The 225330-nt window shown below is 63.3% G+C and carries 227 protein-coding genes, 2 tRNA genes and 1 pseudogene (2 of these 230 only partly in view); 115 read left to right on the top strand and 115 right to left on the bottom strand.

The window, feature by feature from the left end; translation table 11 throughout:
• On the top strand, positions 1-583 hold the 3' portion of the coding sequence (locus BN69_RS07700) for an adenylate/guanylate cyclase domain-containing protein (protein WP_014891022.1). Its footprint begins 443 nt before the window's first position; the window shows 583 of its 1026 coding nt (coding positions 444-1026); its start codon lies off the left edge, out of view; its stop codon occupies positions 581-583.
• Positions 584-806: 223 nt separating this feature from the next.
• Here the strand turns inward: BN69_RS07700 and BN69_RS19770 are convergent, their stop codons facing one another.
• Entirely contained in the window at positions 807-1109 is a 303-nt protein-coding gene (locus BN69_RS19770; protein WP_244435061.1) for a hypothetical protein, read from the bottom strand.
• Positions 1110-1143: 34 nt separating this feature from the next.
• Here BN69_RS19770 and BN69_RS07705 point away from each other — a divergent pair, with 34 nt between their 5' ends.
• Positions 1144-1839 carry a hypothetical protein gene (locus tag BN69_RS07705; RefSeq protein ID WP_244435062.1) on the top strand — a complete coding sequence of 232 codons (696 nt, stop codon included), beginning with the start codon at positions 1144-1146 and terminating at the stop codon, positions 1837-1839.
• A 48-nt stretch (positions 1840-1887) separates the two neighbouring features.
• On the opposite strand, the gene BN69_RS07710 is transcribed toward BN69_RS07705, so the two are convergent.
• Positions 1888-4875: a bacteriophage N4 adsorption protein A gene (locus tag BN69_RS07710; protein ID WP_014891024.1), complete on the bottom strand. Its 2988-nt coding sequence runs from the start codon at positions 4873-4875 to the stop codon at positions 1888-1890.
• 675 nt (positions 4876-5550) lie between these two features.
• On the opposite strand from BN69_RS07710, the gene wecB reads away from it, so the two are divergent.
• From wecB to BN69_RS07730, 3 genes are all read left to right on the top strand, one after another.
• Positions 5551-6627 carry a non-hydrolyzing UDP-N-acetylglucosamine 2-epimerase gene (wecB, locus tag BN69_RS07720; RefSeq protein ID WP_148277065.1) on the top strand — a complete coding sequence of 359 codons (1077 nt, stop codon included), beginning with the start codon at positions 5551-5553 and terminating at the stop codon, positions 6625-6627.
• A gap of 111 nt (positions 6628-6738) precedes the next feature.
• A complete protein-coding gene (locus BN69_RS07725; protein ID WP_014891026.1) occupies positions 6739-8199 on the top strand; it encodes a glycosyl transferase family protein in 1461 nt (486 codons plus the stop codon).
• Positions 8200-8328: 129 nt separating this feature from the next.
• Complete coding sequence (locus BN69_RS07730) at positions 8329-10167, top strand: CHASE3 domain-containing protein (RefSeq protein ID WP_244435063.1); 1839 nt, start codon at positions 8329-8331, stop codon at positions 10165-10167.
• A gap of 246 nt (positions 10168-10413) precedes the next feature.
• Here BN69_RS07730 and BN69_RS07740 read toward each other — a convergent pair whose 3' ends face one another.
• The 3 genes from BN69_RS07740 to BN69_RS07750 are packed head-to-tail and all read right to left on the bottom strand — an operon-like array spanning position 10414 to position 15747.
• Positions 10414-11994 (bottom strand): amidase, encoded by a 1581-nt coding sequence (locus BN69_RS07740; RefSeq protein WP_014891029.1) that lies wholly within the window; start codon positions 11992-11994, stop codon positions 10414-10416.
• Between the two features lie 47 nt (positions 11995-12041).
• On the bottom strand, positions 12042-13478 hold the full coding sequence (locus BN69_RS07745) for a SagB/ThcOx family dehydrogenase (RefSeq protein ID WP_014891030.1): 1437 nt from the start codon (positions 13476-13478) through the stop codon (positions 12042-12044).
• A gap of 1 nt (position 13479) precedes the next feature.
• Positions 13480-15747: a TOMM precursor leader peptide-binding protein gene (locus BN69_RS07750; protein ID WP_014891031.1), complete on the bottom strand. Its 2268-nt coding sequence runs from the start codon at positions 15745-15747 to the stop codon at positions 13480-13482.
• A 792-nt stretch (positions 15748-16539) separates the two neighbouring features.
• Here BN69_RS07750 and nikR point away from each other — a divergent pair.
• Positions 16540-17007 (top strand): nickel-responsive transcriptional regulator NikR, encoded by a 468-nt coding sequence (nikR, locus tag BN69_RS07755; protein ID WP_014891033.1) that lies wholly within the window; start codon positions 16540-16542, stop codon positions 17005-17007.
• Between the two features lie 122 nt (positions 17008-17129).
• A complete protein-coding gene (locus tag BN69_RS07760) occupies positions 17130-19556 on the top strand; it encodes a TonB-dependent receptor (protein ID WP_014891034.1) in 2427 nt (808 codons plus the stop codon).
• A 27-nt stretch (positions 19557-19583) separates the two neighbouring features.
• Here BN69_RS07760 and BN69_RS07765 read toward each other — a convergent pair whose 3' ends face one another.
• Positions 19584-19790: a BrnA antitoxin family protein gene (locus BN69_RS07765; protein WP_014891035.1), complete on the bottom strand. Its 207-nt coding sequence runs from the start codon at positions 19788-19790 to the stop codon at positions 19584-19586.
• Positions 19791-19914: 124 nt separating this feature from the next.
• On the opposite strand from BN69_RS07765, the gene dnaG reads away from it, so the two are divergent.
• The 3 genes from dnaG (at position 19915) to BN69_RS19125 (ending at position 24768) form a co-directional block, all read left to right on the top strand.
• Positions 19915-21819 (top strand): DNA primase, encoded by a 1905-nt coding sequence (dnaG, locus tag BN69_RS07770; protein WP_014891036.1) that lies wholly within the window; start codon positions 19915-19917, stop codon positions 21817-21819.
• Between the two features lie 200 nt (positions 21820-22019).
• Positions 22020-24035, top strand: coding sequence for an RNA polymerase sigma factor RpoD (gene rpoD, locus BN69_RS07775; RefSeq protein ID WP_014891037.1), 2016 nt, complete (start codon positions 22020-22022; stop codon positions 24033-24035).
• Positions 24036-24039: 4 nt separating this feature from the next.
• Positions 24040-24768, top strand: coding sequence for a hypothetical protein (locus BN69_RS19125; RefSeq protein ID WP_014891038.1), 729 nt, complete (start codon positions 24040-24042; stop codon positions 24766-24768).
• Between the two features lie 21 nt (positions 24769-24789).
• Here the strand turns inward: BN69_RS19125 and BN69_RS07780 are convergent, their stop codons facing one another.
• The 5 genes from BN69_RS07780 to BN69_RS07800 are packed head-to-tail and all read right to left on the bottom strand — an operon-like array spanning position 24790 to position 28200.
• Positions 24790-24996 carry a type II toxin-antitoxin system HicB family antitoxin gene (locus tag BN69_RS07780; RefSeq protein ID WP_014891039.1) on the bottom strand — a complete coding sequence of 69 codons (207 nt, stop codon included), beginning with the start codon at positions 24994-24996 and terminating at the stop codon, positions 24790-24792.
• Positions 24996-25190 (bottom strand): type II toxin-antitoxin system HicA family toxin, encoded by a 195-nt coding sequence (locus BN69_RS07785; protein ID WP_014891040.1) that lies wholly within the window; start codon positions 25188-25190, stop codon positions 24996-24998. Before BN69_RS07785 ends, BN69_RS07780 begins: the two co-directional genes overlap by 1 nt.
• A 33-nt stretch (positions 25191-25223) precedes the next feature.
• Positions 25224-26531 carry an MFS transporter gene (locus tag BN69_RS07790; protein ID WP_014891041.1) on the bottom strand — a complete coding sequence of 436 codons (1308 nt, stop codon included), beginning with the start codon at positions 26529-26531 and terminating at the stop codon, positions 25224-25226.
• Between the two features lie 7 nt (positions 26532-26538).
• Positions 26539-27255: a DUF1345 domain-containing protein gene (locus BN69_RS07795; protein WP_014891042.1), complete on the bottom strand. Its 717-nt coding sequence runs from the start codon at positions 27253-27255 to the stop codon at positions 26539-26541.
• 12 nt (positions 27256-27267) lie between these two features.
• Positions 27268-28200 (bottom strand): polyprenyl synthetase family protein, encoded by a 933-nt coding sequence (locus BN69_RS07800; RefSeq protein WP_041926858.1) that lies wholly within the window; start codon positions 28198-28200, stop codon positions 27268-27270.
• A 338-nt stretch (positions 28201-28538) separates the two neighbouring features.
• Here BN69_RS07800 and BN69_RS07805 point away from each other — a divergent pair, with 338 nt between their 5' ends.
• Positions 28539-28829 (top strand): hypothetical protein, encoded by a 291-nt coding sequence (locus BN69_RS07805; RefSeq protein ID WP_014891044.1) that lies wholly within the window; start codon positions 28539-28541, stop codon positions 28827-28829.
• On the opposite strand, the gene BN69_RS19430 is transcribed toward BN69_RS07805, so the two are convergent.
• The gene (locus BN69_RS19430) at positions 28826-29002 is read right to left on the bottom strand and encodes a hypothetical protein (RefSeq protein WP_158491301.1); all 177 of its coding nucleotides are present in this window, start codon (positions 29000-29002) and stop codon (positions 28826-28828) included. The genes BN69_RS07805 and BN69_RS19430 overlap by 4 nt on opposite strands.
• Positions 29003-29445: 443 nt before the next feature.
• Here BN69_RS19430 and BN69_RS07810 point away from each other — a divergent pair, with 443 nt between their 5' ends.
• Positions 29446-29658, top strand: a complete 213-nt coding sequence (locus BN69_RS07810; RefSeq protein ID WP_244435064.1) for a hypothetical protein — start codon at positions 29446-29448, stop codon at positions 29656-29658.
• A 385-nt stretch (positions 29659-30043) separates the two neighbouring features.
• Positions 30044-30865 (top strand): hypothetical protein, encoded by an 822-nt coding sequence (locus BN69_RS07815; RefSeq protein WP_041926859.1) that lies wholly within the window; start codon positions 30044-30046, stop codon positions 30863-30865.
• A gap of 1383 nt (positions 30866-32248) precedes the next feature.
• On the opposite strand, the gene BN69_RS07825 is transcribed toward BN69_RS07815, so the two are convergent.
• Positions 32249-32323, bottom strand: a tRNA-Thr gene (locus tag BN69_RS07825).
• Between the two features lie 418 nt (positions 32324-32741).
• Between BN69_RS07825 and BN69_RS07830 the strand changes: the two genes are divergently transcribed.
• The gene (locus tag BN69_RS07830; protein ID WP_014891048.1) at positions 32742-33200 is read left to right on the top strand and encodes a transposase; all 459 of its coding nucleotides are present in this window, start codon (positions 32742-32744) and stop codon (positions 33198-33200) included.
• A 6-nt stretch (positions 33201-33206) separates the two neighbouring features.
• On the opposite strand, the gene BN69_RS07835 is transcribed toward BN69_RS07830, so the two are convergent.
• From BN69_RS07835 to BN69_RS07845, 3 genes are all read right to left on the bottom strand, one after another.
• The gene (locus BN69_RS07835) at positions 33207-34049 is read right to left on the bottom strand and encodes a transglutaminase family protein (protein WP_014891049.1); all 843 of its coding nucleotides are present in this window, start codon (positions 34047-34049) and stop codon (positions 33207-33209) included.
• A 10-nt stretch (positions 34050-34059) separates the two neighbouring features.
• Entirely contained in the window at positions 34060-35007 is a 948-nt protein-coding gene (locus BN69_RS07840; RefSeq protein WP_014891050.1) for an alpha-E domain-containing protein, read from the bottom strand.
• 79 nt (positions 35008-35086) lie between these two features.
• Positions 35087-36547 (bottom strand): circularly permuted type 2 ATP-grasp protein, encoded by a 1461-nt coding sequence (locus BN69_RS07845; protein ID WP_014891051.1) that lies wholly within the window; start codon positions 36545-36547, stop codon positions 35087-35089.
• A 211-nt stretch (positions 36548-36758) separates the two neighbouring features.
• Here BN69_RS07845 and BN69_RS07855 point away from each other — a divergent pair, with 211 nt between their 5' ends.
• A complete protein-coding gene (locus tag BN69_RS07855; RefSeq protein WP_014891052.1) occupies positions 36759-38957 on the top strand; it encodes a carbohydrate porin in 2199 nt (732 codons plus the stop codon).
• A gap of 86 nt (positions 38958-39043) precedes the next feature.
• Here BN69_RS07855 and BN69_RS07860 read toward each other — a convergent pair whose 3' ends face one another.
• The 3 genes from BN69_RS07860 to BN69_RS07870 are packed head-to-tail and all read right to left on the bottom strand — an operon-like array spanning position 39044 to position 41339.
• Positions 39044-39325, bottom strand: a complete 282-nt coding sequence (locus BN69_RS07860; protein ID WP_014891053.1) for a hypothetical protein — start codon at positions 39323-39325, stop codon at positions 39044-39046.
• Positions 39322-39798 carry a glutathione peroxidase gene (locus BN69_RS07865; protein ID WP_014891054.1) on the bottom strand — a complete coding sequence of 159 codons (477 nt, stop codon included), beginning with the start codon at positions 39796-39798 and terminating at the stop codon, positions 39322-39324. Before BN69_RS07865 ends, BN69_RS07860 begins: the two co-directional genes overlap by 4 nt.
• Before the next feature lie 38 nt (positions 39799-39836).
• On the bottom strand, positions 39837-41339 hold the full coding sequence (locus tag BN69_RS07870; RefSeq protein ID WP_014891055.1) for a sigma-54-dependent transcriptional regulator: 1503 nt from the start codon (positions 41337-41339) through the stop codon (positions 39837-39839).
• 280 nt (positions 41340-41619) lie between these two features.
• Here BN69_RS07870 and rdgB point away from each other — a divergent pair, with 280 nt between their 5' ends.
• The 4 genes from rdgB to BN69_RS07890 all read left to right on the top strand — a co-directional run bounded on the left by rdgB (position 41620) and on the right by BN69_RS07890 (position 44666).
• On the top strand, positions 41620-42249 hold the full coding sequence (rdgB, locus tag BN69_RS07875; RefSeq protein ID WP_014891056.1) for an RdgB/HAM1 family non-canonical purine NTP pyrophosphatase: 630 nt from the start codon (positions 41620-41622) through the stop codon (positions 42247-42249).
• 103 nt (positions 42250-42352) lie between these two features.
• Positions 42353-43870 (top strand): aldehyde dehydrogenase, encoded by a 1518-nt coding sequence (gene adh, locus BN69_RS07880; protein ID WP_014891057.1) that lies wholly within the window; start codon positions 42353-42355, stop codon positions 43868-43870.
• A 122-nt stretch (positions 43871-43992) separates the two neighbouring features.
• On the top strand, positions 43993-44391 hold the full coding sequence (locus tag BN69_RS07885) for a DUF779 domain-containing protein (protein ID WP_014891058.1): 399 nt from the start codon (positions 43993-43995) through the stop codon (positions 44389-44391).
• 190 nt (positions 44392-44581) lie between these two features.
• Positions 44582-44666, top strand: a tRNA-Tyr gene (locus tag BN69_RS07890).
• A gap of 32 nt (positions 44667-44698) precedes the next feature.
• On the opposite strand, the gene BN69_RS07895 is transcribed toward BN69_RS07890, so the two are convergent.
• The 26 genes from BN69_RS07895 to BN69_RS19435 all read right to left on the bottom strand — a co-directional run bounded on the left by BN69_RS07895 (position 44699) and on the right by BN69_RS19435 (position 58939).
• Complete coding sequence (locus tag BN69_RS07895) at positions 44699-45781, bottom strand: tyrosine-type recombinase/integrase (protein ID WP_014891059.1); 1083 nt, start codon at positions 45779-45781, stop codon at positions 44699-44701.
• Positions 45781-45999, bottom strand: coding sequence for a hypothetical protein (locus tag BN69_RS07900; RefSeq protein ID WP_014891060.1), 219 nt, complete (start codon positions 45997-45999; stop codon positions 45781-45783). Before BN69_RS07900 ends, BN69_RS07895 begins: the two co-directional genes overlap by 1 nt.
• A complete protein-coding gene (locus BN69_RS07905) occupies positions 45996-46511 on the bottom strand; it encodes a GIY-YIG nuclease family protein (RefSeq protein WP_083858701.1) in 516 nt (171 codons plus the stop codon). Before BN69_RS07905 ends, BN69_RS07900 begins: the two co-directional genes overlap by 4 nt.
• Positions 46508-46780 (bottom strand): hypothetical protein, encoded by a 273-nt coding sequence (locus BN69_RS07910; RefSeq protein WP_014891062.1) that lies wholly within the window; start codon positions 46778-46780, stop codon positions 46508-46510. The genes BN69_RS07905 and BN69_RS07910 overlap by 4 nt, the downstream gene beginning before the upstream one ends.
• A complete protein-coding gene (locus tag BN69_RS07915; protein ID WP_014891063.1) occupies positions 46777-47163 on the bottom strand; it encodes a DUF4326 domain-containing protein in 387 nt (128 codons plus the stop codon). Before BN69_RS07915 ends, BN69_RS07910 begins: the two co-directional genes overlap by 4 nt.
• Positions 47156-47461 carry a BrxR family helix-turn-helix transcriptional regulator gene (locus tag BN69_RS07920; protein ID WP_014891064.1) on the bottom strand — a complete coding sequence of 102 codons (306 nt, stop codon included), beginning with the start codon at positions 47459-47461 and terminating at the stop codon, positions 47156-47158. The genes BN69_RS07915 and BN69_RS07920 overlap by 8 nt, the downstream gene beginning before the upstream one ends.
• Complete coding sequence (locus BN69_RS07925; RefSeq protein WP_014891065.1) at positions 47458-47964, bottom strand: hypothetical protein; 507 nt, start codon at positions 47962-47964, stop codon at positions 47458-47460. Before BN69_RS07925 ends, BN69_RS07920 begins: the two co-directional genes overlap by 4 nt.
• A complete protein-coding gene (locus BN69_RS07930) occupies positions 47961-48263 on the bottom strand; it encodes a hypothetical protein (protein ID WP_014891066.1) in 303 nt (100 codons plus the stop codon). Before BN69_RS07930 ends, BN69_RS07925 begins: the two co-directional genes overlap by 4 nt.
• A 302-nt stretch (positions 48264-48565) precedes the next feature.
• Positions 48566-48886 (bottom strand): hypothetical protein, encoded by a 321-nt coding sequence (locus tag BN69_RS07940; RefSeq protein ID WP_014891068.1) that lies wholly within the window; start codon positions 48884-48886, stop codon positions 48566-48568.
• A gap of 47 nt (positions 48887-48933) precedes the next feature.
• On the bottom strand, positions 48934-49212 hold the full coding sequence (locus tag BN69_RS07945; RefSeq protein ID WP_014891069.1) for a hypothetical protein: 279 nt from the start codon (positions 49210-49212) through the stop codon (positions 48934-48936).
• 226 nt (positions 49213-49438) lie between these two features.
• On the bottom strand, positions 49439-50818 hold the full coding sequence (locus tag BN69_RS18410; RefSeq protein WP_014891071.1) for a DUF5131 family protein: 1380 nt from the start codon (positions 50816-50818) through the stop codon (positions 49439-49441).
• Positions 50815-51411 carry a hypothetical protein gene (locus tag BN69_RS07965; RefSeq protein WP_014891072.1) on the bottom strand — a complete coding sequence of 199 codons (597 nt, stop codon included), beginning with the start codon at positions 51409-51411 and terminating at the stop codon, positions 50815-50817. The genes BN69_RS18410 and BN69_RS07965 overlap by 4 nt, the downstream gene beginning before the upstream one ends.
• A complete protein-coding gene (locus tag BN69_RS07970; RefSeq protein ID WP_014891073.1) occupies positions 51408-51737 on the bottom strand; it encodes a hypothetical protein in 330 nt (109 codons plus the stop codon). Before BN69_RS07970 ends, BN69_RS07965 begins: the two co-directional genes overlap by 4 nt.
• Entirely contained in the window at positions 51734-52282 is a 549-nt protein-coding gene (locus tag BN69_RS07975) for a 3'-5' exonuclease (protein WP_051013244.1), read from the bottom strand. The genes BN69_RS07970 and BN69_RS07975 overlap by 4 nt, the downstream gene beginning before the upstream one ends.
• Positions 52279-54255 carry a ParB/RepB/Spo0J family partition protein gene (locus BN69_RS07980; RefSeq protein ID WP_014891075.1) on the bottom strand — a complete coding sequence of 659 codons (1977 nt, stop codon included), beginning with the start codon at positions 54253-54255 and terminating at the stop codon, positions 52279-52281. The genes BN69_RS07975 and BN69_RS07980 overlap by 4 nt, the downstream gene beginning before the upstream one ends.
• 14 nt (positions 54256-54269) lie before the next feature.
• On the bottom strand, positions 54270-55085 hold the full coding sequence (locus tag BN69_RS07985) for a beta clamp domain-containing protein (RefSeq protein WP_014891076.1): 816 nt from the start codon (positions 55083-55085) through the stop codon (positions 54270-54272).
• Positions 55082-55381 carry a hypothetical protein gene (locus BN69_RS07990; protein ID WP_014891077.1) on the bottom strand — a complete coding sequence of 100 codons (300 nt, stop codon included), beginning with the start codon at positions 55379-55381 and terminating at the stop codon, positions 55082-55084. Before BN69_RS07990 ends, BN69_RS07985 begins: the two co-directional genes overlap by 4 nt.
• Positions 55378-55797 carry a hypothetical protein gene (locus BN69_RS07995; RefSeq protein ID WP_041926863.1) on the bottom strand — a complete coding sequence of 140 codons (420 nt, stop codon included), beginning with the start codon at positions 55795-55797 and terminating at the stop codon, positions 55378-55380. Before BN69_RS07995 ends, BN69_RS07990 begins: the two co-directional genes overlap by 4 nt.
• Positions 55794-56015, bottom strand: coding sequence for a hypothetical protein (locus tag BN69_RS08000; RefSeq protein ID WP_014891079.1), 222 nt, complete (start codon positions 56013-56015; stop codon positions 55794-55796). The genes BN69_RS07995 and BN69_RS08000 overlap by 4 nt, the downstream gene beginning before the upstream one ends.
• Positions 56015-56332 (bottom strand): hypothetical protein, encoded by a 318-nt coding sequence (locus BN69_RS08005; protein ID WP_014891080.1) that lies wholly within the window; start codon positions 56330-56332, stop codon positions 56015-56017. Before BN69_RS08005 ends, BN69_RS08000 begins: the two co-directional genes overlap by 1 nt.
• 20 nt (positions 56333-56352) lie before the next feature.
• Positions 56353-56595 carry a hypothetical protein gene (locus tag BN69_RS08010; RefSeq protein ID WP_014891081.1) on the bottom strand — a complete coding sequence of 81 codons (243 nt, stop codon included), beginning with the start codon at positions 56593-56595 and terminating at the stop codon, positions 56353-56355.
• 12 nt (positions 56596-56607) lie between these two features.
• Positions 56608-56838, bottom strand: a complete 231-nt coding sequence (locus BN69_RS08015; RefSeq protein ID WP_014891082.1) for a hypothetical protein — start codon at positions 56836-56838, stop codon at positions 56608-56610.
• Between the two features lie 234 nt (positions 56839-57072).
• The gene (locus BN69_RS08020; protein WP_014891083.1) at positions 57073-57345 is read right to left on the bottom strand and encodes a hypothetical protein; all 273 of its coding nucleotides are present in this window, start codon (positions 57343-57345) and stop codon (positions 57073-57075) included.
• Positions 57342-57737 carry an HNH endonuclease signature motif containing protein gene (locus BN69_RS08025; RefSeq protein WP_014891084.1) on the bottom strand — a complete coding sequence of 132 codons (396 nt, stop codon included), beginning with the start codon at positions 57735-57737 and terminating at the stop codon, positions 57342-57344. The genes BN69_RS08020 and BN69_RS08025 overlap by 4 nt, the downstream gene beginning before the upstream one ends.
• Complete coding sequence (locus BN69_RS18415; RefSeq protein WP_014891085.1) at positions 57737-58633, bottom strand: DUF7666 domain-containing protein; 897 nt, start codon at positions 58631-58633, stop codon at positions 57737-57739. The genes BN69_RS08025 and BN69_RS18415 overlap by 1 nt, the downstream gene beginning before the upstream one ends.
• Before the next feature lie 138 nt (positions 58634-58771).
• On the bottom strand, positions 58772-58939 hold the full coding sequence (locus BN69_RS19435; protein WP_158491302.1) for a hypothetical protein: 168 nt from the start codon (positions 58937-58939) through the stop codon (positions 58772-58774).
• A gap of 144 nt (positions 58940-59083) precedes the next feature.
• Here BN69_RS19435 and BN69_RS08035 point away from each other — a divergent pair, with 144 nt between their 5' ends.
• From BN69_RS08035 to BN69_RS08050, 4 genes are all read left to right on the top strand, one after another.
• Positions 59084-59629, top strand: coding sequence for a hypothetical protein (locus BN69_RS08035; RefSeq protein ID WP_148277067.1), 546 nt, complete (start codon positions 59084-59086; stop codon positions 59627-59629).
• A 119-nt stretch (positions 59630-59748) separates the two neighbouring features.
• Positions 59749-60033 (top strand): hypothetical protein, encoded by a 285-nt coding sequence (locus BN69_RS08040; RefSeq protein WP_014891087.1) that lies wholly within the window; start codon positions 59749-59751, stop codon positions 60031-60033.
• Between the two features lie 108 nt (positions 60034-60141).
• Positions 60142-60330, top strand: coding sequence for a type II toxin-antitoxin system HicA family toxin (locus BN69_RS08045; RefSeq protein ID WP_014891088.1), 189 nt, complete (start codon positions 60142-60144; stop codon positions 60328-60330).
• Positions 60331-60332: 2 nt separating this feature from the next.
• Positions 60333-60749, top strand: coding sequence for a type II toxin-antitoxin system HicB family antitoxin (locus BN69_RS08050; RefSeq protein WP_014891089.1), 417 nt, complete (start codon positions 60333-60335; stop codon positions 60747-60749).
• Positions 60750-60762: 13 nt separating this feature from the next.
• Here the strand turns inward: BN69_RS08050 and BN69_RS08055 are convergent, their stop codons facing one another.
• From BN69_RS08055 to BN69_RS18420, 3 genes are read right to left on the bottom strand one after another with little or no spacing between them, the layout of a single operon-like run.
• A complete protein-coding gene (locus BN69_RS08055; protein ID WP_014891090.1) occupies positions 60763-61383 on the bottom strand; it encodes a hypothetical protein in 621 nt (206 codons plus the stop codon).
• Positions 61384-61435: 52 nt separating this feature from the next.
• A complete protein-coding gene (locus tag BN69_RS08060) occupies positions 61436-62329 on the bottom strand; it encodes a BRCT domain-containing protein (protein ID WP_014891091.1) in 894 nt (297 codons plus the stop codon).
• A gap of 23 nt (positions 62330-62352) precedes the next feature.
• Positions 62353-63129: a S24 family peptidase gene (locus BN69_RS18420; protein ID WP_083858706.1), complete on the bottom strand. Its 777-nt coding sequence runs from the start codon at positions 63127-63129 to the stop codon at positions 62353-62355.
• 343 nt (positions 63130-63472) lie between these two features.
• On the opposite strand from BN69_RS18420, the gene BN69_RS08075 reads away from it, so the two are divergent.
• Positions 63473-63655 carry a hypothetical protein gene (locus BN69_RS08075; protein WP_148277068.1) on the top strand — a complete coding sequence of 61 codons (183 nt, stop codon included), beginning with the start codon at positions 63473-63475 and terminating at the stop codon, positions 63653-63655.
• Between the two features lie 201 nt (positions 63656-63856).
• On the opposite strand, the gene BN69_RS08080 is transcribed toward BN69_RS08075, so the two are convergent.
• Positions 63857-64126, bottom strand: coding sequence for a hypothetical protein (locus BN69_RS08080; RefSeq protein WP_014891095.1), 270 nt, complete (start codon positions 64124-64126; stop codon positions 63857-63859).
• A 171-nt stretch (positions 64127-64297) separates the two neighbouring features.
• Between BN69_RS08080 and BN69_RS19440 the strand changes: the two genes are divergently transcribed.
• The 17 genes and pseudogenes from BN69_RS19440 to nusG all read left to right on the top strand — a co-directional run bounded on the left by BN69_RS19440 (position 64298) and on the right by nusG (position 75838).
• Positions 64298-64441, top strand: coding sequence for a hypothetical protein (locus BN69_RS19440; RefSeq protein WP_158491303.1), 144 nt, complete (start codon positions 64298-64300; stop codon positions 64439-64441).
• A 727-nt stretch (positions 64442-65168) separates the two neighbouring features.
• Positions 65169-65504: a hypothetical protein gene (locus tag BN69_RS19130; protein ID WP_148277069.1), complete on the top strand. Its 336-nt coding sequence runs from the start codon at positions 65169-65171 to the stop codon at positions 65502-65504.
• Positions 65491-65838: a hypothetical protein gene (locus BN69_RS08095; protein ID WP_014891099.1), complete on the top strand. Its 348-nt coding sequence runs from the start codon at positions 65491-65493 to the stop codon at positions 65836-65838. Before BN69_RS19130 ends, BN69_RS08095 begins: the two co-directional genes overlap by 14 nt.
• A pseudogene (locus BN69_RS20035) lies at positions 65835-66427 on the top strand (DUF2312 domain-containing protein). Before BN69_RS08095 ends, BN69_RS20035 begins: the two are co-directional and overlap by 4 nt.
• Positions 66417-67301, top strand: a complete 885-nt coding sequence (locus tag BN69_RS18425) for a GcrA family cell cycle regulator (protein ID WP_014891101.1) — start codon at positions 66417-66419, stop codon at positions 67299-67301. Before BN69_RS20035 ends, BN69_RS18425 begins: the two are co-directional and overlap by 11 nt.
• Positions 67298-67897: a hypothetical protein gene (locus BN69_RS08110; protein WP_014891102.1), complete on the top strand. Its 600-nt coding sequence runs from the start codon at positions 67298-67300 to the stop codon at positions 67895-67897. Before BN69_RS18425 ends, BN69_RS08110 begins: the two co-directional genes overlap by 4 nt.
• Entirely contained in the window at positions 67897-68619 is a 723-nt protein-coding gene (locus BN69_RS18430) for a phage hydrolase of HD superfamily (protein ID WP_014891103.1), read from the top strand. The genes BN69_RS08110 and BN69_RS18430 overlap by 1 nt, the downstream gene beginning before the upstream one ends.
• 5 nt (positions 68620-68624) lie before the next feature.
• A complete protein-coding gene (locus tag BN69_RS08120; protein ID WP_014891104.1) occupies positions 68625-69038 on the top strand; it encodes an SPFH domain-containing protein in 414 nt (137 codons plus the stop codon).
• Position 69039: 1 nt separating this feature from the next.
• Positions 69040-69501, top strand: a complete 462-nt coding sequence (locus BN69_RS08125; protein WP_014891105.1) for a hypothetical protein — start codon at positions 69040-69042, stop codon at positions 69499-69501.
• Positions 69501-70661: an MT-A70 family methyltransferase gene (locus tag BN69_RS19775; RefSeq protein ID WP_014891106.1), complete on the top strand. Its 1161-nt coding sequence runs from the start codon at positions 69501-69503 to the stop codon at positions 70659-70661. The genes BN69_RS08125 and BN69_RS19775 overlap by 1 nt, the downstream gene beginning before the upstream one ends.
• Complete coding sequence (locus tag BN69_RS08135; protein ID WP_244435065.1) at positions 70658-72475, top strand: SNF2-related protein; 1818 nt, start codon at positions 70658-70660, stop codon at positions 72473-72475. Before BN69_RS19775 ends, BN69_RS08135 begins: the two co-directional genes overlap by 4 nt.
• Complete coding sequence (locus BN69_RS08140; protein ID WP_014891108.1) at positions 72475-72810, top strand: hypothetical protein; 336 nt, start codon at positions 72475-72477, stop codon at positions 72808-72810. Before BN69_RS08135 ends, BN69_RS08140 begins: the two co-directional genes overlap by 1 nt.
• Before the next feature lie 256 nt (positions 72811-73066).
• A complete protein-coding gene (locus BN69_RS08150; RefSeq protein ID WP_014891109.1) occupies positions 73067-73291 on the top strand; it encodes a DUF7220 family protein in 225 nt (74 codons plus the stop codon).
• Positions 73288-73584, top strand: coding sequence for a hypothetical protein (locus tag BN69_RS08155; protein ID WP_014891110.1), 297 nt, complete (start codon positions 73288-73290; stop codon positions 73582-73584). Before BN69_RS08150 ends, BN69_RS08155 begins: the two co-directional genes overlap by 4 nt.
• Before the next feature lie 33 nt (positions 73585-73617).
• The gene (locus BN69_RS08160) at positions 73618-73965 is read left to right on the top strand and encodes a hypothetical protein (protein WP_014891111.1); all 348 of its coding nucleotides are present in this window, start codon (positions 73618-73620) and stop codon (positions 73963-73965) included.
• 38 nt (positions 73966-74003) lie between these two features.
• Positions 74004-75110, top strand: a complete 1107-nt coding sequence (locus tag BN69_RS08165; RefSeq protein WP_014891112.1) for a helix-turn-helix domain-containing protein — start codon at positions 74004-74006, stop codon at positions 75108-75110.
• Between the two features lie 92 nt (positions 75111-75202).
• On the top strand, positions 75203-75838 hold the full coding sequence (gene nusG, locus BN69_RS08170; RefSeq protein ID WP_014891113.1) for a transcription termination/antitermination protein NusG: 636 nt from the start codon (positions 75203-75205) through the stop codon (positions 75836-75838).
• Between the two features lie 369 nt (positions 75839-76207).
• Here the strand turns inward: nusG and BN69_RS19135 are convergent, their stop codons facing one another.
• Positions 76208-76684 (bottom strand): hypothetical protein, encoded by a 477-nt coding sequence (locus BN69_RS19135; RefSeq protein ID WP_148277070.1) that lies wholly within the window; start codon positions 76682-76684, stop codon positions 76208-76210.
• A 2-nt stretch (positions 76685-76686) separates the two neighbouring features.
• Here BN69_RS19135 and BN69_RS18440 point away from each other — a divergent pair, with 2 nt between their 5' ends.
• The 11 genes from BN69_RS18440 to BN69_RS08230 all read left to right on the top strand — a co-directional run bounded on the left by BN69_RS18440 (position 76687) and on the right by BN69_RS08230 (position 85998).
• Positions 76687-77331: a hypothetical protein gene (locus BN69_RS18440; protein WP_014891115.1), complete on the top strand. Its 645-nt coding sequence runs from the start codon at positions 76687-76689 to the stop codon at positions 77329-77331.
• Positions 77328-79097 carry a terminase large subunit gene (locus BN69_RS08185; RefSeq protein ID WP_014891116.1) on the top strand — a complete coding sequence of 590 codons (1770 nt, stop codon included), beginning with the start codon at positions 77328-77330 and terminating at the stop codon, positions 79095-79097. Before BN69_RS18440 ends, BN69_RS08185 begins: the two co-directional genes overlap by 4 nt.
• On the top strand, positions 79094-80416 hold the full coding sequence (locus tag BN69_RS08190) for a phage portal protein (protein WP_014891117.1): 1323 nt from the start codon (positions 79094-79096) through the stop codon (positions 80414-80416). The genes BN69_RS08185 and BN69_RS08190 overlap by 4 nt, the downstream gene beginning before the upstream one ends.
• Before the next feature lie 9 nt (positions 80417-80425).
• Positions 80426-81436 carry a S49 family peptidase gene (locus BN69_RS08195; protein ID WP_014891118.1) on the top strand — a complete coding sequence of 337 codons (1011 nt, stop codon included), beginning with the start codon at positions 80426-80428 and terminating at the stop codon, positions 81434-81436.
• Positions 81437-81478: 42 nt separating this feature from the next.
• On the top strand, positions 81479-82813 hold the full coding sequence (locus BN69_RS08200) for a phage major capsid protein (RefSeq protein ID WP_014891119.1): 1335 nt from the start codon (positions 81479-81481) through the stop codon (positions 82811-82813).
• A gap of 85 nt (positions 82814-82898) precedes the next feature.
• Positions 82899-83372 carry a hypothetical protein gene (locus BN69_RS08205; protein WP_014891120.1) on the top strand — a complete coding sequence of 158 codons (474 nt, stop codon included), beginning with the start codon at positions 82899-82901 and terminating at the stop codon, positions 83370-83372.
• A gap of 71 nt (positions 83373-83443) precedes the next feature.
• Complete coding sequence (locus BN69_RS08210; RefSeq protein ID WP_014891121.1) at positions 83444-84151, top strand: hypothetical protein; 708 nt, start codon at positions 83444-83446, stop codon at positions 84149-84151.
• 6 nt (positions 84152-84157) lie between these two features.
• Complete coding sequence (locus tag BN69_RS08215) at positions 84158-84787, top strand: phage associated protein (RefSeq protein WP_014891122.1); 630 nt, start codon at positions 84158-84160, stop codon at positions 84785-84787.
• A gap of 3 nt (positions 84788-84790) precedes the next feature.
• Positions 84791-85204, top strand: a complete 414-nt coding sequence (locus tag BN69_RS08220; protein ID WP_014891123.1) for a hypothetical protein — start codon at positions 84791-84793, stop codon at positions 85202-85204.
• Positions 85201-85587: a hypothetical protein gene (locus BN69_RS08225; RefSeq protein WP_014891124.1), complete on the top strand. Its 387-nt coding sequence runs from the start codon at positions 85201-85203 to the stop codon at positions 85585-85587. Before BN69_RS08220 ends, BN69_RS08225 begins: the two co-directional genes overlap by 4 nt.
• 18 nt (positions 85588-85605) lie before the next feature.
• Positions 85606-85998 carry a hypothetical protein gene (locus BN69_RS08230; protein WP_014891125.1) on the top strand — a complete coding sequence of 131 codons (393 nt, stop codon included), beginning with the start codon at positions 85606-85608 and terminating at the stop codon, positions 85996-85998.
• On the opposite strand, the gene BN69_RS08235 is transcribed toward BN69_RS08230, so the two are convergent.
• Entirely contained in the window at positions 85982-86338 is a 357-nt protein-coding gene (locus BN69_RS08235; RefSeq protein WP_244435066.1) for a helix-turn-helix domain-containing protein, read from the bottom strand. The genes BN69_RS08230 and BN69_RS08235 overlap by 17 nt on opposite strands.
• 66 nt (positions 86339-86404) lie before the next feature.
• Here BN69_RS08235 and BN69_RS08240 point away from each other — a divergent pair, with 66 nt between their 5' ends.
• The 25 genes from BN69_RS08240 to BN69_RS19140 all read left to right on the top strand — a co-directional run bounded on the left by BN69_RS08240 (position 86405) and on the right by BN69_RS19140 (position 108545).
• The gene (locus BN69_RS08240; protein ID WP_014891126.1) at positions 86405-86986 is read left to right on the top strand and encodes a hypothetical protein; all 582 of its coding nucleotides are present in this window, start codon (positions 86405-86407) and stop codon (positions 86984-86986) included.
• A 272-nt stretch (positions 86987-87258) separates the two neighbouring features.
• The gene (locus BN69_RS08245; protein WP_041926877.1) at positions 87259-87774 is read left to right on the top strand and encodes a hypothetical protein; all 516 of its coding nucleotides are present in this window, start codon (positions 87259-87261) and stop codon (positions 87772-87774) included.
• Positions 87775-88078: 304 nt separating this feature from the next.
• Positions 88079-89032: a phage terminase-like protein large subunit gene (locus tag BN69_RS08250; RefSeq protein ID WP_014891128.1), complete on the top strand. Its 954-nt coding sequence runs from the start codon at positions 88079-88081 to the stop codon at positions 89030-89032.
• Positions 89033-89037: 5 nt separating this feature from the next.
• Complete coding sequence (locus BN69_RS08255) at positions 89038-89697, top strand: hypothetical protein (protein ID WP_014891129.1); 660 nt, start codon at positions 89038-89040, stop codon at positions 89695-89697.
• A 24-nt stretch (positions 89698-89721) separates the two neighbouring features.
• Complete coding sequence (locus BN69_RS08260) at positions 89722-90117, top strand: phage tail terminator-like protein (protein ID WP_256364815.1); 396 nt, start codon at positions 89722-89724, stop codon at positions 90115-90117.
• A 114-nt stretch (positions 90118-90231) separates the two neighbouring features.
• Positions 90232-91158 (top strand): phage tail tube protein, encoded by a 927-nt coding sequence (locus BN69_RS08265; protein ID WP_014891131.1) that lies wholly within the window; start codon positions 90232-90234, stop codon positions 91156-91158.
• On the top strand, positions 91158-91355 hold the full coding sequence (locus tag BN69_RS08270) for a hypothetical protein (RefSeq protein ID WP_014891132.1): 198 nt from the start codon (positions 91158-91160) through the stop codon (positions 91353-91355). Before BN69_RS08265 ends, BN69_RS08270 begins: the two co-directional genes overlap by 1 nt.
• Positions 91352-91831, top strand: a complete 480-nt coding sequence (locus BN69_RS08275; RefSeq protein ID WP_014891133.1) for a hypothetical protein — start codon at positions 91352-91354, stop codon at positions 91829-91831. The genes BN69_RS08270 and BN69_RS08275 overlap by 4 nt, the downstream gene beginning before the upstream one ends.
• Positions 91832-91842: 11 nt before the next feature.
• Positions 91843-92085 (top strand): phage tail assembly chaperone, encoded by a 243-nt coding sequence (locus tag BN69_RS20130; RefSeq protein ID WP_473086667.1) that lies wholly within the window; start codon positions 91843-91845, stop codon positions 92083-92085.
• Positions 92086-92088: 3 nt separating this feature from the next.
• A complete protein-coding gene (locus BN69_RS08285) occupies positions 92089-95229 on the top strand; it encodes a phage tail tape measure protein (protein ID WP_014891135.1) in 3141 nt (1046 codons plus the stop codon).
• Positions 95230-95664, top strand: a complete 435-nt coding sequence (locus tag BN69_RS08290) for a hypothetical protein (RefSeq protein ID WP_014891136.1) — start codon at positions 95230-95232, stop codon at positions 95662-95664. It begins immediately after the preceding gene.
• A complete protein-coding gene (locus BN69_RS08295) occupies positions 95661-96161 on the top strand; it encodes a hypothetical protein (protein ID WP_014891137.1) in 501 nt (166 codons plus the stop codon). Before BN69_RS08290 ends, BN69_RS08295 begins: the two co-directional genes overlap by 4 nt.
• Before the next feature lie 8 nt (positions 96162-96169).
• Positions 96170-96358 (top strand): hypothetical protein, encoded by a 189-nt coding sequence (locus tag BN69_RS08300; RefSeq protein WP_014891138.1) that lies wholly within the window; start codon positions 96170-96172, stop codon positions 96356-96358.
• Entirely contained in the window at positions 96355-96678 is a 324-nt protein-coding gene (locus BN69_RS08305) for a hypothetical protein (protein WP_148277071.1), read from the top strand. The genes BN69_RS08300 and BN69_RS08305 overlap by 4 nt, the downstream gene beginning before the upstream one ends.
• A gap of 3 nt (positions 96679-96681) precedes the next feature.
• Entirely contained in the window at positions 96682-97089 is a 408-nt protein-coding gene (locus BN69_RS08310) for a C40 family peptidase (protein ID WP_014891140.1), read from the top strand.
• Positions 97044-99896 (top strand): phage tail protein, encoded by a 2853-nt coding sequence (locus BN69_RS08315; RefSeq protein WP_014891141.1) that lies wholly within the window; start codon positions 97044-97046, stop codon positions 99894-99896. The genes BN69_RS08310 and BN69_RS08315 overlap by 46 nt, the downstream gene beginning before the upstream one ends.
• Positions 99893-100297 (top strand): hyaluronate lyase N-terminal domain-containing protein, encoded by a 405-nt coding sequence (locus tag BN69_RS18450; protein ID WP_014891142.1) that lies wholly within the window; start codon positions 99893-99895, stop codon positions 100295-100297. The genes BN69_RS08315 and BN69_RS18450 overlap by 4 nt, the downstream gene beginning before the upstream one ends.
• A 119-nt stretch (positions 100298-100416) precedes the next feature.
• Positions 100417-103095 (top strand): DUF2793 domain-containing protein, encoded by a 2679-nt coding sequence (locus tag BN69_RS18455; RefSeq protein ID WP_014891143.1) that lies wholly within the window; start codon positions 100417-100419, stop codon positions 103093-103095.
• A gap of 120 nt (positions 103096-103215) precedes the next feature.
• Positions 103216-103464 carry a hypothetical protein gene (locus tag BN69_RS08335; protein WP_014891144.1) on the top strand — a complete coding sequence of 83 codons (249 nt, stop codon included), beginning with the start codon at positions 103216-103218 and terminating at the stop codon, positions 103462-103464.
• Positions 103465-103649: 185 nt separating this feature from the next.
• A complete protein-coding gene (locus BN69_RS19445) occupies positions 103650-103793 on the top strand; it encodes a hypothetical protein (protein ID WP_158491305.1) in 144 nt (47 codons plus the stop codon).
• A 581-nt stretch (positions 103794-104374) separates the two neighbouring features.
• Positions 104375-105346 carry a lysozyme gene (locus BN69_RS18460; RefSeq protein WP_014891145.1) on the top strand — a complete coding sequence of 324 codons (972 nt, stop codon included), beginning with the start codon at positions 104375-104377 and terminating at the stop codon, positions 105344-105346.
• Positions 105347-105453: 107 nt separating this feature from the next.
• Positions 105454-105933, top strand: a complete 480-nt coding sequence (locus tag BN69_RS08345; RefSeq protein WP_014891146.1) for a hypothetical protein — start codon at positions 105454-105456, stop codon at positions 105931-105933.
• Positions 105934-105949: 16 nt separating this feature from the next.
• On the top strand, positions 105950-106264 hold the full coding sequence (locus tag BN69_RS08350) for a hypothetical protein (RefSeq protein ID WP_014891147.1): 315 nt from the start codon (positions 105950-105952) through the stop codon (positions 106262-106264).
• 7 nt (positions 106265-106271) lie between these two features.
• Positions 106272-106535 (top strand): hypothetical protein, encoded by a 264-nt coding sequence (locus BN69_RS08355; protein ID WP_014891148.1) that lies wholly within the window; start codon positions 106272-106274, stop codon positions 106533-106535.
• 420 nt (positions 106536-106955) lie between these two features.
• Positions 106956-108545: a hypothetical protein gene (locus tag BN69_RS19140; protein WP_014891149.1), complete on the top strand. Its 1590-nt coding sequence runs from the start codon at positions 106956-106958 to the stop codon at positions 108543-108545.
• 122 nt (positions 108546-108667) lie between these two features.
• Here BN69_RS19140 and clcA read toward each other — a convergent pair whose 3' ends face one another.
• Positions 108668-109987 carry a H(+)/Cl(-) exchange transporter ClcA gene (gene clcA / locus BN69_RS08360; protein ID WP_014891150.1) on the bottom strand — a complete coding sequence of 440 codons (1320 nt, stop codon included), beginning with the start codon at positions 109985-109987 and terminating at the stop codon, positions 108668-108670.
• Positions 109988-110164: 177 nt separating this feature from the next.
• On the opposite strand from clcA, the gene BN69_RS08365 reads away from it, so the two are divergent.
• A complete protein-coding gene (locus BN69_RS08365; protein ID WP_014891151.1) occupies positions 110165-111256 on the top strand; it encodes a HupE/UreJ family protein in 1092 nt (363 codons plus the stop codon).
• A 67-nt stretch (positions 111257-111323) separates the two neighbouring features.
• Complete coding sequence (locus BN69_RS08370) at positions 111324-111545, top strand: hypothetical protein (protein ID WP_014891152.1); 222 nt, start codon at positions 111324-111326, stop codon at positions 111543-111545.
• Between the two features lie 57 nt (positions 111546-111602).
• Here the strand turns inward: BN69_RS08370 and phaC are convergent, their stop codons facing one another.
• Entirely contained in the window at positions 111603-113615 is a 2013-nt protein-coding gene (gene phaC, locus BN69_RS08375; protein ID WP_014891153.1) for a class I poly(R)-hydroxyalkanoic acid synthase, read from the bottom strand.
• Between the two features lie 238 nt (positions 113616-113853).
• Positions 113854-114984 (bottom strand): alanine dehydrogenase, encoded by a 1131-nt coding sequence (ald, locus tag BN69_RS08380; protein WP_014891154.1) that lies wholly within the window; start codon positions 114982-114984, stop codon positions 113854-113856.
• A gap of 124 nt (positions 114985-115108) precedes the next feature.
• On the opposite strand from ald, the gene BN69_RS08385 reads away from it, so the two are divergent.
• From BN69_RS08385 to BN69_RS08395, 3 genes are all read left to right on the top strand, one after another.
• Positions 115109-115510 (top strand): DUF3775 domain-containing protein, encoded by a 402-nt coding sequence (locus BN69_RS08385; RefSeq protein ID WP_014891155.1) that lies wholly within the window; start codon positions 115109-115111, stop codon positions 115508-115510.
• Positions 115511-115606: 96 nt separating this feature from the next.
• Complete coding sequence (smbP, locus tag BN69_RS08390) at positions 115607-115945, top strand: small metal-binding protein SmbP (protein WP_014891156.1); 339 nt, start codon at positions 115607-115609, stop codon at positions 115943-115945.
• 143 nt (positions 115946-116088) lie between these two features.
• On the top strand, positions 116089-117498 hold the full coding sequence (locus tag BN69_RS08395) for an amino acid permease (RefSeq protein WP_014891157.1): 1410 nt from the start codon (positions 116089-116091) through the stop codon (positions 117496-117498).
• Positions 117499-117526: 28 nt separating this feature from the next.
• On the opposite strand, the gene BN69_RS08400 is transcribed toward BN69_RS08395, so the two are convergent.
• The 10 genes from BN69_RS08400 to dnaK all read right to left on the bottom strand — a co-directional run bounded on the left by BN69_RS08400 (position 117527) and on the right by dnaK (position 127111).
• Positions 117527-117820, bottom strand: a complete 294-nt coding sequence (locus BN69_RS08400) for a hypothetical protein (protein ID WP_041926879.1) — start codon at positions 117818-117820, stop codon at positions 117527-117529.
• A 146-nt stretch (positions 117821-117966) separates the two neighbouring features.
• The gene (gene hpnE / locus BN69_RS08405) at positions 117967-119214 is read right to left on the bottom strand and encodes a hydroxysqualene dehydroxylase HpnE (RefSeq protein WP_014891159.1); all 1248 of its coding nucleotides are present in this window, start codon (positions 119212-119214) and stop codon (positions 117967-117969) included.
• On the bottom strand, positions 119211-120086 hold the full coding sequence (gene hpnD, locus BN69_RS08410; protein WP_014891160.1) for a presqualene diphosphate synthase HpnD: 876 nt from the start codon (positions 120084-120086) through the stop codon (positions 119211-119213). The genes hpnE and hpnD overlap by 4 nt, the downstream gene beginning before the upstream one ends.
• Positions 120083-120970: a squalene synthase HpnC gene (gene hpnC / locus BN69_RS08415; RefSeq protein WP_014891161.1), complete on the bottom strand. Its 888-nt coding sequence runs from the start codon at positions 120968-120970 to the stop codon at positions 120083-120085. The genes hpnD and hpnC overlap by 4 nt, the downstream gene beginning before the upstream one ends.
• A 37-nt stretch (positions 120971-121007) precedes the next feature.
• Positions 121008-122225, bottom strand: a complete 1218-nt coding sequence (locus BN69_RS08420; RefSeq protein WP_014891162.1) for a glycosyltransferase — start codon at positions 122223-122225, stop codon at positions 121008-121010.
• 77 nt (positions 122226-122302) lie between these two features.
• Entirely contained in the window at positions 122303-122509 is a 207-nt protein-coding gene (locus tag BN69_RS08425; protein ID WP_014891163.1) for a ChaB family protein, read from the bottom strand.
• A gap of 14 nt (positions 122510-122523) precedes the next feature.
• On the bottom strand, positions 122524-123216 hold the full coding sequence (pyrF, locus tag BN69_RS08430; RefSeq protein WP_014891164.1) for an orotidine-5'-phosphate decarboxylase: 693 nt from the start codon (positions 123214-123216) through the stop codon (positions 122524-122526).
• Positions 123213-123815: a class I SAM-dependent methyltransferase gene (locus BN69_RS08435; RefSeq protein WP_014891165.1), complete on the bottom strand. Its 603-nt coding sequence runs from the start codon at positions 123813-123815 to the stop codon at positions 123213-123215. The genes pyrF and BN69_RS08435 overlap by 4 nt, the downstream gene beginning before the upstream one ends.
• 165 nt (positions 123816-123980) lie before the next feature.
• Positions 123981-125093 (bottom strand): molecular chaperone DnaJ, encoded by a 1113-nt coding sequence (gene dnaJ / locus BN69_RS08440; RefSeq protein WP_014891166.1) that lies wholly within the window; start codon positions 125091-125093, stop codon positions 123981-123983.
• A 122-nt stretch (positions 125094-125215) separates the two neighbouring features.
• Complete coding sequence (dnaK, locus tag BN69_RS08445; RefSeq protein ID WP_014891167.1) at positions 125216-127111, bottom strand: molecular chaperone DnaK; 1896 nt, start codon at positions 127109-127111, stop codon at positions 125216-125218.
• 358 nt (positions 127112-127469) lie between these two features.
• On the opposite strand from dnaK, the gene BN69_RS08450 reads away from it, so the two are divergent.
• From BN69_RS08450 to BN69_RS08480, 7 genes are all read left to right on the top strand, one after another.
• Positions 127470-128567, top strand: coding sequence for an efflux RND transporter periplasmic adaptor subunit (locus BN69_RS08450; RefSeq protein ID WP_014891168.1), 1098 nt, complete (start codon positions 127470-127472; stop codon positions 128565-128567).
• Positions 128568-128577: 10 nt separating this feature from the next.
• Positions 128578-131706, top strand: coding sequence for an efflux RND transporter permease subunit (locus BN69_RS08455; protein ID WP_014891169.1), 3129 nt, complete (start codon positions 128578-128580; stop codon positions 131704-131706).
• Positions 131703-132344, top strand: coding sequence for a TetR/AcrR family transcriptional regulator (locus BN69_RS08460; RefSeq protein WP_014891170.1), 642 nt, complete (start codon positions 131703-131705; stop codon positions 132342-132344). Before BN69_RS08455 ends, BN69_RS08460 begins: the two co-directional genes overlap by 4 nt.
• A 112-nt stretch (positions 132345-132456) precedes the next feature.
• A complete protein-coding gene (locus BN69_RS08465; RefSeq protein ID WP_014891171.1) occupies positions 132457-133281 on the top strand; it encodes a carbon-nitrogen hydrolase family protein in 825 nt (274 codons plus the stop codon).
• A 213-nt stretch (positions 133282-133494) separates the two neighbouring features.
• Entirely contained in the window at positions 133495-133827 is a 333-nt protein-coding gene (locus BN69_RS08470) for an integration host factor subunit alpha (protein WP_041926880.1), read from the top strand.
• 82 nt (positions 133828-133909) lie between these two features.
• Positions 133910-136009 carry an ABC transporter ATP-binding protein/permease gene (locus BN69_RS08475; protein WP_014891173.1) on the top strand — a complete coding sequence of 700 codons (2100 nt, stop codon included), beginning with the start codon at positions 133910-133912 and terminating at the stop codon, positions 136007-136009.
• Positions 136006-136704, top strand: a complete 699-nt coding sequence (locus BN69_RS08480; RefSeq protein WP_014891174.1) for an RlmE family RNA methyltransferase — start codon at positions 136006-136008, stop codon at positions 136702-136704. Before BN69_RS08475 ends, BN69_RS08480 begins: the two co-directional genes overlap by 4 nt.
• A 9-nt stretch (positions 136705-136713) precedes the next feature.
• On the opposite strand, the gene BN69_RS08485 is transcribed toward BN69_RS08480, so the two are convergent.
• From BN69_RS08485 to map, 4 genes are all read right to left on the bottom strand, one after another.
• Positions 136714-137736 (bottom strand): adenosine deaminase, encoded by a 1023-nt coding sequence (locus BN69_RS08485; RefSeq protein WP_014891175.1) that lies wholly within the window; start codon positions 137734-137736, stop codon positions 136714-136716.
• 76 nt (positions 137737-137812) lie between these two features.
• Positions 137813-139204, bottom strand: a complete 1392-nt coding sequence (locus BN69_RS08490; protein WP_014891176.1) for a DHA2 family efflux MFS transporter permease subunit — start codon at positions 139202-139204, stop codon at positions 137813-137815.
• A gap of 61 nt (positions 139205-139265) precedes the next feature.
• Positions 139266-139991, bottom strand: a complete 726-nt coding sequence (radC, locus tag BN69_RS08495) for a RadC family protein (protein ID WP_014891177.1) — start codon at positions 139989-139991, stop codon at positions 139266-139268.
• Positions 139988-140824, bottom strand: a complete 837-nt coding sequence (gene map, locus BN69_RS08500) for a type I methionyl aminopeptidase (RefSeq protein WP_014891178.1) — start codon at positions 140822-140824, stop codon at positions 139988-139990. The genes radC and map overlap by 4 nt, the downstream gene beginning before the upstream one ends.
• A gap of 212 nt (positions 140825-141036) precedes the next feature.
• Here map and BN69_RS08505 point away from each other — a divergent pair, with 212 nt between their 5' ends.
• From BN69_RS08505 to BN69_RS08520, 4 genes are all read left to right on the top strand, one after another.
• Complete coding sequence (locus tag BN69_RS08505) at positions 141037-142125, top strand: OpgC family protein (RefSeq protein WP_014891179.1); 1089 nt, start codon at positions 141037-141039, stop codon at positions 142123-142125.
• A gap of 58 nt (positions 142126-142183) precedes the next feature.
• The gene (locus BN69_RS08510; protein ID WP_014891180.1) at positions 142184-142945 is read left to right on the top strand and encodes a competence/damage-inducible protein A; all 762 of its coding nucleotides are present in this window, start codon (positions 142184-142186) and stop codon (positions 142943-142945) included.
• A gap of 27 nt (positions 142946-142972) precedes the next feature.
• The gene (gene gpt, locus BN69_RS08515) at positions 142973-143494 is read left to right on the top strand and encodes a xanthine phosphoribosyltransferase (RefSeq protein WP_014891181.1); all 522 of its coding nucleotides are present in this window, start codon (positions 142973-142975) and stop codon (positions 143492-143494) included.
• A gap of 503 nt (positions 143495-143997) precedes the next feature.
• Positions 143998-144336, top strand: a complete 339-nt coding sequence (locus tag BN69_RS08520) for a Rieske (2Fe-2S) protein (protein ID WP_014891182.1) — start codon at positions 143998-144000, stop codon at positions 144334-144336.
• 119 nt (positions 144337-144455) lie between these two features.
• Here the strand turns inward: BN69_RS08520 and BN69_RS08525 are convergent, their stop codons facing one another.
• The 3 genes from BN69_RS08525 to BN69_RS08535 all read right to left on the bottom strand — a co-directional run bounded on the left by BN69_RS08525 (position 144456) and on the right by BN69_RS08535 (position 146353).
• A complete protein-coding gene (locus tag BN69_RS08525) occupies positions 144456-145097 on the bottom strand; it encodes a hypothetical protein (RefSeq protein ID WP_014891183.1) in 642 nt (213 codons plus the stop codon).
• Between the two features lie 121 nt (positions 145098-145218).
• Complete coding sequence (locus BN69_RS08530) at positions 145219-145971, bottom strand: hypothetical protein (RefSeq protein ID WP_014891184.1); 753 nt, start codon at positions 145969-145971, stop codon at positions 145219-145221.
• 10 nt (positions 145972-145981) lie between these two features.
• Positions 145982-146353 (bottom strand): Rieske (2Fe-2S) protein, encoded by a 372-nt coding sequence (locus tag BN69_RS08535; RefSeq protein ID WP_014891185.1) that lies wholly within the window; start codon positions 146351-146353, stop codon positions 145982-145984.
• Positions 146354-146511: 158 nt separating this feature from the next.
• Between BN69_RS08535 and BN69_RS08540 the strand changes: the two genes are divergently transcribed.
• The 3 genes from BN69_RS08540 (at position 146512) to BN69_RS08550 (ending at position 149688) form a co-directional block, all read left to right on the top strand.
• Positions 146512-146802, top strand: a complete 291-nt coding sequence (locus BN69_RS08540) for a helix-turn-helix domain-containing protein (RefSeq protein ID WP_041926881.1) — start codon at positions 146512-146514, stop codon at positions 146800-146802.
• A 21-nt stretch (positions 146803-146823) separates the two neighbouring features.
• The gene (gene shc / locus BN69_RS08545; protein WP_014891187.1) at positions 146824-148797 is read left to right on the top strand and encodes a squalene--hopene cyclase; all 1974 of its coding nucleotides are present in this window, start codon (positions 146824-146826) and stop codon (positions 148795-148797) included.
• Positions 148798-148956: 159 nt separating this feature from the next.
• On the top strand, positions 148957-149688 hold the full coding sequence (locus tag BN69_RS08550; RefSeq protein WP_051013253.1) for a phosphorylase family protein: 732 nt from the start codon (positions 148957-148959) through the stop codon (positions 149686-149688).
• Here the strand turns inward: BN69_RS08550 and hpnH are convergent.
• Positions 149629-150780: an adenosyl-hopene transferase HpnH gene (gene hpnH / locus BN69_RS08555; RefSeq protein ID WP_014891189.1), complete on the bottom strand. Its 1152-nt coding sequence runs from the start codon at positions 150778-150780 to the stop codon at positions 149629-149631. The genes BN69_RS08550 and hpnH overlap by 60 nt on opposite strands.
• A gap of 327 nt (positions 150781-151107) precedes the next feature.
• Between hpnH and BN69_RS08560 the strand changes: the two genes are divergently transcribed.
• The gene (locus BN69_RS08560) at positions 151108-153360 is read left to right on the top strand and encodes a coiled-coil domain-containing protein (RefSeq protein ID WP_014891190.1); all 2253 of its coding nucleotides are present in this window, start codon (positions 151108-151110) and stop codon (positions 153358-153360) included.
• Here the strand turns inward: BN69_RS08560 and BN69_RS08565 are convergent.
• Together BN69_RS08565 and BN69_RS08570 are read right to left on the bottom strand one after the other, a co-directional pair.
• Positions 153312-154130 (bottom strand): hypothetical protein, encoded by an 819-nt coding sequence (locus BN69_RS08565; RefSeq protein ID WP_014891191.1) that lies wholly within the window; start codon positions 154128-154130, stop codon positions 153312-153314. The genes BN69_RS08560 and BN69_RS08565 overlap by 49 nt on opposite strands.
• A 188-nt stretch (positions 154131-154318) precedes the next feature.
• Complete coding sequence (locus tag BN69_RS08570; protein ID WP_014891192.1) at positions 154319-155299, bottom strand: hypothetical protein; 981 nt, start codon at positions 155297-155299, stop codon at positions 154319-154321.
• A gap of 102 nt (positions 155300-155401) precedes the next feature.
• Between BN69_RS08570 and BN69_RS08575 the strand changes: the two genes are divergently transcribed.
• The 4 genes from BN69_RS08575 to BN69_RS08590 all read left to right on the top strand — a co-directional run bounded on the left by BN69_RS08575 (position 155402) and on the right by BN69_RS08590 (position 159530).
• A complete protein-coding gene (locus BN69_RS08575) occupies positions 155402-156304 on the top strand; it encodes a 50S ribosomal protein L11 methyltransferase (protein WP_014891193.1) in 903 nt (300 codons plus the stop codon).
• A 104-nt stretch (positions 156305-156408) separates the two neighbouring features.
• The gene (locus BN69_RS08580) at positions 156409-158226 is read left to right on the top strand and encodes an aminopeptidase P family protein (protein WP_014891194.1); all 1818 of its coding nucleotides are present in this window, start codon (positions 156409-156411) and stop codon (positions 158224-158226) included.
• Between the two features lie 64 nt (positions 158227-158290).
• Positions 158291-158809, top strand: a complete 519-nt coding sequence (locus BN69_RS08585) for a hypothetical protein (RefSeq protein WP_014891195.1) — start codon at positions 158291-158293, stop codon at positions 158807-158809.
• Between the two features lie 109 nt (positions 158810-158918).
• Positions 158919-159530, top strand: a complete 612-nt coding sequence (locus BN69_RS08590) for a phosphatase PAP2 family protein (RefSeq protein ID WP_014891196.1) — start codon at positions 158919-158921, stop codon at positions 159528-159530.
• Between the two features lie 47 nt (positions 159531-159577).
• Here BN69_RS08590 and BN69_RS08595 read toward each other — a convergent pair whose 3' ends face one another.
• Together BN69_RS08595 and BN69_RS08600 are read right to left on the bottom strand one after the other, a co-directional pair.
• Positions 159578-160192 (bottom strand): GNAT family N-acetyltransferase, encoded by a 615-nt coding sequence (locus BN69_RS08595; protein ID WP_014891197.1) that lies wholly within the window; start codon positions 160190-160192, stop codon positions 159578-159580.
• Positions 160193-160458: 266 nt separating this feature from the next.
• Complete coding sequence (locus BN69_RS08600) at positions 160459-161604, bottom strand: type III PLP-dependent enzyme (RefSeq protein WP_014891198.1); 1146 nt, start codon at positions 161602-161604, stop codon at positions 160459-160461.
• Positions 161605-162255: 651 nt separating this feature from the next.
• Between BN69_RS08600 and BN69_RS08605 the strand changes: the two genes are divergently transcribed.
• Positions 162256-163824, top strand: a complete 1569-nt coding sequence (locus BN69_RS08605; protein WP_014891199.1) for an OpgD/OpgG family glucan biosynthesis protein — start codon at positions 162256-162258, stop codon at positions 163822-163824.
• Positions 163825-163827: 3 nt separating this feature from the next.
• Here BN69_RS08605 and BN69_RS08610 read toward each other — a convergent pair whose 3' ends face one another.
• Positions 163828-164643 carry a creatininase family protein gene (locus tag BN69_RS08610; protein WP_014891200.1) on the bottom strand — a complete coding sequence of 272 codons (816 nt, stop codon included), beginning with the start codon at positions 164641-164643 and terminating at the stop codon, positions 163828-163830.
• 45 nt (positions 164644-164688) lie between these two features.
• Complete coding sequence (locus tag BN69_RS08615) at positions 164689-165873, bottom strand: hypothetical protein (RefSeq protein ID WP_014891201.1); 1185 nt, start codon at positions 165871-165873, stop codon at positions 164689-164691.
• A 160-nt stretch (positions 165874-166033) separates the two neighbouring features.
• On the opposite strand from BN69_RS08615, the gene BN69_RS08620 reads away from it, so the two are divergent.
• Positions 166034-166504, top strand: a complete 471-nt coding sequence (locus tag BN69_RS08620) for a DUF411 domain-containing protein (RefSeq protein ID WP_041927253.1) — start codon at positions 166034-166036, stop codon at positions 166502-166504.
• Here BN69_RS08620 and BN69_RS08625 read toward each other — a convergent pair.
• Positions 166432-167754 carry a TIGR03862 family flavoprotein gene (locus BN69_RS08625; protein WP_051013255.1) on the bottom strand — a complete coding sequence of 441 codons (1323 nt, stop codon included), beginning with the start codon at positions 167752-167754 and terminating at the stop codon, positions 166432-166434. The genes BN69_RS08620 and BN69_RS08625 overlap by 73 nt on opposite strands.
• Before the next feature lie 130 nt (positions 167755-167884).
• Between BN69_RS08625 and BN69_RS08630 the strand changes: the two genes are divergently transcribed.
• Both BN69_RS08630 and BN69_RS08635 read left to right on the top strand, forming a co-directional pair.
• Entirely contained in the window at positions 167885-168907 is a 1023-nt protein-coding gene (locus tag BN69_RS08630) for an RluA family pseudouridine synthase (protein ID WP_014891203.1), read from the top strand.
• Positions 168908-169239: 332 nt separating this feature from the next.
• Positions 169240-170256, top strand: coding sequence for a ribonuclease T2 family protein (locus tag BN69_RS08635; protein WP_014891204.1), 1017 nt, complete (start codon positions 169240-169242; stop codon positions 170254-170256).
• Positions 170257-170308: 52 nt separating this feature from the next.
• Here the strand turns inward: BN69_RS08635 and BN69_RS08640 are convergent, their stop codons facing one another.
• The 6 genes from BN69_RS08640 to epmA form a co-directional block, all read right to left on the bottom strand.
• Positions 170309-171043, bottom strand: coding sequence for a hypothetical protein (locus BN69_RS08640; protein WP_244435068.1), 735 nt, complete (start codon positions 171041-171043; stop codon positions 170309-170311).
• Positions 171024-171506: a hypothetical protein gene (locus BN69_RS19145; protein ID WP_014891206.1), complete on the bottom strand. Its 483-nt coding sequence runs from the start codon at positions 171504-171506 to the stop codon at positions 171024-171026. The genes BN69_RS08640 and BN69_RS19145 overlap by 20 nt, the downstream gene beginning before the upstream one ends.
• Positions 171507-171947: 441 nt before the next feature.
• Complete coding sequence (locus BN69_RS20040; RefSeq protein WP_014891208.1) at positions 171948-172748, bottom strand: formylglycine-generating enzyme family protein; 801 nt, start codon at positions 172746-172748, stop codon at positions 171948-171950.
• A gap of 497 nt (positions 172749-173245) precedes the next feature.
• A complete protein-coding gene (gene typA / locus BN69_RS08645; RefSeq protein WP_041926884.1) occupies positions 173246-175066 on the bottom strand; it encodes a translational GTPase TypA in 1821 nt (606 codons plus the stop codon).
• Between the two features lie 173 nt (positions 175067-175239).
• The gene (locus tag BN69_RS08650) at positions 175240-176715 is read right to left on the bottom strand and encodes a chymotrypsin family serine protease (RefSeq protein ID WP_148277073.1); all 1476 of its coding nucleotides are present in this window, start codon (positions 176713-176715) and stop codon (positions 175240-175242) included.
• A 134-nt stretch (positions 176716-176849) separates the two neighbouring features.
• Complete coding sequence (epmA, locus tag BN69_RS08655; RefSeq protein ID WP_014891211.1) at positions 176850-177893, bottom strand: EF-P lysine aminoacylase EpmA; 1044 nt, start codon at positions 177891-177893, stop codon at positions 176850-176852.
• Between the two features lie 94 nt (positions 177894-177987).
• Here epmA and efp point away from each other — a divergent pair, with 94 nt between their 5' ends.
• Complete coding sequence (gene efp / locus BN69_RS08660; protein ID WP_014891212.1) at positions 177988-178557, top strand: elongation factor P; 570 nt, start codon at positions 177988-177990, stop codon at positions 178555-178557.
• Between the two features lie 123 nt (positions 178558-178680).
• Here efp and BN69_RS08665 read toward each other — a convergent pair whose 3' ends face one another.
• The 23 genes from BN69_RS08665 to BN69_RS08775 all read right to left on the bottom strand — a co-directional run bounded on the left by BN69_RS08665 (position 178681) and on the right by BN69_RS08775 (position 202989).
• Positions 178681-179088: a very short patch repair endonuclease gene (locus BN69_RS08665; protein WP_014891213.1), complete on the bottom strand. Its 408-nt coding sequence runs from the start codon at positions 179086-179088 to the stop codon at positions 178681-178683.
• A 151-nt stretch (positions 179089-179239) separates the two neighbouring features.
• Positions 179240-180385, bottom strand: a complete 1146-nt coding sequence (locus BN69_RS08670) for a DNA cytosine methyltransferase (RefSeq protein WP_014891214.1) — start codon at positions 180383-180385, stop codon at positions 179240-179242.
• Between the two features lie 212 nt (positions 180386-180597).
• Positions 180598-182268, bottom strand: coding sequence for a ribonuclease J (locus BN69_RS08675; protein ID WP_014891215.1), 1671 nt, complete (start codon positions 182266-182268; stop codon positions 180598-180600).
• Positions 182265-183065 carry a biotin--[acetyl-CoA-carboxylase] ligase gene (locus BN69_RS08680; protein ID WP_014891216.1) on the bottom strand — a complete coding sequence of 267 codons (801 nt, stop codon included), beginning with the start codon at positions 183063-183065 and terminating at the stop codon, positions 182265-182267. The genes BN69_RS08675 and BN69_RS08680 overlap by 4 nt, the downstream gene beginning before the upstream one ends.
• A gap of 15 nt (positions 183066-183080) precedes the next feature.
• Complete coding sequence (gene nuoN / locus BN69_RS08685; RefSeq protein ID WP_014891217.1) at positions 183081-184514, bottom strand: NADH-quinone oxidoreductase subunit NuoN; 1434 nt, start codon at positions 184512-184514, stop codon at positions 183081-183083.
• Positions 184515-184527: 13 nt separating this feature from the next.
• Positions 184528-186036 (bottom strand): NADH-quinone oxidoreductase subunit M, encoded by a 1509-nt coding sequence (locus BN69_RS08690; protein ID WP_014891218.1) that lies wholly within the window; start codon positions 186034-186036, stop codon positions 184528-184530.
• Positions 186036-188069 (bottom strand): NADH-quinone oxidoreductase subunit L, encoded by a 2034-nt coding sequence (gene nuoL / locus BN69_RS08695; RefSeq protein ID WP_014891219.1) that lies wholly within the window; start codon positions 188067-188069, stop codon positions 186036-186038. The genes BN69_RS08690 and nuoL overlap by 1 nt, the downstream gene beginning before the upstream one ends.
• An 8-nt stretch (positions 188070-188077) precedes the next feature.
• Positions 188078-188389, bottom strand: a complete 312-nt coding sequence (gene nuoK, locus BN69_RS08700; RefSeq protein ID WP_014891220.1) for an NADH-quinone oxidoreductase subunit NuoK — start codon at positions 188387-188389, stop codon at positions 188078-188080.
• An 11-nt stretch (positions 188390-188400) separates the two neighbouring features.
• Entirely contained in the window at positions 188401-189003 is a 603-nt protein-coding gene (locus BN69_RS08705; protein WP_014891221.1) for an NADH-quinone oxidoreductase subunit J, read from the bottom strand.
• 109 nt (positions 189004-189112) lie between these two features.
• On the bottom strand, positions 189113-189601 hold the full coding sequence (gene nuoI, locus BN69_RS08710; protein ID WP_014891222.1) for an NADH-quinone oxidoreductase subunit NuoI: 489 nt from the start codon (positions 189599-189601) through the stop codon (positions 189113-189115).
• Positions 189602-189608: 7 nt separating this feature from the next.
• Entirely contained in the window at positions 189609-190658 is a 1050-nt protein-coding gene (nuoH, locus tag BN69_RS08715) for an NADH-quinone oxidoreductase subunit NuoH (protein WP_014891223.1), read from the bottom strand.
• Between the two features lie 11 nt (positions 190659-190669).
• Positions 190670-192730, bottom strand: a complete 2061-nt coding sequence (gene nuoG, locus BN69_RS08720) for an NADH-quinone oxidoreductase subunit NuoG (RefSeq protein WP_014891224.1) — start codon at positions 192728-192730, stop codon at positions 190670-190672.
• A 34-nt stretch (positions 192731-192764) separates the two neighbouring features.
• Entirely contained in the window at positions 192765-194069 is a 1305-nt protein-coding gene (nuoF, locus tag BN69_RS08725) for an NADH-quinone oxidoreductase subunit NuoF (protein ID WP_014891225.1), read from the bottom strand.
• A 20-nt stretch (positions 194070-194089) separates the two neighbouring features.
• The gene (nuoE, locus tag BN69_RS08730) at positions 194090-194704 is read right to left on the bottom strand and encodes an NADH-quinone oxidoreductase subunit NuoE (protein WP_014891226.1); all 615 of its coding nucleotides are present in this window, start codon (positions 194702-194704) and stop codon (positions 194090-194092) included.
• Positions 194704-195924, bottom strand: a complete 1221-nt coding sequence (locus tag BN69_RS08735) for an NADH-quinone oxidoreductase subunit D (RefSeq protein ID WP_014891227.1) — start codon at positions 195922-195924, stop codon at positions 194704-194706. The genes nuoE and BN69_RS08735 overlap by 1 nt, the downstream gene beginning before the upstream one ends.
• A 10-nt stretch (positions 195925-195934) precedes the next feature.
• On the bottom strand, positions 195935-196537 hold the full coding sequence (locus BN69_RS08740) for an NADH-quinone oxidoreductase subunit C (RefSeq protein ID WP_014891228.1): 603 nt from the start codon (positions 196535-196537) through the stop codon (positions 195935-195937).
• A 158-nt stretch (positions 196538-196695) separates the two neighbouring features.
• Positions 196696-197286, bottom strand: a complete 591-nt coding sequence (locus BN69_RS08745) for a NuoB/complex I 20 kDa subunit family protein (RefSeq protein WP_014891229.1) — start codon at positions 197284-197286, stop codon at positions 196696-196698.
• A complete protein-coding gene (locus tag BN69_RS08750) occupies positions 197277-197639 on the bottom strand; it encodes an NADH-quinone oxidoreductase subunit A (protein WP_014891230.1) in 363 nt (120 codons plus the stop codon). Before BN69_RS08750 ends, BN69_RS08745 begins: the two co-directional genes overlap by 10 nt.
• A 184-nt stretch (positions 197640-197823) precedes the next feature.
• Positions 197824-198636, bottom strand: a complete 813-nt coding sequence (locus BN69_RS08755; protein ID WP_014891231.1) for an ATP12 family chaperone protein — start codon at positions 198634-198636, stop codon at positions 197824-197826.
• A gap of 111 nt (positions 198637-198747) precedes the next feature.
• Entirely contained in the window at positions 198748-199833 is a 1086-nt protein-coding gene (locus tag BN69_RS08760; RefSeq protein WP_014891232.1) for a beta family protein, read from the bottom strand.
• 19 nt (positions 199834-199852) lie between these two features.
• Positions 199853-200386, bottom strand: coding sequence for an ImmA/IrrE family metallo-endopeptidase (locus BN69_RS08765; protein WP_041927256.1), 534 nt, complete (start codon positions 200384-200386; stop codon positions 199853-199855).
• A 20-nt stretch (positions 200387-200406) separates the two neighbouring features.
• Positions 200407-200949 carry a hypothetical protein gene (locus BN69_RS08770; RefSeq protein ID WP_041926886.1) on the bottom strand — a complete coding sequence of 181 codons (543 nt, stop codon included), beginning with the start codon at positions 200947-200949 and terminating at the stop codon, positions 200407-200409.
• Positions 200950-201918: 969 nt separating this feature from the next.
• On the bottom strand, positions 201919-202989 hold the full coding sequence (locus BN69_RS08775; protein ID WP_014891235.1) for an RluA family pseudouridine synthase: 1071 nt from the start codon (positions 202987-202989) through the stop codon (positions 201919-201921).
• A 172-nt stretch (positions 202990-203161) separates the two neighbouring features.
• On the opposite strand from BN69_RS08775, the gene BN69_RS08780 reads away from it, so the two are divergent.
• The 3 genes from BN69_RS08780 to BN69_RS08790 all read left to right on the top strand — a co-directional run bounded on the left by BN69_RS08780 (position 203162) and on the right by BN69_RS08790 (position 206625).
• Positions 203162-203998: a hypothetical protein gene (locus tag BN69_RS08780; RefSeq protein ID WP_014891236.1), complete on the top strand. Its 837-nt coding sequence runs from the start codon at positions 203162-203164 to the stop codon at positions 203996-203998.
• 52 nt (positions 203999-204050) lie between these two features.
• The gene (locus tag BN69_RS08785; protein WP_014891237.1) at positions 204051-204653 is read left to right on the top strand and encodes a MotA/TolQ/ExbB proton channel family protein; all 603 of its coding nucleotides are present in this window, start codon (positions 204051-204053) and stop codon (positions 204651-204653) included.
• A 193-nt stretch (positions 204654-204846) separates the two neighbouring features.
• Positions 204847-206625 carry an SLC5/6 family protein gene (locus BN69_RS08790; RefSeq protein ID WP_014891238.1) on the top strand — a complete coding sequence of 593 codons (1779 nt, stop codon included), beginning with the start codon at positions 204847-204849 and terminating at the stop codon, positions 206623-206625.
• Positions 206626-206628: 3 nt separating this feature from the next.
• On the opposite strand, the gene BN69_RS08795 is transcribed toward BN69_RS08790, so the two are convergent.
• Positions 206629-207222 (bottom strand): hypothetical protein, encoded by a 594-nt coding sequence (locus tag BN69_RS08795; RefSeq protein WP_014891239.1) that lies wholly within the window; start codon positions 207220-207222, stop codon positions 206629-206631.
• A 97-nt stretch (positions 207223-207319) separates the two neighbouring features.
• On the bottom strand, positions 207320-208129 hold the full coding sequence (locus tag BN69_RS08800) for a sterol desaturase family protein (RefSeq protein WP_014891240.1): 810 nt from the start codon (positions 208127-208129) through the stop codon (positions 207320-207322).
• Positions 208130-208346: 217 nt separating this feature from the next.
• Here BN69_RS08800 and BN69_RS08805 point away from each other — a divergent pair, with 217 nt between their 5' ends.
• The 5 genes from BN69_RS08805 to BN69_RS08825 all read left to right on the top strand — a co-directional run bounded on the left by BN69_RS08805 (position 208347) and on the right by BN69_RS08825 (position 213386).
• A complete protein-coding gene (locus BN69_RS08805) occupies positions 208347-208874 on the top strand; it encodes an SRPBCC family protein (protein WP_014891241.1) in 528 nt (175 codons plus the stop codon).
• Positions 208875-208886: 12 nt separating this feature from the next.
• Positions 208887-209339 (top strand): PAS domain-containing protein, encoded by a 453-nt coding sequence (locus BN69_RS08810; RefSeq protein WP_014891242.1) that lies wholly within the window; start codon positions 208887-208889, stop codon positions 209337-209339.
• A 148-nt stretch (positions 209340-209487) separates the two neighbouring features.
• A complete protein-coding gene (gene rpsO / locus BN69_RS08815) occupies positions 209488-209757 on the top strand; it encodes a 30S ribosomal protein S15 (protein WP_014891243.1) in 270 nt (89 codons plus the stop codon).
• 209 nt (positions 209758-209966) lie between these two features.
• Entirely contained in the window at positions 209967-212123 is a 2157-nt protein-coding gene (gene pnp / locus BN69_RS08820; protein WP_014891244.1) for a polyribonucleotide nucleotidyltransferase, read from the top strand.
• 189 nt (positions 212124-212312) lie between these two features.
• Positions 212313-213386, top strand: a complete 1074-nt coding sequence (locus BN69_RS08825; RefSeq protein ID WP_014891245.1) for an AI-2E family transporter — start codon at positions 212313-212315, stop codon at positions 213384-213386.
• Between the two features lie 86 nt (positions 213387-213472).
• Here the strand turns inward: BN69_RS08825 and addA are convergent, their stop codons facing one another.
• Genes addA through BN69_RS08850 form a run of 5 tightly spaced genes read right to left on the bottom strand, consistent with a single transcriptional unit; the run spans position 213473 to position 224807 of the window.
• Positions 213473-216919, bottom strand: coding sequence for a double-strand break repair helicase AddA (addA, locus tag BN69_RS08830; RefSeq protein ID WP_014891246.1), 3447 nt, complete (start codon positions 216917-216919; stop codon positions 213473-213475).
• Positions 216916-220023 carry a double-strand break repair protein AddB gene (gene addB / locus BN69_RS08835; RefSeq protein ID WP_014891247.1) on the bottom strand — a complete coding sequence of 1036 codons (3108 nt, stop codon included), beginning with the start codon at positions 220021-220023 and terminating at the stop codon, positions 216916-216918. The genes addA and addB overlap by 4 nt, the downstream gene beginning before the upstream one ends.
• A gap of 5 nt (positions 220024-220028) precedes the next feature.
• The gene (locus tag BN69_RS08840; RefSeq protein ID WP_014891248.1) at positions 220029-220721 is read right to left on the bottom strand and encodes a nucleotidyltransferase family protein; all 693 of its coding nucleotides are present in this window, start codon (positions 220719-220721) and stop codon (positions 220029-220031) included.
• 34 nt (positions 220722-220755) lie between these two features.
• Positions 220756-222306 (bottom strand): bifunctional tRNA (adenosine(37)-N6)-threonylcarbamoyltransferase complex ATPase subunit type 1 TsaE/phosphotransferase, encoded by a 1551-nt coding sequence (locus BN69_RS08845; RefSeq protein WP_014891249.1) that lies wholly within the window; start codon positions 222304-222306, stop codon positions 220756-220758.
• Entirely contained in the window at positions 222303-224807 is a 2505-nt protein-coding gene (locus tag BN69_RS08850; protein WP_014891250.1) for a PAS domain-containing sensor histidine kinase, read from the bottom strand. The genes BN69_RS08845 and BN69_RS08850 overlap by 4 nt, the downstream gene beginning before the upstream one ends.
• A 351-nt stretch (positions 224808-225158) precedes the next feature.
• Here BN69_RS08850 and BN69_RS08855 point away from each other — a divergent pair, with 351 nt between their 5' ends.
• Positions 225159-225330 carry the 5' portion of a hypothetical protein gene (locus tag BN69_RS08855; RefSeq protein ID WP_014891251.1) on the top strand. Its footprint extends 41 nt past the window's final position, so 172 of the gene's 213 nt are visible here — the first part of the coding sequence; it begins with the start codon at positions 225159-225161; the stop codon falls past the right edge of the window.

Below are 225330 nucleotides of genomic sequence, written 5' to 3' on the forward strand. Positions count from 1 at the left end.
GGAGCTGCTCAAGGTCATGGGCGACGCCAAGCGTCAGCTCGAGTCGATGGGCCGCGACCTCGCCTTTCTGTCCATTGACGTCGTCGACTCGACCAAGATGAAGCTCGGCGAGGACAAGACCTTCATCGAGCACGATTTTCGTGAATACAAGGACCTCGTCGACAGCAAGCTCCGCAGCAACGGCTCGCTGAAGGCGGCGTGGACGCCCGATGGCGTCATGGCCTGCTTTCCCTCCATCGACGCGGCGCTGAAAGCCGCCAAGGACGTGATCGGCGGTCTCGACGCGTTCAACGCCAATGTGAAGATGATCAAGTCGAACTTCACCGTTCGTTGCGGCATCAACGCCGGGCATGTTTACTACGACGAGCACACGCCGATGGAGGAAATGAGCGACCGCGTCATCGACATCGCCGGCCATATGCAGAAATATGCGCTGCCGGGCACGATCGCCTGCGCAAAGCAGATCATCGAGCCCGTGCAGCAGCGTGGAGGCTTCAACGATGCCGGCAAGGTGGTGGACGGCTACGAGGTCTACCAATGGACTCCGGCGAGCCGTCTGCAGGACGAGCGGGCGGTTTCCTGACGCCGCCTGCGACGCGCGGAGGGTTTTCGCGCGCGAAACGATCGCTTGATGCGACGTTCACGCGCGAAGACATCGCGCCGCGGCCGTCAGGCTCATGCGCCGAATGACCGTGGCCGGCGCGCTCGGGCCTGTTAAGCCTAGCCGTGGAATCCTCATCGTCGATCGGCAAAGTTGAGTAAGTTGCGGCGTTGCGTTTGCGAGTGGGGGCCATCCGTGGCTTGGCTTAAATGAAATGGGCCTTCTTGCTGAGATCAATCGCCTTGGCGTCGATTTCATTGGCCGACGCCGCCGCTGAGGATGCGTCGACGCGCCCGACGGCGACCAGGAACGCTCCAATCGCCACGCTGTCGGCGAAGCCGACGATGATCAATCCCGGCCAAGCCGCGACTCTGGCGTTTTCCGCAACGAACGCCGACGTCTGCACGGGTTCGAGCCGCCCGCGCGATCCGAACTTTGTGGTCCGTAAATCGTCTGGCGCTGTCGTCGTGCGTCCCGCCCGCACGACGACGTACACGATAAAGTGCAAGAAAGGCGCGGCGTCCACGTCACATCGCGCTGTCGTGACGGTAACGCCGGAACGCATCATCCTTTCCGAGATTTTCGACGGCGCGGTTCCTCACGCGCCTGACGCACGGATCGAAGATGGCGAGCTTCTCGCTCACGGTTGGAAGTCCGTCTATCACGGCTATGGTTCGAACTCGGTCGCCCGTCTTTTCGATGGCCAGGCGCTGGCGATACGCCCGAAGGAGTCAAATTCTGGGAACGAAACGCATGCCGGGCTGATCAGTGGGCCGCATCCGTCTTGGCCGGTCGACGTCAAGGGCGATTTGACCATCGAAGCCTCGCTGCACACAGAGGAGCAGTTGCGTCGGCAGAATGCGCCAAATCCGTGGGAAGTGGGCTGGCTCTTGTGGGACTATGTCGACAAAACGCATTTCTATTACTTCATCCCCAAGCCGAACGGCTGGGAGCTCGGCAAGGCGGACCCTGCTTATCCCGGCGACCAGCGCTTCTTGGCGTCGGGAAATCGACCGATTTATCCGATTCGAAATCGATATGTCGTCAAAATTGTTCAGGCCGTCACCCCGACGTCGACGACCATTTCGGCATTCGTCGACGGCGTTCTCTTGACCACCTTCACTGACCGAGAAAGGCCCTATTCGAATGGACTTGTCGGATTTTACTCCGAGGACGCCGCAGCATATTTCCATTCGGTCGTCGTGACGATTCCTCGCTCCGAAGCGGCTTTGAAATAGGACGTCGCGGCAGCGTGCGTCAGAGGCGTGCTGCGGACATGCATGCGGTCAAAAGGAAATTCCGATCGTCGCGTTGAGACCGCCTTGACGGCGGCTCTCCCCGAAGGGGAACAAATAGCCGATTTGCGCGGTCAAGATGCCGTCATAGGCGCGATAGAAGTCTCCGCCGAGCCATGTGCGCGCGACCAGCGCCGGGCCTGCCCCAAAGGCGAACCGGCGCGTATCCGCGCTGTCATAGGTCGCCATGCCCATTGCAGCCGCCCCGAGCACGACGCGCGAGTCAGCGTCCCAGTAGGAATAGCCCAGCAAACCCACCGCGTTCTGCAGATACCGACGCTCGCCGGCCCTGTAGGTGCCATAGGTCGCAAAGCTCGTCAGCGGCTGCCATGCCGTCTCAAGCGGATAGCTCATGTCTGAGGGTTCGATCGCGCCCGCCGCTCCCGCGCTTGGGGCGCTCGAATAGGCGAATCCGCCGTAGCCATAGCCCCATGACAAGGCGAGCTGATTGAACGGCGCGTTTCGCGTGAAATAGTGCTGCCACTCGGCGCTCACCGAGAAATTGACGCCGTCGAACGGACGCAAGCGCAAACCCAGCCGCGAATAGCTCTCGGTGAAGCGCGTCTGGTCCTGCGACCAAAAGCCGCCGATCAAACCCTCGAGGCCGAATATGTACGGCAGGAAGCGCCCATCGAATCGGATGACCGTTTCAAAGCTTGGCTGAAGCTGATGCCCGCCCCAGCGTTTGCGACGATCGGCGATGCCGTTGAACACCAAATTGGTGCGAACGCTCGCATCCGCCTCGACAACCTGCGTTCTGACCACATCTCGATCGCGGGCCGGCCGGGCGCGGAGCGAAGGATCGCTCGACCAGCGGTCGAGCGCTTCCCGAAAGAACTGCGACTCTTTCGAGCGATCGACATAGACGCTGGCATAGCCGGCGTTCAGCAACACTTCGCCGCTGCGCTCGACCGCGAGACTATTCTCAAAGGCCTCGACGGCGGCGGCATATTCCTTCTGACGCGCATAGAATTGGCCAAGCGTCGACCATCCGGCGGCGTAGCCGGGATGCGTTTGCGCGAAGTCGACGAGTTCGGCGCGCGCGCGCGCCAGATCTCCCTGTTTTTCATACGCCGACGACCTGGCGGTAGCGATTTCAAGCTCGACCGCCACTATTTGCGCTGGAGGCAAATCTCCCCGGTCAATCGCTTTCACAAAGTCCGCAAGCGCGCCATCGCCGTCTCCGAGCGTCTTACGAAGATAGGCCCTTTGCGCATAGGCTTGGCCCGTGGCCTTGCCGCGCGCGATGAGCGCGTTTGACGCCCGCAGCGCCTCCTCCGTGTGGCCAAGCCCCGCCAGCGCGGCGATCGTCACGCGAAAAACGGCTTCGTCGGCTCGGGGGAAAGCCTCCGCCGCCCTGCCATAACGCAGCGCGCTCACCCAATCGCGAGCGGCCAGAGCCTTGAAGGCCTTTTCGGCGACGAGCGTGTAGCGCGCCTCATCCAGCGCGCGCGCGACGTTGAGCTTCTGATCGGCCGGGAGTCCATATTTCAAGGCCTGCTCGAAATCTGCGATTGCGCCGATCACATCCTTGGCCTGACGGCGCATGAACCCGCGCTGTGCAAGCACTCTTGGGCTTTGCGGGACAGACGCAAGGTAGCGGTTCGCTTCGGCAAGCGCCTCAGCTTTGCACCCTTGGCGAAGAAGCGCCGTCAAGAGGAGGAGAACAGGCTCCTCCGCTTCGGGATCGAGACTGCGCGCCTCTCTTGCCGCGCGCACAGCCTCTTCCGGCCGTCCCGCTTTCAGCGCGTCATAGCCGCTGTTGAGCGCTTGCTGCAGGGGCGTCGCCTGCGCGCCGACCGACGGAGCGCCGGGTTCATTGGCGCGTTCCGCCTCCGCGAGCGCGAGTTTTAGCCTCTTCGCTTGCGCGGGATCGAGAGCCGGCTGCGCGAGCGCGGCCCGGAAGTCCGCAATGGCGCCGCTCAGGTCTCCCGTCGCGCGCCGGCTGTATCCGCGCTGCGCGAGCAACGTCGCACTCGGCGTATTGTCCTTGATGAACGCATCCGCTTCCTTGACCGCCGCTGCGGCCTGCCGGGATTTGCTCAACGCCGCCATCAGCGCAAGCAGCGGCGCTTCGGCGTTTGGATATTTGGCGCGCAGGTCGCGCGCCGCCTTCACCGCACGAGCATAATCGCGTTTCGCGATCGCCGCGTAAACCTCCGCGAGTTCGGCTTGCACAATGCTATCATGCTCAGCCTTGACAGCTTCCGCGAGCGCATTGCGCAATGGCGACGTTTGGCTTGGCTCAATGTCGGGCGCGGCGAGGGCGGCTTCGAAATCCGCCGCGGCGCCTTTCAAGTCCTGCATGGCGCGACGCAAATAGCCGCGCTGGGCGAGAAGACGCCCGCTCGCCTTATTCTGCAAGATATAGCGGTTCAGCTCGTCGAGAGCCGCCTGCGCCCGGCCCTGTCGGCTATAGGCTTCGGCGATCAGCCCGACGGGAGCTTCCGCCTTTTTATCGAGTTCATGCGCCGCGCGCGCCTTCTCTATGGCTTCATTCAGCCGAGACTCGTTAAAGTCCTTATATGCGGCGCTCATCGCCAGATCGAAGAGCGCGACGTCGACTGCGGCGGCCTGCTCTTGGGTCAGCGCGCCGCTGTCGCGTGCGCTGCGCAGATCCGCCTCGGCGCCGGCGACGTCCATGAGCCGCTTGCGCAGATGACCACGCTGGGCGATCAGCGCCATCGAATGCTTATGGCTGGCGACAAAGCCGTTAATGACGTCGACCGCCTCGCCGATTCGTCCCAATTTGTTTAGAATGTCGGCCAGCAGGCGGACGGGCATCTCATATGCGGGCGCGAGGCTTCGCGCCCGCTGGGCGTATTTAAGGGCGCCATCGTAATCGCCCTTGGCCACACGCGCGAACGCCAAGGCGAGCTCTTGGTAGCCGGGCTGGCCTGGCCGCGGCTCCTCGCGAACGCCGTCGTTGTCGGCGGCGCGAGCGGCGATCGGCGTCGTGGACGCCAGCGACAGCGCCAAAAAAAGGATTGTTGCGCAAGGCCTTCGAAAAACCCGCCGCACGATTGCGCTCCATCTGCGTTGCAAAAAGCCGAGATTCTGACATCAGAATCTTCGCACGCGCGTCACGCGAATCAGGAACGAAACATATTGTTTTTGCTAACCTATAACCGTGAATGACGCAAAATCGGGCGGCGCGCGCCGCGAACGCCGGGGCGACGGCTCTTCGCAAGGTCGCCGCATTCCCATGTTTTGCTCTGTACTAGAAAATTAGTTTAAAATCTATACTTAGGCCCGCAGGGCGCCCAAAAGGTTTGTACACGGAACCCGACCTCGCGGCATATGCAGGAGCAGAAGCAAAATGCAACTTATGGTGTTAATCCTCGTGCTGTTTACATTGATATCGCTCGCCGGTTTCGTCGGAGCGTTCTTTTTTGGCGCAGCGGGAGCCGTCGCACTAATGGTGCTGGGTTTATCCATCTCCTTTATCGGAATAGCTTTTTTTACAGGCCGCTAAGATGTCTAAATGTTCATTCGACAGCTCAGAACTTCTAATTTATACAGGCCACTAAACTGGCACTCCTGAGCAGAGCTGAGATGAACGAGTTGACAAGCCTCAAGAAAGGCGAAATTCGCCTAACTAAATCAAAACTTTGCTGTTTATGCATCGTTGGCACGCGACCTGAAGCCATCAAGATGGGCCCTGTCATCGCCGAACTCAATCGTTCGGATTGGGCCTTTCCCTACGTGGTGACGACCGGTCAGCACGCTGACGTCGTCGAAGGCGCCCTAAAGGATTTCGGCGTGGTTCCTTCGCGCCGGCTGAACCTCGAACGTCGAAACGGCTCGCTGAATGAGCTGTTCGGCAAGGTGATCTCCGAGATGGATCGCGTGATCGACGAAGTGCGACCTGACTGCGTCATCGCCCAAGGCGACACGACGTCGGTCGCGGTCGTCTCGCTCGCCGCGTTTCACATGAACGTGCCTTTCATGCACATAGAGGCGGGGCTCCGCACGGGAGACCTCAACGATCCCTATCCGGAAGAACTCAACAGGCGAATCGCCGGACTGACTGCGGCCATGCATTTCGCTCCGACGTCGGCGTCGCTCAATAATCTCCTGCGCGAAGGCGTCCCTCCTGGCGACTGTCTCGTCACGGGCAATACGGGCATTGACGCCCTGCTGCAGACGGCGGCGCACAAACTGCCTGCCCCGAAGAGGTTTCCGAATTTGCCGCGAGTCATTCTCGCAACGGCGCACAGGCGGGAAAGCTTCGGGGCGCCCATCGAAAACGCGCTACGGGGCATAAGAGCGGCGGTCGACCGGCATGACGATCTCGGGTTGTTCTTCGTCAGCCATCCCAATCCGAACGCTCATGAGCCGGCGCGCCGGATTCTTGGCGGCCATCCGCGCATCGTGGTTACGGATGCGATCGACTACGCCGACATGGTCGCGGCGCTGAAGAGTTGCTGGATTGTCGTCACCGACAGCGGCGGCCTCCAGGAGGAAGCGCCTGCGCTGGGGAAGCCCGTCCTCGTGCTGAGGAACACCACCGAACGGCCCGAGGCGGTTCGCGCCGGCGCGGTTCGCGTCGTCGGCACAAACTCCGCCGCGGTGTCGAACGCGATCTCTCAGCTGTGCGACGATCCGGCGCTCTACGCCCGCATGTCGGTCCCGGTCTTCCCTTATGGCGATGGCCAGGCGGCGAAGCGGATCGTCGCCGCGATGCGTGCGCGACTGGTGCGCGCGATTCCGGCATTGTCGGCCGCCTAGGCCGCTTCAGCGCTTCGCCTTGCCGACCTGAGCGGCAAGGCGCACAATCAAAAGGTCCGACGCGCGCTCAATCTGCCGAACACGCGAGGCTGAAGAGCTTAAGGACGACCGATGTTTTTTGACCTGACCGACGCCACCGTCGCCTACGTCGACGCGCTGGTGGGACTTTTTATTGTTTTTGGCGTCGCCATTATTCTTTACAGCCTCGATGACGTCTTCATCGATGTTGTTTACTGGCTTATGAGATTGTCAGGACGGATCCGCGCCGAACGATTCCAGCTTTCTGAACAGGCGCTGCTTGAACAGCCGCAACGCCCTCTCGCGGTCATGGTGCCGGCCTGGCGCGAAGAGGCCGTCATCTACGAAATGTTGAAGACCAACGCCGTCCATTCCGCGACGACGGTTTTTTTTGTCGGCGCCTACCCCAATGACGCCGCGACTCAGCTGGAAGTGTTGAGGGCGGCGGCGGAACTTCCACAAAACGTCCGTCTCGTCGTCGGTCCGCATGACGGGCCGACAACGAAAGCCGATTGTCTCAACGCGATCATCGCGGCGATCGGCGAATATGAGAAAGCCTCGAACATCAAATTCGAAGGCTATGTGCTCCACGACAGCGAGGATGTGATTCATCCGCTGGAATTTCCACTGTTCAGCGCGCTGATCGCCACTTTCGATTTCATCCAGATCCCGGTGTACTCCTTCAGGCGCTCGCTCCTTCAGATGACCGCGGGCACATATATGGATGAATTCGCGGAGTTTCATAATAAGGATCTGTTTGTCCGGCAGCGTCTTACAGGCGTCGTTCCATGCGCCGGCGTGGCCGCCTGCTTCAGCCGGAGAGCGATCGAAGCTCTGAAGGCCTGGCGTCGGGGCGAGGTGTTCGACCCGATCGCTTTGACGGAGGATTACGACGTCGCCTTCGCCATGAAGTCGCTTGGCCTGAAGTCCGCGTTCGTTCTCAATGAGGCCCCCTATACGCTCGATATTCCGCGGGGGACCGATCAGGTGCAACGGATCGCAACGCCGCTCGCGATCGCGACGCGAGAAAATTTTCCGAGCGACTACCGAGCCGCCTACCGTCAGCGTGCGCGCTGGCTTCTGGGCATCGGCTTCCAGGGAGCCTCGAAGCTCGGCTGGGGCAACACGCTTACCGAGAGAATCTTTTTCCTACGCGATCGCAAGGGCATCCTGTCCGGCATCATCGCCGTCGTGGCCTATTTCCTGGCTTTCAACGCTGTCGCGATCCTTGTCCTTGGAACATTCAGCGAAGAATGGCTCATCGCCGGCTACGCAATGCTCAACCCGACCCTGCGGCTGCTGTTCTTCGTCAACATCGTCCTGCTCATCAACCGGCTCGTCCAGCGAATGATCTTTACGACGTCGATCTATGGCTTAGGCCAAGGGTTGATATCGGCGCCAAGGGTGGTTTTCTCGAATTTCATTAATTTCTCTTCGGCGTTGCGCGCCCTGTATATTTTCGTTTGGCGCCATAAAGTGCGCGGAGAACCGTTGAATTGGGACAAAACGAGTCACACCATTCCCGCGCATAATGTTGAAGCGGTTGGAGCTTAAATCGAAGCATCTGCAGCGCATGGCGTTGCGTCGGAGTTGACAGACACCGCTCTCGTGTAAAGCTGATCTTGTCGCCTTTTGCCCAAGGTCATGAAAATGACAGTAACGGTTACGCTTCCGAAAAAGGCCGTGTCATGGGCTATCTTCGGATTTCTTGTCGCGGCGATCGGTGGCGCCGCCATCTCGCTTCAAAAACAGGTGGCGGCGCAAACATGGGTCGAGCACACGCTTTACGTCCGCACAGCGCTTCTGCAAACGCTCTCCACCGTTCAGGATGCGGAAACCAGCCAGCGGGGGTTCCTGCTGACGGGCGACGACACGTTTTTGGAACCCTTCCGTAACGCCGATCGAACAATTGGCGAGCGTTTGCACGCCTTGGAGCGGGCTATCTCCGACAACGAAGAACAGATGCAACGACTGAAACGTCTGCGTTCCGTCGTCGCCGACCGACTAGCCGCCTTACAAAAACACATTCAAGAACGCGGAGCCTCGCCGGACGCGACTTTCGCCGATCGTCTTAAAAACGGTAAACGTCTCATGGATCAGGCGCGCAGCATTATCGCCGAGATGCTCGGCGAAGAAGATCGGCTCCTGACGACGAGAAACGCCGAAATGCGCTGGACGTTGACGTTGACGCAGATGGGCGTTGCAGGCGCTCTCCTGTCAGCGGCTCTCCTGGGGTGGGCGACGCTCAAGGATCGACAGAGGCAAGTTGTCGAACTTCAGACAGCCAATGCTGCGCTTCGAATTGCGCTCAAGCAGGCGGCCGATGAAAGCGAGCGCCGGGAGCGCGTCGAAGGCCAGCTCAGGCAGTCTCAAAAAATGCAAGCCGTCGGTCAGCTTACCGGCGGTCTGGCGCATGACTTCAACAATATGCTCGCCGTCATCGTCGGATGCCTCAACCTCCTAAAGCGCACGATGGCGCGCGGCGAAGTCGACAAGGACGGCTTGATCGACAAGGCGATGGAATGCGTCGACCGCGCCGCAGCCTTGACTCATCGCCTACTCGCCTTTTCGCGTCAGCAGCCGCTCGCGCCCCAGACCGTCGACGCCAATAAGTTGGTGGGCGGCATGGCGGAGATGATCCGGCGCACGCTTGGCGAAGCCGTCAACGTCGAGACGGTTCTCGCAAGCGGGGTCTGGCGGATCCATGTCGACCCCAATCAACTCGAGAGCGCGCTGTTGAACTTGGCCGTCAACGCGCGCGACGCGATGAACGACGAAGGCAAGGTGACGATTGAGACCTCGAACGCCTATATCGACGACCACTACGCGCGGGAACACGCCGAAGTGAAGGAGGGTCAATACGTATTGGTCGCCGTCAGCGATACTGGAGCCGGCATGCCGCCCGAGGTTATCGCCAAGGCCTTTGAGCCGTTCTTCACAACCAAAGGCCCGGGCAAGGGAACGGGGCTCGGCCTCAGTCAAGTCTTCGGCTTCGTCAAGCAGTCGGGCGGGCACATCAAAATCTATTCGGAGCTTGGCCAAGGCACGACGGTGAAGATTTATCTGCCGCGTTTCGTCGGCGAGGGAGAAGTCGCCGCTCCCATTCATCAGGCGAACCAACTTCAAAGGGCCATGAGGGGATCGCCGGAGATGCTCATCCTCGTCGTCGAAGACGAGGATCGGATGCGGAGCGTCGCCGTCGCGATGTTCAAGGATTTGGGGTATAGCGTGCTCGCTGCGGGAAACGCCGCCGAGGCGCTTGCGCTTATAAACGCCAATCCTCACATCGATTTGCTCTTCACCGACATTGTCATGCCGGACATGAACGGTCGCGCGCTCGCGGAAGAAGCGCTGCGTCGGCGCCCAGACCTGAAGGTGGTGTTTACAACGGGCTTCTCGCGGAACGCCGTGATTCATAACGGCGTGCTTGATCGCGGCGTAAATTTCCTGCCCAAGCCATTCTCGATCGAGCAGCTGGCGCAGAAGATGAGCGCTGTTCTTGGAGTTATGGAGACCACCTGAAGCCGACCGCCGACGCTCTTTGGCGTTCGTCCGGCGCAGCTTAATCCGGCGGGCGTTTCCGTCGCCGCTGGAGGAATACGCCCGGCGACGCCACGGCTGGGAGGGAACGACGCGCGCGGATGGCGCCGTTGCAGACGCGCTAGAGCGCTTCCCGATCACATCGAATCATGTGATCGATAAGGAAAAAATCAAAACGTTGGAGCAGGTTCACATCGAAAAAGTCTGTCAACTTTTTCGGAACCTGCTCTAATGCGTTGCGCACAAGTCCGGCGGAGGCGCAAAACCGCCGAACTCCCGCTCGAGGAGTTCGGCGAAGCCGATCGTGGTGCGATCTTCGAGATAAGGCCCGATGATCTGCACGCCGATCGGCAAGCCGGACTCGGTTCGATCGATCGGCGCCACGGTCGCCGGGAGGCCGGCGGTCGTGGCAAGCTCCGCCCACACAATCTGGGCGTCGAGATAGGCGCAGGATCGGCCGTCGATCTCGATGCGTCGCGACTCGATCGGCGAATGATCATGTGGAAAAGCGGGCGTCGGCATCGCCGGGCAGAGCACGACGTCCCATTCGCGAAAGAGCTCGCGCCAACGCTCCCGAAGCGCGCTCCGCGCCCCGTCGGCCGCGAGCCAATCCCGATGGCTGATGACAGCGCCGCGCATGCGTTCGGCCGCGAGGCTCCGGTTCCGGGGCGACAGCGTCGCGGCCGCGCCGCGAAGCCTGGCATAGACGCTGGGCCGCAAATCCGCGCCCCAAAATGCGGACAACAGCCGAACATAGAGACGCGCTGATTCTGCAAGGTCGGGCAGTAAGGGACTCGCGTGCGCGAGTTTGGCTCCCGCACGGACGAGCCGCTCCGACAATCGACCGACCGCCGCCCGCACCACGCTCGCGGTACGGCCAAGCGGATGCGTGTCGATGACGAGAACGCGGAAGTTCTTGAGCCTGTCGTGCCGGGCGGAGGGCAGCGCCAGTCGAAAGCCGGCGCGTTCTTCGTCCGGTCCGGCGATCACATCGAGCGCGAGCGCGAGGTCCGCAGCGCTTCTGGCCATTGGACCGATGACCCCGAGATCGCAGTCGCGCGGCAAAGGCGGCGCGCCCGGCGGGGTCAGTCCGCGATTAGGCACAAGACCCGACGTCGGCTTGTGCGCGTAGACGCCGCAATAATGCGCCGGCGCGCGCAACGAACCGCCGCGGTCCGAGCCGATCGACAGCGGCCCGAAGCCGCAAGCAAGCGCCGCCGCCGAGCCGCCCGAGGATCCCCCTGGCGTGAGCCGAAGATTCCACGGATTATTGGTCGTGCCGTAGATGTCGTTGTAGGTCTGCCAATCGCTCAGCATCAGCGGCACATTGGTCTTGCCGAGAATGACGGCGCCCGCATTCTTCAAGCGCGCGACGACCACGGCGTCTTCTCGCGGCATGAAACGCTTGAACTGCGGGTCGCCCCAAGTCGTCGGCAGTCCGACAATATCGAAGGATTCTTTCACCGTCGTCGGGACGCCGAGCAATGCGCCCCTTTCGCCGCGAGACAGGGCGATGTCCGCCGCCTTGGCCGCCTCGCGGGCGCGTTCGAAGTCTCGGGCGACGACGGCGTTGACGCGCCGATCCGCCGTCTCGATGCGCGCGATCGCGCGATCCGTGAGCTCCAGCGCGGAAATCTTGCGCGCCCGCAATGCGGCCTGGAGATCTTTGATCGCGCCGTAATCCCACTCCGACTCGCGAAGGGAATGAGTCTTCTGCGCCAACGCCCCGCGCGACCACGGGGCCGTCGCGGCGGCCAGAGCGATCGCCCCCGCTCCGATCAAAACATCGCGTCGTGCTGCGCCAGTCATTGGACGATCCCTGACCGTCGGCTGTCAGTCGCGCCGGCGACGCGCCGTCAATCTGCGACGGGCGTTGAATCGCTTTGAACGCCGCGTCCGATCGCGATCTGGCCGACCGACCCTTCGACGTGAAACGCGAGGCCCGTCATTTTGGCGAAGAGGTCGATGTCGCCAACGCCGATCGCGCAGGCGCCGATCTCCATCTCGGCGGCCATCAGATAGAGCGTCTGCATCAGCACGCCGACATGCTTCAGAACGAGCGCATAGGCGAAGCCGCTGTATTTCCAGGACACGCGGCCGAAACGCGCCGCGATGGTCACGAGGACTTGCGGGACCGCCGGAGCGCCCATGGCGAATTGCGCGTCCTCCAGCATCGCCGTGAGCCAATGCGCGTTCGTCTCGATCAAAACAAGCGCGTGCTGGCTGGCGTCGTAATGATAAAAGCCGCGCGCCAAGCCCTCACATCGATCGACGGCGAGATAGAGCTCCAATTCATAGCTCGCGCCGCCGGACGGATAAGGACGAGGGGCGACCTCCAACTCCGGCGCATCGTCGGGCGCTTGCTCTCGCGAAATGATTCTTGCGGCGCCGTCGAGGAGCCGCGCCACCTCCGCCAGCGTGATCGGGCGCCGCTCATCGAAGGCGCGGGTCGAGCGTCGGCGCCGCAGCAATGTCGCAAAGGCCGAAGGCGGCGCCGTCTCAAGCGTCTTCAGGTCGATCGCCGGCCCTGGCCAGCTCGGCCGCACCGCGGGCGGCGGCGGCGCGAGGTCCGCGTGGGCGTAGAGGCCGCCGGAGGGATTGGCGTGCCGACCATCGGTGCTGCGGGTGTGGAACAGCAGATCGTGGAAGTCCCATAGAACGAGATCGTTATCGCCTTCGGCGGCGCGCAGCGCTTTGTCGGCGCCCGGACCGGGCGTGAACAGGATCTGGCTATCGAGGAGCAGCGCCAGCAGCTCGGTTCCCGGAAAGTCGGCCAAGGCGCGAAACTCTCTCACCATACGCGCCTCCGACAGACGCGCGATCATTGCTGCAACGCTTGCGTCGCACAGTCGGAAGAGCGCCATGGCGCGCGGCGATTCGAGCACCAGATCGGCGCCCCGCCGCCGCATATAGGCGAATCGCGACAGCGCCAGCGGGCGATCCTCGTCGATCTCGATGATCCGTGGCGCATAATCGCGCATCTGCGGCTCGATGACGATGAGGTCGGGACCGCTCGGCGCGCGAGCCAGGCGATATTCAATGAGTCCGTAAAGCGCGAGCCTCCGGATGAGTTCGCTCATCTCCCCGTCCCGCTCGCCATCGAACGCCACGCCCGTCTCGAAGTCGGCGGCGCGCTCCATGACATCGGCGCTAAACTTTCCGAACTCAACGGCGCGACCGTCGAAAAGGGCGGAGACGCCGCCCGTGGCGCTGCGCTCCAACGCGACGCCAGGACTAAGACGCGCGAAGAGCCTTGCCGGCGGCGCGGGCGGTTGGGAGGTTTCGCTAGGCAAATCAGGTGCGGGGGAACAAGGGGTTGACGTCGGCTTCGCGCACGGGCCGCTTGCGCAGACCCAGCGCGATGGGCACGTCGTAGAGACGGCCGGGGCCAAAGCGGCGGTAGAAGTGCCGCAGTCCCGGAACGATCACCCGAACCACCGGCACGTCAATGTCCGGACGCGTCTGATCGAGGACGAGGAAATCGTGCCCGGCCCGCGCGACCAGCTTGACGCAGGCCAGCACCTGGTCGCGGCCGTCGAGTTGGGCGAAATTCTTGAAGCGCGACCGTCCGAACGACGCCTTGCCCTGCGGCCGCAGATAGGCGTGCTTGCGCAACGGCAGAGGGTCGCTTCCATAATCGTCGTCGGGCCCGAACTCGGGGCGGCCGCCGAGGCTCTCGATGGCAAGAAACTGGTTGAGCTCGGTCATGGCGCGCAGCGTCGCGATCCTTGGATCGAAATGCGCTCCCGCCGCGACTTCGATGAACTCCCGTCCGTTCTCGATCCAATGGGCGACGGCGACGACGACGGGAATGCCAAGATCGCTCGTCACGTCCAGCGCCCAGACGTCGCGGCCCATCCGGGCGAAAACGGCGCGCAGATCGCGCACATAGCTGTCGCCTAGCTTGTCGAGATCGATCTCCGGACGACGCAACCGGTTGTACCACCAGATCGCATATGCGTCCCGCTCAACGAGTTCGAGGAAACCCTGAATGATGGCCTCCTCGATCGTATTGCCCGCGGCGCAACCGTTCGAATCCGCGCTGATCTGATTGGCGCAGCCGGACTCGTGAAAGAAATACAGAAGGCCGGTGGGGACGTATTTGAAGGTTTCGTCGCGCAGCGACCACACGGGCGACCACTCCGCCTCCGCGGCGGGATCGAAGCGCTGCGCGCCCTCGCCGCAGCCGCCGCTTTTCGCGCCCTGCTCATATTGCGCGTCGCTGTAGAGCAGGATGTCGTTGGGCAGGATCGCCTCGCCCGCCGGGAAATCCGTAAAGCGTCGAACCGTCCTGATTTCGTCGCCCTGAAAAATCCCGCAGTAACGCTCGATCGCCTCCATCAGCGCGCTTGCTTCGCCCTGTTCGGCGACGCTGCCCTTGCCGTAGCTGTCTCCGCTCAGCCCGGCCTGAAGGGCGTCGACCGTTTCGGGGCGCGGCGAAAAATTATGTCTGGCGACAAAGCTCGCGTCGAGCGGCTGCTGGCTCTTGATCCGATCGAGATGCGACACGACGCCGGTCAGCGGGCTCACATGCTTGCGATTGCGGGCAAGAGTGTCGCCCGGCGCGACCGATCTGTAGCCCCCGCTCGTCACGACGCTCGCGCTGCCGGCATGCAGCGGGATGGGCGTGGGCGTTCGCGCGGGATCGCGGATTTCCGGATCGCCGCAGCTTGGGCATTGCGGCCGCGCCGGCACATAATGGCGGGCGACGGTCGAGCCCATCAGATCCAGGCTCACGATATGCTGGTGCAGATCGGTGCGGAAGTCGCTGGCGATCGCCTTGGCGATCTCCGCGGCGGCGAGGCCGACGCCGCTCAGCCCGAGCGGCTGGGCGCCTAGCGGCGAGACGGCGACGCAGCGCGCCTCCTTGCGGCCGAGGAACGCCTTGACTTGACGATTCCAGTTCATGCGATCGGCGAGGCATCTCCAGCAGGCGCTCTTGCCCGGGCTGAAGATCGGGCCGACCAGCGGGAAAACGCCGGAAGGCTGCACCAGCATCCAGTCCTGCTTTTTCTCGAGCCGCCGGCGGTTGAACTCCGCGAGCTGGCTTTCGAGATAATCGCTGACCAGGGCGATGGTCAGATCGCCGCCGCGCTTCACGACCTTGACGCCGTAAACGCCCAAGGCCTCCTCTAGCGCCCGCGCGCCGCCGATCCCGAGGGTTTCGATCTGAACGGAGACTTTTTGCAGATTTTTCGCGGCGACGTCGGGCGGCAGGCCGAGACTCGCCCAATAGGCCGCCGCGACGCCGTCGGATGCGCGCGTCGGGACGACGAAACGGCGATCGAGCAGCCGCTTGAACGCCTCGTCGATGGTGTCGAGGGGAAACTCGGCGGACAGCGCCCGGCGTATGGCGTCGGCGTCCTCTCCGGCGCCGATCCGCTCGGCCAGCGCGCAATAGAGCGCGCCACGAAGGAAAAACTTTCTGTCCTCCGAATAGAGGCAGACGGCGTCAGGCGGCAGGACATAGACAGAAAAATTCGGCGAAAATCGAAGGCCGTCGCCCAACCGCTCTTGTGAAACCGGCTTCGGCGCAAGCGGTTTAGATACGTCAATCGTCATTTGGCTGTCGCGCGCCCCCGTCTCGTCGCCCCAGGAGCGACGAGATTGTTCGATTCAGGAATCCGAGAGACGAACGAAAGCCTACAGACCCGTGCGGAACATTGTTGATGTTCCGCACGACGTCGCTGCACGCCCCGCATCGGCCCACGGCCGAAGCGCCGACGGCCTATCGGAACCGATTCAGCCGTCAAATGTGCAGCGGCGCGTCACCCGCAACCACGGCAGCCGCACCCGCGACAGCCACAGCCGCGACAGCCGCAGCCACGACAGCCACAGCCCCTGCAGCCGCGGCAACCCCACCACCAGGCGACCTGCTCATTCTTGACGGCCGGGACTTCTTCGCGGTCGAAAAGGCGGAAAGAATTCAGCCCCACGTCGAACACTTCCTGTTCGCGGAGGTCGATCGTGCGCGTCCGGCTCGTCGTCGGAGCCGTCGAAGCGTCGGCGGGAGAACTATCGACGCAGGCAGCGCCTGCGAGCGACAAAGATACACCCATCACGCCGAGGGCTTTCTTGCCTCGATGTTTGTTCTGTGGGTTGTCCGATGAGCGCGCCATAGACTCCTCCCGAAAAATCTCAAAAACCGCACGGGTGCAGACAATAGCGCTCCTCGCGCGCGGGTCAATACTCATCCGGTAAAAGGCGAACCCGAATGTTTCCACGTTCACCGCGGGGATTGGAGCGCCGCTATTGGCGGCCTATGCGCCTTAGCGTAATGAACGAGTGGTCGCGCGTGCTCGACGCTTGCCGGGTTGACCCGCATGCGGAGGCGCGAACAGCCGGAGCCGTCATATGCAGCGCGTAACGATAACGATCGACGAAGAGCTGATGAGCGCGCTCGATCAGTATATGGAGGCGGGCGGCCATCGAAATCGCTCCGAGGCCGTTCGCGATCTCGTCCGCGCAGGGCTGCTGAAAACGCCCGAAGCCGATGACAGCGCCCGCCCCTGCATGGCCGCGCTCGTTTACGTCTACGACCACGAGACGCGGCAGCTGTCGAAAAAACTGATGCATGACCATCACTCTCACGCCGACATGTCGATCGCGACGCTGCACGTGCACATCGATGAGGCGACCTGTCTCGAAGTGTCGCTGCTCAAGGGCCAGAAGACGGATGTCGAGCACTTCGCCGGCCATGTGATCGGCGAACGCGGCGTTCGATACGGGCAGCTCGTCGTCTTGCCGGCGGATCTCGAGCACGGCGAAACGCCCCACGTCGATCGTCACACGACCGGACGCCACCCGCACCATTCCAGCTAAAGCGCGTCGTCTGTGGCAATTCGGCAACGCTTACGGCAAATTGCTTTGAGCCAATTGACCCAACGCATCGCGTAAGACAATTTTAAAAAAAAATCACAATACGTGCATGTTGGTGACGTCGAATGAACCGCAGAAACGCCGCTTCCGTATCCGCCGTCGCCATCTCGATATCGCTGTTTTGCGCGGAGGCGCAGGCGCAATTCACCGCGCTGCCAACGATCAATGTCGGCGGTCACCGCCCGGCGGCCAGCACGGCGCGGCCATCGCGTTCGAGCGGTCAGGCGACGCGCGGTCCAGTTCGCCCCGAGCCCGCGCCAGTCATTCAGGATCCCACCGTGTCGGAGGCGCAAAAGCCGCCGCCGCTCACGTCGTCCAGCGACAAGTTCTATACCGGCGAGGAAGTGACGGCCTATCCTTATTCGCGTCCTAGCGAATCGCTTGAAATCGTGCCTGGCTTGATCGTCTCGCAGCACTCTGGCGACGGCAAGGCCAATCAATATTTCCTGCGCGGCTTCAATCTCGATCACGGCACTGACCTCGCGCTCTATCTCGACGGCATGCCGCTCAATATGCGCACCCATGGCCATGGACAGGGATACGCGGACGCGAATTTCCTCATGCCCGAGTTGTTGTCGTCAATTCTGGTGCACAAAGGACCCTATGCAGCCGAAGACGGAGACTTCTCTTCGGCCGGCTCGATCTACATCCAATACATCGATAAGATCGACAAGGGCTATTTTTCCGGAACCGGCGGCAGCTTCGGTTATGGCCGCGGCTTCGCCATCCAGCCTTACAAGGACATCTATGGCGGCGACGCCTATGGCGCCGTCGAGATGAACGTCTACAACGGCCCCTGGGAGCGCGGCGACGAATTAAAGAAGATCAACGGCGTCTTGCGCTGGACGCGGGGCACGCAGAGCGACGGCATGTCGCTCACCGCGATGGCCTACGCCAACCGATGGTATTCGACCGATCAGATTCCCATGCGCGCCGTGAATTCCGGCCTGCTTTCTCTATGGGGCACGACGGACCCGACCGACGGCGGCGACACCACGCGCTTCTCCCTTTCGGGCCGCTGGAGTCAGACAGAGGGCAATCACTACTCGCGCGTCGAAGCCTATGCGATCCGCTCGACTCTGGAGCTCTACAACAACTTCACCTATTTCCTCGCGCATCCCGACATCGGCGACCAGTTCCGCCAGTTCGACCGGCGCACGATCGTCGGCGTCAACGCACAGCACGGCATCGCCTGGAATTCTTTCGGCCTTCCCGTCCAGACGCGCTTCGGGCTGCAGGGCCGCTATGACGATATTCGCCTGGGCCTGCAGGAAAGCTTCCGCCGCAATATGTATAATGCGATCCGCAACGACTACGTCGGCGAAGGCAGCGTGGGCATTTGGACCGACACGACGGTGAGTTGGACGCCATGGCTGCGAACGGTGGCCGGCGCGCGCGTCGACCTTTATTCGGCGGCCGTCAACTCGATTCAGACGCTGGCGGACGCGCCGAAAGTCTTCAACAGCGAAGGGACGCCGGTCTTCCTGTGGACCGGTCCCTTCAACAATGGCCAGAAGGACGCGGCGATTTTCAGCCCCAAAGCGTCGATCATTCTTGGTCCCTGGTATGCGACTGAAATGTTCCTGAATTTCGGCGAAGGGTTCCACTCGACCGACGCGCGCGGCACAGTGCAGAATTTCTCGAGCGCGGAAATCGGCGGCATCGACGGCTTCGACCTCGACAGTTTCTCGGTCGCCGCGCGCATTCCGCTGCTCGTGAAGTCGCGCGGCGCGGAAATCGGCTGGCGCACCAAATTCATCGAGGGACTCGACTCAAGCGTGAGCCTGTTCTGGCTCAACTTAGATTCCGAAAACCAATATGTCGGCGACGCCGGAACGACGGAATTCGGCCGCCCGAGCCGCCGCTACGGCATCGAAATCGCCAATCACTATCATCCGGTGTCCTGGATCAGCTTCGACGGCAATGTGGCCTTAGTGAATACGCGCTTCCGCGGCGTCGATCAAAATGCGTGGCTCAGCTATGCCGAACTGACGACGGCGGAGACGCTGCCTTACGGGACCTTCCTTGGCAACGCCCCTGGCAACTATCTCTTCAACGCCCCGGCGATCGTCGCGATGGGAGGGCTTGAAATCGGCGAGGCCACGGGCTGGTTCGCCGGCATGAAATATCGCTATTTCGGCACGCGCCCCCTGACGCCGGACGGCTATTTCACCTCTCCCGCCACCGGCACCTTCAACGCGCGGCTTGGCTATCGCTGGGCGGACGGCTGGCGCATTCAGCTCGACGCGTTCAACATATTCAATTCGCGCTCCGACCAGATCACCTACGCCTATGGGTCGCTGCTGCCGAGCGACGCGCTCTATCAGCAGTGCGTCAACGGCCTCGCCCCCGGCGCGGTTTGCGGGGTCGGCGTCATGGACCGCCATTTCAAACCGGTCGAGCCGCCGGCGGTACGCCTGACGTTCGGCGGTCCGATCAGTTTTGACTCGCTGCCGGACTTTTCCGCGCCTCTGCGGGTCGTGCCGGACTGAGCCGCGCTCAACCCGTTTTGCGCTGCGTCACAAGCTGCGCAGGACGGCGTTGATGCGCCGCTGATAGCCGGGGCCTTGCGACTTGAAATAGTCGATCAGGTCTTGGTCGAGGCGGATCGAAATCGCCTGTTTTTTCGGCGGCACGACGACTTCCGCCTGGCTCCAGTCGATGGGCTCGAACGCCGCCCAATCGGGATCTCGCGCCACCCCGGCGTCGATTTGTAAATCGCTCATTTTCTGTCGCAACCTCATCCTGCGCGTATCTCGGCTTAGATCCGGCGCACGGTTGAGCCTGTGAATCATGGGCATCGCGGCGGATTTGTTCCCGGCCAGGAAGAAGTGGTGCTAGGGACAGCCTATGCGCTTTTCGCCTTCCTTCCTAGAAGAGATTCGGGCGCGCGTGCCCGTCTCCGAGGTCGTGCGCCAGAAGGTCAAGCTTCGCAAGGAAGGCCGGGAGTGGCGCGGCCTATCGCCGTTCAACGCCGAGAAGACCCCCTCCTTTTACGTCAACGACCAGAAGATGCGCTGGTTCGACTTTTCCGCGGGCAAAAACGGCAACATATTCGATTTTGTCATGGAGACGGAGGGGCTCTCCTTCCCCGAGGCGGTGGAAAGACTGGCGGCGCTCGCGGGGCTCCCCCTGCCCGTCGAAACCAAAGAGCAGCAGGAACAGGACCGACGGCGCGCGACGCTTGGCGAGGCGCTGGAAGCGGCGGCGGTCTTTTTCGAAAAGCAGCTCGCCGGCGCCGCGGGGCGCGAAGCGCGCGCCTATCTCGACCGCCGCCAGATTTCCTTATCCGCGCGCGAAAAATTCCGTCTGGGTTTTGCGCCGCCCGAGCGTCATGCGCTGCGCGATCACCTCGCCGCCAAAGGCGCAAGCGTCGAAACGATGATCGAGGCGGGCCTGCTCGTCCATGGCGAGGATATCGCCGTTCCTTTCGATCGTTTCCGCAATCGGGTGATGTTTCCGATCTGCGACCGCGCCGGGCGGGTCATCGCCTTTGGCGGACGCGCCCTGGAGGCTGACGCACAGGCGAAATATCTGAACTCCCCCGAGACGCCGCTCTTTCACAAGGGCGCGACGCTCTACAATCTGCATAACGCCCGCCAGGCGGCGCATGAGACCGGCGCGGTGATCGCCGTCGAGGGCTATGTCGACGTCATTGCGCTGGCCGCCGCGGGCTTCCCCAACGCCGTCGCCCCCCTGGGCACCGCGCTGACGCCGGAGCAATGCGCCCTGCTCTGGCTCCTGGCCGAGGAGCCGATCCTCTGCTTCGACGGCGACAAGGCGGGGTTGAAGGCGGCCTTTCGGGCGGTCGATACGGCGTTGCCGTTGATTGGCCCCGGGCGCTCGCTGCGATTCGTCCTTCTGCCGGACGGCCAGGATCCTGACGAACTGCTGCGCTCAAGCGGGGCGGAGGCGCTCGCGGACGCTCTGAACCACCCGCTGCCGCTCGTCGATCTTCTGTGGATGCGCGAGACCGACGCGGCGACGCTCGACACGCCCGAGCGCCGCGCCGCGCTCGAACGGCGGCTGCGCGAGATTGTCGGTCAGATCGGCGATGACGATCTGCGACGACATTACCTGCAGGAGCTGGCGCAACGGCTGGACCGCCTCTTCGGCCGCGACCGGCGCGGCCAGTTTCGACGCCCCGACGTCGGGCGGCGCGGCGCGGGCGGTCGCCGCCGCGCTTCCGACGAGGGCCCTTTAACCATCGGTCCAGGCTTGGCGAATTCGCCGCTGTTTCGCGGCGTCAAATCCGGGATTGCGCCGCGCGAGGCGCTCATCCTTCTGATTCTGATAAATCATCCAGATCTCATCGACTCCCGCGCGGAGGATCTGGCCACGCTCGATCTCGAGTCCGCCGACGCGCGCGACTTGCGCGACGCGCTCTTGCGATTCGCGGAGGGGCGCGCGGACGATAAACATGAGCTGCACCCGTTCTTGGAGTCGCTGGGACTTGCGCGGACGGTCGCCCGGCTCGAGGCGATGGCCGCCCATTCGACGCTGTGGAGCGTGCGCCCCGAGGCTGCGGCGGCGGACGCCGGCGAGAGCCTGCGGCAGGCTTTCGCCTTGCATCGCAGATCATTGGCGTTAAATAGAGAGTTGCGCGCAGTGCAAGCTCTGCTAGCCGAGAACCCGAACGAGCGTAATAATGCGCGGCTGAAGGATATTCAGACTCAGTTGTCGGCGCTAGATGGCGCAGAAGCAGCGGTGGAAGGATATGGATCGCTTTCCGGCCGACCGTCGCGGAACTTGTGAAGCCAGCGCCGGGGTGAAGAGGGGACGGGAAGCGCGCCGCTAGCAGGCGGTGCGAGGGTTTGGTGCGGTCGGCCGGGCTTTTTTCGTCCGCTTGCCGCGCCGTGGCGTAGAGAGGGCCGGCCTCTCTGGCTATTTTTGGAAAACTTGCGCCTTGCCTGGTTCGGGGAGCCGATCCGGGGCGAGGCGTTTGGAGCTTGTGGATGGCGAAGAAAGACGAAACTAAGGTCGAGAACGAAACCGTAGCGGCGACGGAGGCTTCCGACGGACCGCTTCTCGATCTCAACGACGCCGCCGTCAAGCGGATGATCAAGCTCGCGAAAAAACGCGGTTTTGTGACCTATGCCGAGCTGAACGCGGTGCTGCCGTCCGAGGAAGTGTCGTCGGATCAGATCGAGGACGTCTATGCGATGCTCTCGGAAATGGGCATCACCGTCTCTGAAGGCGACGATCCGGACGACGTCGAGGCCGACGAACAAAACCCCGAGGAAGAAGAGCCGGAAGGCGGCGAACTCGTCGAGAGCCCGCGCGCGACGGCGGTGGCGACGCGCACGTCGGAACCCGCCGATCGCACCGACGACCCCGTGCGCATGTATCTGCGCGAGATGGGCTCGGTCGAACTTCTGTCGCGAGAAGGCGAAATCGCCATCGCCAAGCGCATCGAGGCCGGGCGCGAGGCGATGATCGCCGGACTCTGCGAAAGCCCATTGACCTTCCAGGCGATTATCATTTGGCGCGAGGAATTGGAAGCGGGCAAGGTCCTGCTGCGCGACATCATCGATCTCGAGGCGACCTACGCCGGGCCCGAGGGCAAGGCGGCGAAATCCGCTGAGCCGGCGCCCGCCGCCGACCTGGCGCCGGCGACGGCGCCGCGCACCCCGCCCGCCGGGCTGCAGGAGGACGTCCCGCCCGCCGAAGAAACATTCGAGGAAGAAGACGACATGGAAAATTCCGTGTCGCTTTCGGCGATGGAATTGGAACTGAAGCCGAAAGTTCTCGAAACCTTCGCGCGCATCGCCGACGCCTATAAGAAGCTGCGCCGACTTCAGGACCAGAACGTCGAGAACAAGCTCAAGAACGAGACCCTGACCCCCGCTCAGGAGCGCAAATACAAGACGCTCAAGAAGGAAATCGTCGCCGACGTCAAATCGCTGTCGCTGAACCAGAACCGCATCGAAGCGCTGGTCGAGCAGCTCTACGACATCAACAAGCGACTCATCGGCTATGAGACGAAGCTCCTGCGGCTCGCCGACAGCCACGGCGTGATGCGCGAAGACTTCATCGACAAGTTCCACGGCTCGGAGCTCGATCCCAAATGGGTCATGCGCGTCGCCAAGCTCGGCTCCAAGGGCTGGAGAGAATTCGTCGCCGCGGACAAGGATCGCATCAAGGATCTGCGAACCGAAATTCACGCGCTTGCGACCGAGACGGGGCTGGAAATCTCCGAGTTCCGCAAAATCGTGCATATGGTGCAGAAGGGCGAGCGCGAAGCCCGGCAGGCGAAAAAGGAAATGGTCGAGGCGAATCTGCGTCTCGTGATCTCCATCGCCAAGAAATACACCAACCGCGGCCTGCAATTCCTCGATCTCATCCAGGAAGGCAACATCGGTCTGATGAAGGCCGTCGACAAATTCGAATATCGCCGCGGCTATAAATTCTCGACCTACGCCACATGGTGGATTCGCCAGGCGATCACCCGCTCGATCGCCGACCAGGCGCGCACCATCCGCATTCCCGTGCATATGATCGAGACGATCAACAAGATCGTGCGCACCTCGCGTCAGATGCTGCATGAGATCGGACGCGAGCCGACTCCGGAAGAGCTTTCCGAAAAGCTCGCCATGCCGCTCGAGAAAGTGCGCAAGGTGCTCAAAATCGCCAAGGAGCCGATCTCGCTCGAAACGCCGATCGGCGACGAGGAAGATTCGCATCTTGGGGATTTCATCGAAGACAAGAACGCCGTGCTGCCGATCGAGGCGGCGATCCAGTCGAATCTGCGCGAGACGACGACGCGCGTGCTCTCCTCGCTGACGCCGCGCGAGGAGCGCGTATTGCGCATGCGCTTCGGCATCGGCATGAACACCGACCACACGCTGGAAGAAGTCGGCCAGCAGTTCTCGGTGACGCGCGAGCGCATCCGCCAAATCGAGGCGAAGGCGCTGCGGAAGCTGAAGCATCCGAGCCGCAGCCGGAAGCTACGGAGCTTTTTGGATAATTGACGCGGTGACGCCAGCTTCCGGAATTGTCTTCCCATTTCTGCGGGAGACGCCTCATTTACTTGGCGAACTCAAAGCGTTCGAAGCTGATTTGCATGAAAAACGTCTGAACAATCTTGCACTCAGCAACGAGTTGCGGGCTCCCATAACGGGGAGTCCTGATTGGATCGCGCTCAGAAACAAGGAATTAATACCCCTTATCTATTACGCTAATCACATGAACGTAAGTGACTCTGCGCGTTTCATAATCGCGCCGCATGGGCATCCAGGGGCCGACATTCGCCTTTACTATTCCGGCGAGACTGAAAATCTCCAAATGACGACAGCGTATGCAGATTGGCGCTTTCTCGACGCCAATGTCCCAACCAAGCATGGGGGTCATTTGCACCGCCGCGAAACTGAAATTCTTAATCGCGAGGGAATAGTGGGATGGGGACCACTCACAGAGTCGAACGGGAAGCTATCGCAAGAGCGCCGGATGGTTTCAACAGTGGAAAGGGACCCTGCACATTTCAACGGTCTCGTTCAAGCTTTGGTGAACAAATTTAAGAAAAAATGTGAACCCGAGTGCACGCTTCTCGTGCTTGCTGTGGGATATTTCGAGGGCGGGACGAGGGAGTGGTTTGAGCGTCTTGCATGTTCCGCAGTAAGCACAGCGCGAAAACAAGTCTCACAACCGAATTGGATCAAGCGAATTTGTATCCTTGATCAGGGCTTTTGCATCGACTCCGGCTAACGATTCGCCGACCAAAGCGCCTTACGCCTCGACATATTCCGCAACGGCGCTAGGCGGGGGCACGGGTAAGCCGTCGGATTCCAGCCCCTCAATATGGAATCGGATCGCTTCTCGGAGTTCCTGCTCCACGTCGGAGATGGTCGCTCCTGTCGCGATGCAGCCCGGCAAGTCCGGCACATAGGCCGAATAATTATCGCCCGCCTTTTCGATCACGACTGCGTAACGCATCACTGCTTCTCCTTCAGACCTGCCTGTTTAAGAATGCTGTTCAGCGTTCCCGGGGAAATATCGTCTGAAAGCTTGCCCGCGACGGTTGCTCGACCCGCCTTGGTCGGATGTTTGAACTGGCGATGGCTGCCTCTTGTGGCGGCCAAAAACCAGCCGTCCTCCTCCAGCAAACGGATCACGTCCTTTACTTTCATAACGCTGAAAAGCCCGCGTATCCAAAGGCCATATTATATCTCTTCCCGCTCGATCCGCGAATTCTTCTTCGTATCCGGCATCGTCGCATAGACGATGAGCGAAATGAAAATCGCGGCGCTGGCGTAGTAGAAAAACCCGCTCTCATGGCCCTGCGCCTTGAACCAGAGCGCCACATATTCCGCCGAGCCGCCAAAGAGCGACACCGTCGCCGCATAAGGCAGCGCGACGCCGGTGACGCGGATCGCCGCGGGAAAGAGTTCGGCCTTCACGACGGCGTTGATCGACGTATAGAGCGCGACGATCAGCCACGCGCAGCAGATGAGCGCGAAGGCGATCCATGCGTCGCGCGCATTCTGAATGGCGGTCAGCAGCGGCGCGGTGAAAATCGTTCCCAGCACGCCGAAGGCGATGAGCATCGGCCGGCGGCCGACGCGGTCCGACAAGGCGCCGTAGATCGGTTGCAGACAGAGCGCGAAGAGAAGCGAGCCGGCCGCAATCCACGTCGTCTGCGCATCGCTCAATCCGGCGGAGAGCTTCAGGAATTTCTGCATGTAGGTCGTATAGACATAGAAGGCGATGGTGCCGCCGAGCGTCAGTCCAACGACCGTCGCCGTCTCGCGCTTATGCGCGAGGAGCGCGCTCAGCGATCCACGTCGCGGTTCGGCGCGCGACGCCTCGAAGGCGGGCGTCTCGACTAGGTCGCGGCGCATATAGAGCGCCACGATCGCGAGCAGCGCGCCGAGGGCGAAAGGGATGCGCCAGCCCCAATCGCGCAGCGCCTGAGCGTCGAGCGCGACATTCTGCAAGATGAGCAGCACGCAAAGCGCCAGCAGCTGGCCGGCGATCATCGTCACACATTGAAAGCTCGAATAGAAACCGCGGCGCTGGGCATGCGCCATCTCGGCGAGATAGGTCGCGCTCGATCCATATTCGCCGCCAAGGCTGACGCCCTGAACGAGGCGCGCGACGAGCAGCATCGCCGGCGCGCCGACGCCGATCGTCGCATAGGTCGGCGCGAGCGCGATGAGGAGCGAACCCAGACACATCAGCAGCACCGAGAGCATCAGCGCGGCGCGCCGGCCGCGCCCGTCCCCGATCCGTCCGAAGACATAGGCGCCGATCGGCCGCATGAAGAAACCAAGCGCAAAAACGCCGGAGGCCGACATCATCCGCGCGAGAGGGTCTTCGCCAGGAAAAAAGGAGTCGGCGAAATAAAGCGAAAAAGCCGAATAGACATAAAAGTCGTACCATTCGACGAGATTGCCGATCGAGCCGATCAAAATCGCGCGCAGCCGCGCCGCTTCGGTTTTGACGTCGATCGCCGCCGCGTCTTCCTTCATATGTCCTTCACACCAACTGGCTGGCGACGTTCACCATGAGCGCAAGGATCGTGGTGTTGTAAAAAAACGCGACGATGCCATGCGTCGCGACCAGCAGTCTCATCTGCGACGAGCAGGTTTCTATGTCGGCCGTCTGAAAGGCGACGCCGATGACGAAGGAAAAATACAGGAAGTCGATATATTGCGGCATCCTGGTGTTGGGGAAATGCAGTCCGCCGCGCGCCGTCGGCGGCTCGTCCGGATCATGCTCTTCCTCGAAGTAAAATTCATGCGCATAGTGAAAGGCGAAGGTTAGGTGCAGGAACAGCCAGGAGTTCAGCACCGTGATGATGGTGAGCGCAACGGCTGCGCCCCTTTCCCAGCCTTCCATTGACTTCACCGAACCCAGCTCGACGACGACGGCTCCGAAGGAGGCGGTGGCGATCGCGGTCGTAAGCAACAGCATGACGAAGCGGCCCTCGTCGAGATGCTGGGCGCGTTCGCGGATTGTATCGTGCGTGGCGCGGGCGATGAGCAGGTAGACGAGAACGAAATAGCAGAGCGCGACGGCGTTCCATGCGACGAGCGCGCGTGCGACCAGCTGCATCGCCTGCGGCAGAAGAAATCCGACGACGACGCCGAAAGCGAAACTGAGAAAGAGCTGCGGGCGCGCGCGGACGATGCGAAAGGGCGCCAAAATGGCCGAGGCGCGCCGACGGGTCTTGGACAGTCCTTGTCCGGGCATCGGCGCGATTCCTCAGTTGCGCCGCGCGGCGACGAAACGGGCGGCCTCTGCCAGAACGCCGGTCGCCTCCCCCAGTCCTGTTTCACGCAGCGCCGCCGTCGCTTCTGCGACCAGCGCGTCCCGTCTCGCGCGCGCGGCGTCGAGACCGAGAAGACCGACAAGAGTCGCCTTGCCGCGTTCGGCGTCTTTGCCGGCGCGCTTGCCGAGCGCGGCGCTGTCGCCCTCCGCGTCAAGAATGTCGTCGGCGATTTGAAACGCGGCGCCGAGCGCTTCGCCATAGCGCGTCAGCGCGCGCGCCTGCGACGCAGAAGCGCCGCCGAGGATGCCTCCGGCGTCGACGGCGAAGCGTAACAGAGCGCCCGTCTTCATCGCCTGCATCTGCAAGGTCGCTTCGAGCGTGAGCGGCGTCGCCGCCGTTTCAGCGGCAAGGTCGAGCGCCTGTCCCCCGACCATCCCGCCGAGCCCCGCCGCGCGCGCCATGGCGAGCACCAGCGCCGCGCGCACGCCGGCGTCGGCGTGCGTCTGCGGATCGGCGACGACGTCGAACGCGTAGGTCAGCAGCCCGTCGCCCGCGAGGATCGCCGTCGCCTCGTCGAAGGCCTTATGAGTCGTCGGCCGGCCGCGGCGCAGATCGTCATCGTCCATCGCCGGCAGATCGTCATGGACGAGCGAATAGCAATGAATCATTTCAAGCGCGCAGGCGGTGCGCAGCGCCGCGTCGCCGACGACGCCAAAGAGCCGCGCAGCTTCGATGACGAGAAAGGGCCGCAGCCGCTTGCCGCCGCCGAGCGATGAATAGCGCATCGCCTCGAGCAGGCGCGCGGGACGGCGAATCTCGCCGGGCAGCGGCGCAGCCGCGAGCAGCGCGTCGAGCGCGGATTCCGCGGCGTCGGCGGCGGCGTCGAGACGGCGTCTAAATTCCTCGGCGCATGCGGCTGCATCCATGAGAGCGATGTCCTTAAAAAGCAAACGACAATGGCTGCTAGCAAATTTACGGTCCAATCCCAAGGGCGCCCTGCGCGCTCCTTTAAGGCGAAAACGCGTCGCGTTTCGGTCTTTTCCTAAGCCGCGCGCGCCCGAATGTCGCGCGATGTTGTATTTTTGCGACAGTCTTCGCAGACCGCTTTTATTAAACTCTGCGTGACGCCAATGCGGCTTGCGGCATTCCCAAGCGGTCGTCGGCCGCGGCGTCGTTGCAGACTCTCGCGGCGCGCATCGAACGGACTGATCCGGCGCCGCTTCGCCTGGATGCGGACGATCCAGCCTCACCCTAGGAGAAACGCATGAAGAAAGTTCTGCTGCTGACGACCGCCCTCATGGCGGCCGCGCCGCTTGCGGCGTGCAACACGCCCGGTGAACGCGCGGCGGGCGGCGCGGTGATCGGCGGACTTGGCGGCGCGGGCATCGGCGCGCTCGCGTCCGGCGGACGCGCCGGCGGCACGCTGGCCGGCGCGGCGATCGGCGCGGCCAGCGGCGCCGTTATCGGCGCGGCGACCGCTCCGCCGCGGCGCTGCGCGAAATGGGGCTGGGACTATTACGGCAACCGCGTCTGCGTCGCTTTCTATAACTACTAGAGCGCTTCCCGATCACATGGAATCATGTGATCGATAAGGAAGCGCTCAAAATCAAAGCGTTGGAGCAGGTTCTCCTCGAAAAAGTCTGTCAACTTTTTCGGAACCTGCTCTAAGAGCGCGCCAAATTGTTTTAAACCGCAGGCGAGCGCCTGCGGTTTTTCTTTTCGGCCCACGCGATCGCCACGCTCCAGGCGCCGCCTTCTTGATCTTGGAGGTGCGGCCGCTAATTTGAGGCGAGCGGCGCCGCCGGGAGAGAGTTCATGCCAAAGGGCTTAACCAAACTGATGATTCTAGGGGCGATTGGTTTCTTTCTCGGCGCCGCGATCGTCGGCTATTACTCCGGCTGAGATTCTTCCCTCAACTTCGCGTTAGCGGAGGGACGCCGGTCCGAATGGGCGCCGTCGACCCCTGCAGCGTTGCAGGCTGCGAAAGCCGACGAAGAGTGGCGCGGGTAAGGAATGGCGCAGACGCGCCATACGCGGGGCGCTTGCGCGTGAAAGACCCGCCGATGCGCTGCGCGCAGACGCAGGCGAGCTTGCGCGCTCATTGTTCATTAACCATGTTGATCTAAGTGATAGGCGCAGACGAGGCGCAATCAGGAGACGGAGCAATGGCGATGAGCAACAGGACCAAGATTGGAATCGTTCTGGCGGTTGGGGTTCTCGCCGGCCTCTCGTCGGGGTTGCTGTCCCTGCTGCTTTTGGCGGCGGCGGGTTTCCTGATCGCCTGGGGCCAGAATCCCAAGGGCGTCGAGGACTTCTTCGAAAGCCTTCCCTTTCGAGACTACAGCTCTAAAGCCTTCTCTCGCTTGAACTCGATCCTCTCTTAAGACCTCCCGCGGCGCGCCCCGCGTCGCCGTCCGTCCGCTCAATAACGTCAAAAAGCCTGCCGGACCTCTCCGGCGGGCTTTTACGGCGTGGAGAAGACGACGCCGCTTTTGGCGGCCGCGCGTCTAGTGCGAACTGACAGACAAATTATTGAGCTGGTGCTGCAAGAGAGGATTGAACTCCAGCACATAGCCCTCAATCGTTTGATTTTGTTACTGATCCCAGCGTGGCGGATTGCGTTTGTATAGCAGTTTTGCGGCTCAGAGATCAAGGACCGGGAAGCATTGCTGTGAATAGCTCCGAAACTCAAGCGTCGCTCATCTTGCAAAGGGATATGCCGTTCGCCATCTGCCGAACATATACAGCGGACTTTTACCGGGAGCGGGGATGACATTCATCGAAGGGGATCAGGCGCGGCTTTTTTCCCGGCTTTATTTGGAGCATGGCCCGCCGACCCGCGACAGTGCACGGATGCGGCGGCGGCTCGTGGAAGTCTGGCCGGCCGTAAACGAGCAACAGATCGCCTCGTGGATTACCAAGCGCCTAGGTGTGGAGGTCCCGAGGGATTGGCACGGTGAGCCGGTTTGGAGCCGTTACTTAAGTGACGCGGACCTGCGCGACGTTCTCGACGCAATCACCATCGCTTTCCTTGTATCCCGTGATCGAAAGTTCCTTATTGAAGTCGCCACAATCTTTCGGGAAGAAAACGTTGGCTATCGTGTAGACGAACAGGGCGTAGTCCACTTCGCGGTTGATGTAGAGTTCGAGCGCGCGGTCCAATCGACCATTAGGGGATTAGATGACCCTCGATATGGCAATGTGATTGCGTCGTTCAAGCGCATACAACCCGAGCTGAACAAAGACCCGCCAGACGGAAAGCAGGCTATCAGGGCGTCATTCGACGCTGTCGAAGCACTCTTCAAATTGATGTTTTCGCGCGCCCACAGGCTTGGTGGCGGGGAGGCTCAAACGCATCTCGCGCCCCTTGTTACGGACAGGTCAGAAGAGGGGGCAGAGAGGCGCGCTGCGCTGAAGTGGGTGTCATCCTTCAAGGAGTGGATCGAAGCGTGTCATTTCTATCGACACGAGCAGGGGCAGCCGGAGCCCCACCAACCGCACATTGACCTCGCCATCGCTCTTATCAGTGGGGGCATCACGTATTTGAGGTGGCTCGCGACCTTTGATCGGCCCCGGGGTGATCAAGAGTAGGAGTGCGGCGGCTGATGAGCGAGGTGTTTGGGCTGAGGGGGCCTACTTTTGCTTGCGCCTGTGTCACCCGCCAGGGATTGCCGTTATGCGGCGACGATTGCCGACTCACCCGCTTTAGCAATTCTCCCGTGGGCCGGTCTTCACAAACCCAGTTGATGCGTTCAAGGCCACCCTCGCAATATTCCGCGCCGCCGAGATTGTGAAAACGTAAAGAGCGTATTTCACTAAATCCCGCGGCGTCGGCCGTCGCGGTCTACTCACTGCCGCACGGTTCGCACTATCGCATGGTCTAAATCCGCCTAAGCGTGTCCTGCCACCGCGCGATGGTTGCCGCTTGTATGTAATGCAAATTCTCTCTCTGAAACGATGCTTCGTAAGTTACCGTGGACACATGCAGCAACCTGTCTGCACCGACGATGCTCGGCCCCAGCTTTTCAGTATAGCCATCATCCGTCGAATGCCGGTGAACATGGACTATCAGACCATCAAAATAGAAGCGAAAGATTGGGATGCAGTTTTCGGAATGCGTTCCGAGAGTTGGAATTATCTTGGTCTGCGCGATAGGCGAGTGGTTGTGTGTAGGGCCGAGAGTTGAAAGCTGCGTCAAAATGGCTGGGTAAAATGCTAGCTGCCCGGGTTTGCCTTCCACAAGCAATTTGCACAGGAGTTCAAGGTCCTCCGATGGTAGTGTGACCTCCGAAAATTCCGGCCGGGTTGTGGCCGCTGCTCTCCACAGCAGGCTCAAGAAGAATAGTCGTGCTCGGGTAGCGTCAATCCCCTTGACCTCGCGGAGGCCCCACATCCCGTTTGGCAAACGCTTGTGATCGTTCGTCGCCAAGACTTGCATCGGGCCCCAGCCACTCCAAAGAAGCTTTCGCTGGCGGAGCGTGGCAATTGCCCACGTGTCCAAGTCCGTCAGGATTTCTTCTCCTGACCGCGTAACAAGCTTGTCGTCATACCAGCTATCCCAACGTCGTATTGGGCGCTCGCCGCGCCCCTCTTGGATGAGGGGAAGCCCCGGTTCCTCAGGTCTCGTTAATGCTTTGGGGATCAAATGAGATTTGACAAACCGACCCTTTGCGCCCGTGAGTTTGCAGGTTCCCTCAGCCATTGCGGTCCGCCAAACTATCGCCTGAGCGCGCCATATCGCACATGCGGTGGGCTCTCACTAGTCTCTCAGGTGTTGGGGAACGTTCCAATCAAATAGCCTTGTCTCTCGTAAACACGAGGCAAAAGTATTTGCCTACCAATTTCACTGATTTATGAGAGTCAATCCCGAAAAATCCTAGCTCGGAGCCTGAATCTAACCGGTTTCCGCCGGTGACATGTGGTGACTGGGCCCTTGAGGGACAGGCCACATATTTTGATAAGTATCTGAGCGGCTGGTGCTGCAAGAGAGGATTGAACTCTCGACCTCTCCCTTACCAAGGGAGTGCTCTACCACTGAGCTACTGCAGCGCTTGATCGCCCCGAACGCCTGAAATCGCGTCCGACGCGTTCGGGGCCTGTGTGCCACAGGGGCGCGCAAGTCGCAAGCGCGCACGTGTCCAGCCCATGGCTTCGAAATCGAGTTAATTCCGGCTGACTCTCAGCCGTCATCCCGGCGTTGTGCCCGGCGTCCCGCCGGTCAACCGCTAAACGCTCCGCGCCGACACGGCGCGTTCGGCTCACATCCTCGCATTTGCCTCGCGTCATCGCGTGGATCGCCGCGACAAGCGCGGCCATGACGCCGTGAGATGACCCCTCGCTAACCCGGATTCGGAGCCCTGGCGTCCAGCCCAGGCCACGGCCGAACGAACGCCTTCGCCGGACGAGCCCGACGAAAACAGGTTGTGTTGTTGAAAAATACAACCTAGGATAGAAATATCGATCGATCATGTCGGCCCTTCACATCGAAGGCGCGTCCGCCCGGGTCGACGTCGCACGCGCCGCGACGGAGGATCAATTGATTGAGAATTATCTTTCTGACGAACATTGGCAGGCCGTCGCACCCGTCCTTCCTGGAAAACAAGGCGACCCAGGCTGTAGAGGCCGCGACAATCGGCTTTTTCTCGAAGCGGTGTTTTGGATTTTTCGCACCGGCTCGCCGTGGCGCAGCCTGCCGCCGCAGTTCGGCAAATGGTACACGGCCTATACGCGCTATCATCGCTGGGACAGGAAGCACGTCTGGCCGCGCGTCGTGGCCGCGCTCAGCGACAACGGCAAATGCGATTTCCAATATGACAAATACGGGCTGCGCTTCGCGCCGCGCGATGACATTGGCGCGCCCGAGCACGCGCGAAACGACGCCGACGGGCACCCGCGCGCCGCGGTCGGCGAATTGGTCGGAGTCTGAGACCAGCTACTGCGATTGCGACTGCGACTGCGACTGGCTGAAAGCCGCCGCCCGCGCCACACGCACTTTGACGTCCAGCGTTTCGCCCGCGCCGCCCGAGTGCGCGCCGCGGATCGGCGCCGCGCCCAGATAGTCGAGCGCGACGGCGACGCGCACGTGACGCTCTTGCGGCGCGACGCCATGGGTGGGATCGAAGGCCACCCAGCCGAGATCCTCGACATAGGCCTCGGCCCAGGCGTGCCCGGCGACCTGATCCTCGCCATCGCCGCCGAGAAAATAGCCGCTCACATAGCGCGCCGGCGCGCCGACCCCGCGCGCGCAGGCGATGAAGAGATGCGAAAAATCCTGGCAGACGCCCCTTCGCTGCTCGAAACATTGCGCCGCCGTCGTCGCCGAATGCGTGGCGGCGGCGTCGAATGCGAACGACTCGTGAATTGCGCCAAGCAGCGCGTGAAGCTTCGCGAGCGTTCCGCTTTCCTTCGATGTCGTGGCGCGTGCGAAATCGTCGATCGCCGCGCTCGGCGTCGTCAGCGGCGTCTCGCGCAGGTAAAGGATCGGCAAAAAGCGCTCGACCGCGCCCGACACGACTCCGGTCATGTCGAAGGTCGTCACCTCTCCTTCGACCACGGTGGAGATCGAGTCGATCGGCCCATCGACAGAGAAGCGGTGAAGCATATTGCCGAACGCGTCTTCCGACTGCACCAGTCGGCAATCGCGATCGACGTCGATGCGCCAGTCGACGACATGCTGCCCATCGTGATTGCGCGGCGACAGGCGAAGATGCTGCACGGCCATTCGCGGCGGCTCCGCGTAGCGATAGGTCGTTTCGTGCCTTATGCGGATGCGCATCTGATGTCGCTCAGAAGAGATATTGCTCGGAGATGAGCGCGGCCAGTCTGTTGTTTTCGGTGATGAAGGACTGCACGAATTCATGCAGACCGCCCTGGAAGACGCTCTCCATGTTCAGCTTTTCCAGCCTGCCATAGACGCCGCGGGCGTGACGCTGCGACACCCCCTGGCGCCCGTGGGCGCGAGCAAGATAGTCGAGATTGCGCACGATCGACTCATAGCAGGAAATCAGCGAGCGCGGCATCTCCGGTCTGAGGATCAGCAGATCGGCGACGAGCCAAGGCTTCATGCTCGTGCGATAGACCCAGTGATAGGCGGTATGCGCCGATACGGCGCGCAGAATGGCCGACCATTGGAAATAGTCGAGCGAACCGCCGACGATCTCCTTCTCGGGCAGCAGCACATGATATTTGACGTCGAGCAAACGCGCCGTGTTGTCGGCGCGTTCGATAAACAGCCCGACGCGCGAAAACCAATAGGCGTCGTTGCGCAGCATGGTGCGATAGGCGCCGCCGTCATAGGTCAGCGACGTCTGCTTAATGACCTCGAGAAAGCGCGCCAGCTCCTGCGCGCAAGGGACGACGCCGCGCGATTCCAGCGCGCGCATTTCCAGATAGGCGTCGTTGATCGATTCCCACATTTCGATGGTCAGCGCCGTGCGCACAGCGCGGGCGTTGGCGCGCGCCTGCTCCAGGCAGTTGCGGATCGATCCTGGATTTTCCGGCGCGAAGGTGAGAAATTCGATGACATTGGCTTCATCGACCGGACGTCCGGAGGCGTCGAAGGCCAGCGCCGCGCCCGACGACAGCAGCACGCTTTCCCACTCGGTTTCCTCGCCGCCATAGGCCTTCGGCAGCGCGGCGAGGCGTCGCGACGCCTGAATGGCGCGCGCCAGAAAGTCGGCGCGCTCCATGTAGCGGGCGAGCCAGTACAGATTGTCGGCGGTGCGGGAAAGCATCAGCACGTCCGTTTATGAGTCGCTTTGGCGATCATCGGTGGTCGTTGCGGCATATGCGAGCGTCTCGTCACGGGTCTCGTCACGCTTGGCCCATCGTCTGCTCGGCGACCCAGGCGTCGTCGATCACCCAGGTGTCCTTGGTGCCGCCGCCCTGGCTCGAATTCACGACGAGCGACTTTTCGGTCATCGCGACCCGGGTCAGACCGCCCGGCACGACGCGGGCGCCATTGGCCCCCTGCAGCACGAAGGGCCGCAGATCGACGTGGCGCGGGGCGACGCCGGTCGCCATGGCGATCGGGCATGTCGAGAGCGCCAGCGTCGGCTGAGCGATGAAATTCTGCGGATGCGCCTTAAGCTTTGCGCGAAACTCCTCGATCTGCGCCTTAGCCGCATGCGGTCCCACGAGCATGCCGTAGCCGCCGGAGCCGTTCACTTCCTTGACGACGAGCTCATCGAGATGGTCGAGGACGTAGGTCAGCGCTTCGGTTTCGCGGCAGCGGAAGGTCGGAACATTCTGCAGGAGCGGCGCTTCGCCCAAATAAAATCGAATAATATCAGGCATGTAGGTATACATCGCCTTGTCGTCGGCGGCGCCGGCGCCCACTGCATTCGCCAGCGTCACATTGCCTGCATGATAGGCGCCCATCAACCCGGCGACGCCGAGCGCCGAATCCGGCCGGAAGCACAGCGGGTCGAGGAAGTCGTCGTCAATGCGCCGGTAGATGACGTCGACGCGGCGCGGGCCCTCGGTCGTGCGCATATAGACGACGTCGTCGCGCACGAAGAGATCGCGGCCCTCGACAAGCTCGACGCCAAGCTTATCGGCGAGAAACGAGTGTTCGTAGAAGGCCGAATTGTACTGGCCGGGCGTCATCAGGACGATCGTTGGATCGCCGTTGGCGCGCGGCGGGGCGACCGAGCGCAAGGTCGCCAGCAGTTCGTCGGGATAGTTCTCGATCGGCGCGACGCGATGTAGCGCGAAGAGTTCGGGAAAGAGCCGCATCATCACTTCGCGGTTCTCGAGCATATAGGAGACGCCGGAAGGGGTTCGGGCATTGTCTTCGAGAACGAAGAAGCCCTGATCGTCGGTGCGCACGATGTCGACGCCGGCGATATGCACGAAGATGTCGTAGGGCACGCGGCGGCCCGCCATATCGGGGCAATAGGCGGGGTTGCGATAGACGAGATCGGCAGGAACGATTCCAGCCCTTAGGATCTCGCCGGCGCCATAGATGTCGGCAAGAAAAGCGTTGAGCGCGGCGACGCGCTGGATCAGACCTTTTTCGAGGGTCGCCCATTCGCTGCGGGCGAGTATGCGCGGCAGGATATCGAAGGGAATGAGGCGCTCGGTGGCCTCCTGCGCGCCATAGACCGCGAAGGTGATGCCGATGCGCCGAAAAAGCAGCTCCGCTTGCTCGCGCCGCGAGGCCAGGAGTTCGGGCGGGGTCTCCGCGAGCCACTGCGAAAGCTTGCGATAAGGAGCCCGGGTGCGGCCGTCCGCTCCAGCCAGTTCATCGAACTGCGTTATGCGTGAGTCCATTGCAAGAACTCCCTCTGGCGGCCGCCCCTTGTTTTCCCATGGCTGGCGGCCTTTTTTACAGTTCAAAGCAAGGACTGCGCCAATAGCGGCTGCGAAAATCTGTCACAGAGTTTTACTATTTGGCCAGAGGACGATTCGCGCGGCGCTTGGTTCCGGCGCAGCCTTATCGCCTATCCAACGGAGACGAAGTCGGCAAGGTTCTTAAGAGCGCATGCAGAGGCCTCGATCCTGCCCGACTTCGAGCGTCGCCGCCACCGGACATGGAGCGCCGACGAGCGCCGGCGCGCGCCTTTCTTTTGTCGTCTCTCTTGGTTTTGCATTTTGCGCGCTGAATGGAAACGCGGCGCGCGGCGAGGACCGGCCGCCGGTCTTCAGCTGGGTCGGCATGTATATGGGCGCGAGTCTCGGCGGCGCCGTTCCCCTGCACGCTGGCGAGCGACTGCAGGCGACAAGCGGCTTCGGCGCGCCTGCTTACGATCTTTATCCCCGTGGCGTGACGCGCCCAGGCGTCACGGTCGGCGCGCAGGTCGGCTATAATTGGCAGAGCGGCCCTCTCGTCTGGGGTTTCGAAACCGATCTCAGCCTTCTCGACGGCAGGCGCGGCCCGCATGGCCTTGTCCCCGCTTCGCCGGCCTATGTTCCCGGCCTGCCGGCGTATACGCTCTCCGCCAATTCGAGCGCGAATTTCTTCGCGAGCATTCGCGGGCGCGTCGGCTATGCCTGGGACCGCTCGCTCTTCTATCTCACGGGCGGCGTCGCGGCGGGCGGCGCAAGAGGTCCGGCGACTCTGACGCTCGGCGCGAGCGGGCTCGACGCGACTTTCTCTGCGCCATGGTCGCAATCCTCGCGGATGAAATATGCGATCGGCGCCGGCTTCGAATACGCCTTCGCCGACAATTGGTCGGCGCGCGCCGAATATCTCTTTCTCAATCAGTCGTTGAACACGCAGGTTTTCGACAACGGCGCCGGCTATGCCTACGTGTCGCGCATGCGCAATGAGAACCATCTGTTGCGCTTCGGTCTGAATTATCATTTCGGCGCGAAAAGCGAGATTCCTGGCGAGTTGCACTACGGCCAGCAGGCGCGTAACGGCCAGAATTCGGGCAATGGCGGGAACGGCGGCGATTCGGACGCCCCTGAACGCTACAGCGTGCATGCGCAGACGACGAATGTCGTGCAGGCCTATCCGCGCTTTCGCGCGCTCTATGACGGACCGAACAGTTTCCCTTCGGGCGGCAAGGCCAATGTCGGCTCGACCACGAACCTTTTTCTGGGCCTACGCTTATGGGAGGGCGGCGCCGCCTACCTCAATCCGGAGATCGACGCCGGCTATGGACTCGCCAATTCGGTCGGCGCCGCCGCCTATGTGAATGGCGCGGTCGCAAAGGTCGGACGCGCCGCGCCCTACATGCGTTTTCAGCGTTATTTTCTGCGCCAGATCATCGGCTTGAACGGCGGCGAACGGCTGACCGACCCTGACGTCGGCTCCCGAAGCGAAGTGCTTGAATCGACGCAAAACCAGATCTCCGGCAGAGTCGACCGAGACCGCGTGATCGTCACGCTTGGTAAATTCGCCGTGCCCGACGTCTTCGACGACAACGTCTATGCGCACGACCCGACGACCGGTTTTCTCAACTTCGCCTTCAATGAAATGGGCGCCTTGGACTACGCCGCCGACTCCTGGGGCTACACCTATGGGCTCGCGGTCGAGTGGAAACAGGACTGGTGGACGGCGCGCGGCGGCGTGTTTCAGCTCTCGACGATTCCCAACGGGCTGGAGATCGAACCGCAGCTCTTCCGCCAATTCATGGGCGTCGCGGAATTTGAGGCGCGGTATGATCTCTTCGATCAGCCCGGCGCGATCAAATTTCTGGCCTTTGGCGACAACGGCTACATAAGCAAAATCGACGACGTCATTCGTTACGCCTTCCTCACCAACCAGTTTCCGCCGAGCGTCGAAAATGAGCGGCGCCGCGCCGTAAAGACCGGCGGCGGGATCAACGTCAAACAGCAGATCGCCCCGCATCTCGGCTTTTTCCTGCGCGCCAGCATGGCCGACGGACGCTATGAAACGGTCGATTACACGGACATCGACCGGCAGCTTTCAATGGGCGTCGTGGCCGGCGGAACGTGGTGGGGACGCGACGACGACGAGATCGGGCTCGCGGGCGCCTTGAGCGGGCTTCATGGCGACCGGGTGCGCTATTTCGGACTGGGCGGAACCAGCGTCTACATCGGCGACGGCGCGATATCTTACGCAGGCGAGAAAAACATGGAAGCCTATTACAAGATCGGCTTCGGCAAGAATATCGATGCGACCTTCGATTATCAGCTGCTGGTCAACCCTGCGCATAACAGCGCGCGGGGACCGATCAATGTCTTCGGCCTGAGATTTCGCGCCGCGTTTTGAGAAGGCTTTCGCCTTCGTTCCCGACAACCCGAAGGCCTAACTCCGGTTTCCCGATCGCTCGCTTCGTCGAGAATGACATTGGCGCTTCAGTTGAGATATTCCGGCAGCTTGCGCTCGAACTCAGGAAAATAATGGGAGATGACGCTGACGTCGAAGCGCGCGAGGATGCTCTCCTTCGCTTCGCGGTCGAGCAGAAAGCGAAAGGCCGCGCCAATGAAACTTTCCGCATCGGCGCCGCCGCTTAGCCGCTCGAAATCGTTTTGCGACACCGTAACGCGATGGCGGGTTTCGCTTGCGCCGTCCCCCAGCCTTACGTCGCAGACAAGCGGATCGCCGCCGCCGATCATGCGCGCGTCAATGGCGGTCACAGCAGCGCCTCGACGTCCTTGGCGATTCCCTCGGGCGTGTCGGTCGGCGCGTACCGCTTCACGACATGTCCCTCGCGGTCGATGAGGAACTTGGTGAAATTCCATTTGATGGCTTCGGAACCCAGAATTCCCGGCACCTCGCGCTTAAGCAGGCGATAGAGCGGATGCGCGGTCTCGCCATTGACGTCGATCTTGCCGAACATTGGAAAGGTGACGTCGTAATTCGCCGAACAGAAGGACGCGATCTCCTTCTCGGAGCCCGGCTCCTGCGCGCCGAACTGATTGCAGGGAAAGCCCAAAACGACGAATCCCCGATCGGCGAATTTGCGGTAAAGCGCTTCGAGCCCGGCGTATTGCGGCGTGAAGCCGCACCGGCTCGCGACATTGACGACCAGCATGACTTTGCCGGCGTAATCGGCAAGCTTCCTCGGCTGGCCGTCGATCGTCGTCGCCTCGATGTCGAACAGCGTCATGAAACCCTCGCACGAAAAGGGAAGCGTGCGCTCGCGGACTATGCGACCAGCGTTCCCGAAGGCTCGGAGTCGTTTTCTGACGCTTCCTCGAGCCCGTATTCCTTCATCTTCCGATAGAGCGTCGAGCGGCCAATTCCAAGTCGGCGCGCAATTTCGGACATCTGGCCGCGATAGTGCGTCAAGGCGAAGCGGATCGTCGCGGTCTCGATGTCTTCGAGCGTGCGCATCTCGCCATTCGATCCCAGCAGCGACATCGCATTCGGGTCGCGGATTTCGACGCGGACGATCTCGCGTTCGCGCGGCGCGGTCCCGGGGACGCCCGGCGCAGGCGCGGGCGGCACGCGCACTTCATAACCTTCGACATGGGCGGCGATTTGCGGAAACTCGGCGACCGTCAGCTCGTCGCCGTCGGCGAGCACGACGGCGCGAAAGACGGCGTTCTCCAGTTGGCGGACGTTGCCCGGCCAGTCGTAGCTCGTCAGCAGCGACAGCGCTTCCGAGGTCACGCCGCGGATATTGCGGCCTTCCTCGGCGGCGAAGCGCGCCGCGAAGCGCCTGGCGAGATCGGCGACGTCCTCGCGTCGACCGCGCAGCGGCGGAATGTTGATCGGGAAGACGTTGAGCCGATAGAAAAGGTCCTCGCGAAACAGCCCGCGTTTGACGAGGTCGATGAGATTTTGATTGGTCGCCGAGATCAGTCGAATATCGACCCGGATCGCGCGCTTCGCGCCGACGGGATCGATTTCGCCTTCCTGCAGCGCGCGCAGCAGCTTCACCTGAATGTCGAGCGGCAGTTCGCCGATCTCGTCGAGAAACAGCGTTCCGCCGTTCGCCTCGACGAATTTGCCGCTGTGCCTTTCGGTGGCGCCGGTGAAGGCGCCCTTCTCATGGCCGAAGAGAATCGATTCGACGAGATTGGCCGGCAACGCGCCGCAGTTGACGGTGACGAAGGGCTTGCCTTTGCGATCCGACGCGCCCTGGATGGCGCGCGCCACGATCTCCTTGCCGACGCCCGACTCGCCTTCGAGAAGCACCGGAATGGAGGAATGCGCCGCGCGCTGGCCGAGACGGATGACGCGCGCCATGTCGTCGCTGCGCGAGACGAGGTCCTTGAACGTCAGAGCGCCCTGCGCCCGCCGGCTGATGCGGCGCACTTCGTCGGCGAGCGCATCGGCGGAGAGCGCGTTCTTGATCGAAATTTGCAGGCGTTCCGCGCCGACCGGCTTGACCACGAAGTCATGGGCGCCGGCGCGCATCGCCGAAATGACCGCCTCGATCGACCCATGCGCCGTCTGCACGATCACCGGGGTCGCGAGTTTCATGTCGCGCATCCGGGTGAGCACGCCCATGCCGTCGAGGTCGGGCATGACGAGGTCCAGAATGAGCAGCGCTATGGCCTTGGCGCCAGGCTGCGTCAGCCGCGCAATCGCCTGTTCGCCGCTCTCGACGGTCTCGGTCTCGTAACCAAATCGCCGCGTCATAGCTTCCAACAGACGACGTTGAACGGGATCGTCGTCCGCAATGAGAATGGTCGAGGTCATTTCGTCCCTTGCATTCCGGGATATCGAGCGGCGAAGTCGCCGCCTCGGGCTTGGCGCGTCCCGGAACCGTCTCGGCGGCTCCTCAATCGTTGCCAAGCATAGTAAAGGCGGGGTTAACCGCGCCAAGACAAAACTTTGTAGCGCCTTCCGACCCATCGACCAAGACCCCAGAAGGCGATCCTGGCGATTTGACGGCGAATCGCTGCAAGTTATGGAGATGTCAGCGCCATGGCGACGCCCCCGCCGGCGCGCCAGGAGCCGCGCGGCGGGAGGAAATCTGATGGATCCGCGCAAAATCGTCGGCAGGCTCGTCATCGCCACGCATAATCCCGGGAAGCTTTGGGAGCTCAGGCAATTGCTCGAGCCGCATGGCGTCGAAGCGGTTTCCGCCGGAGAACTCGGCCTCGAGGAGCCGGAGGAGACGGAACGGACCTTCGCCGGCAACGCGCTCCTAAAGGCGCACGCCGCCGCCATGGCGTCCGGATCGCCCGCCTTCGCCGATGATTCCGGTCTTTGCGTCGACGCGCTCGACGGCGCCCCCGGCGTCTATTCGGCGCGCTGGGCGGGGGAGGATCGCGACTTCAAGGCCGCCTGCGCCCGCGTCGAGCGCGAGCTCGAGGCGCGCGGCGCCACGCCGCCCTATCGCGCGCATTTCGCTTGCGCGCTCGCCGTGGTCTGGCCGGACGGGCATATCGAGCAGTTCGAGGGCCGCGTGGACGGCGTTCTCGTCTTTCCGCCAAAAGGCGAAAAGGGCTTCGGCTATGATCCGATCTTTCGGCCCGACGGGCTCGACAAGACTTTCGGCGAGATGATGTCGGCGGAAAAACACGCCCTGCCCGGCGACGGCTCGCGGGCGCTGTCGCATCGCGCCCGCGCCTTTCAGGCGCTGGCGAAGGCGTGTCTCGACTAGACAACCGGCTCGGCCGCTTGACGTCAGCACTTGGCGTAACGCCGCGCTCCGACTACCTTCTCAAAGAAAAAGCCGCCGCTGCGGAAACGCGAGGAAACGCCCCATGACCAAGCATGAAACTTTCGCCGCGCTCAAACCGCCGTTCAAACCGCGCTACGGCAATTTCATCAATGGCGCATGGGCGGACGCGAAATCCGGCCGCGTCTTCGACAATGTCTCCCCGATCACCGGCCAGAAGGTCTGCGAGATCGCGCGTTCCGACAAGGACGACGTCGAGGCCGCGCTCGACGCCGCGCACGCCGCCAAGGACGCCTGGGGCAGGACGAGCCCGGCGGAACGCGCCGTGATCCTCAACCGCATCGCCGACGTCATGGAGGCCAATCTCGGTCTCCTCGCCGCCGCCGAGACCTGGGACAACGGCAAGCCGATCCGCGAGACGAGCGCCGCCGACATTCCGCTCGCGATCGATCACTTCCGCTATTTCGCCGGCGCCATTCGCGCCCAGGAAGGCGGCATTTCCGAAATCGATCACGACACCATCGCCTATCATTTCCACGAGCCGCTCGGCGTCGTCGGCCAGATCATCCCCTGGAACTTCCCGATCCTCATGGCCGTTTGGAAGCTTGCGCCGGCGCTCGCCGCCGGCAATTGCGTCGTCATCAAGCCGGCCGAGCAGACGCCCGCAAGCATTCTCGTGTTGGCGGAGCTTGTCGGCGAGCTTCTTCCCAAGGGCGTGCTCAATATCGTCAACGGCTTTGGGCTCGAGGCCGGCAAACCGCTCGCCTCGTCGAACCGCATCGCCAAGATCGCCTTCACCGGCGAGACGACGACCGGCCGGCTGATCATGCAATACGCCAGCCAGAACCTCATTCCGGTGACGCTGGAGCTCGGCGGCAAGTCGCCCAACATCTTCTTCGAGGACGTCGCGCGCGAAGATGACGACTATCTCGACAAGGCGGTCGAGGGCTTCGTGATGTTCGCGCTCAATCAGGGCGAGGTCTGCACCTGTCCGAGCCGCGCCCTGGTGCATGAGAAGATCTACGACCGCTTCATGGCGCGCGCCTTAAAGCGCGTCGGCGAGATCAAGCAGGGCAATCCGCTCGACCCCGAAACCATGATCGGCGCGCAGGCCTCCTCCGAACAGCTCGAAAAGATCCTCAGCTATATCGATATCGGCAAGCAGGAAGGCGCGAAGGTGCTCGCCGGCGGCGAACGCAACGCGCTCGCGGGCGACCTCGCCGGCGGCTTCTATGTGAAGCCGACCGTGCTCGAAGGCCATAATCGCATGCGGGTGTTCCAGGAGGAAATCTTCGGCCCCGTCGTGTCGGTGACGCGTTTCAAGGACGACGACGAGGCGCTCGCCATCGCCAATGACACGCTCTACGGCCTTGGCGCCGGCGTGTGGAGCCGCGAGGCCAACCGCTGCTATCGCTTCGGCCGCGCCATTCAGGCGGGGCGCGTCTGGGTGAACTGCTATCACGCCTATCCCGCGCATGCGGCTTTCGGCGGCTACAAACAGTCGGGCATCGGCCGCGAGAATCACAGGATGATGCTCGATCATTATCAGCAGACGAAGAACATGCTGGTGAGCTACAGCGAGAAGAAGCTGGGGTTCTTTTAGCCCCCGCCTTCCCCCGCTTCGCGGGAGAGGGAGCGATACGCGCCCTTCACCGGAGAAGCGCGGAACGCCGATCGCTAGCGTCCCCTCTCCCGCTTTAGCGGGGGAGGGACAGGGAGGGGGTAGTGACCACGACAATCAAACCGGCGAGAGTCATTGCCACGCCCGCGGCGCTTGATCTCATCGCCCGGCTGCGCGGCGAACACGGCGCCCTCCTTTTCCACCAGTCGGGCGGCTGCTGCGACGGCTCGGCGCCCATGTGCTATCCGCAAGGAGATTTCCTCGTCGGCGACGGCGACGTGCGGCTCGGCGAGATCGGCGACGCGCCCTTCTACATCGGCGCGGCGCAGTTCGATTACTGGAAGCATACGCAACTCGTCATCGACGTCGTGCCGGGCCAAGGCGGCATGTTCTCGCTCGACAATGGCACGGGGCTGCGGTTCCTGACGCGTTCGCGGCTCTTCACCGACGACGAATTGGCGCATCTGGCCGCCGCGACGCCCGCCGCCGACTCGCCAGCTTGAGCGCTGCGCCCGCCGCGCAACGCCACTGATCGAGTTCTTGCGTCCGATGGACGGCGAACGGCGGCGCTCGAGCGGGCTCAGCGTCGCCCCCGGCCCGTCGGGGAGTTTAAGGTTGACACTGCGCCGCGGGGGCCGCATATGCCGCTGCATCGGCCGCTTCATCGCGGCCGCGTCTCGCTCGCGGGACGATGGGGGAATGTCCCGAGCGGCAAAGGGGGCGGACTGTAAATCCGCTGGCTAAGCCTTCGTAGGTTCGAGTCCTACTTCCCCCACCATCACCTTAAATCCTCTTCATAAATCGCTGGTTTCACTCGGACTTTTTCAAGGTGCGCCCAACTTCCCCTGAAGGTGCGCCCATAGCCGTTCGCGTTTCGAGCTTGTCGCCGGCCCCGATCGCCAGCCGCTCGCGGTTCGCCGCCCGCGTATAGAGCGACGCCATGCGCCCGCCGCGCCAGCCGAACATCGCCTCGAGTTCCGCTTCCGTGGCGCCGTTCTCTGCGGCGCGCGTCGCCGCGTTCTTGCGCAGCCCGTGCGCCGACTTGTCGACGCCAGCGGCGCGGCAGGCGTCGCGAAACATATTGCCGAGCGACTCCTTACGCAGCGGCCGGCCGGCCTCGCTCGCGATGAATGTCAACTCTCCGACGGGCCCGACATCGATCGCCGCCGCCAATCCCCGCGCGATGCGAATCGCCACCCACTCCCCGGTTTTTTCGGTCTGAATGCGGATGACGCCGTCGCGGACGTGCGGGCGGCCGACCCGCGCCGCGTCACCGCGGCGCAGCCCGGTGTAGAGCAGCACGGCGTAAATCAACCGCTCGCGCGTCCCGAGCGGCCAGCGCGCCTCGAATGCGGCCAAGTCAGCCGCCGTCCATGGCAGGTGCCCGTCGGTCTTGCGGCGCGGGGTCTTAACGCCCGCCGTCGGGTCCGCCGCGACGAGCTCAGCGTCGAGCGCCCAAAGGAAGATCCCGCGCATCGTCTCGATGAAGTGCCGCGCCGCCGCCGGCGCCGCTGCGCGATCCTCGCGCCCACCGACGATGTCGGCGCGGGAGATCTGGCGCAAAGGAGCGCTGCCGCAACGCGCCAGCACATGCTTGAGGATATTCTCGCGCTGGCGCCGCGTCGCCGCTGATAGCTCCGACCAGGCTGTAGAGCGTCGATAGAGCTCGACAGCCCATGCGAGCGAACCAGCCTGCGCCTTCCCCTGCCCCACCGACGCGAGCCGTTTCAGTGCCGCCTCATATTCCGCCCGAAATTCAGGCGTCCCGTAATCGGCGCGCAGGCGCACGCGGGTGCGCCCGGCGTCCTGGAGACGGACATACCAGACGGTCTTTTTGTGGCGCGTCGTCGCGCATTGGAGATACGGCCAGCGCTGTCGTGGCATTTCGGCCATCAAAGCACGAACCTTCGCCGCTCGCCAAACGCCGGGCCGGCCTCGCCGGTCGGCCAGTCATCGCCGCCTGCGGCTTTTGGCTGCGGTTCGAGGATGATCACGCCATCCACCTCGACGCGCACGCGCCAGGCCTCGCCGCTGCGCGAGCGCTGCGCCGACGCGGCGCGTAGGGCGCGCTCGATGTCGCATTGCGTGACGCGTGCGGCGCGACGGCTCATGGTTTTGCGCTATGCTCTGTCAATGGCAGCGGGCAACCAGCCCCGATCCATTCATTGAGTCTGCCAGTATTTCTAAACCACTCGCCTTTCAGCCTATATCGTGCGAATTTGCGATGCAGCGCTCTTTCGAGCGCAATATCTCCTGGCAAATATTTGTAGACCTTGATCTCTTTTGGCGCTGAGGTCTGAAGGGATAGGATCCGCGCGCCTCTTGATGCCGCCGAGAACCCGATCTTGACGTAATGATCATAGCCAGCGACATAGACGCGGCCGGTTGGCGCGGAACTAAATTCATCAATCTCTTCAAGTTTCTCCGCAAGACGAGCGAGCGAAGCCTTGTAGCGCTTGAGTCTCTGTGGATCGAACGTCCATATCGCCCCAATCTTAGCCGCTCCAGGCAAATCGCCTCGCGCGGCAAGCGCATGGACGCCGCGGCGCGAGACGCCCAGCATAGCGGCCGCCTCTTCGGCGCGGATGCGCTGCGGGGCAGGGCGGCTAGCGCGCTGGGTCATGCGGCCGCCTCGCGCTTCAAACGGGCGTGACGCAGGTATTCCTCAGGCGCCTCAAGACCCGCATCATTAATCTCGTATTCGTCGTAAGGCGCTCCAGATGGAAATGCGCCGATCTTGCCGTTAGCCGACACCCAGCCGCGCGCGATAATTGCGCGATCGGTTGGTGTGACATAGTTCTCTCTTCGCGACGCGTGGATCACGCCTCCATATTGTCCGCAGAACAGGCCGGCGAGCCTCTTCGCTTGAGATGACGTGGCGCGCTTGGTCATGGCGCGACCTCTTCGCAGATTGGAAGATTGGCGAGTTCGAGCAGAACGTCGGCGTGGCAAGGCTCGCCCATAGCGCACCAGCATGCGAGGTTCTTGCCGCGGAGCGAGACAATCGCGTCTATTGAAGCGTCATTAGTCGCCGCTCGCTTAACGAGCGCGCGCCTGAACAGCGCAACCGCCTCTTCCGCGGTCTCGACACGCTTAGGTGTGAATTCAGTAAATGGCCATGCCGGTTTTTCGCCAATGACGAACGGATTGCCGAACGGACCCGGCCGCGCACAATTCACCGCTGGCAGTCCATTAACCGAACGCGCGCACTCTTGCAGGTTGAAGCCTTTGGCGCGCGAGAGGCGAAGGCGGACGGGGCGCGGGGCGTCATTCATGGAACCAATCCATCGTCGAGTTGCCCCATGACTCTGGGTTTCCAGCTATCTGCGGCGCAGCGATGCGATCGGTCGCGAGATAGGTCTTCGCGCTCACGTCATAGACCAGCAGTTTTGGAAAGCGCGCCTTAATCTCGCGAAGATCGATCGACGCCTGGGTCACAGAGACCTCGCCGAGGCGGCGAATATCAGCGCGGTTGATCGTCCCGGTGATCTGCGCGTGATTGATCGCGCGGGCGAGACGCTCCCGCACAGACAGGCGTAGTCCTTCGAGGCGCTTGTCAGAGGCGTCGATCATCCCGCCTCCGCCTTTCTCTCGACCTCTATCGCATGCGTGACATGCCAGCCGCCCGTCGCGCGCGGGTAGTTGGCGCAGAGCAGCGGCGCGATCACCCGCTCCCAATCGGCGAGCGCGCACCCGCCCGTGCCATTGTTCATGCAGTTGATGTCGAACACGCCGCGTGAGGTTCGCCCTTGGAAGTGCCCGATCCAATGCGTGTAACGATAGCGCGCCGCCATCGGCACGCCGGGCTGCGTCCAGGGTCCTTCCCATTGAACGCGCACAAGCCCGTAATCAGGCCAGTTCGCGCCGATCTTCCGCCAAGGCTTGCCGACAATACGCAGTGCAGCGTTCATCATGGCCGGATTGGTGTAGCGCCGGCCCTCGAAGCCGACAGCAAGCATGATCGGCTTCACCTCGTCGAGCGTCATGTCCATGATCGCGGCGAGCGCGCCGGGCCCGCAGTTCGCGCCCCATTCGTCATGCGCACGATCGGCGTCGTGGATGGTGAATCGGGTCATGGCGCCGCCTCGCGCTCACCCTCACGAAATCCCATCGTCTCTTCCATGCTGCGCTTCATGATGCAGAGCATGTCGTAGACGTCGCGCTTCTCCAGGCCATACGTCATGAGCTTCAACTCGCTGATCGGCAGGCGCGCCTTCGCGCCGGCGGGACACAGCTTCGCAATCTGGACAAAGCCTTCGATGCGGCCCGACTCGACAAGCGCTTCGAACTCCTCGATCGCGCAGTCGATATCGACCTTAGGCCGCAGCTGGGTCGGGCCGATGCCGACAAGCGCCTTGCGCTTCTGCTCACCCATGGTGGGACTCGCTGTCAGTAGCGGCGATGGCCGCGCGCAAACTTCGGTTGGCTTCTACTTTCGACATCCTCCGCCACGGACGATCTTCTAGGATCGCAACGGCCTCGCAGGCCGATAGCCCGCCGCGGCTTCGAGGCTGTGCCAGAGATTGACCGTGATTTGTGAGAGCCTGCGCTTCGTGCGCGGAGAGCAGGCTCATCGGGACTGAGATAACGAGAAAGGATTCTCCGCCATCTCTGATCTGGCGAATATTTTCCTCGGCTCTATAGCCTCCGAGCATTATCGGCATGACGTCGTTCGCCTCACCCATGGCGGGACTCCCGTAGCGTGGTCAAGGCGCGCTTGCGCTTCGCGACCTCGCTTCGAAGGGCGGCCTCAGCGTCGACGAGACACTTCCAGAAGTGATAGATCGGGTCGCAACCGATATCGCTGCCGGAGGCGATCAAGCTCTGTGACTTCATCTTGCGAACATCGCGCAGTTCCCAATATGACGCGTCGCCATCGCAATCCACGACATAGGCTTCCAAACCGGCGCCACGAAAGCGCGCCGACTCGCCGTCGCGATGAAGGCGAAATTGCCACTGCAAATCGAGATAATCGTCCGGGAATGGCCCGCGGACCATGACGGCGCCGAATATCGTCGTTGCGAGGCGCGGCGGGCTTTGGCGCTTTAGTGAGTAGAGGCCAGGCATGATCGGTCGTGGCCCCACGATTTCGCGATCCTGACGAATTCGTCATAGCCTGGCTCACCTGGGCGTCCGCTCAATTGGGAGATCGGCGTTCCGAGTTTGCGAGGCCCTCCAGGATTGCAGCCGGGGCAATCTGCGAACATCGCGCCTGCTTCGCCCTCGAAGTAATAGACATCACCTTCGGGCAACTCCGGCCCGATTCCGCAGGCGAAGCGACGCTTGCTGTTCATCTCTTCGTTGTCGATGCGAATGTGGATCATCAGTCCGCGACCATTCTGTAATCGAAGGAAACAAGTTCTCTGCGGACCGGCGGCAAGGCTTTTAGTTCTTTGTCGAAGACGGCGAGCTTTGCCTCGTCATGCGTCTGCGGCTGGACGCAGCGGACGAAAGCCAAAATCTCGACGCCAGCCTCCGTCGATCCTTTCCAGACGCGACATGGTGCGCCTTCGAAGGTCCTCATTTCATCTGTCGGTTCAAGCGTGAGTTTCATCTCGCCTCCGGGAATTCGCTGTATTCCTTGCCGTCGAGCAACCGGCCGGCCTTCCCGGTCTTTGCGAGATGTCCGTGGCCGTCAGCCCAATAGTCGCGCCAGATCTTGCACGGCTCTCGTCCTTCTTCTGCGGCGCACAGAACGATGTCGTGTCCGTCAGAAACGATGCGGAATTCATCGCCGTCGGGGAATCGCCAGAAATTCGTTCCCTCTTCGCGGTCGCCAAGCTCTTCGGCGATCTCCCAACGGCCCCATTGTTTAAAGAAAAACGGGACTTCGGCGGCGGAGCATTGATCGCGCAGCGATCGCGCCCAGGCGGGGTGCATCGGCCGCGCGGCGGGGCCGCTCTCGCCGCCGCAGATGACCCAATCGATGTATGGATTGGGGGTCTGCCACTGGCCAGCTGAGACGCAATGCACATTCCCTGCCTCGTCAATCACGCGACCGATGTTATTCCAAGCATGGACGAAGCGGCCTTCGACGAGTGGCTCTCCGTTGCGGACAACGTGGTATTTGCCGATCGTTCCGAGTGGTGGATGGCCGTTCTCGATTGATGAGCGCAGCCATGCGCTCGGGCCCCTGTTCCAATCCTTTCGCCAGAAATCCATAACTTGTTTCTGGACGATTTCCGGAACCCATGAGGGCCAGTCGAAATCTGCCCAATCGCGCTCGCTGCGCCGCGTGGCGCGAATATAAGGCGACATGTCGATTGCGCCCAGCATCGGCTCGATCGAAACGAAGCGCATCGCCGCCGGCGTCGCGAGAAGGTCTGGGATGCGCTCGTCGGCGCGGGGCTGGTCTTCGGCGGTGACGCCGAGCCAGACATTGGGGAGAGGCCAGTCGCAATCCTCAAACAAACCAGCTGCACATGGACTGCCTGTCAGCTCCCCCGCCAGCGCCTCCATGTCTTCGCGCCATTGGCCGCTTGCGTGAAAGCACTCGACTGAACTTTGCAGATAGCTACGCATTCGCTTCGGCCGCTTCGTCAGCAACGCGAAACGATGCTTCGGGCAGAGCGCCATGACGGCGAAGATGCGATCAAGCCATTCGTCTTTGACCCAGTCGCCGAAAATATCGCTCATGCTGCAAACGAACACCCCGCGCGGCGCGCGCCATGACAGCGGCTGCAGCAGCGTCTTTTCGTCTAGAAAGATCTCGACGTCGCCCCTCTGGCGATGGCCAGGCTTATAAGGCAGGCCGGTGCCGCCGGTGTCGCCGGCCTTGACGTTGAGCGCTTCGGCGTAGCAATGTTCGCAGGCCGGCGAGACCTTCTCGCAATGCCAGCCGCGCTTGCCGGTCATGACATTGCGCGCGCGGATCGGGTTCCAGGTGACGCCCTTGGGCAGGCCGAGCGACGCCCATTCGATCTTGGTCATGAGCCGGATCGCTCTTTCAGCGCCTCGGCCCGCGCGCGATTGAGTTCGGCCATCGCCTCGTCAGAGCCGCCGCTATCGGGATGCGCGGCCTTGGCGCGATGCTTGTAGGCGGCCTCGATCATGAATTCTTCGCTCTCGCGCGGGATGCTGAGAACTTCCCACCATGGCTTTTCGCGCACCGGCGGCGGAAGCGCTGCGAACCCGTGGAACGCGCGCTCAAGCAGGGCCCCGCCGCCGTGGCGCTCAAGCGCGCGCAGAGCGGCGATCGCGAGTCCGATCGAGCGGAGATTGTCATGCACCGTCAGGAAGGCGTCGCGCGCCATGACCATCTGCTTTTCCTTACGCGTGAAATAAACGGCGACGCCGGGGTCTTCGATATTGCGCCGGGCCTGATCAGAGCGCGGCGATCCGTCGCGGTTGAGCGGCAACCAGGAGGAGATCACGATCCCGCCCGCGCCAAGAAGCTCCAGTTCGTGCAGAAGATCGCGGCGCGCCTTATCGAACGTCGTTTGAAAATGCGTGTTGTGGCGCCGGCGCTCGATCGGCGTATGCGGCCAGCCTTTAGGCCATTGCAGTGGATAGGCCTGTGTCATCTTTTGAGATCCATGGTTTCGGCGCGCTGACTCGCCTGTTCGACCACGGCTTCGATCTGTGTGTCGAAGGTTTCGACGAGGCGCTGCCCGGCCTCATAGAGCGGCGCCATGAGGTCGCTGACCGCGCGCTTCTCGCGGTCAAGATAGAGGCCCGGCGCGAGGACGGGGCCGAAGCTCTCCATGTCGGCGCGCTCTTGCTTGAACGCCTCGAACAGCGCGACATGCGGGCGCAGAATGCCTACCGCGGCGTTGAGCGCCAGAGAGGCGGCCTGTAAGGCGGCGCGTCGCTCGTCGAGCGTCAGTTTGGCGAATGACGACGCGCTCATGGCTGCGCTCCTCGAAGCGCTGCAAGGATGCGCTCGGCGTGGCGCGCCTGGGCGATCGCGTCGTCGAGCGCGTTGTGCGCGGTTCCGAACGGCTCGAACGCAATGTCGGGACGTAGGTTCTTTAAGGTGCGGTAGCAGCGCTCGTTGCGGAAGGTCCAGGGCGCTTCCATGCCGAGCCGTTCGTAGGCTTGGCGCAGCACGACATTATCGAAGCTTGCGCCATTGCCCCAGACCTTTGGTTCGCTGAAAAGCGAGCAATGGGTTGCGAAACGCCGCAAGGCTTCGCCGATGCCAACCGCAAATTCATCATTAAGCGCCGCCCGCGCAGCATCCGATTGCTTCGCCCACCATTGCACCGTGCGCGCGGTGATGCATCCGCCTTCGTCCTGCGAGCTTTGCGGATCAACGGCGACGTAGAATTTTCGGCGCGGAAGAAATGCATTATCCTGATTGGAACCGTCGTCTGAAAACGTCGCCGCGCCGATCGCGACAATGCAGGCGTCTGGCCGCGAGGATAGGGTTTCGAGATCCAGCATGATGTTCATGGCGCGTCGGCCTTTCCCTTGCGCGCGGCGCGCGCCTTCTTCGCTGGCGCCGGCGGGTGCGCTTCGTCGTCCGCGATCGCCGCGGACATGGCCGCCGCGAGCGTCGTCTCGCCACCGACGTGGATCGCGTCGACGCCGGCGTCGGGCAGTTCCCGCGCCGCGGCCCAATCGGCGAAGGGCGCGGGCAGATGGCCTTTGTCATTGGACAGGCGCGCGACATAGTCGCCGAGCGCGCCCTTCTTCATCGTCTTGACGCGACCGGCTTCGCCCGCGCCGATCAGCCCCGTGACGCAGCCGAGCGTGACGGATTTCGGCGCGGTCTCGAAGAAATCGCGCCGGTCGAGCGCGACGTCGAACGCGCCTTTGAGATCGCCGCCGCGCGCCCGCACCGCGGCGCAGATCGCGCCGATCGTCTCGAACCGCGCCTCGCGCGTGTCGATCGCGGCGGCGATGAGACGAAACAGCGCGACGGAAAGATCGCAGGTCGGCGCGCCCGCGCAGATCTTGAGGGCCGCGTCGAAACGCGCGCCAGCGATTTCGGCCAGAAGGCTGTCGACCGGCTCCTCCGGCGCGCCGAAGGCTCGCGTGTTCAGCTTGACGACCTCGGCGCCATACTGACAGCCGAGCGCCGCGACGGCGAGCATCAGCGCGATGTCGCCGCGCCGACGCGTCACGTCGCGCAGCGCCTGCGTCACCGCCGCGTCGATGACGCCGCGCAGCGCTCTGCCGGGCTCGGCGAGCGGGTCGGGGATCGCCGCTTCGGCCTTGGCGCTCACCCCACCCGGCTCGCTCGGCTCGCCACCCTCCCCGTCAGAGGGGAGGGAATCGCCTTCGATTTCGTCACCGCCTTCGCCGGCTTCCGTCTCCGGTTCGGGGATCGGCAGGCCGCGCGTGAAACGGACCCGGCCATAATGATCGAGATCGGCCACGATGGCATATTGCGCACGCTCTTCGCGTTCGATCATGCGCAGCAGCGCGTCGCGATAAATCATCTCCTGTTCGTCGTGCATCTCACGCGCACGCATGGGATCGGCGCCGTGCGTCTCTTTGTTGATTTCCTCAAGCCGCGCTTCCTCGGCGACGGAAAAGTCGGGCTCCGGCTCATCGCCGTCGTAATCGTTCTCACCCTCGATCAGCGCCGCGCCCCAACCCTCTTCGGACTGGACGCGCGCGGCTTCGGCGCGCAGCGCGTCATTGACGATCCGATGCGCGATCGCCGGGTCGCGGATGACGATCTCGTCTTCGAAGAGGTTCTCCTCGATGCGCCCGCCGGCGGCGACATAGGCTTCGACGCGCGTCTTGTCGGCGAGCAGGAACTTGCCCTCGGGGCCGCTGTTCGACAGCGTCTCGCCGCGCAGCTTGCGGCGGATGCCGACCGCGCCCCATTCATAGTTCGGCTGGCCGGCAAGCGTGTCGAGCAGCGCCTCCTGCGCCTCGATCGGTCCGGCGGTGAAGGCGATGGCCTGCTCGCGATCGATCTCGCCCAGACGCCACAGGCCGCGCACGCGCGGGCTCAATCGGCCCAGCGCCAGGCGCTGCCGGACGTGGCGCGCGTCCTGGCCGAAATGCGTGGCGATCTGCTCAACGCTTGCGCCCGATTCCTCGAGACGGGCGAAGCTTTCATATTCCTCGACAGGATGCAGCGGCTTCGGCGAGACGCTCAGCATCAGCGCGACCTCGCGCGCTTCGATCTCGTCGCCTTCGACGCGCGTCGCCAGCGCGTCGCGCTCATCACCTGCCGCGGCGAGCGCGCGTAGGGCACGCCAGCGCCGACCGCCGTCGAGCACTTCGTAGCTGTGCGGATCCTCGGGGCAAGGGCGCAACTTGATCGGCGATTGCTGGCCGCGGGCGGCGATCATCGCGGCGAGATCGGTGACGTCGCTCTCCATGTCCTGGCGCGGGTTGAGCGGCGAAAGACGAATGATGCGGTCGAGCGAAACGGCGACGATCTGTGCGGTGGGTTCGATGGTCATAGTCTCGTCGTTCCTCATGCGGCGGGTTGTGACGGATCGAGCCTGATCGGCAGACCGAGAAATGTCGTCCAGCGCGCCCGCACGGCGGCGTTCGCGCCCGGCGCCTTGGCGGCAGGCGCCGGCGGATTTATCCAATCCGGATAGTCGGCGTCGATGTCGGCGCGCATGGGCATGATCAACCCGAAAGCGTCTAAATCGTGCTGCGCGGCGCGCACGAGATGCGGCGCATGTTTTCCGCTCGAGACGATCCTGATCGCCCTGGCTTGCGCATCGCCGCACAACGCCCGGGACAGTCGCCGCAAGTGATGGTGACAGATCGCATCAATCGGGAGCGCCTCGTCAGGCTTCGCGGCAAGAAGCCCGCGCCAGCTTGGATATGTTCCGTCGATGACGGGCTTGTCCTTGAACTGCACGAGTTGGATTTTCTCGTTCAGTTCGGCGAGCGCCGCGAAACACGCTTCTGCGCGGTCTTCCATCATCTCTGGCGCAGGCGTCGTGATGAGGCCGGCCCGGTCGGATGTGACGACGATCTTGTAATTATGGTTGAGCGTTCGGATGGCGTGCGAAACGTCGGCGATGAAGCGCTTGTTGAGATGCACGATCCCGGAACCATTTTCCACGAAGGCGTTTTTATCGCGGATCGCCACGAGCTTATAGCCGTCGGTCGCGACAAGCACGGCGCCGCCCTCGGCGATGGGTTCGATATTAACGCCGGTGAGATGATAGCGCGTCTCTTCTTGGCCGACGCAGAGATGGGCGCGTAGCAGCAGGCCTGCGTCGACAATGCAGCGGAAGGCTGGTTTTTGCGGCTTCGGTTGATCTTCGCTCATACTGACAATTCTCCAATCCAAGAGGGTCTGCGCGCGGAACGGCGTAGGTTCGGCGCGCTGATGAAAGCGCGGCGCGCGGCGTCATAGTCTCGCGCCGCATCGAGCTGGCGATGGGCGAGTTTCCATGCGGCGAACATCGCGGCGGACCATGTCCGCGCACGTCCGGCGCGAAATTCGCTGCGCGCCTTGCGGGTGATCGCGCCGCGATTAAAGCGCCCGTCAGCATGGATTAGCGGACGGGTCAGCGTCGCATGGGCGGCGGGAGAGATGCGCGCCGTTTGTGTGACAGAGCTCATCTCGGCGGCCTCCACTGTTCTTCAAAAGCGCCGCCAACCGGAACAATCGAGCGCTTCCAATTCCATTTACTAAGGATTGTCAGCATTCCGTCTGTCATCGCCTCGACGATAACCGGCGTCATCCCTTCTGACTCGATTCCAGCAACCAGTTTTCGCAGCGCCCCGGCTCCTGGCGCCTTCGCAGCAATGGCGACGATCCGAACCTCTCGCGCCGCGTCGTCAATAGCGACAACGCCATCATGCCAAACGTTAGAAGCGAACCAAGGCCGCTCGTCGAGATCCAAAGGTCTGCGTCCGAATTCTATCTCGTCGCGTTTCATGGCGTCCATCGGCGATACGCCGTTGAGAAGATCGGCAAGGCATTTCTGTAGAGCGGCGCGGCCTGCGCGCTGCTCCGACGTCGCGCTGCGCGTCATGCGCAATCCCTCCATTTCGCGGTGTAGCGCGTCTCGCGCGGCCATTTGCCGTCCGGCGTCTGGTAAAAACGCGGCGCGTCGGGGTTGGCGAGCAGCAGGCGATTGTCGATCGTCAGCGCCAGCGCCCGCTCGGTCGTGTCGAAGCGTTCAGCGGCGCGGTCGAGCGGGCCCGTATAGGCAAGTCGGCCGCAGCAGTAGATGTTGACGACGCGCCGCATCACGCTCTGCCCTTTTCGTAGTGGGCGTCGAGCTCTGTGAGTGCCTTGCGCAGCACGTCGCGAAGATCTCGCTTGCCCCAAAAGGTCACGGCGCTGCTGTCGTCATCGCCTGGCCTGTGAATGAACGGACCTTTGAGTTCGAATGCCTCGCCGTCTTCCTTCACCGATACGGGACGAACGCCGCCATCAATCATCGGCTTGTAAGAGACGGGTAGCTCCAGATAGAAACGCAGCCCGGTGAATGAGTGGCCGTCGATCTCCTTCGAAATGATCTCGATCCGGTCCGTCATTTCTTCTGCGTAAACATTCACGCGCATTTCGATCTCCTACGAGGCTCTCAGACATGAAAGATTTCGATCGTCACAGGACCGTTGCGCATGTCGCCGGTCATCTGGCCGTCGAGCATGGCGCGCTCGCGCGGCGTCAAATTCCGGTATTTGGCGATACGCACGTCGCCGCGCATGATTCCGCATGGGCAACCGACGCAGGATGATCCGACGCTGTAGCCGTTCTCGTGCAGCCATTGCTTGGCGGCGGCTTGGGCGGCGAAGTCGCCCTGATCGTGAAATGTCTTGATCATCGTCGTTGTCTTCTATCTGCGCGCCGGCATGCCCGGCGTCTCTAATTCCGCAAGTCGATTGGCGCGGCGGTGAAGCTCTGCGAGCGACGCGCGCTCGGCTTCGCTGCGCGGCTTCGCCTCTCTGCAGGCGATCATCACCGCGCGCGGCCCGGCGTCGCAGAGCCAGAAAGAACGGACCAAGCCGAAGGCTTCGATGACGGCGCGATTGAAGTCGCGCGCCACGGATGGTTCGCGCGCGCTCACGGGTTCGCCCCGTGAAAGGCGGAGTAGAGGCCAAAGGCCGCGATCGCGACCGGCAGGAAGGCGACAAGAATTGCGTCGATGTTTTTCATCTGATCCAACACCTTCCCTGAAAGGCGCAATCGCGCGAGGAGAGAAAATCGAGATGTCGTCGGCGCGGCTTGACCCAGAGCGAGTCCGCCGCGTAGGCGAGCGCCATAACGACGATGAGCGCGAGGTGAAAGCGCGGCGCGGCCATCACGCGCGCCCTTTCATTTCCGGCTGGCCTTCGAAGCGAGCGATCTGCTCCTTCATCATCGTCACGATGTCGCGACGATCCGCGCCGTTCGAGATGTAGTTGCAGCGCCCGTCTTGCGCGCCGAAAGGGAAGACGAGCAAAACGAAACCCGTCTTGCGGTCAGATCCCTTCGCCTCGCCGTTGAGGAATTCGTCGAGCGTCCGCGCGATCGCCTGCATCTTTTCGCGGTAGCTGTCCTCAATCGGCGCATCGCCGAGTCTTTCCTTGCTCATCGCGCAATCCTCGCTTCGTAAACTCCGCGTCTTTGCAGTGGCGCGAGTTCGATGCGCAGCTTCCTCGGACGCTTCGGAAATGGCCTGACCGCGATCTTCCGCTTCGGCGGAATGAACGCGCCGACGTGATTTGCCTCTCGGCGCTTCGCCTTGGCGATCGCGGCGACGTCGTCTTTCGTCTTCTCGGCGTGGCAGGGGATGCAGAGAATGCGGGCGTTCTCGAATGTCGGCTCGCCCGTCAATCCGTCCGGATCGTCATGGTCGCATTCATAGGCGCCCGGCTTGACGACGGCGTAGCAGCGCGTCCCGTTCTCAAGAACGCCCTCGCATCTGCCGCCGCAATGCTTGTAGCGGGCGACGATGATCGAGCGTTTGAAGTTCTTGCGGGCCATCACTCCGCCTCCTCGACGAACTCGCCGGAGGCGTTGAGCGAATACCAAATGCCCGCCTTGATGCCGTTCTCGCCGACCTTGCTCGCGCGAATGGCGAGGATGTCGCCGTCCTCATCGCGACAGACGAGGCAGATCGCGCCGCCTTCTCCGGCTTTCGCTTTCGATCTACGCCCGAGTGCGGCAGCAACAGAATTCTTGCCGCTGGTGGCTGCGTTCGACCCGTAGCCGCTGGTGGCTGCGTTCGCCCCGTCGCCGCTGGTGGCTGCGTTCGCCCCGTCGCCGCTGGTGGCTGCGTTCGACCCGTAGCCGCTGGTGGCTGCGTTCGCCCTGTCGCCGCTGGTGGCTGCGTTCGCCCTGTCGCCGCTGGTGGCTGCGTTCGCCCCGTCGCCGCTGGTGGCTGCGTTCGCCCCGTAGCCGCTGGTGGCTGCGTTCGCCCCGTCGCCGCTGGTGGCTGCGTTCGCCCCGTAGCCGCTGGTGGCTGCGTTCGCCCTGTAGCCGCTGGTGGCTGTCGATTCCTTCTCGACCGTCGCCTTGTCGAAAATCCATCTCACCGCGCGTGAGACGATCTCGCCGATCGAAAGCTCGACGCCGATCGTGATCGTGGCGCTGGCGATCTTCGTATCTTCGTCGTGACGCGCGAGATCGCCGCTCTGCTCGACTTCATGAAAGCGCGAGACGCCGACGGGATAGTAACGAAACACGTCGAGCGGGTTTTCGCAGGCATGCCAGCCGTTCTGGCAGACGACGATCGGTCCTTCGACGGAATAGGTTTTACCGACCTCGAACTGAAAACCGCGACACTTCAGATCGCGGTCGAAGCCCTTCACCGTCTTGACGACGACGGGCGCAGTCGGCGCGACCGCGGTGATTTTGGTTTTTTTCGACTTGCGCGCCATTACTTCCTCCGAATGCGGCGCGGGGCGACCCGCAGACGCAGCGCCGCAAGCCGGTCGGCGACGAAAGGCGCGAGCGCCGAAGCGAACATGGCGATGTCAAGCAGGTTCATGACGGCGACCTCCCGGCGCGGACGGCGATCAGCGCGCGCGGCGCGCGGGGACGCGGACGCGGCGCAGCCGGGCGAGCTCCGAGCGGATCGCGACATATTGGGCGATCAAGCCGCCGACGCAGAGCGCGAGAAACGGCAGCGAAAAAAGCAGGGTCGCGAACTGCTGTTCGGTGAGCAATGAATGAAGGAAGGACATGGTCTGGTCTCCACAGGCGAAGCGCCTATGGAGGGATGATAGGTTGTAATTTTCCAACTCGTCAATAGGAAAGTTGGAAATCTTCAACTTATTATTGCGCGCGGTCTAGTTGCGGGCTACGGTCGGTTGGAAACGGAGGCGGGGATGGCTGAAGGAATGCTTACGCCCGGGGATATGGAAAAGCTCGCGATTAACGAGCGGGTGGCGCGGGAGGCGTTCGATCTGGGTCAACGCAGGCTCGCCGATGCGCTTGAGACGAAGGCGCACTTCGACCATAAGGCGACGACGATATTCACCGCCTTCGTCACAATCTCGCTTGCGGTTTTCGGCGTGGGGGCGGCGATCCTACGAGACCCGCTCTTGCGCGAAACGGCATGGGCGTTCTTTTGCTCCGGGACGTTTTTCGTCGCCGCCGCTTTCGTTTCAGCGTGGAGCATGCGCGGGATGGAGTATGGGTATATGGGCTGGGCCCCTGAAGTGTGGTTGCGGTCAGGCGTCATCGACGGCGACGACCAAACTGTTGGCCATATGCTCGCCTATGGCGCGCACAGAACAGTTCACCTAATCGCGCAAAGCCAAGCGTCGAACAGCGCGAAAGCCGCACTGCTGCTGAAGGCCGTCATCATCGGCGCGTGTGGCGCGCTGGCGTTCGGCGCGTCGGTAGGGCTGACGCTCTGGTCTATCGGGTGATTAGCCCGCCACCGATATCTTTCTTGCCGGTATCGCTCGGTTGTTCCGGCGGCGGCGGAGGCGGGTCCTTCTTATCGCTCATAATGGTCTCTGAGGCTTTAGATCCAAAGGGGGAGTTAATGGCCGCGAGCATGCTTGTTTTCGAGGGTGAAGGCGGCGAACTCGCTTCTTACCTTGGAGTCGATTTTAGCGAAGCCGCGCCGTCGCGCGAAAGCGAGGAGCTGATCAGGGTCTATTATGATTCGTTCGATCAGGACGCGGGACCCCTGCCGCCGAAGGTCGTCGATTTTCTGACGCATCTTGGCTTCCCACTGGTCGAAGGCGGGGATCATTGCATCGTCGCAAATCTCTTTAATGCGCTCATAGTCCTCGCGCCGAAACCAGGCGACGGCGACCGCCCTTAACGCAGCCATCTTTTTCTCCCGTTGGGTTTCCGGGTCACCGCCCGCCACAGCAGCGCCAAACATAACATTTCTGTTGACTTGATCAAGCACAACATATATGTTGCGTCCATGAACAGTAGGCAGGCCAAGCGCTATCTCGCCCAAAAGGGAGCGACGTTCTATCCCGGCAAAGGCGGACACCTTCACGTCACGCTTAACGGCAAGCGCTCGGTCCTACCGCAGCATGGCGGATCGAAAGACATTCCCAAGGGGCTCTGGCTTTCGATCCTCAAGCAGCTCGGCATAGAGGAAAAATAATCATGCGTTACGCCGTCACGCTCACCAAAGACGGAGACGGGATTTCCGTTTGCGTCCCCGACATCCTGGAAGCCCTTACCTTTGGTGAGGATCGGGACGATGCGCTCGCCCGCGCGTCTGATGCGATCGAAACCGCCCTCATGGGCTATATGGCCGCCCGTGAAGACATTCCGGCGCCAAAGGCGAAAGGGCGTCACTACGTCACGCTGCCCGCCCTTTCCGCAGCGAAGATCGAACTCTATTCGGCGATGCGCGCCGCCGGACTCGGAAAGGCCGCGCTCGCCAAGCGGCTCGGCGTCGCCCTGCCGCAGATCGACCGATTGCTTGATCTCGGCCATGCCTCGCGGCTCGACGCGATCGAGCGCGCCTTTGCCGTGCTCGGCAAGACCATCAGCATCGAAGTGCGCGACGCCGCGTAGGAATTACCCGCTTTTATTGTCCCGCCATGGCGGGAGCGCGGGTCAGGGGCTTGCTCAGCGCCGGGGCGAATTGTTCCGGCGGCGGCGCGTCGGCGCCGGAGCTGGTCGGCCCGCACAATCCGCCTAATGCGCCGACCGGGTTCTGGCCGGCGGCGCGCGCTTCGGCAATCGCATAGGCGCAGTATCCCCAGTCTGGCCGGCGGCCGAGCACATAGTCGACGCGCTTCCAAAACAGCCGATAAAGCGGAACATTGTCCATCTGGCCTTCGAACGTCGATCCGCCACTCCCCTGTCCAGCTTCGGAAATCGACACGCTCGCGACCATTTCCCCGGGCGCTTCCTCGACGGTGAACTCCCATTTTTCCCGGCCCGTCGCGGCCGCAAGAACGGCATAGATGAAATATTTGCGCAGCGCGGTGAACCCGTGGGCGGTGTGGCGTATCTCAACGTCCTCGGGGTCTGAATGCTTCATCACCGTTTCCGCGGCGCGAATGATCCGCTCGCGGTCTTCCCCCTTGTAACGCCGCGTCGCTTCGGCGAGAAAATCGTCCCGATCGACGATCCTGTGCGAATTGCAGCCCGCGAGCGTCGCTACGGCGATCACAGCTGCAAGCGGCATTATGAATTTCAACATCTTTGTAACCCCCGTGCGCTTTAATCAGGTCTTGCGTAAGCCCTACGGGCGGTTAGCCCGCGTCGGCAACTGCGTCATGGAAATCGTGCTCATGGACGATAAGAAGTCGCGCGCCAGCTTTGCGTAATTCGACCGCCTTCTCCACCTTGCGCCCATAGCAGGCATACATCCAGCAAGGGTTTCCCTCGGCTCCAACTATCAGATATTGCAGGTTTGGCGAGACGCCGTGCAATGGCCTACCCCCTCGTTCGATGACGAGATCGAAAAATTCCGCCCTCGTGTATTTTTCCGACGCGCCAGTGAAACAGAATGTCGACCCGCCAAACGAAATCTCCGGCTGCACAGCGCACACGCCGACGATGCGCGCGCCTTCCAAAAGAAGCGGCTGTTTGATTGTCCTGTCGTCCAGAACGGCGATAAATTCAGCGAAGAAACCCCGAAGCGTTTGATGCGTCGCCGCATCAATGCCTTCTCCCGCCAAAACCCCTGTGACGAGGCTCGAAACCTCATCATATGGCCATAGCGTCCTAAGATGATCGCGCTCCTCGAGCCAGTCGGACAGGCCCCTCAGTTCCTGCTCTGTAATTTTGCCATCGGCCATGATCCCACCCAAGACTGCGTGCAGCCTTTGCATGTCCGCCGCCGTCCCCCCGGTGAAATCTGACGAGCGCAACTTTTCACAAAGCCATAGGATGTCCTGCTTCTCTTCGTCTGAGATGACACCGTCAGCAATTGCGTTTCTGACCACAGGCGCCAGCTCATTAAACGGGTGAGTATCCGTGACGGCGCGATGTTCAAGCAGCCATGTTTCTAGAAAGGCGACCTCGTCACTGTTTATCTCGCCGTCGATGGTGATGCCTTCGACGATTCCGATGAGCGAATTTAAAGACTTCTCTAGCCGAGACCGTCGAGTGAATTTGAAATACTTGGTATGATCCGCGTGCATGATCAACCTCCATGCCGGCCCTCTCAGAGCCTTGAAATTCTCCCCGCTACGCGACCGATAATCGCGACATTTTCGCCATCCAGAATGAGTTCGAAAGGCTCATATTTCGGGTTGGACGATCGGCAAATGATCCGTGGCGGATCGCTGTTGCGCATCAACTGGACGTGCTTAACGATCACGCTGTCACCATCCCTGATCGCGAAGATGGCGTCTTGTTTTGGGTCTTGGTTCGAGCGATCAATGAGAACCCGATCTCCAGGCGAGAGGTCCGGCAACATCGAAGGGCCATCAATGGAGATGATGTCCGTGAACTGTGAGCTGAGCCGCATTTCTCCCTTCAGCCACGAGGAAGGAAAAAACCATTGGTCCTTCACACGCTCTTGCGCTTGTCCTGCCGAATGATCCCCAGGCAGCGCATAACCCCCTCCGTAAGATGCGCCACCGCGCAAGTCGTATTCCGGGATGCCGCGTGTCTTGTTTTCAACAATCGGTTCCGACGGCTCTTGGTGCGGGCGATTGAGTCCCCTCGTTTCGCCGAACTGCGATTCGGTGAGCTGCTCCGGCGTCCAGTCCAGCGCCTTAGCAAGCTTCGCATAATTACCGCCTTGAATACTCGTCTTCCGGTCGATCAAAATATCGTTTACGAAGCCCTTCTTCAGGCCCCCAATCCTCTCGGCCTCGAACTTGTTTCTACCAAGCTCAACCAAGCGGTCTGAAACAATTTCCTTCAAAGACTTAGCCATATTGGATTTATACAACACGCCGTTATGGGTTTCTGGTTGTATTTTTACACTTGACATGGTTGGATTTTTACAACCATATTCCAGTCATGGAAAAGGAACTTGTCGCCAATCTCAGGGCTGTTTTCGACGCCTTCGCAGCTGTCTCGAAACTGAAGGCCTCGACGACGTGGGCAAGAGCGGTTGGCGATGCGCGGTTCATGGACCGGCTCTCGTCGGGATCCAGCTTCACGATCAAAACCTACGACAACGCGATCAAATGGTTCTCCGACAACTGGCCTGACGGCGCTGTTTGGCCTGCGGATATTTCGCGGCCGACTCCTTTCGTCAAACAAACAGCATCCGCCTCCCCTTTCACAGAGGCCGCGCCGTGACGATCCACGTCCTGCATCGCGCCGAAGTCTTGACGGTCGCCGCCGGCGACGACGGCGAGATCGCGATCACCTTCCGCTCGCGCGACGACAAAACCAAGATCGAAGCGATTGGTCTGCAGGCCGCCGACGCAGGAATCTTGATTGAAGCACTCTCAACTGTGCACGACGGGCGCTCGCCGCGCGTCACCATTCGCGAAGAGGGGAATGCCTGATGTTTCGGATCAAACACGCTTTCTCGCATCTCCTCGATCGCTTCTGCATGGCGGTCTACCGCCGCGGCGAGCGCGCTTGGAAAAACTCTCCCGAGCGCGCCGCTCGGCGCGCCGCCTGGCTGGCGTCGCCGGAGCGCGCAGTGGAAAGACTGAGAATAAGGGCGGAGGTCTTTGCTGAGCATCAAATCCTCCGCCATCGCCCTAGCGACGGGCCTGTTCCAGACCGAGAGCGGCTAATAGCCGACTGGCTTCTTTCTTTTGAGCGTCAGGCGTCCATGCGTCCTGGAATGCGCGCGCAATGAGCGCCTCGCGAAACCTCTCGGCGAAGGAGTACTCGTGCTCGATGAGCGCCGTCGCGATTGCGACGATCGCATCGAAATGCGCTTCGCCAGTGAAAAGAAGATCATCCCGCATCGTCGAAACTCTCATGGCAAGGTCTTCGACGCGCGCTTCCAGTTCTTCGATATCCATGGTTCGTCCTCATAGGTTGTCCAAGCCTTCCCATGATGGCGAAAGCCGCGGGGCGCGCAAGCGTTCCGCGGCGCGGTTTCAAGACGATCGCGACCCGCAATGGGGCGTCTTCGTCTGGGGCGCTGTGATGTTCGCATTCTGGATCGGCGTGTTCATCTGGTGGAAGGCGTCATGACCGATCCCGACGACATTCGCCTGAGCACGCGCGCCTCGCTGATCCTCATCGGCTGCGCCGGCCTCGCGCTCGGTCTGTTTCTGTATTTCGGCAAGGTCGCGATCGATGAGGCTGTGCGCCTCATCTTCGGGCCAGGCTGATCGTGAGCTTCGCGGCGATTTCGGATCCCGCCGCGTCGTCCTGCGCCGCAAGGAATGTGCGGCTCGCGTTGCGGTGAGAGTCGCAACGCTCCGTTGAGCCCTCCTTGGGCGTTTCCTCCCTCAACTGCCGGGCGCTTCGGCGTCCGGCTCTTTTGGGGAACTGAATTTGTATCTGCTCTTCCGACTGGCCAGTTGGCCCGCAAATAAACCGAGCATCGTGTTTCGAAGCGGAACTAGGAACGCGCCGAGCCATGGACGGCATCATCAGGTCTGACCGGAGGCCAAAGAGGATTCCATGGACGACGGCGGTTTGGAGGCGGGTGTGCATCTCGACCGTTCGTTACTGGTGACAGCGGGAGAGACTGCACGGAATTTTGTTTCGACGGGCTCCTTCGAGACGCCGCTTCGCGGCTCCTCATCAGGTGAGGTTTCGAAGGCGGCGGACCGGCCTGTCGTTCCTGTGTGCGTCGCATCGCGTTGCGTCTGATTGGCGTCTCCGCGTCGCGTTGCGTCGAGTTTCGTAAAGGAGTTTGGGGAGGCGGACGCAAAACCTTTCGCCGCCCCGCGTTTGACTGGGGCTGTCATTCAGAATTCGTTCGATGACGCGCGCGGCGGGCTGGCCGATCCGCGTCCAACTGTCCGAGTGAGCGTCTATCTCGTCTTCGTCCATGTCCCGATAGGAGCATGTCGACGCATGACGAATCGTCAGAGATTTGAGGACAAACGCATGAGCATCGCGGCGACCGCCGAAAAGATCATCCGCGAAACCATGGCGGAGCGCGGGCTGAAAAAGCCGGACGCGCGTCGCGTCGTGGCGCGCGAGGTCGGCGTCAAGCCCGGCGCGTTGGAGCGCCTGGGCAACGGCTCGCTCGTCCATGTCGAACGCATTACCGATCGGATCAACGCCTATGTCGTGCAGCGGCTGGAAAGAAAGATTGCGGATATTGAGCACGAACTGGCGCTGGCTCGCCTTAAGGCTGATCGCACTGTTGAACCTGACATTGACCGCGCGCGGGCTGCGCTCGAAGACGCGAGGCGGGCGCTGCGCCATGACGGAAAATGAATTGGAGCGCGCGATCGTCGGCTATCTCGACATCCGGCTGCAGAAAGGCCATTGCGCGCTGGCGCTGCCGAAGGGCGAGAGCCTGTCCGGATTTTGGCGGGAGCGCGCCTCGCCCGCCCTGCTACGCGCCGGCGCGCCGCGCCTGGCGATTGTCGGCGCGGGCAAAATCTATCTGATCTTCACGCGCACCGAGGGCGACGACCTTTCCGAACTTGAGGAGGAATTCAAGGCGTGGTGCGCGGCGCATGACACGCCTTATTGCGTGGCCCGCTGCGTCGATGACATTCGCGTCGCGCTCGACCATTGGCGTATCCCGGTGAGGGCTGCGGCATGAGCGACAGGGTAGACGGCGGACAGTTGCGCGCCTTCATCGAGCGGATCGAGAAGCTCGAAGAGGAAAAGCGCGCGATCGGCGACGACATCAAGAGCGTTTACGCGGAGCCAAATCGACCGGATTCGATCCGAAAGCCATGCGCGCCATCGTGGCGATGCGCCGGCAAGACAAGCATAAGCGCGAAGAATTCGAGGCGATCCTCAATCTTTACATGGACGCGCTCGGCATGCTCGGCGACACGCCGCTGGGCCGCGCCATGACCGGGCGTCGCCGCCTGCCCAACCGCCGCGCCGGCGAGACCCGCGCGATGATGTTCCGCGACCGCGAATATCGTCTGACGGTCGGGCGCTTCGACGACGGCGGGCTCGCCGAAATTTTCATCGACGCGGAAAAGGCCTCGACCGATTCCGCCGACGACGCGCGCGACGCGGCGCTTTGCCTGTCGCTCGCCCTGCAATTCGGCGTGCCGTCGGAAACGATCCGCCAGGCCGTGACCCGCGCCAGCAATGGCGCGCCGGCCGGGGTGATCGGCGCCGTGCTGGACGCCTTGGCTGTCGACGAAACAAGGGAGCCGCATCGTGACGCATGAGCCGCGCGCGGGCAGTAAATTTGCGGAGGTGTTGCGCCGCGCCCGGCAAGGCGCGACGCAAAAGCAGATCGCGGCGCAGACCGGCTTTGAATATTTTTATGTCGGCGTGGCGCTGGCAAAGCTGCGTGGCCGTGGGCTGCTGGCGAAGCCCGATGAGATCTGGACCGACGCGGTGCTTGAAGCGCTGCGCGTCGCCATTGTCGTCGATGGGCTGAAAGGCACGGCGGCGGCCGCGCGGCTGACGCAGCGGTTCGAGCGGCCGTTCAGTCGCGATCAGGTCGTCGGCGTCGCGCTGCGCCGCGGCTGGCGCGCGGGCGCTGTCGACGCAGGGGCGGGCCTCGCCAAAAATCCGCCGCGCTGGACGGCGGCGGCTGAAGCCGCGTTGCGCGCCGCTGTCGCGGATAAATTGTCAGGCCGCGAAGCCGGCGTGCGCCTCACCGAGATGTTCAAAATTCCCTATTCACGCAACATGTGCATCGCCAAAGCGCAGAGGCTAGGCCTGCAATTTATCAGCGAACCTGGACCGCGCTGCGCAAAATCAGCGCCTCAAGCGTCGGCGCGCCGGGCCGCGCGCCAGAAGAAACGCGCGCCTGCGGTCGTCTGCGGCGAAGCGCAAGAGGCCTGGGCGCCGCAGCGGCTGGCGCTGCTCGATATGCGCCCGGGCGACTGCCGCTACCCGCTTGGCGACCCGGGCGCGGAAGGCTTCGGCTTTTGCGGCGCGCCGGCGCGGCCCGGCGAAACCTATTGCGCCCATTGCGCGCGCATCGCCTATGAGACGCCAGCGCAGCGCCGCAAGCGGCGCAAGGAATGGTGCGACGCGCGCGGCCTGCGCGTCGAGCGCGAATGGACCGGGCGCGAAGGGAGGCCGGCGTGACGCGCCGCGCCAATCCGGCCGTGGCGCCGCAGGAGATGGTCGACGCAGCGATCGCGGCGGCGGCCAAGATATTCGGGGCGACGCCGCGCGAGGTGCGGCGCGGGTCGCGCCGGCACGCGGCGCGGCGGGCCAGCATCGTCGCCGTGGCCGGGCTCGCCGCGGCCTGTCCCGAGGCGACGCTGACCAGCGTCGGGCGGCAGTTCGGCTATTACGCCGACGGGCGCGGCGCGATCGAGCGGGTCTGCGTGGCGCGACAGGCGACATGGTGGCGCGACGATGCGGTCGAGCGGGTCGCCGAGGCGGCGCGCGCCGCGCGCGCCGCGCCGATCTCGCCGCCGATCTCGCCGCTAATCGTCGCGCCAAGCGTCGCGCCAGCGCCTACGCCAGGCCAAACGCCAGGCCAAACGCCAGGCCAAACGCCAAGCCAAACGCCAAGCCCAGCGGCGCGCGGGCCGCGCGTCGCGCGACTCCGGCCCGCGCCGCGGCCCCGCGACGTCGCGCCGATCCTGTGCGGCGATCCGCCCAAGGGCCGGCGCGAGCTGCTCGAGGCGCTGGCGAGTCCCGACTATGGACGCAGCAACGGCAGGTGGGCGTGATGGCCGGCCTTGGCGAATTTGGCGAACATATGCGCCGGCAAGAGATGGATCTCGCGCGGAATCGAAACGCGCTTGTCGGCCGCGTCGACATGGCGCGCAAGCCGCCTGGTCCGCTCAGCGCGAGCGGCGAATGGCTGTGCGGGCATTGGGCGCAGACCGCCTCGGGCCGCGTCTTTTATCCGCTCGATCCGCGCGTCGAAGACATCTGCATTTACGACATCGCCGCCGGCCTGTCGCGCCTATGCCGCTACGCCGGGCAGCTGCGCGACGACGTCGAGCATTATTCGATCGCCGAGCATAGCGTTTGTCTTGCGCGCTATTTTTACGCGCGCGGCGAGATCGATCTGGCGCGCTGGGCGCTGATGCATGACGCCGCCGAATTCTGCGGCGAATTGATCCGCCCGATCAAAAGCGCGGTTTCCGAATATCGCACGATCGAGGCGCGGATCATGCGCGTGATCTGCGCGCGCTTCGGCCTGCCGCTCGTTGAGCCGGACGCGGTGAAACGCGCCGATCTGCGCATCCTGCTCGATGAGCGCGCCGCGGTGATGGCGCCGCCGCCCGCGCCCTGGGACGTCGACGATATGGCGCCGCTCGGCGCGATCATCCTTTGCTACCCGTCGCGCATGGCGCGCGCTGCGTTCCTGCATTGGTTCGGCGTGCTGTTTCCGAATGAACAGCTCAGCTTCGCTTCACGTGAAACATCATCAACGGCGAGGTAATCAAAATGAATGAGAGAATCATCGGAACATTCCTAGCTTTCTTTATAATTTTCATCATCTGCGCGGGGCTCGCCGGATGCCCTCAATATGGCGTCTATCAACAACGCCTCGCCGGCGAGGCGGAACTCGCCAAAGCTGAGTTCTCTAAACGCATCGCTGTTACCTCCGCCCAAGCCAAATTGGACGCCGCGAAACTCGAAGCCCAAACGGATGTTGTGCGCGCAGAGGGCGTAGCGAGCGCGAACAAAATCGTCGCCGACAGTCTAGGCGGCCCAGAAGGTTACCTGCGCTGGAAATATATCGAAATGCTCGAGCGCTCCGATGCTGCCGGGCATGACGTCATCTATGTCCCCACTGAAGCCGGCCTCCCGATCCTCGAAGCCGGCAAGCGCCAGCGTAAAGAAACCGGAGGCCAGTGAGATGGATGACGGATTCGAGTGGTTTGCGACCCAGGATCGCGAACGATGGCTGGCGACATACTGCATCACACGCGAAGGCGCGATCCACGTCGGCAGGAAGAGTTTCGACGGCGCGTTCTATATTTACCAGGCGCGCCGCGAGGAGATTGATCTGCGCATTAAATCTTGGTCGCTCATGGAGCTCCTCACGGCGATCAATGACGAACGCGTCGATCCTGACGGCGACGGCTCGGTGTTTCGGCCTGCGCCGAGCGAGGCGCAGCTTTCCGACCTGGAATCCTGCGTCGAAACGGCCATCCGGCAATGGGCGTGGAAGCACGAACTCGCGCCGGAGGCCTGGGCGTTCGCCGAAAGGCGCAATGAAGAGCTAATCCCAGATGAGCGCGACTATCCGCCAGATGTTCGGGCGCGCTATCATGCTCTCGTCGCACGCATGGGCGCTCCGAAAGAGGCGCGCGTGTGATGCTACTGATCCCCAGCCACCCACTCGCGAATATCTTCCCAATGATCGAAGGCGAGGATTTCGCCGCGCTCACCGAAGATATTCGCGCGAACGGGTTGCGGGAGAAAATCAAGCTCTATGACGGCATGATCTTGGATGGGCGCAATCGCTATCGCGCCTGCCTGGAAGCTGATGTCGATCCGGTCTTCGAGCTGTTCGACGGCGACGATCCCGTCGCATATGTCATTTCACTCAATTTGCGCCGCCGACAGCTTGATGAATCGCAACGCGCCATGGTTGCGGCGCGGCTGGCGAATATGCGTCAAGGCGCGCGGACGGATTTGAGACCTTCGGCAAATTTGCCGGAAGTTTCGCAACCGCTGGCCGCTCAACTGACAAATGTCAGCGAGCGGAGCGTGCGCAGCGCGCGCAAGGTGATCGAAAGCGGTGATGACAATCTCGCTGCGGCGGTAGACCGAGGGAAGGTGGCTGTCTCGATCGCAGCGAAAATCGCCGATATGCCGGCGGCAGATCGCGAGAAAGTTATGGCTGCCGCCGCGCCGGAACACGCGGTCAAAAAGGTTGCGCGGCAAAAGAGGGAGGAGGAGCTCGCCGACAAGCAGCGCGCGCTCCCCAACAAGAAATATGGCGTGATTTACGCCGACCCGGAATGGCGCTTCGAGACCTATTCGCGCGAGACCGGCATGGATCGCGCCGCCGACAACCATTATCCGACAAGCGAGACGCAAGACATTTGCGCGCGGGGCGTCGTAGCGATCGCGGCGGATGATTGCGTGCTGTTTCTCTGGGCGACGGCGCCCATGCTCCCGGACGCGCTGCGCGTCATAGCTGCCTGGGGCTTCGCCTACAAGTCACACTGCATCTGGGCGAAGGACAAGATCGGCACGGGCTATTGGTTTCGCAATCAGCATGAGCTTTTGCTGATCGGGACGCGCGGCAATGTTCCGGCGCCGGCGATGGGTGGCCAATGGCCGTCGCTGATCGAAGCGCCGGTCGGCGCGCACTCCGCAAAGCCGGAAAAATTCGCCGAGATGATCGAAGCCTATTTCCCCAATCTGCCGAAGATCGAATTGAACCGGCGCGGCCCGCCGCGGGACGGATGGGACGCGTGGGGGAATGAGGCGGGACAAAGCACAGGTTTGGAGGTCGGCGACGCATGAGCATGCAGATGCTTCTCTGTCCTCCATCACCGCCCGTCGATCTGCCAGACTATGGCGAGTTGCCGCCCTATCTGCGCCGGCCCGACGCGAGCGGCGCTATTGCGACGCTCGAATATGTCGCGGCGCATTCGGGCGAGAAAGAGGATATCCCGGCAAAATGGCGCTTGAGCGGATCATCCGCCGTCATCTTGATGGCCGAGAAAATGTTCAGCGGCGCGCATGCTTCGGCGCGGCGCGACACAATTCTGTTCTTCGCCTGGTCAGCGAATTTCGACGATCTGCTCGCGATCATGCAGCGCTATCCGGTCGCCATAGATGATGGGGCCCGCGCGGCATGGGAAGCGCAATATGCCGAGGCGATCAGATCCTATCGCTTCCGCGCACTCGCCCCGAGCGCGGCCGCGGCGAGTCGGGGGCGATTCAAGGGAGAGTTGAAGCCGTTCCAAATGGAAGGCGTGCAGTTTCTGCTCTCCAATGCGCGCGGCATTCTCGCTGACGACATGGGCCTTGGCAAGACGGTGCAGGCGCTGGCGGCGGCGGAAGCGCTAGACGAATGGCCGGTCGTCGTCGTGGCGCAGCCGCATGTGCAGTCGCACTGGATCGGCAAGATTCCAGAGTTTCTTCGCGCGGAGAAGGCGCGATCGGGATTTTTACAAGACGCTGGCGCGCTGACATTCGCCGATCTACGCGGGATGAAGGTCGACGCGTCAATTCCAGCGGCCGACATTTACGTCGTTCACTATCTCGTGCTGCATGCCTGGACGGAATTTCTGATCGAACGGGGCGTCAAGGTCGCGATCTTTGACGAAGTGCAAGAATTTCGCGCCAAGGGCACGCGCAAGCGGGCGGCTTTGGAAGCGCTGGTCAAGGCGTCGCGCTGCGCGTGGGGCCTGTCGGGAACGCCGATCTACAATCACGGCATTGAGATGCTGAACGTCATGGATGGCGTCAATCCGGGCTGCCTCGGCACGCGCGTCGACTTCCAGATGCGTTGGTGCGATCACCGCGACCCGCGTGTCGTCAAAGAGCCGGAAGCCTTCGGCGCCTATCTCTCCGCCCGCGGGCTGCTGCTGCGCCGGCGCAAAAAGGATGTGCAAGCGCAGCTTCCGTCGAAAATGCGGGTGATCGAAGCCATCGACGGCGACAACGCGTCTTTTGCCGAGATGATCAAAGAGGCGGTCCGCCTCGCCAAGGAAGCTGAGTTCGAAGACGCATTCGAGCGCGGCCGCAAGGAAGCGGAAGCGCTTCGCTGCGCCAGGCAAGCGACGGGCCGCGCGAAAGCTCCCGCGGCGGCGGCGTTCATCACGTCGCTGCTTGAGGCTGATCAACCAACGCTTGTTTTCGCGCATCATCACCTCGTGCATGACGCGCTGCTTGCGACGCTGGCAAAATTCGGCCCCGTCTCGATCACCGGGCGCGAGTCCATGGCGGAGAAAGACTACAACCGCCGACTCTATATGGACGGCGAGACGAATGTCTGCATCCTCGCGCTCCGAGCCGCGACCGGCATCGATGGGCTGCAGCATCGCACGCAGAATGTCGTTTTTGTCGAATTCGACTGGTCACCGGCGGTGCATGCGCAGGCCGAAGACCGCGCGCATCGCATGGGCCAGCAGCATCAGGTGATGGTCTATTACCTGAAATCAGATCTCGGCACTGACCCCGAGATGATCTCGCTGCTTGGCGTGAAAGAGGCGCAGGCGCTCGGAATCCTTGGCGATAGCGGAGATTCGCAACAAGACGCGAATATCGCGCGCGAGACGGCGGAAGAGAAGAAGAGCGCCATCCTCGACATGCTGCGGAGCATGCGCTGATGCTCCGCATAACCTTCGAAATCTTGCCCGGCGGCTCTGAGGCCAAGAAACGCACGATCGGCTTGATGGAGCTCGCGCTGATCAAGCGGCATCCGAACGGGACGGCGGATTATGCGGTCGTGATGACGAAATGTCCGCCGTTCAAGGGCGCGCTGAAAGCCGCCTGGCGCAAAGGCAGCGTGACGTCTGACGGCGCGGCGATGAATCGCGTCATGGCCGGCGAAGACGAAGAGCTGATCGTCGCGCTGGCGGAGGGCCATCACCGCACGCGGCGCGGCTGTTACGATCTGCTGCTGCGCGCGCTGAAGGGCTGCGGCATGGAGGCGCGGCAGTGAGCGATTGGGCGAAGAAAACAGCTGACAAATACATTCGCTCAGACGGACGGCCGCCGGACGGGAGAAAGGCCTCATCTTATCACGACGCTGCTGAAGCCGCATGGCGCGCGAACGCTGAAATCGTGCACCGTTTTCTGCGGCGAAAAGAGAATCTCAACGATGCGGAGGGGCGCGAGGCGCTGTTCGCATTTCAGAGGATTGGAGACGGCGTCAATCGCCAGCATAAGAGATTTCTCAGCGAGATGGCGGCCCGGCAGTGACCCAATCGCGCACCGACTCCCTTCGAGAAACCCTTGCGCACACGCTGGCGCGCTTTGTCGTCTCGGCGCTGGCGACAGCCTATGTGCTGCCGCTCGTCGGCGTCGATTTGCCGCTCACGCAAAATCTCACAGCGCGCGCGGCGATGACGGCGATTCACGCCGCGCCGACTTACGCGATCCGCCGGGCGTTCAATGCGCGCGTGGGGAGGTCGGCACTATGAGTGTGGCGCCGGCGCGGATCATTCGCGAAGCTATGATCGGCCATCCCATGGTTGGGGATCCGCGCTTTGACGACAGCGGCAAGGATGGCTTGCTCATTCGCCGCGCCTGTCAATATGCAGCTGGAATTTTGAAGAAACGCGGCCTTCTGCCCGACGACGCGAGTCATTTATCGGCCACATGGATTCCGCAGCAGCGCTGCGTGATCTTTTGGCGCGACGGCGTCATCGCCACGATTTACCGCATTCCCGATTACGTCATGGATTACGACCCGAAGAGGGCGCTGCTGCCATGACGAAGCGCTCGTGAAACTGAGAGGAGAACTAAAATGAGTATGCAGGCATTGCAATGGGCGCATGAGCAGAAAGTCGGCCACCCAGAGGCAAAACTCGTCTTGATCTTACTCGCGGCGGCGAGCGGCTGGCCCGAGGCCGCCTGTTTTCCGGATCTGGGAAAACTCGCCGAGCAAGCTGAGATTCGCTCGGCTTATGAGCTGCGGTTCATTCTCTCGCGGCTGAAGCAGCAAGGCTTGGTCGTCGAGATCGAACCTGACTTCGGATTCCTGATCTTGCCGTCTGACGAGGACTCCCGCGCGCTCGCGGCAGACCCAGATCGCGCGCGGCGGGAGTTCGCCGACTATCTCCCCTCGCGCCGTCAGATGAACCCGCAGAAATAGCAGCATCATCTTTTTCCTTAACAGTGGAGGCCAAGAAAATGGCGGAGGCGATGGTGCGCATTCACCGCGCGGCGCGACGACGGTCATACACGATCGTCGACAACGCCATTCTTGCCGGCGGCGCGCTCTCGCTCGAGGCTATGGGCCTTTTGGCGCATCTCTTGTCGCGTCCGGACGACTGGAATGTTTCGCTTGCGCAGCTCGGGCGCCTGCATGGCGTCGGGCGAGATCGCATCCGGCGGATCATGCACGAAATCCGCGACGCCGGGTATGCGCGGCTGGAGACGATCCGCGACCCTGAAACGGGCCATTTGCGCGGCACAGTGTGGAACGTGATGGAGCTGGCGGAGACGGACGAAGCCTGCGCGGCGCGTGTCGCCGCCGACGCTCACCGAGAGCCTGAAAACCCGTCTCTCGGTGAAGAATCAACAACATCCACCGAGAGCCTGAAAACACCGACGCTCGGTGAAAACCGACAGTCGGAAAACACCGACGCTCGGCGAAAACCGACTGTCGGTTTTCAGGGCGCCAACCAATTAATATATAATAAACCAATTACTGACTCTGAGAACCAAAGCTCTCTCTCTGAAGATTCGGTTGAATGCCGCGAGCGAGAGAGAGAGGATTTTCCAGAGCCAAATTTAGAAGCTCCTGTGGATTCACCACAAGCGGCGCGATCGCTTGTCGAGCATGATTGGGATAAATTCCGCGAGCGCTGGAGATGGCGCGCCGATGAGGCCGAAGACGTCGCGAAATGCGTGTTCGTCCATCTGGGCCAGGCCGATCGGGCCGCCGCGCTCCGCCATGTGCGCTATTACCTTGACGACAAGGCGAAGAAAGGCAAGCCGACCCTTTACGCTGGCAATTGGTTGAAAAATCGCGGCTGGGAAGAATTTGCTGAGCGAGAGGCGAGGGTCGCTGAGGCCGTTGCCCGGCGCAGACGCGAAGAGCGCGAGAAATACGGCGGTGTGATCATCCGACAAGGAACGCCACAGGCGGCGGCGTGGGCGCGCCACGACGGCGTTCGTCTCAAGTTCGGCCACGTCGGGCCGTTTTACGACGCCGTCGTGAAGCCCAGCGAATGGCCGCCATCTGCGACACATGGCGACGCGCCGCAGACCGAGCCGAGGCGCGAGGCAGGGTGAGGCGTTGGGATGCGGGAGGGTGTGGCGTGTGGCGTTTGCGTTAGGCGGACATTGGGGAGCAAGCGCGCATGGCGGGCGAAGGGGCAAACTCAGTGGAAAAAAAAGAACCCCTGCCGTTGGCTGAGGCGGGCAAGAATTGGCGGGAGCGTCGCCGCACCGAGGCGCAGTGGTATATCGTCGAGGCGGTCGAGGGGAAGGATTTCAGGGTTTACGGCGAGCTCGCCGCGATGGGCTATGAATGCTTTCGGCCGGTCGATAGGGTGATCATCACGCGACGGGTTATGGTCGGCGGCGTGTTGAAGCCGCAAAAGACCGAGCGCAAGATCCCGCGCTTCGGGCGCTATGTGTTTCTGCACCACGTCATGTCTGCGTCGGTGCGTTCGGCCATCCATGATTTGCCGGAGGTGAAGCGCTTCGTCTGCCTTGCTGGGACGGAAGAGCCGGCGAGCATTCCGGATGCGCTGATCGAATTCTACCGCAAAGGATTTGAAGGCGAGGCCAAGGAAATCGATCGCGAGTTCTCGCCGACCGATAAGGTGCGTATCGCGATCGGGCCGGCGACAGGCGTGATCGGCGTGGTGAAGGGGATTTCAGGCCTAGCGGCGCGGTTTGAACCGCGGGACAAGGCGTGCGGACCGCTGGTCGTGCCGCTGGCGCATCTCGAACTGGTTGAGAAGGGCGTCGGGCGGGTCGCCGAGGCGCATAAGCGCAAGGTCGCGCATGCGTGAAACGGCGTTGTCCACAAGGCGACGCCAAGCCTGGCAAAGGCGTCGGCGTCAACCCGGTCAAACGATCTTTAGTCGCGAGTTGACTCTTTCGCCGAGTCGGGCGTAACCCTAAAAACATTCGGCGGCGCGTCGTCGAGTCGAGTTTGAGACGCGCTACCGCAGAACCGGGCGCTAGGCGCCGGCGATGAGCCGGAGGTCTCCGAAGGGGAAGCGGGACAGACGCCGAACCATAGGCTCTCGGCCGCCACGCAAATAGGTCGAGACGTATCGCGCGGGCGCCATGCTCCGCATCCGAAGCGCGATACGTGAACGCCGCAGCCCCGCGCAAGCGCCGGGCGCGAAGTGCGAAGCTTTCCAGACATGTTGAGATCAAGGCGACATAAGCTTGCGCCGAGTCGCGCTGGCAAACTCGTCGTCCGCAAGCGGGCGGATGAGTTTTATCTCTCGAAAGCCTGGAAGGATTTTGGGGCTGGGATCATCAAGGCGCGTGGGCGGCGCTGCGAATCCTGCGGCAAGACGCGCGAGGCGGACGGAACGCCAGTGAAGCTGGTCGTCGATCACACCATCGAGCGGCTCGATGGCGGCGATGATCTTGATCCAGGCAACGTCAAGTTGATGTGCGTGCGCGAAGGCGGTAATGGCCAGCCACATGCGGATGGTGTGCTGGGCTGCTGTCATCCGCGCAAGACCGCGCAGGCGCGCGCCGACCGGTTGAGGCTCCTCTGATGGAGGGGGGGTCAAATCTCTAGCACCCGAAGGGGTCTTCACCACATAGGTTTTCATGCGCGCAAAATTTTTTTGGAGAGCAAAAGGTTTGATTAGGTGCGTTTGATTGGCGGAATTCAAAGATGAGTAACGACGCCAGCGGAAACAGCCCAAAATCAAAGCGCGGCGGCAAGCGACCCGGAGCCGGCAGGAAGCCCAAGGGTTATGTGAAGCCGGCTGCGATTAGCCAATTGAATCGGGTTCAGGCGCTTGCTTCAGAGCCGCCGGTCGAAATCGACAGCGTGGCGCAAACGCATGCCAAGGACGCGATCGAGGCGTTCGTAAAAATCCTATTCAATGGCAGCAGCGAGCCGGCCCGGATCTCCGCGGCGAAAGAAATCCTCGATCGCGGTTATGGAAAGCCTGCGGTAGAGATCGGCGGCGACGCGGCGCCGATGCTGCCTTTCATGATGCGGCCGACCAGCAACGATACGATCTCGGTCACCGAGGAGGTCAGACTGGAGGCGCGCCGCTACGCCAATCTGGCGATCAAGACGCTGCACACAATTGCCACCAACGGCGCAAGCGAAACTGCCGTCGCTAGCGCCGCTAAAGCCCTTCTTGACAGGGGCCTCGGCACAGTCGGCAAAGCGCGTATGATCGAAGATCAAAAGCCCGACCGGCTCGGCAAGAAAGAGGAAATTCGTCGCGCCGCCGTCGAGGCCACCGCCTCCGGCATCTTCTCGCCGCGCCAGCCGCCGCGAAATCCTGTCGCTAGAGCGCAATGATCCGATGGTCGACGGCGTGCCCGGACTGGCAAGAACGCATTGTCCAGGGCCGCTCGCTTATCCCGTTCCCGCCGCTCTTTCCGGAAGAAGCGCGGGTCGCGCTCGACCTTTTCAAATCGCTGCCGATCGTCGACGCGGTCGGTAAGCCGACATTCGGCCAATGCGCGCGCCCGTTCATCACCGATTTCGTGAGCGCGATTTTTGGATCATACGATCCCGAGACCGGCGAGCAGCTGATCAATAAATTCTTCGAGCTGATATCGAAAAAAAACGGAAAAAGCACAAAGTCCGCCGGCATCATGCTGACCGCGCTGGCGCGTAATTTTCGCGAGTCGGGCGAATTTTACATTCTCGCGCCATCTAAGGAAGTCGCCGACAACGCCTATACGCCGGCACGCGACATGGTGAATTCGCATCCCATGCTCTCGGCGATCATGAAACCGCGCCCAGGCCGCGTCATCGAACATCTGACCACCGGCGCCTTCATCAAGGTCATCGCGGCCGATACCGAAGTCGTCACCGGCAAAAAGACGATTGGCCTGCTGGTCGAAGAACTGCATGTGTTTGGCCAGATGGCGCGCGCCGCCAATTTGTTGATGGAAATCGAAGGCGGCCTGGCGTCGCGGCCGGAAGGCTTCGTGATCTATCTGTCGACCATGGCCGATGGCCCGCCGAGCGGCGTGTTCGCTGAAAAGCTCGAGGAGTTTCGCGCGATCCGCGACGGCAAGATTGTCGTGCCGAATAGTCTTCCCGTTCTCTACGAATTTCCATCCGATCTCTTAAAAAATGACGCGTTCCGCCGACCTGAAAACTGGCATGTCACCAATCCCAATCTCGGTGTTTCGGTCAGCGAGTCCTATCTCGCCCAGAAACTTGCGGAAGCCGAACGCGCCGGCCGCGCGCGCCTGAACGGGTTCTTCGCCAAGCATCTCAACGTCCAAATCACCATGGCGCTGCGCGCCGATGGCTGGACCGGTGCGTTGATCTGGGCCCGCGGCGGGGCGCCGGGGCTGACGCTCGACGATATCCTGGCGCGCTGCGAAATCGTCACGGTCGGCATCGACGGCGGCGGGTTAGACGACATCCTCGGCGTCGCCGTCGTCGGCCGCGAGAAAGGCACGAACCGCTGGCTTGCCTGGACGCACGGGTTGATTTCGACGATCGGCGTCTGGCGGCGTAAGGCCAATGCCGCGGAATATCTGTCGTTCAAGAGGGCCGGCGACCTGACTGTGTTTCGCTTCGGCCATATTGACGAGCGGGAAATCGACGAAGACTCCGACCTGGCCGATATTTTCGCTGACGTCCCGGCGGCGGTCGACGATCCTGAAGCGCTACCGCACGACATTCAATTCGTCGTCGATCTCGTTGCGCGGATCCGCGACGCGGGACTTTTGGCTGAGGTCGGCGTCGACGCGGCCGGCATCGGCGCCATCGTCGACGCACTGGCCGGCATCGGCGTCACCCAGGACGCCGGGACGCTGGACGCGGTTCGCCAGGGCATTGGCTTGATGGGGCCGATCAAGACCGTCGAGCGCAAACTCGCTGACGGCAGCTTTCGTCACGGAGATCAGCCCTTGCTGAATTACTGCGTCGCCAATCTCAAAATCGTCCCGACCTCGACGGCGATTCGCGTCGCGCGTGACGAAGCTGGTCTCGGCAAGATCGACGTGGCGATGGCGATGTTCAACGCTGTTTCGCTGATGACGCTGAACCCAGAATCATCGAGCGCCATTCCCGATGATTATGACCTGGCGGTGTGGGCGTGAAATTTTGGCAAGGCTGGTTTGGGGGCGCCGAGGCCTCGGACGACCGCTATGTCGACGACTGGCTCAAGGGAATGGAGCGCGGTATCGCGTCCGCGACCGGTCTGCGCGTGACTGTCGAGAACGCGTTGACGGTGCCCGGAATCTCCGGCTGCGTTCAGGTGCAATCCGAGGATATCGCGAAAGTTCCGCTGGAGCTCAAGCGGCGGTCCGACGATGGCTATGCGCCTGCGACCGAGCACCGGCTCTATTCGCTCCTGAAATATGGTCCGGCGCCGTGGCTCTCGCCCTATAAGTGGCGCAAGGCGATGGCGCATGTTGTCATGACCAGAGGCAACGCCTATTCGCGCGTCTGGCGCGACAGCATCGGTATGACCGAGAAAATCACGCCGGTCCAAACCGGCCGTTGCTCGGTGCGATGGGCGGATGACGGCGAACCCTTCTTCGACATCACATTGAAGGGCGTCGTCGAGCGCGGATTGACCTGGCAAGACGTTATCCACGTCGGATACCGCGACTCCGATCAATGCGCCGAAAACGGCGGCGTCATCGGCGTTTCGCCGATTGAGCAGAACAAGGAGACGGTGGCGCTGATGATCGCGGCGGAGCGCTTCGCCGCGGCATTCTTCGCGAACGGCGCGCAACCGTCGATGATTCTCGAATATGACAAGAAGCTGCCCAATGACGAAGTCGCGAAGCGCATCCGCGCCGGCATTGAACGCGTCTATGGCGGGCTCGACAACAAATGGAAGGTCGCGATCCTCGAGCTGGGGATCAAGATGCGCGAGACGTCCTTTGATCCGGCGAAAACGCAGCTGGTCGAAACCCGCAAGCTCGGCGGCGAGATGGCCTGCACGATGTTTCGCACGCCGCCGCACAAGATCGGCATTCTCGACAAAGCGACGTTCAGTAATATCGAGCAACAAAGCATCGACTATGTGACTGGTCCGCTCTCGTCGCTCGCCAAGTCGATCGAGTCGGCAATTACGATCGCGTGCCTGACGCCGCCGGAGCGCGAGATTTACAAGGTCGAGCACAATCTCGAAGGCCTGATGCGCGGCGATCTTCTTAGCCGCTATCGCGCTTATGCCATGGGTCGTCAGTGGGGCTGGCTGTCGGTCAATGATGTGCGTGACCGCGAGAATGAAAATCGCATCGGATCTCAGGGCGACGAATATCTCGTGCCGCTCAACATGATACCGGCAAACGACAAGCCGGACCAGCGCGACGACCAGAACGCATGGATGGAAGGTGACGTCCGCTATGCGTCGCCGCCGGCGCAAGTCAATGGCCGCACACATCTCCCCAACGATCTGAACTGAGGTCACACCATGGACGAGAATGGAGGCGGGCTGCCGGACGGCGGCGCGGTGACGCTTGCTGCGACAGCGGCTACTTCGGACAACCGGTCGGCGCCCGCGCCATCGCCCGCGCCCGGCGTGCGCCGCTATCCGCGCGTCGCCAGCGCCCTCACCGGTGAACCCTGGGCGATCGTTCCTTCCGAGCTCCATAAAATCGCGGCGATCGTTTCGCGCCATTCGATTGACGCCGGCAAGCAGGACGGCCCGCCCGCCTATATCAAGCGCGATTATGAGGTCATGGCTGGCCCTGGTGCGCAAAAGCTCCCCGGTGCGAGTCGCGCCTTTCTGATCGACGGCGTCGCTATTCTGCCAATCACCGGCCCGATCTTTCCGCGCGCCAATATGATGACGGAATTCTCCGGCGCGACATCGATCAGCACGCTGACCGACGATTATCGCAAGGCGCTGGAGAGTCCAGATGTCGGCGCTATCCTGCTGATGCTCGACAGCCCCGGCGGCGCCGTCTCTGGCGTCAACGCTTTCGCGGACATCGTGTCGGCCGGAAAGAAGAAGAAATACACCACGGCCTTCGTCGCCGGCGCCGCCGCGTCTGCGGCCTATTGGATCGCGAGCGCTGCGAGCGACATCGCGATGGAGCGAACCGCAATGGTCGGCTCGATCGGCGTCGTCGCGGCGATCCCCGCGCAAGTCGCTCCAGACGCCGACGGCGAGCTATGGATCGAAATCGTCTCCAGCAATGCGCCGAAGAAGCGGCCGGACCCGCTTTCCGAAGACGGGCGTGGTGAAGTCGTGTCGATGCTCGACGCGATCGAGGCGCAGTTCATCGCCGATATCGCGCGCGGCCGCGGCGTCTCGGTAGACAAGGTCAAATCTGAGTTCGGTCAAGGCGGCGTGATGATCGGCGCCGCGGCGGTGAGGGCGGGCATGGCGGACAAGGTCCAGAGCTATGACGCCACCCTCTCCGGGCTGCGCCGCATGGTCGCCAACAATCGAAAACTATCAGCCCTCAAAAGGGCCTGAGCTGGCGCATTCGCGCTTTTTACTGGCCGAAAGGAGACTCCAATGGCCGATATCGTGACCCTTCGCCAGAACCGCGCGAAGGCATATGAGAAGATGGAAGCGAGCCTCGCGGCCGACGATTCCGACACGCGTCAGGCGGACTTTGACGCTGCCGCGGCGGAGGTCGAAGCGCTCGATCGTGAGATTGCCAACGCCGAACGCGTCCAGCGCCTGAAGGGCGACGGCGCGGTCGGCACGCTCGAGTCTGGCGATCCGAACGCAATTCCGGCGCGCGGTTTTATGGCGAAATATCGCAACATGCCGGGGGCGAATGAGAAGCGCCCGGGAGCCATCCTTACGAGCGCGCAGTCGGCAGCCTTTGGCGATCTGTTGATGGCGACGCGCCGCGCCAAAATCACCGGCCAGGTCGATCCGCTGCTTATTGAAGCTTCGCAGGGTGCGAATGAGGCTATCGCCGAAGACGGCGGGTTCCTTGTCGAGAAGGACATCGCCGATGGTCTGCTGATGCGGACCTTTGCGCAGGCCAATCTTGCGAGCAAAGTTCGTCGCATCCCGATCTCGGCGCGGTCCAACGGCGTCAAGATCAATGCGCTCAAGGACGATTCTCGCGCGACCGGCGCGCGCTGGGGTGGCATGCAGACCTATTGGATTGGCGAGGGCGACTCCCTCACCCCGACGCGTCCGAAGTTCCGCCAGATGAACCTTCAGCTCAAGAAGCTCGCCGGCATGCTGTATGCGACAAGCGAAGCTCTCGCGGACGCGACGGCGCTGTCGTCGATTATCTCTGAGGCGTTCCCCACCGAATTCTCTTTCATGATCGACGATGCGATCTTCGAAGGCGGCGGCGTGTCCAATCCGCTCGGCTTCATGAATGCCGGCTGCAAGGTGACGGTCGCCAAAGAGGCGGGCCAGGCCGCGAAGACGATCGAATTCGACAATATCACCAAGATGTGGGCGCGCTTGCCGGCGCGTTCGATGGCCAGCGCGGAGTGGTGGATCAACCAGGACACGCTGCCGCAGTTGATGGGCCTGAACATGGTCATTGGCACCGGCGGCATTCCGGTCTACCTGCCGCCCGGCGGGCTGTCGCAATCGCCTTATGGCACGCTGATGGGCCGCCCGGTGATTCCGATGGAATACTGCTCGACGCTCGGCGCCGAGGGCGACATCGTTCTCGCCGATCCGACGAACTACGTCATGATCGACAAGGGCGATATCCAATACGCCACGTCCATTCATGTCGCCTTCGTGACCGATGAGCAGGCGTTCCGGTTTATCTACCGCTGTGATGGACAGCCGGTCGACGACAAGCCGATCACGCCGTTCAAAGGCACCGACAAGCAGTCGACCTTCATCACGCTGGCGCCCCGCGCTTAATCCACCGTCCAACGACACGATCATCTGACGCCCGGACGCTGAGTCCGGACGTCCTTCCCAACTTTCCTCCAGGAAGGATTTGCATATGTCGAATCTTACATTCGGCGCGCGCCATATCGTCAAGGGACTCGACGCTGTCGCCGACGCCTTCGCCGGCACGGTCTATTCCGACGTCGTCAATATGAAAGCGTATGCCGCCGCTCGGTTCATCGTCCATAAGGGCGTCGGGACCACCGGCACGTCGACGCTCACGCTCGAAGCATGCGACGATGCGGCTGGCAACAATCCCGTCGCGATCCCGTTCAGCTACCAGGTCTACGCTGGCGCTGACGATGTTCCCGCTGACGTCGTGAACGCCACTGCGGCCGGATTTGCGACAACTGCCGGCTCAAGCCAGCTCTATGTGCTCGAGGCGGAGTCGCAGCGCATGCCTGCGGCGAAGCCATGGTTGCGGTTGAAAGCTGTCGAAGTCGTGGATTCCCCCGTGCTTGGCGGCGTTTTGATCGAACTGCTGAAGCCCCGCTATGCGCGTCACGTTCCGGATACCGCGATCGCCTGATCTGCGGCGCCCTGGCCCCCCTGTTTCGCTTTCACAGCGGCCCGTAAGGGTCGGAACAAGGATTCTTCATTATGGCCACTCGTTCACGATTCGCCGCCGGCATCCTGACGTTCTTCGATCGCACGACGCGGGAAACGGTTCTTCCGCTTGCGCCGGTGTTCTTCGAAGATGATTTTCTCGGGCCGGCGCTCGACACCACGAAATGGACGGCGCTCGACACTGGAGCCGCGACGGAAGCCGTCGTGGCCGATTTGGCCAACGGCGCCGTCGGCCTCGCGCTCGACGCAACAAACGAAGTTCAGCTCGCCGGCATTTCTTGGAATGACCAGCGCACACTGGCGCTCGCCCAGGGCCTCATTCTTGAGGCGCGGTTCCGTCTTTCTGTCCTCCCTTCAGCGGCGAGCGTGATTGCGGTGATCGGACTGCAGGGCGATCACAACGCCGCCGTCGACACGGTCGCGGAGTCGATTTGGTTCCGCGCCGACGGCAATGGGCAGATCACGGTCGAGAGCGACGACACGAGCCATGAAACGTCGAAAGTCGCCACTGGCGTCACCGTCACCACGGCGGATTGGGTCATTGGCAAGATCGACTGCACAGACATTGCCGATGTGAAATTCTACATCAACGGCAATCGCGTCGCTGAAGGCACGACCTTCAATATGAGTCAGGTCGCCGGCTTGGCGCTGCAGCCGGTCGCGCGCATCAGCAAGAGCGCCGCGACGTCGGTCGGCACGCTGCAGGTCGACTATATTCGCGCATGGATGAACCGGGCGTAATCGCCGATGTTCGCCATCTCTGCGCCAGCGTCGGATCGCAATCTACTGACGCTCGAAGAGCTTCGCGCCGCTCTCGATCTCGACGGGACAGAAAGCGACGCGAAGCTTCTCTCGATCGGGCTGGAGATTTCCGACGCGATCGCGAATGCTTGCCGGGTTCCTGTCGACGGCGTGATCCCGGCGACGCTTCGCCGCGAAACCATCATCGATACAATGCGACTGTGCCGCGACCAGGAGCAGCTGATCATGACGCGGCGCTTCGTCGACACGATTTCCAACATCACGGTCAACGGGATCGCTCTTGATCCTGCAGAGTTTGAAGTCGACAAGGCGGCGGGGCTGGCGCGCCGCCTGTCGTCGTCAGGCTATTACGCATGCTGGCCGAGCGGGATTATCGTCATGACCTATACCGCTGGGTTCGAGACGGTCCCAAGCGCGTTGAAGGACGCGGCGAAATTGGAGCTTGTCGCGAGATGGTCGTTGTCCGATCGCGACCCCGCCATAAAAAGAGATCGCACGCAGGGACTTGGAGAAACTGAGTATTTTCCGAGCTCCTCAGAGGAGACGGATTCGCCGCTGATCTCCCCGGATGCGCGCGCAAAAATCAGCTCATACAGCTATCAGCCGACGGTGTAGGACATGATCAGGCCGGGACTCTACACGATCGCCGATTATGCCCTCACAACCGCCGTGGCGGCGTTGGCGCTCTCGCCGATCGTTGATCTTGAGGGCATGGAAGAACTGTCGGTCGAGTTCAATTTCGCCTATGGCAGCGGCGGAACGAGTTTGAAGGCGTGGTTGCAGACATCGCTTTCACAAGGCACGCGCTGGCGCGATCTCGCCTGCTTTACCGCGACAACCGCTTCCAAGAACCGCGATTTCAGCCTACGCCGGACCGCCGACACAGGATTCTGGACGCCGGGCAGCGGAACGCTCCCCGACGACACGATCGCGTCGAGCATCGTTTTTGGCGATAGGCTGCGGCTCCTGATGACGTCCGTCGGAACCTATGCCGGCGGGACTGTGCTTTCGGCGCGCGCGGCCGCCACGTGAATATCCATCTAGCCCGGCTCAATCGCGATCTGAAGCGGAAAGGCGAGCGCATTAAACTCCGGCGCTACGCCGGAACGAACACGCAGATTTTCACAGAAGTGGACTTATTGGCGTTCGTTCGCGGCTATACGCCGCAAGAACTCGCGGCCGGCAGCGGCATTCAGGCCGTGGACAGCTTCGTGATCCTCTCGCCAACGGCTCTATTTGCGGCGCAGTGGCCTGGCGGCCAACAGCCTCTGGAGCCGCCATTCAACCCAGATCCGCATCTGCCGAAGAAAGGCGATCACGCCATCATTCAAGGGCGCGCGCGGACCGTGGAAGTTGCGTCGCCGATCTATGACGTCGACGAATTGGTCAGGATTGAAATGAGGGTTTTGGGTTAGGCTGGGTTGGAGGATTCTATGAACCGTCGTTCCTTTATGCGCAAAGCAGTGGTTGCTGTGGCTCTAGCGCCTGTCGTCGCTTTTGCCGCCGTTCGGTCATTTTTTGATGAGCGCCGCGCCGTCGAACGGCTCTGGTTCGATCTTAAGAGCGTTCCACGCGATTTGGCGCGTCCGCGGGCTATCGACGTGGTGCGCGCATTGCAGAACATCGCCCTGAACGGCCGGGATGAAATTGCGCGCGTCATGGCGGCGCAGTCGCTCTTAGATCGCGGTTTCGGCAATCCGAGCAAAGCGCAATATGCAGTCGTGAGAATCGATGGGGAGGGGCTCGGCGCGCTCGGCGCGATCTGCTGCGTCGATTTGAAGGGCCGGTCAATCGAAGAATTTCGGCTGATCAACGTTTCAGTCTGACGCCTGGGCCGCCTTCGCGCGTGTCGCCAGCATCAAGAAAGACAACGCCGGCGGTCTCAAGGGCCGACTTGATGGCGGCAAGGTTCTTGGTTTGCATGTTGGGCATGTCGTCGACCGCCTCGGCCCGCTGAAGGGCTGGGTAGGAAACGCCGCTGCGTTCCGCCAGGTCGCGGCCGGACCATTTGAGTAGAGCCCGCGCCGCCCTGATTTGCGCCCCTGTAAGCATGGCCGCAAAATCCATAGGCGGCACGGGCTTGGCAAGGACAGTTTTTGGCATTCGTGACGCCCGCGTCGGCATGGTTGATATGGTTGCCATGGCTAATGATAAAAAACTTATCATTAGAGCTTGCAATTGTGCATAAAATGATGAATATAACAACCTCCAAATTCGATCGGAGGTTGGGCTGTGAAAACGATCATCGCAACGCTGCGGGGGGTGTCACCGTATTCTCAATCGCGCCACTACGTGCGAGAGCTGGAGCAAGGCGAGTCAGCGGACGACAATTATCGGCGCACATGGCGTAACCATCTGCATACGGATAATTCCGGGAATGTGATCATCCCGGCGAATTCTCTGAAGAATTGCCTCTCAGAGGCGGCAAAATTCATGAGCATATCGGTTCCCGGAAAGGGAAAAGCGACCTATACGAAGAACTTTGAGGCTGGCGTGATGGTCGCTAAGTCGCCGACGATCGGCCTAAGCAAAGACGAGGTCCAAATGGAGGCGCTGTTCCTTCCTTCCGACGGAAGGCGCGGCGGCCCCAAGCGGGTCATGAAATATTATCCGATCATTCCCGAGTGGGAGGCGGATGCAGAATTCATCATCGTCGACGAAACCGTTTTACAGTCGTCACTCAAGGACAAGAGCCGGACGGTGTTTCAGGATGTTCTCGAAGGGGCTGGACAGTTTATTGGGATCGGGCGCTTTCGGCCTCGGAACAACGGCTATTATGGCCGGTTCGAGGTTGTCGGCATCCGAGAAATCTGACGTCTCGCGACGCACCATGACGCAACGCGATGCTTCTCGGCGCCGCGCGCCGCCCTGTAATGCGCCGCAACGCAACGCAACGTCTCTTCGCCAGCGACAAGCAGGCTACGGCCTGCTTCCCGGTGGCGAAAGTCACCAACTAGCGTGCCGCTTCACCGCGTGTCGCATCGCTTCATATCGCGTTGTATTTCCCGTCATTGTGTCGCTTTGCGCCATATCGCACCGCTGCGCACCGTTTCGCAACGTTATTCTCTCCTATCATCGGAAAGCACATGGCAAAATCTCGCTTTGAGACATCCGCAGATGTTGAGACGTGCGTCGAATATCTGCGCAAACATCAGAACTCAGGACTCATCGCTTATGTCGAGTTGTCCAAAACCACTGGACGCGAGATAGAAGGCAAGGATCGATACATCCTGGCGTCTGCGCGGCGCATTCTCGAGCGCGAAGGCATTTTTTTCGTGACCGAGACGGGCAATGGCGTGAAGCGCGCTGATGACGCTCAGCTCGCGAAGCTATCGACGGAAGAACCCATCATCAAAACCCGCCGGATCGCTAAGAGAGCGCGTAAGCGCCAAAGCTCAGTAAACATCCAGGGGCTTACAGACGAGCAGCGCATGGCGTTTTGGATTGGCAGCGCTATCCTTGGCGCTATCGATCAGGCGGCGAGTCGTGTGTTCCGCAATGCCGTGGAAGAGGCGTCGAACACATCCGACAGCCAAATCTCGCTCTCGAAGACGATTGATCTCTTCAATAAGATGAAATCGTCGAGTGACAGGCCGCAGTAGGTTTTTCAGCGTATCGTGTCGCAGCGCGACGCGTCGCGCCGCCCGGCGTTGCACGACTCCGCGTCGCAGCGCAGCGCTTCGTAATGTAACGCAACGTTCCATTTTCCCAACGCCGAGTCGATTGTTGTCGATTGGGCGGCGGGAAACCGCTTTGTCGCGACGTATCGTGTCGCACCGCAACACAGCGCGGCGCTCCACGCTATATAGTTCTGAGACGCGTCGCTTCGCGACGTAACGCGCCTCCCCGCATCGCGGCGCTAAGCTACGCAACGCAACGATTTAAGATCAATAGGGGATACCTGCCTTGGATCATCCACCGATCTCCTTCGCCCGCCCAGACTGGCGCGAGCGCATCATGGCTGGCCAGTCGCTGTTGCCAGATTTCCCGATTGACAGGCTATCAACCAAGTCTGCCGACCGCGCTTTGGAGATATGGCGCGATCTCAGAATTCCGGATGTTGCTGGCGACCCGACCTTTGGCGAAGTCGGCGCGCTATGGTTTAAGGATTTCATCTATTCGATGTTCCTTATGAAGGGCGCGAGCCGCGTTGTCCGTGAGGCGTTCGTGATGACGCCAAAGAAATCCGGCGCGAGCACGAATTGCGCCGCGCTGATGCTGACGGCTCTCGTTTTGAATAGCCGGCCGAACGCCGTGTTTGGGCTTTTTGGCGTGACGCAGGCTGTTGCGGAGATCGCTTTCTGTATGATGAAAGAGACGATCTCTCTCGACGATAAGCTATCAGCGCTGTTATCCGTTCGGCACCCACGCGAAATTCACCACCTGACGACTGGCGCTAGGGTTGTCGTGAAGTCTCTGAGCTCTGAAACGCTTGCATGTGAATATCTGAGCGGCGCTCTTATCGATGGTGCGCAATTGTTCCGGCATGAACGATGGGCTGACGCCCTAAGCGATCTTCGCAGCGCTCTGGATGGGTATGAGGATTCCTTTCTCATTCTCAACGCGACGCAGTCCAGAGAATTTCCGACCGGGCCGTTCGCGCGAGAATTGATGCGCGCGCGCGCGATCCGCGACGGCGTATGTAATGCCGGCGTCTTGCCGTTGATCTATGAACCGCCGGAAGGCGTCGACTGGCAGGATCCGAAGAACTTCCCACTGCTCCATCCTGGCGTCGGACGCACCGTCGCGGCTGAATTTTTGGAGCGCTCGAAGGAACGCGCGGAGCAAGACGGATATTTGGCTCATTGGGCCGCGCAATGGCTCAATGTGGAAACGAAGCCAATGGCGGCCGTCTCCTAGCGCCAATGATCTCGACCAAATACGCGCCTTTCGATCGCGACGTGCTGTTCGACCTCGGCGGCATGTCGCCGGAAGAGCAGAGCAAGGCGTTTGCCGCTTTCGCCCGTCAAGAAATCGCCACTGCCGATGCGCAGAACGAACGCGCGCTTGGGCGCGCCGTTTCATATGAAACCATCGTCGATCAGCGCCGTGGCGCCGCGCTCGAGAGCGTCTCGCCAAATGGCGTGATCGTCGCGAACTTCGATCTCGGGTCCGACGTCGTTGAATGGATTTGGGCAAAGCTGATCGCTCGGTCACCATTTCTTTCCGGCGCCTTCATAAAATGGATGCTCGTCTATGCCGATGGGGTCGAAGTTGACGGTCCGGAAAATATTCCGCCGGATGCGCAGGAAATCGTGATTCTGTCGGCTGTCCCCTATGCGCGCAAGATCGAAAGCGGAAGCTCAAAGCAGGCGCCGGACGGCGTGTTCGAAGCCCTCGCGGCAATGGCCGCCCAGCGCTATGGCAATCAGGCGAAAATCCGGTTCTCGTATCGCTCGCCGATCGGTGGCGGCACGCCGTTGGACAAATGGGCGAGCGGCAATGCGGCGAAGGCGGGTCGCAAGCAGCGCCAGCAATTCGCCAAGAACACGCGCCAGCCAGCGATCATCATCCAATTCCGCTGAGGGTATATGGCCTCTCTCGCCGTTATGAGCGCCGTGGAGGCGCGATTGCGCGCCGGCTGGAGCCGCGCGCCGATCGTCAGCGAAGCGAATACCGAGGGCGCTCAGCCGCTTGATGGCGGTCCGTATCTTACGGTCACCTACCCCGTCGCGGACGAGACGCAAATCAGCGTCGGCGCGCCTGAGTCCAACACCTATCGGGAGGAAGGCGCGATCCGTTTCGTGCTTTCCGTGCCGTTCGGCACAGGGCTCCTGCAATGGGCTGCTTGGATCAACGAGCTACGCGATTTGTTTCGCGGCAAGGCATTTGACGGTGTCGTGACGTGGGAGGCCCCGCCTTTCGCCGTCAATGACGATACGGAAAGTGCGACGCGCTTCGAGCTCAGTTTTGCGGTCCCCTATCGCTACGACCTTTTTGCGTAATTCGGCCTATGGCCGTCCGCCCATACGCGCCCTTGGGCAAGGCGTTGGAGCGCTGTGAAGCGCCTCGTCCCGCGGCCCGTCGTGAGACGTCCGCAATGAGAAGGAAGCCCTCCTATGTCGATTGCGCCGACCAGCCGCACGCGCGTGGCGTATATTGCTGAATCTGCATTCGCCACGACGCCAGACACGCCGACGTTCCTTGAAATTCGTCGCACTGGCGGCAATCTTCGCACGCGAAAGGCCACGGCTGTTTCCGAGGAAATCCATATCGACCGCAATGTGCGCGCCGAATATCAGCTCGCCCAGGACGTCGAAGGGTCATATGATTTCGAGCTGACCTATGGCTCCTATGACGACATCCTGGAAGCGGCGCTCGGCGGCGCATGGTCGACGAACGTTCTCGTCAATGGCTCCGTTGAGAAAAGCCTTACCTTCGAAGAGACGATCGATGTTGGCGGCGGTAGCTTCGCCTATCACCGCTTCACCGGCGTCGAGGTCGACTCGCTCTCGCTGAACTTCACCGCGCGCCGCGGCGTCACGGGCTCGGTCACCCTGCAAGGCAAGCAGGAAGCGCTCGATACGGCGATCATCTCCGGGGCCACCTATACGGCGCCGAACACGAACGTCATCGAAACGGCGAACAGCGTCGCGTCGCTCGCTGTCGCCAGCCTGTCGCCGGTCCCGATCGTGCGCAGCCTCTCGCTCAATATCGCCAACAATCTGCGCCGGCATGAAGTTCTGGGCTCGCTCTATACGAACAGCTTCGGCTCCGGCCAGTTGGACGTCACGGGCACGCTGGAAGCCTATTTCACGTCCAACGCGCTCTATCAGGCGGTGCTCGACCATGGCACGGGCGCGCTGGCGCTGACGATTGGTTCGGTGACGGCCAAGAAATACACAATCTCGCTTCCCGTCATTCAGTTTCTCGACGGGGCCAAAAGGCTCGGCGGGAAGAACGATGACGTCATGGTGTCGATCCCGTTCCGCGCGGTCGCTGACTCGGCGCCGAAGTCGATCTCAATCACGAGGGCCGTTGCGTAATGAAACAGGTCGAAATCCTCACCACCTTCCGAGGCTATCCCGACGACACGGTCGCCTCGGAAACGGTCTATGTGGCCGGCGCGAAGGTCTCACTGCAAGACGCCTTCGCCGACCTCATCATCAAAAAGGGCCTCGCCAGGGAAATCGTCGATCACCCCGCCCGCGCCGCCAATGTCAAATCGGAGCCTGCGCCGTGAAGCTTTCGGACATCAAAAGAAACGTCGCCGCCGAGAAATCCGGGCGCTGGATCGATATCAAACAGCCTGAGTTCGATGGCGTCGCCCTCAAGGTGCGCGGGATCGGCAACCCCGATTATGAGGCGCTGAAAGCCCGGCTGATCGAGATGCGCGCGCCAGCCGATCGAGAAAAGGACCTCGACGCCAATGAAATCGCGCAGCTGCTCGGCGAGACGATTTTGTTCGGCTGGCGCGGCATTTTGAACGACGACGCGACGCCCTTGGTTTTCGACGTCGCGACGGCCATGCGATATCTCGCCGACCCGGAGTATGGCGACTTCCGGTCTGCCGTGATCTGGGCGGCCCAGAACGTCGGGCGCGACCGCTACGCCAGCGCGGAGCAAGACGCAAAAAACTCACCGCCGCTCTGCGCTGGACGCTCGAATGGGGCGGGTCGGCGGACTGGCTCGCCGATGCCGCGCAAGAGCAGGGAATAGAGCCGAAGGCGCTGGCCGATCGCGTCGACCCGGCCCAACATCTTCTCATCGTCTGGCGGGCGTTCTGGGCGCTGACGAATGATCGGCCCTTCGGCGCGATGGGCGGGATGGGCTACATCCCGTTCCTCGCGATCGATCGCTACGCGGCCCGCTACGGCATTTCCGACGTTGATGAATTTGAGCGGTTCCAAACGCTGCTGCGCCAGATGGACGACGACTATCTTGCCTGGATTGTCGAACATAAGGACGATTGATTTATGGCCGTGACGATGGAAGTCATCCGAACGTTGACGACGCGCGCACGCACGGAAGGCGTCGACGCGGCGCGGCGCGAGCTTGAGTCCTTCGCCAAGGCGCAGGACGGCGTCTCGAAAAGCAATGACAACGCCGCGCGCAGCGTGCTGTCGGCGGCGAAATCCTTCGATGCGCTCGAGCGCTCGGTCGATCCTGTCGCCAAGGCGAACGCCCGCCTCTCCGTGGAGCAGGCGAAGGTGCAGCGCGCGCTGAACGAAGGGTCTGTTTCCGCCGAGCGTGCGGCGAAGGTGCTCAACCTTCTCGGCGCCCGCCATGAGGCGGCGATCGCGGCGACGCAGCGCCACGCCGGCGCGACCAGCGATTTCACGGCGCGCCTGTCGGAGTGGAGCAGACAAACCAATTCCGTCGCGGCGCGCATGTCGCAAACGACGCAGGCGACGAACGACAATGTCAAGGCGGTCGGCCTTGCGCGTCACGAATGGACGAATTTCGGACGCCAGGTCCAGGACGTCGTGACGATGGGCCTTGGCGGCGCCTCGCCGCTGCAGATCGCCTCAACGCAGGGCGCGCAGTTTTTCGACATCTTCACGTCCAGTTCGGCGGGCGCCAGCGCGGCGCTGAAGGACGTCGGCGGGGTGGCGCTGCGTCTAGTGCTGAATCCTGTGACCGCGATCGCCGCTGCGGCGGGAACGGCAGCGCTGGCGATGTTTCGCTGGAAGGAACAGACCGACGCCCTGACGTTCTCGCTTAACGGGCTCGGCCGCCAAAGCGGCATGACGGTTTCGCAGGTCAATCGCATCGCCGAGGCTGGCGCGGCGGGTGCCGGGATTTCCAATGCCTCGGCGCGCGGCCTCGCCGGTCAGTTTCTTAGTGCCGGCGTCCCGGGCGGAAGCCTGCAGGGCGCGATCAGCGCCGCGCGTGGCCTGTCGCGTGGTCTTGGCGTCGATCTTGATGACGCCGGCAAGGAGCTCGCCGCCGCGCTTGCTGAGCCGGTTAAGGGCGCTGACGATCTTGCCAGGAAATACGGCATCGTCTCCTTCGCCGAGCGCGAGCACATCAAGCAGCTTTCGGCTGTTGGCGATCGCGCCGGCGCGTCGGCGAAGCTGCTTGCCGTGCTCGGCGACCGAATTTCACAGATGCAAGATCCGACGACGGCGTGGGGACGTCTGTTGGACGGCATCGGTAAGCGTATGTCAGACCGTCTCGACAAGCTCGGGCAGGAAATCGAGGGGCCGAAGACTTTCAAGCAAGTCTTCGATCCACTGCGCCAGGCTGCGGAAAACGAAAAGCGCGCCCAACAGGATATCGCTGCGGCGCGAGGGCAGGAACTTGGCCGATTGCGCGAGGATTCGGCCTTCGCGGTGCGTGAAATCCAAGCGCGCACATTCGCTGAGCGCGAGGCTGTAGCGACCGAGCGCGCCCGCACGCAGGTCATGCGGGAAACCCATGACGCTGTGAAAGCATCGATTGCCGCCGAAAGCGAGCGCGCCAAACTCATGGCGGAGTCGGCGCGCAAGGTCGACGACCTCGCCAGGACATCGGCAGACAGCCTTCGTCTGTCAAAAATGATGCCGTTCGATCGCCGCATGGCGGAAATCGACATCGCCGAACGGGATTTCCGACGGGAAAACCTTCCGAGCGCGGCCACGCCGATGGCGGCGGAGTTCAATACGGCCGGGAGCGCGGCCAAAAACCTCGCCGCGGCGCTGAATAGTGCAGCAAGCCTCATCTCCCATGAAGGCGGCAGACGCATCATCGGCATTTCCCGTAGCGGCTCTCCGGATGATCCGCGCGGCCTGTCGGATTTCATCCGGTCGGAAGCGGCGCGGATCGGCATTGATCCGAATGTCGCGCTGCGGGTCGCGCGCAGCGAGGGTCTGAAGGACTTCACCGGAGATAGCGGCTCATCTTTCAGCGCTTTCCAGCTGCACCGCGGCGGCATCGCCAAGGGCGGCAATGCGGTCAGCGGGCTCGGCGACGACTTCTTTCGCCAGACGGGCCTCGACCCGAGCAACCCGGCCAATGAGCGCGCCGCGATCACCTATGCGCTCGAGGCGGCGAAGCGCATGGGCTGGACGCCGTTTCACGGCGCGGCGCGCGCCGGGATCGGCCGATTCGAAGGGATCGGGGCCAACGATAACACTGGCCTCTCGGCGCGCGCTGCCGGCGCGTTCAATGATCAGCGCGAGGCGGCCCGCTTCGAAGCGATGGTCAAACCGCTTCAGGACGCGAACCGCGAGATCGAGCGCCAGCGCGCCGCGCTGCAATCGCAGGAATCCGCGCTCGGTCGGGCGACGGCGGAAGTCGCCAAGGCGTCGAAAGAGCAGGAACTGCTCAATCAGATGCAGGCGCAAGGCGTGCCGCTGACTGATCAGCTTCGTGCCTCGATTGGCGCGACGGCTGAGAATTACGGACGCCTCGCCGCCGAGACGGAAGCCTTCGCCGACAAGCAGCGTCTCATCGTCGGACTCATGGACACGGTCCGTAGCGGCGCGAGCGAAGGTCTCGGTGGCGTCGCTTCGGCGCTGCTCCGCGGCGCGGATGCCGGCAAGGAACTCGAAAATTCCCTGCAGCGCATCGCCGATCGCCTCGCGCAACTCGCTATCGACCGATCGATCGAAAGTATCTTCGGTAAAACCGGCTCGGCAAGCGGCGGCATTCTTGGCGGGCTTGTCGGAAGCCTGTTTGGCGGTGGCGGCAAGGGCACGGGATATTTCAGCGCGCCACTATTCCCCTCGCTCGACATTGGCGGCGTCGTCGGCGCGCCAGGCGGGAAGCACGTCGCTGCGCCGATGTCGGCGTTTATCGGCGCGCCGCATTTCGCCGCTGGCGGCGCCGTTCCGGTGATCGCGCATGCCGGCGAGGTCATTCTCAACGCCGCGCAGCAGCGCAGCGTCGCGGCGGCGCTTACTGCCGCGCGTGGGTCGGGCAATGACAGTCGCGGGAGAGAGTCCGCACCCGTCTATGTGAACATCCAAAACGCCCCAGCCGGCGCCCGCGTGCGCGAATCGACGGACCAAAAAGGCGGCAAGCGCATCGATATTTCGTTCCCGGAGATGGTCGCGCGCTCCATCGGAGATCCTCGTGTCATGGAAGCTCTGCGCGCGGCCAATGGCGGCGCCGGCATCGCGCGGAAGTGGTAAATGGCGATACCAGACTGGCCGTCTGATCTGCCGCAACGCGTCCTGCGCGATCCGTTTCGGGATCAAGGGCCGCAAAACCGCATCTTCAACAGGATGGACAATGGGGGCGAGCGTGTCCGGCTCGGGCTCAAGCGCGCGATCAGGAACGTCAATTGCGTGTTCCTGATGCGGGAAGATCAAGTATTTCGCTTCGAACGCTTCTATAAGGAAGAGATCGGCGAGGGCGTCCGCCAGTTTTCGATCCCGGACCAACGCAGAGACGGACGCCAGATTCTGCTCAGCGACGGAACGGTGTGGACCGATGACGACGGCGTGCCGATCACCGTCGTCGCCAACTGGCGCGCAAGAATATCCGAGGAAGGATATGAAATCGTTCCTTTCGGTCTCGACTTTACGGTGAACTTCACGTTGAACGTCCTGGAGGTGTCGCTGTGACGCGGCCGGATCGAGACACGCGCGCCACGCTCTACGCGCAGGAAAGCGACAAGAAACACGTTCATCTGATCACGATCGCCCATGCCGATCTCGACGCGCCGATTCGCGTCGCTACCGGCAACGCCGATCTTCTTTCGGAAGATCCCGAGATGTTCGGGACGATCTCGAACGGCGCCGCCTATCAATATATCGCGATGTCGCTGAAGCTCCCCGATGTCCGGCAAAGATCGCTGCCGATCGGGTCGATGACGATCGCCAACGGAACCGGCGTCATCGCGCTGTTGCGCTCCTTCGTCGCGCCGCCGGCGATTGTCGATATCGCGACGGTGTTCGCCGATGCGCCGGACGTCGAGTTTCAGCGGTGGGAAGGCTTCACGCTGCGCGAATTCACCTCGGACTTTCAAAGCGTCACCTTCGATCTGCGCTACGACCAGCTGTTCAATGAGCCCTACGGGCTCATCATGAGCTACCCGCGCCTGCCGTCTATCCACTACTGAGCGTGTCCATGAGCCATCGCATTTGCGAATATGTTCGGCGCGATGAGCGCGCGGCCTTCGAAGCGCTCGGCTGGACGTTCAAGCTCGATCTCGGTCTGCCGGACGGTTTCGATTCCGTGCTGATGGAATGGGACGGCGCGACTCCGCCGGCCTATCCCGTGCAAGGCCCCGCGCAGGAAGGCGGAGAAGGCGCGTGACCGAGAAAGCAGGAATGCGCAGGTTCAGAGAGCATCGCGGAAGTCTCGACGAAGCGCTCGAAACGACTTTCGCCTTCAAGACCATCGCGGGTCTGGAGGCGCATATACGCCGTCTCGGCGCGCATAATCACGAGCCCATCGTGACGATTGCAGTCGAGTTTTACGGTCGACCCGGCGGATCCGGCGACGATGCCAGGATCGGCTGGAAAAACGTCCATCTCGTATATGTCAACGGCGTTCCGTTTGGCTGGATGGAAGGGCCATGGACCGACGCGTGGACGCCGTGCGTCGACGTCGCGGGCCGCCAGGACATGGCATAGCGCATGTCGCATTGGTCCACCGCCTACATCGGCCTGCCGTTCGCGCATGGCGGGCGCACGCGCGACGGGCTCGATTGCTGGGGGCTGGTCCGCCTCGTCTATGCCGATCAGCTCGGCATAGAGCTCGACCCGCTCGACGGCTACGCGACGCGGCTTGAACGGCTGCGCATCGCCGGCATGCTTTCCGAACAGGCGGCGCAGGGGCCGTGGCGGCGTCTCGCCGGCGAGAAGATCAAACCTTTCGACGTGGTCTCTTTCACCATCGCCGGCGCCGCCTCTCATGTCGGCGTCGTCGTCGATTGGCGCGACATGCTGCATGTCACCGAGGGCGAGACGTCAGGGCTCGCCCCGCATTCCGAGGGACAATGGGCGCGACGACTGATTGCGGCTTACCGGCACGTCGACCGTTAAACGCGCCGGCGCCGCCGCTGCACGGCGAGCTGCTCGATCCGGAAGACGGCGCGCGCATCATCGTCGCGGATTATTTCCGCTCGGCGCGCCGCGAGTTCCGCGCCCCGGCCGGGGCGACCATCGCCGAAATCGTCGCGCATGCGCTGCCTGGCGCGAATGAATCGATCTGGCCCTATCTCGCGGTCTATTACGATCTCGACTCCGCGGCGCTCGATCGCAAGTTCTGGCGGCTCTATCGGCCTAAGCCCAACGCGACCTTGCTTATCGCCATGGCGCCGGGCCGGGGCGGCGTGCTGCGGTCCGTGCTGGCGATTGGCGTCGCCGCCCTCGCCATCGCCGCGCAGCAATATTGGGCCGTGTCTTTGGCGCCCGCCTTCGGGCTTGGCGCGGCCGCGACGACGGTCGGCTCCGGCATCATCACCGCCGGCGTCACGATCGGCGGCCTGGCGCTTGTCAATGCGCTTGTGCCGCTGAAACGCGAATCGCAAACCCTCGGCCTGCCGTCCAGCCCGACCTATGCGACGTCGGGCTTCTCCAACGCCATCAATCCAAACGGCGTCTTTCCAAACCCTCTCGGGCGCGGGCGCGTCGCGCTGCCCTATATCGTCCGCCCCTATTTCTATGCCGCCAACGGCCAGAACTATGTCGCCGGGATTGTCGGCTGCCAGGGCCCGGTCGAAATCTCGAACATCAGAATCGGCGACACGCCGATCGAGCGGTTCCGCGACATCCAATATGAGGTCCGGCAAGGCCTGCCGGATGACGAACCGTTCACCATCGTCACCGAAAATCTCGCCGAGGAACGGCGCGAGCCGATGGGTCTGCGCCGCGCCGACACCGCCACGCATGGCCCGCCGTGGCGATTTACGGCGCGGGACTGCACGAGAGTCGAACTGGACGTCACCGCCAACGGCGGCCTTTTCGTGATGGTGACGACGACGTTCGGGTCGACGACAAGCACGAACCCGTTCCCCGTCACCGTTCCGCATGTCATTCGCTACCGCAAAGCCGGAACGACGCCTTGGACGGAAGTTGGATGGGACGTCGGCGGCTATTCCAGGCGCGAAATCACCTTCACGCGGTCGATCGATCTGCCGACTCGCGATGTTTACGAATTTCAGCTTGAGCGTCTTCTTGGCGACGTCGACGACCTCAACGCCTGGAACCAAAACCAGCAGTGGCAGACCGAATGCGTGTGGACGGCGATGCGCTGCTGGCGCCCGGAATATCCGATCAACATGCCGGTTCCGGTGGCGGGCATCGCCTTCAGGCTGCGCGCGACGGATCAGCTCAACGGCGCGCTGCGCGACTTGAATTGCGAGGTCGCGACGATCGGCTTGGACTATGATGCGGAAACCGAAACATGGGTCGAACGGGCGATCGACAGCCCGGCGTCGCTCTATCGCCATGTGCTGCAAAGCGCCGCCAATCCGCGCCCGCTCGCGGATGCGAAGATCAATCTGGCGCAGCTCGAAAACGAGACGCATCCCTTCTGTCTTGAGAACGACATCAGCTATTTTCGCTTCATCGATTATCCGACGACGACATGGGAGGTGCTTCAGGACGTCTGCGCCGCAATGTTCTCGATTCCCTTTTTCGACGGGGCGAAATGGGGCGTCGTCACCGACTGGCGCAAGGATAAGGTCGTCGGCATGGTCAGTTCGGCCAACGCGTGGAACGTGTCGATGCAGAAACGGTTCATCGACGCGCTCGACGGCGTCGTCGTCAAATTTTACGACGAAGAAAATGATTTTAAGGAAGCCAATCGCATCGTGCCCTGGCCGGAATTTGCCGGCGACGTGATCCGAACCGAACAGATCGAACCCGCCGGCGTCGTCGATGCGCGTCTGGCCTATTGGCACGGTCGCAAGCGCGAATATGAAGCGCTTCTGCGGCCCGAAACCATCTCTTTCGACATGGACGTCGAGCACATCACCTTCCAGATCGGCGACCGCCTGTCGGCGTCGTTCGACATGCTGACCAGCGAACAGGCGTCGGGAACCGTGCTGCATGTTTCGGGGTCGATCGTGCAGCTCGATATCGCGGTCGAGATGATCGAGGGCCAATCCTATGTGCTGCGGCTGCGCAAGCTCGCCGAAACCGAGGACGAAGACACCGATCGCGTCATTGACCGCACCGTGACGACGGTTCCGGGACGAACCTCAGCGCTGTTTTTGACCGGGACCGGCGAAGCGCCGGCCGAAGGCGATCTCTTCCAATTCGGGCCGTCGATGCATTTTGCGGAAGACGTCATCCCGATCGGCAAGGAGCCGGCCGAAGGCCTGACGTGCAAAATCCATGTCGTGCCCTATGCCGGCGCCATGTTCGATCTGATCGAAGACGAAGAAATTCCAATATGGACGCCGCGCGTCGGAGATATTTACGACCCGACGATCGTCGCGCCGCCGGTTCCCGTTCTCGGGGTGATCATTTCCTATGTGGTCGAGGCGACGCTGGTGTTCGTGCCTGTCGAGACGGGCGCGGGCGGCGGCGAAACGACGGCGTTCGAAATTCAGCATCGTCTGGTCGGCGCGGGGTCTTGGACGACCGAGACCATTCCCGCCGGCTCCGGGGGCTTGGAAATTTCCGGCTATGCGCTTTACGACAGCGTCGAAATTCGCGCCCGCGCGGTCGGCGTCGGCGGATCGCCGCTTTACAGCGCCTATACGGCGACGGCGCTGCATGTCGTCTCCATCAACACGACATCGGATTTCGGCTCGATCGAAGACGCCGCCGATGTCCTGGTCGATTTCGGCTCGATCGCTTCGGACGAGGATCAAACCAATGATTGGGGCGTGATGGCATGACGACGCAGGTCCAGAGGCGCCGCGGCACGGCGGCGCAGCACGCTTCATTCACCGGCGCGATCGGCGAGCTCACCGTCGACACGACGAACAAGCGCGTCGTCGTGCATGACGGGTCGACGGCCGGGGGATTTCCGGCGGCGAAGCTTTCGGAAGCCGTTCTGAAGGCCGATACGAGTTATTCCATTTCAGGAAATCAGGTCGTCGGCCCCCGGATCACGGGATGGGGCGCGCCGTCAGGGACGTTGGACCGAACGGCATGGACGTCCTATGCCGGACAAACCGTCAGCGTGGGCTATGTGCAGGCGGAGGCGCAGGCGACCGACGATGCGGTCAAGAAAGTTTCGCAAGAATTAGCCGCGCTAATCACCGATCTCCGAACGCACGGATTGATCGGAACCTGATTTCTCACAGGGCTCATTGAAAGTCCGCGTCGCCTAGGCGGCCACCCTCAACAAACTCTTGGACCATTCACGCCGCTGCGCATCCGCGCGGCGCGACGACTCGCATCTGAGGACGACACATGGGCACATCGCCAAATTTCCCGCAGGTGGCCTTTCTTGATCGGTTTATTGGCAATTACGATCCCGGCACGGGCCTGGAAGGCCCAGTGCAAGCTTCGAAGGAAAGCATCGCTGCGCAGATCGAAACGATCAACGGGCTCACCTCCGGCGTCATTTCCATCGTCGACAAGGATCTGACGGCGCCGCCTGTCTCACCGGCGATCGGCGCGCGCTACATCGTCGCCGCGACTGCGACGGGCGCCTGGGCGACGCACGAAGAAGACATCGCCCAATATAGCGCGCTCGGCTGGACGTTCACCGACCCAACCGGCGCGACCGTCTATGTCGAGGACGAGGCGGCGATCTACCACTATCTCGCCGGGACGTGGACGAAACAGGCGTCCGACGCGGCCGCGGCCGCCGCGGCCGCCTCGGCGGCGGCCGCTCTTGTCAGCGAAAATAATGCCGCGGCCTCCGAAGCAAACGCCGATGACGCCGAGGCGGGCGCGATCGCCGCCCGGCTGGCAGCCGAGTCGGCGCGCGATACGGCGCTCGTCAATGCGAATATCTACACCAGCACGGGGGCGGGCATCTCCGCCACGACGAATGGTCAGCAATTCGGCGTCGTCGACGGCGAATTCATCCAGCGCTACGTGAACAACAGCGGCGTCGCCGATCCGGTCCCTGGGGCGAAAATTCCGACAGCCGCTTATCTGCGCAAAACGCCGATCACGATCACGGCGAGTCGGGCGTTGACGACGAGCGACGGCAATCGCCTCTTGCATGTCAACATTCCGGGGCCCGTCGACAACTCGATTGCGCATCTGCGCATCCCGACGAACGCTGCTGATCCAATCTCCATAGGAGAGTCTTATGAAATTCTGCGCGTGGGCGGAAGCATCGCGCGCGTCGTGCCGGACGCCGGCGTCGCTCTTACGAAACCAGTGGCGGCCGATCTTGTCAGCGATTTCTCATGGGCCAAGCTGCGCAAGACGGGAACCGACGCATGGACGCTTTACGGCGTTGTGAGCGCCGCGCCTTCTGGCGCGCACACTTCGAAAATCTGGTTTGATCCGTCCGACCTTTCAACGATGTTCGTTGAGCGCACCGGAGCGTCCGCGACGACTCCTGCGTCCGTCGATGGGCCGGTCGGCTCATGGCGCAACAAAGGTGTGATCGGCGGATGGGCGACAGCTCCCGCTGACGACCGCAGGCCGACATTGCGGACGGATGGCACATTTTATTGGTTGGAATTCGATGGAAGTCTTACGGCGGGACAGGGGGACGAGCTTCGCCTGCCCCTGCCTGCGCTCGATCTCGCAACCATCGAAATGTATATCGGCGTGGAGGTTGCAAGCTGGGCGTCAGGCCAGTCGGGCATCGTGACTTTCGCGCCTGTGCCAGTAGGGACGCCAGGAGTCGACATTTTATCTGACGCCGGCATGGCGTTTTTCATCAACAACGCCGAACATCTCATCGCCTGCCGGGGTCAATCCATGTTGGTGGAGACGCGCGGCGTCATGCCGGCCCCGCATGTCTACGAGTTCAAAAAGCCGAACAACTCTACGGCGAGTCTGTCATGCGACAATTCTTTGGTGAGCGTCGGCGCCGTCGACAGCACCATTACGCATACTTTCACGGCGATGGGCGGAGATTTGATTATTGGCGCCCGCTACGGGTCAGGAGCGCCTCCGGCTCCTTATGCGCACGGAAATATGAATCTCTATCAGCTGATCATCAAAAACGAGGTTACAGCCGATTCTACGCCCCTGAGAGAATATGTGGAGCAGAAAACCTACGGAACGGTGCCTGTCTATCCGACGATCTCCGATACGACGGAACTGGAAGCCGCACGCGCGACGCTCATCAGTGAGGTGTTCGCCACCGTAGGTGGCGTGATCCCGACCGATGTTGCGACAATGGACTTGGAAACGCCGCCGGTGTCTGGCCTGACCAGCCTTGCGACCTGTCATAAGCTGACGATCCCCGGCTATGCCGCCCGTCCACGCCTATGGACGCCGACATCGCCGCGCGATGACGCCATCCTGTTCGTATGCGCCGGACACAGCGCCACGCTGACCAACAACGCTCTTTCCTCTGTGCCGCTGCAATCGGCACTGACCCGTGGCGTGCGTGTCGTCACCTTCATGCTTCCCGGCGGACCAAACGATCTGACCAGCGGCGGTCCCGCAGATCATGAGTCTGCGCATCCTCCAATGTCGGATTGGGCCGGCCCCGTCTCCATCGTGATCAACACGCTGGAGGCGATGTTCCCAACCGCTGCTTTCTATGTCACTGGAATCAGTGGCGGCGGCTGGATGACAATGCTCTGCGCTGCGACTGACGTGCGGTTCAAAGGATCGTATCAGTTCGTCGGCACAATGCCTGACTACTACTACTACGAGAGAGACTGGGAAGGGCGGCGCCCTGGTCTCACCGCCACCAACATGGATATGTATTTGATGGCCGGGTGCCCGTCGCCGCGTCGCCACAAGCACATCCTCCACGAAAACGACGGTGACGTGTTCAAGCGAACGCTCTACGAGACGCGTCCGCCATGGGACGCGCAACTCGCGATACAGGCGGCGTCGATCGGCGGCGGTTATTACGCCTTGGTGTGGGACAACTGGAACCAGCACGCGTTCCACAACCCGTTCTTCACGACGAACGTCTTGGACGAAATCGCGCCGTTGCCATAGGGCCGCAAATGGATGGCTTTAGGCCATCTGGCGCGTTGACGCGACGCATCACACGCCGACCGAAGAAACCCGCCGCCGGAGCGGTCAATCCCGGCGATCTCCCGCAAAAGGAATGAACCCATGACCGAAGCCGAACAGGCTGCGCTCGATCTGATCGCCGAGATGCGGCAAACGATGGTGGCGATGCAGGAAACCGCGATCGAAAAGAACAGCGAAATTTCGTCGCTCAACGAACAGCTCGCCGCGTTTCAAACGACGGATGCGGCTGCCGCCGTCGCGCAGGAGCGCGACTGGTTTGACGCCTTTCGCGGCGCCGTGTTTCCAGTTCCTGCGCCCGTTGCGCCGCCGGCCGAAGAAGTCGTCGGCTGACCCATCGCTTCATGAGCCGGAAATGCGCATCATCAGCGTCGCTCTTTGCACGGTCGTCGCGATGCTGATCGCGGCGACGATCCTGCACTGGGCGTTCTGATGCGCGAGCGGCTGTTCCGGGCGGCGTTCTGGGTGTCGATCACCATACTCGCCGCCTGCTTTCTCAACGGAATGAGGCGCATGTGATGACGACAGCCGTGAACATTCTCGCGCTGATCGGCGGCCTTTGGGTTGGCGCGAAAGCGGTCGGCTTCCTGCGCTGGCGCTGCTTCATCAATCGCGACGGAAGCTCGGGGCGGTCCGGCCGGCACTGGAGTCAAGAGCGATGATGTTCCCGCCCGACATCGAGCGGAACGGCAAGCTGCTCTTGCTCGCCGTCATGCTGATCTTTGTCGCCAGCCACGCGCTGCAGATCGCCAAGGCGGTCTACCGCATAGCCTTCTGAAGGAGCGCGAAGATGATCGAGCTTTCCTGCGTCGTTGCGCTGGCGGTGATTTTCTGCATCGTCGAGCGCTGGATCTGCTTCAACCGCGCGTGATGCTCCCCGCCGATCCTGACACGAAGCTGGTCTGGGGTCCTGTTTCGTCGTCTCGCGCCACAAGGATGGGCGCGGGCTTTCGGACATTCTCGCCGAGGCGAAGCGCTGGCGCATGCCGATGACGCGCGCCGACGCGCTCCAAATCCTGCGCCGCTACGTCGATATGTTCGACAAGGACGTGCGGCAGACGCGCGGGAAGTGAGCTAGGAGCGGGCCGGGCGCTGCTCCGGCGAGCGGGCTAAAGTGCATGGCAAAGCCACGGCGCTTACATCAGCTTATCCGCGTAGGGCGCTTCTACTGCGTGTCTTGAGCGTCTTCCACGCCGCCGCTCCCGCGCATTTTCTACCAAACACCAGACCATAAGGAAAGACCATGACCGCTCTTAGGATGAGCGCGGACGGCCGCGCCAAATTGATGCAGCGCGAGGGTGTGCGCACGAAGGCTTACCGCGACTCGGTCGGCGTCTGGACGATCGGCGTTGGCCACACCGCCGCCGCCGGGCCGCCGCATCCTGTCGCCGGCATGGAAATCTCGCGCGCCGAGGTCGACAGGCTTCTTTCGCGCGACCTGGGGCAGTATGAGAATGCCGTCAATGGAGCCGTGCGCGTGCCGCTTACGCAAGGGCAGTTCGACGCTCTGGTATCGTTTTGCTTCAATATCGGCATCGGCGGGTTCAAAGGTTCAACAGTCGTCAAGCTGCTCAACAAGCGCAACTACCGCGGCGCGGCCGATGCTTTCATGAAATGGGTCAAGCCGCCGGAGATTCGCGGCCGTCGCGAGTCCGAGCGCCAGCAATTCGTGCGCGCGACCTATGCGCAGAAGGCGGAGCAATCTGGCGGGGCGCTGACCGCCGCTGACCTGCGCGCGGCCGGCTCCCGCACGATGGACGGCGCGGCGATGGCTAAGACTGGCGCGACGGCCGCCGTAGGGCTCGAGGCGCTGTCCGGCGGCGCCGACTATCTCTCCAAGGCGTCGGACGCGGCGGACACCGCCTCCAACATCGCCGCCAATGTCCAGAACGTCCATCAGGCGGCTGGCGCGGCGAGTCAGTCGGCGACGGGCGTTCTTGCATGGTTGCACGCCCATCCCGGCGTGCTGTTCGGACTGGAGCTCGCCATCACGCTCGGCGCGCTGGCGGCGATCGGATACACGCTTTACGGCGTCTCGAAAATCATCCGCGCCAAGGTCGACGACACCAATGATCTGCTTGCCGCGCCGATCGAGGAATCCTTCGAGGACGCAGCGCTCGACGCGGGCGACTATCCAGGCGCCGACTTCGAGGAAGCGGTCGAGGAACTGAATTACGTCGACGCGCGCTCCTCTGACGATCGGAAGACGGCGTGAGCCATGACTGGCGTTGATCCGAACCGCCGACCCCGGATCTGGCCGGCGGTCGTCGTCTGTGTGCTTCTGACCGCCTTTCTTGCGGCGAAAGTAGTGGGGTTCGCGCAATGAGACTGCTGGGCTATTTCGCCGCGCAAACATTCACCGCGGCCTATCAGCGCGTCGCGCCGATCTTCGACTTCGCTGGCGATCATCGCTACGGCACGATCGCGCTGCTGTTCGCGATCGGCGCCGTCGCGGCGCTGTTCCTGATGCCGGTGTTCAAGCGGCAAGTCGCTGCGGGGCTCGCCTTCATCGCGCTGCTCGTCGCGATTTACGACGCCGGCTACAGCCGCCGCGCAAAGATTGATCGCGCGGCCTGGGCGCAGGCCGAAGCCGCCCGCAAGGCGGCGGAGGACAAGGAAGAACAACGCCGAGAGGATGTCGTCGACGGAGCCTTTACATGGGCGCGCGAAGCGGCGCAGCGACTCTCGGCCGAAGAGGCAAATCGCGCAAAACAAACCAAGGAGATCGACGATGCGGCTCGCAGTAGCCATCGCCCTGGCCTCAGCCTTCCTTTCGTCCTGCAACTCGACAAAATACGCTGATCACGCGCCGGTCGTCGTGCTGTCGACGCCAAAAGCTCAACCACCAAAAAAGCTGACGCAGCCCTGCGTTGGAAATGCGCGCCTGCCGCATCGAGCGCTTGACGAGGGCGAAACGGCGAGCCTGTGGGGGCATGATCGCAAAGCGAACGCCGACTGTGGGCCGCGCCACAGCGCGCTCGTCAAATGGCTGCACAGGCGCGACGCCGGGCTCGCCGGGAAGGCGCTCCCCGAGCCGCCCAAAGAGCCGATCGAACCCGACCCAGTCGCGGCCGAGCCTGCAATCCGCAATCCGCTGTCCAGCCTGTTCGGCGGCGCTGCAACCGAGGAATGATCTGACCATGCCGACACCGACCTGCCACAGCCTATCAAGCATCCTCGGCGGCATGTTCCAGTCGACGTCCGACAGGATCGCCTTGGCGGCCTCCGGTGTCGCCAGCGCGCCGCTGCTGCTGCAAAATCACCTGAAAGACGCCAATGAATTCGTGGTGTTCGTCGCCCCGACGCTGGCAAGCGTCTTCCTCGCGCTGAAGATCATCCTCGTCATCCCGCAGATTTTAGCGGAGTGGGGAAGGTTTTTGAGCAAGTGGTGGCGTAAGGAGTGAGCGCTCGTCGCCCGGCGATGTGCTTGCGCCTTTCGATATCGCCACATCCTGGTATTGTCGCTCATGGTGGATTTCGATCCATCCATCTCTGGTCAGACATGCGGCGCCCCTGCTACAATCGCGCAGATTCCAATATCCCCACCGCGCGAACCGCAAAGGTGCGCCCAGCGAGTAAGAAGCGCATTAAAAATCAAAGAGCCATTTTTGGGCGCACCTTCACGTAAGGCATTGTCCTGTCGACGGAAGTCAACATCTACTTCCCCCACCATTTGCTCTAAAGAATATGCTGATCCCTGGGCCCTCAACGGCGCGGGCTAGACCTTGTCAATAGCGCCAAAGGGCGGCAAATTTGCCTGCGGACGGGAGCCCATCCGGGGAATGCCGGCTCATCTGCGCTGAACCCTTACGCGGGAGGGGGTCATGGGGAGATCAAATTCAAACCAAATTGTCGCTCGATCGCGCGAACTTTGGGTCGCGATGCCCAGTTGGGCGCGCGTCGCCGCTATTTTGTTGATAAGCTCGGTTTGTTCTTCGACGGCGAAAGCGGGCTCAGGTCCGCTTTATCCTAAAGGCGCGAGCGTTTTTATCCCGTTCGTCAACGCAGCCGATGTCAGTAAGTCCTATGCCAGCCCTCAAATCCGGGTCGGGTTCAGCAATAACTACAACTCTTCCTTCACTGTCACCATGGACACCGGTTCGATAGGCATTATCGTAGGCAGAAATTATTTCACTCCACCGGCAAAAGGGAGAGCGGATCCAAGTTTTATCGGTCCAGGATCCGAAACGCTTACCAGCAGCGGCTATTACTTCACCGGAGACTGGTATAGAACTACTGTGCATTTATATAACGACAAAGCCGCGGTCGCAGTCTCGACAGTGCCTGTCATGGCTGTCACCAACGTATCTTGCATAGAGGGCGCCAGAGATTGCCATATAGTTGATCACAACGGAGTCGATGTACATTATTTCGGCGTCGGTTTCGCCGGGGGGTCGGGTGTGCCTCAGGGAACGCCGGACAAGAACGCTTTTTTAAATGTCACGAAAATATCGGAGAGCAGCTCACTGCCTTCGCCAGGCTATATTTTATCCACGCAAGGCGCGCATATCGGTTTAACGTCAAACAATACCAAAGGTTTTGCTTTTATTAAACTGGAGCCGCTGTTGGCGCCGACTCTTGCGCAATGGCAATCCGCCCCTGCATCTCCAAATGTGCTGACCGATTGGCAACATGCGCGGGGGACGATCACGGTGAATGGCGTATCGGGACGCGGCGGCATCTTGTTCGATACCGGGGTGAACACTGGTTTTTTGACGCCGCCCATCGGGGTGACCGTGATGACTGGAATGGGGCCAACGACGCCCCACAAAGCTGAGTGCAACACGAACCCGCCGACCTGCGCTGTAAGCGGAACGACGGTGCAGGTTTCGTTTCCGGATCAAACTCAGCCGGTTGCTTCGTTAAACTATACTGTCGGCCCCAATAATGGCGCTCAAAAAGGAAATCCAGTTTCGCCCTATGCCGTGTCGGTCGACCACACTGGCGCGCCTTTTTTGAACACGACCGTTCGCATCTTGCAGGGGTTCGCTTACCTCTATGACGCCGCTAACGGTTTCGTTGGCCTGAAAGCCACAGGTAACGCGCCTCCTCGATTTGCTATTAGTAAGCCTTGGGGTGTGGCGGTTGAGGGCGTTTTTCAATGTTTTTTCGGTTGGGCTAAAGTTAATTTTGGTCCCCGACCAACGACGGGCTCCCTCTCCAGCACCTTCGTGGCTACGGCGTCCCGACCAAATCCCTTCCAGCCTACGGAATACAGCTGGCCTTATACCTATGTTTACGATTCATATAATCGTAAGTACATCGGAATTTCCTCTGGCGTTCCGGCTTCCGACAATATGCCCGCCGCTACTAGCCTCGCCAACAATGTATACACTTGGGGGGCTTCCGGCCCGTCTAATGGTACGAATGAAGGCGCTTTAGCGCCTTGGTTGGCTGCCGCAGGTTGTCAATAAGGCGGACGGCGCCCACTCCTTGAGTGGTCGTCGCCGTGCGGATTTCACCCTTCCGTCCGCCGTCCCAGCGAAGGCGCTGCATTGTAGCCGATTCGATCAGTGAAATTCTCCCGATGCGTCGATCAGCGAAGGACGCGCAGCCGCGCGCGCAGGGCGTCGTAAAGCGGCGCGTCGCTCATCAGCGTCGGGATGAGCATGGCGGTGAAACAGGCCGCCAGCATCGGCAGCAGCAGGAGCGCGCTGCCGGTCATTTCCGTCGCCAGCACGAGCCCGGTCAGCGGCGCCCGCACCACGCCCGTAAAGAAGGCGGCCATTCCAACCGCCGCGAAAGCCTCCGGCTGAATGGGAAGGTCCGGGAACGCCAATCCGCAACCGGCGCCAAAGAGGAGTCCCAATTGCGCGCCCAGCGCCAGCAGCGGCGCGAAAAGACCGCCCGGCGTTCCCGCCGAATAGGACAAGGCGCCGAACCAGAACCTCAGTTGAAAGAGGAACGGCAGGACGAAAAGGCCGGGCGCCCCAAGCAGCGCGTTCTGGGTGAGACGATCTCCCCCGCCGACGCATTCCGGTCCGAACCAGGCGAGAACGCCCGCGGCGGCGCCGATGGCGGCGGCGCAGGTCTCCGCCGGCAGGCCGCGCACGAGGTCGACCGCGGCCAGCGTCGCGAGCACCGCCTTATTATAGGCGATGGCGACGGCGCCGCAGACGACGCCGAGGACGAAGAACAGCGGGCCGATCGCCGGCGCCGGATAGGCCAGCGGCGGCAGTTGGAAATCCGGCGCGTCGCCCAGAACAAGATGCGCGACGGCGATCGCGGTCGAGGACGCCGCCAGCGCGGCGATCGCTATCCTGTGCTCGAATTTTTGGACGAGCTCTTCGAGGACGAAAACCGCGCCGGCCATCGGCGCGTTGAAGGCGGTCGCGAGGCCTGCGCCCGCGCCCGCCGCCAGCAGAACGCGGCAATCCGGCCAGTCTCGGCGGAAGGCGCCGCCGAAGAGATGGCCGAGCACCGCGCCCATCTGCACGCTCGGTCCTTCCCGGCCGAGCGCAAGGCCCGAGCCGATCGCCAGCCATCCGCCGACGAATTTCACCGGCAGCAGGACAAAGGGCGACGGCGCCGCGTCACCGCGCAGGACAGCCTCGACATGCGGAATCCCGCTCCCGGACGCGTGCGGCGAATACCGCCGCACCAGCCAGGCGGCGACGACGGCCGCCGACGCGCAGCCGCCAACGAGCAGAATAAAGCCCGCGATTGAGTGGCCATGCGCCCAATCGATAACGGCCGCGCGAAAAACGTCGGCCCGCTGCAGCGCAAGCCGGAAAAGCGCGCAGACGAGACCAGCGACGGCGCCGACCAGCAGGGCCAATGTCGCGAGGACCGTCAGATTGCCCTCTGAAGACGCCAAGGCCGTCGAGCGGGCCTTATGAAGGTCGCGATAAAGCATGTCGCAGCGGCTCGATCCATGGAGGCTGGGGGCCACGGCGAAGCCATAGCACGATTACGGTCGGGAACGCGCTCCTGAAGCGTCTGCGCCGTAAGCGCTCTATGCTTCCGCTTGCGCTGTCTTGTCCAGCGCAGCGGCGTTTGGCATGTTGCGCGGCCACGAACACAGGGAGCGCGCATGACCCGGGTTTTCAGGATAATCGCCGCCGTGATGTTTTGCGTCGGCGTCGCGGCTCCGGCCATGGCGCATACGCCCGATATTTCAACGGGCAAAATCCTTCCCAAGGACAATCGAACCTATGCCGTCGAGGTCGGCTTTCTCGCCACCGATCTCGAGCGCATGTTTCAGGACACGATGAGCGAACGCGCCAGCGTCGACCTCTCGGCGCCCGGCGCGCTCGAAACGGAAATCGGCAAATTTGTCGAAAAACGCGTCGCGATGCGCGATGCGACAGGCCGGGCCTGCATCGCCAATGTCGAAAAGTCGGGCGAAGACCCCACCAACCAGGACAGCGCGCTCGTCATGATCCGCTTCGACTGCGGCGGAACGACTGGCGGGCTCTTCTATGACGCGACGAAGCTCCTCGCCACGCAAGGCGCAAAGGGGAAGCATCTGGTCACGCTCGAGGGGAGCGAAAACGCCGGCCAGACCATGCTCTACCCGACCGATCCCCCGCTCGATCTGTCAAAGCCTTTGGAAACGACCGGCGAGCTGATGTGGAAGTTTCTCAAGGCCGGCGTCGAACACATCGTCACCGGCTATGATCATTTGTGCTTCCTGTTCGCCCTCATTTTGTGGGCGACGCGCGTCTGGCCGGTCGTCAAGATCGTCACCGCTTTCACCATTTCGCATTCGATCACCTTGTCGCTCGCGGCGCTCAACATCTTTACGCTTCCCTCGACCTTGGTCGAAGCGCTGATCGCCGCCTCGATCGTTTTCGTCGCGGTGGAGAATTATTTCTCGCGCGACGTCGACAACCGCTGGCGCAACACTTTCCTCTTCGGCTTCATCCATGGTTTCGGCTTCGCCTCGGCGCTGACCGAAATGGGCGTGCCGCAAGGAGGCGTCGTGCCTGCGCTCGCCGCGTTCAACATCGGCGTCGAACTCGGGCAGATCGCCATCGTCTTCGCGGTCATGCCGATCCTGTTCCTGATCGACAAGCAGACCGGCGGCAAGCGCAGCGAAAAGCTCGTCTACGTCGTCTCGGCGCTGATCGCCGTCGCGGGCGTCTACTGGTTCTTGGAGCGAATTGGAGTTCTGCCGGGGTAAGGCGCGACCCGGATAGGGTTGCCCCCGGCCGGCGGCCGCTACCTATTTCGTTCGGAATGGAGCAGCCATGAAAACCCCTCATCCAGATGACTTTCGCATCGAGCGCGATGGATCGCGCATCGTCGTGACCTTCACGCCTGCGGGCAAGCAGTTCGCCTATGACGCGGACGGCGGGGAACTCCAGGCCGGCGCGGCGGCGCAGGCGGAGCCTGAGCAAGTGGACTATGATCCGCTGGACGTGGAGCGCATGGCCGCGGAGCTCGCGGGCGCGGTGATACGCGCGCACTGAGGACCGGGTCGCGGCGTCACGTTCCGCGCCGCGACCCCGCCCGATCCAAGCTACCGCCTATCCCTTTACCCGCACATATTCACCGGGCGCGTCGCAGATGATCTTGAGCTTGCCGCCGCCGGGCTGGCGGGCGGGGACTTTCCTCGGCGCCTGCGCCGTCACCCAGGCCAGCCAATGCGGCCACCAGGAGCCCTTGGTCTCCTTCGCCTTCTTGATCCAGTCCTCGAAAACGCCCTTCGGGGAGCCGCCCGTCCAATATTGATACTTGTTTTTGGAGGGCGGGTTGATGATCCCGGCGATATGGCCCGAGCCGCCGAGCACGAAGGTGACGTCGCCGCCGAAAAACCTCGCGCCACGAAACACGGACGGCGCCGGCGCGATATGATCCTCCTTGGTCGCGATCTCAAAGACCGGGATTTTGACCTGACGCAGATTCAACCGGACGCCGTCGATGATCATTTCGCCGCGGGCCAGGCGATTTTCGAGATAGCAGCTGCGCAGGTAGAAGGAGTGATTGGCCCGCGGAATGCGCGTCGAATCGGAATTCCAATATAAGAGATCGAAAGCGGCGGGCTCGACCCCCTTCATGTAATTGTTGACGACGTAATTCCAGATGAGTTCGTTCGGCCGCAGCATGTTGAAGGCGTTGGCCATTTTGTAGCCTTCGAGATAGCCGGTGCGCGCCATGCTTTCGTCGAGCGCCGCAAGACGCGCCTCGTCGACGAAGATCTGCAGATCGCCGGCGTCCGAAAAATCGACCTGCGTCGCAAAGAAGGTGACGCTGTCGATGCGATCGTCGCCGGTCGCCGCCATATAGGCGAGCGTCAGCGCGAGCAGCGTGCCGCCGACGCAATAGCCCGCCGCCGTGACCTTGCGTTCGCCCGTCGCCCGCTCGATCACGTCGAGCGCGGTCAGCACGCCCTCGTGCATATAGGCTTCAAAGCCCTTCTCGGCCTTGGTCTCGTCGGGATTGACCCAGGAGATGATGAAGACCGTGAAGCCCTGCTCGACCGCCCAGCGCACGAAGCTTTTCTCGGGGTTGAGATCGAGCACATAGAATTTGTTGATCCAAGGCGGCGTGATGAGCAGCGGCCGCACATAAACGTCCGACGTCGTCGGCTCATATTGAATGAGCTCCATCACGTCATTGCGCCAGATCACCTTGCCGGGCGTATTCGCCAGATCGACGCCGAGTTCGAATTTCCGATCCGCGCTCTGGCGAATTTTCAGCACGCCGCCGCCCGCGGAAATGTCTTCCGCGAGCATTTTCAGGCCGCGGACCAGATTCTCGCCCTTGGCGTCCATCGTGGCGCGCAACAGCTCGGGATTGGTCGGCACGAAATTGGATGGCGAGATCGCGCTCGAAATCAGCCGCGTATAAAAGACGGCCCTGGCCTTTGTCTGCGGATCGAGACCCTCGGCGCTCTCGACCATGTCGCCCGCCCAGCGCGACGCAAGCAGATAGGATTGCCGCAGCCAGTCGAAGAACGGATTCTCGTTCCACTCAGGCGCCGAGAAACGCTTGTCGGAGAGATCCGAGGGGACAATCGGCGCGACGTTCTCGCCGCCGTAGCGGCGAAGCGTCTGCCGCCAAATCTCGCTCAACCCGCTGTAAAGATCGGCCTGAGCGACGGCGGCGCGCTCGGGCTTCGACAGCCAATATTCGGCGACGGCGCCGAGAGTCTTGGTGGCGTCGGCGACGCTCGCGGCGAGCTCGCTGCGCGTTTCGTCGGGGTTGGCGCCGCCGATCGCCGCGGCCAGCGCTTTGCGGCCCTCGTCCACGAGCTGCGCCATGTTGTCGGCGATCGCTTCGATATCGAACCGGGCGAATATCTCCTGATTGGCGAGCGGCGCGGGAGCCGCGGCGCCATTGGGCGCCGCTGGCGCGGCCGTTCGCGTCGACGCGCTCGGCGCCGAAGGCTTTTTCGCCACGGTCTTTTTCTTGGCCTTGTTCTTGGCCTTGTCGGCCGGCTTCACCGGCGGTTCGGACTTGCCAAGCGCCGAAACCTTCTCCGCCGTCGCGCCTCGTTTCCGTCTGGCGGCGGGATCCTGGTCCTCATTTGCGCTCATGCCCTAAACCTGTCTGTTTTCAAAAGAAGGCGCGCAGCGGCCGCGTCGCTTTGGTCTAACAACTGCGCGCTGATGAGAAAAGCTCTGCCGCCTGGCCGCGGGAAGAAGCCTGTGGGCGAGATAAGCTTGCATTATTACAATGCAATATCGATCCTTGTCTCGGCGCGGAGAGCCATACCGGACGAATTCGGCGAAAAGGTCGCAAGCGACCGCTCGGTCATTTCGCGCAAAAGCGGCTCTATGCGGCTCCGGCGCTGTCCAGCGCCGCGAGCTGCGGCGACAAGGCTAGACCATGCGCGGCGGCGACGGGCGGCGAAAGAACGCGTCCCGCCGAAATTTCCAGCCCCGCGTGAAGATGCGGATCGTCCTCGATGGCGCGGCGCCAGCCCTTGTTGGCGAGCGCCAGCACGAAAGGCAATGTGGCGTTGTTGAGCGCGAAGGTCGACGTGCGCGGCGTGACTCCGGGCATGTTGGTGACGCAATAATGCACTACGCCGTCAACGACATAGGTCGGGTCGGAATGGCTCGTCGGCCGTGACGTCTCGCAGCAGCCGCCCTGGTCGATCGCGACGTCGACGATCACGGCGCCGCGCTTCATCGTCGGCAGCATGTCCCGCGTGATCAGGATCGGCGCCCTGGCGCCCGGCGCGAGCGCCGCGCAGATGACGAGATCGGCGCGCTTCACCGATTCGGCGATCGCGGCGCGGGTGGAATAAATCGTGCGGACCGCGAAACCGAAGCGCGTTTCGAGACGCCGCAGCGCGTCGGGGTTGCGGTCGGCGACAAGCACGCTCGCGCCCATGCCGAGCGCAATCGCCGTCGCCTGCGCGCCGACGCTGCCCGCGCCGAGAATCAGAACGTCGGCGGGCGGCACGCCCGGCGCGCCCGCAAGCAACACGCCGCGGCCGCCCGCCTGCTTTTCGAGAAAATGCGCGCCGATCTGCGGGGCGAGCCGGCCGGCGATTTCCGACATCGGCGCAAGCAGCGGCAATCCGCCGCCGGGCGCCGTGACCGTCTCATAGGCGATGCAATGGGCGCCGCTCGCCATCAGCGCGCGCGTGAGCTCAGCGTCCGCGGCGAGATGGAAATAGGTGAAGAGGACATGGTCAGGCCGCAAATAAGCGATCTCGCGCCGCTGCGGCTCCTTCACCTTGACGATCAGTTGCGCGGCGGCAAAGAGCGCATCAGGACCATCGACGAGCGTCGCGCCCGCGGCCGCATAGTCCGAGTCAGAGAGATCCGCGCCCTCGCCGGCGCCGCGCTCGATGAAGACGTCATGCCCCGCATGGACGAGCTCGGCGACCGACGACGGCGTCAGGCCCACACGATATTCATTGTCTTTGGTTTCTTTGGGCGCGCCGACACGCATTTCCGGCTCCAAAATACGGCGTCGACTCGGGTAAACATCTCGCCTCTGGGGAATATATGCAAAGGGCGACCTTTCAAAACAAGGGCGAAGGTCAAGCGGGTTTCAAAACGGCGGAGAGGAAGACATGCCGACCATCAATACGGACAAAGTCTGTTTCGTCGTCGTCAAGGCGCGCGAGCTTGAAAGCGAAGATGAGGGGATCGACGCGGACGCGTCGAACGCCACGGACGACGGTTTCGTCAGCGTGTTGACGGAGGACGCGTTCCCGACCATTCGCGACGAGGTTTCCTCCTTTATCGAGGCCATGGACGTCGACGAGCAGATCGAACTCGTCGCGCTGATGTGGGTGGGACGGGGCGACTTCGCCGCCAGCGAATGGGGCGAAGCTCTCGCGCAAGCGCGAGCCCGGCACGAAGGCGCGACATCGACCTATCTGCTCGGCGTGCCGCTGCTCGCCTCGTTTCTTGAAGGCGGCCTCGCGGAGTTCGGCGAGAGCTGCGAGCTTTACGCCGCCGACCGGCAGTGACGGCGCCGCGACGTCGAGAACGCCGGAGAGGACCTCGATCCTGGAGCGAAGGCGACCTATTTACCTCATGCGGCGAAGCATCGAGGAGATCCCCCCATGAATCGCAGGATTTTTGCTGTGGCCCTGGCTCTGTCCATCGCGGCCTTTTTCGCCCCCCGATTGGCTTATGCGGAAGATCATCTGGCCGAAGCCGTCACCCACACCAAACAGGCGATCAGCGAAGGCAAGCAGGGAAAGGCTGAGGCGTTGACGGTTCATGCGGAAGAAGGCTTGAAGCACGCCAAGGCCGCCGAAGCGCAAAAGCCGAATGAGCACACCAAACAGGGAATCTCGCATCTCGAAATGGCCATCGACCACGGCAAGCAGAAGCATGCCGACATCGCGACCAAACACGCCGAAGAGGCGCTGACTCATCTCGAGGCCGCGAAGAAATAAGTCGCGGCGCCCTGACAGAGTGAAGAGAGCGGCCTTGCTGGGGCCGCTCTTTTTTGCGGCTGCGCATGGCCGGGCGGCCATGACAGCGCCGCCGGGATCGCCTATGGACGTCGGGGCGGACCGCCCGCCGACGGGCCTTTTCGATGAAGCTTTCCTCCTCGCTGCTGCGCGCCAAATCCATCGAATCGCTGCAAGCCGAAGCCGACCGGCCGGGCGGTTTCCGCCGCGTGCTCGGCGTCTGGCAGCTCACCGGCATCGGCCTTGGCGGCCTCATTGGCGTCGGCATTTTCGTGCTGACCGGCGTCGTCGCGGCGACTCAGGCTGGCCCCGGCGTCGCCCTCTCCTTTCTGATCGCCGGCGTCGCGAGCGCCGCGGCGGCGCTGTCCTACGCCGAATTCGCCGGCATGATTCCCGTCGCCGGCAGCGCCTACACCTATGCCTATGCGGTGCTGGGCGAACTCGCCGCCTGGATCATCGGCTGGGATCTTCTGCTCGAATATGCGCTGGTCGTCGCCGTGGTGGCGATCGGCTGGTCGGCCTATCTGCAGGCGCTCATCGCGCAATTCGGCCTCGCGCTCCCCGAATGGGCGAGCGGCGCGCCGGGAACCGGCGCCGGCCGCGCCGTCGATCTTTTCGCCGCGCTCGGCGCGCTTGGCGTCGCCTTCCTGTTGACGCTGCGCGTGGAGCTTGGCGCGCGCTTCAACGCCGCGATGGTGGTGGTCAAAATCGCCGCGGCGCTGTTGGTGATCGTCGCCGGCCTTCCCTATGTGCGGGTCGAGAATTGGACGCCCCTCATGCCCTTCGGCTTTTCCGGCGTGGCGCAGGGCGCGGCGGTCGTGTTCTTCGCCGTGTTCGGCTACGATACGCTGACGACCGCCGCCGAAGAAGCGCGCGCGCCGCAGCGCGACGTGCCGCGCGCCGTTCTCCTGTCGCTCGTCGTGGCGCTGACGCTCTATATCGCCATGTCGCTCGTGCTCACCGGCGTCGTGCGCTACGACACGCTCGACAATCCGGCGCCGGTCGCGAGCGCCTTCGCGTCGATCGGCCTGCCCTGGGTCGCCTTCGTCGTGTCGCTCGCCGCGGTCGCCGGCATCATCAGCGTGATGCTCGCCTTTCTTCTCGCCTGCGCGCGCATCTGGTTCGCGATGAGCCGCGACGGCCTGCTGCCCGGCTGGTTTGCGAAAGTGCATCCGCGCTTTCAGACGCCCTATCGGCCGACGCTGATCGCCGGCGCGCTGACCGCGCTCGTCGCCGCGCTCTATCCGATCAAGGAAGTCGCGGAGCTGGTGAATATCGGCACGCTCTCCGCCTTCGTCGTCATCTGTTCGGCGATCATCGTGCTGCGCCGCACGCGCCCCGACGTGAAGCGCAGCTTCCGGGCGCCTTTCGTCCCGTTCACGCCGCTCGTCGGCGTCGGCTTTTCGCTCTGGCTGTTATCGCGCCTGCCGGCGGTGGCGTGGGAGCGCTTCGCGATCTGGATGGCGATCGGCCTCGCCATTTATTTTCTCTACAGCCGCCGTCACAGCCGACTGGCGGGGAACGCTGAAGAATGATGACGCCGGCGGAGCGGATTGGCGGCGATCAGTGATGAGGATAGAGCCGGTGATGCGGCGGGTGATAGGGATTGAGATGCCTGCGGTGGTGGTACGGGCAAGGGTAGCGCCAATGCCGAATGCCGCGCGTGTGATGCGTGGGCGTGGTGGTTACAAAGCAACCGCCGCGGTGATGTCCGGGAGCCGCGCCGTCATGCATGAGCGCGACCTGCCGCGCCACGGCTGGCGACGGCGCCATCATGCTGGCAAGCCCCCAAGTGGCGGCGACCAATGCATAGATGACGACCACCTTAGATTCGTTCTCGGTCCTGACCTTGGACATACGACTCTCCGGTCCACGATCTGCGCACGAGCAAACGCGCGCGCCAATTCGCCAGATAGATCGCCGAGGAAACAAAGCTAGAAGTCGCCGGAGCGAAATAGGAGAGGTGGCGCACGCGCTTCCGCACCATGCACGAAGGGTCTCGTTCAACTGGCCGTCGTCGCCAGCGCCGCCGCTCTATCCCCTGATCGTATCGAGCCCTCGATCGTCGCCGGCAGGCCCGTATTCGTCCAGTCGCCGGCAAGCCACAGATTGTCCCAGCGCGTCTTCGCATCGGGCCGGCGCTTCTCCTGCGCCGGCGTCGCGGCGAAGGTGGCGCGCTTCTCCTTGACGATCTGCCAGGGCGGCGCCGCCGCCGGCAGGCCCGTCGCGGCCGAGACCTCCGCCCAGATTTTTTCCGCGAGCGCTTCGCGCGACTCATCGATCAGCCGGTCGGCGCCGCTGATCGTGACCGACAGGCGATCGTCGAAGGCGAAGAGCCATTCGGTGAGCGTGCCGATCATGCCGAGAAGCGGCGGTTGGCCCGGCGGCGGCGCGATCTTGAAATGCGCATTCAGGATCGCGCGAAAATCGTCAGGCGCGACGAGACCGGGCAGAAGCTCCTGCGCGATCCACGGCGGCGTCGCGAGGACCACGGCGTCGCCTTTTTCCAGCGTCACTTCCGCGTCGCCGAAACGCAGCGCGCCGACGCGCGACTCCTCGAAAGCGATGTCGCGCAGCCGCGCCCCGAAGCGCGGCTCGACGCCTTTGGCGCGAAGCGTGCGCAGCGCCGGCTCGATGAAGGCGTCGCCGAGGCCGCCTTTGGCGACCATGGGGCGGCAGGCGTCGCCGCCCGCCGCGAGCGTCTCGCGCAGCACGGCGCCGGCGAGCGTCGCGGACGCCTCTTCAGGCTCGGTGTTCAAAGCGGAGAGCAGAACCGGGCGCCAAAGCCTCTCCCACAGCGGACCGCGGCAGCGCATCGTGTCGCCGATGGTCGCGCCGTCCTTCGCAAAGAGAAGCTTTCCGGCGCCGAGATAGTCCAGCGGCCCGGCGCCGGGGACACGGCGCTCGGCGACAAACACCCACCAGGGAATGCGCGAGGCGTTGGGGCGCAGCGTCCAGCGCTCAGCCGTGCGCGCGTCGAGAAAGTCGAAGGCGCATTCGTCGGGGCCAACGAGCGCGTCGCTCGCGCCGATGCGCTTGGCGTAATCGCGCGCCGCCCGATTGCCCGAGAGCAGCAGATGATTGCCGTTGTCGATCGTCAGGCCGAGCGACGCGTCGAAATAGGAGCGGCAGCGGCCGCCCGCCATGCGCGCGGCTTCATAGAGCGCGACGCGCCGTCCGGCGTCGGCAAGACGCAGCGCGCAGGCGAGCCCCGCGAGGCCCGCGCCGACGACATGAATCGTTTCGCTCACGTGAAGGCGTGTCGCAGGAAGGCGCTGACGAGCTTGAGACGCGACGCCCGCACCGGCGCGCGCGGCGCCGAAAAGCCGCGCGCGGCGAGACTGTCGAGGATAGACCGATAGCCGGCGGCCATCAAATAGGGCGCTTTCACCGCGCGCTTGGGCAAGCCCGCCATGACCAGATCCGCCTGGTCGTAATGTTCGCGGGCGCGGCTGAGGACCGGCGCGCAGACTTCTTCGAGCGAGGGATGCGACAGCACGGCGTGCGGCGCCAGGCTGGCCACGCCGGCGGATTCAATCGCCTCTCGCGGCAAATACAGCCGTCCCCGCGCGGCGTCCTCGTCGAGATCGCGCAAGATGTTGGTGAGCTGCAACGCGCGCCCGAGGTGGTAGGCGAGCAGTTTCGGACCCGTCGGCAAATCGCATTCGGCGCCCGGCTCATCCTCGGCGAGGCCGAAGGCGCGCACCGACAGCCGTCCCACGGCGCTCGCGACGCGGTCGCAATAGAGTTCAAGCTTTTCCCAGTCGGGCGCGCAAATATCCTCCTCGACGTCCATGGCCATGCCCTCGATCACCGATTCGAAATCGGCGCGGTCGAGTCGGAAACGGCGGACGGGTTCGGAGAGAAAACTCACGCGCGCGCGAATGCGGCCGGCGTAAAGCTCATCGAGGTCGGCGCGCCATTGGTCGAGCGCGGCGCGGCGCGCGGCGCGGTCGCCCTCGTCGTCGGCGATGTCGTCAACGGCGCGGCAGAAGGCGTAAATGGCGAACATCGCGTCGCGCCGCGGCGGCTCGAGGATGCGCATCGCGAGATAGAAGGAGCTTCTGGTCGCGATGGCGCGCGTGCGCAGCGTCGTGGAATCGGCAAGCGCGTCGATGGTCATTGGCGCGTCCTCGGAATGGCCGGCGACGCCGCACGGGGACGCGAAATGCGGCGAAGCAGCGCGCCGAGCGCGCCCGCCGCCCCTTTGAGCGCAAAGCTGAACTTGCCGTCGTGAACCTTGTCGCGCAGCGGGTCGGCGATCGCGAGGCGCGCGACGAGATGTTCGGCGAGCGTCTGGATGGCGCCGACCTCCATGGCGAGGCGGGCGTCGTCGATCAGATCGGCGAAGGGACGCGACTGCGCGAGCAGACGCCCGGTCTTCTCGTCGAGGTCGCGGACCGTCGCCAGGAGCGGCGGCGGCGCGCTTTCCTGCGCGAGCATTTCGACAGACGCGCCATGCGCCGCGAGCGAATCCTGCGGCAGATAGACCCGGTCGAGGTTGCGGTAATCCTTGCCGCAATCCTGCAGGTGATTGATGATTTGCAGCGCCGCGCAGAGCGCGTCATTGGCCGGCCAGACCCGGCCGGGGTTCTCGCCATGGAGATCGCAGACGAAGCGTCCGACCGGCATGGCCGAATAGCGGCAGTAATCGATGAGATCGTCCCAGTCGCGATAGCGCAGCTGCGTCACGTCGCGCTTGAAGGCGGCGATCAGGTCGCGCGCATGCTGCGGATCGAGGCGCCGCTCCCGGCAGGTTTCGCGCAGGCGGCGCGCCACCTCCGCATCCTCTTTCGCGTCTCCGATCAGGGCGGCGTCGAGCGCGTCCAGCCGATCGAGCTTCGCTTGCGCGGAAAGCGTCGGATGGTCGGCGATGTCGTCGGCGGCGCGAACGAAATCATAGAAGGCGAGGATCGGCGCGCGGTGCCTGGGCGCGATGAGAAAGGAGGCGACGGGGAAATTCTCGTCGCGATGGGTCTTTCCCGAACTCGTCTGCGCAATATCCATATGACGCCGTCTTGCCGCTCCACGGCGCTGGCGCGCCCTATACCTCGATTTGCCGGTTCGCCTCGATCTCGGCGGGCGTTTCGAAGCGCTGCGCCGATTTTTGCGCGCGCGGCGCCTGATAGCGGCCTTTCCATTCGCCGCCGCGGCCGTTCAGGTGCCGCCAAGCCGATTCAACCGTAAACCACGTATAGCACGCCGCGACGCCAGGCAAAGCAAAGGCGCGCCATCGCGACAGGCCGTAAAAGCGCAGCGTCGGCATATAGGCCTGCGCCATCAGGAGCCAGGAGACGAGCGCCGTCTCGCGCGCCGGCGACTCGCCGAACAGCGCCAGATAGGGCGGCGCAAGATAGGCGGCCGCCAAGCCAAAGAGCGCGCCCGCGAGACGCCAGGGCGAATAGCTGAGCTGCGCATAGGCCGAGCGCACGACCATTCGGGAGATATCGGCAAGGCGCGGATAGGCGCGCAGGCTATGGACGTCTTCCGTCAGGCCCAGCCAGATCGGCCCTTGCGCCTTCATCAGCGCGCCCAGCGCGCAATCGTCGATCAGCGCGCCGCGAATGGCCCGCAGGCCGCCCGCGGTCGCGAGCGCCTCCGGACGCACAAGCATGACCCCTCCCGCGGCGCCCGCCGCCGGGTGGTCCGGATCATTGATGTGGCGGAACGGGTAAAGCTTCTGGAAATAGAAAATGAAGGCGGGGACGAGCCAGCGCTCCGCGACGCTTTCGCAACGAAGTTTGACCATGAGCGAGGTCAGAACGGCGCCGCGCGCCGTCGCGCCCGAAGCGAGGCGGGCGAGCACATGCGGCGAAAATTCGATGTCCGCGTCGCAAAACAGCACGAAATCCGGGTCGATCGGCAAGCTCCGCACGTGATCGAACCCACGTTGCATCGCCGCGAGCTTTCCCGTCCAGCCCGCATCGGGTCCGCGCGAGGAGAGAATCGTCAGGCGGCTCGAAGCGCCACAGGCGGCCGCGCAGCGGCGGGCCGCCTCGGCGGTGCCGTCGTCGCTCTCGTCATCGACCAGAATGACGTCGAAGCGGCCATGGAACTGTTGCGCGAACAGCGACGCCAGGCTTTTTTCGATCACGTCGGCTTCGTTTCGAGCCGGAACGATCGCCACGACATGAGTCGCCGGGACCGCGGCGTGGCCGCCGAGGTTCCGGTCGTGTTCGGTCAACCGCCAGAACCCGCCGCGAAGCGCGATCAGATAAAGCCAAACGAACAGCCCGAGGGCGGAGATGACAATCGCGAGCATGGGCGAATCGGGGTAAGGATTCGACAAGACCCGTCTTTTATCACTCACGCTCTAGGCAAGCCAGCGCGCCTTACCTCCTATCGCTTTTCCCAGCCCGCGTCGGTCTTGACATAGCTTCGCTTCACCGCGGCCCAGGCGATGCGATGCGCCGCCTCCTCCTGCCGCGGGTCGCCGCGATGGGCCTCAAAGGCGTGGTTGAAGGCCTCGCGATAGATGTCCTGCGCGTGCGCCGGAAGAATGCGCTGGAGATTTTCGGGCAGGTCGGCGCTGCTGGCGTAGGGCATGCGGCGGACCTCGATCAGGCGCCGGTCATCTCGCCCGCCACCGCCGCCGCCGCCGCTGCGGGATCCGCGGCGCGGGTGATCGGCCGGCCGACGACGATATAGTCGGCGGAGGCTGCGACCGCCTGCCGCGGCGTCATGACGCGCTTTTGATCGCCGACGTCGGCGCCTGAAGGCCGCACCCCCGGAGTCACCAGCAGCATGTCCGCGCCCACAAGCGGCCTTATGGACGCAAGCTCCATCGGCGACAGGATGAGGCCGTCGACGCCCTTCTCCTTGGCTTGGCTGGCGCGGCGCGCGACGAGATCGGCGACGCCGCAGGCGTAGCCCGCTTCTTTCAGATCCGCGTCGTCATAGGAGGTCATCACCGTCACGGCGAGGAGCTTGAGCGCGCCGCTCGAGGCGCCTTCGCGCGCAGCCGCCATCGTCTGAGGAAAGGCGTGGATGGTGAGAAAGTCGACGCCGAGCCGGGCGATCTGCCGCGTCGCCCGCTCCACGGTGACGCCGATGTCATGAAGCTTCAGATCGAGAAATACGCGCTTGCCCGCGGCCTTCAGTTCCCGCGCGAAATCGAAGCCGCCCGGCGCATAAGCGAGCTCCATGCCGACCTTGAAGAAGGAGACCGTCTCGCCCAGCGCCGCGACCATCGCCCGCGCGTCCTCTACGCTTTCGACGTCGAGCGCGACGATCAGTCGGTCCTGCGGCTTCACGCCTTGCGCTTTCCGGCGAAACCGGCGTAACCCGCTTTGCGATAGCGCCAGACGCGGGCGGGCGGAATGTTGAGCACGATCGGCGGCGATCCCTTGCCGACATAGGCGCCATTGACGCCATTGGCGTGCATGGGCATCGGCGATTTGGTCAGGCCGTACGTGAATTGGATGAAGAGCCCCTCGTCGCCCATCAGTTCGAAGGCCTGGTTCAACAGCTCGACCCGATCGCGCTCCGGCCGCACCAGGAGCGGCAGGCTGGAGACGACGGTGGCGATCTTCCCCGGAACCTTGCCGTCGAGAGTCGCCTTGAGGCCATAGGCGTCACCTTGCACGATGTTGACGCCGGGGAAGCGTTCGGAGAGCAGATGGCAGAAGCGGCTCTCATATTCGACGAGGACGAGACGCTCGGGCGCGATGCCGCGGGCGAGCAGCGCCTGAGTCACCGGCCCGGTGCCGGGACCGAGTTCGACGATATGGCCCTCTCGATCCGGTTCGACGAAGCCGGCCATCGTCTTGGCCAGCGCCCGTCCGGACGGCGAAACGGCGCCGATGAGGCGCGGATTTTCGATCCACTGACGGATGAAGCGCGCGTTATCCACGAGCCTCGCGCGCCCACTGGCTTTCTGCGTTCTGTGCGACAACGACGCCCCTCCCGATCGGCGCGATGAAACGCGCAAACGGCCCCCGCGATCGGAGGGCCGTTCGGCGGATGATAGGAGAGCCGCGCGTCAAAAACAACGTGGCGTCTTTTCGCCTTCTGCCGCCTACCCCCCGAACAAATCCTTCATCCGCGCGAAAAAGCCCGTCTCCTCGGGATGCGTGTCGACCGAGGACTCCTCCTCAAATTCGGCGAGGAGCTCCTTTTGCCGCTTGGTGAGCTTTTGCGGCGTCTCGACGCTGATCTGCACATGCAGGTCGCCGTGATCGCGTCCGCGCAAGATCGGCATGCCCTTGCCCTTGGCCTTGAGCTGGCGTCCGGACTGCGCGCCTTCCGGAATTTTGAGCTTCACCTCGGAGCCGTCGAGCGCATGGACCTTGATCTCGCCGCCAAGCGCCGCGCGCACCATCGAGATCGGCACGCGGCAATAGAGGTCGGCGCCGTCGCGCTGGAAGAAGGGATGCGGCTTTACGGAAAGAAAAATATAAAGATCGCCGGCCGGTCCGCCGCGCAGGCCGGCTTCGCCTTCGCCGGCGAGCCGGATGCGGGTGCCGTCTTCGACGCCCGGCGGCACATTGACCGAAAGCGACCGTTCGATCGTCTTGCGTCCCGCGCCCGCGCATGACGGGCAGGGATTCTCGATGATCTCGCCGCGTCCCTGGCAGGTTGGGCAGGTTCGTTCGATGGCGAAAAAGCCCTGCTGGGCGCGCACCCGTCCCATGCCGTTACAGGTCGAGCAGGTCTTGGGCTTCGAGCCCTTTTTCGCGCCTGTTCCCGAGCAGGCCTCGCAGGTCGCCGAGGTGGGGATTTTCAGCGAGGCGGTCTTGCCGCGATAGGCCTCGTCGAGGGTGATCTCCATATTGTAGCGCAGATCCGAGCCGCGCTCGCGGCCGCCCGAACGGCTGCGCCGTCCCATGACGTCGCCAAACAGATCCTCGAAAATGTCGGCCATGGAGGCGCCGAAACCCTCGCCGGCGCCAAAGCCGCCGCCCTGTTCAAAGGCGGCATGGCCGAAGCGATCATAGGCGGCGCGCTTCTGCTGGTCGCACAGACACTGATAGGCTTCGTTCAATTCCTTGAAACGCGCTTCCGCCTGCTTGTCGCCGGGGTGCCGATCGGGGTGGCACTGCATCGCCGCCTTGCGGAAGGCGATCTTCAATTCGACTTCCGTGACCGTGCGGCTGACGCCCAGAACTTCGTAATAGTCGCGTTTGGACATGCTTGATTTCTGATGGTGCGCGGCGGGCCTGGCCGCGATCACATGAACGCAAAGGAACCCGGCGTATTGGCGCCGGGTTCCCGTTTCGCTACCGCATCGAAGCGGCTATGGCCAGTCCCGGCTTACTTCTTGTCGTCGCCGACGTCCTTGAACTCCGCGTCGATCACGTCGTCCTTGGGCGCTTCGGAGGCGCCGGGGTTTGAAGCCTCGGCCTGCTGGGCCTTGTACATCGCCTCGCCGAGCTTCATCGAGGCCTGGCTCAATTCGTTGGTCCTGGCCTTGATCGCGTCGGCGTCGTCGCCCTCGACGGCGCTCTTCAGCGCGGCGATGGCGGCTTCGATCGCGCTCTTGTCCGCGCCCGAAACCTTATCGCCGAATTCGGCGACGGATTTCTCGGCGGCGTGGATCGCGGCCTCGCCATGGTTCTTGGCGTCGACGAGTTCGCGGCGGATTTTGTCCTCCGCGGCGTGCTCCTCGGCGTCCTTGACCATTTTGTCGATGTCGGCGTCGCTGAGGCCGCCAGAGGCCTGGATGCGGATCTGCTGTTCCTTGTTGGTGGCCTTGTCTTTCGCCGTGACGTTGACGATGCCGTTCGCGTCGATGTCGAAGGTCACTTCCACCTGCGGCATGCCGCGCGGCGCCGGCGGAATGCCGACGAGGTCGAACTGGCCGAGCAGCTTGTTGTTCGCAGCCATCTCGCGTTCGCCCTGGAAGACCCGGATGGTGACGGCGGTCTGATTGTCTTCGGCCGTCGAGAACACCTGGCTCTTCTTGGTGGGAATCGTCGTGTTCCGGTCGATGAGGCGCGTGAACACGCCGCCGAGCGTCTCGATGCCCAGCGACAGCGGCGTCACGTCGAGCAGCAGCACGTCCTTCACGTCGCCCTGCAGCACGCCCGCCTGCACCGCGGCGCCGATGGCGACGACTTCGTCAGGGTTGACGCCCTTGTGCGGCTCCTTGCCGAAGAACTGCTTCACGACCTCCTGCACTTTGGGCATACGGGTCATGCCGCCCACAAGCACCACTTCGCCGATGTCGGCCGCCGACAGTCCGGCGTCCTTCAACGCCTTCCGGCAGGGCTCGACCGTGCGCTGAATGAGATCGTCGACGAGCGCTTCGAATTTCGCGCGCGTCAGCTTCAGCGTCAGATGCTTGGGCCCGGTGGCGTCGGCCGTGATGTAGGGCAGATTGATTTCGGTCTGCGTCGCCGACGAGAGTTCGATCTTGGCCTTTTCGGCGGCCTCCTTGAGGCGCTGCAGGGCGAGCTTGTCCTTCGTGAGGTCGATGCCCTGCTCTTTCTTGAACTCGCCCGCGAGATATTCGACGAGACGCATGTCGAAGTCTTCGCCGCCGAGGAACGTGTCGCCGTTCGTCGACTTCACCTCGAAGACGCCGTCGCCGATCTCCAGGATCGACACGTCGAAGGTGCCGCCGCCGAGGTCATAAACCGCGATCGTGCCGGACTGCTTCTTGTCGAGGCCATAGGCGAGCGCCGCCGCGGTGGGCTCGTTGATGATGCGCAGCACCTCAAGGCCGGCGATCTTGCCGGCGTCCTTGGTGGCCTGGCGCTGAGCGTCGTTGAAGTAGGCGGGAACGGTGATGACGGCTTGCGTGACCGTCTGGCCGAGAAAGGCCTCGGCCGTCTCCTTCATCTTTTGCAGAATGAAGGCGGAAATCTGCGAGGGCGAATATTGCTTGCCCGAGGCCTCGACCCAGGCGTCGCCATTATTCGCCTTGACGATCTTGTAGGGGACGAGACCCATGTCCTTCTTGGTCATCGGGTCGTCGTAGGTGCGGCCGATCAGCCGCTTGATGGCGAAGAAGGTCTTGTCGGGGTTCGTCACCGCCTGACGTTTGGCGGGCTGGCCGACGAGGCGCTCGCCGTCGTCAGTGAAGGCGACGATCGAAGGCGTCGTCCTGGCGCCTTCGGCGTTTTCTATGACCTTGGGGCTCGACCCTTCCATGACGGCCACGCAGGAATTGGTCGTGCCGAGGTCGATGCCGATAATTTTGCCCATATCGTTTCCTTTCGCTGGTGAACGCCGAACCCCGAAGCGGTCCGGTTCAAAAGGCGAAGGACGGCGGCTCGCCATGAGCCCGCCGCGCGATCCTTCGCGCTTAGCTCTCCCAAGATTGTGTTGCGCTCACCCGGCCGCAAGAGCAGGCCGCGTATAGAAGAATCATTTCCTTGCGACAAGGCGTCCGGCTGCGCCGGGGCGCGTTCCGACGCGGGCAAGTCGGCTCAGCCGGCGCCAGGAACAAGATTTCGCTCCAACAAAATTTGTGTTTCCGGCTTGACCAATTGCTGATGACTGACGATTATCGAAAATCGTCAGATGGAACTCAACGCGGCTCTGGCGTCACGGGACGGGTTCAATGCTCAACTATCGCTCGAGTCTTTATGCGCTCGCCGCAGTTCTGACCGCGGCGCTGGCCGCCTGTGACGGCAAGGGCGAGCGGGCCGCCCACGAAAGCGATCCGGGCGAGCGGCCGGTGCTGGTCGCGCCGGCGCGCTACGCCGCGCAATCGCAGGCGCGCGAATTCGTCGCCACCATTCGCCCCAGGGTCGAGTCCGACCAAGGTTTTCGCATCGCCGGAAAGGTGGTCAAGCGCTTTGTCGAAGTCGGTCAGCGGGTGAAGGCCGGCGACCCGATCGCGGCGCTCGACGAGCAGGATCTGCGACTACAGAAAGAGCAGTCGGACGCCGAATTCGCTGCGGCGCGGGTGGCGCAAACTCAGGCCGTCGCCGACGAAAGGCGCGCCGCCGAACTGCGCGCCAAGGGCTGGACCGCGCAGGCGGCGCTCGATCGCGCGCGCGCCGGCGGCGAGGAGGCGCGCGGCCGGTTCCGCCGGGCCGAACGCGCGGTCGAACTCGCCCGCAACGCGCTGGACTACGCCACGCTGCGCGCCGGGGCGGACGGCGTCGTCACGCAAACGCTGGTCGACCCGGGGCAAGTGGTGGCGGCGGGGCAGCCGGCCGTGCGCATCGCCCATGCCGGCGAATTGGAAGCCGCCGTCGCGCTGCCGGAGGCCTTCGCCGCGGCGGCCGGAAAGGGCCAGGCGACCCTGACGCTCTGGTCGAAGCCCGGCGTGGTCTATCGCGCCAAGCTGCGCGAACTGAGCCCCGCCGCCGATCCGGTCACGCGCACCTTCGCGGCGCGCTTCTCTATCCTTAATCCGGACGCCGCCATCGCGCTGGGAATGAGCGCCACGCTGCACATTTCCGCTCCGGACGCGCAGCCCGTCGTCAGCGTGCCGCTCTCGGCGATCTACAATCAGGGCGCTGGACCCTCGCTTTGGAAGGTTGACGGCGAAGGGAATCTGCAGCTGGTTCCGGTGACATTGGTGCGCTTGGAGGCCGACGCCGCGCTTGTCGCCGGCGGCGTCAAGGACGGCGACAACATCGTCGTCCTCGGCGTCCACAAGCTCGATCCCAACACAAAAGTCCGCGCGATCTCGCGGCAATCGCTTTGAGGGTCCGGCCATGGCAGGCGTAAACCTTTCGCGCTGGGCCGTTCAACGGCCGACGCTGATGCTGTTTCTGATGATCGCGATCAGTCTGACCGGCGTCTATTCCTACATGCGGCTGGGACGCGCCGAGGATCCGTCATTCACCATCAAGGTCGCCGTCGTCACGGCCTCCTGGCCAGGCGCGACGGCCACCGAGATACGCGACCAGGTCGCCGATCTGATGGAGAAGAAGCTTCAGGAGCTGCCCTTCCTCGACAAGATCGATAGCTACACCAAGCCGGGCTTTCTGGCGATGCAGGTGACCTTCAAGGACACGACTCCGCCAAAGGACGTGCCGCAGCTCTTCTATCAGTTGCGCAAAAAACTCGACGACATCGCGCCGACGCTTCCCGCCGGCGTGCGCGGCCCGCAAGTGAATGACGAATATGGCGACGTCGATACCGTGATGTATGCGGTGACGGGCGACGGCGCCGACTATGACGTCCTCGACAAGGTGGTCCAGACGCTGCGCCAACGGCTGCTCGCGGTGCAGGATGTGATCAAAGTCGACGTCTATGGCGACCAGGGACGCCGCATCTTCGTCGAATTCAGCGAGGCGAAGCTCGCGAGCCTGGCGATCCAGCCTCAGGCGGTCTTCGATTCGCTCGCCAAGCAGAACGCCATCAATGACGCCGGCGTTTTCGAGACGTCGTCGAACCGCGTGCGGGTTCAGGTGACGAGCGATCTTAAGGGCGCCGACGCGATCGCCGCGATTCCGATCGAAGCGAACGGCAAGGTCGTCCGTCTCGGCGACATCGCCAATGTCTACGCCGGCTTCGAAGACCCGCCGAGTTTTCTCGCACGCTTTAAAGGCCGGCCGGCGATCGTCGTCGGCGTCGTCATGGGAAAGGGCGCCAACGTCCTCAGATTTGGCGAGAACGTCGGCGCGGCGGTCGAGGAGATCCGCGGCAAGACGCCGGTCGGCGTCGATATCGATCAGATCGCCGATCAGCCGAAGGTCGTCGACGAAGCGATCGGCGAATTCACCCGCTCCTTCCTCGAGGCTCTGGTGATCGTGCTCGGCGTGAGTTTTGTCTCGCTCGGCTTTCGGACCGGCATCGTCGTCGCGCTCTCCGTGCCTTTGGTGCTCGCCATCGTTTTCATCTTCATGGGGCCGCTCGGCATCGACCTCCAGCGCATCTCGCTTGGCGCGTTGATCATTGCGCTCGGCCTTCTCGTCGATGACGCGATCATCGCCGTCGAGATGATGATGGTGAAGATGGAGCAGGGCTTCAATCGGATCAAAGCCGCGACCTTCGCCTGGGACTCGACGGCCTTTCCGATGCTCACCGGAACGCTTGTCACCGCCGCGGGTTTCCTGCCCGTCGGCTTCGCTAACTCCGCCGTCGGCGAATATACGGGTTCGATGTTCTGGGTGTTGCTCGTTGCGCTGATCGCGTCATGGTTCGTCGCGGTGATGTTCACGCCCTATCTCGGCGTGAAGCTTCTTCCCGATTTCGCCAAGCTGCATCCGCATCACGATCCAGACGAGATCTATCGGACGCCGTTTTATCGCTGGCTCCGCGCCGTCGTCACCTGGGCGGTCGACTATCGCGGCGTTGTGATCGCAGGCGTGATCGGCGTTTTCGCGCTCGCGGTCTTCGGCTTCTTCGTCGTTCCCAAGCAATTCTTCCCCTATGCGGAGCGCATGGAGCTCTTCCTCCAGCTGCGTCTTCCGGAAGGTTCGTCGATCGGCGCTTCGCTCGAGGCCGCGAAACAGGCCGAGGCGCTCCTCAAGGACGATCCGGACGCCGCCCTCTACACGAGCTATGTCGGACAGGGGCCGCCGCGGTTCTGGCTCGGCCTCAATCCGCAGCTCCCGAACGAAGCCTATTCCGAGATCGTCATCGTCGCCAAGGACATCGCGGCGCGCGAGCGCTTGAAGAAGAAGCTGGAGACCGCCATCGCCAACGGCGCTTTGCCGCAGGCGCGCGCGCGCGTCGATCGCTTCTATTACGGACCGCCGGTGGGGTTTCCCGTGCAGTTTCGCGTGGTCGGCTCCGATCCGGCGACCGTCCGCGCCATCGCCTATCAGGTGCGCGACGTGATGCGCGGCGACGAGGGCGTCGACGATCCGCATCTCAACTGGAACGAGCAGACGCCGCGCGTGCGCCTCGTCATCGATCAGGATCGCGCGCGGCTCCTCGGGCTGACGCCGCAGGATGTGTCGAACAGGCTGCGTCTGGCGATTTCCGGCGTGACGATCGCGACGTTGCGCGACGGGATCGATCAGGTGGAAGTGGTCGCGCGCGCCATTCCCCAGGAGCGCGGCGATCTCTCGAGGATCGGCGACATGGTGATCTATGCGCGCGACGGCAAGGCGGTGACGGTCTCGCAGGTCGCGAAGATCGTCTACGACCACGAAGAGCCGATCTTTTGGCGGCGCAATCGCGACATGAGCATCACGGTGCGCTCCGGCGTCAAGGACGGCGTGCAGGCGCCGGATGCCACGATGCGCATCTGGCCGCAGCTTGCCCAGATTCGCGAGCGTCTTCCGCCGGGCTATCGCATCGAGATGGGCGGCGCGATCGAGGAATCCAAAAAAGGCAACGCCTCGATCTTTGCGGTGTTCCCGCTCGTCGGCCTCGTCATGCTGACCATCGTGATGTTCCAGCTGCAGAACTTCACGCGCGTCGCGCTCGTGATGATGAGCGCGCCGCTCGGCGTCATCGGCGCGTCGCTCGCGCTCAATGTCGCTCACGCGCCATTCGGCTTCGTGGCGCTGCTTGGCCTCATCGCGCTTTCGGGCATGGACATGCGCAATTCGATCATTCTCGTCGATCAGGTGCGGCAAGACCTCGAGCGCGGCGAGAAATACCGTGAGGCGATCATCGGCGCGACGATTCGGCGGGTGCGTCCCGTCGCGCTGACGGCGCTCGCGGCGATTCTCGCCATGATTCCCTTGTCGGGCTCCGCCTTCTGGGGGCCGATGGCGCTGACCATCATGGGCGGGCTGTTTGTCGCCACTTTTCTCACCGTTCTGTTCCTGCCGGCGCTTTACGCGACATGGTTCCGCCGTCATCTTGGCGAGGGATTGGCCGAAGCCAAGGGCGCGCGGGCCCGGACTCTGGCCGACGGGCTTGCGAGGGGAGCGGCCGAATGAGCGTTGAGGCCAGCACGCAGAACGCGCGCGAGACCGAGCAGCGCGCGAGAATCATCGCCACCGCAGAACGGCTCTTCCGCGAGATCGGCTTCCAAAAGACCACGGTCGCCGACATCGCCCGCGAATTGCGGATGTCGCCGGCCAACGTCTATCGCTTCTTTGGCGCCAAATCGGAAATCAACGCCGCCGTCGCCCGCCATCTGATGAACGAAGTCGAACAGTCGGCGCAGAGCATCGCGCATGGGCCTGGTTCGGCGGAGCAGCGGCTGCGCGCGCTCATCCTGTCCAATGAGGCGATGAACGCCGAGCGCTACGTCGCCGACCGCAAGCTCCACGACATGGTGGAAGCGGCGCTGGATGAGAATTGGCCGATCATCGCGGATCACATCGACCGAATCGACGCCGTGCTCGAGGACGTCATTCGCGCCGGCATGGAGAGCGGCGAATTCGCTGACGGCGATGCGCAGCTCGCGGCGCGGCTGGTGCACGCCGCCTGTATTCGCTACTGCCATCCGCGGCTGATGGTGGAATGCGCCGATCGCCCGACGCCGACGAGCGCGCAAATGGTCGAATTTTGCATCGCAGCGTTGCGCGCCGGCTTTCGCGATCTCAACCGATCGGCGACGTTGTCGCGCTGAACGCGATTCGACCTATACCTTCGGCGCCGGCGACGTATAATGAGCGGGCGGCGCTATTCGTTTGGATACGACTGTGAGTCGCGGGAGCAACGGCGAAACAATCGGACGGTCGATGAAGGTTACTCTGGTTCAGATGAATTCCGTTGGCGACAAGGCCTTGAACCTCGCCAACGCCCGCGCTTTGATCGAGCGCGCCGTTGTTCAGGAGCGTCCGGACTGGATTTGTCTGCCTGAGGTCTTCGATTTCATCGGCGGTTCGCGCGCCGAGAAGATGGCCGCCGCCGAGGAGCTGCCTGGCGGTCCCGCCTATCAAATGTGCCAGGCGCTCGCGCGCGAGCACAAGGTCTTCATCCACGCCGGATCGATTCTTGAAAAAGCGCCCGGCGAGGAGCGGTTGCACAACACCAGCGTCGCCTTCAACCGCGAGGGCAAGGAGGTGGCGCGATACCGCAAGATCCACATGTTCGACATCACGGCGCCCGACGGGGCGAAATATCATGAGAGCGCCGCGTTCAAGCCGGGCGACTCCGTCGTCACCTATGACTGCGAGGGCGTCACCGTCGGCTGCGCGATCTGTTATGACCTGCGCTTTTCATATCTCTTCCAGGCGCTCGCGGATAAGGGCGCGGATATCGTCGCGCTGCCGGCGGCGTTCACGCTGGTCACCGGCAAGGATCATTGGGAAGTGCTGTGCCGCGCGCGCGCGATAGAGATGCAGGCCTATCTCTGCGCGCCGGCGCAAACGGGCGCGCATAAGGCCGGGCACGAGACGCGCTTCACATATGGCAATTCTCTGATCGCCGATCCTTGGGGCCAAGTCGTCGCGAAGGCCTCCGAAGGGCCGGGGCTCGTATCGTCCTATGTGGACGTCGACCGCATTCGTAAAATTCGCGCCATGATCCCCGTGGCGCAGCACAAGGTGAGACTCGCGGTTTGAAGGCGCCGCCATCGCCCGCCCGCCGGTCCGCTCCGGGGTCGTTTCATCGGGACGCCGAACACGTGATCGCCCTTGCAAATCGGTCGTTTATGCGTACTATGAGGCCATGGGGTCAGCGCCCATTTTATTGCCATGTTGCGATTGCCAGAAGCTTCGAGGGGGAGTTGTGTTCAGCCCAGTCCCGACAGAACGATCATTGGGCGCTCTCTTCGCATGGTAAGGAGACCCGCTCCAGGCAGCACCTTGACGCGGGCGGCGCTGCGAGAGGCCGTCTATGGCTGTTGCCCGTCGCTGTCCCGCGCTGAAGCCCGCAAAATCTTGGACGCGACTTTTGACGAGATCAGCGAAGCCTTGCTCCGCGGCGAATCCGTAAAACTGCGTTCTTTCGGGACTTTCAACGTGCGCGCCAAGCGTGAGCGCATTGGCCGCAATCCCAAAACTGGCGTCGAGGCCACGATAACGTCGCGCCGTGTGCTGACCTTCAAGGCCTCGCCCGTGCTTGTCGCGCATGTCAATGGCGACGCGGTCATTCCTGAAGAGGACTGACTCCTCTATCATGGGGCTAGACGGCAATCGTCGGCGATGCGGTCGCGGCGAGCCGAGCGGCTTCTCACATCCAAGGTGAAAGATGCGGAAATTAAGCGTGGCGGTCGCGGTCTTCGCGGCGCTTACCGCGCTGGTCGGCGCCCACAAAGGCGACTCCAGCCTATTCGTCCTCGTCGCGGCGGCGGCGCTCTGCGCCTATACCACATGGCGCGCGGCCGACATGTCGAGCTTCCTGAAAATCTTCGCCTTCATTTTTTCGACGGAGACGATCGTCTTCGGACTCGTCGCCCTCGCCCAGGCGGAAGGCCTGTGGCCGGAGTCGATGAAGGATTATGCGCCGCCCGAAACCATGCCGCTCACCGTGGCGGTGTTCTCGATCATCGTTTACGCCATCTCGCACATTCCGGTCGTGAGGGAGATGACGCGCATCGCCGATCTTTATTTCAGTTCACGCGATCGTGGCGAAGGGCGCGTCTGGCCATTCCGGCCCTTTGCGGCGCGCGAGAGCGCCATCGCCATCGCCATGGTGGTGGTGCTGGTGCTCCTCAATCAAGGACAGGTCGGCATCACCGTGCGCCTGTCCTTCTTCAATCGCGACTGGTACAACGCCATTCAAGAAAAGAACGCTCCGGAGTTCTGGCGGCAGCTCCTCTTCGTGTTCACGCCATGGGCTTTCGTTTACGTCGCCTCCGTGATCATCGAATTCGTTCTGCAGTCGATGCTGATCATCCGCTGGCGTCGATGGCTGACGGAACATTATATCGAGCGCTGGCTCGGCGCGCACACGCATTATGGGATGGCGCTCGCCGGGAGCGGCGCCGACAATCCGGACCAGCGCATCGCCGAAGACGTGAATCGCTTCATCAGCGGCGGGGAGGAAGGCTATGGCGTCTACTCCTATTCGATCCTGCTGATCGCCACCTTGAGTTCGCTCGTTTCCTTCGCCTATGTGCTCTGGGATCTTTCCGGCAATTATCCGCTGCCAGGAACGGAGATCTATGTGCCCGGCTTCCTGTTCTGGGCGGTGCTGATCTATGCGGCGGTGGGAACGCTGGTGACGCATCTTATCGGCCGCACTCTCACCGGGCTCTACTTCGATCGGCAGAGACGCGAGGCCGATTTCCGCTTTTCGCTGGCCCGCATGCGCGAATACAGCGAGCAGATCGCGCTGCTCGGCGGCGAGCCCGCCGAGCGCGGCTCGCTGCTGCGGCGCTTCGCCGGCATTATCGTCAACTATCTGGCGATCGTGCAGAAGCGCAAGCAGCTGATGGCGTTCACCTCCACCTACGGACAGCTTTCGCCGATCATCCCTTACGTGATCACGGCGCCCTTCTATTTCGCCGGGCGCATTACGCTCGGCGTCATGACGCAGACGGCGAGCGCTTTCGGGCGGGTGGAGAGCGCGCTGACCTTCTTCATCAACTATTACACCTCTCTCGCCAATTTTAAGTCCGTGCTCGACCGCCTGACGTCCTTCGACCACGCGATCGATACGGCCCGCGCGCAGACGTCCGCGACGCAGATCATCGCGCCGACCGACGGCGCCGACATGCGCCTGCGCGGGCTGACGCTGGCTTTGCCGGACGGACGCGAAATCGTGACAGTCGACGATCTGACGCTCGCCGCCGGCCAGTCGGCGCTGCTCACCGGCCCGTCGGGCTCCGGCAAGTCGACGCTGTTTCGCGCCATCGCCGGCATCTGGCCTTACGCTTCGGGCGAGGTGCTGACTCCGCGCGGCGCGAAGGTGATGCTGGCGCCGCAGCGGCCCTACATCCCGATGGGCGCGCTGGCCGAAGCGATCGTCTATCCGGGCCACGTCGACGACTATTCGCAGGCTGAAGTGCAGGAGGCGCTGCGCGCCGCGCGGCTTGCGCCGTTCGTGGAGCGCCTCGACGAGGAAAACAACTGGGGTCAGCGGCTTTCGGGCGGCGAGCAGCAGCGCGTCGCGATCGCCCGCGCGCTTCTCGCCAAGCCGGACTGGCTTTTCCTCGACGAAGCGACGTCGGCGCTGGACGAGCAGCTCGAAGAAGACATCTACGCCATGCTGCGCGAGCGGCTGCCGGGCGCGACGATCGTCTCCATCGGCCACCGGTCGACGCTGCACGCCTTCCACGATCGATACATCGTCATGGAGCCGTCGGCCGGCGGCGTCTTCAGCCCGCGCGACAAGGTGCTTGCGTGACGAAAGAGTCCGGGCGCGAAGGCGGACGATCGCTCAAGACGCGGGTCAAGACGGCCCGCAAGCGGTCGCTCTCCTCGACGCTCTGGCTGGAGCGTCAGCTCAATGATCCCTATGTGGCGCGCGCCAAGCGCGAGGGCTACCGCTCGCGCGCCGCCTATAAGCTCATCGAGATGGATGATCGCTATCATCTCTTTAAGCCGGGCGACCGCATCGTCGATCTTGGCGCCGCTCCCGGCGGCTGGTCACAGGTCGCCGCGGCGCATGTGAAGGCGAAAGAGGGGAAGGGCAAGGTCGTCGCGGTCGATCTTCTCGACATGGAGGCGGTCGACGGCGTCGAATTCGCGGTGAAGGACTTCAACGATCCCGACGCGCCCGAGTTCATCAAGAACATGCTCGGAGGCGCCGCCGACGGCGTCATATCGGACATGGCCGCGAACGCCACCGGCCATAAGGCGACCGATCATCTGCGCATCGTCGCTCTGGCCGAGCTTGCCGCCGATTTCGCTTGCGACGTGCTGGCGGAAGGCGGCTTCTTCATCGCCAAGGTGCTGCAAGGCGGAACCGAGGGCCAGCTGCTCACGCGGCTCAAGCGCGATTTTTCGACCGTGCGCCACGTCAAGCCGGCGGCGAGCCGCGCGGGTTCGGCCGAGCTCTATGTGCTGGCGACAGGATTTCGGGGGCGGCGGGACGACTAGGCTGCGCGGTTAGCCGCCATGCGCTTGCGCATAGGCGTCGACCTCGGCGATCCTCTCTTTCTTTTCATCGTCAGAAAGAAATGAGGCGGAGAAACTTTTTTTCGCCAATTGCATCAGCTCGGCCGCTCCCAACGCGAAAGTCTGCTGAATCGCGCGGTAATTCTCGTTCACATAGCCGCCGAAATAGGCCGGATCGTCGGAATTGACGGTCACGACGACGCCTGCCTCGAAGAGCCGCTGAATCGGATGCGCACGCATGTCGGGATAGACGCAGAGGCGTATATTCGACAGCGGACAGACCGTCAGCGGAACCCCCTCGCGCGCGAGCCGCTGAACCAGGGCGGCGTCGTCGATCGCGTGCACGCCGTGGTCGATGCGCTCGACCTTCAAGCGGTCCAGCGCTTCGGCGACATAGGCGGCGGGTCCCTCTTCGCCCGCATGCGTCACGGCGCGCAGACCGAGCGAACGGGCGCGCTCATAGACTTCAGTGAACTTGCCCGGCGGATTACCGGCTTCTGCGGAATCCAGTCCGATTCCGGTAATGCGATCGAGCCAGGGGCGCGCCGCTTCGAGTGTGGCGAAAGCGTCCGCCGCATCGAGATCGCGCAAAAAGCACATGATGAGCTGCGCCGTCGGCCCGCCCTCGCGCGCAGCGTCGTTCAGCGCCGCGCTCAATCCCTCAACGACCGGACCGAAGGGAACGCCGCGTCGCATATGCGCCTGCGGATCGAAAAAGATTTCAGCGTGGCGGATGCTTTCCTCGCGGGCGCGGTCGAGATAGGCCCGCGCCAGATCGTAGAAGTCTCGCTCGGTCAAAAGCGCCTGCGTCGCCTGATAATAGAGCTCGAGAAAGTCCTCGAGGTTTTGAAAATCGTATAAGCGGCGCATCGCATCGACGGACGCATACGGCAGCTTGACGCCATTGCGTTCGGCGAGCGCGAAGGCCATCTCGGGCTCAAGCGTTCCCTCGATGTGAAGGTGAAGCTCCGCCTTCGGGAGCCCGGTGACGAAGTCTTGGGCTGCGTTCGACACAACGTGCTCGTTTCAGTCGATCTGGCGCGCGCAATCCCTGTCGACAAGACCTCTCAGCCCGTGATCGCCGGCGGGATTATGCGCGTTTTCTACGCCGCCCGGTCAGGTCGTCGCCCGCGTTCGGCGCGAGCGGCAGGAATTGCGTGACGGCGGTCATCGAAATCGCCGCCACGACAAGAAACGCCGGCGTAAAATCCGCCGCCTCCAGCGCGCCGCCGCCGCGCAGCGCGCGCGCCGCCTCCAACGCCGCGGCGCCGATGGCGACGCCCGTCGACAGCGACAATTGCTGGGCGACGGAGGCGAAGCTCGTGGCGCGGCTCATCGCATCCTGATCGACGTCGGCGTAGGCGATGGCGTTGAGCGCGGTGAACTCCAGCGAGCGGAAGAAGCCGCCGACAAGCAGCGCGCCCATGATAAGCATATGCGGCGTCGTCACCGAAAAAGTGGCGCAGAGCGCGAGAAAGCCGGCGCAGATGAGCGCATTGACGATCAGCACGCGCCGAAAGCCGAACATCCGCAGGATCGGCTGGGCGGTGGTCTTCATCGCCATCGCGCCCGCCGCTGAAACGAAGGTCAGAAGTCCCGCGTCATAAGCGGAGAGTCCGAAGCCCGCTTGCAGCAGCAGCGGCAGCAGGAAAGGCGTGGCGCCGAGTCCGATGCGAAACAGAAAGCCGCCAAAAACCGCCGCGCGGAACGTCGGGATCTGCAGGAGATCGAGATCGACGATCGGATAAGGCGTGCGTTTGGCGTGGCGCACATAAGCGAATAGCGCCCCTGCCCCGAGCGCGACGATCAAAACCACCACCGGCGCCGGCGCGAAGCCGCGCCCCGCGATCGTGAAGCCAAAGACGAGGCATGAGAGGCCGACGCCTGAGAGGATCGCGCCGGCGATGTCGAGCGGCGGCGTCCATTCCTCGCGCATATTCGGAATGAAGCGCGTGACCAGCATGACGCCGAGCGCGCCGATCGGCACATTGATCCAGAAAATATAGCGCCAATGAAAATAGGTGGCGATGAAGCCGCCGATCGGCGGGCCGATCATCGGGCCGATGAGCGCCGGAATGGTGAGATAGGCCATGGCGCGCACAAGTTCGTGGCGCGGCGCGGTGCGCAGCAGCACGAGGCGTCCGACCGGCGTCATCATCGCGCCGCCGAGGCCCTGCACGATCCGGAAAGCCACGATCGCGCCGAGCGAATTGGACAGGCCGCAGAGAATGGAGCCGAAGGTGAAGACGATGATCGCCGCGCGAAAGACGCGCCGTGCGCCGAAGCGATCCGCGGCCCAGCCCGAGAGCGGAATGAAGACCGCGAGCGAGAGAAGATAGGACGTCAGCGCCAGTTTCAGCGCGACCGGATCTTCGTGAAGATCGGCCGCCATCGCCGGCAGCGCCGTCGCGAGAACGGTGCCGTCGAGCTGCTCCATGAAGAGCGCGGTGGCGATGATGAGCGGCGTGACGAAATAGGACAATGCGCTCAGCCCGCTTTTGAAAGTGTCGCGTCAAGCCTGACGCCTGTGGACGGACTTCGCGTCAAATGAGCTTCAACCCTCGGAAGCTGGCGTGGCCATGACGGCCGACGATGAGGTGATCGTGAACCGTAATGCCGAACGGTTGCGCGATGGCGGCGATGTCCTTTGTCATACGTATGTCAGCGGACGATGGCGTCGGATCTCCGGAGGGATGATTATGCGCCAGGATCAGCGCGCTCGCGCCAAGCTCCAGCGCGCGTCTGACGATTTCGCGCGGATAGACCGGCGTATGGTCGATGGTGCCGACCCCCTGCACCTCGTCGGCGATCAGCGCGTTGCGCTTGTCGAGGAACAGGATGCGAAACTCCTCGCGCTCGGCGAAAGCCATCGCCGTCCGGCAATAGTCGAGCACCTCCATGAAGGAGGAAAGCACGGGACGTTTCTGCAAGGCGCCGCGCGCCAGGCGTTTCGCAGCGGCTTCCACAAGCTTGATTTCGACGATCGCCGCTTCGCTGAGGCCCTCGACTTCACGAAGCCTCTCCGGCCGCGCCGCGACCGTCTCGGCGAAGGAGCCAAAGCGGGCGATCAGCGCCTTGGCCAGCGGCTTCACGTCGCGGCGCGCGATCGCGCGAAACAACAGCAGCTCCAGCATTTCGTAATCGGCGAGCGCCGCTTCGCCTGCATCCATGAATCGATCGCGCAAACGCTGCCGGTGACCGTGGTAGTGGGGCGCGGAATCGCTCAGGCCTGAGCCCTCGCTGGATGCGGCGTCAGCCGCCTTCTTCATGCGTCGGCGCGCGCGGCAGAGGGATTGTCGAGCCCCGCCGGCGACTTGGTGAAGACTTCCACGCCCGTCTCGGTGACGGCGACCGAATGTTCGAACTGCGCGGAAAGAGACCGGTCGCGGGTGACGGCCGTCCAGCCGTCCGACAATATTTTCACCTGCGACCGGCCGAGATTGATCATCGGCTCAATGGTGAAGAACATGCCCGGCCGCAGCTCGACGCCCTCGCCCTTGACGCCATAGTGCAGAATATTCGGCTCGTCGTGGAAGACGCGCCCGAGCCCGTGGCCGCAAAAATCGCGCACGACCGAACAGCGCTCGCTTTCGGCATAGTGCTGAATCGCCGCGCCGATGTCGCCCGTCGTCGCGCCAGGCTTGACGGCGGCGACGCCCCGCTCAAGCGCCTCATAGGTCACGTCGATCAGTCGTTGCGCCCGTCGTGGAATTTCGCCGACGGCGAACATGCGGCTGGCGTCGCCGTGCCAGCCGTCGAGGATGAAGGTCACGTCGATATTGACGATGTCGCCTTCGCGCAGCGGCTTATTGTCCGGCACGCCATGGCAGACGACATGATTGATGGAGGTGCAGATGGATTTTCGATAGCCCCGATAGTCGAGCGGCGCGGGATAGGCGCCATGCGCCATGGCGAAGTCGAAAACCAGATCGTCGAGCGCCTGCGTCGTCACGCCCGGCTTGACCTGTTCGACCAGCATGTCCAGCGCCTGCGCCGTCAGCCTGCCCGCGGCGCGCATGCCCTCGAAATCCTTAGGACCATGCAGCTTGATCTGTCCGCTTTTGCGCGCGGCGGGCGCGAGATGAGATTCGATAAAGGTCATGTAATGTGGCGGCTCGGCTTTCCTGGGCGAAGGGTATGCTCGACAAGGTAATGGTTTGAGCCGGCAACGCAAGGCTGCCGCGGGACGCCGCCCGTGATTCCGCCGGAAAGCGCGCAGCGCGGTCTTGGCGGGACAGCCGCGATTCAATACCAAGAGGGCATGCGGCTTGCTACCGCGCCACGGGCGCAGAGACAAAAGGGCGTGGAAAGCGGGTGCAGCGAAAGCGAGTCGAGGGGATAGATTTTTGGCGCGGCGTTGCGCTCGCCATCATTCTCATCAACCACATTCCAGGCAACGTGCTTGGCGCCATCACGCCGCGCAATTTCGGCTTTTCTGATGCAGCCGAAGGCTTTGTTTTTCTTTCGGGCCTTTCGATCACGCTGGCCTATGGCGAAAAATTCAGGCGCAATGTCTTAGAGGCCGCGGCTTCGCTCTACGGCCGCGCTTTGCGCCTTTACGGCGCCCATCTTGGTCTGACCGCGGCGGCGTTGGCGCTTTACGGCGCCGCGAGCTATTTCACGCCCTGGGATTTCCTCGGCTCCGAGAACAGCCGCGCCGCGCCTTTCGCCGACCCGGCGCGAGGCGTCGTCGGCATTCTCGCGCTCAGTCACCAAGTCGCTTACTTCAACATTTTACCGCTCTATGTCGTGCTGATCGCGCTTGCGCCGGCGCTCTTCGCATGCGCTTCGCGCGGCGGTTTATGCATGCTTGCGGCCTCGGCCGCGGTTTATGCCGCCGCGCGCTTGCTGGGGTTCAATGTTCCCACCTGGCCCGAGCCCGGCTACTGGTATTTCAATCCGTTCGCCTGGCAATTTATGTTCGCCTTGGGGATCTACTGCGGCGGCGCGCTCAAGATGCGCGGGGTGCCTTATCACGCCATCGCCCATCGACTCGCTTTGGCCTTCACCATCGTTTCGACGCTCATCGTCTCCAATGCGTTCGGCCTGGCGCCCGGGCTAGTCGACGCGGCAGGGCGCTATCTCGACTGGGACAAGACCGATCTTGGCGTCGTCCGCATCATCGATTTCGTGGCCCTCGCCTATGTGCTTCACTTCTCGAGGATCACCGCGGCGCTGAGCCAAACGCGGCTTTTCGCATTCTTCACGCTGCTCGGCCGCAACGGCCTCTCGACCTATTCAAGCGTCAGCCTGCTGAGCGCGCTCGGGCAGATTTTACAGGAGGCGAGCCTCGCTTCGCCCGCCCTCGACGTCATCTTCATTGTCGCCTGCCTGGGTCTGCTGCGCCGCATCGCCGCCGCCGTCGAGCAATTTACCCTGGTCGCGCCCGCCGCTGCGGAATGAGCGCCAGGGCTGGCGTTCACGGCCGCCATGGTCATAATCGGCGACAGGGAGGCCGGTAATGGCGCAAGAAACGGCGGGCGACAGGCCGGCAAGCGCGGCGGTTCTCGTGATCGGCGATGAAATCTTGTCCGGCCGCACGCAGGACGTGAACACGAGCTATATCGCGAAGTATCTGGCGCAGATCGGCGTCGATCTTCGCGAGGCGCGAATCGTGCCCGACGAGACGGACGCGATCGTCGAGGCGCTGAATGCGCTGCGCGCCAGCTACACCTATGTCTTCACGACCGGCGGCATCGGGCCGACCCATGACGACATCACCGCCGATGCGGTCGCCCGCGCCTTTGACGTCGAGATCGGCGAGGATCCGCGCGCCATAGCGCTCCTTCGGGAACGCTTCTCCGAGGCGGAGCTGAATCCGGCGCGCCGGCGGATGGCGCGCATTCCAAAGGGCGCGGAGCTGATTTACAACGCTATTTCCAAGGCGCCGGGATTCTGGATCGGCAATGTCATCGTCATGGCCGGCGTGCCGACGATCATGCAGAATATGATGGACGTGGTCGGCCCGCGGCTCGCGGCCGGCCCGCCGGTGCTCGTCGAGACGGTCGAAGCTTACGGCGTCCCGGAAGGCGCCTACGCCGCGGGATTGGAAGCGATCGCGCGCAGCCATGACGGCGTGAGCGTCGGCTCCTATCCGTCCTTTACGAGCGCCGGATTCAGGAATCAGATTGTGCTGCGCAGTCGCGACGCGGCGCTCTTGGCGCGCGCGACGTCCGCGACGCGCGCGATGCTCGCGTCCCTGTCGAAGGAAAACGCGCGCTGACGGCGTGACCCCGGAGGTTTGAAGCTGATGTACGGGTCCGACAAGATCTTTCCGGTCTCCTGGGACATTTTTCACCGCGACGCGCGCGCGCTCGCCTGGCGTCTCGCGTCCATCGGCGGATTCTCGGCGATTGTGGCGGTGACGCGCGGCGGTCTGGTGCCGGCGGCGATCGTGGCGCGCGAACTCGGCATAAGGGTCATCGAAACGGTCTGCGTCGCGAGCTATCACGAGGAAACGGAGCGCGGCGAGATCCAGGTGCTCAAGCCTCTGACCGACACGATTCTCGCGCGGCCAAGCTCCGAAGTGCTCATCATCGACGATCTCGTCGACACCGGCGCCACGGCGAAGGCCGTGCGCGACATGCTGGCGAATGCGCATTTCGCCACCGTCTACGCCAAGCCGCAGGGCCTGCCGATGGTCGACACTTTCGTCACCGAGGTCTCGCAGGACACCTGGATCTTCTTCCCCTGGGACACGGGCCTGTCGTTTCAGGCGCCGATCGGCGCGCCGGACGCCAAGTCCGAGCGCCGGCGACGACGGCGCTTATAATCCGCTTGGCGACGTCGGGTCGGCGCCCCTATAACGAGCGATCCGCGGGCGTGGCGAAACTGGTAGACGCAACGGACTTAAGCGCGCCAAATTGAGTGCTCTTCGGGAAACCGGAGAAGTAGAACTGCTCAAAGTCGGGGAAACCTCGCAAGTGGCGATCCCGAGCCAAGCCCGTCCGAAGGAACATTCGGCGGGAAGGTGTAGAGACTAGACGGGCAGCACCTAAAGCGGACGCCTTCACCGGCGAACGCCACGGTGAAGGGATAGTCCAGACCACAAACTTGCCTGATCGCGCGGACGCGCAAGGCAAGGCGGCGAAAGCCGTAGTCGGTACGAAAATCCGTAGGGCCGCAAGGCCTGTGCCGGTTCGATTCCGGCCGCCCGCACCATAAAATGCTTAGGCAACCGTTTGTCTTTCGCCGCGCGCGTCCCTGCAGTCGCGGGGCGTCGCTGGTCTGCAACTTGCTATTGCCTGTGAATGTTGTTTCTTGAAGGCGATCACGATGGCGTTCACCGCGATCTGTAACACCGGGGCCGTGAGCGAAGGCGGCATGGGCCTCTTTCATGCCGGCAAAAAGAGCGTGCTTCTGGTCTGGCCGACCGGCGGCGAACTCAAGGCCTATCGCGGGCGCTGTCCGCATGCGGACATGCCGTTGAGCGAGGCGACCTTCAACGGGCGGACCGTCACCTGTCCGCACCACCAATGGGGGTTCGACAGCACGAGCGGCAAATGCGTGACGCATCTCGTCCGCAATGCGCTCCACCCCTATGCGCTTCGCGTGGAGGGCGACGAGATTCAGGTCGATGTCGGACCGGTCAAGCCGGCGCGCACGCCGGCGTAAACTTAACTTGCACGCACAAGCTCTCGATGGCGCTTCTGTGTCGATTGCTACAGGAGCGCATCGAGATCATATCCGCGGCCAGCGAGCGGGCGCAGCTTTGCGCCCTGCCGTCGTGGGATTTACGCAGCCTTCTTTTGCAGCTCGGCGATATAAGCCGACGCTTTTTCAACGAGCGCGTTGATCCGCTTCTGCACGATCGGCAAATAGTCCTTCGCCTTGAGAAGCGCCGGCCGCAGCTCGCCGACAGCCTTTGTCGTCAGCGGATGCGTCTTCAGCTTCGTCCACTCGGCGCGCAGGTCAAGATTCGCCAGCCAGGCGAGCGTCTTCTCGGTCAGCGGATGCGCCTTCACCGCCTCGACCTTGGCTTGAAGATCGATCGTCGAGAGATAGGCCAGCGCCGCCTTTGAACTTTCCTCGGCATGCTTGCGCGCGACGGGGAGAAGTTCGATGAATTTCACCGCGCCGCGCGTCGTCTCGCGCAGGGCCATCTCCGTCAGAACATTGGCCTTCAGCAGGGCGTAAAGCCTCGCGTTCAGCTTGCGCAGCTCGCCTTCGAGCCGCAGGATCGTATACTCCTGCTGCCTGAGCTGGTTCATGGTTCCCTCATGCAGCGAATTGACGCGCTGCAGCTCGGTCCTGGCGCGTTCCAGCTCCGCGTCGAGATGATTCACGTGATCCCTGATGGCGTCGACCATCGGGAAAGAAAACTTACCGGCCTCGAGGTCGGCCAGTGCGCGTTCGCCATCCGTTTTCGTAGCCATGCTCACTCCTCTAGCTCCGTTCGAAAGACCATCAGCGGCCGATGGTTAAGACTCCGTTGCGCCCGACGAAAACATCAGCAGTTTTTTACAGTGGCGTGTCGTCGCGGCGCGCCGGCGCCGCCTACACCCGCCGCGACAACGAACGCAGGAACCCCTGCATCTCGTCGGTGAGATCGGTCTCGATCGCGGGGGCCATCTTCAGCAGCATATTGGCGATGAAGGCCTGATCGTTGCGCGTTTCGGCGAGGCATTCCTGCAACTGGGGCACGCTATCCTCGATATGCGCCATGAAGGCGACGCCCTTCTCCAGCGTTTCCGTCCATTTGGCGCGCGTCCACAGCGCCAGCGGATAGACAATTTCGTTGACGAAATTCGATTTGCGCGCCTTTTCGAAGAAGCGCAGGCCGGCGTTCCAGTTCTCGCGCGCGCGCATGGGCGGCGGCGGGATGTCGCCGGCAAGCATTTTTTGCGCGGCCTGCCCGACATGATCTTCAAGGCTCATCGGCGAGGCGATGGGCGAGCGGAAACTCCACAGCGCCGTCGAACCCGGATATTCCTGGCCGAGTTGCTCGGTGAGGGCCGCGTCGACCTTTTCGACCGCCGCCTTGTCGCCTTTCAGCGCCGCGGCCATGCAAAAGGCGAAGAGCGCGTCGCCCCCGTAATTGACCGCCGCCGCGCCTTTGATCTGCTGCGGCGTCAGCTTCGGCGTCGCGCCGTCGGCGGGGACCTCGACGTCGCCCGCGCGCAGCGCCGTGATGAAACTGGTGATCTCGAGCCAGGGCACATAATTCGCGATGAAAGCGTCAGGATCGACGTGCACGATCGCGAGATTGAGCGGTTGCTTACGCTTTTGCAGTTCCGCCATATCGGTCATAGAGCGCCTTTCATTCTTCGGCGAGCAGCACGCCGGTGAGGCAGACGTCGCCTTCGTCGACGACGAGTTTGATCGGCGTCAGCCGTTGGCCCTGACAGGGGCCGATGAAGCAGTGGCCGGTGTCGATGTCGAACTGCGCATGATGCCTGCCGCATTCGAGGAAATTGCCTTCCTCGTCCATGAACTGGCCGGGAGTGACGTCGAGCCGCTCGCCTTCATGCGGGCAGGCGTTCTCGAAGCCATAGAAGTTATTTCCCTTGCGCGTGATCAGGATCGGATAGGGGGCGGCGTCGCCGCTCGCCTCGGCGCGCATCAGGACGAAGCCCGTCGCCTCCGCGTCCTCGATCTCGTCTGTCCGACAAATCACATAGAGTTCGTCCATCGGCTCACCTTTCGGACAAAGTCGCGCGCCACGCCGGCGCCAGGCGCCCTCATCCTCTCCTGTAGCAATCGATGAGCCACACGCGACTTGACCATATAGGCAATTCACTATAACCCATGCGCATGGGCGCGAACTGGCGTCCAATCCCCCAAGCCGAGATGACCGAAGACTCGCCCGCCGCCAAGGCGCCACTCGACGACCACCTCCTCAAGGCGCAGCTCGTTCGCAAGATCGAAGCGCTGCTCAAGGAGCGCGGGTTGAAGCAGGTGCAGGCCGCACAACTCTTCGGCGTCAAACAGCCGGACGTGTCGAAGCTGCTGCACGGCGATTTCCGGCAGTTTTCGCTGGAGCGGCTCATGCGATTTCTCGTCGCCCTGGGGCAGGACGTCGAGATCGTCGTCAAGCCGCATCATGAGTCGGCGAAGTCCGCGACGCTCAGCATCGCGTGACCGCACATACAAAGGATTGCAATGAACGCCGCCGCGCGCATCGACGCTAATTTCACCGCCGTTTCCGGCGAGGCGCTGGAAACGAGCATTCAGAACGCCAAGCGCGCGCTTCTGTCGCTCGGCAAAGGCGAGGGACATTTCTGCTTCGAGCTCGAAGCCGACACCAGCCTCTCGGCTGAATATGTGCTGATGCGCCATTTCCGCGGCGAGCCGGTCGACGCCGAACTCGAGCGCAAGATCGCGGTCTATCTGCGCCGCTGTCAGGGCGATCACGGCGGCTGGCCGCTTTATCAAGACGGGCCTTTCCACATCAGCTCGAGCGTGAAAGCGTATTTCGCGCTCAAAATGATCGGCGACGACGTCGACGCGCCGCATATGGCGCGCGCGCGCGCGGCGATCCTCGCCTATGGCGGCGCGGCCAGGAGCAATGTGTTTACGCGCGCGCTGCTGGCGCTTTACGGCGAGATCCCCTGGCGCGGCGTGCCGGTGATGCCGGTCGAAATCATGCTGCTGCCGAAATGGTTTCCCTTCCACCTCGATAAGATTTCCTATTGGGGCCGCACCGTTCTCGTGCCGATGCTGGTGCTGATGACGAAAAAGCCCCGGGCCAAGAACCCGAGGAACATTCACATCGGCGAACTCTTCACGACGCCGCCGGACGAGGTGAAGGTGTGGCCCAAGGGCGAACACCAGACCTGGCCCTGGGCGAATATTTTCGGGCGCATCGACAAGCTTCTGCGCTTGATTGAGCCGCACATGCCCAGCGGCCCGCGCGAGCGCTCGATCGAACTTGCCATGGAATGGACGACCGAGCGTCTCAATGGCGTCGACGGACTGGGCGGCATCTTTCCGTCCATGGTCAACAGCCTGCTGATGTATGACGTGCTCGGCGTTCCGGACGCCGACGCGCGCAAGAAACAGGCGCGCGAGGCGATCGAGCGGCTGCTCGTCGTGACCGATACGGAAGTCTATTGCCAGCCCTGCGTCTCGCCGGTGTGGGACACTTGTCTGACGGCGCACACCCTTCTTGAGACCGGCGACGAAGACGCGCGCGAACAGGCGCGCCAGGCCTGCGAATGGCTCGCGCCTTTGCAGGTGCTCGACGTCAAAGGCGACTGGGCGGCGCAGCGGCCAAACGTTCGGCCCGGCGGCTGGGCCTTCCAATACGCCAACGCCTATTATCCGGACGTCGACGACACGGCCGTCGTCGTGACGGCGATGGATCGCCTCACGGCGAACGACGCGTCCCGTCCCTATGACGAACGCATCGCCCGCGCCAAGGAATGGATCGTCGGCATGCAGTCGAAGAACGGCGGCTGGGGCGCCTTCGACGCCGACAACACATGCCACTATTTGAATCACATCCCCTTCGCCGATCACGGCGCGCTGCTTGATCCGCCGACGGCGGACGTGTCCGCGCGCTGCGTGTCCATGCTGGCGCAGCTCGGCGATACGATCGACTCGAGCGAATGTCTCAAGCGCGGCGTCGACTATCTGCTCAAGGAACAGGAAAAGGACGGCAGCTGGTTCGGCCGCTGGGGCGCGAATTACATCTACGGGACGTGGTCGACGCTGTGCGCGCTCAACGCCGTCGGCCTGCCGCACGCGCATGACGCCTATCGTCGCGCCGTCGCTTGGTTCGTCGCCATTCAGAATGGGGACGGCGGCTGGGGCGAAGACCTCTCAAGCTACAAGCTCGATTACAAGGGCTACGAAAAGGCGCCCTCGACCGCCTCGCAAACGGCGTGGGCGCTGCTCGCGCTGATGGCGGCGGGCGACGTCGACCATCCGGCGGTCGCGCGCGGGATCGCCTATCTGCAATCGACGCAGAACGACGCCGGCCTATGGAATGAGGCGCGTTTCACCGCGACGGGTTTTCCGCGCGTCTTCTATCTGCGCTATCATGGCTATGGAAAATTCTTCCCGCTCTGGGCGCTGGCGCGCTATCGCAATTTGCGGCGCGCCAACAGCAAACGCGTCCAGGTCGGGCTTTAGAGCAGGTTCCGGAAAAGTTGACAGACTTTTTCGAGGAGAACCTGCTCCAACGTTTTGATTTTGAGCGATTCCTTATCGATCACATGATTCCATGTGATCGGGAGGCGCTCTAGAAGCGCTTTTTTTGATAAGGTGATATGGCAGTTGGCCGGAGGAGCAATGGCGCGCGCTGCTGGCCGCAGAAGAACCGCAGAACTGAGCGCCCTCGCGCCGATTCTCGTCATCGTCGGCATGAAGCGCGAGGCCGTCTGCGCCGCCGGCGAAGGCGTCACGACGCTGTGCAGCGGCGCGAATGTCGCGCGCCTGCGGCAAGCGCTCGACGCGCTTGGCGAAACTGATTTTTCCGCCGTCGTCAGCTTCGGACTCGCTGGCGGATTGGATTACGCGCTGCGGCCCGGCCATGTCGTCGTGGCCGACGCCATCGTCGGGGGCGACGCGCGGCGCGACACCCATCCGCGGCTCTCGTCAGTGCTGATGAAAGGCGCCGCGGCCGCCGGCTGCAAGGTTGCGCCGGGGGCCATCATCGGCGTCGACCAGCCGGCGATGCATCCAGCCGTCAAGGCGGCGCTGCGCGAAGGCGCGCAAGCGGTCGCGGTCGACATGGAATCGCATCTTGCCGAAGAATTCGCGCGGCGGCGCGACATTCCTTTCGTCGCGCTGCGCGCGATCAGCGATCCGGCGGCGCGCGCGCTGCCGCCGCTCGTCGCCAAAGCGCTGACGCCCGAAGGCGACATTCACGCCCTCGGCGTCGCCCGCGAGCTGATCCGCGGGCCGCATCAACTTGGCGGCATGATCCGGGCGGGCCTCGATTCCCGCGCCGCCTTCGTTTCGCTAGGCCGCTGTGGACCGCTGCTCGGCCCGTTGCTGCGCCTCGTGCTCGCGGATCTCTGACAGCTTGGCGATGTTTTCGTCATAGACATATTCGGCCGGGCGCTGATTCTCCAGCGAGACGTCAGGCGCCATCGGCCCCTCGGTGCGCACCCCAAAGAGCGCGACCGCGGCCGCCCGCCAGGGCCGGCGGACCGAATCGGCGACGGCGGTCGCCTCAAAACCGGAGTGCACCATGCAGTCGGCGCATTTCTCGTAATTGCCGACGCCGTAGGCGTCCCAGTCGGTCTCCTCCATCAGCTGCTTGAAGGTCGGCACATAGCCTTCGCCGAGCAGATAGCAGGGTCGCTGCCAGCCGAACACCGTGCGCAGCGGCATCCCCCAGGGGGTGCAGCGATAGCTCACATTGCCGGCCAAAAAATTCATGAACAGCGTCGACTGGGTGAGGTCCCAGGCCTTCCCACCGCGGCCGCGACGCAGAATGGCGCGGAACAATTCCTTGGTCCGCGTGCGGTTGAGGAAGTGAGTCTGATCCGGCGCCCGCTCATAAGCGTAACCCGGCGACAGCGTCATCCCGTCGACGCCGAGCGCCGTGGTCGCGTCGAGGAATTTCGCGACGCGCTCGGGATCCGCGTCGGAAAAGAAGGTGCTGTTGGTGGTGACGCGGAAGCCCTTCGACTTGGCGAGTTTGATCGCCGCGACGGCGCGCTCATAGACCCCGTCCTGGCAGACCGCGCGGTCATGCATTTCCTTGTCGCCATCGAGATGGATCGACCAGGTGAAATAGGGGCTCGGCTTGAAGAGGTCGATCTTCTTGGCGAGCAGCAGAGCATTAGTGCAGACGATCGCGAATTTACGCCGCGCGACGACGCCTTCGACGATCTGAGGGAGGTCCTTGTGCAGAAGCGGCTCGCCGCCGGCGACCACCACCACCGGCGCGCCACATTCGTCCACCGAGCGCAGCGCGTCCTCGACCGAAAGCCGCTTGTTGAGGATATGATCGGGATAGTCGATCTTGCCGCAGCCGGCGCAGGCCAGATTGCAGCGGAACAGCGGCTCCATCATGAGCACGAGGGGATAGCGCCGCACGCCCGTGAGGTGCTGCTTGAGCAGATAGACGCCGATTTTAGCGATATAGCGGAACGGAATGGCCACGGCTGACCCCTTGATGACTTGACGGGTTCAAGGCCCGCCAGCGCGAGTCGCGGCCGAACGGCCCAGCCGCAGACAGTAATCTCGCCGTCTAGCACGAATCGTTCTGGAAGGGGAAGCGTAGCGCCGCGACCGCCCGCCCCCAAGCTCCGATGCGCGGCGCGCTGCCGCCGGGAGCGCCGCCGACGCGCTGCGCCGCAGCGGCGGTCGCCCTTGCGCCGGAGCGCAAATCCGGCTCAATTCGCCGGCAACGTCACAAACGAGACATTGCTTTTCTAAGGGAGCGGACATGCGCAGCCGGCTGGTTCCAGCGTCGAGAGCGTCCGCGCCATGACCGCCTCCGCGCAGCAGGCGCGCATCCCCGACGCCTCGGCCCCGCGGCGGCGCTTCGGAATTTTCGACGCTCTGATTTCGCCGCTCGCCCGCCTGTGGAGCGGCGATCTCAACCTCGGCCGCGTCGGGATGGCCGCCGCCCTGCCCGTTCTGGGCTGGGTCTTCTACACAACCTCGTCCGGCATGATCGACATCATGCAGCGGGAGCCCGGAGACGTGATCGGGATCGCGGGCACGCTGATCGCCACGACCGCCGTCCTCACCATGCTGGCCGCGACATCCTGGTCGCTCGGCGTCGATCTGGCGGCGCTCATCGCGCGGCGGCGGATGGCCCGCGAACGCATGATCATCAAGACCGGCGTGACGGCGCTGGTCTTCGCCTTCGTCTTCTCGATCTCCGCCTTTTTTTCTTTCACCTACTACTACAACAACATCTTCAAGCTCTCCTCGCGCAAGATCGTCGCCGAGCTGGCGCCGATGGAGCTTGCGACGGAAGTCCTGCTGCCGGCGACGAAAGACATCGCCGCCGCTTACGAAGCGGCGTCCGCGCGCATCGCCGCGACGCCCAGCTACAAGGCCTATCTCGATTCGATCGACGGCCTCATCGACACCGCGCGGCAGGCCGGGCCGGCGCTGCGCGACGCCATTCGCAAGCGGCAGGAGGCGCAGCAGGCGGTGATCGCGCAGGCCGCGAGCCAGGCCGCGCTGGAAATGGAAAGCGCGCAGGCGGCGATGCGTCAGCTCGAGGATGCGCGACGCGAGATCGAGGCGCTCGAGCGCAGCATCGCCGAACTCGACGTCATCATCAAAGCGAAGCAGGACGAGATGACCTCGATGGCCGCCACGGCGCGTCAGGAAGAACAGCTCGCCGTCGACGCCGCGCATGGACTCGACGGGCTGGGCGCGACCTGCGGCCCCAATTGCCGCGGGCATCGGGAGAAAGCCGCCGAAGCGATGCGACGCGTGTCGGCGCTCAGGCAGACGCTCGCCGGTCCAACGAACGAACGCGCCAACGCGGCGAAGCGGCGCGACGCGCTCAACGCCCAGACGATCACGCTGAAACAGAAGGCCGAGACCGCGAGCGCCGCTTCCGGCCGGCCGATGCCGAAGGGCGAAGCCGCGCTCGATCTCGACGCGACGTTGCGCGACCTCGCCGCGCTGCGCGACCAGCTGCGCCTGGAGCCGACGTGGCGCGCGGTGCGCGACGCGAAGCCCCTATGCGAACCGATTCTCGCGGCGGCGCGGCAATCAAACGCGCTGCCGGCAAGCGTGCCGCGCGACTTCACCTGCGAACCGCAGGGAGAGGCGCGCGATCTGCTCTCGGCGCGCGACGAAACGATCGCCGCGCGCGCGGCTTTCGATAAAAAATGTGGGCTCGAAGCCGGGCTGCGCGACGAACTCTCAGCGATCGTCGCCAAGATCCGCGCGGCGCCGGCGTCGGACAGGGGCGCCGCGGCAAACGGCTTCAACGACGCCAAAACCCTCATTGACGCCTGCGTCGTCTCGGGCAAAGCGGCCGGGCTGTCAGATGACGAGGTGCGCGAGCTTTTGAAAAAAAGCGACGCCTATTTGCGCACGCACAGTTCCGAACGCAATAAATTCGAACTGGCGCGCGAAGCCTTCTGGAGCTTCACCCCCGATTCGACGATGGCGATCGGCGTCGCGATGGCGCAGGACGCCTTTCTGTTCATCATGAAATTCCTGTCGGAGATTTTCAAACGCGGCTATGAGGCGCGCGAGCGGCGTCAGTTCGCCGCGCCGATCGATCTCTCCGACGACGAGGAGCAGCCCGTCGACATCCGCGCGATGAAAGCCGTCCTGCGCGCGGCGCGGCCGGTTCACGGCGACATGAGCGAGATCGACCCCGACGCGGAAGCGATGTCGGCGCTGCCGCCGAATGTGCATGACAATATCGTCGCCATTCTCAATCGGCTCGTGCGCGACGAAATCGCCCACGTCGACCGCAAGGGGGCCTATCTCGTCGACAACGTCACCGTCGGGCAGATCGAGGCGCGGCTCTTCGCGGCGCTGAAGCCGCGCGCCGCCCGCGCCTTGCATTACGCCGCCGACGGCGGCGTCGTCAGCGGCCCGCGCGCCTATTACTCGGACGCCGCCGCGAACCTTCCACGGCGGCGCTCCGGCGCGCTCGAGCGCTACCTGATCGCCGAACCGGACCAATGGGGCGTTCGCCAAATTAGGGTTCAGGCGGCGACAGGGGTTGCGCGCGCGGCGCGCAGCGACGGAAGGTAGCGCAGGCAAAGACCCTGCGGCGCGTGCAGCAGACCGGAAACGACGCTGATCTCGCGCCAGCGCGGATAGCTCGCCGGCAAAAACTGCAGCGCCAGGCCGACAGCGCCGAGAAACTCACTTTCGCTCGCAAAATCGTCGGCGCCAAAGGTCAGCGTCGCGTCCTGGCCCGTTTCGGCGCCGCGCGCCAGAAATTCGAGCGTTGGCGTCGCCCAGCGCGTTTGCTTCAGCGCGTCCTCGAGCGCGCTCCAGACGTCCCGCGGATCGATGAAGCGAACGAGGTAACGCGCCGGCGCGGCGTTGTAGCGCGTCGCCTCGTCTTCGGTCACGAGATCCGGCCGGGCGTCGAGCTCGGCGTCCGCCATGGCGAGGAGCGCCGCCGGATGTTGGCGCCAGTCCGCGGCGCTCGCGCTCCACACGGCGCTCTGCTGATAGAGGCGACCGTGGCCGCTTTCGCCGTCTTCGGGCCGGAAACGCGCGCGCAGAAAAATCGCGCGGCGAGAATTCGGCTCCGGGGCGACCCGCGCGATGAAGGAGCCGCGTCGTCGAGAAGCCGGATCGACGAGCTCAGGCTCGAAGCGGCGAAGCGCCATCAGACGCGGCGGCGAAAGCAGCCGGTCGTCGGCGGGCTGCAGATTGCAGCTGCGCAAGGTCACGCCATAGCCCGCGGTGGCCGGCACGCGCAGCGTCGCGCCAAAAGCGAGCTTCCCGTAGTGCAGCCGTTCGAGAGAAATCTCGGCCGTTTCGTCGCCATTCGGCGCAGCTAAGCGCATCGCGCGTCCTTTCGCGCGGGAAATCCGCGCGATCACCCTAGGCGCAGAGCCTTAAGCAAGAATTGACGTAAATTCGCTTTAGAGCAGGTCCCGAAAAAGTTGAGGGACTTTTTCGATGAGGACCTGCTGCAACTTTTGATCTGAGCGATTCCTATGGATCACGTGGTTCCATGTGATCGGGAAGCGCTTTAGGCGATCTCCTCGATGCGCGCGTCGAGCTGCGCATAGGAGAAGGTGAAGGCGCTGTCGAGGCCAAGCGCGGCGTAAAGAAACGGCTCGGCGGTGAGAAACGGCCGCCAATATTCATTATAGGCGCGGGAGCCTTCGAGGCCCGCGCGACGAAACCGGCGCTCGCCGGGCTGATGCGGATCGATGTTGGGATTCTGGAAGCGCTTGACGAAGCCATAGGCCGAGCAAACCGTGAAGCGCACCGATGCGCCGCCGCCGTTCGGCGACTCCAGCGCCCGCAGCCGATCCAGCCATTGCACGGCGCGCAGCGATTTGCGCAGGGCGTGCAGCGCCACCGCCGGATCGCAGGCGTAGGTGAAGGCGCTCGGCCCGAGGCGCGCGAACAAGCGCTCATATTGCGAGAACACGACGACGAGCCGCTTGAGCTTTTTCTCAGGCGCCAGCGCCAGCCGGTCGATAAGGCGCGCGAGATTGCCGGACCAGCCGGAATCCTCGAGCCGCACCAGCGGCAGCACGATCACGATCGCCTCCGCCTCAAGCATCTGCCGGGCGAGCTTGGCTTTGACATCATTGAGGATGGCGACCTCGGCGCCGTCCGGCGGCACGGCGATCTCGCCCGCCGAATCGATGATCTCCAGAAGCCAGGGACCCCGTAGCACCGCCGCCGGCGGGGCTTCGCCGTTGATCGTCAGGCGGAAGCGATATTCATAGGTGTCGAGCGTGTCGGTGGCGAGGCCGCCCTCGGCGAATTCGCGCCGCAGCCGCTCATAGTCGCCCTGTTCGACCGACAGCAGGTTGGGTTTTTTCGGCTCAGCGCTCTCGGCGTAGAATTCCGCCTCGGTGATGGGCTGCAGCGCCGGGCGCAGGCGCGGCGAATAGCCAAAGGCGCTTTGCGCGACGCAGTCGACGAGCGAGGCGAGCAGCGACGACTTGCCGCCCTTCTTCGGGCCGATCAGACAAATCGAAAGTCTTTCGGTCATTCACGCCTTCAACTCGTTGGAGCCAGCCTCCAGCGCGACAATACAGACCGATGGCGCCTGGCGAAAGGTGACGCGCGCGCCCCGGCCGTGGTAAGCGCGCTCATGCTTGAAGGCCTTCCCCCGAATAACGCCAGCCACATGCTGCGCCTCGATTGCGACGAAAAACGCGCCCGCGCCGTCGCCGACCTGATCGTCGAAACCTTCGAGCCGACAGAGACCGCCGCCGCCGCCTTCGAGCTGGACGACGGCCCCCAATGGTCCGTCGAGATCTATTTCGCGACCGCGCCCGACGAAGCGCAGATCCTCGCCCTGATCGAGGCCGCCGCCGACGCCGAGACGGCGCGGGCGGCGCGCTTTTCGACCGTCGCCGAGCAGGACTGGGTGGAGAACGCGCTCGCCGGATTGGCCCCGGTCCGCGCCGGCCGCGTGCTGGTGCATGGCGCGCATGATCGCGGCCGGCGGCGCGCGAACGACATCGGCGTCGAGATCGAGGCGGCGCTCGCCTTCGGCACCGGCCATCACGGCACGACGCTCGGCTGCCTCAAGGCGCTCGAGAGAATCGCCAAGCGCCGGCGCCCGCGCCGCATTCTCGATGTCGGAACCGGCACCGGCGTTCTCGCGATCGCCGCCGCGCGGCTCTTTCACCAGCGCGTCGCCTGCGGCGATATCGATCCCGTCGCCGTGGCGACAGCCTCGGCCAACGCCCGCGCCAATGGCGCCGGCGCCGATGTTCGCCCGGTCGTCGCGACCGGGCTCCGCCACCCGTCGCTGCAAGGCCGATATGATCTGATCTTCGCCAACATTCTGGCGAAGCCTCTGCGCCTGCTCGCGCCGCAGATCGCCGGCGCCGCGGCGGCTGACGCGGCGCTGGTGCTTTCGGGACTGCTGGCGCGCGACGTGCGGGGCGTGCTCGACGCCTATCGCGCCCAGGGGTTTTTTCTCGCCGAGCGGGGCGACATCGACGGCTGGGCGACTCTGGTGTTGAAGCGCGGCGGGCGCGGTTAGCGCCCCCTCCCCAACCCTCTCCCGCGAAGCGGGGGAGGGACAGGGAGGGGGAAGCCGACGCGCGAAGCATTGCCCATGACGCGCGACGTGCATAGTTTGTGCGTATGTTCGAAGCAAAATTCCAAACATTCGTCGACGACGCCGTGCGCGGCGACAGCGCGGCGCGCCTCGAGGCGCTGCGCACTGAGCTGAAACGGCAAGGACTCGACGGCTTTCTCGTTCCGCGCGCCGACGTCCATCAAAACGAATATGTGCCCAAATGCGCGGAGCGCCTCGCCTGGCTGACAGGCTTCACCGGATCGGCCGGCTTCGCCGTCGTGCTGGAGAAGGAGGCCGCGCTCTTCGTCGACGGCCGCTATGTCATTCAGGTGCGCGGCGAGATCGACGCGAAGCTTTTCAAGCCGCTCGACATCGCGGAAACGACGCCCGCCGCCTGGCTCAGCGGACATGCGCGCGAAGGCGCGCGCATCGGCTATGACCCTTGGGTGCACACCAGCGCGCAGATCGAACGATTCGCCAAAACTCTCGCGGAAAAGCAGATCGAACTCGTTCCGCTCGACGCCAATCCGATCGACGCGCTTTGGCTTGACCGGCCGGCCGAGCCGACGGGCGCGGTGGCGATTCATCCGGCGCGTTACGCCGGCGAGAGCGCCGGCGCCAAGATCAAGAAGCTGCGCGCGGCGCTAAAGGATGCGGACGCGGCGTTGATGTCCGATCCGCATGCGATCTGCTGGGCGTTCAACATTCGCGGCGCCGATGTGGCGCATACGCCGATCGCGCTGTGCTTCGCGCTGCTGCCCAAGGACGGCGCGCCTGCGCTCTACGTCGACGATGCGAAGCTCGCGCCGAAGGTGCGCGCGGCGCTCGAAAAATATCTGACCCTGAAGGCGCCTGAAGACCTCGTCGAAGATCTCGTGCAGTCCGGCAAGCGCGGCGCGACGATTCTCTTCGATGCCGCGACGGCGCCGGCGAAGCTTGTCGAAGCCTTGCGCGCGGCGGGCGGCAAGCCGCGTCTCGCCGACGATCCGGCGACGCTGCCGAAAGCAATCAAGAATGAAAGGGAGCTCGAAGGCGCGCGCGCCGCGCATGTTCGCGACGGCGCGGCGCTGACGCGATTCCTCGCGTGGTTTTCCGACACCGCGCCAAAGGGCCGGCTCACCGAAATCTCCGCGGCGGAAGCGCTCGAAACCTTTCGCCGCGAAAACGGCGACCTGCGCGACATCTCCTTCCCGACGATCTCGGCTTTCGGCGCACATGCGGCGATCCCGCATTATCGGGTGACGGAAACGAGCAATCTCAAGATCGGTCGCGGCGTCTATCTCGTCGATTCCGGCGCGCAATATCTCGACGGCACGACCGACGTGACGCGCACCGTGGTCGTCGGTCCGGCGTCGAAACAATTGCGCGAACATTTCACCCGCGTCCTCAAGGGCCATATTGCCATCGCCCGCGCCGTCTTTCCCAAAGGCGTCTCCGGCGCGCAGCTTGACGCCTTCGCGCGGCGCGCGCTGTGGGAGGCGGGGCTCGACTTCGATCATGGGACGGGCCATGGCGTCGGCGCTTACCTCTCGGTGCATGAGGGGCCGCAGCGCATCGCGAAGCTCGGAACGACGCCCCTGCAGCCGGGCATGATCCTCTCGAACGAGCCCGGCTATTACCGCGCCGGCGAATATGGAATCAGGCTCGAAAATCTCGTCATCGTCGAGAAGCGCGAGATCAAAGGCGCCGAACGCGAGATGTATGGTTTCGAGACCATCACGCTTGCGCCTTTCGATCGCAATTGCGTCGAGCCGAAATTGCTGGCGCCGGAGGAAATCGGCTGGCTGAACGCCTATCACGCCCTTGTGCGCAAGGTCCTGTCGCCGCTGGTGGACGCGAAGACGCGTCAATGGCTGCGCGAAGCAACGGCGCCGATATCATGAATGTCGAAACGGGTGACGTTGATCTGTTGATCCTCAGAACTCCGCTCGCTCGGAGGAAAATGTGATGAGCACTGGCGCAGAATCGACTCGGAACGAACCCATCGCAGCGTTGGCCGGCGAGGCCTTCGCGAAAGCCGTCACGACGCTGGCGCGCGGACGCATGCTGACGCCCTTCGGCGTGGCGCGGTCGGACTCCGGCGTCGACCAGCCGCAACAATTCGTCGTGAGCGAGGCCGGCAGGATCGATATCGCCGAAAGCGTCGAGGCTGCGCTGCAATGGCTGGAGGACGAGGCGCCGAACGCCGACGTCTGCATGATCATCCTCGACGGCTATTTCAGCAGCGATGACGGCCGCATCGACGCGGTGGTCGGCCGGGCGCTGTCGCTGAAGCGACAGCTCATGGTCGAGATCGCGCTGCCTTACGAAAGCGTCGAAGACGACGAAGGTCTCGAGTTTTCAGACCCGCAATATCGCTTTTCCGGCGTCGCCGAAGACGGCGTGGAGATCGAAACGATCGACGTCGACGCCGACGCCTTCGACGCCGTCTTTCGCAGCGCCTTCGCGAAACACGCGCCGGCCTAGCAGTCGTCACGCAAACATCACATAAACGTCACGCAACCTCTATCCCAACGTCACGTAAACGCAGCCTCCGCGTCGCGAAACCGCAGCGTCCGTCGCGTAGCGTTGCGTCATGGCGTTCACATCGGACCAGCTGGCGAAGCTGACGCGAGACGCGTCAGCAAAGCCGCAAGCAGACATCGGCGTCGCCGCCACTTGGGGCCAACGTCTCTTCGAACTTGACCTCGCGGCGGTTCATCTCTTCTCTCGAACGGCGCGCTCCGCGATCGGCAGATTCCTCGCCGTCGCCATCAGCAAGCTAGGCAATGGCTGGATCTACCTCATCCTCGCGCCCATCGTCCTTATCGGCCTCGGCTGGCAAGGACTGCATGTCGCGGCGCTCGCCGGCGCGAACGCCGCGCTGCTGCATTTGCTCTATCCGATCATCAAGCGCCGCTTCGGCCGCAGGCGTCCGTTCCAAGTCGACGCGCGGCTGCCGTCGCTGTTGAAGACGCTCGACGATCACTCCTTTCCAAGCGGCCACGCCATGACGCTCACCGGCGTGCTCGCGCCCATCGTCATCGCCTGGCCGGCGACGACGCTATCGGCCGGCCTGCTTCTGCTGTCGATGGCCTGGTCGCGAATCGCGACGGCGCATCACTATCCGAGCGACGTCGCGGCCGGCGTGGCGCTTGGCGCCGGCCTCTCCTACCCGCTCGCGAGCGGCGTTCTCGCCTATTGGTGAGCGTGCGATTCCTTATCGATCACATGTTCCTGTGATCGGGAAGCGCCCTAAGCCGCCTGCGGCAAGTCGAGCGCAGGCGTCGTCGCGGGAATGACGCGCCCCTGCGCATCGCATAGCGCGCCGTCGAAAAGCTCCAAGCCAAGAAAGCGCGCGCGCTCGACCGGGCCCGGCATGGTCAGCCGCTCGGTGAATCGCCGCTCGAAGCCGAAGCGCCGGTAATAGGGTTCATCCCCCACAAGCAGCACGGCGCGATGGCCGAGGTCGGCCGCGCGCGCGAGCGACTCGCGAATCAGCGCGCCGCCGACGCCGAGCGAACGCGCCTGCGCCGCGACGGCGAGCGGACCCAGCAGCAGCGCCGCACGCCCGCCGGCGAGCACCGGCCACAGCCGCAGCGTGCCGATCAGCGCGCCGACGCCATCGGTCGCGACCAGCGCAAGACCCGGCGCGGGCGCCGAGCCGTCGCGCAGCCGCTGGCAGGTCTTCAAGAACCGCGCGGGACCGAAGGCGTCGTCGAGCAAGGCTTCGCGCGCCCCGACATCGGCGAGCGTTTCTTCGGCGAGCGTGAAGGGACCCGCCTCCAGGCGCGCATGGGACATGGCGGAGCGGGCGCGCCTCGCGGCGCGCGGTCCGGCGTCCAAGTCGTGGTGAGCAAGAAAGGCCATCTTTTCCTCCCTTAAGAAGGACAAGCGACCCTCGCGCCTGGCGCATAACGCGCCCGCCGAACGGGACTGACAGGAGTGTGAGGCGAATTCTTCTCCCGCTTGCGGGAGAAGGCGGCCCTCGCGTCAGCGAGGGTCGGATGAGGGCTCTCACCCGTCACGCGTTCCGCGTGACACCCTTCCCGAACTGAAGTCGGCTGTCGCCGACTTCAGCGCTGTCTGCGCAAACCGGGAACGCCCGGTTTGATCGGGAGACGGTGAGCGCCGACTCAGATCACATGCGTCTCGAGCGGCGGGAAACCGTTGAAGCCCACGGCCGAATAGGTCGTCGTATAGGCCCCGGTTCCTTCGATCAGCACTTTCGCGCCGATCTCGAGCGAGACCGGCAGCTGATAGGGCTGCTTCTCGTAGAGCACGTCGACGCTGTCGCAGCTCGGACCCGCGACGACGCAGGGACTCGTCGGCGCGCCGTCCGCCGGCGTGCGGATCGGATAGCGGATCATCTCATCGGTGGTCTCGGCGAGGCCGTTGAACTTGCCGATGTCGAGATAGACCCAGCGAATCTCGCTGTCCTCCTCCGACTTCTTCGAGATCAGCACGACTTCCGCTTCGATCAGCCCGGCGTTGCCGACCATGCCGCGGCCCGGCTCGATGATCGTCTCCGGAATGCGGTTGCCGAAATGCTTCGAGAGCGCGCGGAAGATGGCGGCGCCATATTGCTTCACCGCCGGCACGTTCTTTAGGTATTTCGTCGGAAAGCCGCCGCCGAGATTGACCATCTGCAGATTGATTCCGCGCTCCGCCAGTTCGCGGAAGATCTCCGCCGCCGACTTCAGCGCGGCGTCCCACATGCGCGGATTCGTCTGCTGCGAGCCGACATGGAACGACACGCCATAGGCGTTGAGGCCGAGGCGATGCGCATGTTCCAGCACGCCCGTCGCCATTTCGGGGACGCAGCCGAACTTGCGCGACAGAGGCCATTCGGCGCCAGAGCCGTCGCAGAGAATGCGGCAGAAGACTTTCGAGCCAGGCGCGGCGCGCGCGATCTTCTCGACTTCCGCCTCGCAGTCGACCGCGAAGAGCCGCACGCCGAGCGCAAATGCGCGCGCGACGTCACGCTCCTTCTTGATCGTATTGCCGAAGCTGATGCGGTCGGGCGTCGCGCCGGCGGCGATGACCTGCTCGATCTCGACGACCGACGCCGTGTCGAAGCACGAGCCGAGCGAGGCGAGCAGCGAGAGCACTTCCGGCGCCGGATTGGCTTTCACCGCATAGAAGACGCGCGTGTCCGGCAACGCCTTGGCGAATCCGACATAGTTTTCGCGCACGACGTCGAGATCGACGACGAGGCAAGGTCCGTTGTCGCGCCCGTTGCGTCGGCGCTCGGCGAGGAATTCGAGGATGCGGTCGGTCATTGTGGCCCCCTTGCGCGGCGAACCGCGCCCAGATCGTTGAGCGTCAACGGACATGCCGCTCCGTTCGCCCGCGCGCGATGGAGACGCGACGAACGTTGGGTTTAGCTGTCCAAGGCCGCGCGAGCGCAAGCGCTCACACGGCTGGTTGATGCGCCGTTGACTGGACCGATGCGAAATGATGCACGCCTGAGCGCGCGCGCTTCCGCGGGTACAGCCATCGATTGGAAGGGGAGAATCCCGATCCGCACGCCCGGCAAGAAAGACAAGCCTCTTCGGTACGCCGACCTTTGGAGGGTCGACAGAGACGAAAAAGCCCGGTCCGTCGTTGCTTTAAGTCGCGATCCTCCGCAGAGACGGAGTTCGCCGGTTCGCCTCCGGCTGCCGGTTTTACGCTGGCGGTTGACCGGCCTCTTGTCCGGATCCCCGCCTACCGACACACGACCACAGGCACGTGCGATTTGGGCAAGGACTTAGATACGCGCTTTTGCCGCTGAGACAAGCGGTTTTTGCGCCACGCGATTATTTTTTCGGCGGGTGATGCATGTTGGTCGCGCGCCGGCCTTGAGCCGCCAGCTTCTTGCGCGCGCGAGACGATGGGGCTAGAGAGCAGCAGTCAATTAGCGAAGGCAGGACCTTGGTTCGGACGGGGGAATGACGCGAATAACACGGCGCCAATTCGCCGGGGCGCTCTCTGCAATAGGCGCGCAATTTGCGCTCAAAGACCCGGCGCTGGCGGCCTCCGACGTTCCCAAGCCGCGGTTCGGCTTTGAGAACGTGGTGCAGCGGGCGCACGACCTCGCGCTGGCGCCCTTCGACACCACGGTTCCCCCGCGTCTGCCCGATCCCTTCGACGCTTTGGACTTCGACACATGGCGGGGGATTCGCTTCAAGCGCGAGCATGATATTTTCGCGGGCGCGGACGGCGGCTTCCGGCTGGAGACGTTCCATCTCGGCTTTCTCTACCGTCGCCCGATGACGGTGAATATGATCCGCGACGGCATCGCGACGCCGATTCCCTATTCGCCGGCGCTCTTCGACTATGGCCGCCTCAAGATCGAAAAGGCTCCCCCGGTCAACACCGGCTTCGCCGGCTTCCGCCTGCATTTTCCGCTCAACGACCCGCATATTCACGACGAGGTCATTTCCTTCCTTGGCGCGAGCTATTTCCGCTTTCTCGGCCGCGATCAGAAATATGGGCTTTCCGCGCGAGCGCTTTGCGTCGAGACCGGCTCCGAGCGCGAGAGCTTTCCGTTTTTCCGTGAATTCTGGATCGAAACGCCGGAGAGGGGCAGCAATCGCGCGACGCTCTATGCGCTGCTCGACGGCGAGGCTGCGACGGGCGCCTTCAGATTCGATCTCTTCGCTGGACAGGAGAGCGCGCTCGAAATTCAGGCGACGCTTTTCCCGCGGCGCGCGGGGATGAAGCTCGGCCTCGCGCCGCTCACCTCGATGTATCTGACCGGCGAAAACGATCGGGACGTGCGCGACGGCTTTCGCACCGAATTGCACGATTCCGACGGGCTCTCGATCCATACCGGCGCCGGCGAATGGCTCTGGCGCCCGCTCGCCAATCCTCCCCGCGCGCGGATCTCGTCCTTTCTCGACAACAATAATCGCGGCTTCGGGCTGCTGCAGCGCGACAGGACGTTCGAATCCTATCAGGATCTTGACCTCGCCTATGAACACCGCCCGAGCTATTTCGTCGAACCTGTGGGCGACTGGGGCGAGGGCCGCGTCGAACTCCTCGAACTGCCGACGCGCGACGAAACCAACGACAATATCGTCGCGAGCTGGACGCCGGCAAAGTCGCCTGAGCCCGGCGCGCCCTTCATATACGCCTATCGTATCACCGCCGGGCTCGACATGCCGCAGCTCGCCCCCAACGGCATGGTCGTCAACACCTTCGAGGCGCCGGCGCGCGCGCTTGGCTCGGCCGAGCCTTACGATCCCGACGCGCATCGGTTCATCGTCGATTTCGCCGGCGGCGATCTCGCCTATTACGTCGCCGATCCGGGCCAGGTCGAAGCGGTGGCGACGACGAGCGCCGGGCGCGTGCTGCGCGCCAGCGTCGCCGCCAATGCGCATATCGGCGGACTGCGGGCGCTCTTCGACGTTTCGGCGCAACCGGGGCAGACCGCCGATCTTCGATTGTTTCTGCGGACGCAGGGGCGCACGCTGACCGAGACCTGGACCTATCCGTGGACGGCGCCGGCGGCGTGACGCTCAGTCGTCCATGCTCTTGAGCCGGGTCAGGTCGAACGCCTCGACGTCGCGCAACAATTCAACGAAGGCCGTCGCCCAATAATCCGCCACCGCTTCGCCCTTCTCGGCGCTCGCTTTCGACGCGTCGCCCATGGCGCCCGCAGGCGAGAGGTCCTGCGCCATCCAACCGAAGCCGGCGGGGCGGTCGGCGCGCAGCCAGGCGAAATCGCGCTCGAAGTCGAGCGTCGCCGGCGGGAAGTTTTTGGCGCGCGCCATGTCGACGATGTCCGGCCGGAACGCGAGCATGAGCGACGTTTCGATTTCGCCGCCATGAATCCCGTGGCGCAGTTCCGCCGCAGAGAACAGTCCGTCCGGATAGCCGAAACGCGCCCAGGAGACGGTGACCGCCAGCGCGCCGAAACGGGCGCGCAGATCGAGCGCCGTCTGCGAGAGGAGCGCCGAATTGCCGCCATGCGAATTGAGGAGCACCAGCTTTCTCACGCCGGCGCGCAGGACGCTCTCGGCGATCTCTGCGAGGAGGCGCGACGCGGTCCCGTTTGTCAGCGTCAGCGTGCCGGGAAAGTCGCGGTGCTCGGTGGACACGCCGATGCTCTGAATCGGCAGAAAGACGGCTTCGAGATCTTCGGGCAGCCGCGCCGCGACCTGATCGATGCATCCTTCCATGATCATCGCGTCAACCCCGAGCGGCAGATGCGGCCCGTGCTGCTCCACCGCAGCGATCGGCAGAACGGCGATGACGCGCGACATGTCATGCGCGCGCATGTCGCGCAGCGAGAGTTCCGACCAGAAGGGCGACGGCAGCATAGCGCGCAGCATAAGCACGTTCCTTGCGAAGGGGAATGCTGACGGGCGCGCGGCGTATTAAAGCCCCGTCAGTTTCATGAACAGCTTTTGCGCCATCTCGGCGACAGGATATTTGAACAAGAAGAGCGGCGGCATCGGCAGCAGCGCCGCGACGAGAATGATCGCCAGCAGGCGAATGCTGACAGGCGCCAGGCGCATATTGCGCACAACGCCGACGCTATTGCCGAGATCGGCAAGCGATTGCAGGTCCGGCGTCCCCAGCAAAGGCTCTCTGTCATGAGACGCTTCGCCAAGCCATTTGCGCTCGAAGTCCTCGACGTATCGCGCGGCGAGCACCGTATAGTCGCGCAGTCCCCGTTCTCTGCATTCCATCAGCTTGAAGGCGAAGAAGCACGGCGGAACGAGAAACAGCGCGATGTCGATGATCACCATCATGGCCGTCGCCAGATAGATCGGGTCAAAAGACGCGCCCGCCGACATTTCCTCGGCGAAACCGGCGGCGACGAGCAGCGAGATGGCGAACGCCAGAGGCGCCAAATGGGTTTGGACGACTTCGAGATATCCGAGGCCCCCTGCGCCGTCGGGATGCGTCGGCGTCAGGCGAAGCTCCATGCGCGCCAAGCGCCACAGGAAGCGCCACCAGAACGCAAGCCGCCAAACCCAACGAAACGCCAGAAAGCGAAAGAGCGGCAGACAGACCATCCAGTACCACAAGCCCGCAAGCGGCATGAGCGCCAAGGCTCGGCCCGATTCGGGCGACGCGGTCTTTCCGGACAGATGAAGCTGCGCCGCGAACAGAAACATCAGCACTGTCGCGGCGAGCGAGGTCGCATCCGGGATCCAGGAATTGCTCCAGCGGGCGAGGCTTCGGACTTCAGCCTGCAAGGCGGGAAGGGACGTTCTCGACGCCACGCCGGAACGCAGAAGGGTCGAGAGAAACTCCCTCGCTTGCCGATCAAACGTGGTTTCGCAAAAAAACAGCAGCGGAATCACCGCCAGTAATCGAACGTGCCCGCCGATGACGGAGAGCGAAAAGAACTTTCCGCGATCGCCCTCCAGCGCCGCCAGGGCGACGAGGACGATCCAGGGGATCACTCCCAGCGCGATCCCCAGGGGCAGCGTGTTCGGCCCCGCACGGACGAGGCCGAGCCGCCCTCCGAGCCGGTGAAGGGGGCCGCCGAGAAGCGAGAATTCGCTGAGCGGATCGTCGGCGATGCGCGGGCTCGCGGCGGATTGGCTCATGCACCCCTTCCGATGGTTGGCGCTAGGTTCGCGCGACGTCTTGCCGCTTTTGCCGGCGACACCGACATACTACCGCAAGCGACTTCGCGCGAATGCCGCGCCGATGATGCGCCCGCCTTCCGAACGGGCGCGCATGGACCGCCTGACAAGGACAGACGCAATGGCGAATGACCTCTTCACCCGACGCGAGACGCTGCGGTTCGCCGCCGTCGCGGCGCTTATCCCCGGATGGGCGCGCGCCGAAGGCGCGACGAAGGTCGTGATGCATAAGAGCCCGACATGCGGGTGCTGCGGCGCATGGACGGGGCGCATGCGCGAGGCCGGCTTCATCGTCGAGGAGATCGTCGAAACCGACATGCAGGCGGTGAAGAAGCGCCTCGGCGTGCCGGAGCCGCTGTCCTCCTGCCACACGGCCGAGATCGACGGCTATGTCGTCGAAGGCCATGTCCCCCCGCAGGCGGTCGCGCGGCTCTTGAAGGAGCGGCCGAAAGCCGTCGGCCTCGCCGCGCCGGGCATGCCGGCCGGATCGCCCGGCATGGAGGGCGGCGCAGCGGAAGTCTACAGGCTGTATTTGTTCGATGCTTCCGGATCGCGTCCGTTCGGCGACTGGCGGGGCGACAAGCCCGCGTGATCGGGCGCGGACGGCGTGGTCTGCTGATCGAGCGAAAGTCCGAGGTAGCGGGCGGCGCCCCGGCCGGCCGCCAGTCCGGTGGCGAAGGCCGCCTGCAACAGATAGCCGCCCGTCGGCGCGTCATAGTCGAGCATCTCGCCCGCGACGAAAACGCCCGGCAGCTTCTTGAGCATCAAATTATCGTCGACTTCGTCGAAGGAGACGCCGCCGGCCGTCGAGATGGCGCGCTCGAGACCGCCGACGCCCGTGACGGTGAGCGGCGCATTCTTGATGAGCCCGGCGAGCGTTTCCGCGTCTCGCGGCAGGCCCTCCCCGCGCGTCTCGCGCAGGAGCCCGATCTCGACTTTCGAGAAGCCGGCCTTGCGCAGAAAATTGGCGTGCGACTGTTTCTGCGGACGCCGCGACAGCTTGCGCGTCAGGCATTCGAGACTGGTGTCGGGCCGCAGATCGATCGTCAGCGTCGTCGGGCCGTGCTTTTGCGTGACGTCGCGCAGCTGCGAGGAGAGCGCGTAAACCGGCCCGCCTTCGAGTCCGGCGCGCGTGACGACGACATCGCCGCGGGTCGAAGACGCGCCATGGCGCAGCAACGCCGTCTTGATCGGCTGGCCTTCGAAATCGGCGCGGAAGATCGCGCTCCATTCGATCAGCGCGCCGCAATTGGCGGCGGCGAGCGGCGTGACGCGCACGCCTTGCGCGCCAAGCCGCGCCGCCCAGGCGCCGTCGGAGCCGAGCCGCGGCCAGGAGGCGCCGCCGAGCGCCAGCACCAGGGCGTCGACCTTGCGGGTGAATTCTCCTTCCGGGCCGATCAGCCGCGGCGCCCCGGATTCGGCGAAGCCCGCGAAGTCGTGGCGGGTCGCGATCGTGACGCCGAGCCGCGACAGCCGCATCAGCCAGGCGCGCAAGAGCGGCGAAGCCTTGAAGCTTGCCGGAAAGACGCGCCCGCTCGAGCCGACGAAGGTCGTCTCGCCAAGCTCGGCGCAGAAGTCGCGCAGCGCCTGCGGCGGCCAGGCGCGGATGAACGGCGCGATTCTCGCGGCCGCCGCGCCGTAGCGGGAGATGAAGCGCTCCAGCCCTTCGCTATGAGTGATGTTGAGCCCGCCCCGCCCCGCCATCAGAAATTTGCGCGCGGGGCTCGCTTTGTGCTCATAGATGACGACGCGCGCGCCGGCGCGCGCGAGCGCGTCGGCGGCGAAAAGGCCGGCGGGGCCCGCGCCGACGACGGCGCAGAACGGAGCCTCGGCGTCGCTAATGGAAGAGCCTCCCTTGGGCGGCGTTTTTCGATGCGCATAATGGCGAAGGTTCGCGCCTCCGCTCGCGCCACGCCCGCGTTTCGGTGGCTCTCATATCATGCGCGCGTCGGCGCGCGGAAAAAAAGCTGAAATGACAGTCAAGGCTCTGCCTCAAATTGACGCATCCGCCGAGCGCTTCGAATTTCTCGTTGCGCCGCAGCACGCCGGCGCCCGGCTCGACCGCTTTCTCGCCGAACAGCCGGAGATCGTCGCCGCGCATCTGTCGCGCAGCCGCATCAAGGGGCTGATCGAGGACAGCCGCGCGACCCTTGGCGGCGAGACGGCGCGCGATCCGGCGAAGAAGCTCGGCGCCGGAGATCACGTGACGCTCGACGTGCCGCCGGCGGCGCCGGCCGAACCGCAGGGCGAAGATATCGCGCTCGACGTCGTCTATGAGGATTCGCATCTCCTCGTCATCGACAAGCCGGCCGGCCTCGTCGTGCATCCGGCGAGCGCGCATGAGAGCGGCACGCTGGTCAATGCGCTGATCGCGCATTGCGGCGACAGCCTTTCCGGCGTCGGCGGGGTGAAGAAGCCCGGCATTGTGCATCGCATCGACAAGAATACGAGCGGCCTTTTGGTCGTCGCCAAGACCGACGCCGCGCATCATGGCCTCTCCCGCCTCTTCGCCGACCACGGCCGCAAACTGTCGCTGACGCGCGAATATCTCGCCTTCGTCTGGGGCGTTCCCGACCGCGCGCATGGATCGGTCGACGCGCCGCTCGGCCGCCATTCGACGCAGCGCGAAAAAATGGCGGTGGCGCCGGCGGCGCGCGGGCGCGAGGCGATCACGCATTGGGAGAAGGTCGAAGACTATGGGGTCGCGTCGCTGCTGCGCTGCCAGCTGGAGACCGGCCGCACGCATCAGATCCGGGTGCATATGGCGCATGTCGGCCATCCGCTGATCGGCGACCAAACCTATGGCGCCGGCTTTAAAACCAAGGTCGCGAAACTCGCGCCCGCCGCGCGCGAGATCGTCGAGCGTTTGGACCGCCAGGCGCTGCACGCCGCGACGCTGGGGTTCGAGCATCCGGTGACGAAAGAGGAGATGCTGTTCGAAAGCGAACTGCCGGCGGACCTGGCGCGGTTGAGGGAGGCGTTGAGCGCCGAATGAGGCGCCCGTAACGAGCCCTGTTTGAATGGCGCTCCCCAAGCCCTCATGCTGAGGAGGCTGCGCAGCAGCCGTCTCGAAGCACGAGGGCGACGCATGAGGAGGACGCAACCTCGTCCTTCGAGACGCGCCTTACAGGCGCTCCTCAAAATGAGGTTGCTTCGTGAGCGCTATGCCCTATGCCTCAATCAATTGAGGAGGTCCGCCGGAGTTTCATCCGTTACGAGACGTCGCTTTCGTAAACGTCGAAACGATCGCGCAACCAGACAAGGCTTGCTCGCCTGCGCCGCCGAGATTACCCTTCCGCGTGTTGCCGATATTTTTGGAGTTGCGTCATGCGCGCACGCGCTGTTCGAATGCTGCTTTGCTCGTCGTTGTCGCTCGTCGCCTCAGGCGCGAGGGCGGATACGCCTGCATCGGGAACTTTTCTAGCCCGCCAGTCCTGTCCCGCGCTTCAATCGATCAGAACCGGCGCGAATCCGGGCAATGTCAGCGTCGAGCCGAATGGGCATTATTCCATTTTCGCCAAGAACAAGCCGAATGCGACGCATTATCTCATCGATGTCCCTGACGCTCAGCCGGGGCGCCGGTGGGTCGCGGTCGGATGCGGCGAGGCGACGCTCGCCGAGGGCGGCGGCCAGCCGGGGAGCGGCGGCGACGACGCCTCAGGCGGGCAAGAGCCTGACGGCGGCCCGGCGGCGCAAAAGCCGGATTACATCCTCGCCGTGAGCTGGCAGCCGGCCTTTTGCGAAGGCAAGCCCGACAAGACGGAATGCGAAACGCAAAGACCCGACCGGTTCGACGCGACGCATTTCACGCTGCATGGGCTCTGGCCTAAAAAACAATATTGCAACGTCGATCGCCACATCGTCGCCGCCGACAAGGACAACCGCTGGAACGGCCTGCCCGAGCCCGAACTCTCCGACGCGACAAGGCATGCGCTGTCGGAAGTCATGCCGGGAACGATGTCGCTGCTCGAACGGCATGAGTGGATCAAACATGGCACGTGCTTTCCGGGAAGCGCGGCGGAAATCTATTTTTCCCGCACGCTCGCGCTGATGTCGCAGCTCAACGCCTCCAAGGTTCAGGGGCTTTTCGCGGCGCATGTCGGCGACGAGATCACGCGCGACCAACTCAAGGCGGCGTTCAACGAGACCTTCGGCGAAGGCGCCGCGGATCGCGTGCGCGTCAGCTGCAAGAGAGACGGCGGGCGTAATCTCATCGTCGAGATAACCGTGGGATTGAGCGGCGACATCAAGCCCGACAGCAAACTCGCCGATCTCATCGCCGCCGCGCCGGCGACCGACCCCGGCTGCCCGCGCGGGGTCGTGGATGCGGTGGGGCTGCAGTAGAGAGCATCGTTGGCTTGAGATAACTCGACAAGCCTATTCCTAGTCAGTGAGCTTAGATTTGAAACACGTCGAATACATTTAACAGCAGCATTTCAATGTGGGCGGCCGCCCCATTTGCACTCACCTTAAACGAATTCGGATGACCACAAGCATTTCGCAGCTTCAGCGCTTTCTGAAGTTCATCCTTCCGGTTTTTTCCAATTCCAGAAATCCCATGCAGACGCTCAAGGAAGTCATATTCCTTCATCTTTCCTAAATCATCCGAGTTTTTCGCCGCCTTCCATCTCGTGTCGACGCGTGTCGCTTCAGCATTGAACGCCGCAAGATGATGCCGGACTACATGAATATGAAGTACGGAAATCGCGGCGAGCCACGACATAATTATCGATGCTTTGTATAGCCCTGCCTCATGGCACATTATTGCTTCTTCAACGTAATTCCTAACCTCATCGTTTGCTATTTTGGCCAAATATGTGCGGAGATCACTCGCGACCTGAACTGCCGCGGCGGGAAGGTTCGACACACCCAATTCCCTTAAACGGCTTTTCCCCGAATCCGTGATCTCCCATCCCTCCGGCACGCGGATTGCGCAGCCATTGCTCCTGCTCAAGATGAGCGAAATGTTCCATTTATCGGATAGACGGAGCCCCGCACCAAGCGCAGATTCTTTAATATCGGAAATTGAGCAAGGGTCCTCGAACGAGGCTAATATGAGGAGTATCTTATCGCGCCGCGAAAGCTCCTTCTTATGGAGCCAAGCCTTCAGGTTAGCTTTGTCCAGCAACAAGTCTTTCCAACTCCGCGTGCTTTGTTTCCGTTAGCGAATACGCATCAGCACTAATTTGATTGATTGCGCCTTGCGAAACCATTGTCTGCAAAGTATTTGAAAGATTGCTGCTCATTGTAGCCTTATAATGCATTGTTGCAGTTTTCATATCCGTCAAAAGCTCCTGCCGCGAAAAACTCTCCTTTCCCTCTATCAACTGAAGATGAGCGGCCGCAGCAAGGACAACCTTCTGAGCGCCTTTCGCATCAAGACGCGAAGCAATGGTCGAAGTGTGCAGCGGCCTAATGCCACCGTTTGCTGTTCGGCCACCCTCCGGCGGATTGGGACGCTCGACAATCTTTCCCGTCGCAGAGAAAGACTCTAGGTGTGCGAACAGATCTTTGATCTCATCTTTCGAAAACTTTGTTTCACCTTCGTACTCAAATTCGACATCGCCTACTTTGATTCGGATTTTTGAAGTCATAGCTCTTGGTCCCCGCAAATTCGAGGCGCGATTCGTGAGCTATCTTACGACAACAATCGATGTCCAAGAATTTTTTTAAGCAGCCCGAGTAAAGAAGCCACCATTGTTTTTTGGCGCCGTGGAAACGAATTGTACTCTCGGTGAACAGCGCCCCTCACTCCACCAGCGCGGCCTTGCCCTTCGCCTTCATGCGGTCGTTCGGATGGAGAATCGCCTGGCGCGGACGGATCGATTTTCAACGTTCCCTCGAAGAGTTTGTCATCGGCGACGCCGACCGAGGGCGTGTAGCCTTTAAGAGAGACGCCGGCGAAACGCAATTGTCGAGATAATTATTGGTCTGAATGGCAACATCAACCCCGACAGCAAATTCCCTGACCTTATCTCTACTGCGCCGTCGGCGGATTTCAGTTGCCCGTGCGAAATCGTCGATCCGGTGGGCAACTAGAGAGTCTTAGCGATCCTAAAGCCTATTCCCATACAGCGTGTGGAAGGTAGATCGCGGTATCTGTCAGCCGAGCGTATTGCCCATGGCGGGTCCGACCAGGCTCCCCCCCGCAAACCTTTCATCCGACATTGGCGCTGTTCTGAGGATGTATCGCTATCCACGCAGTTATCAACCCACTGATTCACGTTTCCCAACATATCGAATAATCCGAACGCGTTTGGACGAAAAGCACCGACCGGAGACGTGTGAGCGTAGCCATCGGAGCACTTGAGATTTGCAGAATGATCCTTCCCATATACTCGGGAGTAACTAAAATCTGCACCATTGGCATATTGACACTGGATCGAGTGATCTGTGTCATCCCCCCAATACCGTCGATCTTTCGAGCCCCCACGGGCAGCATACTCCCACTCGTCCTCGCTTAGGAGACGATAGCCTCCACCAGTTTGCCTATTTAGCCAGTGGACATATTTCTCTGCATCAAACCAATTAACACAAACGACAGGGTGACGATCCGTTTGCTCAAAGCTTGTCTTCTTCCAACTCCATTTCCTTTGAACTTTCCACCGAGTTCCATCGTAATGCACGCATCCACCGCTTGGTTCAAAGCCCGAAGCCCGCACGAACTGACGGAACTCACCCAAAGTGATTGGGTACCTGCTAACTGCGAAGTCGTGCTTTATTACAACTGTATGTTGGGGCTGAGCGAACTCCATCCAATCCAGCGGAACGCCCTCTTGCTTCAGTTCCAGTGCTCCTGCTCCAACGAGCACGGAACCCGAAGGCACGATCTGCATAAGGGGACAAACCGGGCAGTCTCGAAAAGCTCGCCCTTCGGTTGCTATCGCTGGAGCTGTTGGATAGTTCAGGAAAGCGCTCGCAACTGTAATTCCAACAGCTAACCGCTTCGCGAGAAAATTGAACCGCAAAAAACTTCGAAGTGCCAAGCTGCAAGCGCCTTCGTTGAAAAGAATAAGCGTAGAACGGCAGCGCTCTACGCTTATCAATTATTACCTGTTACAGCCTGAACAGTCAGAGCAGTTGTTAGTGCAACATGCGGGGCAGCGACCGCTCGCACAGGCTTCATTCGAGCCAAAAATACCTATGCCTGTGTAGGAAATTGCCGCGGCCGCTATGCCAACGGCTCCAAACAAAACCAAAAATTTCCTTTTCATGGCTTCAAACTCCCTTTTGCGAAACAGCTTTATTCGGCCACACGTTATCGTAATGGTCAAGGACGAACCATGGCGCAGCGCACAATACTAAAATTAGAAAAGCCTTTTGTTTTCGCTCCTCACTCCACCAGCGCGGCCTTGCCCTTCGCCTTCTTGCGGTCGTTCGGGTCGAGAAACACCTTGCGCAAGCGGATCGACTTCGGCGTCACTTCCACGCGCTCGTCGTCCTCGATATAGGCCAGCGCCTTTTCCAGCGTCATCTGGATCGGCGGCGTCAGGCGCACCGCTTCGTCCTTCGACTGGGTGCGGATGTTGGTGAGCTGCTTGCCCTTCAGGACATTGATCTCGAGATCATTGTCGCGCGTGTGTTCGCCGACGATCATGCCCTTATAGACCTTCCAGCCGGGCTCGATCATCATCGGGCCGCGATCCTCCAGCTTCCACATCGCATAGGCGACGGCCTCGCCGGAATCATTGCTGATCAGCACGCCGTTGCGACGGCCCTGAATCTCGCCCTTATAGGGCGCATATTCATGGAACAGCCGGTTCATGATCGCCGTGCCGCGCGTGTCGGTGAGAAGTTCGCCCTGATAGCCGATGAGGCCGCGGGTCGGCGCATGGAAGACGAGGCGCAGGCGATTGCCGCCCGACGGGCGCATCTCGATCATCTCGGCCTTGCGCTCGTTCATCTTCTGCACGACGACGCCGGAATGCTCCTCGTCGACGTCGATGACGACCTCTTCGATCGGCTCGAGAATGTCGCCGTTCTCGTCCTTCTTATAGACGACCTTCGGACGCGAGACGCCGAGTTCGAAGCCCTCGCGGCGCATGGTCTCGATGAGAATGCCGAGCTGCAATTCGCCGCGGCCCGAGACGATGAAGGCGTCGCCCATCGGCGCGTCCTCGACGCGCAGCGCGACATTGCCTTCGGCCTCCTTGAAGAGACGCGCGCGGATCATGCGGCTCGTGACCTTGTCGCCTTCCGTGCCGGCGAGCGGGCTGTCATTGACGAGGAAGGTCATGGACAGCGTCGGCGGATCGATCGGCTGCGCCTGCAAGGGCTCGTTGACGTCGAGCGCGCAGAGCGTGTCGGCGACGTTGAATTTCTCGAGGCCGGCGATCGCGACGATGTCGCCGGCTTCCGCCTCTTCGATCGGCTGGCGCTCAATGCCGCGAAAGGCGAGAATTTTCGACACGCGCCCCTGCTCGACGATCTTGCCGGTGCGGTCGAGCACTTTGACCGCCTGATTGGGCTTCACGCTGCCGGCGAAGACGCGGCCGGTGATGATGCGGCCAAGATAGGGATTGGCCTCGAGCAGCGTGCCGAGCATGCGGAAGCCGCCGTCCTCGACGGTGGGCGCCGGCACATGCTTGACGACGAGATCGAAGAGCGGCGCCATGCCCTCCTGCGGGCCGGTCGGCTCCTCGGCCATCCAGCCCTGCTTGGCGGAGCCGTAGATGATCGGGAAGTCGAGCTGCTCGTCGCTGGCGTCCAGCGCGGCGAAGAGGTCGAAGACCTCGTTGACGACTTCCGAGACGCGGGCGTCGGGCTTGTCGACCTTATTGACGCAGACGATAGGCTTCAGGCCGATCTTGAGCGCCTTGCCGACGACGAATTTGGTCTGCGGCATCGGGCCTTCGGCGGCGTCGACGAGCACGATGGCGCCATCGACCATCGACAGGATGCGCTCCACCTCGCCGCCGAAATCGGCGTGGCCGGGCGTGTCGACGATGTTGATGCGCACGTCCTTCCAAGTGATCGACGTGGCCTTCGCCATGATGGTGATGCCGCGCTCTTTTTCGAGATCGTTCGAATCCATCACGCGCTCGGCGACGCGCTGGTTCTCGCGGAACGCGCCCGACTGCTGGAGCAGGCGGTCGACGAGCGTGGTCTTGCCATGGTCGACGTGGGCGATGATGGCGATGTTGCGCAGCTGCATGTTCAAAGGCCGGCCAGGTGAAACAGCCGCCTCTGCGGCCGCCCGAGAGCGGCCGGGAACACTGGAGACGGTGGCTGTTGTTGCGATGCAGCGTCTCTTACCTCAAGGCGGGGGAATTTGGAAGCGGAACCGGGAAGGGCGGTCCTCCCAAGGCCGGACCCTGCCCGAGCGGGCTACTGCGCCGGACACTGCTCCCGGCAGCGCCGCCAGGCGGGGATGCATTGCGAGCCCAGGCCGCCATCGGCGAGACAGGCGTCGCGCTCGGCGTTGCATTCCCGCAGGCACTGCTCGCGCGGCGTCGGCGGAGGCGGCGGGGGCGGCGGGGGCTGCTGCGCGGTGAAGGTGGTGAGCGGCCCGAGCTCCTGCTCGATCATGCTCATCGGGCTGAAAACGAAGGAGCTGCCGTCGTCGGGTCCGCCCCAGAGGATGCCGTGCAGGCTCGCCTGGCTGGCCGTCGGCAGGATGGAGAAGACGGGCGAGCCGCTGTCGCCATTGTCCGTCAGCTTGTTCGTCCCGCTCACCCGGGCGACGCTGCTCTGGCAGAGGAGCCTGACGTCCGTGTCGGCGACATTGACGTCGATGCAGGTCGCGCGCACGTCGCCGAAGGCCCAGCCGGTCGTGCGGCCGACCTTGTTGAGCCTCATCCCGACCATCGAGTCCGGCGTCTCGCTCATGATCCGGAAGACGCCCGGAAAGCTGTTGATCGTCAGCGAGCCGACATTGTTGGTCGTTCGCGCGATTTCGAAACGCCCGCGGTCGATTCGGTAGTCGGCGTAGGCGCTGTCGCTGAAGCGGCACTTCCTGCCCGACGGACATTGGCCGCCGGTGAAATATGGGGGATCCGCGTCCTCGTCGCCGATCTTATTGCCCGACAGCAGCGGATCGTTTGGCTGATGGAAATCATCGTCATTGCTGACGCCGCGATTTTTGGTGCAGTGAGAATTGGTGATGAAACCGTCGCGGCCGTTGCGCACGACGTTGAATCCCAGCGTGCAGAGCTTGTAGGCGAAAACGCCGGTGTCAATTTCGATCTGGACGCCGCCGGGGACCGGCCGGCTTTTGTCGCGCAACGAGGCGTGGAAACGGATCGGCGGCGTTTCTTCGATGATCAGCGCTTCAAACGGAACGCCGAGCGATTTCGCCAGCGCCTCGAATCTTTGGCGCGACGGATCGCCGACGACGCCGATGGTCACGCGATTGCGGCGTTCGTCGAGATCGACGAAGACAATCTCCTGGCCGTCGAGCGCCGCGCCGAAGCTTTTCTTCCATTTGGCGAGTTCGAGGACGTCGTAGTCGCCCTTGATGATGTTCGGTTCTTGAGCGCGGCCTTTGGCGGCGGCGTTTTGCGTCAGGAACTCCGCGCCGAGCACGCCGGCGATGGCCGACGTGACCTGCGACCGCGCGGCTTTCATCGCGTCCGCGCTGCGCAGTTCAGCGGCGTTTTTCATATAGACCTGCAGCGCGCCCTTCTCGTCGAAATACATGCCGCCGAAGCCGGGCGCCTGCTCGCCGATTTTCACGAGCTTGTCGTCGAAGGTGGTGACAGCGGCGGAAGGCGCGGCGGGCGCTTGGCTCTGCTGCGCCATGGCGGCGGTCGCAAGCGTCAGGGCGATCGCCACGACGGACGTCAGTAATAATTTAGGGCCCATCGCGCCCTCCATGAAATCATCGCGGCCTGCGAGCGCGCATCGCCCGCCTTCGCCGCCAAATGGCGCCAAATATGGACGTCGTCGCCAGCGTAGGACGTGCGCGCCGGCTTCGCGTCGTTTATTCGAATGAGAAATTAGAGCGGCGTGCCGCGCTCGACCACTGGCGTCCAGAGCACCTGCTCGATGCGCGCCGCGCCCGTCGCGAGCATGACCAGCCTGTCGAAGCCGAGCGCGACGCCGCAGGCTGGCGGCATCTCGGCCAGAGCGGCGAGAAAATCCTCATCAATCGGATAGGTCTCGCCGTAGATTCGGCGCTTCTCCTGCATCTGCGCCTCGAAGCGCCGGCGTTGCTCCGCCGCGTCGGTCAGTTCGGCGAAGCCATTGGCGAGTTCGACGCCGCAGACATAGAGTTCGAAACGGTCGGCGAAACGCGGATCATCGGCGTTGGCGCGGGCGAGCGCAGCCTCGCTCAACGGATAATCGGTCAAAATGGTCGGCCGCTCGCGACCGAGCATAGGCTCGATCTTTTCCGACATGATCTTGCTGAAGAGATCCGACCAGCCATCGTCGTCGGCGACCCTTATGCCGTCGCGCGCGGCGGCGCGCGCGAGCCCGTCGCGGTCATCGAGCAGCGACGCCAGATCGATGCTGGCGTGGGTCGCAAAGGCGTCGCAGACGCTGATGATCTGCGGCTCCTCGAATGGATCGCAAACGCGATCCCGCCAGGCGAAATCCGTCGCGCCCGCCACCCGCGCCGCGCTCGCCAGCAGTCCGGCGCAGTCCTCCATCAGCCGCAGGGTCGGCGCGTCGGCGCGGTACCACTCCAGCATGGTGAATTCCGGATGGTGCAGGGCGGAGCGCTCGCGATTGCGGAAGACGCGCGCAAGGGTGAAAATCCGCTCCTCGCCCGCCGCTAGCAGCTTCTTGCAGGAAAACTCCGGCGAGGTGTGGAGATAGAGCCGGCTCCGCGCGCCATCCGAGCCGATCAGCTCCGTCGCGAAGGTCGAAAGATGCGTTTCATTGCCGCCGGATAGCTGAAGCGCCGCCGTTTCGACCTCGGCGAAGCCTTCCGCGGCGAAGAAGCGTCGGGTGGCGGCGGCGATCGCCGCCCGCGACTTGAGAAAGGGCTTGCGGTCGGCATAAACATGCCGAGCCCACCAAGGCGACGCGCGCGTCATGAGGTCTCCCCGAGGCGGGGCCCGGATTGCCGGCGCGCCCGAAATATGGTCTGACCGCCGTTCATAAACCAGGCCGGCAATAAGGGATACGGACGTGAAAGTCATCGCCAGTTCGATTCGAAAAGGCAATATCATCGAGAGGGAGGATGGGCAGCTTTACGTCGTCCTGACCGCCGAAAGTTTTTTCCCCGGCAAGGGCACGCCGACGACGCAGATCGACATGCGCCGCCTCTCGGACGGCGTCAAAACGACGGACCGCTACAAGACGACCGAACAGGTCGAGCGCGCCTTCGTCGAGGATCAGGATTTCAGCTATCTCTACAATGACGGCGACGGCTATCACTTCATGAATCAGGCGAGCTATGAGCAGATCATCGTGCCCGCCGATGTGATCGGCGATCAGGCGCAGTGGCTGCAGGAAGGCATGGTCTGCATCCTGTCGATGTTCAACGGCGTGGCCGTTGGCATTCAGTTGCCGCCGCGCGTGACGCTGGAGATCGTCGAGACAGAGCCGGCGATGAAGGGCCAGACCGCATCCTCGTCTTATAAGCCGGCGAAGCTCGCAAATGGCGCGCGCGTCATGGTCCCGCCGCATATTCAGCCGGGCACGCGCGTCGTGATCCAGACCGAGGACGGCGCCTATGTCGAGCGCGCCAAGGACTGAGCGGCGATAACCCTCTCCCGCTTGCGGGAGAGGGCGGTCGCCGGAGGCGACCGGGTGAGGCCCTCATCCGTCGTCACTTCGTGACGATGCCTTCTCCCGCCGGCGGGAGAAGGAGAAACGCCCCTACTCCAAAAATTCGCGCAGCTTCTTTTCCACGCCGGCTTTATCCTTCAGCTCACATTCCCAGATCGTGAGCGCGCGCCAGCCCTGCGCCGCGAGCGTCGTCTGATGCGCCGCGTCGCGGGCGACATTCCTGGCGATCTTGGCGCGCCAATAGTCGGCGTTGGCTTTAGGGCTGCGCGCGCCGCGCGGGCACTCATGCCCGTGCCAGAAGCAGCCATGAACGAAGATCGCGCGCTTGCGGCCGACGTAGGCGATGTCGGGATTGCCGGGAACGTCCTTGCGATGCAGCCGATAGCCTGGCGAGAACCGCCGCAACATCGCCCGCACGGCGATTTCGGGAGCGGTGTCGCGCCCCTTCACCGCGCGCATGATGGCGGAGCGGCGTTCGCGCGTTTCTTTGACGATCACGTGCCATGCCCCCTCCCCAGCCCTCCCCCGCGGCGCTTCGCTTGCGGGAGAGGGAGCAAAGACCGCCCGTCATAAAGGTTGGAGTTCGCGCGGAAGCGCTGATCGCGACGATTCCCTCTCCCGCGCAGCGGGGGAGGGTTAGGGAGGGGGCTCACGCCGCCTCCTGCACGACGCCTGTATTCAGCAACGGCTCCAACAGGCTCGCCGCGATATGCCGCACGACCGGAACGACGACGCCGTCGCCGGTCAGATGATAGGCGTCGCTATAGGTCGCGGGGAGCGAATAATTTTCAGGCAGCCCCATCAGCCGCGCGGTCTCGCGCGCGGACATCAGTCGCGAACGGACCCTGCCCTTATTGACCACCAGCACATATTGCCGACTGGAGCCGCCGGCCGGCGTGCGCAGGCAACCGGCGATCTCGTCAAAGCGCGCCTCGGCGCGCTGGATTTTGACGCCATTCTGATAGCGCGTGCGGCGATAGAGCGTTCCGACCATTTTGCGCCCGGCGCGTTTCGCCTCGGCGATTTTCGCCAGATTGACGTCGCTCATCATGGCGATGAGCGCAATTGTCTCTTCGACGCTGCGCCACTCCACATCAGTCGGAGCGTCTTCGATCACGTCGATCAGCGCTGTATTGCGCAGCGGCGGCGCGGGCAAATTCCACCAGTGCCATTTATCTTGTAGCGCGTTCGGCAGGCGTTCATGCGCCGCGACAAGTGCGCGCGTGTGGAACGGCGCGTTTGCATTCTTCCTCGTCAACGCAGAAGGAGCCGCGACATCCTCGCGCGCGGCGATGATGAACAGCCGCGGGCGCGATTGCGGCACGAACAGCGCCGCGTCGATGACCAGCGCGCCAAATCTGTAGCCCTCTTTCGCCAGCGCCTCGCAGATTTTCACAAAATCCTTGCCGCCATGCGAGGTGAGCGCGCCGCAGACATTTTCGAGCACGATGAGCGACGGCGCACGACTCTCCTGGCGCAGCGCCTTCATCAAATCCCAGAACGGCCAGAACGTCCCGGACCTTTCGCCCTTCAGTCCCGCGCCGGCGCCGGCGAGCGACAGATCCTGACAGGGGAAGGACGCCCAGACGAGATCGGCGCGGCCCGGCAGTTGCGCCGTGGAGATTTCGCGCACGTCGCCGACATGCAGCTCCTCGCCGCCCCAATTGGCGCGGTAGCTTTCGGCTTTCTTGCGGTCGAAATCATTGGCGAAGAGACAGCGCCAGCCCTCGCCGAGCCCGGCGCGGGCCATGCCGCCGCCGGCGAAGAATTCGTAATAGGCGGGCCGATCGTCCATGCGCGATTCGCTCCGAGCGCAGCGTACCCGCTTGGCGCCGCCGCCGCGACTGAAAAGAAGCCCGCGGAGCCCTCTTCCATTGGGAGAGCGTCGGACCGAAGGTCCGGGGTCAGGGGAATCACGCAAATGGAGAAGAGGCGACCCCCTCTCCCGGCTGCTTCGCAGCCACCCTCCCTATGGGAGAGGGTTCGCGCCACTTGTTGAAGGGCCTCTTACGTCGCGACGACCATCACATGCACAGTCGGCTTCTTGCCCCAGACGGCGGATACGGCGCCGCGCACGGCGCGCTCGATCGCCGTAGACACGGCGTTGGCGTCGCGGCGTCGCGGGCGCGACAGCGCTTCGAAGGCGGCGAAGAGCGCCTCATCGATGACTTCGCCCATCTCCTCGCCGAATTTGCCCCGTTTCGGCACGCCCGCGAAGACGACGTCCGGATCGCCGACGAGCTCGCCCTTGCGGTCGACCGCCAGCGCGATGGAAATGACGCCGGCGATAGACAGCCGCACGCGGTCGCGCACGGCGCCGTCGTCGTCGGTTATGACGACGTCGCCATCCTTCATCAGACGGCCGTGCGGGGCCTTCCCGATGATTCCCGGCGCGCCCGGCGCCAGTCGCACGATATCGCCATTGCGCGCCGAGACGACCTGCGGCACCCCATGCGCCTTGGCGAAGGCCGCGTGCGCCGTGAGATGATGCGCTTCGCCATGCGCCGGCACGGCGATCTGCGGCCGGACCCATTCGTACATTTGCCTGACTTCGCCGCGGCGCGGATGGCCGGAGCAATGCACGAGATGGTCATGGTCGGTGATGACCTCGACGCCGATGTCGCAGAGCGCGTTGATGACGCGAAAGACGTCGCGCGCATTTCCTGGAATGACGCGCGACGAAAAGATCACCCGATCGCCCGCGACGAGCTTGATCGACGGATGTTCGTTCGCCGCCGCCCGCGCCATGGCGGCGCGGGTCTCGCCCTGGCTCCCGGTCGCGATGACGACGGTCTTTTCGCGCGGCAAGGTCGGCAGCAGTTCCGGCGCGTGAAATCCTGGCAGCCCGTCGAGATAGCCGCAGTCTCGCGCGACCTGGATGGCGCGATCCATCGCCCTTCCGGCGACGACGACGGTGCGCCCGCAGGCCTGCGCCGCTTCGCCGATGCCGCGCAGCCGCGCGATATTCGACGCGAAAGTCGTCACCAGCACCCGGCCCGGCGCTTCGGCGATCAGCGTGCGCAATGTGCGCGCGACGTCGGCTTCCGAAAAACTGTCGCCCTCGCGCAGAATATTGGTCGAGTCGCAGATGAGCGCGGTGACGCCCTCGTCGCCCAGCGCGCGGAGCCGCGCCTCGTCGATCCGCGTCCCGACGCCGGGCTGCGGATCGATCTTCCAATCGCCGGTGTGGAGCAGCAGGCCGAGCGGCGTGCGGATCGCCAGCGCATTCGCTTCCGGGATCGAATGCGCGACAGCGACATATTCGACCTGGAAGGGATCGAGATCGAGCTTTGCGCCGGCATGCGTGAGGGAAATGTCGATCTTCGGCGCGCCAGGCTCGTTCAACCGCCGCACTTCCAGGAGGCCAGCCGCAAACGGCGTGGCGAACACCTTGCATTTGAGCCGCGGCCATAGGGTCGCGAGCCCGCCGATATGATCCTCATGCGCATGGGTGATGCAAATGCCGACGAGATCGCGCGCGATCTTCTCGACGAAGCCGATATCCGCGAAGACGAGGTCGACGCCGGGCGCCTCCTGCCCCGGAAAGCCCAGGCCGCAGTCGACCATCAGCCATTTGCGCGCTTTCGGCGGTCCGTAGCCGTAGAGCGCCAAATTCATGCCGATTTCGCCCAGGCCGCCGAGGGGCAGGAAGACAAGGTCCGCTTCCGGCGTCGTCATGGGACGCCTCCAGCCGTGGTCTGGCGCGGACCGAGCGACACGTCGCCCGCCTCGATGACGCGCTCGCCGTCGCGCGTGGCCAACACAAGCCGGCCGGTGGCGTCGACGGTCGCGAAGCTTCCCTCGACGGTCTCGCGCGGCAGCTCAACGCGGATGTGGGCGCCGAGATAGGCGGCGTCCGCCAGCCAAGCGTCGCGGATGCGCGCGAAGCCGCCGCCGCGCCAAAGATCAAGCGTTTCGAGGAGCGCGTCGGACAGATGCGTAAAGAGCGTCGCAGCGTCCGGCGCGTTCGACCCGATCGACGCCAGCGCGCGCGCTTCAAAGGGCAGATCGCGCGGCGCCTCGGCGCAGTTGACGCCGACGCCGATGATGGCGACGGAGGCGCGCGGCGCGCGCGCATCGCCTGTCGACACGCCGACATTCTCAAGCAAAATCCCGCCGAGCTTGGCGCCATCCAGCAGGAGATCATTCGGCCATTTCAGGGCGAAGCGGCCGCCGCCGGCGGTCGCGGCGCGCAGGCCGCGCATCGCCGCGACCCCCGCCACAAAGCCGAGCTGCGGCGCGACGGCGGCTGCGCCGAAATCGCCAAGAACAAGGCTTGCATGAAGATTGCCCGGCGGCGAAATCCATTCGCGTCCCAGACGGCCATGGCCGCGCGTCTGCCGCGAGGAGACCACCCATAACGGCCCGCGCTCGCCCGCCTCGATCAGACGTCTGGCTTCGTCATTGGTCGAATCGACGCTCTCCAGCGCGAGGAGACGCACGCCGCTGGCGCGCGCCAGTGATCCCAACTCCACGCGCGAACTACCTCCCTAAAAAAGCGATTTGGCCGCCGCCGCCGCCGCATCCATGACTGGCGTGGGATAGACCCAAAAGCCAAGCAACGCCAGCGTGGTCGCGCCAAGCACCGCGCGCAGCGCCATCGGCGCGCGGTCGAAGGCCGGGGCCGGCTCGTCGAAATACATGACCTTGACGACCCGCAGATAGTAATAGGCCGCGACCGCGCTCGCCAGCACGCCGACGACCGCGAGGCCAAAGAGACCCGCGTCCACCGCGGCCAGGAGCACGTAATATTTGGCGAAAAAGCCCGCGAGCGGCGGAACGCCGGCGAGCGAGAACATCAGCATCGCCAGGAAGAAGGCCATCCAGCCATTGGTGCGCGACAGGCCGGCGAGGTCGGAGACATTCTCGACATATCTGCCTTCGACGCGCATCGCGAGAATGGCGGCGAAGGTCCCGAGCGTCATGATCAGATAGATCGTGAGGTAGATCGCGACGCCGCGCACGCCCGCCTCGTCGCCGGCAGCCAGACCGATCAGCGCGAAGCCCATATGGCCGATCGAGGAATAGGCCATCAGCCGCTTGATGTTCTCCTGTCCGATCGCCGCGAAAGACCCGAGCAGCATCGAGGCGATGGAAATGAAGATGATGATCTGGCGCCATTGGTCTTTCGCGCCCGGAAAGGCGGTAATCACAATGCGCACGGTGATCGCCACCGCCGCCATTTTGGCGGCCGAAGCGAAGAAGGCGGTGACCGGCGTCGGCGCGCCCTGATAGACGTCGGGCGTCCACATATGGAACGGCGCCGCCGACATTTTGAAGGCGAGCGCGGCCAGGACGAAGACCAGCCCGAAAATCACGCCGATGGGCGCTGACGTCGAAACGACCGCGGCGATGCCGGCGAAAGACACCGTTCCGGCGAAGCCGTAGAGCAGCGACGCGCCGTAAAGCATCATGCCGGAGGAGAGCGCGCCGAGCACGAAATATTTGAGCCCGGCCTCCGACGATCGCCCGTCATCGCGCGCAAAGGCGGCCATGACGTAGAGCGCCAGCGACATCAGTTCGAGGCCGAGATAGAGCGCGATGAGGTTATCGGCCGAAATCAGCAGCAACATGCCGAGCGTCGAGAGCATGATGAGCACGGGATATTCGAATTTTTCGAGCCCGTTGCGTTGCAGCCAGTCGACGGACAGCAGAATCGACGCGATCGCGCCGACGAGCGTCAGCGCTTTCATGAAGCGCGAAAAGCCATCGTCGACATAGGCGCCGTCGAAGACGCTCGTGTCGGGCGTGCTCGACAGCGCAATCGCGACCAGGGCGAGGCCCAGAATGGCGACGGCCATTTCGTCGACAAGGCCAAAACCGCGCTCGCCGCGGAAGGCGCCGATGAGGATGAGCGCCATCACGCCGACGGCGAGAATAGTCTCGGGAAGAAAGTGATGCGCGAGTTGAACGAAAAAGGCCATCGTCAGCGATCCGTCATTGACCAGCCGCCGCGAGCTTAATCGCGTCGAGCAGCGCCGTATGGGTCTGGATGAGATTGTCGACCGACGCCTGCGTGGCGCTCAGAATCGGCCCCGGCTGCACGCCGTAGTAAAGCGTGAGCAGCACAAGCGGCGTGAAGATCGCGATCTCGCGCGGCGTCAGATCGGCGATGTTCTTGAGGCTGGCCTTGTCCAAGACGCCGAAGATCACGCGGCGGTAGAGATAGAGCGCGTAAGCCGCGGACAGAACGACGCCGCTCGTCGCGATCAGCGCGACCCAGCTGTTCGCCTGGAACGCGCCGGTCAGCGACAGGAACTCGCCGATGAAGCCGGTCGTTCCCGGCAGGCCGACATTGGCCATGGTGAACAGCATGAACACGAAGGCGTAGATCGGCATGCGATTGACGAGGCCGCCATAGGCGGCGATCTCGCGCGTATGCATGCGGTCGTAGATCACGCCGACGCAAAGGAACAGCGCGCCGGAGACCAAGCCGTGCGAGATCATCTGGAAGATGGCGCCCTGCATGCCTTGCGCATTGAGCGTGAAGAGGCCCATCGTCACGAAGCCCATATGCGCGACGGACGAATAGGCGATGAGCTTCTTGATGTCTTCCTGAACCAGCGCGACGAGCGATGTGTAGACGATCGCGATCACGGACAGCGCGTAGATGAGCGGCGCGAAATTGGTCGACGCGTCGGGAAACATCGGCAGCGAGAAGCGGATGAAGCCGTAGCCGCCCATCTTCAGGAGAATCGCCGCGAGGATCACGGAGCCGGCCGTCGGCGCCTCGACATGCGCGTCGGGCAGCCAGGTGTGCACCGGCCACATCGGCATCTTCACCGCGAAGGAGGCGAAGAAGGCGAGCCACAGCCAGGTCTGCATCTCCTTGGGGAAGTCGGTGTTCAGCAGCACGGTGATGTCGGTCGTGCCGGCCTTGCCATACATGGCGAGGATCGCGACCAGCATGAGGAGCGAACCGACGAGCGTGTAGAGAAAGAACTTGAAGCTCGCATAGACGCGCCGCTTGCCGCCCCAGATGCCGATGATGAGGAACATCGGGATGAGGCCGCCCTCGAAGAACAGATAGAACAGCACGAGGTCGAGCGCGCAGAAGACGCCGATCATCAGCGTCTCGAGCACGAGGAAGGCGATCATATATTCCTTCACGCGCTTCTGGATCGAGTCCCAGGAGGCGAGAATGGCGAAGGGCATCAGGAAGGTCGTCAGAAGAACGAAGGGCATCGAAAAGCCGTCGACGCCCATCTTGTAGACGAGGCCGGACCCGAGCCAGTTTTTCTCCTCGACGAACTGGAACGCCGCGCTTGTCGTGTCGAAGCCGGACCAGATGACAAGCGACAGCGCGAAGGTCGCGAGCGTCGTCGCCAGCGTCGCCCATCGGATATTGCGCAGGCTCGCTTCGTCATCGCCCTTTTGCGTGAGCAGAAAGGCGACGCCGACCAGCGGCAGGAAGGTGACGCCGGAGAGAATGCCGAAACCAAACATCAGCGCAGCCCCCCGGCGACGAAGTAAGTGACGACCGCCGCGACGCCGATGAGCATGGCGAAGGCGTAGTGATAGACGTAGCCGGTCTGCAAGCGCACGGCGAGCCTGGCGCCGTCGGCGACTCGCGCCGCCACCCCGTCAGGCCCCAGGCCGTCGATGATCGCGCCGTCGCCGCCCTTCCAGAACAGTCTGCCGAGAGCGAAGGCCGGCCGAACGAACAGGAAGTCGTAAAGCTCGTCAAAATACCATTTGTTGAGCAGGAACCGGTAAAGACGCGGGAAGGCCCTCGCCAGCGCCTGCGCCGTTCCAGGCCTCAGCACATAGAAATAGAGCGCGACGGCGAAGCCCAAAACCATCACCACGGTCGGCGCAAGACCGACGCCGAGCGCCACGTCATGGAACTCATGGATGATGTGATTGTCGCGGCCGGTGAAGAGCGCGCCTTTCCAGAACTCATCGTAATCATGGCCAATGAAGTATTTGCCGAAAACGATGCCCGCGCCGAGAGCGCCGAGGCCGAGCACCGCCAGCGGCGCCAGCATGACGACCGGCGACTCATGCGGCGTGTGATGGCCGTGGCCATGGCCATGGCCGTCGTCATGCGAATGAGCGTGATCGCCATCCGCATGGGCTGACGCCGCCGCCGTCGTTTTGTCATGGTCCGTTTGAACGGCATGGTCCTTACGGGCGCCAAAGAAGGTCATGAACACCAGCCGCCAGGAATAGAACGAGGTCAGGCCGGCGGCGGCCACGGTCGCGACAAAGGCGAACATCGCCATGTGATGATGTTCGCTCGCGGCGAAGGCCGCTTCGATGATCGCGTCCTTGGAATAGAAACCGGCGGTGAACGGAAAGCCCGTGAGCGCGAGCGTGCCGATGATCATCATCGCGAAGGTGAAGGGAATGTCCTTACGCAACCCGCCCATGTTGCGCATGTCCTGCTCGTGATGCATGGCGTGGATCACCGAGCCCGCGCCCAGGAAGAGCAACGCCTTGAAGAAGGCGTGGGTGAAAAGATGATAGACGCCGATGCTATAGGCGCCGACGCCTTCGGCGACGAACATATAGCCGAGCTGCGAGCAGGTCGAATAGGCGATGACGCGCTTGATGTCGTTTTGCACGAGTCCGACCGTCGCGGCGAAAACGGCGGTGACCGCTCCGACCAGCGTCACGAATTCAAGAGTCGCGGGCGCATATTCGAAAATCGGCGACAGGCGCGCGACCATGAAGACGCCAGCCGTCACCATCGTCGCAGCGTGAATGAGCGCCGAGACGGGCGTCGGGCCTTCCATCGCGTCCGGCAGCCAGGTGTGCAGCAGGAATTGCGCCGATTTGCCCATCGCGCCGATGAAGAGCAGGAAGGTGGCGAGCGTCAGCGCGTCGACATCCATGCCGAAGACATGGATCGTCTTGCCGGCAAGCCCCGGGACGGCGGCGAAGACCTCTTCAAAGCCCAGCGACTTCGTCAGCTGGAAGACGAGGAAAATCCCGAGCGCGAAGCCAAAATCGCCAACGCGGTTGACGACGAAGGCCTTGATCGCGGCGGCGTTGGCGGAGGGCTTTTGATACCAGAAGCCGATGAGCAGATAGGATGCGAGACCGACGCCCTCCCAGCCAAAGAACATCTGCACGAGATTGTCGGCCGTCACCAGCATCAGCATGGCGAAGGTGAAGAGCGACAGATAGGCGAAGAAGCGCGGGCGATCCGGATCCTCGTGCATGTAGCCGATCGAATAGAGATGCACGAGGCTCGACACCGTATTGACGACGACGAGCATCACCGCCGTCAGCGTGTCGACGCGCAGCGCCCAGTCGACCTTGAGGTCGCCCACGGTCATCCAATTGCCGATAATCGGCGCATAGCCCTGATCGTGGCCGAGCGCGACGTCGAAGAAGACGATCCACGACAGCACGGCGCAGATCAGCAAGAGGCCCGTCGTGACGAGCTCCGAGGCGCGCGCCCCGATCCAAGGTCCGAGCGCCCCTGCGATCAGAAAGCCGACAAGCGGAAGAAAGACGATGGCGTAAATCATCGCTGGGGTCAGCCCTTCAAGGAATTGATGTCTTCGACGGCGATCGTGCCGCGATTGCGATAGAAGGCGACGAGAATCGCCAGGCCGATCGCCGCTTCCGCCGCCGCCACGGTGAGCACGAAGAGCGCGAACACCTGACCCGTCAAATCGGCGAGCGACTGCGAGAAGGCGACGAAGTTCAGATTGACCGCAAGCAGGATCAGTTCAACCGACATGAGAATGACGATGATGTTCTTGCGGTTGAGGATGATGCCGGCGACGCCGAGCGTGAACAGGACCGCCGCGACGACGAGGTAATGCGTAAGGCCGATGGTCAGCATGGATGTCCTCGTTAGACGCCGGTCCGGAACGGAACTTTCTTGATCTCGATCACATTTTCGCGCGTGCGGGCGTTCTGCTCGTCGATCTTCTGACGCTTGATGTTGGGCTTGTGATGGAGCGTCAGCACGATGGCGCCGATCATGGCGGTGAGCAGCACAAGCGCCGACGCCTGAAAGAAGATCACATATTTCGTATAGAGGATTTGGCCGAGCGCCGCGGTGTTGCTCATTTGCGGAATGATCGGATTGGCGGCGGCGTCGGCGGCCGATGGCGCCGAACTCCAGCCGAGCGCGACGAAACCCAGTTCCGCGAGGACGACGACGCCGACGCCGGCGCTGACGGGAAGATATTTGGCGAAGCCCTGCTTCAGCTCGGCGAAATCGACGTCGAGCATCATGACGACGAACAGGAACAGCACCGCGACCGCGCCGACATAGACGACGATCAGGATCATCGCCAGGAACTCCGCGCCGGCGAGCAGAAACAGCCCCGCGCCATTGCAGAAGGCGAGAATGAGAAAGAGCACCGAGTGCACCGGATTGCGCGCGAAGATCACGACGCCGGCCGAGGCGATCATGATCGTGGCGAAGAGGTAGAAAAATACGGCCTGCACGTTCGTCGTCCTCTCGAGCGCTGCGCTCTCGCGCCGCTCACATGCGAGCCTGGAGGCTCGCGGTCCAATTCCTGCCCTGGACCGCGAGCCTCCTGGCTCGCAAATCCAATTACCTGTATTGCGCGTCCATCGCGATGTTGCGCGCGATCTCGCGCTCCCAGCGGTCGCCGTTCTCCAGCAGACGCTGCTTGTTGTAATAAAGCTCCTCGCGGGTCTCGACCGAGAATTCCGAATTGGGCCCCTCGACAATTGCGTCGACCGGGCAGGCCTCCTGGCAGTAGCCGCAATAGATGCATTTGACCATGTCGATGTCGTAGCGCGTCGTACGGCGGGTGCCGTCGTTGCGGCGCGGTCCGGCTTCGATGGTGATCGCCTGCGCGGGACAGATCGCCTCGCACAGTTTGCAGGCGATGCAGCGCTCCTCGCCATTGGGATAGCGGCGCAGCGCATGCTCGCCGCGGTAACGCGGCGACTGCGGATTCTTTTCGTGCGGATAGTTGATCGTCGCCTTCGGCTTGAAGAAGTAGCGCATCGACAGCAGGAATGCGCCGACGAATTCGGTGAGGAAGAGCGACTTGGCGGCTTGATCGAGTTTCATGACGGCCTCAACTGCCTGCCGGTCCCGCCGGCCAGAACTGCAGCACGGCGGCGACGATGACGACCATGGCGAGGGAGATCGGCAGGAAGACTTTCCAGCCCAGACGCATCAGCTGATCGTAGCGATAACGCGGCACGAAAGCCTTCACCATGGCGAAGAAGAAGAAGAAGAAGCTCACCTTCAGCGTGAACCAGATCACGCCCGGCACATAGGTGAACGGCGCGATTTTGATCGGCGGCAGCCAGCCGCCAAAGAACAAGATCGTCAGCAGCGCGCACATGGTGACGATCGCCACATATTCGGCGAGCATGAACAGAACGTAGGGCGTCGCGGAATATTCGATCATGAAGCCGGCGACGAGCTCCGACTCCGCCTCCACGAGGTCGAACGGCGGACGATTGGTCTCGGCGAGCGCCGAGACGAAGAAGATGACGAACATCGGGAACAGGCGCAGCCAATACCAGCCAGCCATGCCGTAGGACGTATCCTGCGCCGTAACGATGTCGGTCAGATTGAGCGAGCCGGCGCAGAGCAGCACCGTGATGATGACGAAGCCGATCGAGACTTCATAGGAGACCATCTGCGCCGCCGAGCGCAGCGCCGACAAGAACGGATATTTCGAGTTCGACGCCCAGCCGCCCATGATGACGCCGTAGACGCCGAGCGAGGACAGCGCGAAAATGTAGAGAATGCCGACGTTGATGTCGCCGACCGCCCAGCCGTCGGCGACCGGAATGACGGCCCAGGCGGCGATCGAGAGCGTCGCCATGATGAAGGGCGCGAACAGGAAAACGCCCTTGTTGGCGACGTCCGGTATCACCGGCTCCTTGAGCGCGAACTTCAGGAAGTCCGCGAAGCTCTGCAGCAGCCCCCAGGGCCCCACGACATTCGGTCCGCGGCGCAATTGCACCGCCGCCCAGATCTTGCGGTCCGCGAGGATCACATAGGCCACATAGATCAGCAACGCGACCGCCAGCAAAACGCTCTTCACGAGCGCGAGCAGAAGCGGATACGCGATGAAGAAATCCGAAATGGCGCTCGCCCAACCGTCGCTCACGTCCAAAGCTCCTATTCCGCCGCCAGAGCAAGCCGGCCCTGCGCCAGCGCCGAACATTCCGCCATGACCGCCGAGGCGCGGGCGATCGGATTTGTGAAGTAGAAGTTTTGGATCGCCTGCGCGAAGGAATCCTTCATCGCGACGGCCGGATGGTTGGCGAGAGCGACGACCTGCGCGGATTCGCCCGGCGCAATCTCATCCAATTCAGCAAAATGCGGGTGGGACTCGACGAGCCGCCGGCGCAACGCCGCAAGAGAGTCGAAGGGCAGCGGATTGCCGAGCGCGCCCGAGAGCGCGCGCAACACCGCCCAATCCTCTCGCGCTTCTCCTGGCGGGAACACCACCCTAAAGGCGCGCTGCACGCGGCCTTCCGTATTGACGTAAAGCCCAGATTTTTCCGTATAGGCCGCGCCGGGCAGGATCACGTCGGCGCGATGCGCGCCGCGATCGCCATGCGTGCCGATGTAAACCACGAAGGCGCCGGGTTCGATGGCGATTTCATCGGCCCCGAGGTTGAAGATGAGATCGAGCGCGCCGGCCTTCGCCATCGCGCGCGCATCCAAACCGCCCGCGCCCGGCGTGAATTTAAGATCGAGCGCGCCGACGCGCGCGGCCGCCGTATGCAGGACCGAGAAGCCGTTCCAGCCCTCGCCGAGACCGCCGAGCCTCTGCGCGGCCTGAGCGGCCAGCGTGAGCGCCGCCTCGCCGTCGTCGCGCGCCAGAGCGCCCTGCCCGACGATGACCAGCAGCTTCTCAGCCGGCTTCGCCGAGCGGATGAACTGCAACAGCGATTCCGGCCCGGCGCCGAGATAATCATAGCCGTAGGTGAGATCGGCCCGCTCGCCGACAAGCGAGATCTTGAAGTCGCCCTTCAGCCAGCGCTTGCGCAGACGCGCGTTGAGAACGGGCGACTCCTTTCGCGGATTGGAGCCGATGATCAGCGCCGCGCCCGCCTGCTCGATGCCGGCGATGCTCGCATTGAAGAGATAAGAGGCCCGACCGAATTTCGGATCGAGCTTGGCGCCGTCCTGTCGGCAATCGAGATTGGGCGTTCCAATCTGCTCCATGAGCAGCTTCAGCGCGAAACTCTCCTCGACCGCGGCGAGATCGCCGACCAGCGCGCCGATGCGCGAAGCTGGCGTCGCTTTGGTCTTGGCCGCGACGGCGGCGAGCGCCTCCTGCCAGGAGGCCGGACGCAGTCTGCCGTTCTCGCGGATATAGGGGCGATCGAGGCGCTGCGTCTTGAGGCCGTCGACGATCTGGCGCGTCTTGTCGGAGATCCACTCTTCATTCACGAGGTCGTTGATGCGCGGCAGAATGCGCATGACTTCACGGCCGCGCGAGTCGACGCGGATCGCCGCGCCAAGCGCGTCCATGACGTCGATCGTCTCCGTCTTCTGATATTCCCAGGGACGGCCTCGGAAGCTTTGCGGCTTGGGCAGCAGCGCGCCGACCGGACAGAGATCCGCGACATTGCCCTGCAGCTCGGAGGTCATCGCGCTCTCGAGATAGGTGGTGATCTCCATATCTTCGCCGCGGCCGATCGCGCCCATGTCGCCCGTGCCGGCGACCTCCGCGGTGAAGCGGACGCAACGCGTGCAATGGATGCAGCGGTTCATCTCGGTCTTGACCAGGACGCCGATATATTTGTCTTCGACCGCGCGCTTGTTTTCATAAAAGCGCGAGCTGTCGACGCCAAAGACCAGCGCCTGATCCTGCAGATCGCATTCGCCGCCCTGATCGCAGATCGGGCAATCCAGCGGATGGTTGATGAGCAGGAACTCCATCACCCCTTCGCGCGCCTTCTTCACCATCGGCGATTTGGTGAGGACTTCCGGCGGCGCGCCGTTCGGACCGGGGCGCAAATCCTTCACCGCCATGGCGCAGGAGGCCTGCGGCTTGGGCGGCCCGCCCTTCACCTCGACGAGGCACATGCGGCAATTGCCGGCGATCGACAGGCGCTCGTGGTAACAAAAGCGCGGAATCTCGGCGCCGGCCTGCTCGCAGGCCTGCAGCAGCGTGAACTCTCCCGGCACGTCCACTTCGACGCCATCGACGAGAATCTTGGTCACTTCGCCCTCTCCGAAGTCTCGATGGGTTCGATCATCACTCCGCCGCCACGCGGATCGGATCGGGATGCGGATTGGCCGCATATTGATCGATGCGCTTCTCGATCACGTCGCGGAAATGCGTGATGAGCCCCTGGATCGGCCAGGCCGCGGCGTCGCCGAGCGCGCAGATCGTGTGGCCTTCGATCTGCTTCGACACGTCGAACAACATGTCGATCTCTTTCTTATGCGCGCGGCCTTCGACCATGCGCTGCACGACCCGCCACATCCAGCCGGTGCCCTCGCGGCACGGCGTGCACTGGCCGCAGCTCTCGTGCTTGTAAAAGTAAGAGAGACGCGCGATGGCGCGGATGATGTCGGTGGATTTGTCCATGACGATCACCGCCGCCGTGCCGAGGCCGGACTTCAGCGCCACCAGACTGTCGAAATCCATCGGGCAATCGACGATCTCATGCGACGGCACGCAGCGCACCGATGAGCCGCCGGGGATGACCGCGAGCAGATTGTCCCAGCCGCCGCGCACGCCGCCGCAATGGGTCTCGATCAATTCGCGGAACGAGATCGACATCGCCTCTTCGACATTGCACGGACGATTGACATGGCCGGAAATCGAAAAGAGCTTGGTGCCGGCGTTGTTGGGCCTGCCGATGCCCGCGAACCACGCCGCGCCGCGGCGCAGGATGGTCGGCGCGACGGCGATCGATTCGACGTTGTTGACCGTCGTCGGGCAGCCATAGAGGCCCACATTGGCCGGGAACGGCGGCTTTAAGCGCGGCATGCCCTTCTTGCCTTCGAGGCTTTCAAGCAGCGCGGTCTCTTCGCCGCAAATATAAGCGCCGGCGCCGTGATGGACGTAGAGGTCGAACGGATAGCCGTGGATATTGTCCTTGCCAATCAGCCGCGCTTCATAGGCTTCGTCGACGGCTTTCTGAAGCGCGATCCTCTCCGCGATGAACTCGCCGCGAATGTAAATGTAACAGGCATGCGCGCCCATGGCGAAGCTCGCGATGAGCGCGCCTTCGACCAGCGTATGCGGATCGTTGCGCATGATCTCGCGATCCTTGCACGTGCCGGGCTCCGACTCATCGGCGTTGATGACAAGATAATGCGGCCGCCTGGGATCGACTTCCTTCGGCATGAAGGACCATTTGAGGCCCGTCGAAAACCCGGCGCCGCCGCGCCCGCGCAGGCCAGACGCCTTGACCTCATTGATGATCGCGTCGCGGCCCTTGTCGAGCAGCGCCTTGGTGTTGTCCCACTGGCCGCGCTTTTTCGCGCCGGCAAGCGATCTGTCGCCCAGGCCATAAAGATTGGTGAAGATACGATCTGCGTCGGAAAGCATGGTTTTTCCTCTTCCCTCCGCTACTTCGCGCCGTCGCCGTAAAGCGACGTCAGGCTCGTCAGCTTGCCCGCCGGCTCCGAAGAGACGCGCCCAATTTGCGAGCCGATCTTCACCGGTCGACCCGCGGCGAGATTGTCGAGAAGCTTCTCGAAATTCTCGGCGGTCAGATCCTCGTAATAGTCGTCGTTGATCTGCACCATCGGCGCGTTGCAGCACGCGCCGAGACATTCGACCTCGAGCCAGGAAAACAGCCCGTCGTCGGTCACGCGCCGCTGAGGACCCACCCGGCGATGCAGCACGTCGATGATCTCATCCGAGCCGGCGAGCAGGCACGGGGTCGTGCCGCACAGCTGGATGAAATATTTGCCGACGGGCTCGAGGTTGAACATCGAATAGAAGGTCGCGATTTCAAGCACGCGGATCTTCGCCATGCCGAGCGCGTCCGCGACTTTTTCGATCGCCGCCTGCGATAACCAATTGTCATGCTGCTTTTGCGCCTGCCACAACGCCGGCACGACCATCGAGGCCTGGCGGCCGTCGGGATATTTGGCGATCTGCTTCTCGAGCCACGCCTTGTTTTCCGGCGTGAACTCGAAGCTCTCTGTCTGTTTTTCGGCGAGACGACGGACGGACATTAGCGATCGACCTCCCCGAACACGATATCGAGCGAACCCAGAATCGCCGAGACGTCAGCGAGCATGTGGTTCTTGCAAAGAAAATCCATGGCGGACAAATGCGCGAAGCCGGGCGCGCGAATCTTGCAGCGATAGGGCTTGTCGCCGCCGTCCGACACAAGATAGACGCCAAACTCGCCCTTGGGCGCTTCGACCGCCGCGTAAACTTCGCCCTGCGGCACGTGAAAGCCTTCGGTGAACAGCTTGAAGTGATGGATCAAGGCTTCCATCGAACGCTTCATCTCGCCGCGCGAGGGCGGCGTGATCTTATGATTGGGCGCCATCACCGGGCCGCGGTTTTCGGCGCGCATGAGCTTTTCGACGCATTGTTTCATGATCGAGGTCGACTGCCGCATCTCCTCCATGCGGATCACAGCGCGGTCGTAGCAATCGCCATGCTTGCCGACCGGGATGTCGAACTCCATCTCCTCGTAGCATTCGTAAGGCTGCGCCTTGCGCAGATCCCAGGCGGCGCCCGAGCCGCGCACCATCACCCCCGAGAAGCCCCATTTCCAGGCGTCTTCCAGAGAGATGACGCCGATGTCGACGTTGCGCTGCTTGAAGATGCGGTTGCCGATGAAGAGTTCATCGAGATCTTCGACGACCTTGAGGAAGGGATCGCAAAAGGCGCCGATATCCTCGACGAGCTGGTCGGGCAGATCGCGCGCGACGCCGCCGGGCCGGAAATAATTGGCGTGCATGCGCGCGCCGGACGCGCGCTCATAGAACACCATCAGCTTCTCGCGCTCTTCATAGCCCCACAACGGCGGGGTGAGCGCGCCGACGTCCATCGCCTGCGAGGTGACGTTGAGCAAATGCGACAAGAGTCGGCCGATTTCGGCGTAGAGCACGCGAATGAGCTGGCCGCGACGCGGCACTTCCACGCCAAGCAGGCGCTCGATCGCGAGACAGAAGGCGTGCTCCTGATTCATCGGCGCGCAATAGTCGAGCCGATCGAAATAGGGCACGTTCTGCAGATAGGTCCGCGCCTCCATCAGCTTCTCGGTGCCGCGATGGAGAAAACCGACATGCGGATCGACGCGCTCGACGACCTCGCCGTCCAACTCCAGAATCAGGCGCAGCACGCCATGCGCCGCCGGATGCTGCGGGCCGAAATTGATGTTGAAGTTGCGCAAGCCCTGCGATTCGGGCTTCGCTGGCGCGGGGGTTTGATCGTTCATCTCGACGCGCTCACTTGCTCGCCTTTTCGTCGCCGGGCAGGTCGTAATGCACGCCCTCCCACGGCGAGAGGAATTCGAAGTTGCGGTATTCCTGGCTGAGCCGCACCGGCTCATAGACGACGCGCTTCTGCTCGTCGTCGTAGCGCACCTCGACGAAGCCGGTCATCGGGAAGTCCTTGCGCAGCGGATGACCGTCGAAGCCGTAGTCGGTCATGATGCGGCGCAGATCGGGATGGCCGGAAAAAATCACCCCGAAGAGGTCGTAAGTCTCGCGCTCGAACCAGTCCGCGCCGGGATAGAGCGCCGTCAGCGAGGCGACGGGCGTTTCTTCCGACGCCGGCGTCTTGATGCGGATACGGCGGTTGTGCTTCGGCGACAAAAGATGCGCGACGACCTCGAAACGCTCGGCGCGCTGCGGGTAATCCGCCGCCGTCACGTCGATGAAGCAGACGAAAAGACAGTCGGGGCTGTCGCGCAGATGGGCGGCGACTTCGAGCCAGCGGTCGCGCACGACGCTCAGCGTAAGTTCGCCATAAGCGACCTTCGCCTCCGTCACCGCGCCGGGCAGGGCGCCGCTGATTTTAGCGCCGAGAGCTTCCAACTCAGCCGACATTCTGAATTCCTTGGCCTGCCGCTATCCCCTCGTCCTTCGAGACGGCGGCTGCGCCGCCTCTCAGGATGAGGGAATGGCTTGGCCCGAGCTCACCCTGAGGAGCCCGCGCGAGCGGGCGTCTCGAAGGACGAGAGCGGCCATCTCCTCAATTCGCGTCGTTAGCGCTCGATCGTGCCCGTGCGCCGGATTTTCTTCTGCAACAGCAGCATGCCGTAGACGAGCGCCTCCGCCGAAGGCGGGCATCCCGGCACATAGATGTCGACCGGAATGATGCGATCGCAGCCGCGCACCACCGAATAGGAATAATGGTAGTAGCCGCCGCCATTGGCGCAGGAGCCCATCGAGATCACGTAACGCGGCTCCGGCATCTGGTCGTACACCTTGCGCATCGCCGGCGCCATTTTGTTCGTCAGCGTGCCGGCGATGATGATGCAGTCGGACTGGCGCGGGCTCGCGCGCGGCGCAAAACCGAAGCGCTCCAGATCGTAGCGCGGCATCGCCGCCTGAATCATCTCGACGGCGCAGCAGGCGAGACCGAAGGTCATCCACATCAGCGAGCCGGTGCGCGCCCAATTGATGACGTCGTCCGTGGCGGTGACGAAGAATCCCTTGTCGGCGAGTTCGTCGTTGAGATGCAGAAAGAACGGGTCGTCCGAGCCGACAGGCTTGCCGGTGCGCGGATCGATCAGCCCTTTGGGCTGCGGCGCGATCAGAGTCTGGCGCGCGCCTTCCTTCTCGATCAGTCCCATTCCAGAGCTCCCTTGCGCCACTCGTAGACGAAGCCGACGGTGAGCACGCCCAGGAAGGCCATCATCGACCAGAAGCCGAAGGCGCCCGCTTCCTTGAAGGCCACCGCCCAGGGAAAGAGAAAGGCCACTTCAAGATCGAAGACGATGAAAAGCAGAGAGACGAGATAGAAGCGCACGTCGAATTTCATGCGCGCGTCATTGAAGGGATTGAAGCCGCATTCATAGGCGGAGAGCTTTTCGGGGTCCGGCGCCTTGAACGCAAGCAGGAAGGGCGCGACGAGCAATGCGCCGGCAATCACGGCCGAAAGGGCGATGAAGATCACCAGCGGCAGATATTGTTCGAGCAGCGGCATGAGTCTGGTCCGACTTCGGCGGGGCGAGGGCCGGTCGCGGGAGCGTTTCCTTGGCGTTATTCCTTAGAACGACTCCAGGCCGCGCGTTCCGTAACAAAGGCCATTGTGCAAAGCAAGAGAGGAAGCGCCCCATCGGCAAATTGGCCGCAGCCTTTTGAAGAGGCGCCTCTATATTGCGCGTCGGTCAGTTAGGCGCGGAATGACGCGCAACAGTCGCCGCCGCCGCGAATTCCTGAAAGCGCGCTGACCGCCGGGCCACCGCTTCCGCGTCTTCGCCCCAGGCGCGCATCTGCCAGTCTTCATCGACATTGGCCGCGTCCCAGGCCTTGCCCGCGTCTATGTCGTGTCGGGCGGCTGCAAGCGCAAGGACCGCGGAGCCCGATAGAGTCGTCATCACGTGCAGCGCCGCGAGCCTGAGCGGCGCGCCGGCGCCCTCCCCCACATAAGCGCGCAGGGCGCGCGCAAAGGCGTCAAGCGCCGCCTGCGGCTGTTCGATGAACATCACGCCTTCGGCGAGGGCGAACTTGGCGCCCAGCTTTTCGCGCGCGAAGGCGACGAGCGGGTCCCAGGCCGAGGATTGCGCGGCGGCCAGGCCTTCCGGCGCGCCGGCGCGGTAGCAGATGAGGTCGGAGGCGGCATATTTGACGATCTCGGCTTCGACTTCGGCCATTTGCCCCGCCACGCCGTCGAGGGCCGTGTTCATCAGCTTGGTGAGCGGCATCGTCGCCGGATCGATCGTCTCGCCCTGCTTCGCCCATTCGGCGGCGATCGCTTCCGCCAGCGGCAGCGACGGCGCGACCAGCGGACGCCTGGCCGGCGTATTGACCGGCCGACCGTCAAGGAAAATCCCGTAGCCGCCCTCGGCGGGCGCCGCAACCGCCTCCTTATAGAAGCGCTTCGGCAAAGCGCGCGCCGGTTCGCGCGCGGCCTTTACCGGATCGCGCTCCTCCGGCGAGACGAAGAAATCGGCGTCGAGGCCGGTCGGCTGCTTTGACATTTATCAACCCCCTTGCCCATCCAGACGAAACATCGCCGCTTCGTCATGGCCGGGCAGGTTTTGACCGAGACAGACATTTGCTTATCGTGGAGGTTTGAAGCCAACCCCCTATTAGAAGTCGTCGTCGCTCCACGCCTCGTCCAGCGCCTCTGGCGGGGGCAGGTGGCCGTAGAACGCCTGTCTATGAAGATGGATGTTGATGCGCGCGGCATACATCTTGGGCATGCTGTCGATCGCGAAAGCTTGCCCGGCGGCCGTTCCCTCAATTAGCTGCTCACCCCAGATGCCAAGACTACCCGACCAGTAGTTGCTTCCGGTTATCCGTGAAGCGGCTGTCTGGAAGTCCACGCTTTCCTCTTGGTCGCGGGCGAAAACCCATGAGGTGTCGGTTGGGTAGTCAATCCGATTCTTAGGCTGGCTTGCGTGACCATAGCTCCGTGGACGTGTCGTCCCCCAGTCTCCATAGACGATCCGTGGGCGGTTAGTCACGCGCTGGACCTGGGCAATCAGCTCACGGTTTGTGAACGCCCATTCCTTCGTGCCGTCATAAGGGGTGAAATCCTTAGGAAAGGAGGTGCAAGAAATCGCAATCGGGATTGTTGGCGGAATTTCCGAGAAGAAGGTGTTTATATAGCCGCTCGCAACCGCCGCAACCATGAGTGGGTCTTGAACCCAGCCGAATTCAAGCACAACAGCATAGTCGGTGGCACCTTCCTCAGCCAACTCTGTCGTCAGAGCGGGCATCCACTGCGGAATGCCAGAGCCGATGCTCTCCGCGAGGTTCACTCTGAGGCAGAATGTCCGGTTATTCTCGCGTGCCCATACGATCTGATCGCGCGCCCTCTCAATTGGTTGCTGGGCCATTAGCAAGCATGGGTTTGCGTTCGGGTAGTTAGCTAGAAGACCCCACCATGCGTTGAGGTCGGCTGGCTTATCTGCCAACCGCGCCCAAAGCTCTTTTGCCTCATTGGGCTTGTCATTGATGCAGTAGTATGTGTCCACGTCTAAGAAGTAGGGACGGGCGGGGTATGACTCCTCAAATTTGTCGAGGGCGCGGGAAAGCGGCGTCGTAGCCAGCCAAGGGGCTAGCAACACAACCGGGGTCAACCGATCTTTAGTGGTACCAGGCAATTCTTTGAGCCCACTCAGTTCAGCAGGACGGATGCTCAACGTGACCAAGTATTCTTGAACATCCATCACTAACAGCTCCCCCTATTCAGGCCATCTGCAGTTTGATTTCCATAGCTGCCGTGGAGACACCAAAACGCCGAGCGAGGTCCTCAATGACCTCGCTTGTCATCGGACCAGAGTATTCGGCGGTCGCGTCTGCCAGCATGGCAGAGGGGATCACCAGATCAGAGGCAAGTCTGTTGGCCTCGTACTCAATATTGGCGGGCTGCCCTGAGCGCAGCAATACATTTTCCGACCAGCCGCCCTCTGCTACGATCCGATCCCTGTGCAGAAGGAAGTGTGCCAGCTCATGGGCAAGCGTGAACCTCTGGCGGTGCTTCGCTTCGTGGCGATTGATGCGAATGACGAATTCCCCGTCCTCCTGGCCAATCTGGCCGGAAGTTCCACGGGGAAGTGTCGACAGCAGCACTTTGACGCCCAGTCGCTTAGCGATTTCACCAAGCTTGACCGGGTATTCAGAGAGCATCCCGTCGATTTCAGCACGCACCTCCGGCTTAAGGTTGAGGTATTCACGGGAGGTCGATTTGACCTCCCAACCGTTTGATACTGCTACGTTCATGGCTTCTCCCTTCATTTTCGTTAGGCCTGCTCGCCTTCGTCGTCGGTGTAATGGTCCGCCGATGCCGACGTCTGCTCGGGCCCACCGTTTTGGATGCGCATTGCCACGCGCTCAAGGACGGCATCAAGCTCACCCCGCCGCGCCATTTCTACGAGAATTTGGTGCCCTAGCTCATCATCCATGAGGGCCGCTTGCAGAGCTGCCGGGAGCACGTCACGCACCTTAGCATCTACGTTCGGTGCAAGTTCAGCGGCCATGGTCTCAATGATCTTCCCGGCGGCGGCTTCCTTCGCGCCGTTAGCGGCGTCGTCCTTGATCTCGCGTAGTGTTTTCAGCGCGACCAGACCAATGACCAACGCCCCGACCGTCACGGTCAAACCTACAGCACCGAGGAACATGGTTGCCAAAGTCAGCAACAGATTGATGTAGTCAGCCCTTGTTGGGTCGGCATGTATTGCCTGCCCAGCGCTTGGCACGCCCCACCCGAACCAAAAAATGATGGCAGCGGCGGCGGCGAATCCCCCAATGATTGCGCCTAAAATTGTGGCACTCACCTTGCCCATCAAAACTCCTGCTGCCGCGATTCGCTCCTCTCTCATTAAGATTGGAACACAACGAGAACAAATCAAGGGAAATGATAATCTGCCTTGACAAGTTCGTCGATAGGTAACGCGGATGCAATCCGCCGTGACGACTCATGATGAAGCGCCGCGTCATCATCGCTGGCGCGTTGAGAGGGTTGCTGGCGGGGTCGCACCACAGACGAACGGCCCGCCTGCGAGAGACTCTTGGCGGTCGCTCCGGCGGGCCGTCGTCAGCTCCACCGTCGCGTCTGTGGCCACGAAAAGAAATACTCATAGCACCCTTATGTTTGCACGGCGGCGGCATGTTGACGACGGGATCATTGTCGAAACCCATGCGCTTGCCTGGTGCTTTTCCGCGTATCGGGTAGCGCGGGATGTGCGCCAGATCGGCGCGAATCTGGCAGCCGCTTTGCAGATCGGCGGTCGGAATTATGCGCCTTCGGCGGCGAGTTTCCTTGCAGTATCCATGCAGAGAATCGGCGCGTTCAGTGCAAAATCAAAAATGGGCCCTTTGGACGAAAAGGGGCGGATTTTCGGAGGGCAAGATAAAAGAAGACGGCACCATGTCGGGCCGCTTCCGAAAATTATCGTTGTCTGCACACTGGTTAGGTGGTGCGCGAGCGGCACCCCACTTTTGACCCCCTTGGTGCCGTGTTTTCACGCAAAGGCTCGGCTTTGCTATGTTTTGGACGGCACCATCAGCTTCAAACGCCCAATTTTCGGCATTTTGGGCTGGGGTCATGCCGTAAACGTCGGCGAGGAAAACTGCTTGCGACCGGAGTCAGATCGCATAGCATCCATGTGCCAAGGGCTTGTCCCGGCCATCCACGCTGGGAAGCGCGGCGCGGATCGAAGAACGGCCCAGAGCTTCGGCCTCGCTTCGAAGGACGCTTGCACTGTCGTGGCGTGGATGCCTGCGACAAGCGCGGGCATGACGCGGATGGGGCTTTATGCGTCCGGCGCGTCCTCGATCGGGTCGGGACGCTTCACGTCGAAGCCGAAAAGCTCCCAACTTTTCTTCATATGGTCGGGCAGCGGCGCGGTCACGTCGATTACCCCGCCTTTGGGATGCGGCAATACGAGCCGCCGCGCGAGCAGATGCAGTTTGCGGTCAAGTCCCTCGGGCATCGCCCGCAGCGGATCGCGTCTTCTAACCTCATCCTCCGGGCGATGGCCATATTTGGGGTCGCCGAAGATCGGGTGGCCGATCGCCTCGGCATGGGCGCGCAACTGATGCGTGCGTCCGGTGAGCGGCTTCATCGACAGCCAGGCGCAGCGCGGCGCAACTTTGTCGACGATCGCGTAATAAGTCAGCGAATGCTGCGCGTCGGCCTCGCCGTGTTTGGCGACTCGCATTTTCTCAAGCTCTCTTGCGCCGCCTCTGGATTTTTCCATGCCGGCGCCCTTCGCCAGATAAAGCGAAATCCGGCCCTGAGCCGGCTTCGGCACGCCTTCGACAAGCGCCCAGTAGATTTTCTTGGCCTGCCGGGAGCGGAAAATCTCGCCAAGCTCGGCGGCCATTCGCCGGTTCTTGGCGACGAGCAGCACGCCAGAGGTGTCGCGGTCGAGGCGATGCACGAGCACGGGCCGCGTATCGCCCTTGGCGAGCGACTCCAGCATCCCGTCAACATGGCGCGTCTGACCTGAGCCGCCCTGCGTCGCCAGCCCATAGGGCTTGTTAAGGACGAGGACGTCCTTGTCCTCAAAGAGCGTCATGTCGGCGAGCGCCTGGGCGTCCTTAGGGTCGGCGCGCTTCACCGCCGGCGCGGCGGGCGCCTCGATCTTCAAAGGCGGCACCCGAACCTTTTGCCCCTCTTCGAGCCGCGTCGAGGTTTCGACGCGCTTGCCGTCGACGCGCACTTCGCCTTTGCGGCAGATTTTGGCGAGATGCGACAGCGCGAGCGCCGGATAACGCCGCTTGAACCAGCGATCGACGCGCATCCCCGCCTCGTCCTCGGTGACGACGGCGGTGGAGACGCCTTCCGCGGCGGGCGTCTGCGAATTTGGACTGAGGGACATGGCCGCCTTATCCGCCAAAGCCGGCTCTGTGTCGATTACGATAGGGCGGCGCCGCTCGGCGATCCAGGCGCCACACAAAGCCGCACCCGCTCCGCCACGGCTTGAAGCGCGCCGTCTCACACGCCTATGATGCCAATGATTTTAGGCGCATCGGCGGCGGAGCGCTTCATAAATGAATAAGACGACGACGCGCTCGAACGCGGGCGCGCAATCCGAAGAACGGCCCCTGCTCAGGCCTCGCTGGCTGCATCCGGCCTCGACCGCTGCGGTCGTGGGGATATTCCTCGCCTTCTTCGCCTCAGGGATCTATTGGCCGCAAACGATCGTCGATCTGGGCGGCATCGGCGCGGACCTCATTCCGGAAGGCATATCTCTTGAGGCGGGCGACCCCGCGCCTGAAGGAGATTCGCTGGAAGACCCGCTGCCGCTCGAAGAAGCTTCGCTCACCGACGAAGGGATGGACGAGCTGATCGACGATGAGCCGCCGCCCCCGCTTATCATGGAGCCCGAAGAGATTCAGGCGCCGGAAAGAAAAGAGAAGCCGCAGAAAAAACAAAAGGTCGAGAAGCCCAAGGTCGAGAAGCCCAAGCAAGTCGAACGAAGGACCCGGGCGCAACGCGTGGCGGCGGTAAACGACGGCCGCCGCGCCGACGAGACCGGCCGGCGCTATGGGCTCCCGGGCGGTACAGGCCAAGGCGTGGGCAGAGCGCGGGTCGCCGGTCGCTACGGATTGCCCGGAGGGGGCGGCGATGGTTCGGGCGGCGCCCAGGCGACCTGTCTCGCCCAGATCGCGGCGTCCATCCGCGGCCATACGCCCGCCGCGACGAGCCTCGGACCGGGATCAGTCGTCGTCACTTTTTATGTGAACGCCGGCGGCGGTCTTTCGGGCGTTTCGGTTTCGGGCGGAAGCGCCGCGCATGCGGCGATGGCGCGGCGCATCGTCGCCTCTTCGCGCGGGCCGGCGAGTTGCGCGCCGGTATACGCTCGGCAGGGCATCACGTTTCAATAGGGTTTGACGTCTCAATCGGTTCGGCGTCGCGAGGCCGCGGGAGGGCTCCAAAATGGAATTTGCTCCAATGTCGCCGTTCGGCATGTTTCTTTATGCCGGACCTGTGAGCAAGGCGGTGATGGCGCTGCTTCTCGCCGCGGCGGTCTGGACCTGGGTGCTCATCATTGACGGCGTTTTCGTTCTGCGGCGTCTCTCCAAGGCGCTGGATCGCGTGCGCGCCGGCGGCGACATTGGCGTCCTTTGGCCGATCGCCGAGGCCGCGCGCCAAGCCTCGCAAGCCGAATTGCCCAATGAAACGATTCATCAAAAGCGCGAACGGATCTTGCAGCAGACGAACCGCGCCGCGCGCGAATTCATGCTCGACGCCGAAGGCGGGCTCCCGATCCTGGCCATCGTCGCCTCGGCGGCGCCCTTTGTCGGCCTGTTCGGCACGGTTTGGGGCATTATGTCGAGCTTCTCGGGCATCGCGCAGACTCAAGACACGAGTCTTGCGGTCGTCGCTCCCGGCATCGCGGATGCGCTCGCCGCGACGGCCTATGGGCTCGCCGCCGCGATTCCGGCCGCGATCGGCTATAACCGCATGGGCATGGCCTTCGGCGGCCTCAAAGAGAGAATGAGCCGCTACATTCTGACCTATGCGACGTCGATCGCTTAGAGCAGGCTCCGAAACAGTTGGCCGACTGTTTCGATGAGAACCCGCCGCGCCATTTTGATTTTGAACGATTCCTGATTGATCGCTGATTCCATGCGATCCGCAATCGCTCCCGCGGCGGAGACGCGCACGCCATCTTGGCCGGCGGGACGTCCTCATCTAGAGTCGCATCGTTTCTGATTGAACGAGGGCAAGGATGAGCGATCGGTCGACCGAGCAGGCGGCGCTCGAAAGAGCCAATCTTGACGCCCGAATCGCCTTCGTGGCCGCGAGCTTTCTCCTCGCCTACGCCTTTGCGGCGCTTCTCGACCGCGTCGGCGCGCCCGAGCGCTTTGTCGGCGCGGCGCCGCCCTATTTCACCATCCTCGGCCTCGGCACGCTCGGCTTCCTTCTGCATTCGATGCGCGCCTCGGTCTATTACACCGCCGGCCGCGGACTGCCCGCCGCCTACGCCGGCTTCGCCAACGCCGCGGTCGTGATCGCCCTGATGCTGCCTTTCGGCGCGCGGCTTGCGGGAGGCGGCTGGCTTGTCGGCGCCGTCGCCGGCGTCTTCGTCGGTCTTGCCGCCGCGGGCCTTTATGTCGGCCCGCTGCTGCGCAAAACCGGCGTATTTTCAATTTCCGAGCTTCTGTGCGCACGTTTTACGAGCGCCGCGACGCGCGTCGGCTTCATTGGCGCGGTGGCGCTGTCGTCGACGCTGCTGGCCGCCGCCGGCGGCCTGATCGCGGTGAACGCGCTTGTCGAACTCACCGGCGCCAACCGGGGCTTCGCGGCGTTTCTGATCGCCGCGGCGAGCCTGATCATCGCCGGTCCCGGCGGACTTTCGGGCGTCATGTGGGCGGCGGCGGCGGCCGCTGGCGTGGCGACGCTGGGCTTCGGCTGGCCCATCGCCGCGCTCAGCCTCCATGACGCGCTGCCGAACGGGCTGATTTTTGGCGGCGCCGCCTCCACCGAGGCCGCGAAACTGCTGGAGAGCTGGGGCGTGACGCCAGCGCCCATGGGCCTGCCGGTCGAATTCGCCACGACGATCGCCGTGGCGCTGGGGATCGCGACGCTCGCGCCGGTGCTCGCGGCCTCGGTGGCGACCGGCGACGGACGAAGCGCACGGCGCGCCGGGGTCGCCGCGCTCTTCTGGACCCTCGTCATCGCCTTGCTGGCGGCGGCGGCGATCGCCGCTGCGGCGCTGTCGCTCGCCCGCGCCGCGGCGGGACAGCCGCCGGAACGACTGCCGCAAGCAATCTATCAGGCGAGCGAGCGCGGGCTTGTCAGCGTCTGCGGCTATTATGTGCGGGGGCCGTCAGAGGCTCAGCGCGCCTGCGCGGGGAAGGGATACGCGCCCGGCGCGCCGCTCGCGGCGGCGGAGATCCGCCCGATCGACGGCGACGTCCTGCTCGGCGCGTTGCCGCAGACGGCGGAGCTCGGGGCGGCCTCTTCGGGGCTCATCGCCTCAGCGCTTGTCGCCATCGGCCTGGCGCTCGCCACGGCGGGCCTGCAAGCCTGCGCGACAGCCTTCGGCCATGACGCGCTCTACCGGCTGCGCGGCGAGATCGACCTGACGAGCCGGCGTCTCGCGGTCAATCGCGTCACGCTCGTGATCGTATCGACTCTGGCTTACGTGAGCGCCGTCACCGGCGTCTTCACGCCAGGCGCGCTCGTCGCGGCGGCGCTCGCCGTGTCCGCGGCCTGTCTCGCGCCGTCGCTTGTCCTGGCCTTTTGGCCGCGGGCGGGCGATCGCGAAGCGCTCGTCGCGCTCTGCGGCGGCGCGGTGGGCCTGTTCAGCGCCTTGGCCGCGGCGGGATCGCCCAATCGCATCGAAATCTATGCGCTCTGCGCGCTTGCGGGCGTGGCGCTTGGCGGCGCGCTTGGACTGCTGTCGGGGCTGACCTCGAAAAGCGACAAGCCCGCGGCGCGCGCCTTCATCACCCGCATGTTGCGCGGCGACGCCCAGATGCTCCAGCCCGACAAAGGGGCGTAGGACTCACGGCGTCGTGCTGAAGAACTCCTCGCCTGGCGTGATCTTGCCGAGAACGATCGGCCTGTCCTTGCCGCAGGCGAAGTCGCGGGCGTGTTTGTCGGCGATCGAGCGCGCCAGTTCATTGGCGTTTGGATTGGCGAGCGCATCGACGTAGCCGACGTGGCAGGCGGCGCCCGGCGGCAGACGCGTGACGACCAGGGCGCGGCCTCGCACCTGGCGGTTCTCCATGTCGGCGGCGCGTTTCACGTTCCAGCGCATGATCGCGGCGAAGGGCCTGCCATTGGCGAGCCGCCATTCGACGACGCCCTTATGGACGTCGTTGAAGGGCGCAAGCGTCTCTCCCGCCGCCGGCTCGTCCTTGGCCTTGGAGCCGAAGCTGACATACATGCGCTGATCGCCCGCCCCGAGCCAGATAGGCACGCCCGCATAGCCCGTGCAGCGCCAGTCGCCATAGTCCTCGACCGCTTTTCCAGGCCGGCGCATGCAGTCGCGGCGGATGTCGAGCTTTGTATATGCGGAGGAGATGTCTTGCGCGGCGGCGGACGCGACGCCGCTCGCGATGACAAGCGGCATACAATAGCGGGCGATGCGGTTCATCGAGGCTCTCGTCAAGCGGCGCGGAGACGCTTCCAGCGTCTATCGGCGCGATCGTGAGCCCGCTGAACGGCGCGCGCTTTGCGTGCGCGCACACGGCCTAAGAATGGGACTTTCTGGGCACGAGATGCATGACGCGCGCAAGCCGACGCTCGGTCAGAAAGGCCAGGCTGAACAGCTGCAGGACATTCTCCGCCTCGATCAGCTCGAGGCCGATGGATTTCGGCGTCAGATCCTTTCGCGTGCGAAAGATGATGTCCCAGATCGAAAGGACGATTCCATAATTGCTGTCGTGCTCGCTGCGCAGCGTCGAATGATGGGCGCGGTGCAGAGACGGCGTGATGATGAAATAGGACAGAATCCTCTCTCCGGGGATCGCGATATTGGCGTGGTGAAACAGCACGAAGAACATGCGCACAACCTCGCATGCCACCACGACATGCGCCGGCGCGCCGATGACGACGGCGCAGACGCATTTCACGACGACTTCCAGCAGCTGATCGAAGACGTGGAACCGCAGCCCGGTCGTGACGTGAAAGCTCTTGTCGCTGTGATGGATCTTGTGAAACAGCCACAGCGCTTCCGACTTGTGCCCGAGATAGTGCCATGCATACACCGCCAAATCGAACAACACGAAGCTTGCGACCCATTTCAACGGCGCGTCAGGCAGGCTCGACAGCAGGCCATAGCGCGAGTAGTTCGAAGCGACGACGAGCAGGCTGGAAACGGACAGGACGTTCATAATGACGTTGTTGATCAGGAAGGCTGACGTATTGGTGGAGAATGACGCCTTCAGCCCCGCGCCCGCGAATTTCATGTAAGGGCGGAATTTTTCGACGACGAGCAGAATTACGAAAAGACAGAATGCGGCGATAAGCAACTGGTTCTCGATATGTGGCGCAGCGCTCATCGCCGACCTCGCTGGTTGGATGGGCCGTTTCAGGCGCGCGGCGACGCGACCCGACCAATGAAATAGCCTCCCCAGCCCATTAAAGACCGCCAATGCTCGCCAATTTGCCGCCGTTTTCGGACGGCGCGGAGGAAGTCGCCTGGATCGCCCTTGTCAGTGGCCTGAAAACGCCTAGCTCGTCAGAGGGAGCCCATCATTTTTTCAGCAAGGGCGTCGCATGTTGGGACTTAACGTAAATCTCCAGGGATTGCGCTCGGACCGTCCGCCAGCTGTCGGCGGCGTCGCCAGAACCGTGATTTCACGGCCGCGCGATTTTGCTTTCGATTTTGTCGCGCGCGATTTTTTCGCCAATTATCAGCGGTGGTGTCCGCAAGTGGTGGAGCTGGAGCCGAGTGGAAGCGCGCCCGTGCGCGTCGGGATGACGGCGCGTCAAGTCACAATGGAGCGGGGCATTCGCAGCGAGAGCACATTTGCGATCGCGGCCGTCGAACGCCCTAGCCTTCTCGCCCTCGAAGGAATTTCGGAACCCTTCTCGTCCTCCTACGCATTCGAGTGCGAGTCGCAAGAAACCACGCTGATTTTCACCTTCGAATTGCGCGAGATCGAATTGTCGATGCGGCCTTTCGTCAAACTGATTCGCGCCGCATTGCAGGACGGCGCGGAGCAAATCGTCGAGAACCTTCGGGCGCTTATCGAAACCGGCGCGACGTCAGCCGAAACCGCCGGCGCATCACGATCAAACTGAGGTCAGCGAAAAATGTTCGTCGTTCAGAAAGATGATGGGATCATCCCGAAAATTTTGACGCAGATTCTCGATTCATGCGTCAATGGCGTCACGCTGGCCGACCCGGACCAACCTGACGCCCCTATCGTCTATGCGAACAAGGCCTTCGAAAGCATGACCGGCTATGGTCAGGAGGAGATCATCGGCCGCAACTGCCGCTTTCTGCAAGGCGACGACCGGGATCAGGAGGGGCTTGCGCCGCTGCGGGAGGCCATGCGCACGCATCAACATATTGAAGTGACGCTGCGCAATTATCGGAAAAATGGCGAGTTGTTCTTTAACAAACTCAATATCACGCCGCTGCTCGATAGTCGCGGCGCGGTGATCTACTATCTCGGCGTCCAATATGACGTGACCGAGCTTGTCCGCGCGGAAGCGGAAATCAACAGGCTGGGCCAGCGATTGCAGGCGCTGGAGAAGGCGTAAGCCCCTATCCATCTCCCGCATTTCTGCTATAAACGCCCCCGCACGCCCCGGTTCGCCGGGGCGGCTCCGTTTTCGCGCGACCCTGCTGGACGACATCCCGGCCTTGGCCGCGGAGCGCGGATCACCCCAGAAAAACAAGGACAATCCGATGTCGATCACGGCGGAGCGCAAGCAGGCGCTCATCAAGGAATATTCCACCAAGGCGAATGACACGGGCTCGCCCGAGGTGCAGGTGGCGATTCTCACCGAACGAATCACCAATCTGACCGAACACTTCAAGACGCATGCGAAAGACAATCACTCGCGTCGCGGGCTCCTGAAGCTCGTTTCCCAGCGCCGCCAGCTCCTCGACTATGTCAAGGTGCGGGACGAACCGCGCTACAAGAGCCTGATCGAGCGGCTCGGCATCCGCCGCTAAGACTAGAGGACCGCGCGCCTTCGGGCCCGCATATTGGACCGCGGGCCTCAAGGCCCGCATTTGAGGACTGCGCGCCTGGAGGCTCGCAGTCCATATCGCCAGAGCCGTCATGGCAGGATCGCCGGACGCTGCGCCGCCTGTTTCTTTCCTCGCAGCTTCTCGCCGTCTTGCCCATGACCAGCCGCTGGCGCATGAGAGAAAGACAGCACATGTTCCAGATTCACCGCGAAGAACTCGATTGGGCCGGGCGCAGGCTCGTGCTCGAGACCGGCAAGATCGCCCGCCAGGCCGACGGCGCCGTGATGGCCAGTTGGGGCGAGACCACCGTTCTCGCGACAGTGGTTTCCGCCAAGGCGCCAAAGCCAGGTCAGGACTTTTTTCCGCTAACCGTTAACTATCAGGAAAAGGCCTTCGCCGCCGGCCGCATCCCCGGAGGCTATTTCAAGCGCGAGGGCCGCCCCTCGGAGCGCGAGACGCTGATCTCCCGCCTCATCGACCGCCCGATCCGCCCGCTCTTTCCCGACGGCTATCGCAACGACACCCAGGTGATCGTGACGGTGCTGTCGCACGACCTCGAAAACGATCCCGACATTCTCTCCCTGGTCGCGGCGTCGGCGGCGCTGACGCTTTCGGGCGTCCCTTTCATGGGACCCGTCGGCGGCGCGCGCGTCGGCTGCATCAACGGCCAATTGAAGCTCAATCCGACGATCGAGGAGATGAAGCTCTCCGAACTCGATCTCATCGTCGCCGGCACGCAGGACGCCGTGTTGATGGTCGAATCGGAAGCCAAGGAGCTCTCCGAGGAGACCATGCTGGAAGCGGTCATGCTGGGCCATCGCGGCTTCCAGCCGGTGATCGACGCCATCATCCGCCTTGCCGAGCGCGCCGCGAAAGATCCGCGCGACCTCGTCATCGCCGACACGACGGAGGTCGCGAGCGCCGTCGCCCAGATCGCCGAAGCTGAACTGCGCGACGCCTACAAGCACACCGTCAAGCAGGAGCGCTACGCCGCCGTCGACGCGGTGAAGGCGAAGGTCGCCGCGGCGCTCTTTCCGGAAGGCGGCGAAGCGAAATTCACCAAGGAGCAGGTCGGCGAAGCCTTCAAGGCGCTACAGGCCAAGGTCGTGCGCTGGAACATTCTCGACACCGGCGTGCGCATCGACGGCCGCGACGTGAAGACCGTGCGCCCGATCGTTTCCGAAGTCGGCGTGCTGCCGCGCGCGCATGGCTCGGCGCTGTTCACCCGCGGCGAGACGCAGGCGCTCGTCGTGGCGACTCTCGGAACGGGCGAAGACGAGCAATATGTCGATTCGCTCGAGGGCACCTACAAGGAACGCTTCCTGCTTCATTACAATTTCCCGCCCTATAGCGTCGGCGAGACCGGCCGCATGGGTTCGCCCGGCCGTCGCGAAATCGGCCATGGCAAGCTCGCTTGGCGCGCGCTCAGGCCGATGCTGCCGGCGGCCGCTGAGTTCCCCTACACGCTGCGCGTCGTCTCCGAGATCACCGAGTCGAATGGCTCGTCCTCGATGGCGACGGTCTGCGGCACGTCCTTGGCGCTGATGGACGCCGGCGTGCCGATCAAGGCGCCGACGGCCGGCATCGCCATGGGCCTCATCCTGGAAGGCGAACGTTTCGCCGTGCTCTCGGACATTCTGGGCGACGAGGATCATCTCGGCGACATGGACTTCAAGGTTGCGGGCACGTCCAATGGCGTGACCTCGCTGCAGATGGACATCAAGATCGCCGGCATCACCGAGGAAATCATGAAGGTCGCGCTCGCTCAGGCGAAGGACGGCCGCCTGCATATTCTCGGCGAAATGGCGAAGGCGATCACCAGTTCGCGCGCCGAACTCGGCGAATTCGCGCCGCGCATCGAGACGATGAAGATCCCCACCGACAAGATCCGCGACGTGATCGGCTCGGGCGGCAAGGTCATCCGCGAAATCGTCGAGAAGACCGGCGCCAAGATCAACATCGAGGACGACGGCACGGTGAAGGTCGCCTCCTCGGACGGCAATTCGATCAAGGCGGCGATCAACTGGATCAAGTCCATCGCCTCCGATCCCGAGGTCGGCATGATCTACGAGGGCACGGTGGTGAAGACCGCGGACTTTGGCGCCTTCGTCAACTTCTTCGGCGCCAAGGATGGGCTCGTTCACATCTCGCAGCTCTCCAAGCAGCGCGTGAACAAGACGACCGACGTCGTGAAGGAAGGCGACCGCGTGAAGGTCAAACTCCTCGGCTTCGACGACCGCGGCAAGGTCCGCCTCTCGATGCGCGTCGTCGATCAGGAGACCGGCGAAGACCTCGAGGCCAAGGAAAAGGCCGAACGCGAAGCCGCCGCGGCGAACGGCGGAGAATAGGACATTCACCGGGCGGCTTCTCGAAGCCGCCCGTTTTTTTAGGGCGGCGACGACCGAGCCAATTCGTCAACGCTATCGGCGCGCCGCCGCGGACGCGCGAATTTCCTTTGTAGAAGGGCGCGCGCGCCCTCCTTGCCAAGCCCGTGACGCGCCCTGTCTATAGGGTTCAACGCAGCGACAGGGGCGGACATGAACGAGGAGCTGGAAGCGGCGGCGCTCGTCGAACAGGATCAGAACCTCTCAATTGACGTTTTTGTTCTTGCCCGACTCGCCGTCACGCTTGCGTTTATCTCCGCAACGGTTCTGATCTCGGCGCCCTTTCTGCCGGCGCTCACCTGGGCGCTCGTGCTCGCGGTTGTGTTCATTGGGCCGCATCGCCTGCTGGAGCGCTTCCTGCCGCCCTCCGTTGCGGCGGGCGTCTCGATGCTGATCATCGGCCTCGTCATCGTCGGACCGCTGCTGCTTGTGATCGAACGGCTCGTCAGCGAGGCCGCCGCAGGCGTCGACTATGTCCAGAAAGCAGCGCAGCAAGGCGACTGGCGAACGATGCTCGACGCGCATCCTTGGCTCGGCAGATTCCAAAGCTGGATCGAGCGCAGATTCGATCTGCAAGCGACATTCTCGCAGCTGGGCGCCTTCGTCACCAATATGGCCGCGAATTTTCTGCGCGCGTCTACCGGTCAGATCATCACCACTCTTCTCGCCTTCTATCTCCTGTTCTTTTTCCTGCGCGACCGAGCCGTGGCGCTGCAGACGCTCGCGCGGCTGTCGCCCTTCTCGAACATCGAAACCGGCAAGATCATCGTGCGCGTGCGCGATACGATCCACGCAATCCTCTTTGGCACGCTGGCGGTGGCGGCGCTGCAAGGCCTGCTTGGCGGATTCATGTTCTGGATGCTGGATTTTAATTCGCCGGTGCTGTGGGGCTTGATCATGGGGCTTCTCTCGATCATTCCGGTGCTCGGCTCTTTCGTCATATGGATCCCGGCGACGATTTACCTCGTGATCGAGGACCGTTGGGTTGAAGCCATAATCCTCGCTTTATGGGGCGGCGTGGTGATCGCCAGCGTCGACAATCTGGTCCGGCCGCTGCTCATCGGCGACAGCATGCGGCTACACACCGTGCCCGCCTTCATCGCGATGCTCGGCGGCCTTCAATTGTTTGGCGCTTCAGGGATCGTCGTGGGGCCGATCGTCATGGCGCTCAGCCCGTTGTTGCTGGACTTCTGGCGTCGCCGCGTCGGCCCCGATCAGCCGGCCTAGAGCAGGTTCCGCGAATGCCCAGGCTTGTTGGCGACCCATGCGAGCCAAAGCTGCTGCGGCCAATTCAATCATTTGATGGCGTCGCCTCAAAGCGCCCTTTCGAGCGCGGCGGCAAGCGCCGATTCATCGGCCTCAAACACGCTGGCGTTCTGCGTATAGATCAGAAAGCAGCGCAGCCGCTTGCCGGGAAAGAGCGAGGCGACCGCAGCGCGATAGAGCGCGAGCTGGCGCACATGCGCGTCTTCGATTCTGCCGCGCGGCCTGCCTGTCTTGAATTCGGCGATGAGCGCTTCGGTCGCGGTTTCGACAAGCCGGTCGATGCGGCCGGAAATGACGGCACCGTTTTCGAGCGTCGCGACGATGTCGACCTCAGGAGTCGAGTCCGGGCCAAAGAGCGGCGCAAGACGCGGGTCGGCGAGGATCGCCAGCGCCGACTGCGCGAGCGCCTCTCGCCTGTCTTCGTCCAGAAAGCCGCCGCGCGCCGAAAGAAAACGCCGGGCGACGCTTTGCCGATGTTCCGTCGCGCAGGCCGGCAGATGCTGCAACAGCGCATGGACCAGACGGCCGTTCAGCAGACGTTCCGCTTCGCCTCGGCGCGCAGCCGCGCCGTCCGCGCCGTCCGCGATGAAGTCCGCGCCGGCGAGCGCGCCCGAGGGACGCAGCGGCGGCGGCGGCGCAACTTCAGGCCGCGCCTTGGTCTTGGCGAAGGCCGGAATGTCGACGGCGGCGGCCGGCGGCGCTCTTCTCGAAAGATCGAAGCGCGGCGCAACCGCGCCGCGACGCAGAATCGTCGATGTGGCATCGAGCGGGTCTGGCAAAGTCTCGCAGCGCGAGTCCAGCGCGTCGCGTATGGCGTCGTACCAGCAGCCGTCGGCGCGACCGTTGACGCCATGAGCGCCGCAAATATACAGCCGCTCCTCGGCGCGGGTCAGCGCGACATAGAGCAGGCGCTGGCTTTCCGCGCGTTCGCCGCGCCGATGCGCTTCGCGCGCTTCCTGGAGTGCGATCGGGTCGCTGTCCTTGCCGATCGACCAGAGGAGCGCCGCTTCGTCAGCCTCGCCGAGCGCATAGAGCTTGGGATCGTGCTTGCCGGCGGGTGCGCCGCAGGTGTCGGGCAGAAAAACGATCTTCGCCTCCAGACCCTTCGCCGCATGAGCGGTCATCACCCGCACGGCCGCGCCGGCCGATTCCATATCGCGCTTGATCGAAAGATCGAGCGACTCGGCCATCGCCAGAAAGGCTGTGAGCGACGGCGGCTGTTCGCGCTCGAAACTCGCGGCGAGCTTTAAAAATTCGTCGATCGCGTCGTCTGCTTCGCCGCCCAGCCTCGACATGAGCCGCGCGCGTCCGCCCTCCGGGCCAAGAACGCTGCTGTAAAAATCGAATGGCGTTAGCGCCGCGGCGTCGCGCCGCAAACGTCGCAGGCGCGCGGCGACCTCGCGGCCGCGCGCGTCGTCAGATCGTTCAAGCGCTTCGACCAGTGAGGCGCGACGGCCGGGCGCGAGCGCGATGAGATCGTCGTCGTCGAAGCCGAAGAAGGGCGATTTCAGGACGCTCGCCAGCGTCAGATCGTCTTCCGGCAACAACGCGGCGCGTCCAAGCGCGATGAGATCGTGGACGGCGATATGGTCGGCCAGATTGAGTCGGTCGGCGCCGGCCACGGGGACCTGTTCGTTTTTCAATGCGCGAATGATCGCCTCGAAGAGCGGACCACGTTTGCGCACGAGAACCAATATGTCGCCGGCCTCGACGGGACGCAGCGCGCCGCCGTCTTCGACGCATTCGCCGCTCTGAGGCGCAAGCAGCGCCCTGACCTTGCGCGCCAATTTTTCCGCGAGACGCTCATTGGGGTCGCTCGCGTCGACATAGTCGAGCGGCAGGCGCCAATCGCTCTGGTCCTGCGCTTTTTCCGCGCCGATCGGCTCCCAGATTTCGATGAGCGCCGCGACATCGGATTTCCAAGCCTCGTGCCTTGGCGCCGGCTCCTGCGGATCGCCGCACAGGCCGAGGCGATTTTCATCGATCGCGAAAATATCGTCGACCGCTTGCAGCACGCCGGGCGAAGAACGGAAAGATTGCGTGAGCGTCACCAATTCGAAACGGCGGTTGACGCATTCGAATCTACGGCCAAACTCGCGCCGCATCTCGCCAAATCTTTCGGGCGCCGCGCCTTGGAAGGAAAAGATCGATTGCTTCTCGTCGCCGACCGCAAAAAAGCTGCGCGGCGGACCGCCCTTGGCTTCGCGCGCGCTGGCGCCTGCGCAAAATTCGTCGGCGATCGCCGCTAATATGTCCCACTGCGCCGAACTCGTATCCTGCGCCTCATCGAGCAGGATGTGATCAATCTGCGCGTCAAGCTTATAGAGCACCCAGGATGGGCTCGAACGATGAAGCAGGCGCCGCGCGCCCTCGATCAAATCGTCGTAGTCGAGTAGTCCCCGACGTCTTTTGGCATGCTCATATTCGCTCAAGATGGCGTCGCCGAGAACATGCAGCGCCAGCGAGCGTTCGGCCGCGGCGGCGGCCATGCGCTTTTCGATGAGCGTGACGAGCCTGTCGCGCTCGGCCTCCATGCGCGCGAGGAGCTGCGGTTCGCGCCTGGCGAGCGGGCCGGTGATGATTCTTGTTTTCCCCAGGCCGCGCGGTTCGCCGTCTGTTTTGAAGAAGGCTGCGAGATAGCTCTCGATACAGTCGGGATGCGGGGCAAGAGCCGCTGCGGCCTCAAGCGAGTCGGCGAGTTTGCCGTCGTTGGTCGAACCGCCGCGCAGCATTTTGGCGAGCGCCGGCCACGCCGACGGCGGCTCGCCGTCCTCGATGATCGCCGCGTCGATTCGCGTCAGCGTTTCGTCTGTCGTCAGACCAAGCGCGGCGAAGACACGCGCCTCGTAATCGTCCTGCTCGCGCATGCGCGCGATGTCTTGACGGTGATGCAGCAATTCCTCGCAGAGCGCGTCGAATCCCGCGGCCGACGTCTCGCGGGCGACAAGCTCCAGCGCTTTTCGCAGCGATCCATCGTCTCGCGTGGCGGCATCGAGCGCGCGCCGTCGCGCCGCGTCCATCAGCTCGGCGCGCTCCAGATCATCGACGACGCGGAAGGACGCCGGAACATTGGCTTCGAAGGGAAAGACATGCAGCAGCTTTTCGCAGAAAGCGTGGATGGTCTGGATCTTGAGTCCGCCAGGCGTCTCGACGGCGCGCGCGAACAGCCGCCGGGCGAAATCAAGATCGATGCGCGACTCGACGGTCGCGCCCATCTGAGCGATGTCATTGGCCAGCGTCGCATCGTCGAGCGTCGCCCAGCGCGCGAGCGCGTCAAAGACCCGCGATCCCATATTGGCGGCGGCCGCCTTCGTATAGGTGAGGCAGAGAATCTGCGACGGCCGCGCGCCCGCGAGCAGCAGCCGCAAAACGCGCTGTGCGAGCACATGCGTTTTGCCGGACCCTGCATGCGCCGACACCCAGGCGGACGTGAACGGATCTGAGGCCGTTTGCTGGCGCCGGATCGTCAGCGCGCCAACGGGACGCTCGCTCATGCCGTCTCTCCCCCGCCGCGCATCCATTCCTTGACGCGCGCCAGATGGTCGTAGTCGCCGATATCGCTCATAAAAGCCGGATGCGGCCGCGACGCATAGGGCGTCGATTCATCGCGAAATTGCGACAGCAGCGCTTCGAGCTGCGCCCGATGCGCCGCGACGACGTCGGCGAAGCGCGCGTCTTTCCACTCGATCCAGTGAGTCTCGCCGCCCTTTCGCAAGCCGATATAGGCGGCGCCGGAAACCGGCCGCGGGCCGATTTTTTCGAAAGCGCCGGCCTCGATCATCGCCGCCTCCAAGGTCAGCTGCGGCGACCAGCCGGCCTTGACCTGCTTTTTCGACGGCGGCGCGCCGGTCTTGTAGTCGAAGACATATGCTTGGCCTTGTCGATCGACCTCTATGCGATCCGCGATCGCCGTTAAGCGAAAGGTCGTTGCGTCGGCGAGCGTAAGCGCGATCTCGCCGCGCGTTTCGACATGGATGTCGCAATCCAAAGCGCGCCGCTCCTGTTCGAAGCTGAACGCATGATCGAGCCCCGCTTCAATGCGCGGCCATTGGAAGCTCACGAAGGCGGGATCGGCCATGAAGCCATCGAGTTTCTTGCGCGCGAGTTCGCGGAGAGCGTGGCGGGCGCCAGAGGGAAGCGCGCCGCGCGGATGCCGCGCGACGAAGGCCGCAAGCGCTTCATGTATCGCGACGCCGATTTCGCGCGCGCCGGCCTCCGCGCCGATCGGCGGCAGCGGCGTGAGTTTGAGAATATATTCGGCGAAGATTGCGTAAGGGTCGCGCCGCAGGCGCTCGACGCGGGTGACGCTCAAGCGTTGCGGCCGCAGCGCGAGCGCCGGGCGCGGCTGCGGCCGCTCGATCGCAATCGTCGTTTCGGGTCGATCGAGCACGGCGGCGATCGCGAGCATCGCGTCGCCGCGTTTCCAGCAGGCGTCGAACGCGTCGCCGGCAAGCGCCGACAGACGCGCGATGAAGCGGGAAGGAACCGTCGGCGCGCCATTCCGTTTGATGGCGCGGCTCAGCACGACGCGCTCCGCGCCCAACGCCATGATGAAGTCATGCGCGCTTTGGCCGATGCGTCGCTCCGGCGCCATCAGGCCGAGCTGCGCGCGCATCGAGCGATTGAGAAAGGCGCCGGTGTCCGTCTGCGGCGGCCATACGCCTTCGTCCAGTCCGGCGAGCAGGATGAGATCGGCGTCGATGAGCCGCGCTTCCAGAGGACCGAGGATCTTTAAGCGCGGATGGGCGCGTCTTGGGCCGCGCAGCATCGTCTCGGCGGCGACGCGGTCGAAGAGCGCCGCGTAGTTTTGCGCGTCAAAACCTGCCGGCGCCTCAGCATGCGCGAGCCGATCGAGGAGTTCGAACAGCGCCGACGCGCCCTCTTCATCAGCTTCCTCGGCGCCGGCGATCACGGCGTCAAGCGCGCCGCTATGCGCGCGCGCGCGGTCCGACAGCGACGCCGTCGGCGCCAGCGCGGCGAAGGGCGAGAAAGCGGCGTCAACACGCGCAAGCGCATCTTCGATCGCGCGCCACTCCTCATCGCTGACGCCGCGCGCCGCCGGATGCGCATGCGGCGCGCGCGCCAGTTCACGCGCCGGGCCGACTCGCGCCGCCCAGCCGCCGTCAGGCTGCGCGAATGTGCGCAGCACGCCGATCTCGACGAGCGGCGCGAGCGATGCGACGCGCGCACGCGAAAGTCCGAGCCCGGTGAGCGGATGGGCGAGCAGCGCGGCCACGTTCACGGCGCCGGCGCGATCCGATCCGATCGTCGCGACCAGCCGCGCCAGCGCGCCGATCGATGTCCTTGCGAGCGGCATGCCGCCGGAGTCATCGACCTCGATGTCGAAGCGTCGCAGTTCGGCGGCGACGCGCCGCGCGACGAGCCGGTCCGGCGTAACGAGCGCCGCCGTTCGGCCAGGCGTCTCCAGCGCCTCGCGCATGAAGAGCGCAAGCGTCAAAGCCTCTAACCGCTCATCCGGCGCGTCCAGCGCGATGACGCCGTCGAGCGCCTGCGCGAAGCCGCCGCTCTGCGCAGCCTGATAATCGCGCCACGCTGACGTCGCGTCGGCAGGCGCCATCGCTTGCGAGACAAACGCGCGGCGCGCGGCGAGCGGCGGGGTCAAGCGCGCGAGTTCGCGCGGCTCGTCGCGCGCCGCGCCCATCGCGTCGAGCAAGCGTTTCAACATCATCTGCGGATGGGTGAAGGTCGGTTCTCGGCTTTGATCCGTCCAACCCACGCCCGTCCAGGCGTCCGCGCTCATGATCTGATCGAGGCCCGGCAGGACCACGGCGCCGTTTTCGAGTCCGGCGATGGCGGCGAGCAGCCGCGCGGTCGTCGGCTGCGCGCCGGTCGAGCCGAGCGCGATCACCGGCGCGATCGGCGGCGTGCGGGCGAGCTCGGCGATCTGCGCTTCGACGAGGCGCTTCTGATAGGCGCTGGCGTCGATCCGCCCGCGGTCCGCGAGAATTTGTGGCCATTCGCGCAAGACGATCTGCAGAAATTTCGTCGTGATCGCCCAGAAATCGCTGTAGGCGTCATCGCTCAGACTATCGAACGCGTCCACCGAAACATCTTCGATGTGCAATTCGTCGATGAAGGCGCCGAGCTCGGCGGCGAGCGCATAGGCGGCCGACGGCGTCGATGCGACGAGCAGCGGCTCGCTCTCATGCAGATTGGGCGCGCCGCTTGCGTCGACGGAGATGAGCGCGCGCCCAATCGCTTGCGCCCATTGCAGAATCAGCTGCGACAGCAGCAGGCGTCGTTCCAGTTCTTCGATCGGCGCGGCGAGGGACGCATCCGCCTCGACGTCAAAGTCTCCGGCGAACAGCGCGGCGTTCTCGCGCTCCTCCAGCGCGCCGAGCGGCAGGATGCGCGGCAGCAGCGTCGCGCGCCGATCCAGCGCCTGCGCGAATTCGGCCGCGAGCGCCCGCGCCGCGCGCTGTGTCGGCACATAGATCGTGGCGCGCGCCATCGTCAGCGGCGGCGTGTCGCGCGAGAGGGCGGGAACAATCTCGCCGTCGAGCAAGGCCGAAACAAACGTCTTCAGAAACGGCGCGCCAGGCGCAATGGTGAAAAGGTTGCGCCGGCGGGGGAGCATCGCGCTCAGCTCCGGCGCAGGGCGATCGCACGCTCGGCGTCGGCGATGGCCGCGACCGTGCCGACGTGAAGCCAGAGACCGCTGGAGACGACGCCATAGAGCCGTCCCTTGCGCGCGGCTTCGAAGAAGAAGGGCGCGAGCTTGAAGACATCATCCGCGACGCCGGCGAAAAGCTGCGGCTTCATGAGTCCGACGCCGGCATACACATAGGGTTTCTGGCCGTCGCGGCGAATAATGCGCCCGTCAGCGTCCAGATCGAAATCGCCGTCCCAGTCGACTCCGACGCTTCCCGACGTCGGCGCGAGCAGCAGCGCCGCATCCATGATCTCGGGGTCGAAGGCTTCCGCAAGCGTTCGGACATTTGAGCGCGCCGCGTCGATCCAGAACGCGTCGGTGTTGCAAACGAAAAATGGATCGTCTCCGATCAGGGGAAGCGCCCGCTTGATCCCGCCGCCCTGATCCAGCAGCAGCGCGCGTTCGTCGGAAATGACGATTCGCGGACGGGCGCGGCGCGCGAGATGCGTTTCGATCTGATCGGCGAGATGATGGACATTGACGATGGCCAGTTCGACGCCAGCGTTTTCGAATTCATCGAGCGCGCGGTCGATCAGCGTGCGGCCGGCGACGGACACAAGCGGCTTCGGCGTCTTCTCGGTGATCGGCCGCATGCGCGCGCCAAGCCCGGCGGCGAACACCATGGCGACGCTCGGCGCAGGCGCGAGCGCCCGGCTCTCAGGCGTCGCGAAAGAAGCCGGGGATGTTGGCCTCATACCACGCCCTGATGTCGGCCAGCGCCGGATGGCGGAGGCTCTTTTTGAGATAGGATTCAACGCGCGGAAGATGCGCGAGATATTGCGGTTTGCCGTCCCGCTGATCCAGCCGCGCGAAAATCCCCAGGATCTTTGTCGCGCGCTGCGCCGCCAGGATCGCATAAGCCTTGGCGAAAGCCGCCATGTCGAATGCGGCGTCGGCGTCGCGCCGCAGTTTGGCGTAATGGGCGAGGAGCTTCAACTCCAAATCGTCGGGCACGTCGACGCGGGCGTCCTGCCCAAGCGACGCGACGTCATAGGCGGGATGGCCGAGCACACAATCCTGGAAATCGATGATGCCGATCCGCGCCAGCCCATCCCGCTGCGCGAGCCACAGAAGATTGGGAGAGTGATAGTCTCTCAGAGTCCATGTCGGCGTCCATGTCGGTGCGGCGCCCGCGACGTCGACGAGCGCCTGGCGCCAGAGGTTGAGAAAGATGGCCTTGGCGCCGGACGAGACCGACGCCTTCTGGCGTGCGAGATACCAGTCGACGAGCAATTCCACTTCGATCAGCAGGGCGTCGAGATCATAGGGCGGGATGCGGTAATCGCCGCCGCCTTCGACCGCGATCACGTCCGGCAGGCGCCGCGCATGAAGATAGGCGAGCGCGCCCGCCGCTTCCAGATAGCGCTCGACGATCGGGCGGCTCCCGTCGACGACGCCCTCGCCGCCAAGATCCTCGATGATCAGCAGGCCGGCGTCGACATCCTTGGCGTAGACTTCCGGAGCCGAGAGTCCCAGGCCGCGCAACCCCTGAGACATTGCGACGAAAGGAACGACGTTTTCGGCGAGGCGCGCGATGGCGCTGTAGGATTTGCCATAGCGGATCGGCGGTCCGTCCGGCCGCGCCGGCGAGATCATCAGAATCGCGCGCTGTCCGTTTTCCTTTTCGAGCCGCTCATAGGCGCGCGTCGAAGCGTCGCCCTGCAGGAAGCGGCGCGTGGCGTGGGCCCAGCCCGCCTTGCGCAGAAGCTCGCGCAGCGCCTTGAAGAACGCGAGGCGCGACACGAAGCCGCCATAGCCGGAAATGGTGAGCCGACGCGCCTCGCGATTGTCGCCGTCGACGAAACTCAGGCGCACTTCGAGACGATCGGGCGAGAGCGCTTCGCGCGCACGTTCGGCCCATTCGACGAGCACGATCGCGTCGTCGGTCGCCTCCTCCCAGCCTAATCCCTCAAGCTCCCCAGTGTGCTCCAGCCGATAGAAGTCGGCGTGGACGACGCGGTTGCCTGCGCCCTCGTAGACTTGCATCAGCGTGAAGGTCGGGCTTGGCGCCTCAAGCCGCGGGTCTTCGACCAAAGCGCGGATCATCGCGCGCGCGAAGGTGGTCTTGCCGGCGCCGAGATCGCCGGAAAGCATCACGGCGTCGCCGATGCGAACGAGCGTCGAAAGTTCTTGCGCCAGTTCGATCGTTTCGGCTTCGCTGGCGACGTCGAGGCGCCAGACCGCTTTCGGCGCTGCCTCTTCGCTCATTCGGCGCCTCCGGCGCTCGCCGCGAGGAGACGCATTTCTTCATGTGCGGCATGCGCCGGAAAGATGCAGGTTACGGTCGTGCCTTCGCCAGGGGCGGAATCGATCAAGACCCTGCCGCCATGAAGCTCCATCAAGGCGCGCACGATGGAAAGGCCGAGCCCGACCCCGCGGTGGCGGGAACCGGCAGTGTGCGACTCAAAGCGATCGAAGATGCGTTCGAGAATTTCCGGCGAAATGCCGCGGCCGCGGTCGGTGACTTTGAAGACGATTTCGGCCTCGCGCCGCAACACGGCAAGCGTCACCGTCTGCCCCGGACGCGAAAAGCCGATGGCGTTCGAAAGAAGATTGAACAGGATCTGGCGCACGCGTTTGGCGTCGCCGCGGAATGTTCCGACGTCATCCATCGCGACGATCTGCACGTCGATCGAATTTTCGGCGAGCCGATCCTGCACGCCTTCGATCGCCGCGCGCATCGTCGCTTCGACGTCGACCTCCGAAACTTCAAGCTCCAGCGCGTCTTCGTCGATGGTCGCCAGATCGAGAATATCGTCGACGATGGCGAGCAGCGCCGCGGAGGATTTGTTGACATAACCGAGATATTCGCGCTGGCGCGGATTGAGCGGGCCGGTCGAGTCCTCTCCGAGGAGATGCACGAAGCCGTTGATGTTGTTGAGCGGCGAGCGCAGCTCATAACTGACGTGATGGATGAAGTCATTGCGCAGCTTTTCGGCGGCGAGCAGCGCCTTGTTGCGGTCCGTCAGCGCGCGCTCGACATTCACGTCGGCGGAAACGTCGACGAAGGTGAGGAGCGCCGCGCCGTCGAGCAGCGATTGCGCCGTACAGTCCAGGACGACGCCGTCGCTACGCTCGATGCGCCGGGTGAAGCCTTCGCGCATTTCATTGAGACCCGTGACGAAACCCTGCAACGCCGCCCATGTCTCCTCCTTGGCGTGCAGCGCCCGACATCTCGCGGCGAGCGCGTCGAAGCGCGGCCGTTGCGTGAGCTCCTCGGGATCGAGCCGCCACAGACGGGCGAAGGCGGGATTGCTGAACTTCAAACGCCCGTCGGAACCGAAAACCGCCACGCCCTCGTGCAGCGTCTCGAGCGTTTCGCTCTGCATGCGGGCAAGCGCGTTGAAGCGCGTCTGGAGATCATAAGCCTTGGTGGCGTCGTCATAGAGATAGGTGACGCCGCCTTTAGGATTGGGATGCGCGACGACGTCGATGATGCGGCCATCCGGCAAATGCCACGTGTGACGTATGGGCTCCGGCGAGCGATAGGCTTCGAACAGCCGCTCCTTCCACGCCCTGTAATCCGACTCGACGGGCACGCGCTGCTCGGCGCGCAGACGGTCGAGAATCTGTCCGTCGGTCGGCCGTTGTTCGAGGAACCGTGGGTCGAGCTGCCACAGCTTGGCGTAAGCGTCGTTGCTGTAGATCAGCCGCCGCGTGCGATCGAAGCTCGCGACCGCCGTCGGCAGCTGATCGAGCGTGCGCACATGCGATTGCATCTGCTGTTCAAGATCGGCGCGCACCGTCTCGACCTCATGACGATCGATGGCTATGGCGGCGGCGGCGCCCGAGGCGGAGGCCTGTGTGACGTCGAGCCGATGGCGCGCGCCCGCGACGACGGCGTTGACGCGCTCGCGCCAGACGCTGTTCTTGGCGCGCGCTTCCTCGGCGGCGCTGCGCGCCGACTGGTCGAGCAACTCCAGTTTGCGGGCGAGAGCGTCCTCGGGGTTCTTCGCTTCGACGGCCTGCGCATAAGCGTCGTTGACGAAAACGAGTTCGCCTGCGTCGTCGCGTATCCAAAACGGCGTAGGCAACGCCTGGAGCATCGCGCGCAGACCGGAGAGTTCCGATTGCGCCGCCGTGTAGCGCTCGCGAAGGCCGATGAGCTCCAGTCTGTCGCCGGAGACTTCACGGATGCGCAACACCACGCTGCCGCCAACCGCCCTCCCGTCGGCGTCGAAATGCCGACCGGCGACGCCGGCAAGCGCCAGGCGGAAGCTTTCGCCGCTCTTGCGCAGACGGTCGACGGCGCTTTCGAGCGCCTGGGCGTCCTTGGGCGCAAGCCAGGCGCCAAAGCTCAATATGCGGCGCGGCGCGGCGACAGCCCCGGTCATGATCAGAGACGAAGAATGGATATCGGGCTCGGCGTCAGGCGCCGTCCAGGCGACGAAGATCTGCGGCTCGGACGCGAGGAAGGTTTTCGCCCGCCCCAGCTGGGCGCGCGCGTCGTCGAAGTCGAGTCGCAAGGCGGCTTCGCGGCGACGCCAGGCTGCGCGTTCGCGCACATGCGTGATCACGATCGCCGCGGCGAAAATCGCCAGTCCGCCGCTAAACGCGAAGCTGACGATCTGCGGATCGATCGCCAGATCTTCGAGAAAACCAGCCGCGCGCGCCGGCGTCGCCTCGAGCCCTAGCAGCAAAGACCCGAGAACAGCGCCGGCAAGGGGAGGAGCGCCAGAATGGTTGATCGCGCGCCGCCGTCTCGTCATTGCGAGGACGACTCCGTTTGCAAGCGATCGACTGGGCGCGTCATGAAAACCGGTCTCCACGGTCAATTGCGGGTGCTCATCACAACAACGCCGTAAACGGTTCTAGCAAAACGCGGACGCAGCCTGCCGGGCGCAGGATGCGGATGGGCTCCGACCATAGGAAGACGGAGGGCGCCGTCCGTCGCCTGTCGCGCCGCACACGAATCAACCCCAATCTAAAGCGCAATCGCTCAAAACGGAATCTCTGGAGCCAAAAGAACGGCCTCGCCCACGACGGGGACGGGCGGCGGATGCGCGCATTTTGCTATCATATCTGCTTGGAGGAGCCGCGAGGGCTATCGTCTCGGCGATATGGTCAAGAGCTGGAAGACGTTCACCGCCCGTAGAATCAATCATGCGCGCGGCGGCGCCGGATCGCTTAGGGCGCCCGATTATTTCGACCGCTATATGCGCGACAAGGACGATTTAGGAGACACGGTCGCCTATATCGAAAACAATCCCGTCGTCGCTGGACTCGCCGCGC

Origin of the sequence: Methylocystis sp. SC2 (assembly GCF_000304315.1) — a bacterium.
Lineage (GTDB): Bacteria > Pseudomonadota > Alphaproteobacteria > Rhizobiales > Beijerinckiaceae > Methylocystis.

Bases quoted from the DNA above. Each gene is read 5' to 3' on its own strand.
- wecB (WP_148277065.1), top strand. From the start codon at position 5,551: ATGGGCCCTGTCATCGCCGAACTCAATCGTTCGGATTGGGCCTTTCCC.
- BN69_RS07725 (WP_014891026.1), top strand. From the start codon at position 6,739: ATGTTTTTTGACCTGACCGACGCCACCGTCGCCTACGTCGACGCGCTG.
- BN69_RS07740 (WP_014891029.1), bottom strand. From the start codon at position 11,994: ATGACTGGCGCAGCACGACGCGATGTTTTGATCGGAGCGGGGGCGATC.
- BN69_RS07750 (WP_014891031.1), bottom strand. From the start codon at position 15,747: ATGACGATTGACGTATCTAAACCGCTTGCGCCGAAGCCGGTTTCACAA.
- nikR (WP_014891033.1), top strand. From the start codon at position 16,540: ATGCAGCGCGTAACGATAACGATCGACGAAGAGCTGATGAGCGCGCTC.
- BN69_RS07760 (WP_014891034.1), top strand. From the start codon at position 17,130: ATGAACCGCAGAAACGCCGCTTCCGTATCCGCCGTCGCCATCTCGATA.
- BN69_RS07765 (WP_014891035.1), bottom strand. From the start codon at position 19,790: ATGAGCGATTTACAAATCGACGCCGGGGTGGCGCGAGATCCCGATTGG.
- dnaG (WP_014891036.1), top strand. From the start codon at position 19,915: ATGCGCTTTTCGCCTTCCTTCCTAGAAGAGATTCGGGCGCGCGTGCCC.
- rpoD (WP_014891037.1), top strand. From the start codon at position 22,020: ATGGCGAAGAAAGACGAAACTAAGGTCGAGAACGAAACCGTAGCGGCG.
- BN69_RS07780 (WP_014891039.1), bottom strand. From the start codon at position 24,996: ATGCGTTACGCAGTCGTGATCGAAAAGGCGGGCGATAATTATTCGGCC.
- BN69_RS07785 (WP_014891040.1), bottom strand. From the start codon at position 25,190: ATGAAAGTAAAGGACGTGATCCGTTTGCTGGAGGAGGACGGCTGGTTT.
- BN69_RS07790 (WP_014891041.1), bottom strand. From the start codon at position 26,531: ATGAAGGAAGACGCGGCGGCGATCGACGTCAAAACCGAAGCGGCGCGG.
- BN69_RS07795 (WP_014891042.1), bottom strand. From the start codon at position 27,255: ATGCCCGGACAAGGACTGTCCAAGACCCGTCGGCGCGCCTCGGCCATT.
- BN69_RS07800 (WP_041926858.1), bottom strand. From the start codon at position 28,200: ATGGATGCAGCCGCATGCGCCGAGGAATTTAGACGCCGTCTCGACGCC.
- BN69_RS07805 (WP_014891044.1), top strand. From the start codon at position 28,539: ATGAAGAAAGTTCTGCTGCTGACGACCGCCCTCATGGCGGCCGCGCCG.
- BN69_RS07810 (WP_244435064.1), top strand. From the start codon at position 29,446: ATGAGCAACAGGACCAAGATTGGAATCGTTCTGGCGGTTGGGGTTCTC.
- BN69_RS07815 (WP_041926859.1), top strand. From the start codon at position 30,044: ATGACATTCATCGAAGGGGATCAGGCGCGGCTTTTTTCCCGGCTTTAT.
- BN69_RS07830 (WP_014891048.1), top strand. From the start codon at position 32,742: ATGTCGGCCCTTCACATCGAAGGCGCGTCCGCCCGGGTCGACGTCGCA.
- BN69_RS07835 (WP_014891049.1), bottom strand. From the start codon at position 34,049: ATGCGCATCCGCATAAGGCACGAAACGACCTATCGCTACGCGGAGCCG.
- BN69_RS07840 (WP_014891050.1), bottom strand. From the start codon at position 35,007: ATGCTTTCCCGCACCGCCGACAATCTGTACTGGCTCGCCCGCTACATG.
- BN69_RS07845 (WP_014891051.1), bottom strand. From the start codon at position 36,547: ATGGACTCACGCATAACGCAGTTCGATGAACTGGCTGGAGCGGACGGC.
- BN69_RS07855 (WP_014891052.1), top strand. From the start codon at position 36,759: ATGCAGAGGCCTCGATCCTGCCCGACTTCGAGCGTCGCCGCCACCGGA.
- BN69_RS07865 (WP_014891054.1), bottom strand. From the start codon at position 39,798: ATGACGCTGTTCGACATCGAGGCGACGACGATCGACGGCCAGCCGAGG.
- BN69_RS07870 (WP_014891055.1), bottom strand. From the start codon at position 41,339: ATGACCTCGACCATTCTCATTGCGGACGACGATCCCGTTCAACGTCGT.
- rdgB (WP_014891056.1), top strand. From the start codon at position 41,620: ATGGATCCGCGCAAAATCGTCGGCAGGCTCGTCATCGCCACGCATAAT.
- adh (WP_014891057.1), top strand. From the start codon at position 42,353: ATGACCAAGCATGAAACTTTCGCCGCGCTCAAACCGCCGTTCAAACCG.
- BN69_RS07895 (WP_014891059.1), bottom strand. From the start codon at position 45,781: ATGGCCGAAATGCCACGACAGCGCTGGCCGTATCTCCAATGCGCGACG.
- BN69_RS07900 (WP_014891060.1), bottom strand. From the start codon at position 45,999: ATGAGCCGTCGCGCCGCACGCGTCACGCAATGCGACATCGAGCGCGCC.
- BN69_RS07905 (WP_083858701.1), bottom strand. From the start codon at position 46,511: ATGACCCAGCGCGCTAGCCGCCCTGCCCCGCAGCGCATCCGCGCCGAA.
- BN69_RS07910 (WP_014891062.1), bottom strand. From the start codon at position 46,780: ATGACCAAGCGCGCCACGTCATCTCAAGCGAAGAGGCTCGCCGGCCTG.
- BN69_RS07915 (WP_014891063.1), bottom strand. From the start codon at position 47,163: ATGAATGACGCCCCGCGCCCCGTCCGCCTTCGCCTCTCGCGCGCCAAA.
- BN69_RS07920 (WP_014891064.1), bottom strand. From the start codon at position 47,461: ATGATCGACGCCTCTGACAAGCGCCTCGAAGGACTACGCCTGTCTGTG.
- BN69_RS07925 (WP_014891065.1), bottom strand. From the start codon at position 47,964: ATGACCCGATTCACCATCCACGACGCCGATCGTGCGCATGACGAATGG.
- BN69_RS07930 (WP_014891066.1), bottom strand. From the start codon at position 48,263: ATGGGTGAGCAGAAGCGCAAGGCGCTTGTCGGCATCGGCCCGACCCAG.
- BN69_RS07940 (WP_014891068.1), bottom strand. From the start codon at position 48,886: ATGGTCCGCGGGCCATTCCCGGACGATTATCTCGATTTGCAGTGGCAA.
- BN69_RS07945 (WP_014891069.1), bottom strand. From the start codon at position 49,212: ATGATCCACATTCGCATCGACAACGAAGAGATGAACAGCAAGCGTCGC.
- BN69_RS18410 (WP_014891071.1), bottom strand. From the start codon at position 50,818: ATGACCAAGATCGAATGGGCGTCGCTCGGCCTGCCCAAGGGCGTCACC.
- BN69_RS07965 (WP_014891072.1), bottom strand. From the start codon at position 51,411: ATGACACAGGCCTATCCACTGCAATGGCCTAAAGGCTGGCCGCATACG.
- BN69_RS07970 (WP_014891073.1), bottom strand. From the start codon at position 51,737: ATGAGCGCGTCGTCATTCGCCAAACTGACGCTCGACGAGCGACGCGCC.
- BN69_RS07975 (WP_051013244.1), bottom strand. From the start codon at position 52,282: ATGAACATCATGCTGGATCTCGAAACCCTATCCTCGCGGCCAGACGCC.
- BN69_RS07980 (WP_014891075.1), bottom strand. From the start codon at position 54,255: ATGACCATCGAACCCACCGCACAGATCGTCGCCGTTTCGCTCGACCGC.
- BN69_RS07985 (WP_014891076.1), bottom strand. From the start codon at position 55,085: ATGAGCGAAGATCAACCGAAGCCGCAAAAACCAGCCTTCCGCTGCATT.
- BN69_RS07990 (WP_014891077.1), bottom strand. From the start codon at position 55,381: ATGAGCTCTGTCACACAAACGGCGCGCATCTCTCCCGCCGCCCATGCG.
- BN69_RS07995 (WP_041926863.1), bottom strand. From the start codon at position 55,797: ATGACGCGCAGCGCGACGTCGGAGCAGCGCGCAGGCCGCGCCGCTCTA.
- BN69_RS08000 (WP_014891079.1), bottom strand. From the start codon at position 56,015: ATGCGGCGCGTCGTCAACATCTACTGCTGCGGCCGACTTGCCTATACG.
- BN69_RS08005 (WP_014891080.1), bottom strand. From the start codon at position 56,332: ATGCGCGTGAATGTTTACGCAGAAGAAATGACGGACCGGATCGAGATC.
- BN69_RS08010 (WP_014891081.1), bottom strand. From the start codon at position 56,595: ATGATCAAGACATTTCACGATCAGGGCGACTTCGCCGCCCAAGCCGCC.
- BN69_RS08020 (WP_014891083.1), bottom strand. From the start codon at position 57,345: ATGAGCAAGGAAAGACTCGGCGATGCGCCGATTGAGGACAGCTACCGC.
- BN69_RS08025 (WP_014891084.1), bottom strand. From the start codon at position 57,737: ATGGCCCGCAAGAACTTCAAACGCTCGATCATCGTCGCCCGCTACAAG.
- BN69_RS18415 (WP_014891085.1), bottom strand. From the start codon at position 58,633: ATGGCGCGCAAGTCGAAAAAAACCAAAATCACCGCGGTCGCGCCGACT.
- BN69_RS19435 (WP_158491302.1), bottom strand. From the start codon at position 58,939: ATGTCCTTCCTTCATTCATTGCTCACCGAACAGCAGTTCGCGACCCTG.
- BN69_RS08035 (WP_148277067.1), top strand. From the start codon at position 59,084: ATGGCTGAAGGAATGCTTACGCCCGGGGATATGGAAAAGCTCGCGATT.
- BN69_RS08040 (WP_014891087.1), top strand. From the start codon at position 59,749: ATGGCCGCGAGCATGCTTGTTTTCGAGGGTGAAGGCGGCGAACTCGCT.
- BN69_RS08045 (WP_014891088.1), top strand. From the start codon at position 60,142: ATGAACAGTAGGCAGGCCAAGCGCTATCTCGCCCAAAAGGGAGCGACG.
- BN69_RS08050 (WP_014891089.1), top strand. From the start codon at position 60,333: ATGCGTTACGCCGTCACGCTCACCAAAGACGGAGACGGGATTTCCGTT.
- BN69_RS08055 (WP_014891090.1), bottom strand. From the start codon at position 61,383: ATGTTGAAATTCATAATGCCGCTTGCAGCTGTGATCGCCGTAGCGACG.
- BN69_RS08060 (WP_014891091.1), bottom strand. From the start codon at position 62,329: ATGCACGCGGATCATACCAAGTATTTCAAATTCACTCGACGGTCTCGG.
- BN69_RS18420 (WP_083858706.1), bottom strand. From the start codon at position 63,129: ATGTCAAGTGTAAAAATACAACCAGAAACCCATAACGGCGTGTTGTAT.
- BN69_RS08080 (WP_014891095.1), bottom strand. From the start codon at position 64,126: ATGGATATCGAAGAACTGGAAGCGCGCGTCGAAGACCTTGCCATGAGA.
- BN69_RS19440 (WP_158491303.1), top strand. From the start codon at position 64,298: ATGACCGATCCCGACGACATTCGCCTGAGCACGCGCGCCTCGCTGATC.
- BN69_RS19130 (WP_148277069.1), top strand. From the start codon at position 65,169: ATGAGCATCGCGGCGACCGCCGAAAAGATCATCCGCGAAACCATGGCG.
- BN69_RS08095 (WP_014891099.1), top strand. From the start codon at position 65,491: ATGACGGAAAATGAATTGGAGCGCGCGATCGTCGGCTATCTCGACATC.
- BN69_RS18430 (WP_014891103.1), top strand. From the start codon at position 67,897: ATGGCCGGCCTTGGCGAATTTGGCGAACATATGCGCCGGCAAGAGATG.
- BN69_RS08120 (WP_014891104.1), top strand. From the start codon at position 68,625: ATGAATGAGAGAATCATCGGAACATTCCTAGCTTTCTTTATAATTTTC.
- BN69_RS08125 (WP_014891105.1), top strand. From the start codon at position 69,040: ATGGATGACGGATTCGAGTGGTTTGCGACCCAGGATCGCGAACGATGG.
- BN69_RS19775 (WP_014891106.1), top strand. From the start codon at position 69,501: ATGCTACTGATCCCCAGCCACCCACTCGCGAATATCTTCCCAATGATC.
- BN69_RS08135 (WP_244435065.1), top strand. From the start codon at position 70,658: ATGAGCATGCAGATGCTTCTCTGTCCTCCATCACCGCCCGTCGATCTG.
- BN69_RS08140 (WP_014891108.1), top strand. From the start codon at position 72,475: ATGCTCCGCATAACCTTCGAAATCTTGCCCGGCGGCTCTGAGGCCAAG.
- BN69_RS08155 (WP_014891110.1), top strand. From the start codon at position 73,288: ATGAGTGTGGCGCCGGCGCGGATCATTCGCGAAGCTATGATCGGCCAT.
- BN69_RS08160 (WP_014891111.1), top strand. From the start codon at position 73,618: ATGAGTATGCAGGCATTGCAATGGGCGCATGAGCAGAAAGTCGGCCAC.
- BN69_RS08165 (WP_014891112.1), top strand. From the start codon at position 74,004: ATGGCGGAGGCGATGGTGCGCATTCACCGCGCGGCGCGACGACGGTCA.
- BN69_RS18440 (WP_014891115.1), top strand. From the start codon at position 76,687: ATGAGTAACGACGCCAGCGGAAACAGCCCAAAATCAAAGCGCGGCGGC.
- BN69_RS08185 (WP_014891116.1), top strand. From the start codon at position 77,328: ATGATCCGATGGTCGACGGCGTGCCCGGACTGGCAAGAACGCATTGTC.
- BN69_RS08195 (WP_014891118.1), top strand. From the start codon at position 80,426: ATGGACGAGAATGGAGGCGGGCTGCCGGACGGCGGCGCGGTGACGCTT.
- BN69_RS08200 (WP_014891119.1), top strand. From the start codon at position 81,479: ATGGCCGATATCGTGACCCTTCGCCAGAACCGCGCGAAGGCATATGAG.
- BN69_RS08205 (WP_014891120.1), top strand. From the start codon at position 82,899: ATGTCGAATCTTACATTCGGCGCGCGCCATATCGTCAAGGGACTCGAC.
- BN69_RS08210 (WP_014891121.1), top strand. From the start codon at position 83,444: ATGGCCACTCGTTCACGATTCGCCGCCGGCATCCTGACGTTCTTCGAT.
- BN69_RS08215 (WP_014891122.1), top strand. From the start codon at position 84,158: ATGTTCGCCATCTCTGCGCCAGCGTCGGATCGCAATCTACTGACGCTC.
- BN69_RS08220 (WP_014891123.1), top strand. From the start codon at position 84,791: ATGATCAGGCCGGGACTCTACACGATCGCCGATTATGCCCTCACAACC.
- BN69_RS08230 (WP_014891125.1), top strand. From the start codon at position 85,606: ATGAACCGTCGTTCCTTTATGCGCAAAGCAGTGGTTGCTGTGGCTCTA.
- BN69_RS08235 (WP_244435066.1), bottom strand. From the start codon at position 86,338: ATGATAAGTTTTTTATCATTAGCCATGGCAACCATATCAACCATGCCG.
- BN69_RS08245 (WP_041926877.1), top strand. From the start codon at position 87,259: ATGGCAAAATCTCGCTTTGAGACATCCGCAGATGTTGAGACGTGCGTC.
- BN69_RS08255 (WP_014891129.1), top strand. From the start codon at position 89,038: ATGATCTCGACCAAATACGCGCCTTTCGATCGCGACGTGCTGTTCGAC.
- BN69_RS08260 (WP_256364815.1), top strand. From the start codon at position 89,722: ATGAGCGCCGTGGAGGCGCGATTGCGCGCCGGCTGGAGCCGCGCGCCG.
- BN69_RS08265 (WP_014891131.1), top strand. From the start codon at position 90,232: ATGTCGATTGCGCCGACCAGCCGCACGCGCGTGGCGTATATTGCTGAA.
- BN69_RS08270 (WP_014891132.1), top strand. From the start codon at position 91,158: ATGAAACAGGTCGAAATCCTCACCACCTTCCGAGGCTATCCCGACGAC.
- BN69_RS08285 (WP_014891135.1), top strand. From the start codon at position 92,089: ATGGCCGTGACGATGGAAGTCATCCGAACGTTGACGACGCGCGCACGC.
- BN69_RS08290 (WP_014891136.1), top strand. From the start codon at position 95,230: ATGGCGATACCAGACTGGCCGTCTGATCTGCCGCAACGCGTCCTGCGC.
- BN69_RS08300 (WP_014891138.1), top strand. From the start codon at position 96,170: ATGAGCCATCGCATTTGCGAATATGTTCGGCGCGATGAGCGCGCGGCC.
- BN69_RS08310 (WP_014891140.1), top strand. From the start codon at position 96,682: ATGTCGCATTGGTCCACCGCCTACATCGGCCTGCCGTTCGCGCATGGC.
- BN69_RS08315 (WP_014891141.1), top strand. From the start codon at position 97,044: ATGGGCGCGACGACTGATTGCGGCTTACCGGCACGTCGACCGTTAAAC.
- BN69_RS18450 (WP_014891142.1), top strand. From the start codon at position 99,893: ATGACGACGCAGGTCCAGAGGCGCCGCGGCACGGCGGCGCAGCACGCT.
- BN69_RS18455 (WP_014891143.1), top strand. From the start codon at position 100,417: ATGGGCACATCGCCAAATTTCCCGCAGGTGGCCTTTCTTGATCGGTTT.
- BN69_RS08335 (WP_014891144.1), top strand. From the start codon at position 103,216: ATGACCGAAGCCGAACAGGCTGCGCTCGATCTGATCGCCGAGATGCGG.
- BN69_RS19445 (WP_158491305.1), top strand. From the start codon at position 103,650: ATGACGACAGCCGTGAACATTCTCGCGCTGATCGGCGGCCTTTGGGTT.
- BN69_RS18460 (WP_014891145.1), top strand. From the start codon at position 104,375: ATGACCGCTCTTAGGATGAGCGCGGACGGCCGCGCCAAATTGATGCAG.
- BN69_RS08345 (WP_014891146.1), top strand. From the start codon at position 105,454: ATGAGACTGCTGGGCTATTTCGCCGCGCAAACATTCACCGCGGCCTAT.
- BN69_RS08355 (WP_014891148.1), top strand. From the start codon at position 106,272: ATGCCGACACCGACCTGCCACAGCCTATCAAGCATCCTCGGCGGCATG.
- BN69_RS19140 (WP_014891149.1), top strand. From the start codon at position 106,956: ATGGGGAGATCAAATTCAAACCAAATTGTCGCTCGATCGCGCGAACTT.
- clcA (WP_014891150.1), bottom strand. From the start codon at position 109,987: ATGCTTTATCGCGACCTTCATAAGGCCCGCTCGACGGCCTTGGCGTCT.
- BN69_RS08365 (WP_014891151.1), top strand. From the start codon at position 110,165: ATGACCCGGGTTTTCAGGATAATCGCCGCCGTGATGTTTTGCGTCGGC.
- BN69_RS08370 (WP_014891152.1), top strand. From the start codon at position 111,324: ATGAAAACCCCTCATCCAGATGACTTTCGCATCGAGCGCGATGGATCG.
- phaC (WP_014891153.1), bottom strand. From the start codon at position 113,615: ATGAGCGCAAATGAGGACCAGGATCCCGCCGCCAGACGGAAACGAGGC.
- ald (WP_014891154.1), bottom strand. From the start codon at position 114,984: ATGCGTGTCGGCGCGCCCAAAGAAACCAAAGACAATGAATATCGTGTG.
- BN69_RS08385 (WP_014891155.1), top strand. From the start codon at position 115,109: ATGCCGACCATCAATACGGACAAAGTCTGTTTCGTCGTCGTCAAGGCG.
- smbP (WP_014891156.1), top strand. From the start codon at position 115,607: ATGAATCGCAGGATTTTTGCTGTGGCCCTGGCTCTGTCCATCGCGGCC.
- BN69_RS08395 (WP_014891157.1), top strand. From the start codon at position 116,089: ATGAAGCTTTCCTCCTCGCTGCTGCGCGCCAAATCCATCGAATCGCTG.
- BN69_RS08400 (WP_041926879.1), bottom strand. From the start codon at position 117,820: ATGTCCAAGGTCAGGACCGAGAACGAATCTAAGGTGGTCGTCATCTAT.
- hpnD (WP_014891160.1), bottom strand. From the start codon at position 120,086: ATGACCATCGACGCGCTTGCCGATTCCACGACGCTGCGCACGCGCGCC.
- hpnC (WP_014891161.1), bottom strand. From the start codon at position 120,970: ATGGATATTGCGCAGACGAGTTCGGGAAAGACCCATCGCGACGAGAAT.
- BN69_RS08420 (WP_014891162.1), bottom strand. From the start codon at position 122,225: ATGCTCGCGATTGTCATCTCCGCCCTCGGGCTGTTCGTTTGGCTTTAT.
- BN69_RS08425 (WP_014891163.1), bottom strand. From the start codon at position 122,509: ATGCCCTACGCCAGCAGCGCCGACCTGCCCGAAAATCTCCAGCGCATT.
- dnaJ (WP_014891166.1), bottom strand. From the start codon at position 125,093: ATGTCCAAACGCGACTATTACGAAGTTCTGGGCGTCAGCCGCACGGTC.
- dnaK (WP_014891167.1), bottom strand. From the start codon at position 127,111: ATGGGCAAAATTATCGGCATCGACCTCGGCACGACCAATTCCTGCGTG.
- BN69_RS08450 (WP_014891168.1), top strand. From the start codon at position 127,470: ATGCTCAACTATCGCTCGAGTCTTTATGCGCTCGCCGCAGTTCTGACC.
- BN69_RS08455 (WP_014891169.1), top strand. From the start codon at position 128,578: ATGGCAGGCGTAAACCTTTCGCGCTGGGCCGTTCAACGGCCGACGCTG.
- BN69_RS08460 (WP_014891170.1), top strand. From the start codon at position 131,703: ATGAGCGTTGAGGCCAGCACGCAGAACGCGCGCGAGACCGAGCAGCGC.
- BN69_RS08465 (WP_014891171.1), top strand. From the start codon at position 132,457: ATGAAGGTTACTCTGGTTCAGATGAATTCCGTTGGCGACAAGGCCTTG.
- BN69_RS08470 (WP_041926880.1), top strand. From the start codon at position 133,495: ATGGTAAGGAGACCCGCTCCAGGCAGCACCTTGACGCGGGCGGCGCTG.
- BN69_RS08475 (WP_014891173.1), top strand. From the start codon at position 133,910: ATGCGGAAATTAAGCGTGGCGGTCGCGGTCTTCGCGGCGCTTACCGCG.
- radC (WP_014891177.1), bottom strand. From the start codon at position 139,991: ATGAAGAAGGCGGCTGACGCCGCATCCAGCGAGGGCTCAGGCCTGAGC.
- map (WP_014891178.1), bottom strand. From the start codon at position 140,824: ATGACCTTTATCGAATCTCATCTCGCGCCCGCCGCGCGCAAAAGCGGA.
- BN69_RS08510 (WP_014891180.1), top strand. From the start codon at position 142,184: ATGGCGCAAGAAACGGCGGGCGACAGGCCGGCAAGCGCGGCGGTTCTC.
- gpt (WP_014891181.1), top strand. From the start codon at position 142,973: ATGTACGGGTCCGACAAGATCTTTCCGGTCTCCTGGGACATTTTTCAC.
- BN69_RS08520 (WP_014891182.1), top strand. From the start codon at position 143,998: ATGGCGTTCACCGCGATCTGTAACACCGGGGCCGTGAGCGAAGGCGGC.
- BN69_RS08525 (WP_014891183.1), bottom strand. From the start codon at position 145,097: ATGGCTACGAAAACGGATGGCGAACGCGCACTGGCCGACCTCGAGGCC.
- BN69_RS08530 (WP_014891184.1), bottom strand. From the start codon at position 145,971: ATGACCGATATGGCGGAACTGCAAAAGCGTAAGCAACCGCTCAATCTC.
- BN69_RS08535 (WP_014891185.1), bottom strand. From the start codon at position 146,353: ATGGACGAACTCTATGTGATTTGTCGGACAGACGAGATCGAGGACGCG.
- BN69_RS08540 (WP_041926881.1), top strand. From the start codon at position 146,512: ATGACCGAAGACTCGCCCGCCGCCAAGGCGCCACTCGACGACCACCTC.
- shc (WP_014891187.1), top strand. From the start codon at position 146,824: ATGAACGCCGCCGCGCGCATCGACGCTAATTTCACCGCCGTTTCCGGC.
- BN69_RS08550 (WP_051013253.1), top strand. From the start codon at position 148,957: ATGGCGCGCGCTGCTGGCCGCAGAAGAACCGCAGAACTGAGCGCCCTC.
- BN69_RS08560 (WP_014891190.1), top strand. From the start codon at position 151,108: ATGACCGCCTCCGCGCAGCAGGCGCGCATCCCCGACGCCTCGGCCCCG.
- BN69_RS08565 (WP_014891191.1), bottom strand. From the start codon at position 154,130: ATGCGCTTAGCTGCGCCGAATGGCGACGAAACGGCCGAGATTTCTCTC.
- BN69_RS08570 (WP_014891192.1), bottom strand. From the start codon at position 155,299: ATGACCGAAAGACTTTCGATTTGTCTGATCGGCCCGAAGAAGGGCGGC.
- BN69_RS08575 (WP_014891193.1), top strand. From the start codon at position 155,402: ATGCTTGAAGGCCTTCCCCCGAATAACGCCAGCCACATGCTGCGCCTC.
- BN69_RS08580 (WP_014891194.1), top strand. From the start codon at position 156,409: ATGTTCGAAGCAAAATTCCAAACATTCGTCGACGACGCCGTGCGCGGC.
- BN69_RS08585 (WP_014891195.1), top strand. From the start codon at position 158,291: ATGAGCACTGGCGCAGAATCGACTCGGAACGAACCCATCGCAGCGTTG.
- BN69_RS08590 (WP_014891196.1), top strand. From the start codon at position 158,919: ATGGCGTTCACATCGGACCAGCTGGCGAAGCTGACGCGAGACGCGTCA.
- BN69_RS08595 (WP_014891197.1), bottom strand. From the start codon at position 160,192: ATGGCCTTTCTTGCTCACCACGACTTGGACGCCGGACCGCGCGCCGCG.
- BN69_RS08600 (WP_014891198.1), bottom strand. From the start codon at position 161,604: ATGACCGACCGCATCCTCGAATTCCTCGCCGAGCGCCGACGCAACGGG.
- BN69_RS08605 (WP_014891199.1), top strand. From the start codon at position 162,256: ATGACGCGAATAACACGGCGCCAATTCGCCGGGGCGCTCTCTGCAATA.
- BN69_RS08610 (WP_014891200.1), bottom strand. From the start codon at position 164,643: ATGCTGCGCGCTATGCTGCCGTCGCCCTTCTGGTCGGAACTCTCGCTG.
- BN69_RS08615 (WP_014891201.1), bottom strand. From the start codon at position 165,873: ATGAGCCAATCCGCCGCGAGCCCGCGCATCGCCGACGATCCGCTCAGC.
- BN69_RS08620 (WP_041927253.1), top strand. From the start codon at position 166,034: ATGGCGAATGACCTCTTCACCCGACGCGAGACGCTGCGGTTCGCCGCC.
- BN69_RS08630 (WP_014891203.1), top strand. From the start codon at position 167,885: ATGACAGTCAAGGCTCTGCCTCAAATTGACGCATCCGCCGAGCGCTTC.
- BN69_RS08635 (WP_014891204.1), top strand. From the start codon at position 169,240: ATGCGCGCACGCGCTGTTCGAATGCTGCTTTGCTCGTCGTTGTCGCTC.
- BN69_RS19145 (WP_014891206.1), bottom strand. From the start codon at position 171,506: ATGACTTCAAAAATCCGAATCAAAGTAGGCGATGTCGAATTTGAGTAC.
- BN69_RS20040 (WP_014891208.1), bottom strand. From the start codon at position 172,748: ATGCAGATCGTGCCTTCGGGTTCCGTGCTCGTTGGAGCAGGAGCACTG.
- typA (WP_041926884.1), bottom strand. From the start codon at position 175,066: ATGCAGCTGCGCAACATCGCCATCATCGCCCACGTCGACCATGGCAAG.
- BN69_RS08650 (WP_148277073.1), bottom strand. From the start codon at position 176,715: ATGGGCCCTAAATTATTACTGACGTCCGTCGTGGCGATCGCCCTGACG.
- epmA (WP_014891211.1), bottom strand. From the start codon at position 177,893: ATGACGCGCGCGTCGCCTTGGTGGGCTCGGCATGTTTATGCCGACCGC.
- BN69_RS08670 (WP_014891214.1), bottom strand. From the start codon at position 180,385: ATGGACGATCGGCCCGCCTATTACGAATTCTTCGCCGGCGGCGGCATG.
- BN69_RS08675 (WP_014891215.1), bottom strand. From the start codon at position 182,268: ATGACGACGCCGGAAGCGGACCTTGTCTTCCTGCCCCTCGGCGGCCTG.
- nuoN (WP_014891217.1), bottom strand. From the start codon at position 184,514: ATGGCCTTTTTCGTTCAACTCGCGCATCACTTTCTTCCCGAGACTATT.
- BN69_RS08690 (WP_014891218.1), bottom strand. From the start codon at position 186,036: ATGTTTGGTTTCGGCATTCTCTCCGGCGTCACCTTCCTGCCGCTGGTC.
- nuoL (WP_014891219.1), bottom strand. From the start codon at position 188,069: ATGATTTACGCCATCGTCTTTCTTCCGCTTGTCGGCTTTCTGATCGCA.
- nuoK (WP_014891220.1), bottom strand. From the start codon at position 188,389: ATGCTGACCATCGGCCTTACGCATTACCTCGTCGTCGCGGCGGTCCTG.
- nuoI (WP_014891222.1), bottom strand. From the start codon at position 189,601: ATGAAACTCGATCAAGCCGCCAAGTCGCTCTTCCTCACCGAATTCGTC.
- nuoF (WP_014891225.1), bottom strand. From the start codon at position 194,069: ATGCTTTCCGACGCAGATCGTATCTTCACCAATCTTTATGGCCTGGGC.
- nuoE (WP_014891226.1), bottom strand. From the start codon at position 194,704: ATGTCCGTCCGTCGTCTCGCCGAAAAACAGACAGAGAGCTTCGAGTTC.
- BN69_RS08735 (WP_014891227.1), bottom strand. From the start codon at position 195,924: ATGAACGATCAAACCCCCGCGCCAGCGAAGCCCGAATCGCAGGGCTTG.
- BN69_RS08740 (WP_014891228.1), bottom strand. From the start codon at position 196,537: ATGTCGGCTGAGTTGGAAGCTCTCGGCGCTAAAATCAGCGGCGCCCTG.
- BN69_RS08745 (WP_014891229.1), bottom strand. From the start codon at position 197,286: ATGGGACTGATCGAGAAGGAAGGCGCGCGCCAGACTCTGATCGCGCCG.
- BN69_RS08750 (WP_014891230.1), bottom strand. From the start codon at position 197,639: ATGCCGCTGCTCGAACAATATCTGCCGCTGGTGATCTTCATCGCCCTT.
- BN69_RS08755 (WP_014891231.1), bottom strand. From the start codon at position 198,636: ATGTCAAAGCAGCCGACCGGCCTCGACGCCGATTTCTTCGTCTCGCCG.
- BN69_RS08760 (WP_014891232.1), bottom strand. From the start codon at position 199,833: ATGGATGTTCAAGAATACTTGGTCACGTTGAGCATCCGTCCTGCTGAA.
- BN69_RS08765 (WP_041927256.1), bottom strand. From the start codon at position 200,386: ATGAACGTAGCAGTATCAAACGGTTGGGAGGTCAAATCGACCTCCCGT.
- BN69_RS08770 (WP_041926886.1), bottom strand. From the start codon at position 200,949: ATGGGCAAGGTGAGTGCCACAATTTTAGGCGCAATCATTGGGGGATTC.
- BN69_RS08775 (WP_014891235.1), bottom strand. From the start codon at position 202,989: ATGTCCCTCAGTCCAAATTCGCAGACGCCCGCCGCGGAAGGCGTCTCC.
- BN69_RS08780 (WP_014891236.1), top strand. From the start codon at position 203,162: ATGAATAAGACGACGACGCGCTCGAACGCGGGCGCGCAATCCGAAGAA.
- BN69_RS08785 (WP_014891237.1), top strand. From the start codon at position 204,051: ATGGAATTTGCTCCAATGTCGCCGTTCGGCATGTTTCTTTATGCCGGA.
- BN69_RS08790 (WP_014891238.1), top strand. From the start codon at position 204,847: ATGAGCGATCGGTCGACCGAGCAGGCGGCGCTCGAAAGAGCCAATCTT.
- BN69_RS08795 (WP_014891239.1), bottom strand. From the start codon at position 207,222: ATGAACCGCATCGCCCGCTATTGTATGCCGCTTGTCATCGCGAGCGGC.
- BN69_RS08800 (WP_014891240.1), bottom strand. From the start codon at position 208,129: ATGAGCGCTGCGCCACATATCGAGAACCAGTTGCTTATCGCCGCATTC.
- BN69_RS08805 (WP_014891241.1), top strand. From the start codon at position 208,347: ATGTTGGGACTTAACGTAAATCTCCAGGGATTGCGCTCGGACCGTCCG.
- BN69_RS08810 (WP_014891242.1), top strand. From the start codon at position 208,887: ATGTTCGTCGTTCAGAAAGATGATGGGATCATCCCGAAAATTTTGACG.
- rpsO (WP_014891243.1), top strand. From the start codon at position 209,488: ATGTCGATCACGGCGGAGCGCAAGCAGGCGCTCATCAAGGAATATTCC.
- pnp (WP_014891244.1), top strand. From the start codon at position 209,967: ATGTTCCAGATTCACCGCGAAGAACTCGATTGGGCCGGGCGCAGGCTC.
- BN69_RS08825 (WP_014891245.1), top strand. From the start codon at position 212,313: ATGAACGAGGAGCTGGAAGCGGCGGCGCTCGTCGAACAGGATCAGAAC.
- addA (WP_014891246.1), bottom strand. From the start codon at position 216,919: ATGAGCGAGCGTCCCGTTGGCGCGCTGACGATCCGGCGCCAGCAAACG.
- addB (WP_014891247.1), bottom strand. From the start codon at position 220,023: ATGCTCCCCCGCCGGCGCAACCTTTTCACCATTGCGCCTGGCGCGCCG.
- BN69_RS08840 (WP_014891248.1), bottom strand. From the start codon at position 220,721: ATGGTGTTCGCCGCCGGGCTTGGCGCGCGCATGCGGCCGATCACCGAG.
- BN69_RS08845 (WP_014891249.1), bottom strand. From the start codon at position 222,306: ATGAGCGAAGAGGCAGCGCCGAAAGCGGTCTGGCGCCTCGACGTCGCC.
- BN69_RS08850 (WP_014891250.1), bottom strand. From the start codon at position 224,807: ATGACGAGACGGCGGCGCGCGATCAACCATTCTGGCGCTCCTCCCCTT.